This is a genomic window from Actinosynnema sp. NPDC023587, assembly GCF_040640215.1.
GTDB lineage: Bacteria > Actinomycetota > Actinomycetes > Mycobacteriales > Pseudonocardiaceae > Actinosynnema.
Window position 1 is genome coordinate 57,010 of sequence record NZ_JBFABG010000010.1, and the last position, 228,641, is coordinate 285,650.

Annotated in this window: 192 protein-coding genes, 1 pseudogene, 1 CRISPR repeat array and 2 riboswitches (1 of these 196 running past the window's edge); of the genes and pseudogenes, 71 read left to right on the forward strand and 122 right to left on the reverse strand. The window is 73.7% G+C overall.

Annotation, left to right across the window (positions count from 1 at the left end):
• A protein-coding gene (locus AB0G01_RS24535) for a bacteriophage spanin2 family protein (RefSeq protein WP_360949288.1) crosses the window boundary here: on the forward strand, positions 1 to 133 show its final stretch. It extends 257 nt beyond the left edge of the window; 133 of the gene's 390 nt are visible here — the last part of the coding sequence; the start codon falls outside the window, past its left edge; the stop codon is at positions 131 to 133.
• Between the two features lie 170 nt (positions 134 to 303).
• Here AB0G01_RS24535 and AB0G01_RS24540 read toward each other — a convergent pair whose 3' ends face one another.
• The gene (locus tag AB0G01_RS24540) at positions 304 to 1,533 is read right to left on the reverse strand and encodes a glycosyltransferase (protein ID WP_360949290.1); all 1,230 of its coding nucleotides are present in this window, start codon (positions 1,531 to 1,533) and stop codon (positions 304 to 306) included.
• 666 nt (positions 1,534 to 2,199) lie between these two features.
• Between AB0G01_RS24540 and AB0G01_RS24545 the strand changes: the two genes are divergently transcribed.
• The 3 genes from AB0G01_RS24545 to AB0G01_RS24555 are packed head-to-tail and all read left to right on the forward strand — an operon-like array spanning position 2,200 to position 3,409.
• The gene (locus AB0G01_RS24545) at positions 2,200 to 2,592 is read left to right on the forward strand and encodes a phage holin family protein (RefSeq protein WP_360949292.1); all 393 of its coding nucleotides are present in this window, start codon (positions 2,200 to 2,202) and stop codon (positions 2,590 to 2,592) included.
• On the forward strand, positions 2,589 to 3,122 hold the full coding sequence (locus AB0G01_RS24550) for a DUF3618 domain-containing protein (RefSeq protein WP_360949294.1): 534 nt from the start codon (positions 2,589 to 2,591) through the stop codon (positions 3,120 to 3,122). The genes AB0G01_RS24545 and AB0G01_RS24550 overlap by 4 nt, the downstream gene beginning before the upstream one ends.
• Positions 3,119 to 3,409, forward strand: coding sequence for a DUF4235 domain-containing protein (locus tag AB0G01_RS24555; protein WP_360949296.1), 291 nt, complete (start codon positions 3,119 to 3,121; stop codon positions 3,407 to 3,409). The genes AB0G01_RS24550 and AB0G01_RS24555 overlap by 4 nt, the downstream gene beginning before the upstream one ends.
• A gap of 80 nt (positions 3,410 to 3,489) precedes the next feature.
• On the opposite strand, the gene AB0G01_RS24560 is transcribed toward AB0G01_RS24555, so the two are convergent.
• Both AB0G01_RS24560 and AB0G01_RS24565 read right to left on the reverse strand, forming a co-directional pair.
• Complete coding sequence (locus AB0G01_RS24560) at positions 3,490 to 3,645, reverse strand: hypothetical protein (protein WP_360949298.1); 156 nt, start codon at positions 3,643 to 3,645, stop codon at positions 3,490 to 3,492.
• Positions 3,646 to 3,774: 129 nt separating this feature from the next.
• The gene (locus tag AB0G01_RS24565) at positions 3,775 to 4,635 is read right to left on the reverse strand and encodes an NYN domain-containing protein (protein ID WP_360949300.1); all 861 of its coding nucleotides are present in this window, start codon (positions 4,633 to 4,635) and stop codon (positions 3,775 to 3,777) included.
• 173 nt (positions 4,636 to 4,808) lie between these two features.
• Here AB0G01_RS24565 and AB0G01_RS24570 point away from each other — a divergent pair, with 173 nt between their 5' ends.
• The 5 genes from AB0G01_RS24570 to AB0G01_RS24590 all read left to right on the forward strand — a co-directional run bounded on the left by AB0G01_RS24570 (position 4,809) and on the right by AB0G01_RS24590 (position 9,606).
• A complete protein-coding gene (locus tag AB0G01_RS24570; RefSeq protein ID WP_360949302.1) occupies positions 4,809 to 4,958 on the forward strand; it encodes a hypothetical protein in 150 nt (49 codons plus the stop codon).
• A gap of 443 nt (positions 4,959 to 5,401) precedes the next feature.
• Entirely contained in the window at positions 5,402 to 5,755 is a 354-nt protein-coding gene (locus tag AB0G01_RS24575) for a hypothetical protein (RefSeq protein WP_360949304.1), read from the forward strand.
• Between the two features lie 376 nt (positions 5,756 to 6,131).
• On the forward strand, positions 6,132 to 7,289 hold the full coding sequence (locus AB0G01_RS24580; RefSeq protein ID WP_360949306.1) for a cysteine synthase family protein: 1,158 nt from the start codon (positions 6,132 to 6,134) through the stop codon (positions 7,287 to 7,289).
• Complete coding sequence (locus tag AB0G01_RS24585; RefSeq protein ID WP_360949308.1) at positions 7,286 to 8,533, forward strand: MFS transporter; 1,248 nt, start codon at positions 7,286 to 7,288, stop codon at positions 8,531 to 8,533. The genes AB0G01_RS24580 and AB0G01_RS24585 overlap by 4 nt, the downstream gene beginning before the upstream one ends.
• Positions 8,534 to 9,282: 749 nt before the next feature.
• Positions 9,283 to 9,606, forward strand: a complete 324-nt coding sequence (locus tag AB0G01_RS24590; RefSeq protein WP_360949310.1) for a hypothetical protein — start codon at positions 9,283 to 9,285, stop codon at positions 9,604 to 9,606.
• A gap of 119 nt (positions 9,607 to 9,725) precedes the next feature.
• Here the strand turns inward: AB0G01_RS24590 and AB0G01_RS24595 are convergent, their stop codons facing one another.
• The 4 genes from AB0G01_RS24595 to AB0G01_RS24610 all read right to left on the reverse strand — a co-directional run bounded on the left by AB0G01_RS24595 (position 9,726) and on the right by AB0G01_RS24610 (position 11,584).
• Entirely contained in the window at positions 9,726 to 9,992 is a 267-nt protein-coding gene (locus AB0G01_RS24595) for an IPT/TIG domain-containing protein (RefSeq protein ID WP_360949312.1), read from the reverse strand.
• A gap of 119 nt (positions 9,993 to 10,111) precedes the next feature.
• Positions 10,112 to 10,429, reverse strand: a complete 318-nt coding sequence (locus tag AB0G01_RS24600) for an IPT/TIG domain-containing protein (protein WP_360949314.1) — start codon at positions 10,427 to 10,429, stop codon at positions 10,112 to 10,114.
• A 156-nt stretch (positions 10,430 to 10,585) separates the two neighbouring features.
• Positions 10,586 to 10,975: a hypothetical protein gene (locus AB0G01_RS24605; RefSeq protein ID WP_360949316.1), complete on the reverse strand. Its 390-nt coding sequence runs from the start codon at positions 10,973 to 10,975 to the stop codon at positions 10,586 to 10,588.
• 330 nt (positions 10,976 to 11,305) lie between these two features.
• Positions 11,306 to 11,584 (reverse strand): IPT/TIG domain-containing protein, encoded by a 279-nt coding sequence (locus AB0G01_RS24610; RefSeq protein ID WP_360949318.1) that lies wholly within the window; start codon positions 11,582 to 11,584, stop codon positions 11,306 to 11,308.
• 634 nt (positions 11,585 to 12,218) lie between these two features.
• Between AB0G01_RS24610 and AB0G01_RS24615 the strand changes: the two are divergent.
• Together AB0G01_RS24615 and AB0G01_RS24620 are read left to right on the forward strand one after the other, a co-directional pair.
• A pseudogene (locus tag AB0G01_RS24615) lies at positions 12,219 to 12,344 on the forward strand (IS5/IS1182 family transposase); the annotation flags it as partial.
• Positions 12,345 to 12,446: 102 nt separating this feature from the next.
• Positions 12,447 to 14,369 (forward strand): Xaa-Pro dipeptidyl-peptidase, encoded by a 1,923-nt coding sequence (locus AB0G01_RS24620; protein ID WP_360949320.1) that lies wholly within the window; start codon positions 12,447 to 12,449, stop codon positions 14,367 to 14,369.
• 254 nt (positions 14,370 to 14,623) lie between these two features.
• Here the strand turns inward: AB0G01_RS24620 and AB0G01_RS24625 are convergent, their stop codons facing one another.
• The 4 genes from AB0G01_RS24625 to bla all read right to left on the reverse strand — a co-directional run bounded on the left by AB0G01_RS24625 (position 14,624) and on the right by bla (position 19,010).
• Positions 14,624 to 14,806 (reverse strand): hypothetical protein, encoded by a 183-nt coding sequence (locus tag AB0G01_RS24625; protein ID WP_360949322.1) that lies wholly within the window; start codon positions 14,804 to 14,806, stop codon positions 14,624 to 14,626.
• Between the two features lie 134 nt (positions 14,807 to 14,940).
• A complete protein-coding gene (locus AB0G01_RS24630) occupies positions 14,941 to 17,676 on the reverse strand; it encodes a BTAD domain-containing putative transcriptional regulator (RefSeq protein ID WP_360949324.1) in 2,736 nt (911 codons plus the stop codon).
• 153 nt (positions 17,677 to 17,829) lie between these two features.
• A complete protein-coding gene (locus AB0G01_RS24635; RefSeq protein ID WP_360949326.1) occupies positions 17,830 to 18,012 on the reverse strand; it encodes a hypothetical protein in 183 nt (60 codons plus the stop codon).
• 71 nt (positions 18,013 to 18,083) lie between these two features.
• Positions 18,084 to 19,010: a class A beta-lactamase gene (gene bla / locus AB0G01_RS24640; RefSeq protein ID WP_360949728.1), complete on the reverse strand. Its 927-nt coding sequence runs from the start codon at positions 19,008 to 19,010 to the stop codon at positions 18,084 to 18,086.
• A gap of 197 nt (positions 19,011 to 19,207) precedes the next feature.
• Between bla and AB0G01_RS24645 the strand changes: the two genes are divergently transcribed.
• Positions 19,208 to 21,421, forward strand: coding sequence for a glycoside hydrolase family 3 C-terminal domain-containing protein (locus tag AB0G01_RS24645; RefSeq protein ID WP_360949328.1), 2,214 nt, complete (start codon positions 19,208 to 19,210; stop codon positions 21,419 to 21,421).
• 327 nt (positions 21,422 to 21,748) lie between these two features.
• Positions 21,749 to 27,202 (forward strand): carboxyl transferase domain-containing protein, encoded by a 5,454-nt coding sequence (locus tag AB0G01_RS24650; protein WP_360949330.1) that lies wholly within the window; start codon positions 21,749 to 21,751, stop codon positions 27,200 to 27,202.
• Positions 27,203 to 27,743: 541 nt separating this feature from the next.
• Here AB0G01_RS24650 and AB0G01_RS24655 read toward each other — a convergent pair.
• Positions 27,744 to 30,476, reverse strand: coding sequence for an ABC transporter substrate-binding protein (locus AB0G01_RS24655; protein ID WP_360949332.1), 2,733 nt, complete (start codon positions 30,474 to 30,476; stop codon positions 27,744 to 27,746).
• Positions 30,477 to 30,834: 358 nt separating this feature from the next.
• Between AB0G01_RS24655 and AB0G01_RS24660 the strand changes: the two genes are divergently transcribed.
• From AB0G01_RS24660 to AB0G01_RS24670, 3 genes are all read left to right on the forward strand, one after another.
• Positions 30,835 to 31,926: a serine hydrolase domain-containing protein gene (locus tag AB0G01_RS24660; protein ID WP_360949334.1), complete on the forward strand. Its 1,092-nt coding sequence runs from the start codon at positions 30,835 to 30,837 to the stop codon at positions 31,924 to 31,926.
• Between the two features lie 191 nt (positions 31,927 to 32,117).
• A complete protein-coding gene (locus tag AB0G01_RS24665) occupies positions 32,118 to 33,296 on the forward strand; it encodes a serine hydrolase domain-containing protein (protein WP_360949336.1) in 1,179 nt (392 codons plus the stop codon).
• Positions 33,297 to 33,391: 95 nt separating this feature from the next.
• Entirely contained in the window at positions 33,392 to 34,576 is a 1,185-nt protein-coding gene (locus AB0G01_RS24670) for a serine hydrolase domain-containing protein (protein WP_360949338.1), read from the forward strand.
• 60 nt (positions 34,577 to 34,636) lie between these two features.
• Here AB0G01_RS24670 and AB0G01_RS24675 read toward each other — a convergent pair whose 3' ends face one another.
• Together AB0G01_RS24675 and soxR are read right to left on the reverse strand one after the other, a co-directional pair.
• Entirely contained in the window at positions 34,637 to 35,284 is a 648-nt protein-coding gene (locus tag AB0G01_RS24675; RefSeq protein ID WP_360949340.1) for a class I SAM-dependent methyltransferase, read from the reverse strand.
• 83 nt (positions 35,285 to 35,367) lie between these two features.
• Entirely contained in the window at positions 35,368 to 36,333 is a 966-nt protein-coding gene (gene soxR / locus AB0G01_RS24680; protein WP_360949342.1) for a redox-sensitive transcriptional activator SoxR, read from the reverse strand.
• A 51-nt stretch (positions 36,334 to 36,384) separates the two neighbouring features.
• On the opposite strand from soxR, the gene AB0G01_RS24685 reads away from it, so the two are divergent.
• Both AB0G01_RS24685 and AB0G01_RS24690 read left to right on the forward strand, forming a co-directional pair.
• Positions 36,385 to 37,809 carry an MFS transporter gene (locus AB0G01_RS24685; protein WP_360949344.1) on the forward strand — a complete coding sequence of 475 codons (1,425 nt, stop codon included), beginning with the start codon at positions 36,385 to 36,387 and terminating at the stop codon, positions 37,807 to 37,809.
• A 302-nt stretch (positions 37,810 to 38,111) separates the two neighbouring features.
• A complete protein-coding gene (locus AB0G01_RS24690; RefSeq protein WP_360949346.1) occupies positions 38,112 to 39,257 on the forward strand; it encodes a hypothetical protein in 1,146 nt (381 codons plus the stop codon).
• Positions 39,258 to 39,310: 53 nt separating this feature from the next.
• Here the strand turns inward: AB0G01_RS24690 and AB0G01_RS24695 are convergent, their stop codons facing one another.
• Positions 39,311 to 39,721: a hypothetical protein gene (locus AB0G01_RS24695; protein WP_360949348.1), complete on the reverse strand. Its 411-nt coding sequence runs from the start codon at positions 39,719 to 39,721 to the stop codon at positions 39,311 to 39,313.
• Positions 39,722 to 39,979: 258 nt separating this feature from the next.
• A complete protein-coding gene (locus tag AB0G01_RS24700) occupies positions 39,980 to 40,633 on the reverse strand; it encodes a TetR/AcrR family transcriptional regulator (RefSeq protein WP_360949350.1) in 654 nt (217 codons plus the stop codon).
• A 371-nt stretch (positions 40,634 to 41,004) separates the two neighbouring features.
• Between AB0G01_RS24700 and AB0G01_RS24705 the strand changes: the two genes are divergently transcribed.
• Positions 41,005 to 42,627: an ABC-F family ATP-binding cassette domain-containing protein gene (locus AB0G01_RS24705; protein ID WP_360949352.1), complete on the forward strand. Its 1,623-nt coding sequence runs from the start codon at positions 41,005 to 41,007 to the stop codon at positions 42,625 to 42,627.
• A gap of 105 nt (positions 42,628 to 42,732) precedes the next feature.
• On the opposite strand, the gene AB0G01_RS24710 is transcribed toward AB0G01_RS24705, so the two are convergent.
• Positions 42,733 to 43,929 (reverse strand): glycoside hydrolase family 3 N-terminal domain-containing protein, encoded by a 1,197-nt coding sequence (locus AB0G01_RS24710; protein ID WP_360949354.1) that lies wholly within the window; start codon positions 43,927 to 43,929, stop codon positions 42,733 to 42,735.
• 84 nt (positions 43,930 to 44,013) lie between these two features.
• On the opposite strand from AB0G01_RS24710, the gene AB0G01_RS24715 reads away from it, so the two are divergent.
• On the forward strand, positions 44,014 to 46,623 hold the full coding sequence (locus tag AB0G01_RS24715) for an AAA family ATPase (RefSeq protein WP_360949356.1): 2,610 nt from the start codon (positions 44,014 to 44,016) through the stop codon (positions 46,621 to 46,623).
• 41 nt (positions 46,624 to 46,664) lie between these two features.
• A complete protein-coding gene (locus AB0G01_RS24720; protein WP_360949358.1) occupies positions 46,665 to 47,339 on the forward strand; it encodes a DUF1986 domain-containing protein in 675 nt (224 codons plus the stop codon).
• A gap of 51 nt (positions 47,340 to 47,390) precedes the next feature.
• Here the strand turns inward: AB0G01_RS24720 and AB0G01_RS24725 are convergent, their stop codons facing one another.
• Positions 47,391 to 50,093, reverse strand: coding sequence for a hypothetical protein (locus AB0G01_RS24725; protein ID WP_360949360.1), 2,703 nt, complete (start codon positions 50,091 to 50,093; stop codon positions 47,391 to 47,393).
• A 377-nt stretch (positions 50,094 to 50,470) separates the two neighbouring features.
• On the opposite strand from AB0G01_RS24725, the gene AB0G01_RS24730 reads away from it, so the two are divergent.
• The 3 genes from AB0G01_RS24730 (at position 50,471) to AB0G01_RS24740 (ending at position 53,962) form a co-directional block, all read left to right on the forward strand.
• Positions 50,471 to 51,742 (forward strand): serine hydrolase, encoded by a 1,272-nt coding sequence (locus AB0G01_RS24730; protein ID WP_360949362.1) that lies wholly within the window; start codon positions 50,471 to 50,473, stop codon positions 51,740 to 51,742.
• Between the two features lie 151 nt (positions 51,743 to 51,893).
• Entirely contained in the window at positions 51,894 to 53,219 is a 1,326-nt protein-coding gene (locus tag AB0G01_RS24735) for an NB-ARC domain-containing protein (protein ID WP_360949364.1), read from the forward strand.
• A gap of 113 nt (positions 53,220 to 53,332) precedes the next feature.
• Entirely contained in the window at positions 53,333 to 53,962 is a 630-nt protein-coding gene (locus AB0G01_RS24740; protein ID WP_360949366.1) for a GNAT family protein, read from the forward strand.
• Positions 53,963 to 53,980: 18 nt separating this feature from the next.
• Here AB0G01_RS24740 and AB0G01_RS24745 read toward each other — a convergent pair whose 3' ends face one another.
• Genes AB0G01_RS24745 through AB0G01_RS24755 form a run of 3 tightly spaced genes read right to left on the reverse strand, consistent with a single transcriptional unit; the run spans position 53,981 to position 59,165 of the window.
• Entirely contained in the window at positions 53,981 to 55,408 is a 1,428-nt protein-coding gene (locus AB0G01_RS24745; RefSeq protein WP_360949368.1) for a vWA domain-containing protein, read from the reverse strand.
• Positions 55,409 to 55,422: 14 nt separating this feature from the next.
• Positions 55,423 to 57,672: a tetratricopeptide repeat protein gene (locus tag AB0G01_RS24750; protein ID WP_360949370.1), complete on the reverse strand. Its 2,250-nt coding sequence runs from the start codon at positions 57,670 to 57,672 to the stop codon at positions 55,423 to 55,425.
• A complete protein-coding gene (locus AB0G01_RS24755; protein ID WP_360949372.1) occupies positions 57,669 to 59,165 on the reverse strand; it encodes a serine protease in 1,497 nt (498 codons plus the stop codon). The genes AB0G01_RS24750 and AB0G01_RS24755 overlap by 4 nt, the downstream gene beginning before the upstream one ends.
• Positions 59,166 to 59,455: 290 nt before the next feature.
• On the opposite strand from AB0G01_RS24755, the gene AB0G01_RS24760 reads away from it, so the two are divergent.
• Genes AB0G01_RS24760 through AB0G01_RS24770 form a run of 3 tightly spaced genes read left to right on the forward strand, consistent with a single transcriptional unit; the run spans position 59,456 to position 62,263 of the window.
• Positions 59,456 to 60,511: an ATP-binding protein gene (locus tag AB0G01_RS24760; RefSeq protein ID WP_360949374.1), complete on the forward strand. Its 1,056-nt coding sequence runs from the start codon at positions 59,456 to 59,458 to the stop codon at positions 60,509 to 60,511.
• Positions 60,504 to 61,625 carry a hypothetical protein gene (locus AB0G01_RS24765; RefSeq protein WP_360949376.1) on the forward strand — a complete coding sequence of 374 codons (1,122 nt, stop codon included), beginning with the start codon at positions 60,504 to 60,506 and terminating at the stop codon, positions 61,623 to 61,625. Before AB0G01_RS24760 ends, AB0G01_RS24765 begins: the two co-directional genes overlap by 8 nt.
• Positions 61,607 to 62,263, forward strand: coding sequence for a response regulator transcription factor (locus AB0G01_RS24770; protein WP_360949378.1), 657 nt, complete (start codon positions 61,607 to 61,609; stop codon positions 62,261 to 62,263). Before AB0G01_RS24765 ends, AB0G01_RS24770 begins: the two co-directional genes overlap by 19 nt.
• A gap of 72 nt (positions 62,264 to 62,335) precedes the next feature.
• On the opposite strand, the gene AB0G01_RS24775 is transcribed toward AB0G01_RS24770, so the two are convergent.
• Positions 62,336 to 62,914: a helix-turn-helix domain-containing protein gene (locus tag AB0G01_RS24775; RefSeq protein WP_360949380.1), complete on the reverse strand. Its 579-nt coding sequence runs from the start codon at positions 62,912 to 62,914 to the stop codon at positions 62,336 to 62,338.
• Positions 62,915 to 63,019: 105 nt separating this feature from the next.
• On the opposite strand from AB0G01_RS24775, the gene AB0G01_RS24780 reads away from it, so the two are divergent.
• Together AB0G01_RS24780 and AB0G01_RS24785 are read left to right on the forward strand one after the other, a co-directional pair.
• The gene (locus AB0G01_RS24780; protein ID WP_360949382.1) at positions 63,020 to 63,889 is read left to right on the forward strand and encodes a VCBS repeat-containing protein; all 870 of its coding nucleotides are present in this window, start codon (positions 63,020 to 63,022) and stop codon (positions 63,887 to 63,889) included.
• 186 nt (positions 63,890 to 64,075) lie between these two features.
• Entirely contained in the window at positions 64,076 to 64,873 is a 798-nt protein-coding gene (locus AB0G01_RS24785; protein WP_360949384.1) for a DUF1684 domain-containing protein, read from the forward strand.
• Positions 64,874 to 64,935: 62 nt separating this feature from the next.
• Here the strand turns inward: AB0G01_RS24785 and AB0G01_RS24790 are convergent, their stop codons facing one another.
• Entirely contained in the window at positions 64,936 to 67,473 is a 2,538-nt protein-coding gene (locus AB0G01_RS24790; protein WP_360949386.1) for an FtsX-like permease family protein, read from the reverse strand.
• A complete protein-coding gene (locus AB0G01_RS24795) occupies positions 67,473 to 68,237 on the reverse strand; it encodes an ABC transporter ATP-binding protein (protein ID WP_360949388.1) in 765 nt (254 codons plus the stop codon). Before AB0G01_RS24795 ends, AB0G01_RS24790 begins: the two co-directional genes overlap by 1 nt.
• Before the next feature lie 140 nt (positions 68,238 to 68,377).
• Here AB0G01_RS24795 and AB0G01_RS24800 point away from each other — a divergent pair, with 140 nt between their 5' ends.
• Genes AB0G01_RS24800 through AB0G01_RS24810 form a run of 3 tightly spaced genes read left to right on the forward strand, consistent with a single transcriptional unit; the run spans position 68,378 to position 71,017 of the window.
• A complete protein-coding gene (locus tag AB0G01_RS24800; RefSeq protein WP_360949390.1) occupies positions 68,378 to 69,052 on the forward strand; it encodes a response regulator transcription factor in 675 nt (224 codons plus the stop codon).
• On the forward strand, positions 69,045 to 70,523 hold the full coding sequence (locus tag AB0G01_RS24805; protein ID WP_360949392.1) for an ATP-binding protein: 1,479 nt from the start codon (positions 69,045 to 69,047) through the stop codon (positions 70,521 to 70,523). The genes AB0G01_RS24800 and AB0G01_RS24805 overlap by 8 nt, the downstream gene beginning before the upstream one ends.
• Positions 70,520 to 71,017, forward strand: a complete 498-nt coding sequence (locus AB0G01_RS24810) for a hypothetical protein (protein WP_360949394.1) — start codon at positions 70,520 to 70,522, stop codon at positions 71,015 to 71,017. Before AB0G01_RS24805 ends, AB0G01_RS24810 begins: the two co-directional genes overlap by 4 nt.
• Positions 71,018 to 71,117: 100 nt before the next feature.
• A CRISPR array of direct repeats spans positions 71,118 to 72,489; the repeat unit is 28 nt; unit sequence CTCTTCCCCGCACACGCGGGGGTGGTCC.
• 19 nt (positions 72,490 to 72,508) lie between these two features.
• Here AB0G01_RS24810 and AB0G01_RS24815 read toward each other — a convergent pair.
• The 7 genes from AB0G01_RS24815 to AB0G01_RS24845 form a co-directional block, all read right to left on the reverse strand.
• Entirely contained in the window at positions 72,509 to 73,165 is a 657-nt protein-coding gene (locus AB0G01_RS24815; RefSeq protein WP_360949396.1) for a DUF2306 domain-containing protein, read from the reverse strand.
• Between the two features lie 31 nt (positions 73,166 to 73,196).
• On the reverse strand, positions 73,197 to 73,925 hold the full coding sequence (locus AB0G01_RS24820) for a response regulator transcription factor (protein WP_360949731.1): 729 nt from the start codon (positions 73,923 to 73,925) through the stop codon (positions 73,197 to 73,199).
• A gap of 32 nt (positions 73,926 to 73,957) precedes the next feature.
• Positions 73,958 to 75,076 (reverse strand): histidine kinase, encoded by a 1,119-nt coding sequence (locus AB0G01_RS24825; protein WP_360949398.1) that lies wholly within the window; start codon positions 75,074 to 75,076, stop codon positions 73,958 to 73,960.
• 61 nt (positions 75,077 to 75,137) lie between these two features.
• Complete coding sequence (locus AB0G01_RS24830; protein WP_360949400.1) at positions 75,138 to 76,508, reverse strand: FAD-binding monooxygenase; 1,371 nt, start codon at positions 76,506 to 76,508, stop codon at positions 75,138 to 75,140.
• A 9-nt stretch (positions 76,509 to 76,517) separates the two neighbouring features.
• Positions 76,518 to 77,759, reverse strand: a complete 1,242-nt coding sequence (locus AB0G01_RS24835; RefSeq protein ID WP_360949402.1) for a cytochrome P450 — start codon at positions 77,757 to 77,759, stop codon at positions 76,518 to 76,520.
• A gap of 44 nt (positions 77,760 to 77,803) precedes the next feature.
• The gene (locus tag AB0G01_RS24840; RefSeq protein ID WP_360949404.1) at positions 77,804 to 78,946 is read right to left on the reverse strand and encodes an epoxide hydrolase family protein; all 1,143 of its coding nucleotides are present in this window, start codon (positions 78,944 to 78,946) and stop codon (positions 77,804 to 77,806) included.
• Positions 78,947 to 79,176: 230 nt separating this feature from the next.
• A complete protein-coding gene (locus AB0G01_RS24845; protein ID WP_360949406.1) occupies positions 79,177 to 80,142 on the reverse strand; it encodes a sigma-70 family RNA polymerase sigma factor in 966 nt (321 codons plus the stop codon).
• Between the two features lie 187 nt (positions 80,143 to 80,329).
• On the opposite strand from AB0G01_RS24845, the gene AB0G01_RS24850 reads away from it, so the two are divergent.
• The gene (locus tag AB0G01_RS24850) at positions 80,330 to 81,874 is read left to right on the forward strand and encodes an MFS transporter (RefSeq protein WP_360949408.1); all 1,545 of its coding nucleotides are present in this window, start codon (positions 80,330 to 80,332) and stop codon (positions 81,872 to 81,874) included.
• Positions 81,875 to 82,059: 185 nt separating this feature from the next.
• Positions 82,060 to 82,356: an antibiotic biosynthesis monooxygenase family protein gene (locus AB0G01_RS24855; protein WP_360949410.1), complete on the forward strand. Its 297-nt coding sequence runs from the start codon at positions 82,060 to 82,062 to the stop codon at positions 82,354 to 82,356.
• 50 nt (positions 82,357 to 82,406) lie between these two features.
• On the opposite strand, the gene AB0G01_RS24860 is transcribed toward AB0G01_RS24855, so the two are convergent.
• Both AB0G01_RS24860 and AB0G01_RS24865 read right to left on the reverse strand, forming a co-directional pair.
• Positions 82,407 to 83,768 (reverse strand): condensation domain-containing protein, encoded by a 1,362-nt coding sequence (locus AB0G01_RS24860; RefSeq protein ID WP_360949412.1) that lies wholly within the window; start codon positions 83,766 to 83,768, stop codon positions 82,407 to 82,409.
• Between the two features lie 39 nt (positions 83,769 to 83,807).
• Positions 83,808 to 85,538 carry a non-ribosomal peptide synthetase gene (locus AB0G01_RS24865; protein ID WP_360949414.1) on the reverse strand — a complete coding sequence of 577 codons (1,731 nt, stop codon included), beginning with the start codon at positions 85,536 to 85,538 and terminating at the stop codon, positions 83,808 to 83,810.
• A 173-nt stretch (positions 85,539 to 85,711) separates the two neighbouring features.
• Here AB0G01_RS24865 and AB0G01_RS24870 point away from each other — a divergent pair, with 173 nt between their 5' ends.
• Positions 85,712 to 86,458 carry a DUF899 domain-containing protein gene (locus AB0G01_RS24870; protein ID WP_360949416.1) on the forward strand — a complete coding sequence of 249 codons (747 nt, stop codon included), beginning with the start codon at positions 85,712 to 85,714 and terminating at the stop codon, positions 86,456 to 86,458.
• Positions 86,459 to 86,748: 290 nt separating this feature from the next.
• On the opposite strand, the gene AB0G01_RS24875 is transcribed toward AB0G01_RS24870, so the two are convergent.
• The 5 genes from AB0G01_RS24875 to AB0G01_RS24895 form a co-directional block, all read right to left on the reverse strand.
• Complete coding sequence (locus AB0G01_RS24875) at positions 86,749 to 87,534, reverse strand: alpha/beta hydrolase (protein ID WP_360949418.1); 786 nt, start codon at positions 87,532 to 87,534, stop codon at positions 86,749 to 86,751.
• A gap of 25 nt (positions 87,535 to 87,559) precedes the next feature.
• The gene (locus AB0G01_RS24880) at positions 87,560 to 89,116 is read right to left on the reverse strand and encodes a 4-hydroxyphenylacetate 3-hydroxylase N-terminal domain-containing protein (protein WP_360949420.1); all 1,557 of its coding nucleotides are present in this window, start codon (positions 89,114 to 89,116) and stop codon (positions 87,560 to 87,562) included.
• A gap of 128 nt (positions 89,117 to 89,244) precedes the next feature.
• Positions 89,245 to 89,898 carry a DUF899 family protein gene (locus tag AB0G01_RS24885; protein ID WP_360949422.1) on the reverse strand — a complete coding sequence of 218 codons (654 nt, stop codon included), beginning with the start codon at positions 89,896 to 89,898 and terminating at the stop codon, positions 89,245 to 89,247.
• Positions 89,899 to 89,949: 51 nt separating this feature from the next.
• Positions 89,950 to 90,612 (reverse strand): class I SAM-dependent methyltransferase, encoded by a 663-nt coding sequence (locus AB0G01_RS24890; protein WP_360949424.1) that lies wholly within the window; start codon positions 90,610 to 90,612, stop codon positions 89,950 to 89,952.
• Positions 90,609 to 95,531, reverse strand: a complete 4,923-nt coding sequence (locus AB0G01_RS24895; protein ID WP_360949426.1) for a beta-ketoacyl synthase N-terminal-like domain-containing protein — start codon at positions 95,529 to 95,531, stop codon at positions 90,609 to 90,611. Before AB0G01_RS24895 ends, AB0G01_RS24890 begins: the two co-directional genes overlap by 4 nt.
• A gap of 311 nt (positions 95,532 to 95,842) precedes the next feature.
• On the opposite strand from AB0G01_RS24895, the gene AB0G01_RS24900 reads away from it, so the two are divergent.
• On the forward strand, positions 95,843 to 97,021 hold the full coding sequence (locus AB0G01_RS24900; protein ID WP_360949428.1) for a cytochrome P450: 1,179 nt from the start codon (positions 95,843 to 95,845) through the stop codon (positions 97,019 to 97,021).
• A 122-nt stretch (positions 97,022 to 97,143) separates the two neighbouring features.
• Here the strand turns inward: AB0G01_RS24900 and AB0G01_RS24905 are convergent, their stop codons facing one another.
• The 9 genes from AB0G01_RS24905 to AB0G01_RS24945 all read right to left on the reverse strand — a co-directional run bounded on the left by AB0G01_RS24905 (position 97,144) and on the right by AB0G01_RS24945 (position 106,247).
• The gene (locus AB0G01_RS24905; protein ID WP_360949430.1) at positions 97,144 to 98,328 is read right to left on the reverse strand and encodes an acyl-CoA dehydrogenase family protein; all 1,185 of its coding nucleotides are present in this window, start codon (positions 98,326 to 98,328) and stop codon (positions 97,144 to 97,146) included.
• A 134-nt stretch (positions 98,329 to 98,462) separates the two neighbouring features.
• Positions 98,463 to 99,662 (reverse strand): cytochrome P450, encoded by a 1,200-nt coding sequence (locus tag AB0G01_RS24910; RefSeq protein WP_360949432.1) that lies wholly within the window; start codon positions 99,660 to 99,662, stop codon positions 98,463 to 98,465.
• Positions 99,663 to 99,785: 123 nt separating this feature from the next.
• Entirely contained in the window at positions 99,786 to 100,808 is a 1,023-nt protein-coding gene (locus tag AB0G01_RS24915) for a dihydrolipoamide acetyltransferase family protein (RefSeq protein ID WP_360949434.1), read from the reverse strand.
• A 3-nt stretch (positions 100,809 to 100,811) separates the two neighbouring features.
• Positions 100,812 to 101,783, reverse strand: coding sequence for an alpha-ketoacid dehydrogenase subunit beta (locus AB0G01_RS24920; protein ID WP_360949436.1), 972 nt, complete (start codon positions 101,781 to 101,783; stop codon positions 100,812 to 100,814).
• Complete coding sequence (locus AB0G01_RS24925) at positions 101,780 to 102,904, reverse strand: thiamine pyrophosphate-dependent dehydrogenase E1 component subunit alpha (RefSeq protein ID WP_360949438.1); 1,125 nt, start codon at positions 102,902 to 102,904, stop codon at positions 101,780 to 101,782. The genes AB0G01_RS24920 and AB0G01_RS24925 overlap by 4 nt, the downstream gene beginning before the upstream one ends.
• Before the next feature lie 124 nt (positions 102,905 to 103,028).
• Entirely contained in the window at positions 103,029 to 103,277 is a 249-nt protein-coding gene (locus tag AB0G01_RS24930) for a hypothetical protein (protein WP_360949440.1), read from the reverse strand.
• Between the two features lie 161 nt (positions 103,278 to 103,438).
• Positions 103,439 to 103,942 carry an SgcJ/EcaC family oxidoreductase gene (locus AB0G01_RS24935; protein ID WP_360949442.1) on the reverse strand — a complete coding sequence of 168 codons (504 nt, stop codon included), beginning with the start codon at positions 103,940 to 103,942 and terminating at the stop codon, positions 103,439 to 103,441.
• A gap of 117 nt (positions 103,943 to 104,059) precedes the next feature.
• Positions 104,060 to 105,703 (reverse strand): GMC family oxidoreductase, encoded by a 1,644-nt coding sequence (locus AB0G01_RS24940; protein WP_360949444.1) that lies wholly within the window; start codon positions 105,701 to 105,703, stop codon positions 104,060 to 104,062.
• Positions 105,704 to 105,716: 13 nt separating this feature from the next.
• A complete protein-coding gene (locus tag AB0G01_RS24945) occupies positions 105,717 to 106,247 on the reverse strand; it encodes a DUF5987 family protein (RefSeq protein ID WP_360949734.1) in 531 nt (176 codons plus the stop codon).
• A 571-nt stretch (positions 106,248 to 106,818) separates the two neighbouring features.
• On the opposite strand from AB0G01_RS24945, the gene AB0G01_RS24950 reads away from it, so the two are divergent.
• On the forward strand, positions 106,819 to 107,661 hold the full coding sequence (locus AB0G01_RS24950) for an AraC family transcriptional regulator (RefSeq protein WP_360949446.1): 843 nt from the start codon (positions 106,819 to 106,821) through the stop codon (positions 107,659 to 107,661).
• A gap of 77 nt (positions 107,662 to 107,738) precedes the next feature.
• Here AB0G01_RS24950 and AB0G01_RS24955 read toward each other — a convergent pair whose 3' ends face one another.
• The 6 genes from AB0G01_RS24955 to AB0G01_RS24980 all read right to left on the reverse strand — a co-directional run bounded on the left by AB0G01_RS24955 (position 107,739) and on the right by AB0G01_RS24980 (position 115,103).
• Positions 107,739 to 109,103, reverse strand: a complete 1,365-nt coding sequence (locus tag AB0G01_RS24955; RefSeq protein WP_360949448.1) for a cytochrome P450 — start codon at positions 109,101 to 109,103, stop codon at positions 107,739 to 107,741.
• Positions 109,100 to 110,107, reverse strand: a complete 1,008-nt coding sequence (locus AB0G01_RS24960) for an enediyne biosynthesis protein (RefSeq protein WP_360949450.1) — start codon at positions 110,105 to 110,107, stop codon at positions 109,100 to 109,102. Before AB0G01_RS24960 ends, AB0G01_RS24955 begins: the two co-directional genes overlap by 4 nt.
• 1 nt (position 110,108) lies before the next feature.
• Positions 110,109 to 112,055: a CRTAC1 family protein gene (locus AB0G01_RS24965; protein ID WP_360949452.1), complete on the reverse strand. Its 1,947-nt coding sequence runs from the start codon at positions 112,053 to 112,055 to the stop codon at positions 110,109 to 110,111.
• Positions 112,052 to 113,032, reverse strand: coding sequence for a DUF1702 family protein (locus AB0G01_RS24970; protein ID WP_360949454.1), 981 nt, complete (start codon positions 113,030 to 113,032; stop codon positions 112,052 to 112,054). Before AB0G01_RS24970 ends, AB0G01_RS24965 begins: the two co-directional genes overlap by 4 nt.
• Before the next feature lie 117 nt (positions 113,033 to 113,149).
• The gene (locus tag AB0G01_RS24975; RefSeq protein WP_360949456.1) at positions 113,150 to 114,139 is read right to left on the reverse strand and encodes a DUF1702 family protein; all 990 of its coding nucleotides are present in this window, start codon (positions 114,137 to 114,139) and stop codon (positions 113,150 to 113,152) included.
• A gap of 40 nt (positions 114,140 to 114,179) precedes the next feature.
• Positions 114,180 to 115,103, reverse strand: coding sequence for a hypothetical protein (locus tag AB0G01_RS24980; protein ID WP_360949458.1), 924 nt, complete (start codon positions 115,101 to 115,103; stop codon positions 114,180 to 114,182).
• 333 nt (positions 115,104 to 115,436) lie between these two features.
• On the opposite strand from AB0G01_RS24980, the gene AB0G01_RS24985 reads away from it, so the two are divergent.
• The 4 genes from AB0G01_RS24985 to AB0G01_RS25000 are packed head-to-tail and all read left to right on the forward strand — an operon-like array spanning position 115,437 to position 123,140.
• Positions 115,437 to 121,157 carry a type I polyketide synthase gene (locus tag AB0G01_RS24985; protein ID WP_360949460.1) on the forward strand — a complete coding sequence of 1,907 codons (5,721 nt, stop codon included), beginning with the start codon at positions 115,437 to 115,439 and terminating at the stop codon, positions 121,155 to 121,157.
• Position 121,158: 1 nt separating this feature from the next.
• The gene (locus AB0G01_RS24990) at positions 121,159 to 121,617 is read left to right on the forward strand and encodes an acyl-CoA thioesterase (protein ID WP_360949462.1); all 459 of its coding nucleotides are present in this window, start codon (positions 121,159 to 121,161) and stop codon (positions 121,615 to 121,617) included.
• Positions 121,614 to 122,117 (forward strand): flavin reductase family protein, encoded by a 504-nt coding sequence (locus AB0G01_RS24995; RefSeq protein ID WP_360949464.1) that lies wholly within the window; start codon positions 121,614 to 121,616, stop codon positions 122,115 to 122,117. The genes AB0G01_RS24990 and AB0G01_RS24995 overlap by 4 nt, the downstream gene beginning before the upstream one ends.
• A 21-nt stretch (positions 122,118 to 122,138) precedes the next feature.
• Positions 122,139 to 123,140, forward strand: a complete 1,002-nt coding sequence (locus AB0G01_RS25000) for an SDR family NAD(P)-dependent oxidoreductase (RefSeq protein ID WP_360949466.1) — start codon at positions 122,139 to 122,141, stop codon at positions 123,138 to 123,140.
• On the opposite strand, the gene AB0G01_RS25005 is transcribed toward AB0G01_RS25000, so the two are convergent.
• The 4 genes from AB0G01_RS25005 to AB0G01_RS25020 all read right to left on the reverse strand — a co-directional run bounded on the left by AB0G01_RS25005 (position 123,112) and on the right by AB0G01_RS25020 (position 126,656).
• A complete protein-coding gene (locus AB0G01_RS25005; RefSeq protein WP_360949468.1) occupies positions 123,112 to 123,822 on the reverse strand; it encodes a TetR/AcrR family transcriptional regulator in 711 nt (236 codons plus the stop codon). The two genes, AB0G01_RS25000 and AB0G01_RS25005, sit on opposite strands and share 29 nt — an antisense overlap.
• A 37-nt stretch (positions 123,823 to 123,859) precedes the next feature.
• Entirely contained in the window at positions 123,860 to 124,654 is a 795-nt protein-coding gene (locus tag AB0G01_RS25010; RefSeq protein ID WP_360949470.1) for a TIGR03084 family metal-binding protein, read from the reverse strand.
• Between the two features lie 162 nt (positions 124,655 to 124,816).
• Positions 124,817 to 126,121, reverse strand: coding sequence for an amidase family protein (locus AB0G01_RS25015; protein ID WP_360949472.1), 1,305 nt, complete (start codon positions 126,119 to 126,121; stop codon positions 124,817 to 124,819).
• 172 nt (positions 126,122 to 126,293) lie between these two features.
• The gene (locus AB0G01_RS25020; protein ID WP_360949474.1) at positions 126,294 to 126,656 is read right to left on the reverse strand and encodes a YciI family protein; all 363 of its coding nucleotides are present in this window, start codon (positions 126,654 to 126,656) and stop codon (positions 126,294 to 126,296) included.
• A 176-nt stretch (positions 126,657 to 126,832) separates the two neighbouring features.
• On the opposite strand from AB0G01_RS25020, the gene AB0G01_RS25025 reads away from it, so the two are divergent.
• The gene (locus AB0G01_RS25025) at positions 126,833 to 127,408 is read left to right on the forward strand and encodes a carboxymuconolactone decarboxylase family protein (RefSeq protein WP_360949476.1); all 576 of its coding nucleotides are present in this window, start codon (positions 126,833 to 126,835) and stop codon (positions 127,406 to 127,408) included.
• Between the two features lie 55 nt (positions 127,409 to 127,463).
• Here the strand turns inward: AB0G01_RS25025 and rho are convergent, their stop codons facing one another.
• The 4 genes from rho to AB0G01_RS25045 form a co-directional block, all read right to left on the reverse strand.
• Complete coding sequence (rho, locus tag AB0G01_RS25030; RefSeq protein WP_360949478.1) at positions 127,464 to 128,600, reverse strand: transcription termination factor Rho; 1,137 nt, start codon at positions 128,598 to 128,600, stop codon at positions 127,464 to 127,466.
• Positions 128,601 to 128,898: 298 nt separating this feature from the next.
• The gene (locus AB0G01_RS25035; RefSeq protein WP_360949480.1) at positions 128,899 to 133,806 is read right to left on the reverse strand and encodes an RHS repeat-associated core domain-containing protein; all 4,908 of its coding nucleotides are present in this window, start codon (positions 133,804 to 133,806) and stop codon (positions 128,899 to 128,901) included.
• Positions 133,800 to 134,300, reverse strand: coding sequence for a YbaB/EbfC family nucleoid-associated protein (locus AB0G01_RS25040; protein WP_360949482.1), 501 nt, complete (start codon positions 134,298 to 134,300; stop codon positions 133,800 to 133,802). Before AB0G01_RS25040 ends, AB0G01_RS25035 begins: the two co-directional genes overlap by 7 nt.
• Positions 134,297 to 134,629, reverse strand: coding sequence for a type VII secretion target (locus AB0G01_RS25045; RefSeq protein ID WP_360949484.1), 333 nt, complete (start codon positions 134,627 to 134,629; stop codon positions 134,297 to 134,299). The genes AB0G01_RS25040 and AB0G01_RS25045 overlap by 4 nt, the downstream gene beginning before the upstream one ends.
• Before the next feature lie 388 nt (positions 134,630 to 135,017).
• Between AB0G01_RS25045 and AB0G01_RS25050 the strand changes: the two genes are divergently transcribed.
• On the forward strand, positions 135,018 to 136,154 hold the full coding sequence (locus tag AB0G01_RS25050; RefSeq protein ID WP_360949486.1) for a hypothetical protein: 1,137 nt from the start codon (positions 135,018 to 135,020) through the stop codon (positions 136,152 to 136,154).
• Positions 136,155 to 136,204: 50 nt separating this feature from the next.
• Here the strand turns inward: AB0G01_RS25050 and AB0G01_RS25055 are convergent, their stop codons facing one another.
• From AB0G01_RS25055 to AB0G01_RS25100, 10 genes are all read right to left on the reverse strand, one after another.
• Entirely contained in the window at positions 136,205 to 137,932 is a 1,728-nt protein-coding gene (locus tag AB0G01_RS25055) for an alpha/beta-hydrolase family protein (protein WP_360949488.1), read from the reverse strand.
• 182 nt (positions 137,933 to 138,114) lie between these two features.
• Positions 138,115 to 138,984 carry an ECF transporter S component gene (locus AB0G01_RS25060; RefSeq protein WP_360949737.1) on the reverse strand — a complete coding sequence of 290 codons (870 nt, stop codon included), beginning with the start codon at positions 138,982 to 138,984 and terminating at the stop codon, positions 138,115 to 138,117.
• A 47-nt stretch (positions 138,985 to 139,031) separates the two neighbouring features.
• On the reverse strand, positions 139,032 to 140,633 hold the full coding sequence (locus AB0G01_RS25065; RefSeq protein ID WP_360949490.1) for an ATP-binding cassette domain-containing protein: 1,602 nt from the start codon (positions 140,631 to 140,633) through the stop codon (positions 139,032 to 139,034).
• Positions 140,630 to 141,748, reverse strand: a complete 1,119-nt coding sequence (locus AB0G01_RS25070; protein ID WP_360949739.1) for an energy-coupling factor transporter transmembrane component T — start codon at positions 141,746 to 141,748, stop codon at positions 140,630 to 140,632. The genes AB0G01_RS25065 and AB0G01_RS25070 overlap by 4 nt, the downstream gene beginning before the upstream one ends.
• 15 nt (positions 141,749 to 141,763) lie before the next feature.
• Positions 141,764 to 142,696 carry an ABC transporter substrate-binding protein gene (locus AB0G01_RS25075; RefSeq protein WP_360949492.1) on the reverse strand — a complete coding sequence of 311 codons (933 nt, stop codon included), beginning with the start codon at positions 142,694 to 142,696 and terminating at the stop codon, positions 141,764 to 141,766.
• Entirely contained in the window at positions 142,693 to 143,556 is an 864-nt protein-coding gene (locus AB0G01_RS25080; protein ID WP_360949494.1) for an ABC transporter substrate-binding protein, read from the reverse strand. The genes AB0G01_RS25075 and AB0G01_RS25080 overlap by 4 nt, the downstream gene beginning before the upstream one ends.
• Complete coding sequence (locus AB0G01_RS25085) at positions 143,553 to 146,213, reverse strand: hypothetical protein (protein WP_360949496.1); 2,661 nt, start codon at positions 146,211 to 146,213, stop codon at positions 143,553 to 143,555. The genes AB0G01_RS25080 and AB0G01_RS25085 overlap by 4 nt, the downstream gene beginning before the upstream one ends.
• A gap of 106 nt (positions 146,214 to 146,319) precedes the next feature.
• A riboswitch (cobalamin riboswitch) is annotated at positions 146,320 to 146,391 on the reverse strand.
• A gap of 237 nt (positions 146,392 to 146,628) precedes the next feature.
• Positions 146,629 to 147,276 carry a pentapeptide repeat-containing protein gene (locus tag AB0G01_RS25090; protein ID WP_360949498.1) on the reverse strand — a complete coding sequence of 216 codons (648 nt, stop codon included), beginning with the start codon at positions 147,274 to 147,276 and terminating at the stop codon, positions 146,629 to 146,631.
• 25 nt (positions 147,277 to 147,301) lie between these two features.
• Positions 147,302 to 147,571, reverse strand: coding sequence for a DUF4253 domain-containing protein (locus AB0G01_RS25095; RefSeq protein ID WP_360949500.1), 270 nt, complete (start codon positions 147,569 to 147,571; stop codon positions 147,302 to 147,304).
• Between the two features lie 614 nt (positions 147,572 to 148,185).
• Entirely contained in the window at positions 148,186 to 149,052 is an 867-nt protein-coding gene (locus tag AB0G01_RS25100) for an isocitrate lyase/PEP mutase family protein (RefSeq protein ID WP_360949502.1), read from the reverse strand.
• A 272-nt stretch (positions 149,053 to 149,324) separates the two neighbouring features.
• Between AB0G01_RS25100 and AB0G01_RS25105 the strand changes: the two genes are divergently transcribed.
• Positions 149,325 to 150,341 carry an NAD(P)/FAD-dependent oxidoreductase gene (locus tag AB0G01_RS25105; RefSeq protein ID WP_360949504.1) on the forward strand — a complete coding sequence of 339 codons (1,017 nt, stop codon included), beginning with the start codon at positions 149,325 to 149,327 and terminating at the stop codon, positions 150,339 to 150,341.
• Here AB0G01_RS25105 and AB0G01_RS25110 read toward each other — a convergent pair.
• On the reverse strand, positions 150,277 to 151,239 hold the full coding sequence (locus tag AB0G01_RS25110; protein WP_360949506.1) for a LysR family transcriptional regulator: 963 nt from the start codon (positions 151,237 to 151,239) through the stop codon (positions 150,277 to 150,279). The genes AB0G01_RS25105 and AB0G01_RS25110 overlap by 65 nt on opposite strands.
• A gap of 61 nt (positions 151,240 to 151,300) precedes the next feature.
• Positions 151,301 to 152,989 (reverse strand): hypothetical protein, encoded by a 1,689-nt coding sequence (locus AB0G01_RS25115; RefSeq protein WP_360949508.1) that lies wholly within the window; start codon positions 152,987 to 152,989, stop codon positions 151,301 to 151,303.
• Between the two features lie 178 nt (positions 152,990 to 153,167).
• Between AB0G01_RS25115 and AB0G01_RS25120 the strand changes: the two genes are divergently transcribed.
• Positions 153,168 to 154,034 carry an SDR family oxidoreductase gene (locus AB0G01_RS25120; RefSeq protein WP_360949510.1) on the forward strand — a complete coding sequence of 289 codons (867 nt, stop codon included), beginning with the start codon at positions 153,168 to 153,170 and terminating at the stop codon, positions 154,032 to 154,034.
• Positions 154,035 to 154,227: 193 nt separating this feature from the next.
• Here the strand turns inward: AB0G01_RS25120 and AB0G01_RS25125 are convergent, their stop codons facing one another.
• The 4 genes from AB0G01_RS25125 to AB0G01_RS25140 form a co-directional block, all read right to left on the reverse strand.
• Complete coding sequence (locus AB0G01_RS25125) at positions 154,228 to 155,505, reverse strand: sensor domain-containing protein (RefSeq protein WP_360949512.1); 1,278 nt, start codon at positions 155,503 to 155,505, stop codon at positions 154,228 to 154,230.
• Positions 155,506 to 155,721: 216 nt separating this feature from the next.
• A complete protein-coding gene (locus AB0G01_RS25130) occupies positions 155,722 to 156,336 on the reverse strand; it encodes a hypothetical protein (RefSeq protein WP_360949514.1) in 615 nt (204 codons plus the stop codon).
• 69 nt (positions 156,337 to 156,405) lie between these two features.
• Positions 156,406 to 157,071 carry a LuxR C-terminal-related transcriptional regulator gene (locus tag AB0G01_RS25135; protein ID WP_360949516.1) on the reverse strand — a complete coding sequence of 222 codons (666 nt, stop codon included), beginning with the start codon at positions 157,069 to 157,071 and terminating at the stop codon, positions 156,406 to 156,408.
• A 298-nt stretch (positions 157,072 to 157,369) separates the two neighbouring features.
• Entirely contained in the window at positions 157,370 to 158,605 is a 1,236-nt protein-coding gene (locus AB0G01_RS25140; RefSeq protein ID WP_360949518.1) for a nucleotide disphospho-sugar-binding domain-containing protein, read from the reverse strand.
• 326 nt (positions 158,606 to 158,931) lie between these two features.
• Here AB0G01_RS25140 and AB0G01_RS25145 point away from each other — a divergent pair, with 326 nt between their 5' ends.
• From AB0G01_RS25145 to AB0G01_RS25160, 4 genes are all read left to right on the forward strand, one after another.
• Positions 158,932 to 159,480: a helix-turn-helix domain-containing protein gene (locus AB0G01_RS25145; protein WP_360949520.1), complete on the forward strand. Its 549-nt coding sequence runs from the start codon at positions 158,932 to 158,934 to the stop codon at positions 159,478 to 159,480.
• Complete coding sequence (locus AB0G01_RS25150) at positions 159,477 to 159,893, forward strand: nitroreductase family deazaflavin-dependent oxidoreductase (RefSeq protein ID WP_360949526.1); 417 nt, start codon at positions 159,477 to 159,479, stop codon at positions 159,891 to 159,893. Before AB0G01_RS25145 ends, AB0G01_RS25150 begins: the two co-directional genes overlap by 4 nt.
• A 177-nt stretch (positions 159,894 to 160,070) precedes the next feature.
• A complete protein-coding gene (locus AB0G01_RS25155; protein WP_360949529.1) occupies positions 160,071 to 160,502 on the forward strand; it encodes a hypothetical protein in 432 nt (143 codons plus the stop codon).
• Between the two features lie 167 nt (positions 160,503 to 160,669).
• A riboswitch (cobalamin riboswitch) is annotated at positions 160,670 to 160,741 on the forward strand.
• 76 nt (positions 160,742 to 160,817) lie between these two features.
• Positions 160,818 to 161,816: a prenyltransferase/squalene oxidase repeat-containing protein gene (locus tag AB0G01_RS25160; protein ID WP_360949531.1), complete on the forward strand. Its 999-nt coding sequence runs from the start codon at positions 160,818 to 160,820 to the stop codon at positions 161,814 to 161,816.
• Positions 161,817 to 161,874: 58 nt separating this feature from the next.
• Here the strand turns inward: AB0G01_RS25160 and AB0G01_RS25165 are convergent, their stop codons facing one another.
• The 12 genes from AB0G01_RS25165 to AB0G01_RS25220 all read right to left on the reverse strand — a co-directional run bounded on the left by AB0G01_RS25165 (position 161,875) and on the right by AB0G01_RS25220 (position 175,358).
• The gene (locus AB0G01_RS25165; RefSeq protein WP_360949533.1) at positions 161,875 to 162,759 is read right to left on the reverse strand and encodes an SDR family oxidoreductase; all 885 of its coding nucleotides are present in this window, start codon (positions 162,757 to 162,759) and stop codon (positions 161,875 to 161,877) included.
• A complete protein-coding gene (locus AB0G01_RS25170) occupies positions 162,756 to 164,258 on the reverse strand; it encodes a class I adenylate-forming enzyme family protein (RefSeq protein WP_360949535.1) in 1,503 nt (500 codons plus the stop codon). Before AB0G01_RS25170 ends, AB0G01_RS25165 begins: the two co-directional genes overlap by 4 nt.
• Positions 164,251 to 165,387, reverse strand: a complete 1,137-nt coding sequence (locus tag AB0G01_RS25175; protein WP_360949537.1) for a cytochrome P450 — start codon at positions 165,385 to 165,387, stop codon at positions 164,251 to 164,253. The genes AB0G01_RS25170 and AB0G01_RS25175 overlap by 8 nt, the downstream gene beginning before the upstream one ends.
• Entirely contained in the window at positions 165,384 to 166,136 is a 753-nt protein-coding gene (locus tag AB0G01_RS25180) for a glycosyltransferase (protein WP_360949539.1), read from the reverse strand. Before AB0G01_RS25180 ends, AB0G01_RS25175 begins: the two co-directional genes overlap by 4 nt.
• Complete coding sequence (locus tag AB0G01_RS25185) at positions 166,133 to 167,119, reverse strand: ketoacyl-ACP synthase III (protein WP_360949541.1); 987 nt, start codon at positions 167,117 to 167,119, stop codon at positions 166,133 to 166,135. Before AB0G01_RS25185 ends, AB0G01_RS25180 begins: the two co-directional genes overlap by 4 nt.
• Before the next feature lie 153 nt (positions 167,120 to 167,272).
• Positions 167,273 to 168,472, reverse strand: a complete 1,200-nt coding sequence (locus tag AB0G01_RS25190; RefSeq protein ID WP_360949543.1) for a cytochrome P450 — start codon at positions 168,470 to 168,472, stop codon at positions 167,273 to 167,275.
• Positions 168,473 to 168,554: 82 nt separating this feature from the next.
• On the reverse strand, positions 168,555 to 168,755 hold the full coding sequence (locus AB0G01_RS25195) for a ferredoxin (RefSeq protein ID WP_360949546.1): 201 nt from the start codon (positions 168,753 to 168,755) through the stop codon (positions 168,555 to 168,557).
• 22 nt (positions 168,756 to 168,777) lie between these two features.
• Positions 168,778 to 169,350 carry a TetR family transcriptional regulator gene (locus tag AB0G01_RS25200; protein WP_360949549.1) on the reverse strand — a complete coding sequence of 191 codons (573 nt, stop codon included), beginning with the start codon at positions 169,348 to 169,350 and terminating at the stop codon, positions 168,778 to 168,780.
• A 240-nt stretch (positions 169,351 to 169,590) separates the two neighbouring features.
• Positions 169,591 to 170,250 (reverse strand): TetR family transcriptional regulator, encoded by a 660-nt coding sequence (locus tag AB0G01_RS25205; protein ID WP_360949552.1) that lies wholly within the window; start codon positions 170,248 to 170,250, stop codon positions 169,591 to 169,593.
• Between the two features lie 2 nt (positions 170,251 to 170,252).
• Positions 170,253 to 170,558, reverse strand: a complete 306-nt coding sequence (locus tag AB0G01_RS25210) for a hypothetical protein (protein ID WP_360949555.1) — start codon at positions 170,556 to 170,558, stop codon at positions 170,253 to 170,255.
• Between the two features lie 353 nt (positions 170,559 to 170,911).
• The gene (locus AB0G01_RS25215; RefSeq protein ID WP_360949558.1) at positions 170,912 to 174,199 is read right to left on the reverse strand and encodes a DUF4082 domain-containing protein; all 3,288 of its coding nucleotides are present in this window, start codon (positions 174,197 to 174,199) and stop codon (positions 170,912 to 170,914) included.
• A 493-nt stretch (positions 174,200 to 174,692) separates the two neighbouring features.
• Positions 174,693 to 175,358, reverse strand: coding sequence for a metalloregulator ArsR/SmtB family transcription factor (locus tag AB0G01_RS25220; protein WP_360949561.1), 666 nt, complete (start codon positions 175,356 to 175,358; stop codon positions 174,693 to 174,695).
• Positions 175,359 to 176,126: 768 nt separating this feature from the next.
• Here AB0G01_RS25220 and AB0G01_RS25225 point away from each other — a divergent pair.
• Complete coding sequence (locus AB0G01_RS25225; RefSeq protein ID WP_360949564.1) at positions 176,127 to 177,041, forward strand: ParB/RepB/Spo0J family partition protein; 915 nt, start codon at positions 176,127 to 176,129, stop codon at positions 177,039 to 177,041.
• 125 nt (positions 177,042 to 177,166) lie between these two features.
• Here the strand turns inward: AB0G01_RS25225 and AB0G01_RS25230 are convergent, their stop codons facing one another.
• Positions 177,167 to 177,748 carry a flavoprotein gene (locus AB0G01_RS25230; protein WP_360949567.1) on the reverse strand — a complete coding sequence of 194 codons (582 nt, stop codon included), beginning with the start codon at positions 177,746 to 177,748 and terminating at the stop codon, positions 177,167 to 177,169.
• Between the two features lie 237 nt (positions 177,749 to 177,985).
• On the opposite strand from AB0G01_RS25230, the gene AB0G01_RS25235 reads away from it, so the two are divergent.
• Genes AB0G01_RS25235 through AB0G01_RS25255 form a run of 5 tightly spaced genes read left to right on the forward strand, consistent with a single transcriptional unit; the run spans position 177,986 to position 185,135 of the window.
• Entirely contained in the window at positions 177,986 to 181,198 is a 3,213-nt protein-coding gene (locus tag AB0G01_RS25235) for an amino acid adenylation domain-containing protein (RefSeq protein ID WP_360949570.1), read from the forward strand.
• Positions 181,195 to 182,745 (forward strand): GMC family oxidoreductase, encoded by a 1,551-nt coding sequence (locus AB0G01_RS25240; RefSeq protein ID WP_360949573.1) that lies wholly within the window; start codon positions 181,195 to 181,197, stop codon positions 182,743 to 182,745. Before AB0G01_RS25235 ends, AB0G01_RS25240 begins: the two co-directional genes overlap by 4 nt.
• Position 182,746: 1 nt before the next feature.
• On the forward strand, positions 182,747 to 183,493 hold the full coding sequence (locus AB0G01_RS25245) for an alpha/beta fold hydrolase (RefSeq protein WP_360949576.1): 747 nt from the start codon (positions 182,747 to 182,749) through the stop codon (positions 183,491 to 183,493).
• A gap of 1 nt (position 183,494) precedes the next feature.
• Positions 183,495 to 184,637: an acyl-CoA dehydrogenase family protein gene (locus AB0G01_RS25250; RefSeq protein ID WP_360949579.1), complete on the forward strand. Its 1,143-nt coding sequence runs from the start codon at positions 183,495 to 183,497 to the stop codon at positions 184,635 to 184,637.
• 21 nt (positions 184,638 to 184,658) lie between these two features.
• Positions 184,659 to 185,135, forward strand: a complete 477-nt coding sequence (locus AB0G01_RS25255) for a group II truncated hemoglobin (protein WP_360949582.1) — start codon at positions 184,659 to 184,661, stop codon at positions 185,133 to 185,135.
• Positions 185,136 to 185,531: 396 nt separating this feature from the next.
• Here the strand turns inward: AB0G01_RS25255 and AB0G01_RS25260 are convergent, their stop codons facing one another.
• The 3 genes from AB0G01_RS25260 to AB0G01_RS25270 all read right to left on the reverse strand — a co-directional run bounded on the left by AB0G01_RS25260 (position 185,532) and on the right by AB0G01_RS25270 (position 187,787).
• On the reverse strand, positions 185,532 to 186,119 hold the full coding sequence (locus AB0G01_RS25260; RefSeq protein ID WP_360949585.1) for an XRE family transcriptional regulator: 588 nt from the start codon (positions 186,117 to 186,119) through the stop codon (positions 185,532 to 185,534).
• A 151-nt stretch (positions 186,120 to 186,270) separates the two neighbouring features.
• On the reverse strand, positions 186,271 to 187,185 hold the full coding sequence (locus AB0G01_RS25265) for a nitrilase-related carbon-nitrogen hydrolase (RefSeq protein ID WP_360949588.1): 915 nt from the start codon (positions 187,183 to 187,185) through the stop codon (positions 186,271 to 186,273).
• 20 nt (positions 187,186 to 187,205) lie between these two features.
• The gene (locus AB0G01_RS25270) at positions 187,206 to 187,787 is read right to left on the reverse strand and encodes an isochorismatase family protein (protein WP_360949591.1); all 582 of its coding nucleotides are present in this window, start codon (positions 187,785 to 187,787) and stop codon (positions 187,206 to 187,208) included.
• Positions 187,788 to 187,977: 190 nt separating this feature from the next.
• Between AB0G01_RS25270 and AB0G01_RS25275 the strand changes: the two genes are divergently transcribed.
• Positions 187,978 to 188,418 carry a hypothetical protein gene (locus AB0G01_RS25275; RefSeq protein WP_360949594.1) on the forward strand — a complete coding sequence of 147 codons (441 nt, stop codon included), beginning with the start codon at positions 187,978 to 187,980 and terminating at the stop codon, positions 188,416 to 188,418.
• Here the strand turns inward: AB0G01_RS25275 and AB0G01_RS25280 are convergent.
• A complete protein-coding gene (locus AB0G01_RS25280; protein ID WP_360949597.1) occupies positions 188,354 to 189,382 on the reverse strand; it encodes an aliphatic amidase in 1,029 nt (342 codons plus the stop codon). The two genes, AB0G01_RS25275 and AB0G01_RS25280, sit on opposite strands and share 65 nt — an antisense overlap.
• Before the next feature lie 190 nt (positions 189,383 to 189,572).
• Positions 189,573 to 190,655: a substrate-binding domain-containing protein gene (locus tag AB0G01_RS25285; RefSeq protein ID WP_360949599.1), complete on the reverse strand. Its 1,083-nt coding sequence runs from the start codon at positions 190,653 to 190,655 to the stop codon at positions 189,573 to 189,575.
• 81 nt (positions 190,656 to 190,736) lie between these two features.
• Here AB0G01_RS25285 and AB0G01_RS25290 point away from each other — a divergent pair, with 81 nt between their 5' ends.
• The 5 genes from AB0G01_RS25290 to AB0G01_RS25310 all read left to right on the forward strand — a co-directional run bounded on the left by AB0G01_RS25290 (position 190,737) and on the right by AB0G01_RS25310 (position 194,104).
• The gene (locus tag AB0G01_RS25290) at positions 190,737 to 191,132 is read left to right on the forward strand and encodes a MarR family transcriptional regulator (RefSeq protein ID WP_360949602.1); all 396 of its coding nucleotides are present in this window, start codon (positions 190,737 to 190,739) and stop codon (positions 191,130 to 191,132) included.
• 102 nt (positions 191,133 to 191,234) lie between these two features.
• Positions 191,235 to 191,570, forward strand: a complete 336-nt coding sequence (locus AB0G01_RS25295; protein WP_360949605.1) for a lycopene cyclase domain-containing protein — start codon at positions 191,235 to 191,237, stop codon at positions 191,568 to 191,570.
• Positions 191,563 to 191,871 carry a lycopene cyclase domain-containing protein gene (locus AB0G01_RS25300; protein WP_360949608.1) on the forward strand — a complete coding sequence of 103 codons (309 nt, stop codon included), beginning with the start codon at positions 191,563 to 191,565 and terminating at the stop codon, positions 191,869 to 191,871. Before AB0G01_RS25295 ends, AB0G01_RS25300 begins: the two co-directional genes overlap by 8 nt.
• A complete protein-coding gene (locus tag AB0G01_RS25305) occupies positions 191,868 to 192,587 on the forward strand; it encodes a class I SAM-dependent methyltransferase (RefSeq protein WP_360949611.1) in 720 nt (239 codons plus the stop codon). The genes AB0G01_RS25300 and AB0G01_RS25305 overlap by 4 nt, the downstream gene beginning before the upstream one ends.
• Positions 192,584 to 194,104, forward strand: coding sequence for an FAD-dependent oxidoreductase (locus AB0G01_RS25310; RefSeq protein WP_360949614.1), 1,521 nt, complete (start codon positions 192,584 to 192,586; stop codon positions 194,102 to 194,104). Before AB0G01_RS25305 ends, AB0G01_RS25310 begins: the two co-directional genes overlap by 4 nt.
• A 154-nt stretch (positions 194,105 to 194,258) precedes the next feature.
• Here the strand turns inward: AB0G01_RS25310 and AB0G01_RS25315 are convergent, their stop codons facing one another.
• Entirely contained in the window at positions 194,259 to 195,233 is a 975-nt protein-coding gene (locus tag AB0G01_RS25315; RefSeq protein ID WP_360949617.1) for a DUF5914 domain-containing protein, read from the reverse strand.
• Positions 195,234 to 195,264: 31 nt separating this feature from the next.
• A complete protein-coding gene (locus AB0G01_RS25320; protein WP_360949620.1) occupies positions 195,265 to 196,191 on the reverse strand; it encodes a phytoene/squalene synthase family protein in 927 nt (308 codons plus the stop codon).
• A gap of 143 nt (positions 196,192 to 196,334) precedes the next feature.
• Here AB0G01_RS25320 and AB0G01_RS25325 point away from each other — a divergent pair, with 143 nt between their 5' ends.
• Both AB0G01_RS25325 and crtI read left to right on the forward strand, forming a co-directional pair.
• Entirely contained in the window at positions 196,335 to 197,423 is a 1,089-nt protein-coding gene (locus tag AB0G01_RS25325; RefSeq protein ID WP_360949623.1) for a polyprenyl synthetase family protein, read from the forward strand.
• Between the two features lie 61 nt (positions 197,424 to 197,484).
• Complete coding sequence (gene crtI / locus AB0G01_RS25330; RefSeq protein WP_360949626.1) at positions 197,485 to 198,969, forward strand: phytoene desaturase family protein; 1,485 nt, start codon at positions 197,485 to 197,487, stop codon at positions 198,967 to 198,969.
• Positions 198,970 to 199,011: 42 nt separating this feature from the next.
• On the opposite strand, the gene AB0G01_RS25335 is transcribed toward crtI, so the two are convergent.
• Together AB0G01_RS25335 and AB0G01_RS25340 are read right to left on the reverse strand one after the other, a co-directional pair.
• Positions 199,012 to 199,368 carry an STAS domain-containing protein gene (locus AB0G01_RS25335; RefSeq protein WP_360949629.1) on the reverse strand — a complete coding sequence of 119 codons (357 nt, stop codon included), beginning with the start codon at positions 199,366 to 199,368 and terminating at the stop codon, positions 199,012 to 199,014.
• Positions 199,365 to 199,808, reverse strand: a complete 444-nt coding sequence (locus tag AB0G01_RS25340; RefSeq protein WP_360949632.1) for an ATP-binding protein — start codon at positions 199,806 to 199,808, stop codon at positions 199,365 to 199,367. The genes AB0G01_RS25335 and AB0G01_RS25340 overlap by 4 nt, the downstream gene beginning before the upstream one ends.
• A gap of 234 nt (positions 199,809 to 200,042) precedes the next feature.
• On the opposite strand from AB0G01_RS25340, the gene AB0G01_RS25345 reads away from it, so the two are divergent.
• On the forward strand, positions 200,043 to 200,570 hold the full coding sequence (locus tag AB0G01_RS25345) for a hypothetical protein (RefSeq protein WP_360949635.1): 528 nt from the start codon (positions 200,043 to 200,045) through the stop codon (positions 200,568 to 200,570).
• Positions 200,571 to 200,597: 27 nt separating this feature from the next.
• Here AB0G01_RS25345 and AB0G01_RS25350 read toward each other — a convergent pair whose 3' ends face one another.
• The 8 genes from AB0G01_RS25350 to AB0G01_RS25385 all read right to left on the reverse strand — a co-directional run bounded on the left by AB0G01_RS25350 (position 200,598) and on the right by AB0G01_RS25385 (position 208,457).
• Positions 200,598 to 201,800: an AI-2E family transporter gene (locus AB0G01_RS25350; protein ID WP_360949638.1), complete on the reverse strand. Its 1,203-nt coding sequence runs from the start codon at positions 201,798 to 201,800 to the stop codon at positions 200,598 to 200,600.
• 193 nt (positions 201,801 to 201,993) lie between these two features.
• Positions 201,994 to 202,947 (reverse strand): sensor histidine kinase, encoded by a 954-nt coding sequence (locus tag AB0G01_RS25355; RefSeq protein WP_360949641.1) that lies wholly within the window; start codon positions 202,945 to 202,947, stop codon positions 201,994 to 201,996.
• Positions 202,944 to 203,786 (reverse strand): MEDS domain-containing protein, encoded by an 843-nt coding sequence (locus AB0G01_RS25360; protein WP_360949644.1) that lies wholly within the window; start codon positions 203,784 to 203,786, stop codon positions 202,944 to 202,946. The genes AB0G01_RS25355 and AB0G01_RS25360 overlap by 4 nt, the downstream gene beginning before the upstream one ends.
• A gap of 71 nt (positions 203,787 to 203,857) precedes the next feature.
• Positions 203,858 to 204,070, reverse strand: coding sequence for a CDGSH iron-sulfur domain-containing protein (locus tag AB0G01_RS25365; protein ID WP_360949647.1), 213 nt, complete (start codon positions 204,068 to 204,070; stop codon positions 203,858 to 203,860).
• On the reverse strand, positions 204,067 to 205,068 hold the full coding sequence (locus AB0G01_RS25370; protein WP_360949650.1) for an iron-containing redox enzyme family protein: 1,002 nt from the start codon (positions 205,066 to 205,068) through the stop codon (positions 204,067 to 204,069). The genes AB0G01_RS25365 and AB0G01_RS25370 overlap by 4 nt, the downstream gene beginning before the upstream one ends.
• Positions 205,069 to 205,247: 179 nt before the next feature.
• The gene (locus AB0G01_RS25375) at positions 205,248 to 206,219 is read right to left on the reverse strand and encodes an SGNH/GDSL hydrolase family protein (protein ID WP_360949653.1); all 972 of its coding nucleotides are present in this window, start codon (positions 206,217 to 206,219) and stop codon (positions 205,248 to 205,250) included.
• Positions 206,220 to 206,388: 169 nt separating this feature from the next.
• A complete protein-coding gene (locus AB0G01_RS25380; protein WP_360949742.1) occupies positions 206,389 to 207,033 on the reverse strand; it encodes a DNA alkylation repair protein in 645 nt (214 codons plus the stop codon).
• A 278-nt stretch (positions 207,034 to 207,311) separates the two neighbouring features.
• Complete coding sequence (locus AB0G01_RS25385) at positions 207,312 to 208,457, reverse strand: hypothetical protein (protein WP_360949656.1); 1,146 nt, start codon at positions 208,455 to 208,457, stop codon at positions 207,312 to 207,314.
• A 452-nt stretch (positions 208,458 to 208,909) separates the two neighbouring features.
• Between AB0G01_RS25385 and AB0G01_RS25390 the strand changes: the two genes are divergently transcribed.
• Positions 208,910 to 211,801: a BTAD domain-containing putative transcriptional regulator gene (locus tag AB0G01_RS25390; RefSeq protein ID WP_360949659.1), complete on the forward strand. Its 2,892-nt coding sequence runs from the start codon at positions 208,910 to 208,912 to the stop codon at positions 211,799 to 211,801.
• Positions 211,802 to 212,053: 252 nt separating this feature from the next.
• Here the strand turns inward: AB0G01_RS25390 and AB0G01_RS25395 are convergent, their stop codons facing one another.
• The 5 genes from AB0G01_RS25395 to AB0G01_RS25415 form a co-directional block, all read right to left on the reverse strand.
• The gene (locus tag AB0G01_RS25395; RefSeq protein WP_360949661.1) at positions 212,054 to 212,371 is read right to left on the reverse strand and encodes a hypothetical protein; all 318 of its coding nucleotides are present in this window, start codon (positions 212,369 to 212,371) and stop codon (positions 212,054 to 212,056) included.
• Positions 212,372 to 212,391: 20 nt separating this feature from the next.
• Positions 212,392 to 213,318, reverse strand: a complete 927-nt coding sequence (locus AB0G01_RS25400) for a YihY/virulence factor BrkB family protein (RefSeq protein ID WP_360949664.1) — start codon at positions 213,316 to 213,318, stop codon at positions 212,392 to 212,394.
• Positions 213,319 to 213,450: 132 nt separating this feature from the next.
• Positions 213,451 to 213,882, reverse strand: coding sequence for a VOC family protein (locus AB0G01_RS25405; protein WP_360949667.1), 432 nt, complete (start codon positions 213,880 to 213,882; stop codon positions 213,451 to 213,453).
• 66 nt (positions 213,883 to 213,948) lie between these two features.
• Positions 213,949 to 215,256, reverse strand: coding sequence for an APC family permease (locus tag AB0G01_RS25410; protein ID WP_360949670.1), 1,308 nt, complete (start codon positions 215,254 to 215,256; stop codon positions 213,949 to 213,951).
• 88 nt (positions 215,257 to 215,344) lie between these two features.
• The gene (locus AB0G01_RS25415; RefSeq protein WP_360949673.1) at positions 215,345 to 216,082 is read right to left on the reverse strand and encodes a GAF and ANTAR domain-containing protein; all 738 of its coding nucleotides are present in this window, start codon (positions 216,080 to 216,082) and stop codon (positions 215,345 to 215,347) included.
• 136 nt (positions 216,083 to 216,218) lie between these two features.
• Here AB0G01_RS25415 and AB0G01_RS25420 point away from each other — a divergent pair, with 136 nt between their 5' ends.
• Positions 216,219 to 216,470 carry a DUF6480 family protein gene (locus AB0G01_RS25420; RefSeq protein ID WP_360949676.1) on the forward strand — a complete coding sequence of 84 codons (252 nt, stop codon included), beginning with the start codon at positions 216,219 to 216,221 and terminating at the stop codon, positions 216,468 to 216,470.
• Positions 216,471 to 216,530: 60 nt separating this feature from the next.
• Here the strand turns inward: AB0G01_RS25420 and AB0G01_RS25425 are convergent, their stop codons facing one another.
• A complete protein-coding gene (locus AB0G01_RS25425) occupies positions 216,531 to 216,746 on the reverse strand; it encodes a hypothetical protein (protein WP_360949679.1) in 216 nt (71 codons plus the stop codon).
• A 472-nt stretch (positions 216,747 to 217,218) separates the two neighbouring features.
• Between AB0G01_RS25425 and AB0G01_RS25430 the strand changes: the two genes are divergently transcribed.
• The 4 genes from AB0G01_RS25430 to AB0G01_RS25445 all read left to right on the forward strand — a co-directional run bounded on the left by AB0G01_RS25430 (position 217,219) and on the right by AB0G01_RS25445 (position 220,314).
• Positions 217,219 to 217,515 carry a hypothetical protein gene (locus AB0G01_RS25430; protein WP_360949682.1) on the forward strand — a complete coding sequence of 99 codons (297 nt, stop codon included), beginning with the start codon at positions 217,219 to 217,221 and terminating at the stop codon, positions 217,513 to 217,515.
• 152 nt (positions 217,516 to 217,667) lie between these two features.
• A complete protein-coding gene (locus AB0G01_RS25435; RefSeq protein ID WP_360949684.1) occupies positions 217,668 to 218,120 on the forward strand; it encodes a DUF6292 family protein in 453 nt (150 codons plus the stop codon).
• Positions 218,121 to 218,264: 144 nt separating this feature from the next.
• A complete protein-coding gene (locus AB0G01_RS25440; protein WP_360949687.1) occupies positions 218,265 to 219,488 on the forward strand; it encodes a PP2C family protein-serine/threonine phosphatase in 1,224 nt (407 codons plus the stop codon).
• Between the two features lie 67 nt (positions 219,489 to 219,555).
• Positions 219,556 to 220,314 (forward strand): aminoglycoside 3'-phosphotransferase, encoded by a 759-nt coding sequence (locus tag AB0G01_RS25445; protein WP_360949690.1) that lies wholly within the window; start codon positions 219,556 to 219,558, stop codon positions 220,312 to 220,314.
• A 37-nt stretch (positions 220,315 to 220,351) separates the two neighbouring features.
• Here AB0G01_RS25445 and AB0G01_RS25450 read toward each other — a convergent pair whose 3' ends face one another.
• Entirely contained in the window at positions 220,352 to 222,250 is a 1,899-nt protein-coding gene (locus AB0G01_RS25450) for a S9 family peptidase (RefSeq protein ID WP_360949693.1), read from the reverse strand.
• 87 nt (positions 222,251 to 222,337) lie between these two features.
• Between AB0G01_RS25450 and AB0G01_RS25455 the strand changes: the two genes are divergently transcribed.
• Positions 222,338 to 222,820 (forward strand): hypothetical protein, encoded by a 483-nt coding sequence (locus AB0G01_RS25455; protein ID WP_360949696.1) that lies wholly within the window; start codon positions 222,338 to 222,340, stop codon positions 222,818 to 222,820.
• A gap of 9 nt (positions 222,821 to 222,829) precedes the next feature.
• On the opposite strand, the gene AB0G01_RS25460 is transcribed toward AB0G01_RS25455, so the two are convergent.
• The 8 genes from AB0G01_RS25460 to AB0G01_RS25495 form a co-directional block, all read right to left on the reverse strand.
• Positions 222,830 to 223,162, reverse strand: a complete 333-nt coding sequence (locus AB0G01_RS25460; RefSeq protein ID WP_360949699.1) for an ANTAR domain-containing protein — start codon at positions 223,160 to 223,162, stop codon at positions 222,830 to 222,832.
• A 133-nt stretch (positions 223,163 to 223,295) separates the two neighbouring features.
• A complete protein-coding gene (locus AB0G01_RS25465) occupies positions 223,296 to 223,502 on the reverse strand; it encodes a hypothetical protein (RefSeq protein WP_360949702.1) in 207 nt (68 codons plus the stop codon).
• 329 nt (positions 223,503 to 223,831) lie between these two features.
• Entirely contained in the window at positions 223,832 to 224,122 is a 291-nt protein-coding gene (locus tag AB0G01_RS25470; RefSeq protein ID WP_360949705.1) for a hypothetical protein, read from the reverse strand.
• Positions 224,123 to 224,331: 209 nt separating this feature from the next.
• The gene (locus AB0G01_RS25475) at positions 224,332 to 224,799 is read right to left on the reverse strand and encodes a lasso peptide biosynthesis B2 protein (RefSeq protein WP_360949708.1); all 468 of its coding nucleotides are present in this window, start codon (positions 224,797 to 224,799) and stop codon (positions 224,332 to 224,334) included.
• A complete protein-coding gene (locus AB0G01_RS25480) occupies positions 224,796 to 225,029 on the reverse strand; it encodes a lasso peptide biosynthesis PqqD family chaperone (RefSeq protein WP_360949711.1) in 234 nt (77 codons plus the stop codon). The genes AB0G01_RS25475 and AB0G01_RS25480 overlap by 4 nt, the downstream gene beginning before the upstream one ends.
• Before the next feature lie 4 nt (positions 225,030 to 225,033).
• A complete protein-coding gene (locus AB0G01_RS25485; RefSeq protein WP_360949714.1) occupies positions 225,034 to 226,881 on the reverse strand; it encodes an asparagine synthase-related protein in 1,848 nt (615 codons plus the stop codon).
• 107 nt (positions 226,882 to 226,988) lie between these two features.
• Complete coding sequence (locus tag AB0G01_RS25490) at positions 226,989 to 227,120, reverse strand: lasso RiPP family leader peptide-containing protein (protein ID WP_360949717.1); 132 nt, start codon at positions 227,118 to 227,120, stop codon at positions 226,989 to 226,991.
• 465 nt (positions 227,121 to 227,585) lie between these two features.
• Positions 227,586 to 227,849, reverse strand: coding sequence for a hypothetical protein (locus tag AB0G01_RS25495; RefSeq protein ID WP_360949719.1), 264 nt, complete (start codon positions 227,847 to 227,849; stop codon positions 227,586 to 227,588).
• Positions 227,850 to 228,641: the final 792 nt, after the last annotated feature.

Consider the following 228,641-nt stretch of genomic DNA (forward strand, 5'->3'; position numbering starts at 1 on the left):
CAACCAGGCCATCTCCGCGCTCGCCGCCACCCTGCGCGACGTCACGGTGGACGACGTGATCGGCCGCCCGGCCGCGTGGCTGGCGGCGAAGGCGGACCAGGTGGCGGCGCTGACCTCGGCCTGTGCCCCGTGATCTCGGCGACACCTGTTCGCCCGCAAGGCTTTCCGCGACAACCGCCCGCGCCACCGAGGACCAGCCCAGCCCCGACTCGACCTCGCCGCCAACCCGGTGGTGGGCCGAACTGCGGCCCGGCGCTCGTCCCGCCCACTTGACGGGCGCAGTGCGTGACGCGGGCGGATGGTCTAGCGGGCCTTCCGGTGCTGGTTGACCGAGTCGAGCAGGAGCATCGCGGCCACCGTCGCGCCGTCGGGGCGGATCGAGCCCGCCACGGCGGTCGCGTGGGCGCGGGTGGTCGGTTCGAGGGCGGTGGCCAGGGCCGCCGACAGGGACTCGACGGTCGGGGTCGGGCCGTCGTGGGCCGCGCCGATGCCCAGTTCCGCCACGCGGCCGGCCCAGTACGGCTGGTCCGCCGCCTGCGGCACCACCACCTGCGCCGCGCCCGCCCGGGTGGCCGTCGTCGTGGTGCCCGCTCCGCCGTGGTGCACGACGGCGGCCACCCGGCTGAACAGCGCCTGCTGGTTGGTCTCGCCGACGACGAAGCAGTCGTCGCGGTCGTCGGTCAGGGCCAGGCCGGCCCAGCCCCGGGCCACGATGACGCGGCGGCCGTGGGCGCGGACCGCCTCCACGGCCACCCGGGCGACGTCCGTCGACGCGTGCATGGGCATGCTGCCGAAGCCCACGTAGACCGGCGGCGGGCCGGCGTCCAGGAACGCCACCAGGTCGGGTGGGAGCGGTTGGCCGTCGGGCAGGACCCACGCGCCGGTCTGGACGACGTCGAGGTCCGCCGGCTGCCGCCACGGGTCCAGGACCGGGTCCGTCGCCAGCCACGGCCGGTCACCGACGACGTAATCGCGCACGTGGTCCACCGGCGGCAGACCGTTCGCGACCCGGTTGGTGTCGAGCGCCTCGCCGAACAGCGCGTCGGTGCTCTGGGCGTCCAGGTCCCACAGGACCCGGTTGTCGGTCTCCCCGGCCGGGAACGGCCGGCCCGGGTACGCCAGCGGCGGGTGGTGCGGGGACGGCAGCGTCAGTTGCTGGAAGGTCACCGACACGGCCGGGATGCCCAGTTTCTCGGCCACCGACAACGCGCCCGCCGCAGCCGGCAGCATCCCGGTCGCCACCACCGCGTCGCACCCCTCGGCCGCCGGGGTGATCGCCTCGAACTGGTCGGCGATCAACTCGGCCGCGCGCTGCGGCAAGGACGACGGCGGCGGTGCCGCGCGCGTCAGTTCCCGCGCCGACGGGCCGACCGGCACCAGCGGCACGGCGAAGTCCGCCAGCCGCCGGGCGAAGTCCTCGTCCGGCGGCGCGCACACCAGCACCTCCGCACCGCGTTCCCGCAACCGCACCGCGAGCGCCACCAGCGGTTCCACGTCCCCGCGCGATCCGTACGTCGACAACAGCACACGCACTTCTTGGCCCCATTTCCCCGGTTCTCGGTGTAGGCCGGGAATTGTGCGGCACCACCCGGGTCTTGCCACAAGCCCCCCGGTGCGCTATAAGTTGAGTGTGGAAAGGAGTGGGTGCTCCTCCTTTTCCTGGATAGTCCTCATCGGACAGAGGAAATTCCCACTTCAGAGGCGCGGTTGGCGGCGCGCCGGGTGCGGAACTCCTGGAGCGGCGGGGTTCCGGTCAGGCTGATGGTGATGGTCGGACGTCCCGAAGACCGTCCGCTACTTCGTGTCCGGGAACGAAGTGGCGGCCTGCGGGGCCGCGCCGCGTCTGATCACGGCGGATCGTCTGGTGAAGGCGCTGTCGGGGATGAGCCGCACCACGGAACGAGGAGCACAGAGTGTCCGAAGTGGACCGAACAGCATTGCCCGCGCCGTCGCCGGGTCCGTCGCGCCGACCTCGGAGCTGATCGCGCGCTCGCAGCAGGACGCGGACGACGTCCGGCGCTTGCTCCGCGACGACCGCATTGCCACCTCGCCGGCCCTGACGCCCGCCTCGGGGCGATCCTCGACCTCGGCTGCACGGGCTCGTCCGGTCCTGAATACTTTTCCCGGATTACGAGGGGTGAACTGCGTCATTCGGGGTATCCCCTTTGTGTGATCCGTGCGGACGGAGAGGAGCAGGCCGTGTCCGAGACGTCGACCAGCGAGCTGGTGCGGGACGTGACTCGGCAGACGAGTCGCCTGGTGCGCGAAGAGATCCGACTCGCCGTGGCCGAGATCAGCGAGAAGGGCAAGCACGTCGGCATCGGCATCGGCGTCGGGCTGGTCGGTGCCGCAGGCGTGCTCGCCTGGTTCGGTGTCGGCACGGTCGTCGCCGGGCTCGTGCTGCTCCTCGCGTTGGTGCTCCCGGCGTGGGCGGCGGCCTTCGTGGTCGCCGCAGTGGTCTTCGCCATCGCCGGCGTACTGGTCGTGCTGGGTCGCAAGCAGGTCGCGGAGGGCACGCCGCCGCTGCCGGAGGAGGCCATCGAAGGCGTGAAACGGGACATCACGACCGTGAGCGAGAGGACGCACCGATGAGTGAGAAGGACATCCCGAAGGACCCCGCCAAGCTGCGCAGGGACATCGAGGAGACCCGTCGGGAGCTCGGTGACACGGTCGAGGCGCTGGCGCACAAGGCCGACGTGCCCGCCCGGGTCAAGGAGAGCGTGAACGACGGCGTGGGCAAGGCGAAGGTGAAGGCCGGCGAAGCCGCGACGCGGGTCGACCAGGCCGTCACGCGGGCCGCAGCCGAGGCCCAGGTGGCGGCGGACGTGGTGGTGGACAAGGCTTCCACCGCTGCCGGGCAGGTCGCGGAGAAGGCTTCGGTGGCCGCCGGCCAGGTCGCCGACAAGGCGACGGCCGCCGCCGGGCAGGTCGCGGACAAGGCTTCGGTGGCCGCCGGTCACGTGGCCGAGCGCGCCGCGCACGTCGTGGAGTCGTTGCCGCAGCCGGTGCAGGACAAGGTCGTGCTGGTGTCCGAGCAGGCCCGCCGCCGGCCGGTCGCCGTGCTCGGCGGGCTCGCCGCCGCCGTGCTGCTGGTGACCTGGCTGGTCAGGAGGGGACGATGACGCTGGTACGGACGTTGTACAAGCCCCTCGGGCCGTTGCTGGGCGTGGCTGGCGGTCTGCTCGCCGGCCGGCTGTCCGGGCACCTGTGGAAGCTGGTCAGCGGTGAGCAGGAACCGCCCGCCGCCAACCGGCAGGATCGGGGCTGGGGCGAGGTGCTGCTCGCGGCGACGCTCCAGGGCGCGGTGTTCGGCCTGGTCAAGGCCGCTGTCGACCGGGGTGGTGCCACCCTGTTCGACAAGGTGACCGGGGAGTGGCCGGGGGACAAGGGAGACGGCCACAAGACCTGACGGTTCCGCCCGTCGCGGCACCGTCTGCTCCGCAAGACGACGAACACGCCCGCCGCCGGTCGGCGATGACATCCGCTATGTCATCGCCGACCGGCGGCGGCGCGCTGCCGGTGGACTTCGGTTGGCGCATCACCCGAGGTCGTCAAGCCGCCGCAGTGCCCGTTCGGCCTCCACAGCAGCCGGTACAGCGCGAGGTCGGCGTGGTCCAGCTCGGCCGCCAGGAGTTCGCCGCCCAACCTGCACCGCACAGCGCCGGTTCGACGGCAAGGTGCGCGACCTCGGCGTCCGGGCGGTGAAGGCCCCCGCGCCGCACGAACCTACCGCCGCGCGAACCTACCGGGGCGCGAACCTACCGCCGCGCGAACCTACCGGGGCCGGCCGACCGGTTCGGGGAAGACCGAGTACGCCCTCGGGTACTTGCGGCCGGGGTTGGGTGTGGGCGAGCCGGTGAAGGACACGGGTGTGCCGGTGGCCAGCGCCGTGCGACCGGCGGGCAGGTCGTCGCTGGAGACGAACCACGAACCGCCGCGCGTGTCGGTGATGAACCCGTGCGGCTGCCCGGCCCGCCAGCCCGTCACCGTCCCGCGCCGTCGCCCGCGCGGCGAGCCCACCGCCGACGCCACCACCCCGGCGGACCGCACGAACGGCTGCCGCAGCGGGTAGCCGTCGCGGTCGGCGGGGGCGAACAGCGCGTCGAACCCCGGCGTCCGGGATGCCGCCGCCCGCAGCGGCGCGGCGGTGCGCGGCGTCCAGGCGGGCGGGAGCGGTGAGGACCGGATGTCCACGACCGGCACGACGACCCGCACGCCGCGAGCGGTCAACCGGGTGGCCAGCGGGGTGAAGTCGGCGTCGCCGGTGACCAGCACCACCCAGTCCAGCCGCGCGGCGGTGGTGCGCTCCCACACCTCCAGCGCGAAGTGGACGTCGACGCCCTTCTCCTTGCCGCCGTGGAGGGGCAGGTCGTGCCGGACGATCCCGGCGGCGGCCAGGGCGGCGTCGAAGGACGTCGCGGGCGTGTCGATGCGCCCACGCACGTAGTGCGCCTCGTCCACCGTGCAGACATCCAGCGGCAACCCGGTCTCGGTGTGCACGTACCACCGCACCGCGTCGTGGAAGCCGTCGAGCGCGATCCGGGCGGCTCGCGGGTGCTCGGTGGCGTAGAAATCACTGAGGTACGCGAACCACGTCCCGTCGTAGAACACCCCGATGCGCGCGCCTTCCCCCACCGCCCCAGTTTACCCGCCCGACACCGGAAGGCCGAACGCGAGCCGCCCGGTGCCCACGGACTGTCCGTTGTGGAACGTCGCCGCCGGACGGCCGTGATCCCGGCCGACCGGGGGCGGTGTCGTCGCCGGAGCTGTGCCATCGTGGAGGGGACGACGGGGTGGAGGAGGCGGACGTGGCGCGGAAACGCGGTGGTGGGATGGCGCTGTACGTGGCGCTGGCGGTGGCGTTGATCCTGTTCGTGCCGCCACTGCGGGACTGGGCCGCCGACCTGCTCGCGCCGCTGCTGGAGCAGCTCAGGAGCCTCAACCCGTTCCGCGGTTAGTACGGGCCGAGCGGCGGCCGGCGGCTCTGCGCGACCCGGACCGACCGCTCCGGAGTGTCGCGCGCCACGGGGAAACCACTGTATCGAATACCCGTGGACGGGCGGGGATCACTGATTGTCGCCACCGGTGCCGGTTTGTCGCCGCGATTCGCTCCATCGGAGTACTGCCGCCTCTTCATCGGCCACGAGAACGATTCCACGAGTGCGGCCGGTGGTCGGCGGCGGTGTGCGCGCGGAAGTGGAAGCGGGTGGACGAGTGATCTTCGGGTTGTCACCCGACTTCGTGTTGACAGTTGCCGTTCGCCTTGCCGTTCGCGGGCCGAATTCATTACCTACGAACAGGTGTATCGCGTGCACCGCGACTTCAGTATGTTCACGTGATTGTGGAAGGTGGAATCGGCACCCGGCGGAGTGCCCGGTGGTCGCGGTGGTCCGCGCCCTGGGTGCTGCTGGTGGCTTTCCTCTACCTGTACCTGGCCGTCTGCGCGACCGACGAGGTCTCCGGCGTCCACGACCCCGCACCGGTCGTGTCCGTGGCGGCACCGTCGCCCGGCGACCACCACCACGGCACCACCGACGGTTTCGGTGTGCTGATCCGGCATTCCGATTGTTTCCTCCTCGTCGGCGGGGATCTCCTCGCGGGTGTGCTGGTCCTGCTCGCGCTGTGGCTGTGCGCGGTTCCCGCCGTGCGCCACGCGTGCGGCCTGGTCCCGCCCGGTGCCGATCGGACGCGACCACCGCCGGGCACCGCGAGCGGTCGGGAAGTCCTGCTGTCGCTGTGCGTCGCCCGGACCTGATCGGGCATTTCCCCGGTCCGGAACCGGCCGCCCCCGTGGCGGTTCCGCACGCGTCCGCGCGTTCCGCCGACACCACCCGCTGACCGCCGCGCGGATTGCCGGCGGTGTTTCCGGGGCATCTCGCCGTGCGCGGACCACTGCGTCAGACCACTGCGTCACACGACTGGGTCAGAGCGCTGCGATAGACCGCTGAGTCAGATCACTGCGTAAGACCGCAGTGCGTTAAGTCACTGCGATCGCGACACCTCACCCCAAGCTGCCCTCTTTCGTGAGAGGGCTTTGTGCCGCCGCACGCTCCGGTGCGCCTCATTTCGCGCTGGTCGCCGTCAGCAATCGTCCCCGCGCTCAGGTCCTGAGCACAATTCTTGGAGTTCGCATGGCACACGTCCCGCATCCCTGCCCCGGCCCGAATGGCGGCTTACCGACGGTGTTGGACACCGTCGGTGCCACTCCGATGATCGGACTGCGGCACCTCACCGGATCATCCGACGCGTCCGTGGTCGTCAAGCTGGAGCGGTGCAACCCCGGCGGCAGCATCAAGGACCGGCCCGCCTGGTACATCGTGCGCCGCGCGGAGGAAGAGGGCCTGTTGCGGCCCGGCGGAACCGTCATCGAGTCCTCCTCGGGCAACTTCGGCATCTCGCTGGCGATGATCGGCGCGGCCCGGGGCTACCGGGTGATCGTCATCGTCGACCCCAAGGTCACGGCCACCAACCTCGCCATGCTCCAGGCGTTCGGCGCGGAGGTGATCGTCGTCCACGAGCAGGACGACACCGGTTCGTACCACAAGACCCGCATCGCGCTGGCCAACCAGTTGCACCGGGAGATCGCCGGTTCCTTCCGGCCCGACCAGTGCTTCAACCCGCTCAACGCGCTGGCCCACTACCACGAGACCGCCGTGGAGCTGGTCGACCAGACCGGCCCGGGACTGGCCGCCGTGGTGGCCACCGTGAGCACCGGCGGCCAGCTCGGCGGTATCTCGCGCTACCTGCGCGAGCACGCGCCCGACGTGCACGTGGTCGGCGTGGACGCGATCGGGTCGGCGGTGTTCGGCGGCGACTCGCACTCCTACCTCATCCCGGGCGTCGGGCTGGGGTGGACGCCGTCGAACCTGGACGACCTGTCCCGGCTCGACTCGGTGTACAAGGTCTCCGACGAGGACGCCTTCGTCGCGTGCCGGGTGCTGGCCCGCTCCGAGGGAATCCTGGTCGGCGGCTCCACCGGTGCGGCGCTGTGCGTCGCCCTGCGGCTGGCCCGGCAGCACGGCTCGGGCCGCGCGGTCGCGATCCTCGCCGCCGACAGCGGCGAGCGCTACCTCCACACGATCTACAACGACGACTGGATGAAGGAGCAGGGGCTGACCCTCGACGCCTCGCCCGACGAGCTGCACCGCCGCGCGGACCGCCTGGTGCCGCACAGCACCGAGCCCGTCCAGACCGCCAACTACCGGCCGGAGCTGGCCCGGGAGCTGGGTTCGCCGCACGCGCCGGCCGACGGTCACCGGTCCACGGCCGTGGGGCGGCCGGGGTCATGACCACCGGTGTCGAGCGGGCGGCGCGCGGGGCGTGGTCGGTCCCGGCGTTCCGCCGCCTGTGGCTGGCCAACACCGCCGACGCCTGGGCGGTCTCGCTGCTGCCGGCGGCGGTGACGCTGGCGTTGGTGCACGGTGGTTCCGGCGCGGTGGTGCTGGGTCCGGTGCTGGCCGCCAAGACCGTCGGCTTCGTGCTCGCGACCGTGCCGGGCGGGGTGCTGGCGGACCGGTGGTCCCGGCGCAAGGCGGTGCTCCTGGCGTGCCTGGTGCGGGTCGTCGCGGCGCTGCTGCTGCCGGTGGCGCTGGCGGGGCCGAGCTGGGCGGTCGTGCTGTGCGTGTTCCTGGTCGGCGCGGGCGAGGGTGCTTTTCGGCCGTCGTACCAGGCCATGGTCGGGGACCTGGTGCCCGAACGGCAGCGGCAGTCGGCCAACGCGCTGTCCACCATCACGTTCCGGCTGGCGCTGGTGCTGGCACCGGGCGTCGCGACCGTGGCGGTGATCTGGGTCGGGGCGTGGGCGGTGCTCGTGCTCACCGCGCTGTTGTGGTGCGCGGCGGCGCTCGCCGCGCGCGGCCTGCCGGAGCGCGTGGTCCCGGGCGTTCGGACGCAGGAGTCGTTCGTGGAGCAGTTCATGGCCGGCGTGCGGGAGGCCCGCCGTCACCGGTGGTTCGTCGCGGGTCTGGTGATGCTGGTGTTCGTGCTCGCGGTGGGGGAAGCGTCCCAGATGGTGCTGCTGCCCGTGATCAGCCGCGACCGGTTCGGGACCGACCTGGTGTTCGCGGCGGCGCTCACCGGCTACTCGGTCGGCGCGCTGGCCGGTGGCGCGGTGATGACCCGGTGGACGCCCGGCCGGCCCGGCCTGGTCGCCGTGCTGGGACTGGGTCTGTACGCCGGGATTCCGCTGGCGCTGGCGCTGTCGTCGGACGCGTGGCCGGTGGTGGCGGCGTACGCGTTGGCCGGGGTGGGCATGGAGCTGTTCAACGTGCCGTGGTTCAGCGCGGTCCAGCGCGAGGTCCCGCCCGAGCTCCAGGCCCGGGTGTCCTCTTTGGACTTCATGGTGTCGTACTCGATGAGCCCGCTGGGGTTGGCGCTGCTGCCACTGGTGGTGGAGTCGACCGGTGAGCGCCCCGCACTGGTCGGCACCGCGATCGTGGTGCTGGTGGCGTGCGTCGGCACGCTGGCGGTACCGGGCATGACCCGCTTCCGGACGCGGCAGACCACCTCGCCCGAGGGCAGTCGAGCGGGGTAGCGCTTCCGCCGATGTGTCCGGCCGTCGTGGCGGCCGGGCACATCGGCGTGCGCTACGTCCGACGGAAGCCCTTGAGCCGTGCTCGACGCCTCGTCGGGCGGTGACGGGGGGGCGGTGCCGTGGGCGTCGCCTCGGTTGTGTGATTGCCAGAGGGATGCCGGTGGCGTCGGTGACCACATGCCACTCGGTCAACCGCCGCCAACACACCGAAACGCCTCGGCGCGCCGGGATCAGCGGCTCAAGCCGAACCCACAGCTCGTCGGTCAAGACCTCCTCACGCACGCAGGGGTCTTGGAACATGTTGCGGCAACGGAGAAGTCGACACGCCGCTCCTATTGAACTGGTCACTGGGGTGCCGTCGATCTGGTGTGTTGATGAGCGCTGTTCACTGGAACGACGTCCGGAACGCGTCGGCGTATTGTCGTGTCGGACGGTGGGTGGGCGGGTCACCAGCCGGGACGGCAGAACTCCAGGGCAGTCGGGGCAGCAGGCCGACGACCGCCGCGTAGCGGGCCGGGTTGCGAAGGCCGACGCGCGAGCCGGCGGGGGTGTTGCTGGTCAGGCCCCGTCCGGGGACGGCCTACCAGTGCCCGCGCGGGCTCCGCGATGCGTTGCACGGCGACGCCAAAGGCTGATTGTCGCTCCTCGACCGGGGGAACAACACCCTGGGATGTCGGAAGCCGGCCACCGGGGGGTAGGTGCTTGGAGGGCGCATCGACGCGCCCCCTTATTTCCCTGAGGAGCATGTGATGATCGCAGGACGTGTGACAGGCGCGGTGGCGGCAGTGGGAACCGCTCTGGCGGTGGCTCTGGCAGGTCCGGGGGTCGCGGCGGCGGCGGAAGGCACCTTCTACGTCAACGAGGTGCCGAGGTTCGTCGACCCGGACGACTACAAGTGCTACGCGTTGAGCTGGTCCGACGACGACCTGCTGGACAACCAGACCAACCGGTTCGCCTACGTCTACCGGAACCGGGGATGCCACCGCAACGACCTCGTCGTCGTCCTGCTGCCCTCCGGCTCGGGCAGCGTCGACAACTCCGCGCAGGGCAGCGTGCAGTTCCGCAAACAGTGATCGCCTGAACACGCCGCTCGGCCCGGCGACCGGAAGCGGTCGCCGGGCCGAGCGCGCGGCGTTGTCCCGGGCACAGCGGAAAACGGGGAACAGGCCGGGAGGATGCCGTCGGCGTCTCCCTACTTGTAGGTGTACTCCACCGGGTTGCTCACGTTGCCCTGGTCGTCGGTCGCCGTGACTTTCACGACCCCCGCCGGATGCGCCGGGGTGGTGCAGTCGACCTGGTTGATCGTCGCCGACACGCCGGTGGCCGCCGAGCCGCCGAACGTGACCGTCACGACGTGGGAGAGCAGGCTGCCCTGGAGCGTCGCCTTCTCCCCACCGCCGGTACCACCGGACTTCGGGGTGATCGAATCCAGGTGCGGGCCGCTTCGGGGATCAGTCATCAGATTTCTCGATTCTCGCGAGATGGATTGTTCGGAACTGCGTGCCGGTCTCTCCGGCGCGAGGAGGGAAGGCGGCACTTGAATTGCGGACAACGGTGTTCACGCCGTGGGGCGCTGGTTCATTCCGGAGGGGGGAGGAACTCGAACGGCAGCGGGTTGCTGACGTTCTGCTGATCGTCCACGGCCACCACTTGGACCACCCCCGCCGAATGCGCCGGCGTTACGCAGGTGACCTCCACCGGCGACCGCGCACGCACGTCAGTGCCGGGGGACACGCCGAAGCGCACCTCTACCACGTGCTGGAGCAGCGTCCCGGTCAATTTCACCGGCGTCGACCCGATCGCGGGTCCACTCGGCGGGTCCAGCCTGTCCAGGTGCGGCGAATCCCTCACTCGTGGCGTGCCCTCGTCCGCCGCTTCGCTGTGTTCCGTGGGCATGGCCTGTCTCCCTTCCCGGACATCCGAACAAGGGCCCCGCTGGGCCGTCGTCCCATTCTGGGGCCGCTCACTCCACGAGGCCGCGTGAGCGGTCGGGGACCACCCGTTTGTACTGCGATTCACTCCGGCAGGTCATCTACCGCGCGGGATCGGTACTCAGTTGAGCTGCCTGCCGTACTCCACTTTGTACGACCTTCCCTGGTACGTGATCGTGCTGCCTTCGTAGAACCGGTTCCACAGTTGAACGGCACCGGGGAACGTGATGTGCATGTACCATCGCTGCTCGCTCGCGACGTACCGGTAATCGTCGTTCCGCACATTTGCCGTGGTGTACAAGCTCGGCGACACGGCGTACCGGTACACGAGCGTGGCTCGCTGAGGGAAGGTCGTCGGCGTCAAACCCTGATTCGGCGCGAAGCGAATGAGGGCTTCCGTATTCCGTGTCACACGTTCGGGCGGCACGGGGTTCGCGGTCGCGGTCGATGGTGCCACCAGCGCGATGAGCAGTGTCATGATGAACAGCGGGAGGACATCGCGACGAAGCATGATGAGGTTCCTTTCACCGTTGATCTGTCGCTGTCGGATGGGTACCGCGTCCGCATGGGTCCCCCAAGGACGGCGTTTCTCATGTCTCCGTCGCCTGTCCCACGTAGAGGTCGTAGTCACCCGGTGGTAGATCTGGGGTTATGGACGGGGCTCATGCGTCTGGCGACGTCATTGCTCGCGGAACGTCCTGCGGACATCAGACTCTCCTCTCCGGAACGAACCGGACGCTGGTTACGCGCTCTTCCCGGCAAAGTCGATCCGAGTGGGTACGCGCAGTCGTCACCCGGTCCGTGGCGGGCACCGATGGGACAGGGCTCGGCCCACCCGTGCTCACCCCATCGGTATGCGGACTTTGTTGCTCGGTGTTCCGTCCTGGAGTTCGACCCACACGTCGTAGTGCCCGGCAGGCAGAGCCGGTATCACCGTGGTAATTTTCGTGTCGTTGTGGGTCATCGGGGAAACCGAGGTCTTCTCGCCTCCTTGAGCCGGTTCGAAGTGGACATACTCGGTTGTAGCCAGGCATGTCCCGTTGATCACCATATTTTGGCCGGAACCGCCGCCCGAATTGGGTGTGATGCTGTCGATGTGGGGTGTGCATTTCCCGTCCACGTGTCACCTGCCTCGTGTGATTACGGATGGTCTCCGTGCTGTGGCACGGGTCTGTCGCCTCGTGTGGGACGTTTGCGCCCTGGACACAGGGGTCGAGAGCAGCTCCTCCGGGACGTCGTCCAGCCGGATACATCGGGGCATCGGGAGACTCCTGCTGTCGTGGGCTCCTGGTGGACCGCGTCGCGGTGCCACCGAACCTGCTGCCGCTGACACATCGTCGAATCCGTTCCGAGGGTGCTGTTGTCAATCCACCAGTTCAGGTCCTCAGCCGCGACCGACCGCCGCGACAACCACCCGCGCAGGTGACCGAACATTCGATGCGCGACCGGCCCGGTCACTCGTGGTAGCGAGACTCGCGGTGCTGGTTTCCACGCTTCCCGCGCCCCACACAGGACCAATGCACCCCTCGGCACCTGCGGCGGTGCTTCCGCTTTCGATGACGGTGCGTCCGACTCTGGTAGCGGGTTTAGCAACCCCTTTGCGGGTCGAGCCCACCACTGGCTCCCGACCTGTGCCGTACGGGTTGACGTGTTCCATCAGCGCCAGGGACACGTACGGTTCCCTCCATCCCACGCCAGGAACCCGCCGACCTCGTTGCTGGTCCTCTGCGGTCCGAACACGGCCAAGTGGTTGTTCCCCCGCCTGGCTCAAGGGCTTCCGCCGGCTTCGCGTCCGCACCGAACGCCGAGCCGACGTCCACCCGGCCGTCCTTCGCCTCGCGTGCTCGACCATCCGCCTGCGGAAGCTCATTCCGAACTGATCGCTTAGCCCGGATGTCCCCGTACGTTCCGCCCTACTGCGGAGCGCGCCCTTCCCCCCAAGCTCGATCGGCGGGGGCGTCACGTCGGGAAGGCGGAGCGGAATGCGCTCGAATCTGGTGAAACTGTTAACGACAGCCCTGGTCATGGCCGCCACGGCCGTGTCGGGAACCGCTGTGGCGGCGGGGCGGGTGGCGAGCGAGCCGGTGTACGACTTCGCCTCCGCCATCCGGGAGACGGTGTGGGTCGACACCGGGCGGGACGGTGACGGGGACGGGCGGGCCGACCGCGTCGCCGCCGATCTCGTGCGGCCCCGGGAGGCCGCCGAGCGGGGTGTCGAGGTGCCGGTGATCATGGACGCCAGCCCCTACTACTCCTGCTGCGGGCGGGGCGGGGAGAAGGAGGTCAAGACCTACGACAGCGCCGGGCGGCCGGTCGGTTTCCCGCTGCACTACGACAACTTCTTCGTGCCGCGCGGGTACGCCGTGGTCCTGGTCGACCTCGCCGGGACCAACCGGTCGCGCGGGTGCGTGGACATCGGCGGGGCGTCGGACATCGGGTCGGCCAAGTCGGTGGTGGACTGGCTCAACGGGCGCGCCACCGGGTACTCGACCGCCACCGGCGGCACGACCGTCAAGGCCGGTTGGAGCACCGGGGACGTTGGCATGATCGGCAAGTCCTACGACGGCACCATCGCCAACGGCGTGGCCGCGACCGGGGTGGCGGGGCTCAAGACGATCGTGCCGATCGCGGCCATCTCAAGCTGGTACGACTACTACCGGACCGACGGCGCGGTGGGTGGTTCCGGGTCGCCGGTCGGGCTCGCGCAGACCGTCTCGGCGCGCAACCAGGGGCAGAACTGCACGGCGGCGAACCAGCGGCTGCGGCAGGACTTCCCGGCCAACGGCGACTACGCGCCGGCCTGGCTGGACCGCGACTACGTCGCCGCCGCCAAGAACGTGAAGGCGAGCGTGTTCGCCGTGCACGGGATCAACGACCTCAACGTCAAGTCGATCAACTTCGGCCAGTGGTGGACCGCGCTGGCCTCGACCGGCGTCGACCGGAAGCTGTGGCTGTCGCAGACCGGGCACGTCGACCCGTTCGACTTCCGGCGCGCCGAGTGGGTCGCGGCGCTGCACCAGTGGTTCGACCACTACCTGCTGGGCCTCGACAACGGCGTCGGGGACTCGCCTCGGGTGAGCGTCGAGCGGCAGCCCGACGTCTGGGTCGACCAGACGGCCTGGCCCGCCACGGGCACGCGGGACGTCGTGCTGCGGCCCCTCGCCGGGTCCACGGCCGGGGTCGGGACGTTGACCTCGGGGCCGGCGGTGGCGGGCACCGCGTCGTTCACCGACACCCGGCAGAGCGAGACGACCTGGGCCGCGCAGCCCACCCGGACGTCGACCTCCCGGGTGCTGTACTCGACCGGCGTGCTCGCCCGCGACCTGCACCTGTCGGGCACCGGCACGATCACCGTGACCGTCACGCCGAGCACGGCCACCGCGCGGGTCTCCGCGCTGCTCGTGGACTACGGCCGGTCGACCATCCGCAACTACGGCGGGGCCGGCGAGGGCGTCAAGTTCGGGTCCGCCGAGGACTGCTGGGGAGCGAGCACCCGGGGCGACGACGCCTGCTACCGGATCGCCGCCACCGACACCGCGGACGTCGGGCTGCACATCGTCAGCCGGGGCTGGGCGGACCTGGCCAACCACCGCTCGCTGAGCCAGGAGGAGCCGCTGGTCCCGGGCCGGCCGTACACGATGACGTTCCGGTTGGCGAGCACCGACAAGGTCGTGCCGAAGGGCCACCAGCTCGCGGTGGTCGTCGGCGGGACCGCCGCCGGGTTCGTCGCCGCGCCGGCGCAGCCGGGAACGGTGGCGGTGGACCTGTCGAAGACGTTCGTGACGCTCCCGGTCGTCGGCGCGCCGCCGGTCGTCAGCGCGCCGACGATGGCCGGCGCGGCGGCGCTGCCCGCGCACCCGGCGCAGGTCGTGCCGGGCCGGATCGCGAGCCTCGACCAGGGGTGACCGGTGCCCGGTGGTCCGGACGCCCTCGGGGTCCGGACCACCGGGCGCGGCTCCTCGGCGGTCAGCCGCGCAGCGGCCGGGTCGGGTCCTGGTAGGTCGCGGTGTCGGAGGTGGCCGGGGACTTCGCGCGCATCCGGCCCGGCAACCGCGTGTTCTCCTCGGCGGACTGGTCGGCCTACCTCGCGACGGGGCAGTGCCCGCCGGACAGCCGGCTGCGGGGGTAGCCGCCCGGCCAGGGCGTGCCCGACGCCGCGCTACTCGCCGGGCTTCGGGTCGGACGTGGTCGTGATCGGGGGATCGCCGACCCACGCCCCGCCGCTCGTGGACGTGCCGGCGCGCCCGGCCGACCCCAGTTCGTCGACCGCCACCACTGCGACCGCACCGCCAAGTGCCGCCGCCACCGCCAACGCCATCGCGAAACGCCGTGGAACCCGCATACCGGTCCTCCTGTAGGCCACCGCCCGGAAAGACACCGCGAAGTGTCCTCTTCCGCCGGCACCCGGTCCACCGACCGACCAGGCGAACCGCTCCCGCTCGACTCGGGGCCGACCGGCTGAGCACCACCGGGCGGTCAGGTCTGGTCGAGGCCGGCGATGAGCAGGCGGACCCGCCGGACCTCGTCGGCGCGGTGCTGGGCCTGGTAGAGCCGGGCGGCGTCCTCCCACGCGCGCCGGGCCTCGGCCGGCCGGCCCAGGGCGCGGAACGGGTGGCCCAGGCGGTCGAGCGTGCCGGATTCGCTGAACACGTCGCCGTCCTCGCGGAACAGGTCCAGGGCGCGCCGGTAGTGCTCCACCGCGGCGGCGTGGTCGCCGGTGTGGTGGGCGATGTAGCCCAGGCTGTCCAGGGCGGCGGCGTCGACCTCGCGACCGGCGCGGTCCAGCGCCGCCGCGCAGTGGGCGCGGGCCCGGTCGTAGTCGCCCAGCCGGGCCAGGTACCACCCCACCGCGTTGAGCGCCAGCGCTTCCAGCGCCGGCAGGCCCAGTCCCCGGTACAGGTCCAGCGCCCGCCCGGCGTGGTCCAGCGCGCGCCGGTCGAGGCCCCGCCGCTCGGCGATCTGGGCCAGCGAGCGGTGGGTGTGGGCCTGGGCGAGCGCGTCGCCGGCGTCCTCGGCCAGCGCCAGCGCCTCCGACAGGTGCGCCACCGCCTCGTCGTGCAGGCCCACGTAGGTGACCGCCGCGCCGAGCAGGCGGTGGGCCAGGACGCGGACCGCCGGGTCGCCGGACCGGTCCGCCGCCGCCAACCCCTCCCGCCACACCGCGACGGCGTCGTGCAGGTGCCCCTGGCGGTAGAGGAACGTGTCCAGCGCCCAGGCGAGCTGCCAGACCCGGGCCGACGACGCGCTGCGGGCGACGGCCAGCAGGTTGCGGTGCTCGGCGGTGAACCAGTCGAGCGCCGCGCCGGTGTCGGCCGGGTCGCCGGGGCGGGAGCCCGGCTCGGGGTCGCCGAACGGGATCGGCGGGCGGTGCGGGTTCAGCAGCCGGTCGGCGGCGTGGGCGGTGTGCAGGTAGTGGTCCGTCACGCGGGCCAGGGCCGGGCCCAGGTCGGCGTCCGGGACGTCCTGGTCGGCCGCGTGCCGCTTGATCAGGTCGTGCAGGTGCCAGCGCGCCGGGCTGCGCTGCTGCACCAGGTGCAGGTTCTCCAGGGCGCGCAGGACCGACCGGGTGACCGCGTCGGGCAGGCCGGCCAGACCGGCCGCCGCGCGCAGGCCGATGTCCGGGCCGGGCGCGCGGCCCAGCAGCGCGAACACGCGCGCCTGCTCGGCGGTGAGCGCCTGGTGCGACCAGGACAGCACCGCGCGCAGGCCGGCGGCCGGGTTGTCGTCGTCCAGCACGTCCAGGCGCGCGTCGCGCAGCTCGGCGGCCAGCACCGCCAGCGGGAACCCCGGGTCGGCGCACGCCCGACCGGTCACCACGGCCAGCGCGAGCGGGTACCCGTGGCAGTGGGCCAGCAGCTCGGCCGCCGCGTCCGGCTCGGCGGCCACCCGCTCGACGCCCACCCGCCGCTCCAGCACCTGGCGCGCCTCGGCGTCGGTGAGCACGTCCACCCGCACCGGGTGCGCGCCGTGCCCGGTGGCCAGACCGGTGAGGCGGTGCCGGCTGGTCACCAGCACGGTGCACGTCGGGCTGCCCGGCAGCAGCGGCACCACCTGCTCGGCGTTGCGCGCGTTGTCCGCCACGACCAGCACCCGCCGGTCCGCCACCAGGCTCCGGTACAGGCCGGCCTGGGCATGCGGGTCCGGTGGCACGGACCGGGGGTCGACGCCGAGCGCGTCGAGGAACCCGCGCACCGCGACGGCCGGGTCCAGCGGGGTCGCGGCGGGGCTGAACCCCTGGAGGTCGACGAACAACTGCCCGTCCGGGAACCGGTCGGCGTGCCGGTGGGCCCAGTGCAGCGCCAGCCAGGTCTTGCCGATGCCGCCCGCCCCGGCCACGGCGGCGAGCACCATCGACCCGCCCGGCGCGACGCCGTCCAGGTGGGCGGTGAGCGCGGCGAGCTCGGCCTCCCGGCCGGTGAACCCGGGCGGTGTCGGGGGGAGCTGGCGCGGCACCGGCACGACGCCGCCGCTGTGGGGTGCGACGGTCAGCGTGCGGTCGTCGTCGATGATCCGCTGGTGCAGCCGCCGCAGCGCGACACCGGGGTCGGTGCCGATGTCGGTGGCGAGGCGGGTGCGCAGCCGGCGGTAGTGCTCCAGGGCTTCGCTCGGCCGGCCCGCGCGGCACAGCGCCAGCAGGTACTGCCCCGCGATCCGCTCGTCCAGCGGGTGCTCGGCGGCCCGCGCCGACAGCTCGGCGACCAGGTTCCCGCCCTGCCCCGCCCGCAGCCGGGCGTCGACCAGGTCGCACTCGGCGGTCAGCCGCTCGCCACCCGACCGGTCCCGCTCGGCGGCCACCCACTCGCCGCCCAGGCCCGCCAGCGCGTCCCCGCGCCACAGCCGCAGCGCCTCGGACAGCAGCACCTCGGCGTGCTCGTCGTCCGCCGTGCGCGCCCGCGCGCACAGGTAGCGGAACCGGTGCAGGTCCACGGCGTCCGGCTCGACGTCGAGCAGGTAGCCGCCGGCCCGCCGGGTGGGACCGGCCGGCCCCAGCAACGGGCGCAGGCGCGAGAGGTAGCTGTGCAGCGTGGCCCGTGCGCGCAACGGCGGATCGGGACCCCAGACCCGGGCGAGCACCCGTTCGACCGGCACCACGAAACCGGCGTCCACCGCCAACGCGGCCAGCACGCACCGCTGCCGCGCCGGTCCCAGGTCGACCGGTCGCCCGTCCACCCGCGCGGTCACCTCGCCGAGCAAGGTGAACACTGTCGTCATCGCCGTCCCCCCTGCGAACACGGCTGCCCCTCCAGGCTTACCGGGTCGGTCGGGGCGACGCGGAACGTTGACCGGGGTTCACTCGATCGGCGGCCTCATCCCCGGTCGGTGCGCACGCGGCGGCCGGGTCGGGGTCGGGCTCGGGTCCGCCGGTCACGAACCGGTGGCGCTCGGGAGCAGCGCGGGACAGCCCGAGGTGGCGTAGGAGGATTTGTACTCGAAGTGCCGGTACTCGGTGTCGTACCGGCGGCACCAGTCTGGGCTCGCCGCGTTGCGCTCGACCCAGCTCGCCGAGTCCTGCGGCTGGACGTCCACGGCCCGTCCCCCGACGTGCATCGACTTCTCCGGCCGGCGAACCCCGGACCTCCCGCCACCCCGGCCGCGACCGGCAACGCCCGGACGCCGTGTCACGCCAGCACCTCCACGACGTGCGCCGCGGCCTCCGCGAGGAGCGCTTCGTCGTACTCCGCGTCCGCCGTCGCCCTGCTGGACATGACCGCTAGGACGAGCGGGGCGGCATCCGGTGGCCACACGACGCCGATGTCGTTGGCCGTCGCGTAGTCGCCGGACCCCGTCTTGTCGGCCACCACCCACCCCCTCGGCACGCCGGCGCGAATCCGCCGCTCCCCGGTGGTGTTGCGCTCCAACAGGTCCCGCAGGACCGCGCGCTCGTCGGCCGGGAGCACGTCACCCAGCACGATCCGCCGGTAGTCGGTGCCGATCGCCCGGGGGGAGGTGGTGTCACGAGGATCACCCGGGGTGGCCTCCACCAGGTCGGGCTCCATCCGGTCCACGCGGGTCACCTCGTCGCCCAGGCCGCGCAGGAACGCGGTCAGCCCGCCCGGCCCGTCCACCTCGCGGAGCAGCAGGTTGCCCGCGGTGCCGTCGCTGTACCGGACGGCCGCGTCGCACAGGTCGCGGAGGGTCATCCCGGTGGCGACGTGCTCGCGGGTGATCCGCGAACTGGTCAACAGGTCCGCCTCGGTGTAGCGGACGACGGTGTCCAGGCGCGCCGGGGGAGTGCGCCGGAGTACAGCGGCAGTCGCCAGGCCCTTGAACGTCGAGCAGAACGCGAACCGCTCGTCGGCGCGGTGGGCGACGGACGCACCCGAGCCGGTGTCGACCGCGTACACGCCCAAGCGCGCGTCGTACTTCCGCTCCAACTCCTCCCAGCGACCGTCCGGCGGCGCGGGCGGGGGAGTGGTGGTCGGGGGAGTGGTCGTCGTCACCGGTGGTGCGGACGTGCCGGATGGCGGCGGCTCCGAGGTCGCGCACGCGGCCAGCGGGAGGAGCAGGGCCGAGCCGAGCAGCGTGCGGCGGGCGATCGGTGCGATGGTGTTCCCCCTGGTCGACGAGGTGGTAGGACGGTCGCCCCGTGGTCGTGCCGCAGGTCCGGTCCCGGCCGGTCTCGCGGCCCGACGTGCACGGCTGCGGATGTCCTGAAACCGCATCTCGTGCGGGTCCCGCAGAGCGGGGTTAGGTTACGGAACGTCGCCGCCCGGTGGGCACTCCGCAGGCGAAGGGGCTCCGAATGACGTCGCACCCCGACCAGGCCGCGCTCACCAGCGGTGCCGACTTCTGGCACACCACCGAGGCCGCCGGGACGCCGGCGATCACGCTGACGGACGGACCGCACGGCGTGCGCGTGGCCGCCACGCCCGGCGACCCGCTGACCGGTCGGCCCGCGACGTGCTTCCCGCCCGCCGTGACCACGGCCTCGACGTGGGACCCCGGGCTGGTGCGGCGGATGGGCGAGGCGCTGGGCGACGAGGCGCGGTCGATGGACGTCGCGGTGCTGCTCGGGCCGGGGGTCAACCTCAAGCGCAGTCCGCTGTGCGGGCGCAACTTCGAGTACTTCTCCGAAGACCCGCTGCTGACCGGCGTGCTGGCCGCCGAGTGGGTGCGCGGCGTCCAGAGCCGGGGGGTGGGCGCGTCGGTGAAGCACTTCGCGGCCAACAGCCAGGAGACCGACCGGATGACCGTCAGCGCCGACCTCGACGAGCGCACCTTGCGGGAGCTGTACCTGAGCGCGTTCCAGCGGGTGGTGCGGCAGGCGCGGCCGTGGACGGTGATGTGCTCCTACAACCAGGTCAACGGCGTGCACGCGAGCCAGAACCGCTTCCTGCTCACCGACGTGCTGCGCGGTGAGTGGGGGTTCGACGGCCTGGTCGTGTCGGACTGGGGCGCGGTGGTCGACCGGGTCGCGTCCGTCGCGGCGGGGCTGGACCTGGCCATGCCCGGACCGGACGAGGCCGGCGACCGGGCGCTGGTCGACGCGGTCGAGGCGGGCGACCTGGCCCCGGAGGCGCTCGCCGCGGCGGCGGACCGGGTGCGTGACCTGGTGCGCCGTGCCGCCGGGCGCGAAGCGGGGGAGTTCGACGCCGACGCGCACCACGCGCTGGCCCGGGAGATCGCCGCGCGCGGCATCGTGCTGCTGAAGAACGACGCCGTCGGGGTGCCGCCGGCTGCGGGTGGCGCGTCGGGCGGGTCGGGCGGCGTGTTGCCGTTGCCGGTGAGCGGTACGTCGGTGGCCGTGCTGGGCGAGTACGCGCGGACCCCGCGCTACCAGGGCGGCGGCAGTTCGACCATCACCCCGACGCGGCTGGACGACCCGCTGACCTGCATCGCCACCGCGACGTCGGCGTCGGTCCGGTTCGCGCCCGGCTACGACGCGGCCGAGCCCGACTCGGTGTTGATCGCCGAGGCCGTGGCGGCGGCCCGGGACAGCGAGGTCGCGCTGGTGTTCGTCGGCACCCCCGAGGAGACCGAGGGCCGGGACCGCACGACGCTCGACCTGCCCGCCGCCCACCTGGAGCTGGTCCGGCAGGTCGCGGCGGCCAACCCGCGCACGGTCGTCGTGCTGTGCAACGGCGGCGTGGTGCGCACCACGCCCTGGGACGCGGCGGTGCCCGGCGTGCTGGAGTGCTGGTTGCCCGGCCAGGCGGGCGGCAGCGCCGTGGCCGACGTGCTGTTCGGGCTGGTCAACCCGTCCGGCCGGCTCGCTGAAACGATTCCGCTGCACCTGGCCGACCACCCGTCCGCGCTGGACTTCCCGGGAGCGGACGGGCACCTGCGCTACGGCGAGGGCATCCACGTCGGCTACCGGGGGTTCGACGCGCGCGAGCTGGCGGTGGCCTACCCGTTCGGTTTCGGCCTGTCCTACACGACCTTCGAGTACGGCACCGCCACGGCGACCGCCGACGACACCGGAATCCGGGTCCGGGTCGCGGTGACCAACACCGGCGACCGGGACGGGCGCGAGGTCGTCCAGGCGTACGTGAGCCGGCCGGGCTCGCGCGTCCGGCGCGCGCCGCGCGAGCTGAAGGCGTTCGCCTCCGTGCCGGTCGAGGCCGGTCGGGCCGCCGAGGTGGTGCTGGACATCGCCCGCGACGACCTCGCGCACTGGGACGTGCGGCTGGGCCGCTGGGTGGTCGAGGGCGGCGAGCACCACGTGGCGGTCGGCGCGTCGTCCCGCGACCTGCGCACGACGGCGGTGGTCGAGGTGGCGGGTGACGACGTGCGCGTGCCGCTCACCGCCCGGTCGAGCCTGGCGGAGTGGTTCGCCGACCCGCGCGGCGCGCAGGTGCTCCGCGCGGCGCTGGCCGGGCCGGGCGCGGCACCGGTCGACCCGGCCCTGCTGACCCTCGCCGCCGCGATGCCGCTGGACCGGGTGGCGAAGCTCCTGCCCGGCGGTCCGCTCGACCCGGAGGCGGTCGCCGCGCTGGTGGCCGCCGCGAACCGCTGATCGCGCGGCCCGGCGACGGACCCGGACCGTCCACATCGGACGATCGGGTGGCGGTGCGCGCGGCGGGGTGGGCGCGGGGGTGTCGCGCGACCAGGTGACCTCCGGGCGGTCGTCGTGCCGACCGGGGTCGGGCTATCGCGCAGGTCACACCGGGGGCCCGGGGCGGCACCGTGATCGGGTCCTGGGCTTTTGGACGTTCTCCACAAATACAGAGCCGTGTCATGCTTTCTGTGCGCCATTCCCCTACCGGCCAGTAGAGGCGAGGCTGTACTGGCGCGCGGGGGTTGTTCGTAAGGGGCGCGCACAGTCGACAGGAGGGTTCTTTCGGTGTTCAGTCGTGTCGTCATCGTCAACCGTGGTGAGGCCGCGATGCGGCTCATCCACGCGGTCAGGGATTTGGCCGCGGAGACCGCCACAACGATCGAAACGGTAGCGCTGCACACCGACGTCGACCGCACGGCGACATTCGTGCGCGAAGCCGACATCGCCTACGACCTCGGTCCCGCCTCCGCACGTCCCTACCTGGACCTGAAGCTGCTGGAACGCGCCCTGGTCGAGACCGGCGCGGACGCCGCGTGGGTCGGCTGGGGCTTCGTCGCCGAGGACCCGGCATTCGCGGAGCTGTGCGAGAAGGTCGGCGTGACCTTCATCGGCCCCTCCCCGGACGCCATGCGCAAGCTCGGCGACAAGATCGGCGCGAAGCTGATCGCCGAAGAGGTCGGCGTCCCGGTCGCCCCGTGGAGCCGGGGCGCGGTCGAGTCCCTGGAGGCCGCCGTCGCGTCGGCCGCGGAGATCGGCTACCCGCTGATGCTCAAGGCCACGGCCGGCGGTGGTGGCCGCGGAATCCGCGTGATCACCGACGCGGCGGAATTGGCGGATGCCTACGAGCGCACGAGCCAGGAGGCCGCGCGGGCGTTCGGCAGCGGCGTGGTGTTCCTGGAGCGCCTGGTCACCGGTGCCCGGCACGTGGAGGTCCAGGTCATCGCCGACGGCCAGGGCACGGCGTGGGCGCTCGGCGTTCGCGACTGCTCGGTGCAGCGGCGCAACCAGAAGGTCATCGAGGAATCCGCCTCGCCGGTGCTCAGCCCGGAGCAGACGGCCGAGCTCAAGACGTCCGCCGAGCGGCTGGCCATCGCGGTCGACTACCGGGGCGCGGCGACCGTCGAGTTCCTGTACCACCCCGGCGACCGGCTGTTCGCGTTCCTGGAGGTCAACACCCGGCTCCAGGTCGAACACCCGATCACCGAGTCCACCACCGGATTCGACCTGGTCAAGGCCCAGTTGTGGGTCGCGTCCGGCGGTCGGCTGGAGGGGGAGCCGCCGGTCGAGCGCGGGCACGCCATCGAGGCCCGCCTCAACGCCGAGGACCCCGACCGCGACTTCGCGCCGTCCCCGGGCCGCATCGCCCGGCTGGACCTGCCCGCCGGACCGGGCATCCGGGTCGACACCGGGGTCAGCGAGGGCGACACCATCCCCGCCGACTTCGACTCGATGATCGCCAAGGTCATCGCGTACGGCCGCGACCGGGACGAGGCGCTCGGCCGGCTGCGCCGGGCCATGGCGCAGACCACCGTGGTCATCGAGGGCGGCGCGACCAACAAGAGCTTCGTGCTCGACCTGCTCGACCAGCCCGAGGTGATCGACGCCAGCGCCGACACCGGCTGGATCGACCGGGTCCGCGCCGAGGGCCGGCTGGTCTCGCACCGGCACTCCGCCGTCGCGCTGGTGGCCGCCGCCATCGAGGCGTACGAGGAGGAGGAGCGCGTCGAGCGGCAGCGGCTGCTGTCCACCGCGTTCGGCGGACGCCCCCAGGTGCGCCACGAGAGCGGCCGGCCGCTGGACCTCAAGCTGCGCGGCGTCGACTACCGGGTGCGCGTCGCCCGGGTCGGCGCGCACCGGTTCCGGGTCGGCGTCGAAGCCGGTGACGACCTCCGCGTCGTCGACGTCGAGCTGGACCGCTTCGACCGGCACACCGGCCGGATCGTGGTCGACGGCACCCGCTACCGCCTGCTCACCGACACGTTCGGGTCGGTGCACCTGATCGAGGTCGACGGCGTCACCCACCGGGTCAGCCGCGACGAGGGCGGCGTGGTCCGCTCGCCCGCGCCCGCGCTGGTCGTCGCCACGCCGTTGGCCGTCGGCGCGGAGGTCGAGGCCGGCGCGCCGGTCCTCGTGCTGGAGAGCATGAAGATGGAGACCGTGCTCCGCGCGCCGTTCAAGGCCCGCCTGAAGGAGTGCGTCGTCTCGGTCGGCAGCCAGGTGGAGACCGGCGCGCCGCTGCTGCGGCTGGAACCGGTCGTCGACGCCGAGGCCGAGGAGACCGCGACCGGGGCGTCGGCCGCACTCGACCTGCCCGCCGCGCCCGCGCGGCTCCCGGCGCTGGAGCGCGCCACGCGCTGCCGCGAGGACCTGCGCAGCCTGCTGCTCGGCTTCGACGTCGACCCGCACGACGACGGCCGGGTGCTGGAGGACTACCTCGCCGCGCGCCGCGCCGTCGACGACGACGGCCACCGGCCGCCCGCCGAGGAGCTCGAACTCGTCGCCGTGTTCGCCGACCTCGCCGAGCTCAGCCGCAACCGGCCGGCCGGGGAGGAGGGCGGCGGGCACGTGCACAGCGCCCGCGAGTACTTCCACACCTACCTCCAGAGCCTCGACGTCGAGCGCGCCGGCCTGCCCGAGTCGTTCCAGGCCAAGCTCGCCAAGGCGCTGGGCCACTACGGCGTCACCGACCTGGAGCGCACGCCGGAGCTCGAAGCCGCGGTGTTCCGGATCTTCCTGGCCCAGCAGCGCGCCGCCACCGACGCGACGGTGGTCACCTCGCTGCTGCGCGCGTGGCTGCGGGAACTGCCGCCGGACGAGGCGCTGCGGGAGACCGCCGGCCTCGCGCTGGAACGCCTGGTCGCCGCGACCCAGGTCCGCTTCCCGGTGGTCGCCGACCTGGCCCGCGGCGTGGTGTTCGCCTGGTTCGCCCGGCCGCTGCTGCGCCGCAACCGCGCCCGCGTCTACGCCGACGTCCGCAAGCACCTGCGCCACCTCGACGCGAACCCGGACGCGCCGGACCGCGCCGAGCGGATCGCCGGGATGGTGCGCAGCACCGAACCGCTGGTGCGGCTGCTCGGCCAGCGCCTGGTCCGCGCCGACCTCGACAACGAGATCATGCTGGAGGTGCTGACCCGCCGGTACTACGGCAACAAGGGCCTCACCCGGGTCCGCACCAACGAGGTCGCGGGCTGCACGTTCGTCGTCGCCGAGCGCGCCGACTCGTGCGTGGCCTCCACCGCGGTCGGCTTCGACGCGCTGGGCAGCGCGCTGCGCGGGCTTGCCGAGCTGGCAGACGGGGAGGACTCCCTCGACGCCGACATCTACCTGGCCTGGGAGAACCAGCCCCAGGACTCCGAGGCCATGGCGGCGGCGCTGGCGGAGGTCATGGGCGGGTACGCGCTGCCCGAGCAGGTCCGCCGGGTCACCGCCACCGTCGCGGGCAGCGGCGGCGCGGTGATGCACCACCACTTCACCTTCCGCCCGTCCACCGCCGGGATGGCCGAGGAGCGGCTGATCCGCGGCCTGCACCCGTACATCGCGCAGCGGATGCAGTTGGAGCGGCTGCGGAAGTTCGACCTCACCCGGGTCCCGTCCTCGGACGAGGAGGTCTACCTGTTCCGGTGCGTGGCGCGGGAGAACCCCTCCGACGACCGGCTCGTCGCGTTCGCCCAGGTCCGGGACCTGACCGAGCTGCGCGAGCAGGACGGCCGGCTGGTCGCGCTGCCCACCGCCGAGGACACCGTGGCCCTGTGCCTGGACTCGATCCGCCGGGCGCGGGCGCAGCAGCCGTCGAACAAGCGCCTCGGCACCAACCGGATCGTGGTCTACGTCTGGCCGGCGAGCGACATCACCCGCACCGAGCTCCAGTTGATCGCCGGTCGCGTCCTGCCGACGACGGCGGGCGCGGGCCTGGAGGAGATCCTCTTCATCGCGCGGCAGCGCAGCCCCAAGACCGGCGAGCTGGTCAAGATCGCGGTGCGGGTCTCGTTCGACGCGGCCGGCGGCAGCTCGCTGTCCGTGGGCGAGCCGTCCTCCGAGCCGCTGGAACCGCTGGACGCCTACCGCCAGAAAGTGCTGCGGGCCAGCAGCCGCAACACGGTGTACCCGTACGAGCTGACCGGCCTGCTCGGCGACTTCGCCGAGCACGACCTGGACGAGAACCACGCGCTGGTGCCGGTCGACCGGCCGAAGGGCCGCAACTCGGCGGCGATCGTCGCGGGCGTGGTCACCACGCCGACCCGGCGGCACCCGCAGGGCGTCACCCGGGTCGTGCTGCTGGGCGACCCGACCAAGTCGCTCGGCGCGCTGTCCGAGCCGGAGTGCCGCCGGGTGATCGCCGCGCTGGACCTCGCGGAGCAGATGCGGGTGCCGCTGGAGTGGTACGCGCTGTCCGCCGGAGCCCGAATCTCCATGGAGTCCGGCACCGAGAACATGGACTGGGTGGCCGCCGCGCTCAAGCGGATCGTCGAGTTCACCCAGGACGGCGGCGAGATCAACATCGTGGTCGCGGGCATCAACGTCGGCGCGCAGCCGTACTGGAACGCCGAGGCGACGATGCTCATGCACACCAGGGGCATCTTGGTGATGACGCCCGATTCGGCCATGGTGCTGACCGGGAAGCAGGCGCTTGACTTCTCCGGTGGCGTGTCGGCCGAGGACAACTTCGGCATCGGCGGCTACGACCGGGTGATGGGGCCGAACGGCCAGGCGCAGTACTGGGCACCGGACCTGACGGCCGCGCGCGGCGTGCTGATGTCGTACTACGACCACACCTACGTCGCGCCGGGCGAGGACGGGCCGCGCCGCGCCCGGACGACCGACCCGGTCGACCGGGACGTCTCCGACTTCCCGCACTCCCTGCCGGACAGCGACTTCACCACCGTCGGCCAGATCTTCTCCGCCGAGGCGAACCCGGACCGCAAGAAGCCGTTCGACATCCGGACCGTGATGCGGGCGCTGTCCGACCAGGACCACCCGGTGCTGGAGCGCTGGGCGGGCATGGCCGACGCGGACACCGCCGCCGTGCAGGACGTGCACCTCGGCGGCATCCCGGTGTGCCTGCTGGGCATCGAGTCGCGGTCGGTGCCCCGGCGCGGCTTCCCGCCCACCGACGGGCCGGACACCTACACGGCGGGCACGCTGTTCCCGCGCTCGTCGAAGAAGGCCGCGCGGGCGATCAACGCGGCCAGCGGCAACCGGCCGCTGGTGGTGCTGGCGAACCTGTCCGGGTTCGACGGCTCGCCGGAGTCGATGCGCAAACTCCAGTTGGAGTACGGCGCGGAGATCGGCCGGGCGATCGTGAACTTCCGGGGACCGATCGTGTTCTGCGTGATCTCGCGCTACCACGGCGGTGCGTTCGTGGTGTTCTCGAAGGCGTTGAACCCGAACATGACGGTGCTGGCGCTGGAGGGGTCCTACGCCTCCGTGCTGGGAGGCGCGCCCGCTGCGGCGGCGGTGTTCTCCGGGGACGTCAACGCCCGCACGGCGGCCGACCAACGCGTGCTGGACCTGGAAGCCCGCGTCGTGGCGGCCTCCGGTGCTGATCGCGCCGCGTTGACCGCCGAGCTGGACGAGCTGCGGTCCTCGGTCCGCGCGGAGAAGCTCGGTGAAGTGGCCGCTGAGTTCGACCGGGTGCACAACATCCGGCGTGCGGTGGAGGTCGGGTCCGTGGACGCGGTCATCCGGGCCGCCGAGCTCCGGCCCCGGATCATCGAGGCTGTCGAGGCGCGTTTGGGCTGAGTGGCCGGTCGGCCGGTCGGCTGGTTGGTTGGCTGGTCGGCTGGGGTGGGGGTTCCGTTCATCGCGTGTTGCGGTGGGCGGGGCCCTCACCGGCTTTGAGCTGGGAGGAGTGAGAACGCGCCACGGTACGTGCCGGCCGTAGCCGGTCACGCCCGTGGAACGTTGGGGGTCGGCACGGCGGTCGCCTCTCGGCGGTGTGCGCGACGCGGCTCCAGCCGAACGGTATTCCGCGAAGGCATTTCAGGTGAGGCCCGGGGACACGGACCGCACCGACCGATCCGTACAACGAAGACCACCCCCGGCTTGTTCCCGAGCGTTGTGTGTGGCCTGGGTCACAGTGAAGTGCCGAAGAGCGCGGCCTCGTCCCCCGGGCGGCCCGATGGTTTAACACCGGGCCGCCGGTATCAAGGGCGCTTCGCGTCGCTGCGCGATGGCCTTCGGCCACCCTTGACACCGACGACCCGGTGTTAACTGCGGCCTGGGCGGGGGCGGGAGGGGAAAAGCCCGCGAAGCGGGGTGCGGGGGTGCGGGCGTAAGGGGGCTATTGGGTGGTCAGGGGGCAGTTGTTCGGGTGTCGGCGCTGTTGTTCGGTGTAGAGCATTCCGATCATCAGGTCGCAGGCCGGAACTCCCGGTGCGCCTTCGACGTCGTGGATGTCCTCTATTTTGAGGATGGCCAGGTTGCGGTTGTTGGCGATCCTGCTCTGCTTGAAGTCGATCAGGCCCGTGGTGCCCTGGAACGGCATCTCGCGGAGCCGTTGGGCCACTGCGGCGCGGTGGGGTGTGGGTCCGCCTTCCGGGCGCAGTTCTCGGACTGCGGCGTCGAAGAGGCTCGCCGTGTCGTAGAGGCCGCCGACCCGTTCGCCCGGCCAGGGGGCTACCGGCTTCTCGTTCTCGGACAGCTTTTCGGCCAGTTGGCCGCGCAGCCCTTCGTAGCCCGCGCAGAACTTGTCGAGGATCGCCGCCGCGTCGACCAACGCCCGGTCCTCGCCCTCGACGCAGGGGCGGCCGGCCAGCACGACGAGGCTGCCCATCCCGACGTAGGACAGGGACACGCCGTTGAAGTCGTCGCTCGCCCGGCCGGGCGTGTGGGCGACGAACCTCGACACGGCGTCGTTCGCCACGATGCGCGGGAGTTTGGCCAGGTCCGCGCAGTTGTTCCGGATGGCGCGCAGGAAGTCGCCGAACTCGTCCTCACGGCCGGTGTAGAAGGCGATGTCGTCGCTCCGGTCGCTCCCGGCCCGGAGGCACTCCTCCGACAGCGCCTTGGCCGACTCCCGCCAGTTGGACACCTCGATCCGGTCCTCCGGCAGGATCGACCGCAGCTCTGCCACCAGGGAGTCGACGTAGGCGTCGGGGCGGCCGTCGCCCCCGTGGTAGATGGTGAGCTTCTTGATCGACAACCGGTTGGCGTAGTCGCGCACCAGTTCGGCCTGCTTGGTGTTGTCCGGCACCAACTGGAAGTACACCGGCGACTTCGCGTCCAGCCCGACCTTCGTCAAGGTGGTGCCGACGGCGGTGATGCCGTGGTCGCCCAGTTCGGCTATCGCCTCCTCGGTCTGCCGCACGCTGCGCTCGAAGCCGACCACGCCCAGGATGCGGGGATCGGCCTCGACCAGCGGGACCAGCAGGTCCCGCGCGACGGTGTCGGCGGCCTGCATCTTGCTGCCACCGTTGGCCACGACGATGCGCAGCAGCGGTCCGTTCATGACCTCGGAGGTGTTCAACTGGCGCTGGCGGATGTACAGGCCCTCCAGTTCCTCGGCCACCGCGTGCTCGGCGGCCGGGATGCTCTTGTTGAAGGTCAACCCGGCGAAGTAGACCAGGCTGAAGTAGGGCCGGTTGGGTGACTGCTCGTGCAGCAGCGCCGCCTGGGCGTTCTGCGCGAAGACGTGCTCCTGCGCCAGACGCAGCCGTTCGTTGCCGCCGAAGACCTGGCCGGGGTTGTCGCTGTACCCGACGCACTGGTCCTGGCCGTCGACGTCGACCACCCTGGTGGCGATGCCGTTCGACGCCGCGCCGAAGAACGCGCAGTCGGCCAGCCAGTGCGTCCGCACCGACAGCGCCGGCAGCGCCAGGGCCGCCAGCAGGACGACCGCCGCCATCAGCTCGGCGACGCCGCGCCGCGCCGGCCACGGCTCGCGGCGCGGGTTCTCCCGCTCGTCCAGCTCCCACGCGTGCCGGTCGCGGGTCGGCAGGGTCGAGCCGGCCGGTGCGGAGGCGGGCAGGCTGACGAACAGGTAGCGGGCGTCCTCGGCGAGCAGTTGCCGACGGCGTGGCAGCCGGCCCTTCCACGTGCTGAACGCCTCTTCGGCCACGTTCGGCGTCATCGGCGTGGTGGGGTGGGCCAGTTCGGCGGGCAGTTCGCCGCCGGCGGTGACGAACAGCAGCGGGTCGAGTTCGCCGGTCTCGTTGCGGACCTCGTTCACCAACCGCAGCAGTTCCCACCCGGCCGGGTCGACGTCGTCGAGCAGCACCGGCACGTAGGTGGTCCGCCGCAGTGCCCGCCTGCGCGGGACGAACCCGGCCCACGTGCGGCGGTAGGCGGTGCGCAGGTCCTCCAGGAAGGCGTGCACCAGCAGTTTGCGGAACTGGTCCGGGTTCTCCGAGTCCCGGCGGTCCTTGGTGAGCCGCTCGGCGAAGGAGAAGAAGTCGGACGAGTGGCGGGGGACCATGTACGGCTGGCGCATGAACCACCGCCGTTCCCGCCCGAGCCCCGGAACGCGGTCCCGGCCCCAGTAGAGGCCGACCAGCCGACCGGCGAACTTGGTCAGCGCCATCAGCAACTGGGCGCGGTCGCCCGCCTTGTCGGCCAGGTCGTCCACCGCGCCGAACATGCGGTGCCGACCCCACGAGCGCAGGACGCCTTCGACGGGCCGTTCGAACTTGACCTGCTTCGGCGCGACTTCGGCACCGGTCAGGTGGTGCGCCAGTTCGTAGTGGTCGAAGTGCTTGAAGGAGTTCCGGCCGAACTGCCCGCCGCGCAACTTCTGGTGGAGCGCGTGCAACAGCGGCAGCACGGCGTCCGGGTGCTTCAGCGCGTCCGCCGGGGTGACCAGCACGTGCGGCACCTTGGGCACCTTGGCGTCCAGCGACCGGTCCAGGGTGGGCAGGAAGCCGTTGGCACCCGGCTCGCGGATCAGGCACACCAGGGGGAGCGGCAGGTCGCCGCGCCGGTCCAGGTCCCCGTCCCGCTCGTACAGCCGAGGGCGGTGGATGAGCATTCGGACCAGCGTGAGCAGGGCGTCGACACCGAGGAACACCGGATTGGGCAAGGTCCCCCCTCAACAACGACTACGTGGGCGGCTCGTGCAACGTCGTGCGGGCAGCCGACCTGGTGCTGTTGTCGCGGGAAGAGCGGAACCGTTGCACACCGCAGTTCTGCGTGAACGCGTTGTCGGCGACCGAGTGCGAATCTACCGCCGACCGGGGAATCGCCGACCGTGTTTCGAGGGGTGTTGCGACATCCGGGTGGCGGGTCGGCACGCGGGGTCACGGCGGGGGAGCCGGTCGGGCGACGGACGCCGAAAGTCGTTCCGGACAGCGTCGGTCGGGTGATGACCGGGACGGCCCCTCCCCGCCAGACTCGACCGCCACCGACTGTCTTCGGGGAGGACGGCGAGGATGCGGGTCATGCGGGTCATGAGGGGAATCGTCCTGGTCGCGGTAATCGCACTGGGCGTGGGGGGAACGGGCGCGACGGCGGTCGCCGCGCCCGGCGGCGGTGTCGACCGGGCCGAGGTGCAGCGGATACTCGACGGCTTGACCGGTACGACGGCGCAGGGCGCGCAGGTCCGGATCGTCGACAACGGGCGGGAGTGGCAGGCCCGCAGCGGGACGGCGCGCGCCGGCAGCCCGGCACCGGTGCCGCGCGACGGCGTGTTCCGGATGGGCAGCGTGACCAAGACGTTCGTGGCGACGGTGGTGTTGCAGTTGGTCGGCGAAGGCCGGGTGGCGCTGGACGCGCCGGTGTCCCGCCACCTGCCGGGTGTGCTGCCCGACGGCGACCGGATCACCGTGCGCGACCTGCTGCAACACACCAGCGGGCTCTACAACTACACGTTCGACGTCTACACCTCGGACGAGGACTTAATCCAGAAGCGGTTCAAGCACTGGGAGCCGGCGGAGCTGGTCGCGCTGTCCACCCGGCACCCGCTGGTGTTCGAGCCCGGGACGCGGTGGGAGTACTCGAACACCAACTTCGTCGTCGCGGGCATGGTGATCCGGAGCGTCACCGGCCGGTCGTGGCGGGACGAGGTGACGCGGCGCGTGCTGCGCCCGGCGGGCCTGGCGGACACCGACGCGCCGGGGGACCGGGCCGCGCTGCCCGAACCGCACGCGCACGCCTACGAGGACCTCTTCGGCACCGCGTACGAGATCACCCGGATCAACCCCTCCGTCGCGGACGCGGCCGGTGCGATGACCACCACGACCGGTGATCTCGACCGGTTCGCGCGCAAGCTGTTCAGCGGGCACCTGCTCAAGCCCGCCCAGCGCGCGGAACTGACCCGGACCACGGAGGTGAGCGGCTTCTACGGCCTCGGCGCGGTCGTGCTCACGCTCGGCTGCGGCAAGAAGATCCTGGGGCACAACGGCTCCATCTTCGGTTGGTACACCGACATGTGGGTCAGCGAGGACGCAGCCAAGCGGCTCACCCTGTCCGTGAACATGGCACGCGGTGGCACGCCGGTGACGACACCCTTGTTCGACGCGGTGTTCTGCTGACCGCCGGTCCCAGGGGGAGTGCTCGGTGGGCTGTGGGATGCATGGGGTCGGGAACGCCCGTGTGCGGCCGGCATTACCGGTGGGGTGAAAACCCTTAAGGGATACGGTTTCCTTCCTGCCCCCGTGGGGGTAGTCGGAACTGCCGCGTCGGGGCGACGACGGACTGCCCCGATCTCCGTAGGTTCGTCGTCATGAAACGGACTTCTGTGCTTGTCGCGGCGCTGTGCGTTGCCCTGGGTGCCTCGGTCGGAATGGCCGGTGCCGTGCCGGAGGCGTCATCGGCGCTGTCCCGCCAGTTGCAGCGGGACGCGGACGTGGTGGTGCGGTACGGCGCGCCCGGTGTGCTGGTCGAGGCGGACACCGGGCGCGGCGAGGTGAAGGTGCGCAGCGGGTACGGGGACAAGCGGGCCAGGACGCCGGTTCCGTGGGACGCGAAATTCCGGATCGGCAGCACCACCAAGATGTACGTCGCGACCGCCGTGCTGAAGCTGGTGGGCGAAGGGCGGCTGTCGTTGGAGGACACCGTCGAACGGTGGCTGCCGGGCGTGGTGTCAGGCAACGGCAACGACGGTCGCAAGATCACCGTCAGACAGTTGTTGCAGCACACCAGCGGGCTTTACGATTACACCAGGGACCTGCCGCAGTCGCTGGAAGGGTTCCTGCGCACCAGGTTCGACACCGTCACCGACACCGAGGCGACGCGGATGGCCCTGTCGCACGCGCCCGACTTCGCGCCCGGCACGGCGTGGAGCTACTCCAACACCGGGTACCTGCTGGTCGGGATGATCATCGAGGAGGTGGCCGGCCGGTCGTGGCGGGACGAGGTGACCGCGCGGATCATCCGCCCGCTGGGACTGCACGACACCTCCGCGCCGCACACGTCGCCGTTCATCCCCCGCCCGCACGCCGTGGGCTACCAGCGCTTCCCCGTGCCGGGCGGCCCTGGGCCGAGTCCGGAGGTGGACGCCACCTGGATGAACCCGTCGCCGGCGGGCGCGGCGGGCGCGATGATCGGCACCACCGGGGACGGCACCAGGTTCCTCAAGGCGTTGTTCGGCGGCGAGGTGTTGCGGCCGGCGGAACTGGCGGAGATGAAGAAGACCGTGCCGGCACCGAGCTTCGAGTCCGTGTGGCCCGGTGCCCGGTACGGCCTCGGCCTCATCTGGCGGCCCAACCCGTGCGGCGGGGTGTGGTCGCACGGCGGTGACATCTCCGGTTTCATGACCCGCAACGGGGTGTCCGAGGACGGCGAGCGCGGTGTCGTGGTCTCGATCAACACCGACTCCCCGGTCCCGGCCGACGGCACGCCCGCGCCCGCGCACGACCTCGCGACCGACCTGGTCGACCACGCCCTGTGCGGGGTGGAATGAGGGTCGCGGCGCGGGTCCGGTACCCCCGTGGGGGTACGCGGGATTGCCGTGCGGGGATGACGACCGGGAGCGTCCTGGTCCGTAGGTTCGGTGGCATGAAACGAACTCCGTTACTGGTAGCCGCCCTGTGCGCGGCCGTCGGGCTCTCCACCGGCGCGGCGGGCGCGGCACCGGCCGGCACGTCCTCCCCGGTCGACCTGGTGCGGCGGGACGCCGACGCGATCGTGGCGGACGGCGCACCGGGCGTGGTGGCGCGGGTCGACACCGCGCGCGGCGGTGTCGAGGTGCGCAGCGGGCTCGGCGACCTGGCCGCCCGGACCCCCGTCCCGCGCGACGCGCACTTCCGGTTCGGCAGCTTCACCAAGACGTTCGTGGCCACCACGGTCCTGCACCTGGTGGGCGAGGGCCGACTGTCCCTTGAGGACACCGTGGACCGGTGGCTGCCGGGTGTGGTGACGGGCAACGGCCACGACGGTCGCGGGATCACCGTGCGGCAGTTGCTCCAGCACACCAGCGGCCTGCCCGACTTCGTCGTGAAGCTGCCGAGGCTGTTCAAGGAGGACGACTTCCTGCGCACCCGGTTCGACACGATGACCGCTGCGGAGGGGGTGCGGCTCGGGCTGTCCCGGCCGCCGGACTTCGAACCCGGCCGGGGCTGGTCGTACTCCAACACCAACTACCTGCTGGCCGGCATGGTGATCGAGGCGGTCACCGGCCGCACCTGGCAGCAGGAGGTGACCGCGCGGGTCCTGCGCCCGCTGGGGCTGCGCGACACGTCCGCGCCGCACACGTCGCCCTTCCTCCCGCACCCGCACGCCAAGGGGTACGACATGTTCGCCGAGAAGGGCATCGACATGGACCCGGAGGACCCGCGCTGGGGTGGGCGGGTGGACGTGACCCTGCTGAACCCGTCGATCGCGGGCGCGGCGGGCGCGATGACCGGCACCGCGGCGGACGGCACCAGGTTCCTCAGGGCGCTGCTCGGCGGGGAGGTGCTGGAGCCGGCGCAACTGGCCGAGCTCAAGCGCACGGTGCCCACCCCGGAGGCCGGTGAGGGCACCCGGTACGGCCTGGGCGTCGAGTGGCGGCCCACCCCGTGCGGCGGGGCCTGGAGCCACGGCGGCACGGCGCACGGCTACCTCACGCTGAACGGCACCACCGAGAACGGCGAGCGCGCCGTGGTGGTGTCGGTGAACAGCCGCACGCCGTGGCACCCCGACGGCCCGCCGAAGGCGGTGCCGAACACGATCATCGACCACGCCCTCTGCGGCGGGCGCTGACGATCGGCTGACCGGGGCGGCGGACACCCGTCGCCCCCGTGGCCGGTCCCGGGTGGCGCGCTACCGGGCCGGGCGACGCGCGAACACGATCGCGCCGGGTGACTTCGTGTCCGGGTCGAGCGCCAACTGGGCTTCGATCGCGAACCCGGCGTCGCGCAGCAGGTCGGCGACCCGGTCGGGCCGGCGGCGGTGGACGTGGAGCTTCATCGGGTGGCCGCCGTAGCCCTCGGTCTTGAGGGTCGTCCCGTCGCCGACGTGGAAGCCCACCAGCAGCGGCCCACCGGGGCGCACCACCCGCCGGAAGTGCGCGAGCACGGTCGGCAGGAGGTCGTCCGGGATGTGGATCAACGACCAGAAGGCGAGCAGGCCGGCCACCGAGTCGTCGGCGAGGTCGAGCTCGGTCATCGTGCCGACCTCGAAGCGGAGGTGCGGGTGCTCGCGCCGGGCGAGGTCGATCATCGCGGGCGACAGGTCGATCCCGAAGGCGTCCACGCCCAGCCCGGCCAGGTGGGCGGTCACGTTCCCGGGACCGCAGCCCACGTCGGCGACCGGACCGCCGCCCGTGGCCCGGACCAGGTCGGCGAACAACGCCAGGGACCCCAGCAGGTAGGCGTGGTCGGCGAGGGCGTGCCGCACGAACTCGGCGTAGCTGTCCGCCACGGTGTCGTACGAGGTCCGGGTGTCCGCGAGCCAGGTCTCCGAGTGCATGGCCGGTGATCGTAGGGCGGTGACCGGCAGGGCTCGTCCCCGCCGTCCGGGGCAAGAGGACCACCGTTCCCGGGCGACGGCGGTCAGGTGGCCGTCCGCCCGACCTGCCGCAGCCGGGCGCGCCCGGCCTCGTCGTCCGGGGTGATGCGGTCCACGAGGCACGCCCGGTGGACGATCACGGTGTGGCTGCCCGGCCCGTCGTGGCTGCGGACGTCCAGCACGAGACCGTCCCCGCCGGCGCTCAGCGTCGTCGGCTCCGCGCAGAAGTCGCACGGCCGCCGGAAGGACTCGGTGTCGGCGCGGCGGGGGCTGAGCCGGACCCACGCGGGCGGGGTCAGCCGCGCGACCCGGTCCACCACGGCGTCCACCACCGCGCCGACCTCCGCGCCGACCTCCGGGGGACCGTCCGCGCCGGACCACCCGGCGAGGTGGATCGACGCGTTGAGCTCCTCGTGGCCGACGATCCGGACGAGTGCGCCCCACGACCGGGGTTCGAGCACCCTGGCGCGGACCGGCCGACCGGGCAGCAGGGCCAGGCTCCCGGTCTCGAACCGCTCGTCGGGAGCCCACGGCGGCTCGTCGGGTGCCACCCCCTCGGGGTCGGGGTGCAGCAGCAGCCACGGGCCGGCACCCCGCGCGCCGAGGCTGTCCTCGGGGTTGAGGACGCGGCAGCGCCGCAGGGACAGGCACCCGCAGCCGATGCACCCGGTCAGGTCGCGTTCGAGCTGCTCGACCTCCCGCCGCCGGCTGTCGAGGTGGTCGCGCCAGCGCCGCGCGATGCGCGTCCAGTCGGTCTTGCCCGGCATCCGGTCCTCGGGCAGGCCCGCGAACACCCGGACCACCTCGGCGAGCGGGATGCCGAGCCGCTTCGCGAACAGCACGAGGGACAGCCGGCGCAGCATGTGCCGGGGGTAGCGGCGCTGGTTGCCCGAGGTGCGGGTCGACGAGATCAGGCCCTGGTCCTCGTAGAAGCGGACCGCCGAGGTCGCGACGCCCGCGCGCCGGGCGAGTTCGCCGACGGTCAGCAGGTCGGTGGGGGCCTGGGTCACGGGTGCGCTCGCTTGACTTCAACAGAACTTGAAGTTCTAGCGTAGCGCGCCGTGACCCGACTCTCCCCGAACGGCCCCGCCACCACGCCGGACCCGGACCCCTCGGCCGGCGAGGGCACCGGGAGCTGGTCCGACCTGCTCTCCGGCCGTCACGCGGCGACGGTGCTCGTCCTCGCCGGTGGTGTCGCGCTCTACGCGATGAACCTCTACTTCACGGCCGCGCTCATGCCGTCGATCGTCGCCGACATCGGCGGCGAGCAGTACTACGCGTGGGTCTCCACCGGCTTCCTGATGGCCGCCGTCATCGCGTCCATGCTGGTCAGCCGGGTGCTCGGGAGCTGGGGCGGGTCGGCCGCCTACCTCGTCGGGTTCCTGGTCTTCGCGGTCGGCGCGGTGGTCAACGCGCTGAGCCCCACGATGGAGGTGCTCATCGCGGGCCGGGTCGTGCAGGGCCTCGGCGGCGGTCTCCTCGCGGGTCTGGGCTACGCGGTCATCCGGACCGCCCTGCCCGCCCGGCTGTGGGGGCGCGCGGCCGGGCTGGTCTCCGCGATGTGGGGCTTCGGCACGCTGGTCGGCCCCGCCCTGGGCGGCCTGTTCGCCGAGTGGGACGCCTGGCCGTGGGCCTACGGGCTGCTGGTCGTCGTCGCGCTCGTGCTGGCCGCGCTCACCCGCCGCGCGCTGCCGCGCGGGGCCGGGCCCGCCGACCGCACGCCCGTCCCGGTGCGGTCGCTGGTCCTGCTGACCCTCGCCGCGAGCGCGTTCAGCGTGAGCTCCACCGTCCCGCCGGGCGGGCCGACCGCCCTCGCGCTGGGTGCGGGCGTCGTGCTGCTCGTGGTGTTCCTGCTGGTCGAGGCGAAGGGGCCGGCGAGCGTGCTGCCCCGGCTGACCTACCGGCGCGGCTCGTCGCTGAAGTGGGTGTACCTCACCGTCGCGGCGCTGTGCGCGGGTGTGATGGCGGAGAACTTCATCCCGTTGTTCGGGCAGGAGCTCGGCGGCCTGTCGCCGTTCGCGGCGGGTCTGCTGGGCGCGGCGGTGTCGGTCGGGTGGGTCGTCGCCCAGCTCGTCAGCGTGAACCTCGCCGGGCGCACCGCCCGCCGGGCGATCCGGGTCGCCCCGCTGCTGCTGACCGGCGGCCTGGTCGGGTACGGGTTGCTCCTCACCGACCACGCTTCGGGACTGGTCGTGGTCGGCTGGGCGGTCCTGCTGGTCATCGCCGGAACGGGCATCGGCCTCGCGTTCCCGCACCTCAGCGTCGCCGCGATGAGCAGCACGGACGACCCGGCGGAAGGCGCGAAGGCCGCCGCCGCGCTCAACACCACCCAGTTGATCGCCTTCGCGGTCACCTCGGCCATCGCGGGCACCCTGCTCAACGTCGGCGGGTCGACCCTGGTCGAGGCCGCGCGCCTGATGACCTTCGGGCTCGCCGTGCTGACCGCCCTGGGCGTGGCGACCTCGGCGTTCGCCGGTCGGGAGTAACCGCGCCCACCCGCCGCGCCGCCCGGTTGGGTGGCGCGGCGAAAACGTGAGAGTGTGGAGGCACACGGCCCGACTCCGGGTTGTTCGCCCACGGTTTCGCAGAATCCGGCCCGCGTCATCCCCGGGCCCGGCAGTGGACGCCACTCCGTCGTTCCCGGTGCTCCTGGCACTGCACGGTCCACGCTGCGCTCCGCTCACCCGTCGCACCGACGGGTCCCGGCGGACTCACCTCACGGGGGAACCCCATCAGCCTTCCCACGCTCCTGTCGCCGTCGGTCAGCCCGCCGAAAACGCTCGCCGACGTGTACGGCCCCGGTGTCGCCGTCGCCGCACGGCCCGCGCTGGAGGCCGGGGTCCCGGACAGCAGGCACCGCACCACCCGCGACTCGCTGTCCGCGCGCCCGATCTCCGTCGCGGCGGACACGACGCTGATCTGTAGCACGGGCGGCACGGACCCGGTCCTGCTGGAGCAGTTGCGCGAAGGCGGCCTGCCGGTCGGCACGGACCTGCGCGAGTTCGGCAGCGAGGCCGAATTCGCGCTGCGCGTGGCCGAGGTGATGAGCGACGGCCAGGTGATCGCGCTGGAGTACCCGCAGCCGACCTCGATGTGCCCGGACGAGCGCGCGGTCAAGACCGCCCAGCTCGTCGGCTACCTGAACAACAAGGCGAGCATCACCACGCTGGTCGACCCGCGCTTCCAGGCCCGGCGCAGCGTCGTGCCGCGCGGCGACCTGGTCGAGGCGACCCCGTGGGAGAAGTCCTGGGTGCTCAAGGCGGCCACCAACGACTCGCACGGCGGAAGCCTCGACGTGTACCTGCACGAGGCGGGCGAGCCGATCGCGCTGCCGGCGTTCACCGACGTGCTCGGCGAGTTCGTGGTCGAGGAGTACCTGCACATCCTGCGGAACTGGGGCATCCAGCTCTACGTCGGCGCGGACGCGGTGGCCCGCCTGCTCGCGGTCACCGAACAGCGGGTGGACGACACCGGGGTCTACGTCGGCGGCCGGTTCGGCCTGGTCACCCCGCCGCCGCCGGAGCTGCTGGCCGAGTGCGTGGCCACCACCCAGCGCGCGGCCGACGTCGGGTACCGGGGCCTGTGCAGTCTGGACTGCGCGCAGACCCGGGACGGCCAACTGGTCATGCTGGACCTGAACTTCCGGATCACCAGCGGGTCGATCCCGTTGCTGGCGCTGGAATCCATCCGCCCCGACGCGCTCGACGGGCACGCCGAGTCGCTGAAGCTGACCGTCGCCGCGCCGATGGCCGACCTGCTGGCCGAGCTGCGCCCGGCGCTGGCGGCGGGCGGGCTGCTGATCACCTCCGGGCACGACACCACCCGCACCGACAGCCCGGTCCGGCAGAGCACCCTGCAACTGCTGGTGTTCGGCGACGAGCCGGACGACGTGACCGCGCGCCGGACCGCGCTGGAGGCGAAGGCCGGTCACTGACCGGGCCGACGTGCGCCGCCGGGCGGGCCGGGCCCACCCCGCGGCGTCGCGGATCAGCCGGTGCGCACCACGTCCTGCCGGTACGAGCCGCACAGGTAGAACGGCAGCGGCGGCTTCTTGCCCCACCTCAGGTTGCACGTCCGCCACTGGAGCGGGTACTCGGTCGCGCCCAGGGGTGCGATGGACACCGAGATCGTGTCGCGGCACTCGCCCTTGATGCTCCCGCTCCGCGTGCCCCAGCGGTACTCGACGTACCAGGCGGCCGTGCAGTTCGACACGGTGATCACGTAGGAGTTCGGGCCGTGCTCGGGAGCCGTGTCGCCGGGGTGGTACTGGATCTCGACCGACGGCTGTGCCGTGTCGGACGGGGCCGGTACGGGTGGGGCGGCGACGGCGGCGGCCGGGGCGGCGAGCAGGGCCGCGAGGCCGGCGGACACCGCGACGGTCGATCGGCTGGATAACACCAGGAATCTCCTCCGGGAGGGTCGGATTGCCGACTCCCGAGTGCCCGATCCGCGCGCCGACCACACCCGTGCGGGCCCGGGGCATCCCAACGGCCCACCGGGTGCCGACGTCCGAGGCAGCCGGGCCGCGCGCCCGGCCGAACCGGGGTGGCCGCGCGCGGCGGCGCTGTGATCGCCGGCGGCGGGCCGCAGCGCAGGAGCAGACGCACCGACCTGCACGGTCCGGGGGACGTTGGTTCGAGTGCACCCCGGGCGCGTTCACCCGGTGATCCCCGCACCGGAGCCGGAGCCGGACGGTCGGTGGTCGGTGCGCGACGGGCGGGGGTGCGGCGTCGCCGCCAGGCCGGTGAGCACGGCCCGGACGAGCCGCGCCGCCTCGCGGTCGACGGCGTTGGGGCCGTTCAGCCGGATGTGCCCGTCGCGGAGCAGGGTGGCCAGTCCGTGCACCGCCGCCCAGACCGCGACCTCGGCTCCGGGCCGGGCCGCCGCCGACAGGCCGCCGGCCGTGACGAGCCGGTCCAGTTCGGCCGACAGCACGTCGCGGGGGTGCGGGGTTCCCGGTTCGTCGTGGTGCGGGCCGAACGCGAGGCTCGCGACGGCGGGGTCCGCCACGGCCCAGCGCACGTAGCCGCGACCGACGGCGACCAGGCGTTGCCGCGGGTCCGCATGCCGGGCGCGCGCGGCGGCCTGCCGCAGGTGTTCGGCGAGACGGGCGAGCACCCGGCCGGAGAGGGTGCGGACCAGGGCGTCGCGCGAGGCGAAGTGGTGGTACGCGGCACTCGGGCCGACCCCGACCCTGGACGAGACCTCGCGCAGCGACCAACCGTCGGCACCGCGTTCGCGCACGAGGGATTCCGCCGCGTCGAGCAGCGCGCCGGCCAAGTCGCCGTGGTGGTAGGGCCGTTCGCTCATGGTCCGGATCTTAACGGTGTTCAGATGTCGGGCTGTTCCGCCGGCGTTCCCGGCCCGCGTGCGTGGCCGCGCGAGCCCGGGAACGACCGCCCCGCACGGTGAATCCACCGTCCACAGTGGTCCGGACGGTAATCGGGAGGTGCGTCCGGCGGGGTTGTGCTACTTTCGGTGCGAAGGTGTCCTGAGATCAGGAGATGTGACGTGGCAGGCGTGGCAGGTGACGACGACATCTCCGGGTGAGCCCCGGAGGTGCTGATCCACGGGCGGGTGCGCGGACGCGTACCGCCGCCGTGGTGATGTCGTCGTACCCCCCCACATCCACCAGCGGTGTCGCCGTCGTGCGCCCGTTCGTCACCCCCGAGGGCTGTTCCGTGTCCGACGCTTTCATCATCTGCTCGTCCCTGTCGTTCTCCTGGCCGGACGACACCCCCGTGTTCCAGGACCTCTCCTTCACCGTGCCCGGCGGGCGCACCGGGCTGGTCGCGCCGAACGGCGCGGGGAAGAGCACCCTGCTCAAGCTGATCGCCGGCGAGCTGCGGCCCGGCGCGGGCAGCGTCTCCGTGCAGGGGGTGCCGGCCCACCTCCCGCAGACCTTGCCGCTGACCGGCGACCTGACCGTGGCCGAGGTGCTGGGCGTCGCCCCGGTGCTGGCGGCGATCGCGGCCGTCGAGTCCGGCGACGCCGCCGAGGAGCACTTCACCACCATCGGCGCGGACTGGGACGTCGAGGAGCGGACCCGTGCCCAGCTCGACCGGCTCGGGCTCGGCGAGCTCGACCTCACCCGCCGGTTGGACACCCTCAGCGGCGGGCAGGTCGTGTCCCTCGGGCTGGCCGCGCAACTGCTCAAGCGGCCCGACGTGCTGCTGCTCGACGAGCCGACCAACAACCTCGACCTGACGGCCCGCCGCCGGCTCCACGACGTGCTGCAAGACTGGTCCGGCTGCCTGCTGCTGGTCAGCCACGACCGCGAGCTGCTGGACCGGATGGACCGCATCGCCGAGCTCGACCGAGGCGGAATCCGCTTCCACGGCGGGAACTTCACCGCCTACGAGGCGGCGGTGCAGGCCGAGCGCGAACTCGCCGACCACACCGTGCGCGCCGCCGAACGGGAGGTCAAGCGCGAGAAGCGGGAGAGGCAGCAGGCCCGCGAACGCGCGCAGCGGCGGGCCGGCAACGCCGCCCGCAACCTCGCCGACGCCGGGCTGCCGCGAATCGTCGCGGGCACCTTGAAGCGCAACGCCCAGGAGTCGGCGGGCAAGGCGAACGACGTGCACACCGCGCGCCTCACCGCCGCCAAGGCCCGGCTGGACGAGGCCGAGGGCAACGTGCGCGAGGACCGGAAGCTGTCCCTGGACCTGCCCGGCACGGCGGTGCCCGCCGGGCGCACCCTGTTCCTGGGGGAGGGCCTGCGGGTCCGGCGCGGTGACCGCGAGCTCTGCGCCGGGGTGGACCTGGCGATCCGGGGTCCGGAGCGGATCGCGTTGACCGGTCCGAACGGCTCGGGCAAGTCCACGCTGCTCCGGGTGGTCAACGGCGACCTGGAGCCCGACGAGGGCCGCGTCACCCGGCACCCGGGCCGGGTGGCGTACCTGTCGCAGCGGCTGGACCTGCTCGACCTCGACCGGAGCGTGGCGGACAACCTGGCCGCGTACGCGCCCGCGCTGCCACCGTCGCAGCGGATGAACCTGCTGGCCCGGTTCCTGTTCCGGGGCGCACGCGGCGCGCTGCCGGTGGGCGTGCTCTCCGGCGGGGAGCGGTTGCGCGCGACGCTGGCGTGCGTCCTGTTCGCCGAGCCCGCGCCGCAACTCCTGCTGCTCGACGAGCCGACCAACAACCTCGACCTGGTCAGCGTGGGCCAGCTCGCGAGCGCGCTGGACGCGTACCGGGGTGCGTTCGTGGTGGTCAGCCACGACGAGCGGTTCCTGACCGAGATCGGCGTCGGCCGCCGGTTGCGGCTGGTGGACGGGCGACTGCTCGACACCACCGCGTCCTGACCGACTCGACCACCCCGGGGTTCCGCCCTGTCCCGACCTGCCCTGTCCCGACCTGCCCGGTGTCGTCGTGGTCACCCACGACCGGGCGGGTGTGCGGTGTGGCGGTCAGCAGGCGTTCTTCAGGGACAGCACCCGCCGCGCCGCCTCGTCCACGCGCGTCGCCGGCAGGGTGCCGGTCGCCACCGCCGCCTCCAGGTGGTCGAGCACCTCGCCGGTCCGGCCGCCGGTGGACCACAGGGCGATGTCCGCGCCGGCGGCCAATGCCTGGCGCACCGCCTCGGGCAGGTCGACCCGGTCGGTGACGGCGCGCATCGCGCCCAGGTCGTCGGTCATCGCGGGCCCGGTGAAGCCGAACTCGCCGCGCAGCAGCGCGTACGCCTCGGGGCTCAGCGTCGCGGGCAGGCCGTTGGTGAGCCCCGGCACGTCGATGTGCCCGAGCATCACCACGACCCGGCCGTAGCGGTCGATGTCCCGGTAGGGCACGAGATCGGTCCGCCGCAACACCTCCAGCGGCGGCGAGGTCACCGCGCCGCGGTGCGAGTCGCCGCTGGTGTTGCCGTGGCCGGGGAAGTGCTTGAGCACGGGGGTCGTGCCCACCTCGTGCAGGCCCTCGGCGAAGGCCAGGGCGTACTGGGCGGCCACGGCGGGGTCGGCGCTGAACGAGCGGTCGCCGATCACCGTCGAGTCGGCCTGGCCGCTGGTGTCGACCACCGGCGCGAGGTCCATGCTCACGCCCCGGTTCTTCAGCGCGGTCGCGCGGTCGCGGGCCAGCACGCGCACCTGGTCGGGCGACATCGCCGCGGCCATCTCGCGCGCGCTCGGGATGGAGCCGTCGAGCACGTCCACCCGCTGCACCCGGCCGCCTTCGTCGTCCACGGCCACCTGCAACGGCACCGTCGCCGCGCCGCGCACCGCGTCCAGCCCGCCGGAGAGCAGACCGGTGTCGTCACCGCCGATGAAGATCCCGCCGACCTGCTCGCCCCGCACCAGCGCCAGCGCGTCGGCGGTGCCGCGCGGGTCCACGCCGACCATCAGCAACTGGGCCAGCCGGTGCCGCGCGGACAGCGACGCGACCTTGGCCACACAGGGGTCGGGCGGTGGCGGGGGCGGTGCCGCGCTGGTCGTCGTGGTCACCGGAGCGGTGGGGGACAGGGCCGGCGCGGCGACGGGGTGGCCGCCGACCTCCCGGCCCGGGTCGTGCAGCACGGCCGCGAGCAGCGCGCCCAGGGCCGTGCACACCAGCAGTGTCCTCGTCCCCGTCTTCGGGCCGCCGCGACGCCCGATCGGCAGCTCGTTCCGCACCCGGACAAACCTACGGCAAGTCCGTCGGGGCCACCGCTCGGCCGTGGTGGGGCGGGTGCCGCCGGCGGTACGGTCGGTGACGCCATGGATCTCCTCGGTCGTGACGACCTGCGGGTCGCCGTGCGGGCCGCGCTCGCACGCGGTCGCGTGCTGCTGCACGGACCGGCCGGGATCGGCAAGACCGCGCTGGCGACCGCCGTGTCGGCGGACGGCCCGGTGGTGCGCAGCAGCCCGGCGGAGGCCGACCGGCGGGTGCCGTTCCTGGTGCTGGCCGACCTGCTCGCCGACGTCCGGGTCGACCTGCCGGTGCCGCAGCGCGACGCGCTGGACCGCGCGCTGCGCCGCCGGGACGGGGAACCGGACCCGCTCGCGCTGCGGCAGGCCGTGCTGGCGGTGTTCCGGGCGCTGGACGCGCTGGTGGTGGTCGACAACGCGCAGTGGGTGGACGACGCGACGGCGGACGTGCTCGCGTACGCGCTGGCCAGGACCGGGCCCCGGGTGCTCGTCGCGGCGCGGGAGCCGGTGGCCTGGTGGTGCGGCGAGACGGTCGAGGTGCCGCCGCTGTCCGTCGCGGCGACGGCCGAGCTGATGGCCCGGCACGGCCGGGTCGACGTCCGGCTCACCGGCGGGAACCCGGGGTACGCCGTGGAGCTGGCCCGGTCGGCCGGCGGAATCCCGGCGCGGCTGCGGCAGGCCGTCCGGGACCTGCTCGACGCGCAGCCCGCCGACACCCGCGCGACCCTGCTGGTGGCCGCCCTGCTGGACCGGCCGAGCCTGCGCCTGATCGCCCACTGCGGGTGCGAGCGGGCCGCCGCGCAGCTCCGGGACTGCCCGCTGGTCCGGGTGGGGCCCGACGGCGGGGTGCGCTTCCGCGAACCGCTGGTCGCCGCCGCCCTCCCGCTGGTCATGCCCCCGGAGGAGGTCCGCGCGGCGCACGCCCGGCTGGCCGCGCTGGCGGCGGACCCGGTGCAGCGCGCGCGGCACCGGGCGCACGCGGTGACCGGCTTCGACGAACCCACCGCGGTGGCGCTGCTCAAGGCCGCGAACGCCGTTCGCCGGCGCGGGGCCCTGGGCCGGGCGGCCGAGCTGGGCGAGCTCGCCGCCGAGCGCACCCCGCCGACCACGCCGGGCCGGCTGGCCGCCCGCCGGTTGCGGGCGGCGGGCGACGCGCTGGGCGCGGGCCGGCACGAGTTGGCGACGGCGCTGGCCCGCGCGGTGCTGGACTCGCCCGGGGTGCCCCGGCCCCACCGGGTCCGCGCGCAACTGGTGCTGGTCGACGCGGTGGGCTACGCCCGCACGGCGGCCGGCGGCATCGTGGGGGAGGCGCTGACCGGTGCGAAGGGCGATGCCGCGCTGGAAGCGCCCGCCGAGCACCGGTTCGCAGTGCACTCGGTGCTGGGCGGCGACCTGCGCGGGGCGGTCCGGCACCTGGCCGACGCCGTGCTGCTGGCCAGGACCGCCAAGGACGTGCACACCGAGGTCATGTCGCTGTGCTCGCTCGCGCTGTGCCAACTGGCGCTCGGCGACGCCACCGCACCCGCGACGCTCGACCTGGCCCGGCTGGTCGTGCCCGACTGGATGGTGGCCACCCACGACGGCACGCTGTGGGTGGCGGCCCGCCTGGACCTGTTCGCCGACCGGTTGCCGGCCGCGTCGGAGCACCTCACGGTGCTGCTCGACCACGCCGGCGAGCGCGGGGTGCTGTCCGAGGTGATCGGCATGACGTGGGCCGCGATCGAGGTGTGGGTGGCGATGGGGCGGTGCGGCAGCGCGCTGCGCCGGGCAGGCGACTGCCTGCGCCTGGCCGAGGACATGGGCTACGACCTCGCGCTGGCCTGCTACGGCGCGGCGCTGGCCGAGGCGTGGGGCGGCGACCCCGTCGCGGCGGACGCCCTGGCCCGGCGGGGAGCCGCCCGCGCCGAGGCCGACGGCGACCTGTCCTCGCTGGTGCGCAACCTGCACGCCCAGGGGTTGGCGGCGCTGGGGGCGGGCGACCCGGAGGCGGCGGTCGGGCCGTTGCGCCGCGCGGTGGCGCTCGAACTGGACATGGGCTTCGCCGACCCGGCGGTGTTCGCGATCCGCCCGGACCTGGCCGAAGCCCTGATCGCGGTCGGCCGGCTGGAGGAGGCCGCCGGCGTCGTCGGCCGGGCGCGGGCCGGCGCGGTGCGGCTCGGCCGGCGCGGCGTGGTCGCGTCGCTGGACCGGTCCGACGGCCTGCTCCGGTTGGCGCTCAAGGACTACGACGCGGCCGAGCGGTCGCTGGGCGCGGCGGTCGAGGCGCACCGGGAGCTGCGGCAACCGCTGCAACTGGGTCGGAGCCTGCTGGCGTTCGGCATCGCGGAACGCCGTCGCAAGCGCCGGGGGTCCGCGCGCAGGCTGCTGGAGCAGGCCCGCGAGGTGTTCACCGAGAGCGGCGCGCCGAGGTGGGCCGGCCGGGCGGCGGTGCTGCTCGGCGACACCCCGGACGGCACCGCGCTGGCCGGGTTCGAGGCCCGGATCGCCCGGCAGGTCGTCGAGGGTGCCAGCAACCCGGAGGTGGCCGGTCGGCTGGACATCAGCGTCAAGACGGTCGAAGGCGCGTTGACCCGGATATACCGCAAGCTCGACGTGCGCAACCGCACCCAGCTGGCCGCCCGGTTGCGCGGGGAGCGGGAATTCCCCGTTTCCGACCGGGGAACGGGGCGTTCATCCTGACTCTCGCTTGTCCCCCCTGCCTAGTGGACGAGGAGATTCGCATGCGTCCCTTCATCCTTGCCTGCGCCCTGTTGTGCGCGGTGACCGCCGTTCCGGCGAACGCCGCGCCGGGCGGCGAGGTCTCACCCCTGATCATCGGCGGCACGCTGGTGTCGTCGGCCCCCTGGTCGGCGGCGGTCTACCGCAACGGCTCGTTCACGTGCTCCGGCACGATCATCTCGGCCCAGTGGGTGCTCACCGCGAAGCACTGCGTCGGCACGGGCCTGACGGTCCGGGTCGGCAACGTCCAGCGGGCCCAGGGCACGCCGAGCTCGGTGACCCGCTACGTCAGCCACACGCGGGCCGACCAGTCGCTGCTCCAGCTCGCCACGCCCATCCAGACCAGCCAGTACGCCACGCTGGCGGACGCCAACCCGCCCGCCGGCAGCACCAACCAGATCTACGGGTGGGGCTACACCAGCCGCAACGGCCCGGTGTCGCCGCAGCTCAAGACCGCCAACGTGCGGCAGAACTCGGTCTGCACCGACTACTACGGCGGTCAGGCCCTGTGCAGCAGCCGGATCAACGGCAACGCGTGGTCCGGCGACTCGGGCGGCCCGCAGATGTACAACGGCCTCCAGGTCGGCGTCGCCTCGACGGCGGACGGCAGCTCGACGCAGCAGTACAGCAGCGTGCCCGCCGTGCGCGCCTGGATCCGCTCCACCTCGGGCGTCTGACCGACGTCCTCGACGGGGCCCGCGCCGGAGCCGGCGCGGGCCCCCGCGCGGTCAGCGCCCCGCCGGCGCGGTGTCGGTGACGGTGCCGGTGACCACCAGCTCACGGCCGTCCGGCTCGTGGGGTGTGAACCGCAGCCGGGTCCGCTCCCTGGGTTCGACGTCGGTGTCGGCGGTGGTCGGGACGGTGACCTCGGCGGTGACCTCGCCCGGCGGGAAGTAGAGCAGCACGCGCACCCCGGTCGTGGACAGCGGCCGGGACGGCAGCGGGTCGTCCCGGCCGGATTGCCGGCGGAACCACTCCGCGTCCACGTCGGTGCTGGACAGCTCCGGCCCGTCGGTCGGCGCGGTCGGCGCGCCCTGCCACAGGATGCCCGCGTCGGCGGGCGCGGACAGGGTCACCCGCCAGGTCAGCGCGCCGCCCTCGGTGACCGCGTCGGCGACCGGGACGGCGGTGAGCGCGGGCTCCGGGTCGTCCTCCTGCACGACCAGACCGCCCGCGTAGCGGCCGGCGACCGTGCCCCGCACGGCTTTCACCAGCAGCGCCCGCCGGACGGGCGGACCCCACCGGGTGTTGCCGGTGACCGGCATCGGGACCTCGACGAGGTGCTGACCGGCCTCGACGGTCACCAATCGCTGGGCGAACGCCTGCCCGCCCTCGTCGGCGACGAACAGCCGCACCGCGCCGGGGCCGTCGCCGGTGACGGTGACCGGCACCCGGAAGGTGCGGGTGCCGGCGTCGCCCTCCCGCACCGCCACCGACCCGACGTCCACCCGGGGCGGCGCGGTCGGGCCGGGGTCGGGCAGCCCGGGGTTCCAGCCGTGCGCGTCCACCAGCCACGCCTGACCGGTGTCGCTGCGCGGCACGAGTTCCAGCGCGGCGATCCGGTGCGGGTCGACGCCGGTCGCCGGCAGCGGCACGCGGACCTCCTGCGCCCACCGGGCGGACACCCGGCCCGACGCGGGCAGCCCGTCCAGCGACACCCGTCCCAGGTCCGCGCGGCGGCCGGCGGTGTCGGTGACGGCCACGTCGAAGCGGGTGCCGGTGGTGTTCGGCGGGACGACCAGCCGCACCGCGAGCTCCCGCGCGCCGGCGAGCGAGACCTCCCGGCCCGGTCGCACCACGGCGGCCTGGCCGGCGGCGGTCCACGCCAGCGCCACGGCGAACCGGCCGGCCTCCGGCTCGATCCCGGCGAACCGGGCGAAGTGCGGCGAGCCCGGCCGCGCGGCCGGGTCCAGGCACGCGGCGGTCACGTCCTTCGTGACCTGCTCGCAGACCCGCGCGGCACCGGTGGCGGTGGTGGCCTCGTCGGGCACGACGAACGGGGACCGCGCGCCGCCGACGGCGTGGCCGAGCACGCGCGCCGGGTCGGCGGACGGGGCGCGCGCGCCGGAACCGTCGAGCAGCGGCAGCACGCGCTGGTCGCCCGCGACGAACAGCCGCGCCGCCGCCGCGATGTAGGTCGCGCCCGCCGTCTGCTGCTGGGCCGCGGTCAGCCGGGTGGGGGTGCCCGGCGAGCACACCGCGTCGTCGGGCTGGGTGCCGACGTCGTCGTGGGCGGGGGCTTCCGCCTGTCCGGGCGTCCACTCGGTGTTGAAGAAGTTGTGGTTCGCGCCGATGACGTACAGCGCGCTGTGCAGCGCGGTACCCCGGCCGAGACCGCGCGTCGCGTCCAGGTAGAGCTGGCCTTGCAGGTCGTTGACGTCGCCGTCGCAGCCGGGCAGCAGGGTCGCCGAGGGCACGTCCGGCGCGGGGTTGTGCCCGAAGATCGTCGGGCCGATCAGCAGGTTCCCCCTGATCGTCCAGCGCGCCGGCCCGTCGTGACCGCTGCCCGGCGGCGGCGGGGTGGTGCTGTCGGTGGCCGCGCGGTTGACGCCCTCGCCACCGCGCGAGTGCCCGACCAGGAGCACGTTCGCCAGGTCGGGCACGGGTGCCGCGCGGACGACCGGCGGTGCCGAACCGCGTCCCGCGCCCGCCCAGTCCGCCCACTTCGCCAGGTGCGTCCGGACCAGCGCCGACCGCGCGCCCGCGCCCGCCTCGGGGTCGGCGGTGTCCTGCGCGTTGATGCCGTTGGCCGACACGGACACGGTCACGTAGCCCTGCGAGGCGAGCAGCCGTTGCGCCTGGAGGTACCCCCGGTGGCCGGGCACCGGGAGGGCACCCGCCGGGCACGGCCAGGTCAGCAGGATTCCGTCCGGCACGGCGGGGTCGTAGCAGGTGAAGTGCCTGCCGTGCAGGAACAGCGCGAGCGGGCGCGCGCCGGGCGACCCCTCCGGTGCCACGACCACCGCCCGCACCTCGATCGGCGTCGGGTACCCCGGGACGGTGATCGGGTCCAGGTCGTACTCGCCGGTGTGCGTCGGGAACGGGCCGGGCAGACCCGGGTCGACCGCGCCGGCGGGCCGGAGCGCGGGCACCACCGGCGACGCGGTGGTCGGCGGTGCCGGTTCGACGACGTCCAGCCGGCGGTCGGCGGCCTGGACCCGGAGTCCTCCGGTGCTCCGGACCCGTGCTCCGTCCAGGGTGAAGGAGCGCAGGTCGGCGGACGGTCGCGGGCGGCCGAGCAACCGGTCGCCGTCCCAGAACTCGACGGCCGCGCCACCGGGCGGGACGGGCTCGGGCGCGGTCCACACCAGCCGCCCGCCGGCGGACGTCCACCCCGGTTGCGGGGAGGTCGCCGGGGGCCCGGTGGCCCAGGTCGGTGTGGCCAGGCTCGTCGTGAGCAGCGCGGCAACCGTCAGCACGATCAGGCGCATGGTGCGATCCCCTCGAATCGGCCTGTGCAGGGGCATGTCTAGTGCCGCCGCGCACAACGCCACAAGAGGCGGAAGAAGGGTCTTGGTGCTGTTAAGATGCGCCGGCCGAATCGCTTGCGCCGCAACCCCATTCCAAAGTCCACAAAGGACTTTCCGGGGGCTGCGGGCGAGGTCGGCCCCTGGTTCAGCGCCGGCGTCGTCGCCGTGGCGGGCGTGGGCGCGGGCGATCTCCGTCCGCTCGCCGGTGGTGGACCGCGCCGAGCGGGCCTCGTGCACGCGGTCGACGACCACCGGCACGGTCTTGGCCGTCCTGGGGGTCGTCGCGGTGGTCACCGTCCGCGTTCGGACGGGAACGCGCTGCCGTTAACCTGTGGCGCGTGCGCCTCCCCGCCTTCCGACGGTCCGCTGCCCTGGTGCTCGCCACCTGCACCTTGTCGGCCGCCGTCGTCCTCGGTGCCCCGGCGGCCCGGACCCAGCCCGCGCCGTGCGACAACAGGCTGTCACCACCCCCGGCGGTCGACACCTCCGAACAGGTGCCGCCGGGCGGCACACCGCCCTCGGCGCTGCCCGTGCCCACCGAGCCGGTCGGCGGCGGCCGGCTCGGCGGGTGCGGCCTGGTGCTGCCCGCCGACGCGCCGAAGCTCCCGGACGGCCTCAACGCCGCCGGGTGGGTGCTGGCCGACCTGGACTCGGGCGCGGTGCTGGCGGGGCAGGACCCGCACGGCCGCCAGCGCCCCGCGTCGGTGATCAAGCTGCTGCTGGCGGTGGTCGTGGTGGCGGAACTCGCGCCGGACGCGAAGGTCGTGGCGACCGCCGAGGACCTCGCGCAGGAGTGCACGTGCGTCGGGCTGCGCGAAGGCGCGGAGTACACCGTCGACCAGTTGCTCCAGGTGCTGATGATGGTCTCCGGCAACGACGTCGCCCACGCCCTGGCGCGCAAGCTCGGCGGCGTGCCCGCCGCGCTCGCCCGGATGAACGCGCTGGCCGCCGGGATGGGCGCGCTGGACACCCGCGCGGCCTCGCCGTCCGGGCTGGACGCGCCCGGCATGAGCACGTCGGCCTACGACATGGCGCTGATCTTCCGGGCCGCGTCGCGGCAGCCCCGCATCGCGCGGGCGATGACCACGCCGACCGTCGACTTCCCGGCGGCCGACGGGAACGGCACCGTCGTGCTGGGCAGCGACAACCGCCTCCTGGGCACCTACGAGGGCGTGCTGGGCGGCAAGACCGGCTTCACCGACGACGCCCGCCACACGTTCGTCGGGGCGGCGCACCGGGGCTCGCGCCGGCTGGTCGTGGTGCTGCTGCGCGGCGAGCCGCAGCCGGTCCGGCTCGCCGACCAGGCCGCGCTGCTGCTGGACTACGGTTTCGCGCTGCCCGCGACGCCCCCGGTCGGCCGCCTGGTCGACGGCGCGCCGAGGGCCGCGAGCCCCACGCCCACCTCGTCGGCCCCCGGTCGGAACGCGGCGGCGGACGTGGCCGGACCGCAGGACCTCCACGACCCGGATGCGTTCGGCACCATCGGCCTGCCGATCACGATCGTGGCCGGCAGCGGCCTGGTGCTGGGCCTGGTGGTGTACCTGCGTAAGCGGCGGGCACGGGCGGTCCGGACCGCCGCCGCCGCCGACCCGGGCACCCCGGCGGGGTGAGTCCGGGTCACCCGACCGGGTCCGGCTCGGCGCGTGACCACGACGGGTGAACCGCGCCCGCTGCCGGTACCAGACCTGTCCAAGATCTCCTCCAGGGCCTGCCGGCACCGTTCGACCGACCGCCGCGCTCGGCGGGACGGGGGAGGGGACCGTGGAGGGGATCGATCCGGTCGACGCCCGGGGCGGCGCGGAGTACGTGGCGCTGCTGCGGCGGCGCAGGGAGGTCGCCGGGCTGTCCTACCGGCAGCTCGCCCGCCGGGCCGGGGAGCTCGGCGACGCCCTGCCGCCGAGCACCACGGCCACGATGCTGTGCCGCACGACGCTGCCGACCGGCAAGCTGGTCGCCACCTTCGTGCGGGCCTGCGGCGGGGACGAGGACGAGATCACCGGGTGGCTGGCGGCGCGGACCCGGCTGCTGACCGCCGGCCCGGCCGACCCGGTGCCGGAGCCCCCGGCCGCGCCCGGCCCACCCCGGCAACTGCCCGCCCGGCCGGCCGTCCTGGTGGGGCGCGGGCGGGAGCTGGCCGCGCTCGACGCGGCGGCCGGGGCGGACTCGGCGCTGCTGGTCGTCACCGGGCCGCCCGGCGTCGGCAAGACCACCCTGGCGGTGGCGTGGGCGCACCGGGTCCGGACCCGGTTCCCCGGCGGCCAGCTCTACCTCGACCTCGACGGTGATCCGCACGCCGCGTCCGCGCCGGCCCACCTGCTGGTCGGGCTCGGCGTGCCCGCGACGGCGGTCCCGGGCGACGTGCGGCAGGCCGCCGCGCTGTTCCGGTCCGCGGTGGCCGACCGGCGGGTGCTGGTGGTGCTGGACAACGCCGTGTCGGCCGACCAGGTGCGGCTGCTGCGCCCGGCCGGGCCCGGCTCGTGCACGGTCGTCACCAGCCGTGACCGCCTCACCTCGGCGGCGGTGCACGACGGCGGCCAGGTGGTCGAGGTGCCGCCGCTGGACCGGGGCGACGCGATCCGGCTCGTGGCGCGGGCGGCGGGGGACCGGGTGGTGGCCGCCGAGCTCACGGCGGTGGCCGCGCTGGTCGAGCTGTGCGACGGGCTGCCGCTGGCGTTGCGGGTGGCGGTCACCGCGCTGGACCGGCGCGTGGAGTCCCCGGTGGCCGACCTCGTCGCCGAGATGCGCGGCAGCGGCCCGCTCGCCACGCTCGAAACGCGCAGCGACGTGAGCGTGGCGGCGTGCTTCCAGCGGTCCTACGACGGCCTGGACACCGTGGCGCGGCGGCTGTTCGGCCTGTTCGGCACGTCCGCACCGACCACGATCACCGCCCCGGTGGCCGCCGCCGCGCTGGACCTGGACCCGACCCGGGCCCGGACCTCGTTGCGGGACTTGGCCCTCGGCCACCTGGTCGTGCCGGTCGGCGCGGACGGCTACACGATGCCGGGACTGCTGCGCGAGTACTCCCGCAGCCGCGAACCCGTTGCGGCACCGGCGGAACCCGGCCCGGCGGACGACGCCGCCGCGTAGTCCGCCGGGCCGGTGCCGGCGCGCCGGCAAAGGAGTCGCGCGGCACAGGACGGTTGCGCGAGGATGCTCTCCCGGCGTCGGCGCACGCCGACCCGGACGCAGGGGAGGGCACCATGGGCACACCGCGAGAGCCGAGCGGCATCCGGCTGGTCGGCGACAGGCTGGTGCTCCGCGAGTTCACCGACGCGGACGAGCGGGCGGTGCACTCCTACGCCGGCGACCCGGTGGTCACCCGGTTCACCGGCTGGGGTCCCAACAGCGCCGACGACACCCGCGCGTTCCTGGCGGAGGCCACCGCGCAGGCCGCCGACCCCCACCGCGCGGAGTTCTCCCTGGCCGCGACGGTGGCCGGCACGGGCGAGCTCATCGGCACGGCGGCGATCGGCATCACCAGCGCCCACCACCGGCGCGGGGAGTTCGGCTACGCCTTCCACCGCGACTCCTGGTCGCGGGGCTACGCCACCGAGGCGAGCGCGCTGCTGCTGGAGTTCGGCTTCGAGCGGTTGCGGCTGCGGCGCGTCAGCGCGACCTGCCACCCGGACAACCACGCCTCGGCCCGCGTGCTGGAGAAGGCCGGGCTGCGGTTCGAGGGCAGGATGCGCGGCCACCTGCTCATCCGGGGGACCTGGCACGACTCCCTGCTGTACGCGGCTGTCGAAGGCGACCGCGCGGCTGTCGAAGGCGACCACGCGGCCGTCGGAGGCGACCACGCGGCCGTCGGAGGCGACCACGCGACCGGTTGACGGGGGAGCGGGCCCGGGTCACGCCACGACCGGGTTCCCGCACCCGCCGCAGAACGTCGAGCCCGCCGGCCACTCCCGCCCGCACGAACCGCACCGGACGTCCGGGCCGCCGGGCACGTCCTCGGCCGGCGACAGGGCGTCGAGCACCGACGACCCGTCCGGGCTCGCGCTGGACAGGGTCGACCCGACCGCGACCAGCAGGAGGTCCACGGCGGCCAGCCCGTCCTTCAGCCGCACGTTCCCGCCCTCGGCCGGGCCGACCACCTCGACCAGCCGCAGCAGCCGGGACAGCACCTCCGCGTTCTCCAGCCGGGTGGCCAGCGCCACGGCCCGGCCCCACGCCGCCGCGCCCGCCGCGTCGCCGCGCCGGTACGCCGCGTCGCCGTCCAGCACCGCCCGGCTCAGCTCGGCCTGCCCGGTGTAGTGCCCGATCCTCGGGTCGACCCGGCTGGAGAGCTCGACCTCGTCGGTGTAGTGCACGACCACCGCCTTCGGCTCGCCCGCCCTGGCGTGCCCGGCGTGCTCGGGCGACGTCGTCTCCAGGTCGACCCGGGCCACCCGGATGTCGGTGCCGCGCGGGCGGCCGGTCGCCTCGACGGTGAGCCGCAAGTGGTACTCCCGGCTCTCCACGCCCCAGGAACCGGTGGTGAACGCGGTGGTGCGCTCGTCCAGCGCGACCCCCGGCAGGTCGGCTTCGGCGGGGTGGGTCTGGCGCAGGAAGTCCAGCCGCGCCCCGGCGGCGGTGCGGACCAGGATGCGCAGGTCGGGCACGAACTTCGCCATCGCGGCGCGGGTCATGGCGGTGAAGTCCTCGGCCAGGTCGTCGGGTCGGCGGATCGCGTCGGCGGTGCCGTGGAGCGCCTCGGCGATCCGCAGCAGCTCGGTGGGCCGCCAGTCGGTGCCGATCCCCCTGGCGTCGCAGGTGAACTCCGAGCGGAACTCGGCCAGCACGCGGTCCAGCTCCCCCTCGTGCTCGCCGTTCTCCCCGTCGGTCAGCAGGATCACGTGCCGCACGGCGGTCGGGTGGTCGCGCAGCAGCCGTCCCGCAGCGGTCAGCCAGCGGCCGATGGCCGTGCCGCCGGACGCGGACAGGTTCTTGACCGCCGCCTTCGCCGCCTTCCGGGTCGCCGGGCCGGCCTCGGCCAGGCCGTGCGCCGGGTAGACCTGGCGGGCCTTCTCGGTGCCCGCGATCACGGCGAACAGCGCGCCGTCGCGCAGTGCGTCGATCGCGGCTTTGGTGCCCTGCCGGGCCGCGCCGATCTTGGTCACCGGGTAGGACATCGAGCCGGAGCAGTCGATCGCGATCACCTGCGCCACCCCCGGCAGCCCGCCGGCCGGCGCGGGCGTGCGGGACTTCACCACGAGCGCCGCGTGCACCGCGTCGTCTTCTGCGGACAGGTAGGGGTTCTGGCTGACGATCAGGTCGAACTCGGGTCGGTCCGGCATGGCGTCCCCTCGGGTCAGCGGAACGTGAACGGGCGGTGGTGGTTGGCCAGGTCGACGAGGCCGGAGCGGTCGGCCCGGTCCCCGGCCTGCCGGGCGAGCGCCCGGTAGCACTTCTCCAGCAGCGCGCGCAGCGCGTCTTCCGGCCCGTCGGGCGCGGGCCGCGAGCCGAACTCGGCCTCGTGCACGACCGCCTCCAACCGGGTGCGCGACTCGCCGGTCGCCGCGCCGCCGTCCAGGTACAGCGCCGCCAACCGGGTGGTGGCGGCGGCCAGGTCCGCCGCGTCCGGGCGCGCGCCGCCCGGCAGCGTCCCGCTGAGCACCCGCACGGCGGCGATCCGCGCCGCGTCGTGGTGCCGGGAGATCGCGGGCGTCTCGTCCAGCAGCGCCACCGCGCCCTCGCGGTCGCCGCGCGCGAGGTGCGCGCGGGCCAGCCCGAACACCGCGCCGGCCACCGCGCGGTCCCGCCGCCACGCCGCGAGGTAGTGCGATTCGGCCGCGTCGAGGTCGCCCGCGCGCTCGGCGCAGTAGGCCAGCGCCAGCCTCGGCACGACCTCGCCGGGCAGCGCCGCGTACACCTCGTCGAAGAGCTCGTGGGCCGGGGTGAGGTCCGGGTCCTCCCCGGCCGCCCCGGCGAGCAGCACCAGGCCCTCGTGCCAGGGCAGCCGCCAGTCCGGCGCGCCGCCCACCAGCGCGCGCGCCGTCGCCAGGCCGGCGCGGGCCGCGTCGAGGTCGTCGGCGGCGAGCCCGGTGCGGCACCGGGCGAGCGCGGACTCGACCGTGGGCAGGTCGGCCGCCACCAGCGCGGCCAGCAGCCGGGGCGCGTCCCCGTCCGCCGCGTCGAGCAGCGCGGCGGACGGGTCGTCGGCGGGCACCCGGGGGTCGGGCAACCCGACCGCGACGGCGCGCGGGGACGGCGTGCCGAAGTCCAGCGGCAGGTCGTGCAGCGGGGTCCCGGCCGGCCGCCGGGTCCAGCGGGTCAGCGGCGGCACCGCGCCCAGGCCGGCGTCCAGCAGCACCGCGTTGGACCCGAACACCTCGGACGGCTCCGGGCGCGGCCTGCCGTCGCGCAGCGCGGCGATCTCCCGCTGCACGCCGCGCAACTGGTCGGCCATCTCCGCCGCGCCGCCGAACCGGCGGGCCGGGTCGGGGTCCTTGGCCCGCGCGCACAGCCGCCGGAACGACTCGATGCCCGGCGCGATCCGCCGCTGGTCGAGCAGGTGCCGGTCGGGGGGCACGTGCTGGCCGGTGTGGTCGGCGGTCGACCGGTAGAGCTGGTGCAGGGTCTCGCCGACGGTGTGGATCTCCGAGCGCACGGTCAGCCCGTGCTCCTCGATCTCGGCCCGGGACACCTGGAACCGGGGGGTGCCGACGATCTGGCTGGTCCGGTCGTCGGCCTTGCGCACCCCGCCGAGGTCGATCAGCTTGATCCGGTTGGCGCGGCTGCCCTGCCCGTCCGGCCGCATGATCACGTTGTCCGGCTTGAGGTCGCAGTAGAGCAGGTCGCGTTCGTGCAGGTGGTCCAGCGCGGCCAGGACCTGGAGCACGCAGGTGATCACGTGCTCGGTCAGCAGCGGTTCGCTGAGCACGCCGCGCCCGTGCTGGGCGTGCGCGGCCACGGCGCTCAGCGGCAGCCCGCTCACGTACTCCATCACGATGTACTCGCGCGATTCGCGGGTGTGCGCGTCCGGGTGCTCGACGAAGTTGTAGACCCCGACGATGTTCGGGTGGTCGATCTGGGTCAGCGCCCACAGCTCGGTCCGGCTCAGCGCGACGTCCGCGGTGTCGATCAGTCCTTTGAGGACGCACAGCCGGCCGTTGAGCCGCCGGTCCTCGGCCAGGTACACCCACCCCAGGCCGCCCCGGTCGATGCACCCGAGCACCTCGTAGCGCTGCTCCACGACCGCGCCGGGGTCGAGGCTCGGCAGGAACGAGAACGGCTTGCCGCAGGCCAGGCAGTAGCCCGACCCGCCGGCCGGCAGCCGGTCGCGGTCCGGGCACCCCTCGCCGGCGCACCGGCGCTTGCGCTCCGGCACCCGGAAGTCGGTGAGTATCCGGCTCGACGGGTCCGGGAACTCGAACACCGGCAGGACGTCCGGGTCGCTCTGCCGGGAGCGCCGGGTGCGGTCCGGGCCCGGCACCGGCGCGGCCGTCGCCGGCGACACCGCCCCGGTCGGCGCGCCCGCGTCGGGCGGCAGGTCGCAGGTGTCGCAGTAGCCGGTCTCGTCGATCGAGCCGGCGCACCCGGTTCTGGCGCAGCGCGTCACGTGGTCCCCTTCTCCTCGACCGCCCGGCGCACCGCGTCCTGGTAGGCCCGGACGGCGGCGTGCGTCGTCGACCGGTCCCCGTCGAGCGCCGCCGCGTCGGCCCGCCGGTACGCCTCGCCGAGCGCCAGGTCCTCGGCCAGCCCGTGCTCGTTCGCCACCGTCCGCAGCACGTCGAGCAGCCCGCGGTCGTCGGCGATCGCCCGCGCCCGGCCGACCCGCCGCTCGGCCCGCGCCAGCCGGCGCTCGAAGTCGCCCAGCCGCCGGGCCACCGCCGCCGGGTCCAGCCCGGCCGCCCGGCGCAGCGCGGTCAGCCGCAACAGCCACTCCGCGTTGTCGGGCAGTGCCGCGATCCGGTCCGCGTACGCCTCCACCACCGTCGCCACGGACTCCGCGACCAGTCCGCGCGCGGCTTCGAGCCCCTCGGGACCGTCCCGGCGGAAACCCAGGACCAGTCGCCCGCCCGCCCGCAGCACCGGCCGGATCACCTCGTCCACCAGCGCCCGGGGCTGCTCGGCCTCGTCCACGCCGTCCAGCACGATCGTCATCGGCGGCGCGCCCGCCCGCAGCCGTTCCGACGCGCTTTCCGCCGCGTGCACGGCCAGCCCCGCGCGGCTCACGATCCGCGCCGACACCTCGTCCACCGTGCGCCCGCCGACGTCCAGCGCCAGGTCGACACCGGGCGCGTCACCGGCTTCGGTCCGCCCGCTGGACACCGCGACCGCCTGGCGCACCGCGTCGAGCTCGTCGCCGAGCACGACCAGCACCGCCGCGCCCCGGTGCCGCCGGCGCAGCCAGTCCGCGAGCTCCGCGACCGCGCCGGCCGGCTCGCCCCGGACCCCGGTGAACAGCGGGTCGATCCCGGTGTCGCCGACGATCCACCGGGCCACCGGCGGCAGGTGGGCGGCCACCACGTCGACCGGGATCATCCAGGACAGGCCGGCCGAGGTGCCGCCGTAGCGGGCGACCACGATGCCCAGCACGTCACCGGTGGCCGAGTCCGCGACCCCCGCGCCGCTGAACCCCACCCGCACCGGCTGCTCGGTCGGCGAGCGCGGGTTCATCTGGAGCCACTCGGCCCCGGAGTGCCCGAACAGCGTCTGCCTGGTCCACACGCCCACGTCCAGTCCCTGCGGGTGGCCGAGCACGTGCACGTGCCGGTCGAACGTCAACGCCACCCGGCGCAGCGTGGCCGCGCGCCCGGGGGGCTGGGCCACCTCCAACCGCAGCAGCGCGACGTCACCGCGCCCGTCCTCGCCCGGCGGCACGGACAACCCCGTGATCACCCGGGCGGGTGAGCTCGGCGTCCCCTCGACACCCACCAGGTCGGCCATCAGGTCTTCGTGGCCGGTCACGACGTGCGCGCAGGTGAGCACGTGGGTGCGGTCGACCAGGACGCCCGCGCCCAGCACCGGGCCCGACCCGCCCCGGCGGATGCGGACCCGCCACGGCTCCCGGCCGTCGCGCGGCGGGGGTGGGGGCTGCCGGGTGGTCACCCGTGGCAGGTTAAGCAGAACCGGTGCCCGGTCGGCCGCGCTTCCCGCCCACGACAACCGATCGGACCAGTGGAAACTTCCGGATTCCCGCTGCGTTGGCCTCTTCTGCGCGGTCCGGGCGTCGTTGCTCTGTCCGGGTGGTGTGCCCGGTCGGCCGGACGCGCGGTGGGCGGGTGCGGAAGACTCGGCCGCGCCGCGAGCCCGTTCGCCGGTCGAGGGGTGGGATGCGACCTCCAGTTGCCGCAACCGAGGCCGGGTTGCGCCGGACAGGCCGTCGGTACGCCGTCCTGATGCGCACGGCCGTGGTGGTGTGCGCCGGCGGTGCCGCGCTGGTCCAGTGCGCACCCGGTCAACGGCCGTGGGTCGCGTCGGTGGTCGTGGGGCTGTGGGTGTGGAGCGCGTGGTACGTGCGGTGGGGCGGTGCCCGGCTGCTCGTGGCGGACACGGCGGTCGTCGTGGCGCTGTGCGTGGCGCAGCGGTGGATCGTGCCGGTGGAGGCGTTGAGCGACAGCACGAACTGGGTGCTCGCGATCGTCTCGTGCACGGCCGTCGCGCACCAGTGGCTCACCTCGACGCGCCGGGGAGCGCTGCTGACCGCGGTCCTGGTGGTGGCGCTGCTGGCCGGTGACGTCCTCGCCGCGCCGCAGGGGTGGGGCACGGCGGTGTCGACCGGGCTGTGGACCGTCGTCGAGGCGGCCCTGTCGCGGCTGCTGTTCCTGCTGGTGCGCAACGGTTCGCGGCGCGCCGACCGGGCGGTCGCGGCGGGCGCGCGGGCCCGGACGGACGCGGCGGTCGCGGCGGCGCGCCGCGACGACGAGCGCGAACACCTGGCGCTGCTGCACGACACCGCCGCGTCGACGCTGCTCGCGGTCGGGTCGCGGATGGTCGAGCGCGTCGAGCCGTGGCTGGCCGACCAGGCCGCGCGGGACCTGGCCGCGCTCGCCGCGCCACCCGGTTTCCCGGAGGGCCGGGAGGACCTGGCCCGGCTGTTGGGCGAGGTGGCCCGGCACGCGCCGGTAGCGGTGTCGCTGCGGTCGCCGGACACCGTGCCGGTGGGCGCGGTGCGGGGCGCGGCGGTGAGCGCGGCGGTGCGGGAGGCGTTGACCAACGTGGCCCGGCACGCCGGGGTCGGGACCGCCGAGGTGCTGGTGCGCCGGGCGGGCGGGCTGGTGGTCGTGGAGGTGGTCGATCGGGGCCGGGGCTTCGCGCCGGGGTCGGTGCCGGCGCACCGGCGCGGGCTGTCGTGCTCGGTGCGGCAGCGCCTGGCCCGGATCGGCGGGCGGGCGGTCGTGACCAGCCGTCCCGGCGCGGGGACCAGCATCCGCCTGGAGTGGCCGGATGGGTGAGCCGGACAGCGCACTCGTGCTGGACCGGCTGCTGCACGGGTTGCGCCTGGCGATCCTGGCCATCACGGTCACCACGCTGTGCGGGTTCGCCCTGCCGCTGCTCGCGGCCGACCCCGGGTTCTACCGGGACCCGGCCCGGCAGGTGGTCGCCTTCGCGCTGCTGTGCGCGGTGGCGCTGGTGGCCGGCGGGCAGGTGCTGCGCAGGCGGTTCGCGGGCCGGTCGCGGTGGGTGCTGGTGGCGGTGGTGTTCGCCGCGTCGGCGTCGGCCACCACTGGGATCTCGGCCGACCGGCTGATGTCGGAGGCCGAGTGGTCCTACGGGGTGATCGGCTGGTTCCTGCTGTTGCTGCTGGTCGACCGCGGTGCGGTGGCACCGGCGGTGTGCCTCGGGCTGCACACCGCGATCGCCTTCGGCCAGCTCGCGCTCGTCGGGCGGGCGCACGAGTCGGCCGACCTCGTGGTCGTCACCGCCGTCGTGCTCGGGTGCGAACTGCCGGTGCTGGCGGCGGGGGTGGCCCTGCGCGGGCTCGCGACCACCTCGGCGGCGGCGTCCCGGCGGGCCGAGCGGGTGCGGACCGCCGACGCCATCGCCGAGCACCTGCACGCCGACCGGCAGGCCAGGTACGCCGATCTCGCGGGCACGACCGTGTCGCTGCTGACCGACCTGACCACCGGCGCGGCGGACCTGGCCGACGACCGGGTGCGCGCCGCGTACGCGGTGGCGGCGGCGCGGCACCGGCGGCTGTTCGCCGAGCACGACGACGTCGTGGACCCGCTGCTGCACGAGTTGCGGGCGTGCGTGGACCTGGCCGAGCGCAAGGGGGTCGCGGTGTACCTGGGCACTTGCGGTGACCGGCCGACACCGCCGCCGGAGGTGCGCCGGGCGTTGACCGAGCCCGCGTTGCGGATCATGGCGAGGGCCGCGCGGGCGCGCGTCACCGTGCTCGGGTCGCCCGGCGGGGTCGCGGTGAGCGTGCTGGCCGACGCGCCGGCCGCCGAGGAGGGCGAGGTCACCGGCGCGGCGGCGGAAGACCGGGCGGCGGGGGTGACCGTGACGCGCCGGGTGGACGGGTCCGACGTCTGGGTGGAGGCCACGTGGCGAGTGCGGGACTGACCACGGTGGTGGTCGTGGACGACCACCCGGCGATCGTGGCCGGGCTCGTCGCCTGGTGCGCCGACGCCGACCCGCCGGTCCGCGTGGTGGACTCCGGCGCGACGCCGGCTGCGGCGTGGACCGACCCCGGGCTGTCCGCCGACGTGGTCGTGTTCGACCTGCACCTGGCCGGCCAGGTGCCGGCGTGGACGGACCTGCGGCGGCTGGTCGAGGCCGGGCGGCGGGTCATCGTCTACACGATGCGGGAGGACCGCGACACCATCCTGGTGTGCCTGGAGCTCGGCGCGTTCGCCTACCTGGCCAAGACCGAGGGCCCCGACCACCTGGTGCCCGCGATCCAGGCGGCCGGCCGCGACCGCCCGTGCACGCCGCCGGCCATGGCCCGCGCGATCAGCACCGACACCCGGCCCGGACGGCCCCGGTTGACACCGCGCGAGACCGACGTGCTGGTCAACTGGTTCGCCTGCGAGTCCAAGGAGATGGTCGCCCGCAAGCTCGGCCTCTCGGTGCGGACGGTGAACAGCTACATCGACCGCGTCCGCATCCGGTACGCCGAGGCCGGTCGGCCCGCGCCGACGAAGGCCGCGCTGGTGGCCCGCGCGATCCAGGACGGCCTGGTGCGGCTGGACGAGCTGTAGCGGGGGAGCCGGACCGGCTGTCGGGCGCTCCGGTGCGGGCGGCGGGGCGCGCGGTCGGTGGGGGGCGCGCGGTCAGCCGACGGGGTCGCGCGAGCGGCCCAGGGCGGCGCTCACGGACCGCGCGGCGTGCCGGACGGCGTCGGCGAAGTGCCCCCGTCCTCGGAGGTCGGGCGCGACCGCGCCGATCGTGCCGACCTGCTGGCCGGTCGGGGTGAGCACCGGGGTGGAGATGACGTCGAGGTCCTGCGGCACCGGGCACCCCGGTCTCAGCAGCAGCACGTCCTCGGGTCTGGCGAGGCCGGTCGCGGCGATCAGGTCCTCCCGCTGGCAGCGCACGGTGAGCACGGCGCTGACCCGGGTGGCGGTGGCCAGCGCGTGCAGCGGGCGGCGGGCGGCGGTCAGCAGGTGCGGGTAGGGCTCCCACGCCTGGCCGAGCCGGAACACGTGCGAGCCCAGCCGGTACAGGCCGTCCGCGCGCTCCACCACGCCCAGCGCCTCCAGTTGTTGCAGCAACCGGTGCGTGGTGGCTTTGGGTATTCCGCAATAATGTGCGATCCAGGTCAGCCCTACGCCATCCGAACGGCTCACCAGTGCGTCCAACAGGGTGAATGCCCGGCCGAGCACGCCACGTTCCAACTCCGTCTGGTTCATGTCTTATTGCACCCCCTCGGGTCGTCATTCAACCGGAAGTTCCTTTCCGGTCCACTGAGCGGAACAGGTGATTTCGGAGCTGTCCACCGGTCGCAGACTGTCGACATGCGAATTTTCCGGAAACAACTCGTCGCCACCGCGACCGCGGTCGCGGCCCTTGTGGTGGGGCTGCCCGCGGGGCACGCCGCCGCCGCTCAGGACGACGAGGTCGAGACTCGTTCGACCGCTTCCGACTCGTCACCCCAAAGAGTGGTGGGTGACTTCAACGGTGACGGAACGGATGATGTCGCCGTCTGGCGGCCGAGCAACGGCACCTGGTATGTGCAGGGGCAGTTCACCGTGCAATGGGGCGTCGCCGGCGACATACCGGTGGCCGCCGACTACAACGGCGACAACATCACCGACATCGCCGTGTGGCGGCCGAGCAACGGCACCTGGTACGTGCGCGGGATCGCCACGGTGCAGTGGGGCGTGGGCGGCGACGTCCCCGTCGTCGGCGACTACAACGGCGACAACCACGCCGATTACGCGGTGTGGCGGCCGAGCAACGGCACCTGGTACGTGCGCGGCATCGCCACCGTGCAGTGGGGTAGCGGCGAAGACATCCCGATCGTGGGCGACTACAACGGCGACAACCGTGACGACTACACGGTGTGGCGACCCAGTAACGGCACCTGGTACGCGCGCAACATCGCCACCGTGCAGTGGGGCGTCGGCGGCGACATCCCGGTGACGGGTGATTTCAACGGCGACAACACCTCGGACCTCACCGTGTGGCGGCCCAGCAACGGCACCTGGTACGTGCGCAACATCGCCACCGTGCAGTGGGGCGTCGGCGGGGACATCCCGGTTTCCGGTGATTTCAACGGCGACAACCGGACCGACTACACGGTGTGGCGACCGAGCACCGGCGTCTGGTGGGCCCGCAACCTGTTCACCGTCGCGTGGGGTGTGGGAGGGGACATCCCGGTGTGATTCGGCGGGTGCCGGCAGTTCTTCGCCGGTGCCCGGTCGAGCGAAACCCGGTGCGGGATCGCGGCCTCCGCGATCCCGCACCGGACCGCGTCGGGAATCCCGTCAGGTGGGACGCGGAAAAAGCCGTGCGGCACCCTTGAAGCACCGACGACGGTGTTATCGGAAATGGGGTGCGCGGTGGGCGACGTGGTCCAGGAACACGCTCAGGGGTTCGCGGAGCGGTGGCAGGAGTGGAAGGACGAGCGCGAGCGGCGGCTGGCCGACCCGCACGGCTGGTTGGCGCTGGTGTCGCTGGACTGGTTGGCGGACGCGCCCCGCGCCTACCCCGGTCTGCCCGGCCTGTGGTGGCAGGACGCGGACGCGGCGCACTTCGACCCGCAGGGCGCGGAGGCCGTCCACGAGGGCGCGCCGGTCACCGGACCGCTGCGGTTCGAGCTGGTCAAGAGCGGTCTCGGCGCGCGGGTCGTGGTGGGCGACGTGGAGGTCGAGGTGGCCCGCCGGGGCGGCTACCTGATCCGGGTGCACGACCCGGCGGCCCCCGCGCTGGGCGCGTTCCGGGGCGTGCCGAGCTACCGGCCGCGACCGGAGTGGGTGCTCACCGGCACCTTCGAGCCGTTCGACGAACCCCGCCCGACCACGGTCGGCGCGGTGGTCGAAGGGCTCAGCCACGTCTACACCGCGCCCGGCGTGGTGCGGTTCCGGCGCGGAGCCGACGAGCACGTGCTGACCGTGTTCAACGGCAACGCGGGCGGGCTGAGCATCCTGTTCACCGACGGCACCAGCGGTGTCACGACCTACGCGGCGAACCGGTCGCTGGCGGTGCCCGAGCCCGCGGCGGACGGCACGGTCGAACTGGACTTCAACCGCGCGGTGAACCTGCCGTGCGCGTTCACCGACTACGCGACGTGCCCGCTGCCCCCGGAGGGCAACCGGCTGCCGTTCGACGTCGAAGCGGGGGAGCTGATCCCCTACGAGCGGCCCTGAGCCGGCACGCGGTCCCGCAGCGGCTGCGCCACCGCTGCGGGACCGCGTGCCGACGCCCCGCGTCAGGCGTCCCGCATCCCGGCGACGATCGACGTGCGCGCCGCCCGCCGGGCCGGGACGAGCGCCGCGAGCACCGACGCGAGCACCGCCACCAGCGCCGCCGCGCCGAGCTCCCCGAACGGCACGACGAAGTCCAGCGGCTGGTGGGGCGTGGACACCGCCCGCGTCAGCAGCCACGCCGAGACGAGGCCGAGCGCCAGGCCGAGGACCGCGCCCATCGACGCCACCAGCAGCGACTCGATCACCAGCACGCCCCGCAACTGCCCCCTGGTCAGCCCCAGCGCGCGCAACAGCGCGGACTCCCCGGTGCGCTCCAGCACCGACAGCGACAGCGTGGTGGCGATGCCGAACACCGCGATGAGCACGGCCAGCCCGACCAGCGCCCAGATGAACACCACCATCCGGCGGGTGCTCTCGCCCGCCCGCTCCCGGGCCTCGGCGGAGCTCTCCACCCGGGCCACCGGTGACGAGGCCACGGCCCGGTCCACCGCCTCCCGGCCGTCGGCGGCGGCCACCCCGGGCTTGAGCTCGACCAGGATCTCGGTGTACCCGGTGGCCGCCGGCTGGAGCTGCCGCCAGGTGTCCAGCCCGACCAGCCCCAGGTCCAGCCCCTCGCTCGGGCCGTACACCGCGACGACCTCCAGGTCCCGCCCGATGCGCGGCTCGTCGTAGGAGGTGGTCGGCACCGTGTCGCCGACCGCGTACCCGCTCTGCTCGGCCAGCTCCTCGCTCAGCGCGAGCTCGCCCGGACCCAGCCGGTCGAGCGACCCGCTGATCACGGCGGGCCGGACGACGGTGCCGATCGCGTCCTCGCGCACGGCGGTGAGCTGGGCGGGCGCACCACCCACGTCCGCGTTGAACGCGGTGCGCGGCGCGGCGACGGCGACCTGCGGGAGACCGGCGAGCCGGTCGACCAGGGGATCGGTCAGCGGCCGGTCGTAGACGGCGCTGGACACCGTGTAGTCGGCCGGGAACTGCACGTCGAGCCGGCGTTCCGCGCCTGCCCGCACTCCGGCGGCAACACCGGTGACCATGGTGACGACGGCCAGCCCGATGGTCAGCGCGGCGGTGGTGGCGGCGGTCCGCCGGGGGTTGCGGTGGGCGTTGGCCGTGGCGAGCCTGGCCGGCACGCCGAACAGCGCGCGGGGCAGCGCGCCCAGCGCCCCGGTGACCGGCCCGACCAGGACCGGCCCGAGCACCAGCGCCACGCCCAGCAGCAGGACCGACGCGGCGGTGGCGAGCACCGCGCCCGCGCCGTCGCCGATGTCCAGGCCGACCACCGCCGCGACCACGCCGGCCGCCGCCAGGACCGTTGCGAGCACGATCCGCCCCCGCCCGATCCGCCCGGTCACCGGCCCGTCGGGCGAGGTCCGCAACGCCGCGACCGGCGCGACCCGGGTCGCCCGGCGCGCCGGCAGCACGGCGGCGAGCATCGTGACCAGGACGCCCACCGCGAAGGCGATGATCACGGTCCGCTTCGACAACGGCGTGTAGACCGTGAAGTCCGCGCCGCGCGAGCTGAACGAGCTGATGCCGATCTGGAGCAGCGCCGAGACGCCCAGCCCGCCGAGCAGGCCCAGCGCCGAGGCGATCACCCCCGTCACCGCCGCCTCCGCCAGCACGCCGCCGAACACCTGCCCGCGCCCCGCGCCCACGCACCGCAGCAACGCCAGTTCCCGGGTCCGCTGGGACACCAGCACGGTGAAGGTGTTGCCGATGACCAGCGCGGCCACCAACAGCGCGATCACCGAGAACGTGGTCAGGAACCTGGTGAAACTCCCCGACTCGGGCGCGGTCTGCCGGACCAGCGCGGCGACCGACTCGTCGCCGGTGGCCACCGCGACGTCGGTGCGGATGAGCGCGGCGTCGACCGCCGCGGTGAGCTGCCGCTGGTCCACGCCCGGCGCGGCGCGGGCCACGATCTCGGTGAACCCCCGGTCGGGGGCGACCGCGCGCAGCGCGCCGGGCAGCACGACGACCTCGGTGCCGCCCGCCAGCTCACCGGAGGTCACGGCCGGCCGGAACGTGCCGACCAGGGTGAACGCCCGCTCTTGGTCGTCCGCGCCGAGCAGCGCGACCCGCTGCCCCAGCGCGTACCCCGCCTCGGCGGCGGTCACGGTGTCCAGCGCCACCTCGTGGTCGTCGTCCGGGTAGCGCCCCTCGGCCCGGTCGAACGGCCGCAACCGCTCGTCGGCCGGCAGCGCGACGACCCGCGCCGCGAGGGCCCGGCCCCCCGGGTCGACCAGCGGCACGGCCGCCGACTCGCGACCCTCGGCCGCCGCCACGCCGGGCACCCCCCGGACCACCTCCAGCGCGGCCCGGTCGAGCGGGCGGTCCGGGCGGTACGCCCCGACCGCGATGGTCACCGAGACGTCCACGTCGCGGGCCGTCCTGGCGTAGGCGTCGCGCAGACCGGCCTGCGACGCGTCGGTCAGCACCAGCGACCCGGTGACGAACGCGACGCCCAGCGCGATCGCCACCGAGGAGAGCACCAGGCGCGCGGTGCGGGCGCGCAGCCCGGCCAGGATCGTGCGCAGCATCAGATCCCCCCGAGGTGCTTGAGCGCGGAGAGCACGGAGTCGGCGGTCGGGTTGTCGATCTCGCCGGCCGACCGGCCGTCGGCCATCAGCACGACGCGGTCGGCGTAGGAGGCGGCCACCGGGTCGTGGGTCACCATGATCACGGTCTGGCCGAGTTCGCGCACCGACATCCGCAGGAAGTCCAGCACCTCCGCGCCGGAGCGCGAGTCCAGGTTGCCGGTCGGCTCGTCGGCGAAGACCACGTCCGGCTTGGCCACCAGCGCCCGCGCGCAGGCCACCCGCTGCTGCTGCCCGCCGGACAGCTCGGTCGGCTTGTGCCGCAACCGGTCGCGCAGGCCCAGCACGTCGACGATGGTGTCGAACCACGCCCGGTCGGGCTTGCGGCCCGCGAGCTCCAGCCCGAGCAGGACGTTGGCCTCGGCGCTCAGCGTGGGCAGCAGGTTGAACGCCTGGAACACGAACCCGACCCGGTCCCGGCGCAGCCTGGTCAGGTCCCGGTCGGACAACCCGGTGATCGCGGTCCGTCCGATGTGGACCGAACCGGCGTCGACCGGGTCCAGCCCGGCCAGGCAGTGCATCATCGTCGACTTGCCCGACCCGGACGGGCCCATGATCGCGGTGAACCGGCCGGCCGCGAACTCGACGCTGACCCCGTCCAGCGCCCGGACGGCGGTGTCGCCGGTCCCGTGGACCTTCACCAGGTCCCGGGCGGCGACGGCGGTGCGGACACCCTCCGGCCGGGGTGTCGACGCCAGTTCCACCATGTTCTGCTCCCTGTCGCGTGCGGGCCGCCGGTGTGCGGCACCGGCCCGCGCCCAGGCTGGCAGGCACCCGCTGAGCGCCGGCTGAAGCGACCTGAAGATCGCTTCAGGCCGGGCCGCACCGGTCTGGGAGGATGGCGGCCGTGCGGGTACTGGTGGTCGAGGACGAGCGGCGGCTGGCCGAGGCGCTCCAGTGGGGACTGGAGGCGGACGGCTACGCCGTGGACATCGCGCACGACGGCGGCGAGGGCCTGACCCTCGCCCAGCAGCACCCGTACCAGGCGATCGTCCTGGACATCATGCTCCCGGTGCTCAACGGCTACCGGGTGTGCGCCGAGCTGCGGCAGCGCGGCGTGACCACGCCGATCCTCATGCTCACCGCCAAGAACGGCGAGTACGACGAGGTCGAGGCGCTGGACACCGGTGCCGACGACTTCCTGCGCAAGCCGTTCTCCTACCCGGTGCTCACCGCGCGGCTGCGCGCGCTGATGCGCCGTGGACCGTCCGGGCGCGAACCGGTGATCAGGGTCGGTGACCTGGCCGTCGACCCGGGGCGGCGGACCTGCCGGCGGGCCGGGCAGGAGATCCCGTTGACCGCCAAGGAGTTCGCCGTGCTGGAGTGCCTGGCCCGGCGGGCCGGTCAGGTCGTGTCCAAGGTGGACGTCCTGGAGCAGGTCTGGGACATGGCCTACGACGGGGACCCCAACATCGTGGAGGTCTACGTGAGCGCGTTGCGCCGCAAGGTCGACGCGCCGTTCGGCCGCCGCACGATCGGCACCGTGCGCGGCGCGGGCTACCGCCTGGTCGCCGATGCCTAGGTGGTGGCCGGTCTCGCTGCGCGCGAGCGCGGCGCTGGCCGCCGGACTGGCGTGCGCGGGCGTGTTCGGGCTGGGCGGCCTGGTGATGCGGACCATCGTCTACAACGGTCAGCTCCAGGCCGCCGAGAGCACCGCCCGCGTGGAGCTCGACCGGGTGGTCGACGACTTCCGGGCGGGTGCCCGGACCGCGCCCACCGGCGGTGGCGTGAGCGGCGACGCGATGTTCGAGATCGTGACCGACTCCGGCGAGGTCGTGGTGCGCAGCGCCACCCTGGCTCGACTCGACCCCGCCCGGCCCGCCCTGCCCCCGGCACCGGCGGACGCCCCGGCGGACTGGGCGGCGCGCACCACCGACGCGCTGCGACCGGGCGAGCACCCGGACTGGCGGGAGTACCGCTCCTACACCGTGCTGGGCGCGGTGGTCGACGACGTGCCCGCCGCCCTCGTCGAGCCGCTGGGCCGGGCCGAGGTGACCCCGCGCGCGGGCCTGGCGGGCCGGGACGGGCCCCGCCGCTACCGGCTCACCGCCTACCTGTTCGTGCTGCCGTGGGACGCCCAGTCCGCAGCGCGCGGCGTGAGCCAGGTGCTGCTGCACGCCGTCCCGCCGGCCGTGCTGTTCGTGGCCGTGGTCGCGTGGCTGGCCACCGGCCGCGCGCTGCGCCCGGTGGAGGCGATCCGGCGCGGGATGGCCGAGATCAGCGAGCACGACCTCGACCGCCGGGTGCCCGTGCCGCCGTCGCGGGACGAGGTGTCCGGGCTGGCGCGCACCACCAACGCGACGCTCGACCGGCTGGAGCGGTCGTTGCGGCGGCAGCAGCAGTTCGTCGCCGATGCCAGCCACGAGCTGCGCAGCCCGCTGGCCAACCTGCGCGCCGGCCTAGAGGTGGCGCTGGTGCACGCCGACCGCGCCGACTGGCCGCGCACGGCCGGCCGCGCGCTCGCCGACGTCCAGCGCCTCCAGGACCTCACGGCGGACCTGCTGCTGCTGGCCGAGACCGAGGCGGCCGGCCCGGTGCCGCCGGTCGCGGTGGACCTCGCCGAACTCGCCCGCGAGCAGGCCGCCGAACGCGGGCTCGGCTGCGTCGCCGACGGACCCGCGCCGGTGCGCGGCTGGCCGGCGCACCTGGACCGGCTGCTGCGCAACCTGCTGGACAACGCGCAGCGGCACGCGCGGTCCGAGGTGACCGTGCGGGTCGCCGTGGACGGGCCGGACGTGGTGGTGGAGGTGTGCGACGACGGTCCCGGCATCCCGCCGGAGGACCGTGAGCGGGTGTTCGAGCGGTTCACCAGGCTGGACGACGCGCGGGCCCGGGACACCGGGGGTTCCGGCCTGGGACTGGCCATCGCGCGCGGAATCGTGCAGCGGCACGGCGGTACGCTGCGGGTGGCCGACAGCGACGCCGGAGCCCGGTTGGTGGCGACGCTGCCGGTGCTAACGGATCACCCCGCCGAAACGAGTCCACCTGCGTGAGAATCGTCCTCTTCGCCGTACTGGTCCTGATCGCGGGCTGTGCGACCACCGTGACGGGCAGCGCCGGCTCGACCGACGTCGCGGGCGCGGGCACCACCGGACAACCGCAACCCACCACCACGGAATCGAAGCCCACCACCACGGAGTCGGAGCCCACCAGGGAGTCGAGCGCGGACCCGACCACCGACACCCCGCTACCGCTGCCCCCGATCGACGAGTCCGCCCCCACCCGGTTCTGCGACCAGCCGTTCACCGGAGCCCTGGGCAAGCCGATGCTGGCGGCGGTCGTCGAAACCCCGTCGGGCAAACTGGACTGCGACCGGGCGGGCGCGGTGCTGGTCGACTACTACGCGGAACGCCACGACCCGATCACCGACCTCCCACCACTCGTCGTAGCCGGCATGACCTGCAACCAGATGCCGGAACCGGCGCTGCCGCAGGTGGTGTGCACGGACGGGGCGGACGTCATCTACTCGATGTGGCCCCAGACCTGACCGGGTCGCGTGCCGGCCTACGACGCCGGCCGAGTTCCGGTACCGGGGTGAACCGAATGAAAACGAGGATGCAACGGCCAAAACCCCCAGGTCAACAAGTCTCTTCCCCGCACACGCGGGGGTGGTCCGGGCGGCAGGGTGTTGCCTCGCTACGCGGAGGTCTCTTCCCCGCACACGCGGGGGTGGTCCTGACCCCGAGATGGGCGTGGGCCTGGCCTCGGACTCTTCCCCGCACACGCGGGGGTGGTCCACGGCCAGGGCGACCACGGGCGCGTACCGGTGCCCTCTTCCCCGCACACGCGGGGGTGGTCCGCCGTGTCACCCAGGTCGCGGCGGACCCCCCGACCTCTTCCCCGCACACGCGGGGGTGGTCCTGCCGTGGTTGGGGCCGTATCCGGACGCGCCGGCTCTTCCCCGCACACGCGGGGGTGGTCCGTTGGTGCGGGTCGGGCCGGTGGCCGTGACGGGCTCTTCCCCGCACACGCGGGGGTGGTCCCACCTGCGGGTCGAACTCGGTCGGGCTGAGGTCCTCTTCCCCGCACACGCGGGGGTGGTCCCCGACGCCTCGCGCGTCAGCAGTTCGTCGCGCTCTCTTCCCCGCACACGCGGGGGTGGTCCCTGGTCGCTCTGGAGGGCGGTCCGCTCACCCGACTCTTCCCCGCACACGCGGGGGTGGTCCACGACCCCTGGTCTTCGTCACCCTCGACGACGGCTCTTCCCCGCACACGCGGGGGTGGTCCGTTGTTCGTACGGCTGCCTTCCGTGCTCTTTCACTCTTCCCCGCACACGCGGGGGTGGTCCCACGTGGCGGATCATCGGCGACCGCGTCCGGGGCTCTTCCCCGCACACGCGGGGGTGGTCCCGCCAACTCGTGCGCGCCCAGCCCGCCGCGCGCCTCTTCCCCGCACACGCGGGGGTGGTCCGGTGGACACGGACCTCAGTCCTCGTGGGTGTAGCTCTTCCCCGCACACGCGGGGGTGGTCCCGGTGCGGGAGGGATGGTCATCGGCGGACCTTTCTCTTCCCCGCACACGCGGGGGTGGTCCCTCACGATGACGCCGTGGCGGGCAAGCCAGAGGCTCTTCCCCGCACACGCGGGGGTGGTCCGGACGCATGGGACATGGTGTTGGCCCTGCCGTGCTCTTCCCCGCACACGCGGGGGTGGTCCGCACGAACGCCTCTACATCGAGGTCTTCGGCGACTCTTCCCCGCACACGCGGGGGTGGTCCCCGGACATCACTGCTCTCGTCCATGCCCACTCCCTCTTCCCCGCACACGCGGGGGTGGTCCGCCGAGTACGGCACGTCCGGCGACGACGGGCCCCTCTTTCCCGCACACGCGGGGGTGGTCCCTCGTCGTTCTTCTCCGTCAGCACGGCCGCGTCCTCTTCCCCGCACACGCGGGGATGGCCCCTTCGACGTGGACGCGCTACCTGACCGGATGGCCTCTTCCCCGCGCACGCGGGGGCTCAGCGCACGCGGGGCTCAGGCCGTCACGCCGGGAACAGTTCCTTTGTCTTCGTCCCCCGACCGGTGCTCGGGGTTCTGGTCAACCGCCACTCGACCACCGCCAGGTTGATCACCCAGCCCGCTCCCAGCAGCAGGGCGCGGGTGGTTTCGTCGGGTGTGCCGAACGGGACGAGCCACAGGGCCGTGACCACGGCTTGGGTGCCCGCGCCGATTCCGATCGCGTAGCCGCGCATCATCCACGCCCGGTGCACCGCGAACTCGCGTCGTCGCACCGCGCGGAGGCCGAGCACCAGGGCCGCCACCATCGCCGTGCCGAACACCAGCCGGAACGCGTAGAGCAGCGGGCCGTCGCCCGGTGGTTCCGGGTAGAGCACCGTCATCCACAGGCCGGTCACCGCCGCGACGAGTCCGCACGGGACCAGGACCCGACCCGCGAGCCGGTGCCACGGCCGGCGGCGCAGGCTCGGCACGAACTGGAACGCCCCCAGCAGGCAGAACACCGTGGCGGTCACGATGTGCAGGACCACCGGCACGGGCATCGCGAAGAACCGGGCGTTCTCGGGGCGGACCGGTCCGCCGCCGGACAGCTCGGCCAGCCGCACGCTGCCCGCCACCACCGGCACCAGGCAGAGCGCGATCAGGCCGGCCGGCACCGGCCACTGCCGGGTTCGTCTTGTCATACGCCGATCGTGCGGGTCAGCGCCCTGCGGGTCATCGGTCTCCGGGCCTGGACCGACCTGTCCGGAGGTCCGGCTCCGGTCTCGTACTTCCGGCCGGGCGCGCGCCCGCGCGCACCCGGCGGGTCTCGTAGGCCCACATCGCGACCTCCACCCGGTTGCGCGCGCCGAGCTTGGTCATCAGGTTGGTGATGTGGGACTTGACCGTGCTGAGCGTGACGTGGAGCTCGTCGGCGATCTCGTTGTTGGTCCGCCCGCGCGCCACGGCCGCCAGCACCTGCTCCTCGCGGTCGGTCAGCGGGTCGATCGGCTGGACCGGCGGGGAGCCGCCCCCGTGCTCGGCGAAGTCGGCCAGCAGCCGCGCGGTGACGCTGGGCGCGATGAGGGCGTCGCCGTTCGCGGCGGCGTGCACGGCCTGCGCGAGCAGCTCCGCCCCGGCGTTCTTGAGCAGGAAGCCGCGCGCCCCGGCCCGCAGCGCCGCGTAGATGTGCTCGTCGTGGTCGAACGTGGTGATCACGACGACCGCGAGCGGGTCCGCGACGGTCGGCCCGGCGAGCAGGCGGGTGGCCTCGATGCCGTCGAGCTCGGGCATCCGGATGTCGAACAGGCACACGTCCGGGCGCAGCCTCCGGGCCAGGTCCACGGCCCGCCGCCCGTCCTCGGCCGTGCCGACCACGGTGATGCCGGGCTGGGCGTCGAGGATCATGGCCAGGCCGGTGCGGACGATCTCCTGGTCGTCGGCGACCAGCACCCTGATGTTCACCACACCCTCGCGATCCTCCGCAGCACCGGTGTTCACCGCGTCCCCGCCGTCCTGGGCAGCACGGCCGTGACCGTCCACCCCCGCTCCGGGTCCGGCCCGGCCGCGCAGGTGCCGCCGAGCAGGTCGGCGCGCTCGATCATGCCGGTCAGCCCGTACCCCGGCGGGCCGGTCGCGTGCGGCACGCCGTCGTCGTTCACCCGCAGCCGCACCGAGGTCGCGTCGACCTCCACCCGCACCGCGATCCGGGTCGCGTGCCGGGCGTGCCGCCGGGCGTTGGTGACCGCTTCCTGGGCCAGCCGGTAGACCGCCGCGTCGACCGGGGACGGCAGGTCGTCGGCGTCGCCGACCACCTCGACCTCGACCACGGGCCAGGTCCGCGACGCGAGCCGGCCGAGTTCGGCCACCCGGGGACCGGGGGTCGGGTCGAGCGGTTCCCGGCGCAGGATGCGGACCATGCCGCGCATCTCGTCCAGCGCGCGGGCCGCCTCGGCGTCGATCACCCGCAGCGCGTCGACCGCCGCCCCGGGGTGGGTCGGGGCCAGGGCGATGCCGGCCTGGGCGCGGATCGCCATCGCCGACACGTGGTGCGCGACGGTGTCGTGCAGGTCGCGCGCCAGCCGTTCCCGCTCCAGCAGCTTGACCTGGTCCAGCTCGCGGACCCGCTCCCGCGACCGGTACCGGACGGCCGCGCTCAGGGCGAGGGCCAGGGCGAGCACGAGCACGCCGGCCAGCGCGTCGGCGGGCGGCAGGTGGCCCAGCCCGGCGGACAGGCCCACCTTGCCCAGCATGAGCGCGGTCCCGAGCACCGCCTCCCGCCCGGAGCCCCACCGCAGCAGCGAGAAGGGCAGCAGCAGGAGGTACACCATCGCGCCCTGCTCGGGGAACTCCCGTCCCAGCACGACGGTCAGCGCGGCGGACGCGCCGAACGCCACCGCGACGGCCGGCAGCGGCCGGGACCGCCGCCACAGCAGGACCGGCGTCAACCCGACCGCCACCACCGGGGACAGCACGGGGTCGGGCAGCGGCCGGGTCAGCGCCTCGACCACGGCGACCAGCGCGAACGCGCCCACCAGCGCCCAGTCCCACCACAGCCGTGGTGGTCCGGGCGCGGGTCGCGGCTCCCGCCACACCGAGCGGAGGAGGGTGTGCACCGGCTCATGGTACGAGCCCGGCCGGCCCGCCGGATCAGCCGGAAGTACAGCTCCGCCGAGGTCAGGCCACCCGGTGGTCGACCGGTTCGGGGGTCGGCGCGGCGCGCCCGGCCCGGCCCAGGACGCGCAGGAGCATGCGCGGGCGCATCAGCGCACCGGGCGGCTCGACCAGGCCGGCCACCCGCATGAACGTCCGGGTGACCTCGCCGTCGCGCACCGCCGCGGCCTGCATCCGGTGGGTGTAGGCGGTGCCGATCCTCGTGGCCAGCGTCCGCTTCCCGACCACGCCCGGGAACCCGAGGTCGCCGCCCGCCGAGATGTCCCACGGCACGTCGATCACCGCCGCGACGTCCCGCTGGAACGCCAGGGGGTCCGGGGTGCCGCCCCGCGCCAGGTGGTCGCGCAGCGTCAACGCCTCCAGCGCGGCGACGGTCATGCCCTGCCCGTACACCGGGTTGAAGCTGCACGCGGCGTCGCCGAGCACGACGAAGTGGCCGGGCATCCGGTCCAGCGCCTCGAACCGGCGGCGCACGCTCGCCGGGTAGCGGAACGCCACCGGGTCGTCCAGCGCCCGCGCGTCCTTGATCACGTCGTAGACGTCCGGCACCGGCAGGGACCGGGCGAACGCCAGGTAGCCCTCCGGGTCGGTCGGGGCGCTGTCGCCCAGGACGCCGGTGAGCGACAGCATGCTGTCGCCGTTCTCCACGCGGGAGAAGAACGCGCCGCGCGGGTGGCTGGGCGTGGACACCGGGTTGATCGACAGGTCACCGCCGAGCACCGACTCGTCGGGCAGGCGGTAGCGGCGGGTGGTGTAGGTGAGGTCGATGCGGATCCGGTCCTCGGGCGGCGGGGCGTAGCCGATCCCGGCCAGCCACCGCGGGGTCCGGGTGGCCCGGCCGGTCGCGTCCACCACGAGGTCGGCGTCGACCGCCCGGTCCGCCTGCGGACCGGGTGCGCGCGGTGCGATCCGCACGCCGACGACCGTGCCGCGGTCCGGCGTGGTGACCAGGCCGAGGATGTCGTGCCGCTCGGCCAGCCCGACGTTCGGGATCGCCAGCACCCTGTTGCGCACCAGGTTCTCCAGCACCGGCCGGGCCGCCGACACGCACGTCAGCCCGGTCGACCTCGGTGCCAGCCGGCGGCCGTTGAAGAACCAGCGCAACTCGCCCAGGTCCCCGGTGGGCACCCCGGCGGCCACGGCCTCGGCGGTGAAGCCGGGGAACAGCTCGTCGAGGACCTGCTGGCCGCGCGCGAGCAGCCCGTGCACGTGCCGGCCCTGCGGCACGCCCTGCCGGGCGGTGGTCACCCCGCTCAGCCGGTCGCGGTCCACCACCAGCACCTCGTCGTAGTGGTCGGCCAGCACGCGGGCGGCCAGCAGCCCGGCCATGCTGCCGCCGAGCACCACCGCCCGCCGGGGGGATGCGGAAATCACGGCGTCTCCTCAGTTCCCGGCCGGGCGCAGGCGGACGGGCAGGGCCTGGTGGCCGTTCATGATGAACGTGGGCAGCGGCTCCAGCTCGGACGGGTCGACCGCGAGGGCCATGTCCGGGAACCGGCCGAACAGCGTGGACAGCCCGATCGTGGCCACCGAGCGGGCCACGCCCGCGCCGAGGCAGTAGTGCGGGCCGAGCCCGAAGGACAGGTGCTCCTTGTCCTCGCGGGACAGGTCGAACACGCCCGCGCGGTCCCCGTGCAGGCCCGGGTCGCGCCCGTAGGCGCTGTAGTTGACCAGGATCGCGTCGCCCTTCGGGATGGTCACCCCGTCGAGCTCGACGTCTTCCACCGCGTAGCGCAGCGGCAGGTTCGCCAGCGGCGACTGCACGCGCAGCGTCTCGTCGATCACGTCGTCCCAGGTCGCCTCGCCGGAGGTGACCAGCGCCCGCTGCCCGGGGTGGGCCAGCAGGGCGGTGATCGCGTTGTCGAAGAAGTTGATGGTGGTCTCGGAACCCGCGCCCAGGATGGCGAAGATGGTGTCGGTCAGCTCCTCCTCGGACAGCCGCGAGCCGTCCTCGTCGCGGGCCGCCACCAGGTCGCTGGTGATGTCGTCACCGGGGGAGCGGCGCTTCTCGGCGATCAGGTCGGCCATCGCGCCGCGCCAGCCCAGCAGCACGTCCTGGGCCTGCTCGGGCGTGACGGTCGTGTCGACCATCAGGTCGATCACCGTCGCGGTCTTGGCGCGGGCGTCCTCGGACATGCCGATCAGGTCGGCGACCAGCCGCGCGGGCAACGGGTAGGCGAAGCGCTCCCGCAGGTCCACCACCTCGCCGGGGGGCGTGCGCTCCAGCGCGTCCACCAGGTCGTCGGCGAGCCGCACGATCCACGGCCGGATCGCCTCGGTGCGCCGCGCGGTGAACGCCTTGCCCACCAACCGCCGCAGCCGGACGTGCTCCCTGCCGTGGGAGGTCACCATGTTGTCCATGGCGATCCAACTGATCATCTCCCAGTCCGGCGGGATCTCGCCGTCGATGAACGCGGGCCAGTGGTCGCGCGCGCTCTTGGTCACCCGGGGATCGGTCAGCACCGCGCGGATCGCCCGGTGCTCGTTGACCGCCCACGCGGGCACGCCGCCGGGCAGCACGACCCGCACCGCCGGGCCCTGCGCGCGCAACTCGTCGGACGAGGCGTGCAGGTCGCGGCCGGTCGGGTCGAGCACCGGGCAGCCGGTCGAGGGGGGCGCGGGCACCGGACACCCCCCGGTCGCGCTTCGGACAGCCGTGTTCTGGTCGCTCATCGGACCTCCCGGAAGAACGAGCGGACGTCGCCGGTGAACAGGTCGGGTTGCTCCAGGGCCGCGAAGTGGCCGCCGCGGTCGAACTCGGTCCACCGGACGATGGACGGGTGGTCGCGCTCGGCGAACGCGCGCACCGGCACGAACAGGTCGTGCGGGAACACCGCCACCCCGATCGGCACGGTCACCGGCGGCGGTGGCGCGCCGGAGGCCGCCGCGCGCACGGCGCTCGCGCCCTCGTAGTAGAACTGGGCCGAGGAGCCCGCCGTGCCGGTCAGCCAGTAGATCGACACGATGGCCAGCAGGGCGTCCCGGTCCACGGCGTCGGGCCCGCCGGTCCACTCGTGGAACTTCTCGGCGATCCAGGCGAGCTGGCCCACCGGCGAGTCGGCCAGCGCGTAGGCCAGGGTCCGGGGCCGGGTCGCCATCACCTTCATGTAGGCGGAGCGGTCGAGGTCGAACTCCCGGAGCAGGCCCAGCCGGCGGCGGCCCTCGTCGTCCAGCGCGGCGAGCTCGGCCGGGTCGCCGGAGGGGAACGCCATCAGCATGTTCACGTGCACGCCCACGACGTGCTCCGGGTACATCGCGCCCAGCGCCAGGGAGATCGGCGAGCCGGCGTCACCGCCCTGCACCCCGTAGCGCCGGTACCCCAGGCGGGTCATCAGCTCGTGCCAGGCGCGCGCGATGCGCGGCACGTCCCAGCCGGTGTCGGTGAGCGGGCGGGAGAAGCCGTAACCGGGGATGGACGGGATCACCAGGTGGAAGGCGTCCGCCGGGTCCCCGCCGTGCGCCTCGGGGTCGGACAGCGGACCGGCCACGCCGGTGAACTCCCGCACCGACCCGGGCCAGCCGTGGGTGACCAGCAGCGGCAGCGCGTCCGGGCGCGGCGAGCGGACGTGCAGGAAGTGCACCGGCGCGCCGTCGAGCCCGGTGACGAACTGGGGCAGCGCGTTGAGCCGCTCCTCCTCCGCCCGCCAGTCGAACCCGGTGCGCCAGTACTCGGCCAGCGCGCGCAGCTCGTCGACCGGCACGCCGCGCTCCCACCCGGCCCCGCCGGGCACGTCCGGCCACCGGGTGCGCGCGAGCCGCGCCCGCAGGTCGTCCAGGTCCTCCCGCGGAATGTCGATCGTGAACGGCCTCATCGCACCCTCGCTCTCCGGCCGGCCGACGCGCCGGGCGGTTCCGGCGAATTCCCGACCTGGTGAGCATCGGTCAGGGGAAACGGTCGACGCATCTCCCGGAGTGCGATCGGGCAATCCAGGCCGGTGCAGCGCACATTCGAAGAAGAATTCCGGGAAAGGCCTGCGCGAAGGTGCGCGGGACCCGGCGGGGGAGTATTACCGACCAGGAGGAAGGGCTTTTCGGGGAACCGCTACGCGGGCCACGTCTCCGGGAGGCCGAAGGACGCGTACAGGCCCGGGTCGGCGAACGTCACGACCTGGGTGATGTGCGTCCGGGTCAGCGTCAGCACCTGGAGGCAGGTGATGCGGTGCCGACCGCCGGGGGTCGTGCGGCGGTAGGTCGCGAACGCCGGCTGCCCGTTGGCCCGCGTCGGCAGCAGCCGGACGTCGCCCGGCCCGGCCGGGCACCGGGTCGCCAGGTGCCCGGCGATCGTCGCCGGACCCCGGAACCAGACCGGCTGCGGCGGCATCTGCCAGGTGGTGTCCGTCGTGAACAGCTCCACGAGGGCGGTGACGTCGTCATTCTCGAACGCGGTGACGTAGCGGTCGAGCAGCGCGCGCTGCTCGGCGGCCGGCGGCTCGGCGGTGTGCTCCCGCCGGGGCGAGACCTCCGCCAACTGCGCGCGGGCCCGCCGCAACGAGCTGTTCACCGCCGTCGCCGTGGTCTCCAGGACGTCGGCCACCTCGGCGGCCCGCCACCCCATCACATCGCGCAGGATCAGCACGGCGCGCGGGCGCGGCGGCAGGTGCTGGAGGGCGGCGACGAACGCCAGCCGGATGCCCTCCCGCGCGGTCACGACGCCCGCCGGGTCGTCCGGCAGGGGTTGCAGCCACGGCACGTCGTGCCGGGCCCGGCCGGGATCGGTGCAGTCGGCGGCGGGACCGCCCAGGTCCACCGGCAGCGGCCGGCGGGACCGGGTGTGCAGGGCGGTCAGGCAGGTCCGGGTGGCGATCCGGTACAGCCACGTGCGCAGCGACGAGAGGTGCTCGAAGCGCTCGTAGGCGCGCCACGCCCGCAGGTAGGTCTCCTGCACCAGGTCCTCGGCGTCCTGCGCCGAGCCCAGCATCCGGTAGCAGTGGGTGAGCAGTTCCCGGCGGTAGGGGTCGGTGAGCCGGGAGAAGTCCTCGTCCGTCGCGCCGCTGTGCACCGTGGTCATTGCGGCCCTCCCGCGTCGCCTGCCCCGATCGTAGTCCGACCGGGTGTCATCGGGTGGACACGCACCGCCACCCGCACCTGCCACCAGGCAAAACCGGATCGGCGGAGAACTGCCGCCGATCCGGCGACGACTTTCCGGCGCGGGCGTGGTCTGTACGGCGATGCCCGCCCAACGCGAGAGGACCCTCATGCACGACACGAACCGGGCAGGACGCCGGGAGTGGGCCGGCTTGGCGGTGCTCGCGCTGCCCACGCTGCTGCTGTCGATGGACATCAGCGTCCTGTACCTGGCCCTGCCGCACCTGAGCGCCGACCTGGGCGCGAGCGCCAACCAGCAGCTCTGGATCCTGGACATCTACTCGTTCCTGCTCGCCGGGTTCCTGGTCACCATGGGCAACCTCGGCGACCGGGTCGGCCGGCGCAGGCTCCTGCTGATCGGCGCGGGCATCTTCGCCGCCGCGTCGGTCGTCGCGGCGCTGTCGACCAGCGCGGAGATGCTGATCGCGACCCGGGCCCTGATGGGCGTCACCGGTGCCACGCTGATGCCGTCCACGCTGGCCCTGATCAGCAACATGTTCCACGACCCCAAGCAGCGCGGCACGGCCATCGCGATGTGGGCGAGCTGCATGATGGCCGGTGGCGCGCTCGGCCCCGTGGTCGGCGGCCTGCTGCTCCAGGGCTTCGGCTGGGGCGCGGTGTTCCTGATGGCGGTGCCGGTGCTGGCCGTGCTGCTGATCGCCGGACCGTTCGTGCTGCCCGAGTTCCGCAACCCCGCCCCCGGCCGGCTCGACCTGGTCAGCGTCGGCCTGTCGCTGGCCGCGATCCTGCCGGTGATCTGGGGCGTCAAGGAGATCGCCCGGCTGGGACCGGAGGTCGTGCCGCTGGTGGCGGTCGTGGTGGGCCTGGTCTTCGGGTGGCTGTTCGGGGCGCGGCAACGGCGGTTGGAGCACCCGCTGCTGGACCTCGGCCTGTTCGCGAGTCGCCCGTTCAGCGCCGCGCTGACCATCCTGCTCATCGCCAGCGCGACGCTGGGCGGCATCTTCCTGCTGGTCAGCCAGTACGTGCAGTTGGTGGAGGCGCTGTCCCCGGCGGAAGCGGGCCTGTGGCTGATGCCGGTGGGCCTGTCCATCGCGGTCGGCACCATGGTCGGGCCGAAGCTCGGGCGCAGGCTCAGCCCCGGCGTGGCCATCGCGTCCGGCCTGCTGGTCTCGGTCGTCGGGTTCGTGCTGCTGATGCTGATCGGCGAGTCCTCCGGGCTGCCGATGCTGCTCGCGGGCATCGTGATCCTCTACATCGGGGCCGGTCCCGCGATCGCGCTGGGCACGAACGCCGTGGTCGGGTCGGTGCGGCCGGAGAAGGCCGGTGCCGCCGCGTCGGTGTCGGAGACCAGCAACCAGCTCGGCGTGGCGCTGGGCATCGCGGCGTTCGGCGCGATCGGCGCGGCGGTCTACCGCGGCGCGGTGACCGTGCCCGCCGAGGTGACCGGCGACGCCCGGGACGTGGCGGGGGAGAGCCTGGCCGGTGCCGCGGCCGTCGCGCGGGACCTGTCCGGCGGCGTCGCCGACGAGGTGCTGCGCGCCGCGCACCAGGCGTTCATGAGCGCGCTGCACGTCGGCGCGGCGGTCGGCGGCGCGACCTTCGTGGTGCTGGCCGTGATCGCGCTGGTCTTCCTGCGCGGCAAGCCCGCCGAACAGGAGTCCGAACGCGCACTGGCGGACACTCCCGCCGAATAGCCGTTTCGCTCCGAATAAGACCGGGAAACCGGTGGACGAGGCGCGGTTGAATACGCAGCCGCGCACAGTGCGCGGGGTGGTCGTCACGGGTACGGTCGAATGCGATCGACCCCTGATGCGAAAACTCCGGCGAACTCCCCGGCGAGGTGCTCCCACCGCGTCGTGGCACAAGAGAGGACACCACGGTGACCGTGATCGTCGCTGGACATCTGACCATGGCCCCGGAAGACCGGGGCGATTTCCTGGAGGGGCACCGCCACATCGTGGAGGAGTCCCGCAAGGCACCCGGATGCCTCGACCTGTCGATCTCACCGGACCCCCTCGACCCGGGCCGGGTGAACATCTTCGAGTTCTGGGAGTCCCCCGAAAAGCTCGACGCCTGGCGGTCCGTCGCCCCGCCGCCGAAGTCCTCGGTGGAGATCGACGACGCGTCCATGCAGAAGCACGACGTCGCCAAGTCCGGTCCGCCGTTCGACGCCTGACCGGTTTCGCGGCGGTGCCCCCGACCACGCGGTCGGGGGCACCGCCGCGTTCACGCCTCGCGCAGCGCCTCGTCCACCGCCGTGCCGGGGGCGGTGACGACCAGCCGCAGCAGCCGGCGGTACGACGCCACCCACCGGTCGAGCGTGGCCGGGTCCAGCTCCGCGCGGTCGTAGCGGAAGTTGCCGAACGCGCCGTCGTGCTGGTCGACCTCCAGCGTCGCCAGCGTCCCGTCCGGGATGTCCGACCCCACCTCGTGGGACAGCGTGCGGTGGCGGATCTCGCCGTACTCCAAATCGCCCATCCGCCCGACGTTCGCCTCCGGGTACTGGAAGACCTGGAACGCGCACACCGTCACGGCCGGGTCGGCGAAGGTCTCCATCAGCCCCGGGGCCTCGCCCAGGACGAACGCGAACGGCACCTCGTGGCTCTGCGCCTCCAGGCAGGTCTGCCTGGTCTCGTCGAAGACGTCCCGCAACGTCCGGCACCGGGACAGGTCCGTGCGCAGCGGCACGAAGTTGAAGAACGGACCCACTGTGCGTTCGTAGTCGGGGTGGTTGCGGCCGAAGGTGATGGTCGGGACCACCACGTCGGTCTGCCCGGTCAACTGGTGGGCCAGCAGGTTGTGCGCGGTCATCGTGACGATGAACGCCGACGCCCGGTTGGTCCGGGCGAAGGCGAGCGCCCGCGCCACCAGGTCCGGCTCGACGGGGAACCGGTGCGCGGAGGTGACCCGCTTCGCCCCCGGCACCCGAGGGCGGTCCGACGGCAGGCCCAGCATCCGCGCACCGGCCAGCTTGGCGCGCCAGTAGGCGGTGGCGTCCGCCAGCACCGCCGGCGTCAGGTGCTCGCGGTGCCACGCCGCGTGCTCGCGGTACTGCGGCACCGGCGGCAAGTCCGGCTCCGCGCCCGAGGCCCGTGCGGGGTAGCACGCCACGACGTCCCGCATCAGCAGTTCCATCGACCACCCGTCGATGGCGACGTGGTGGGCGATCAGCCCGACCACCCAGTCGTCCTGGTCGAAGCGCCCCACCACGACCCGCAGGTGCGGCAGGTGCCGCACGGGCAGCTCCTCACCCTCCAGGCGGTTGAGGAACTCCTCGGCCGCCCGGTCCCGCCTCGCGGGCACCACGTCACCGAGCTCGTCCACCCGCACCTCGGGCGCGGTCGGGTCGTGGACCTCCTGGCGCGGCAGGCCCTCCGCGACGATGACCGTCCGCAGCGTCTCGTGACGGCCGACGACGTCGAGGAGCGCGGCGCGCAGCACGTCGACGTCGAGGCGTCCGAGCACCCGCCAGCCGCGCACGGTGTGGTAGCGGGGCCCGAACGGCCCGGCGGTCTCGTCCGTGCCGAACAGGCAGAGGAACTCCTGGGTGAACGACAGCGGCGCGGCGGTCTCCGGCGAGGCACTCATGCCGGCACTCCTCCCTGTGGTGAACGGGTTGTGGACGTCTCACGCCACCGGCGCGGCCCGCTCCTGGTCGATCTGCTCCGCGAGCATCGCGGGCGTCGGGTTGTCGTAGAAGGTCGCGATGGTCACCGAGACACCGGTCTTCCGCTCGATGCGCGCGATCATCCGGATGGCCTGCATGGACTGCCCGGACAGGTCGAAGAAGTCGTCGTCCACGCCGACCGCCCGCAGGCCGAGGGTCTCCGCGAACACCGCGCACAGGTACTCCTCGGTCTCCGTCCCCGGCACGCCGGAACCGTTCCGGCCGACCGGTTCCGGCAGCGCATGACGGTCGATCTTCCCGTTGGGGCTCAACGGGAGTTCCGCCAGCAGCACGAAAGCCGCCGGCACCAGGTAATCCGGTGCCCGCCCGGCCACGTGCTCCCGCAGCTCCTCGGCCGACACCTCGGCCGACGGCACCACGTACGCGACCAACCGCTTGTCGTCGGCCACCGCGCGGACCACGACCGCCACGTGCCGCACCGCCGGGTGCGCCGCCACCAGCGCCTCCACCTCGCCCGGCTCGACCCGGAACCCGCGCACCTTGATCTGGTCGTCGGCCCGGCCGAGCAGGTCGAGCCGCCCATCCGGCCGGTACCGCGCCAAGTCGCCCGTCCGGTACAGCCGGTCACCGCCCACGACCACGAACCGCTCGGCGGTCAGGTCGGGCTGCCCCAGGTAACCGCGCGCCAGCCCGCCACCCACGAAGATCTCGCCGACCTCACCGTCCCCGACCGGCCGCAAGCGGTCGTCCAGCAGGTGCACCCTCTTGTCCCGCAACGGTTTCCCGATGGGCACGCCGCTCTCCGGCCGGTACGGCGCGGCGATCGGCGCGTGGGTGACGAAAAGGCTGGTCTCGGTAGCGCCGTACATGACCCGCACCACCAGGTCGGGGCACGCCTCCAGCACCCGCGCCACGGCCGTCGGCGACACCACGTCCCCGCCGGTCATGACCTCGCGCAGCGGAGCGACCAGCCGAGGCGACTCCTCGGCCAGCACCCGGAACAACCCGGCGGTGATGTGCGCGACCGTGACCCGCTCGCGGGCGATCACCTCGCCCAGCGCGGCCAGGTCGAGGTCCGCGCCGGGGTACAGCACGATCTCACCGCCGTTGAGCAGGGGAACCCAGAGCTCGAAGGTCGACATGCTGAACGCGTACGGCGACACCATGAGCGTGCGCCGGCACACCTCGGGGTCCCACAGCGGATCGGACGCGAGCCCCACCACACCTTCATGCGTGACGGTGACCCCCTTGGGCTCCCCGGTGGAACCGGACGTGAACATCACGTACGCCGCCCGCCCCGGTTCCCCCTCCGCGCCCAGCTCGCCCACCTCGTCGACACCGGCACCCGAATCCTCGACCGGCACCACCCGGCACCGATCCGGCACACCACCCCGCGAGGACACCTCATCCACGACCAGCAACGGCCGCTCGAAACGATCGACCACCTGCTGACGTCGTCGCGCGGGGTAGGCGTGGTGCAGCGGCACGTAGAACGACCCGGCCTTCAGCACCGCGAGCGTCGCCACCACCAACTCCGGCGAGCGCTCCAGCAGCACCACCACCGGGCGTTCCGGACCCGCACCCAGCGCGACCAGACGTCGGGCCAGCCGGTCGGACCGCTCGTCCAACTCCCGGTAGGACGTCTTGACGCCGTCGAGGGACACCGCCGGCGCATCCGGTGTCCGGGTGGCCTGGGCGGTGAACCTTGCCTGGATGGAACGAAAGTCCATGACGGGGTTTCCAATCTGGGTCACCGGGTGGGGAGCCGTCTGCCCCCACCATCGCGCGCGGACGTGGGCGCGGGCATCTCCCCGCGTGCGTCACCCGCGCACTCAAGGAGTTGCGGCACCGGACGATCTGGTGTCGGGTCGGTCCAGGAGTACACGACGATGGAGGTGACGTGATGGCGCTGCCACCGGTGGTGTCCCGCGAGCAATGGGTAGACGCACGAAAAGAGCTGCTGCGCAAGGAAAAGGAACTGACCAAGGCGCGTGACGCGCTCAACGCCGAACGACGCGGCCTGCCCATGGTGCGCATCGACAAGGAGTACGCATTCGAAGGCCCGCAGGGACAAGCGAGCTTGACCGACCTGTTCGACGGGTGTCGGCAGCTCATCGTGAGCCACTTCATGTTCAACCCGGAATGGGACGAAGGCTGCCCTAGCTGCTCGGCAGGGGCCGACGAATCGTCCCCCGGCAGGCTGCGCCACCTCCGTGCCCGGGACACGGCTTTCGTCTACGTGTCACGCGCACCGCTGGCGAAACTGGAAGCGTACAAAGCGCGCCGAGGCTGGGAATTCCCTTGGTACTCCTCGTACGGCAGCGACTTCAACCACGACTTCCACGTCACCATGGACGACTCGGTACTGCCGGCGGAGTACAACTACAAGACCATCCCCGAGCACCGGGCAGACGGCAGCGGGTACTACTTCACCGGCGACCAGCCATCAGAGCAACCCGGCCTGAGCTGCTTCATCCGCGACGGTGGCGAGGTCTTCCACACCTACTCGGCCTACGGACGCGGAACGGAGATGAACCTGGGAGCCTACGCCTTCCTGGACCTGACCGCCCTGGGACGCCAAGAGACCTGGGAACACCCCACCAACCGCGCCCCGCACCCCCACCCAGCCGCCCCCACCTTCCACCCTTAAACCCACCCCACCCAACTCGCCTCCACCTCGTCACATCGACCCAATCGCGTCCTGTCATCCCCGTATGGCCCGCGCGCCAGCGAACCGCGCTTGGGTGGGTAGTGCAAGCACGCCTTCGCTTGCGCTACCCACCCAAGGGTGGTTGTCTCCGACCGGGCCATGCGGGGATGACACGACGCCCACCGCATCACCGCACGGCAACCGCCCAAGTGTCATCCTTGGCGGCTCGCCCGTCCGGCGAGGACGTTCTTATTCTTTAATATTTTCGCCACTCTCCACCCACCACACCCTTACACCCGCGAACCAGTGAAGAAGTCCGCCAACAGGGGAGCGACCGCCTCCGGCACCAGCAGGTGCGTGTGCCCCTCCATCGAGTGCCGACGCCCGTTCGGCAACACGTCCGCCAACGCCCGCACACCGTTGCGCGCCCACGGCAGGCTGTCCCCGCCGTCGATGACCAAGGTCGGCGTCCGCACCGACGACAGCCGCTCCACCGGCAACGAGCAGTCGCCCATCAGCGCGTCGTCGTACCGCAGCGTGGGCGCGAGGACTTCCAGTCCCACCCACATCGGTGAACTGCGGACTTGCGCGACCGCCTCGTCCGGCAGGTCCGCACACCCCTTCATGAACAGCTCCAGCGCATCGCCCCGCCGGTCCTCCGCGATGAACGACGACAACTGCGAGGAGTACCGCGGCGGCAGGCTGCGGTCCTCGGGGAGCGAGTAGGGCGGTTCGTACAACGCCAACGCGGCGAACTCGCGTCCCCGCGCGGCGGCCTCCAGCACCAGCGCGCCGCCGGAGCAGTTGCCGAACACGTACGGCGGCTCGCCGGTCTCCGCGAGCACCGCGTCCAAGTCCTCGATCTCGCGGTCCACCGAGTACGGCTGGACGTCGCCGCTGGCACCGCGCCCGCGCCGGTCGTAGGCGAACACGGTGAACCGGCCGGAGAGCAACACCCCCAACGGCTTCGTGGTCGCCAGGTCGTTCAACGCGCCCTCGATCAGCACCAGCGGCGGGCCTTCGCCGAACTGGTCCACGCTGATCGGCGTCCCGTCCTTCGAGGTGACTGTGTGCATTGCGGAGCTCCCGTGTCGTGTGTGGTCAGCCGTTGGCCATGTCGTCGCGGATGTGGGAGAGGTCGGTGATGGAGGTCAGGTCGGGCACGGTCCAGCCGTCGAGGTCGTACTCCGACAGGCACCGGTCCACGAACTCCTGGTAACCGGCCAGCTTCCCGGACGACACCTGGGCGTTGAGCAGTTCGATCCGGACGTTCTCGTGGTTCCCGGAGTAGTTGCGCTCGTAGAGCTCGTGCCGCCCGGCGAACTCCGTGCCCACCGTGTCCCAGAGCAGCTTCATCACCTTGGAGCGATCCACGGCCTCGACCCCGTTCGAGCCGCGCAGGTACTTGTCCAGGTACGGCCGCAGGTCCTCGTTCTTGAAGTCGTCCGCGCTGGAGTTGACGTAGATCAACCCGCTGGCCACGTCCTGGAGCACGATCTCCCGCACCCGCGAGTACCCGAGCTGCATGAACCAGCGGTAGGCCATGCCGTAGTCCGGGTTGGGCAGCAACGCGCCGTTGCGCCACGGCAGGGGGTTGCGGGCGGACGCGTCGGACAGGCCCCAGAACAGGTTCCGCCAGGCCAGCACCTCGCCCAGCCGGGTCTCGATGCCGCGGAACTCGCGGGACCCGGTGATCTCCAGCGCCTTGGCCAGCAGCCCGGCGATGAACTCCAGCTTCACCGCGAGGCGGATGCAGCCGTGGAACGTGGTGCGCTCGTTGAACCCCGACTGCCCGGTGAACGCCTGGACCTTCCCGATGTTGCCGTAGATGAAGACGTTCTCCCACGGGATCAACACCTTGTCCAGCACCAGGATCGTGTCGTTCTCGTCCAGCCGCGAGGACAGCGGGTAGTCGAAGGGCCGACCGGTCACCGCGGCGTTCGCGCTGTAGGAGTTGCGGCAGATGAGCTTCACGCCGTGCGCGTTCATCGGGACCGTGGCCACCAGCGCGAACCGCTTGTCTTTGATCGGCAGTCCCCAGTGCGCCACGAAGTTGTAGTGGGTCAGCGCCGACCCGGTCGCGACCACCTTCGCGCCGCTGACCACCAGGCCGGCGTCGGTCTCCTTCTCCACGTGGATGAACACGTCCGAGACCTCGTCGGCGGGCCGGTTCCGGTCCACCGGCGGGTGCACGATCGCGTGGTTCCAGAACAGCACCTTCTCCTGCGACTCCCGGTACCACCGCCGGGCGTTGTCCTCGAACGGCGCGTAGAAGTCCGCGTTCGCGCCGAGCGTGCCGAGGAACGACGCCTTGTAGTCCGGGCTGCGGCCCATCCAGCCGTAACTCAGCCTCGCCCACTCGGCGATCGCGCGCTGGTCCGCCACCAGGTCGTCCACGCTGCGCGGCGTCGTGAAGAACGGGTGCGTGTACCCGTCGCTGCCGGTGTCGGTCGGCTTGGTCAGCACGCCCCGCATCGCCGGGTCGTGCAGGGCGTCGTAGAGCCGGGCGGTCATCCGTGCCGGGTTGCGGAACGCCGCGTGCTCGGTGACGTCCTTGACGCGGTCCCCGTACAGGTAGATCTCCCGGCCGTCGCGCAGGCCGGCCAGGTACTCGTCGCCGGTGAGCGGGCGGGTCTCCCGCGCAGGTTGCTCAGCCACAGCTCTCGATCCCTTCCCTCACGCCCGGACTCGGCCCGAACCTCGCGGCCCGGACTTCTCAGCCGGAACCTCGCAGCCCGGACTTCGCCCGACGTCACACTTGTCACGACCGGACCGGCACCGCCGGCTCAGGCGTCGTACTCGTCGTGGTAGCGGACCCAGTCGTGCTTGAACCCCAGCCCTTCCTCCTGACGCCCCAACGGGGTCAGGTCCAGGTAGTGGTAGGTGGAGTTCAACATCTCGCCGCCGGTGATCAACGTCGAGTAGGTCCGGTGGATCCGGTCCTCGTCGTCCCGGATGTACACGCTCACGCCGGGCTGGATCCGCTCGCCGTCGTCGAAGTCGACGAAGTGGTCCTCGTAGAACGTCGTGCCGTGGGACGACACCCACGGGACTTCCCAGCCCATCCGCTTCTTGAACGCCAGACCCTCTGCCAGCGGCACCGGGCAGTCCACCGCGAAGCTGGTGTCACGCGCCCGCAGGTGCGCCAGGTGCCCGATGTTGTCGATCCAGAACGCGCACGACGTGCAGAACTTCCCGGTCTCCACGGGAACCATGTAGTGGTACAGGATCAACTGCCGCCTGCCGTCGAACAGGTCGATCAGCCGCCGCTTCCCGTGCTCGGAGTCGAACGTGGCGTCGTCCTCCACCAGGACCCCGGGCAGGGCGCGGCGCTGCTCGCTCACCTCGTCCCGCAGCCGGATCAGCTCGGCTTCCCGTTCGTACAGCTCCCTGCGCGCGGCGGCCCACTCCTGCCGGGTCACCGACTTGATCACCGTCATGCCCTCTCCTCTCCACTGCTCCGAACTCTCCGCTGCTCCGAATTCACCGCTTCACCGTTTCACCGCGACGGTCATCCCATCGGCCAGTGGCAGCACGGCGTAGTCGACGCGATCGTCGTTCCGCACCCGCTCGTTGAAGGCGCGCACCGCTTCCGTCTCCGAATCCGTCGCGTCCGGATCGGCCACCGCGCCGTGCCACAGCACGTTGTCGACCACGATCACGCCGCCCGGTCGCAGCAGGGCCAGCGCACCGTCGAAGTAGTCGGCGTAACCCTCCTTGTTCGCGTCGATGAACGCGAAGTCGAACGACCCGGCCGCGCCGTCCTCGGCGAGCAGCGCGGCGAGCGTGTCGCGGGCGTCGCCGACACGCAGGTCGACCTGGTGCGCCACGCCCGCCCGCCGGCAGTGCGCCATCGCCAGCGACGTCCACTCCTCGCTGATGTCCAGCGCGACGACCTGCCCGTCCGGCGGCAGTGCGAGCACCGTCGCCAGGAGGCTGTAGCCGGTGAACACGCCGACCTCCAACGTCCGGCGCGCGCCCACGGCCTTGATCAGCGTGGCCAGGAAACGGGCTTCCTGCGGCGGCACCTGCATCATGCCCGCTCCGAGGTAGCCGGCTTCCTCGCGCACCGCGCGCAGCGGACCCGGCTCGGGCGGCGATATCCCGGTGACGTAGTCGTGCAACGCCTCCGTCATGGTCAGTTCCAGTCTCATCGATCCCACCCGCTGTCCTGGTCGAAGGTGGACCGGCTCCGCGCCGCCCCGGCCCGCAACAGCTCCACCAGGTGATCGGCGATGGCCGTGACCGTGGGTCGCTGCCACAGCAGGACCGCCGGCAGGTCGTACCCGAAACGCTTCTCCAGCCGCTTGCGGACCATCACGCCCATCACCGAGTCCAACCCTTGGTCCACCAACGGCCGGCGGTGGTCGAGGCCGCTCTCGGCGAGTCTCATCTCGGCGGCGATCTGCGCGCCGACCTCGTGGAGCACGTGCTCCCGGAGCTGCTCCGGCACGACCTCGGCATCTCGCGCATCGCCTGGTCCCGACTCGGCAACGGGGGAGCGGAGAGGCTCTGGGAGGTCGTCCGCGTCCTGGACCACGACGGTGAATCCGGGCCCGTCCCAGGCTGCCAACGCCTCTTCAGGCGTGACACCCAGCCACGTCAAGACTGTCGTGTCACCGCCACGAAACTCGGCGAGCCCTTCGTGCCCAGCGCCAGTGACCGCCGCTTCGACGTCCGCAGGCAGGAAGAACGCGTTACCCGGGACGCACAGAACCAGAAAGTCCAGACTACCCGGCGGATAAAGGGAATGCAGACAAGACGCATCCCGTTCCTCCCCATGCACAATTCCCAAGACCGGTGGCAGATCGTCGAACACCTGGGCGCTCTCCACGACCCGCACGGTGACGCCCTGCTCCTCACACCACCGGATCACGTCGACCCGCCGCCGCAGAGCAGCGTCCTCCACCTCATCCCACACCCGACGCGGTGGAAGGACATCGTTCCCCACCAATACAATTCTCCGCGCACCACGGGACACCAGTTCCCGCGTCGCAGCCAGTCCCACTTCCCCGAGCCCGCCGGTGACCAGGTAGGTGCTCTCTGCCCGGCAAGACACCGGCGTGCGGTGAATTGCCGACTCCAACCGAGGCACAGCCGCCGAGCCAGCCCGTAGGACGACCACCGCGTCGGGCAGGTCTTCGCCCAGCAACGACACTGCCAGCGGAACCCAAGACGTGCCCGGGTCGACATCCACGACCGTCACAGGTTGGTCCACGTGAAGCGCACGCGCCACACCCCACAACGAAGTCTGCGCCAGCCGCCCCTCGTCGGCGCACTCCCGCACCCCCGCCGTCACGCACCACACCCGCGCGACCGCCTCACCTCCCACGACCGCAGCAGCAGCCGCGTCCGTCAGCAGGGCAGGGTCGGCCAGTTCCACATCACCTATGACCACGACATCGGTAACCGCGTCGAGCGGGTCGAGCTCGATCAGTCGATCCACAGCGTGCCAGGGGATTCCAGCGGCGGTCAGCCCGTCGCCCATGGCGTTGCGCAACGCCTGCAACGGCCCAACCACCACCACCCGCAAACCGCCTTCGACACCCCGACCGCCCTGCATCTCCGGACCGTCACAGGCAACCGGCAGGTCCAACGGCTTCCAGACGAACCGATGCACCGACCGACCCGCCCGCCCGATCACCGGATACCGCAGCCCAGTCGCATAGGCGGCCACCACGCCACCCGCCGACACCACCACGTCCACGGTGTCGGGTCCGGCCGGAGTCACCTCCACGGTGAACGCCGAGGGCGGCCCACCGACGACCTCCAGCCGGTCGACGCGGACCGCCATCCGCAACTCCGGCTCACCCTCGAACGCGGCCGGCGCGAGAGTCATCACCGCGTCCACCACCGGTGCCCAGGTCGAACCCGGAGCCGTCACCACGTCAGCCCGCAGCCGACCTCGGCCGACGGCCAGGCGCTCGATCGTCCAGTCGAACCCGGTGGAGGGCACGCCGACAGCGGTGAGCCTGCGCCGCACGAAATCGGTGTCCACGGAGTCCAGCGCGGTGCTGCCAGGGATCGGGGGGACCGGCCGCGTGGACGAGGCCTCAGCCTCGGCGTGCACGGTCCACTCTCCCTCGGTACCGCCTTCACCCTGACCCGCTTCACCCTGACCCGCTTCGATCCGGGAGGCCAGCCGCAACCGTCCGCCCTCCCGCACTACTTGGACCTCACGGCGTTGCGCGGTCAACAAGGGCCGCCGCATCACCAGGTCGACGAGCACGCCACCGCCCCCGGCGTCCAGGAACGTCTGCGCCAGCACCGCCGCCGGCACGAGTTCCGTGCCACTCACGGTGTGACTGCCCGGGTAGGGGCGGTTGGTGTCGTCCAGCGAGGTCCGCCACGCCGTCACGGCACTGCCCGCCACGGCGGTCCGTGCGCCGAGCAACGTGTGCGCGGTGACGTCGTGGCCACGCGTGCCCGTCACGGGCTCTGGGGTGCGCCAGTGGTCGCGGTGCTGCCACGCCACCGTCGGCAGGGTGACCAGGTGACCCGACGGGTGGAGCCGCGCCCAGTCGACCCGCACGCCGTGGCAGTGCGCCTGGCCCAGCGATGACAGGAACTCCCGCTGTTCGGGGCGGTCCCGGCGCAACGTCCACCCGACCGCCGTGTCGTCGTCCAAGTCGGCCAGGCACTCGACGACGGAATGGGCGACGACCGGGTGCGCGGAGATTTCGAGGAACGCCCGGTACCCGTCCGCCGCCGCCGCCGACACCGCTGCGGCCAGGCGCACGGGTTCGCGCAGGTTCCGCACCCAGTAGTCGGCGTCCAGCGCGACCCGCGAGCGGGGGTCGGCCACCGCCGTACGGTACACCGGGATGGCCGGCTCGCGGGGCAGGACGTCCACCGCTTTGAGGTCCGCGAGCAGCGGTTCCATCTGCGGGCTGTGGAAGGCCACGTCCGACGCGATCTCGCGCACCAGGGCGTCACCGCACCGCGTGAGGAAGTCCGCCACGGCGGCGGGCTCGCCCGACACCACCGTGGTCGACGGCGAAGGGATGATCGCGACCACCACGTCACCACGTCCCGCCAACCGGCGCGTCACCTCGTCGGAATCCAGGCCCACCAGCGCCATTGCGCCCCGGCCCGCGACCCGTCGCAACAGCAGCGACCGGCGGCAGACCAACCGCGCGCCGTCGAGCGGGTCGAGTCCGCCGCACGCGACCGCCGCCGCGATCTCGCCCACGGAGTGCCCGATCACGGCGGCGGGCGTCACGCCGTAGGACCGCCAGACCGAGGTGAGGCCCAGTTGTACCGTGAAGATCAACGCCTGCGTGCGGGCCACGTCGCCGAGGTCGCCATCCCGCAACGCCTTCCGGGGCGAGAACCCCATCTCACGCCGGTACACCGGCTCGACCTCGTCCAGCGCCGCGCCGAACGCGGGCTCGGCCTCCAGCAGCTCCCGTCCCATCCCGGGCCACTGCGAACCGTGCCCGGAGAACACGAACACGGGTCCCGGCCCGTTCACCGGACGCCCGACGGTCACCCCGTCCACGGCCTGGCCGTTGGCCAGCACCCGCAGTCGGGCACGCAGGTCGTCCGGTCCGGTCGCGGGCACGACCGCGCGATGTGCCAGGTGCGACCGGCGCAACGCCAGGGTGTGACCCACCGACGTCAACGGCACACCGTCCGCCAACCTCCGTTCCAACCGCCCGGCACCCGCCGCCAGCGCCTCGGCCGAGGCCGCCGACACCGGGTAGACCCGCAGTCCACCCCGCTCGGCGAACCGCGATCCCCCCGATTCGCGCACCCCCGACCCAACCCACGTCCCAGCCCCCGGACCCACCCCCGGCGCATCCTCGGGTGCCTGCTCCAGCACGACGTGCGCGATCGCCCCGCCGTACCCGAACCCGGACACCGCCGCCCGACGCGGGTGGCCGGTCCACGGCTCGGCCTCCGTCGCCACGCGCAGTCCGTTGTCCTCCCACGGGATGTCGGGGTTGAGCCGGCGCAGCACCCCGGGCGGTACCACTCCGCGTTCCAGCGCGAGCACCGCTTTCACCACGCTCGCCACGCCGGCCGCGCCTTCGAGGTGGCCGATGTTGCCCTTGACCGAGCCGATCGGGCACGGCTCGTCCCGGCCGTAGACCGCGCTCAACGCCGCCACCTCGGCCGGGTCGCCCAGCCGCGTGCCGGTGCCGTGCGCCTCCACGAATCCCACGGTCGTCGGGTCGATGCCGGCGTTCGCGCAGGCCCGGCGCATGACGTGCTCCTGCGCCGGTCCGGACGGGGCCATGATGCCCTCGGTGCGGCCGTCCTGGCTCACCGCGCTGCCCCGCACCACGGCCAGCACCCGGTCGCCCGCGCGCCGCGCGTCGGACAGCCGCCGCAGCACCAGGACACCGCAGCCCTCACCGCGCCCGTAGCCGTCCGCGTCGGCGTCGAACGGCTTGCTGCGGCCGTCCGGGGACAGCGCGCCCGCCGCGTCGAGCGACAGCGTCTCGCCCGGTGACAAGATCAGGTTCACCCCGCCCGCCAGCGCGGTCGAGCAGTCGCCCGCCCGCAGGCCCTGGCAGGCCAGGTGCAACGACACCAGCGACGCGGAGCAGGCGGTGTCCACGGCCAGGCTCGGGCCGCGCAGGTCCAGCGCGTGGGCGATCCGGTCGGCCAGCGCGCACGTCGCCGCGCCGATCCCGGTCCACGCCTCGATGCCGGGCAGGTCCTCCAGCAGCCGGCGGCCGTAGTCGGCCGTGCAGAAGCCGATGTACACGCCGGTCTCGGTGCCCGCCAGCGAGTGCGGCGGCACGCCCGCGTGCTCCAACGCCTCCCACGCCGTCTCCAGCAGGATGCGCTGCTGCGGGTCCATCAGCTCGGCCTCGCGGCCGGACAGGCCGAAGAACGCCGCGTCGAAACCGGCCACGTCGTCCAGGAAGCTGCCACGGGAGGTGACGTGGCGCAACGCGGCCTCGTGCGCCGGGCTCAGGTCGCGGTACCAGTCCCAGCGCTCGGTGGGCGCGGGTCCGGACGTGTCGCGGCCCGCCACGACGAGGTCCCAGAACGCCTCCGGTGTCCCGACCCCGCCGGGGAAGCGGCACCCGACGCCGACCACCGCGATGGGCTCGGTCATGACCACCCCCCACCGGACGCCGACCCCACGACGTGCTCCACGACGTGCCACCATCCACTGTGGACAAAAAGGCATGCGGTGACGACTCCGGGCACGCGCCCGCTCTGGGAATCCACGGTCCTGGCGGCTCCTTCCGGGTGTCGTCGCACCACCGGAATGCTTCCAGCCCGCCGCCCGCCCGCGCATCTCCCAGCGTGCGCGGAATTCGACCGCAGGACCGCAAATACGGAGGTGCCACGGGTCGTGCGACGCGGAAGGGTGGGTGGAGGGATCGACGTCGCGCGGATTCGAGACGCACCGAAGGAGTCCCGATGGACCTGGAGTACAACCCCCTGGACTATGACGTGCAGGAGGACCCCTACCCCTACTACGCCCGGCTGCGGGCGGAAGCGCCGGTGTACTACAACGACAAACTGGACTTCTACGCGCTGTCCCGGCACGCCGACGTCGCGCCCGCGCTGCGCGACTCCGCGTCGTTCTCCAACGAGAACGGGCCGCTGATGGAACGCGAGTACTGGAAGCCGGATTCGGCCCGGCACCACTCCATCGTCGCGATGGACCCGCCGGACCACGCGCACTGGCGTCGGCTGATCTCCGGCAGCTTCTCACCGCGCGCCATCGGCCGGCTGGAGGTCCAGATCCGGGAACTCGCCCGGGAAGCCGTGGAGGCCGCCGTCGAGCGCGGCACGTTCGACGTGATGCGGGACGTGATCTACCCGATCCCGATGGACGCGCTGGGCATCATCGTCGGCGTGCCGCGCGCGGACCGGCCCGAGGTGCAGCGGTTGCTGGAGGGCACCGTGCACCGCGAGGACGGCGCGACCACCATCGGCCCGGCGCAGATGCAGGCGTTCCAGGAGCTCAGCGGGTACTACGCGGGCCTGGTGGAGGAACGCCGCAAGCAGCCCGCCGACGACCTGATCTCGGACCTGCTGGCCTCCGAGATCGACGGCGAACCGCTGGAGACGCAGGACGTCCTGGCGTTCCTGCACCTGCTCGGCGGGGCCAGCACGGTGACCACCATCGACCTGATCGGCAACGCGTGGTACTGGGCGTGGCGCAACCCCGAGCAGCGGCAAGCCGCGCTCGGCGGCGACGTCAACGGCTGGATCGAGGAGAGCCTGAGGTACGACTCACCGGTCCAGATGGTGATCCGCAAGTCCAAGGTCGACCTGTCCCTGCACGGCGTGGACATCCCGGCCGGGTCGCAGGTGCTCATGCTGATGGGGTCGGCGAACCGGGACTCGACGGTGTTCCCCGACGCGGACGAGTTCGACCTGACCCGGGACGCGAGCCAGCTCCTGAGCTTCAGCCGGGGCCCGCACCTGTGCCTGGGCAACCTGATGGCCCGCCGGGTGGCGCGGATCGTGCTGGAGGAGCTGGTCAACCGGGTCGCGGACTACGACCTCGACGTGGACGGCCTGGTGCGCGTGCACCGGAGCACGGTGCGCGGCTTCCGCCGCATGCCCACCGTGGTCACCCTCCGCTGAGCGCGCACGCCTCCACCGCGTCGAACGCCGGCGGTGCACCTCCACCGGGATCGAACGCCGGTGCGGCCCGAGCGGATTCCGCTCGGGCCGCACCGGCGCTTCACGTCGCACCCGACCTCGGGTCAGATGTAGAGGGTGTTGGGCGGCAGGCCGCACAGCACCCGGCCGTAGAGCTCGGCGTTGGTGTCCGGGTGCATCAGCGCGTGCAGGTTGACCGCCTCCACGTCGCGGTGGATGCGCTGCATCGGCACGTCGCTGTAGATCGAGGAGCCGCCGCTGGCCGTGTGGAAGATGTCCACGGCCTCCTTGGCGCGCTTGCACACCGCGCCCAGGTCCGCCCGTGCCAGGGCCCGCTCCCCGATCGACCACGGCGTCCCGGTGGCGGCCTTGGCGTCCACCAGGTCCGCCAACCGGTGCGCGTGGAACTGCGCCTCGTCGACCTTCATCGTCGCCTCCGCGACCTGGAGGTGCGTCAACGGCGCGTCGCGCTGGTTCTCGTAGTCGGTGTAGGTGATCTTGCGACCGGGCAGGCGCTCGAAGAACGCCTCCTGCGCGGCCTTCGCCAGCCCCACCACGGTACCGACCGACGACGCGGCGGCGACGGGCAGCAGGGGAGCGCGGTAGATCGCGCTGCCCGCGTTGGCCGTCGACGCGTTGTTCCCCTGCACCACCGCGCCCAGCGGCAGCACGCGTTCCCGCGGCACGAAGACGTTGTCCGCCACGGTGCTGACGCTGCCGGTGCCCTTGAGGCCCGCCGTGTGCCAGTCGTCCACGATCGTCAGGTCGGACATCGGCACCAGCGCGATGATCGGGGCCGGCTCGCCGTCGGGGTCGAGCAGGATCGCGATGACCTCCTGCCACCGGCTGTGCCACGCCCCGGTGATGAAGCCCCACCTGCCGTTGACGACGACGCCGCCGTCGGCGGGGACGGCCGTCGCGGTCGGGCTCAGCGTGCCGCAGACGCGCGAGTCCGGCTCCGCGAAGACCTCGTCCTGCACCTCGTCCGGGAACAGCCCGGCCATCCACGTCGGAATCCAGTAGACCGAAGCGGTCCACGCCGCCGAGCCGTCCGCGCGGCCCAGCTCGGTCGCCACCTCGACCAGGGTGCGCGTGTCGGCCTCGTACCCGCCGTAGCGGTGGGGGGTCCGCAGCCGGAAGACACCGGCGTCGGCCAGGGCGTCCACGGACTTCTCGTGCAGCCTCCGGTTCTCCTCCGACCAGGCGGCGTTCTCGCGGAGCAGCGGGACCACGTCCGCCGCGCGGCCGACGAGGTCCTCCCTCGTCGGTATCTCGCTGGTCAACACCATTTCCTCCCTGGAGAGCTCAGACGGGGGACTGCGGCCGTTCCGGCGCTCGCCGCCCGAAGGACCACCCGACCTTCCCACCCGCGTCGTGCCCGCCGCATCTCGCTGGTTGCGGAGATCGGCCCGGCCCACCGGGGTCAGCTCCAGCGCAGTTGGAGTTCGTCGATCGACCAGATCATGGTCGCCCGCTCCCACGGGGCTTTCGCCAACTCGTAGTCGGGGACCAGCCGGTGCCACTCCTGGAGCAGCAACGACATCTCCTGGCGGGCCAGGTGCGCGCCGAGGCAGGTGTGCCGGCCCGCGCCGAAGGACACGTGCCGCGCGCCCCGCCGGTCCAGGTCGACCTCCGTCGCCCGCGGGTAGGCCCGCTCGTCGCGCCCGGCCGACGCCAGCGAGAAGACCGCGACGTCCCCGGCGCGCACCGGGCACCCCCGGAACTCGGTGTCGCGGGTCGCCCTCCGGGTCGGCGTGGCGATGGGGTAGACCCGGAGGCTCTCCTCGACCATGCCCGGGACCAGGGACGGGTCGCGGACCAGCCGACGCCGGTCCTCCGGGTGCGTGGCCAGGTGGAACACCGTCCACGTGAGCTGGCTGGCGGTCGTCTCCAGCGCCGCGCCCAGCACCGTCATCAGGCAGTTCACCAGGTCTTCGTCGGACGGCGGCGCACCGTCGACCTCCCAGCGGGCCGCCGCCGCGACGATGTCGTTCCGCGACGGGTCGGGGTGCGCGCGGGTCCGCGCGAGCAGCTCGCCGAAGTAGGCGGTCATCTCGGCGGCGGCCCGCCGCTGCGCCCGCAGCGCCTCGTCGGGGTCGTCGCCCCGGAAGTGCAGGCCGTCGGTCCACTCCAGGAACCGCCCGACGTCCTCCCGGGCCACCCCCATGATCGGCAGGAAGGCGGCGGAGGTGAACACCTTGGCCACGTCGGTCAGGAAGTCGCACTGGCCGCGCGGTCGCACGCCGTCCACGACGGACTCGGCGAGCCGGCGCTGGTCCTCCCGCATCGCGCGCACCCGGCCGGGGGTGAACCACGCCGCCAGCAGTCGCCGCCACGTCGTGTGCGAGTCGCCGTCCAACTGGATCGGCACCATCACCCGGTCGGGTTCGGGTTCGAACGGGAACACGACCGAGCTGGACCAGAGGTCGGCCTGTTTGAGCCCTTCCGCCACGGCGTCGTGGTCGGTGAACACCCGGTAGCCCTGGGCGTCGTGGGTGTGCAGGGCGGGGCGCGCGTGCGCGCGGTGCTCGTCCATCTCCTGGAAAGCGGTCAGGGCGGGTGCCGGCGGGCGCAAGGTCGTGTAGTCGCGGATCGGGCAGGTGGTCTGTTCCGGAGCCTCCACGTGACGTCTCCTCTGTTCGCTCCCCTGGGATCGACGCTAAGCCGGCCACCACCGGGTCGGCATACGCGATCGTGTGGTTTGGAAACGGTCCTGCACCGTTTCGGAGTAGTCGGGGAGTAGCGATCAGCCCAGGTCGGTCGGCGATTCCAGGCGGGTCCCGATCGCGGTGAGGAAGCGGGAGGCGTCGGCACCGTCGATCACCCGGTGGTCGAAGGACAGGGCGAGGGTGACGACGTGGCGCAGCGCGAGCCGGCCCTGGTGGGCCCAGGGGCGTTCGGCGATCCGCCCGACGGCCAGGATGACCGTTTCGCCCGGGACCAGGATCGGCGTGCCCGCGTCGGTGCCGAACACCCCGGCGTTGCTGATGGTCAGGGTGCCGCCGACGAACTCGGCGGGGTCCGTCGTGCCCTCGCGGGCCCGCTCCACCAGACCGGTGAGCGCGCGGGCCAGGTCGGGTGCCGACAGGGTGTGCGCGTCCTTGACGTTGGGCACCACCAGGCCGCGATCCGTCGCGACCCCGATCCCCAGGTTCACCCGGCGTTTCAGCACGACGTCGCCGGTCCGGTCGTCCCAGGACGCGTTGACCCCGGGGTGGTCCGCCACGGCCCCGACCACGGCCCGCGCCACGAACAGCAGCGGTGACACCCGGACGTCCGCGTACTCGGGCCGCTGCCGGAACTCCCGGACCGCCTCCACGGTGGGCGTCACGTCGACCTGCGACCACGTCGTCACGTGCGGCGCGGTGAACGCGGACCGCACCATCGCCGCCGCCGTCCGGGCGCGCACTCCCGTGACGTGCACCCGTTCCTCGTCCGCCGCCTCCTCGACCCGCACGGCCTTGCGCCGCCGTCGCACGGGCGGCCGGGACTCCTTCGCGCCGTAGCCCACCAGGAGCGGGTCGCCGCCGACGTCGACGGTCAGCAGCGGCGCGCCGACGTCGACCGCCGCACCCGCCTCGTGCAGCACCTCGACCACGGTCCCCGCGAACGGCGACGGCAGCTCCACCAGCGCCTTCGCCGTCTCGACCTCGACCACCACCTGGTCCACGGCGACCACGTCGCCCGGGGCGACCCGCCACGCCACCACCACGGCCTCGGTCAGACCCTCGCCGACGTCCGGGAGCCGGAACTGCCTGCGCTCACCCACCTGTCACCACCGGAAGCTTCGGTCGACCGCGTCCAGGACCCGGTCGAGATCGGGTAGGTAGTGCTCCTCCAGGCGGGACGGGGGGTAGGGCACCGCGAACCCCCCGACCCGCAGCACGGGCGCGGCCAGCGCGCCGAAGCACCGCTCGGTGACGCGGGCCGCCAGCTCGGCCCCGTACCCGCCGAACACCGGGGCCTCGTGCACGACCACGCACCGGCCCGTGGACCGGACCGCCGCGACCACCGTCTCCTCGTCCAACGGGTTGAGCGACCGCAGGTCCACGACCTGGATCGACCGCTCCGCGTCCGCCTCGGCGGCCAGCAGGCACGTCGCCACGCTCGGGCCGTAGGTCAGCAGGGTCACGTCGGTGCCGTCGCGCACCACGGCCGCCCGGTCGATTCCCGGGTCCACCGGGCCGCCCAGCGACACCGGGCCCTTGTCCCAGTAGCGCCGCTTGGGCTCGAAGAACACCACCGGGTCCGGGCAGTCGACGGCGCGCCGGACCATGGCGTACGCGTCGGCCGGGTTGGCGCAGGTGACCACCCGCAGCCCGCCGGTGTGCGTGAAGTACGCCTCGGGCGACTCGCCGTGGTGCTCGGCCGCGCCGATGCCGCCGCCGTACGGGATGCGGATCACCACCGGCAGTTCCAACCGCCCGCGCGAGCGGGAGCGCATCTTGGCCAGTTGCGTGGTGATCTGGCTGAACGCCGGGAAGACGAACCCGTCGAACTGGATCTCGCACACGGGCCGGAACCCGCGCAGCGCCAACCCGATCGCGGTGCCGACGATCCCGGACTCGCCCAGCGGGGTGTCCACCACCCGCTCCGGGCCGAACTCGCGTTGCAGGCCGTCGGTCACCCGGAAGACGCCGCCGAGCGCGCCGACGTCCTCGCCCATCACCAGCACCGACGGGTCGTCGGCCAGCGCTTGGCGCAGTCCCTCGTTGATGGCCTTGCCCAGGGCGATCGCGCTCACCGCTCGTCCTCGAACGCGTCGAGGTAGGCCAGGTGGTCGGCGCGCTCGGCGGCGACGACCGGGTGCGCGGCGGCGTAGGTGTGGTCCCAGATGGTTTCCACGGCCGGGTCGGGCAGCGCGATCACCCGGCGGCGGAGGTCGGCCGCGATGTCGGCGGCCTCGGCGTCGACGGCGTCGAAGAACGCCCGGTCGGCGAGCCGGCTGCGGGACAGGTGCGCGCGCACGCGGGCGATCGGGTCCTTGCGCCGCCACTGCTCGACCTCGCCGGCCGACCGGTAGCGGGTCGGGTCGTCGGTCGTGGTGTGGCCGCCCATCCGGTAGGTGAACGCCTCCACGAGGGTCGGCCCGCCGCCCGCGCGCGCCCGGTCCATCGCCTTCCTGGTCACCGCGAGGCAGGCCAGCACGTCGTTGCCGTCGACCCGCACGCCCGGGAAGCCGAAACCGTCCGCGCGGCGGTGCAACGGGATCGTGGACTGGGTGCGCACGTGCTCGGAGATCGCGTACTGGTTGTTCTGGCAGAAGAACACGACCGGCGCGTGCTGCGCGCTCGCCCACACGAACGCCTCGTTCACGTCACCCTGGCTCATCGCGCCGTCGCCGAAGTACGCGATGACCGCGTCGGTCCCGCTGTCCCGGTCGACGCCCATGGCGTACCCGGTGGCGTGCAGCGCGTGCGCGCCGATGACGATGCTGTAGAGGTGGAAGTTGTGCCGTCGCGGGTCCCAGCCCATGTGGTAGACGCCCCGGAAGTGGCCCAGCACCTCGGTCATGTCGACTCCGCGACACCACGCGACACCGTGTTCGCGGTAGGTGGGGAACGCCATGTCGCCCGGCGCGAGCGCCCGGCCGGAGCCGACCTGGGCCGCCTCCTGCCCCGCGAGCGACGCCCACACCGCCAGTTCGCCCTGCCGGGCCAGGGCCAGCGCCTGCGTGTCGATCCGGCGCACCACCACCATGTCCCGGTACAGGTCGGCGATCGCGGAACCGGTGATGGACAGCGGGAAGTCCGGGTGCTCGACGCGCAGGCCGCCGGGTGTGAGCAACTGGACCGGGTCGGGCTCGTCGCGCGGGGCGGGCCGGGGCCGGGTGGCGGAGCGCTCGGTGGCGGGGACGGAGGTCATCGGAAAACTCCACTTCGGTCGCCGAGCCGCCGGGCGCTCGGGCGGGCTGTGCCGGCCCGGCACCGGGGAAGCGGCCGGGGCACCTCCGGCGTCGCGGGCGTTCCCGCGAGCCGGGGGAGGGTGGTCAGGCCGGCGCGAACAGGTCGCGCAGCGCTTCGGCGAGGTCCGCGCCGCCCGGTTCCCGGACGCGTTCCTCCGGTCCGGTCAGCAGGTGGTCCACGACCCGCCGGACGGTCGCCTCCAGCTCCGCGCGCACCGCGTCGTCCACGGCGGGCAGGCGGGAGCGCAACCGGCGCAGCTCGGCTTCCACCACGGCGGTGGCGTGCGCGCGCAGCGCCGCGACCTCCGGTGCCCTGTCGACGGTGGCGGTCACGGCGCACCGCCGCGCGCCACCGCCGGGCGGGGCACGGCGTCGGGTCCGCCGTCGAGCGCGGGTTCGTCCACGGTGCCGCGCCTCCTCTGCCGTGCGGGCTCCGGCCGACCCCCGGGAGGCCGTCCGCCCGTACGGCGGGCGACCTCCCGGTCCGATCGGGATCAGGTGTTGACGGGGCTGTTCTGGTAGGTGGCCAGACGCCACTCGCCGTCCTGCCTGACGGCCACCCAGGACGCGCGGATCGCGCGCTCGGGGGTGACCTCGGTGTCGCCCGGCGCGACGACGCCGCCCTGGGTCACCAGGATGCCGAGGTCCGCGCCGAACAGGCGCAGGTCGAGCGGGGTGCCGGTGACCGTGGTGCCCCGGTAGGGCCCCTCGTACGCGGTGGCCAGGAACTCGCGGATCTCCTCGCGGCCCCGGCGGTACAGGCCGGGCAGGATCATGACGCCGTCGTCGGTGAACAGGTCGGCGACGGCCGCCGCGTCGTGCGCCGCCCAACCGGCGATCATGCGCTGCGGCAGCGCCGCGATGGCGGCCTGGTCGGCGTCGGTCGGCCCGGCGTGCGCCGCGCCCCGCTCCGAGGTGGTCCGGTCCGGCGTGCCCTGCTCCGGCGTGGTCCGGTCTGGCGTGGTCCGGTTGGTGGTGGTCTGGTCGGACGTGGTCATCTCGCTCCTCCGTACGTCTTCAGGTGGGCGCTCCCGCGAGGCGCGCCGGTCGGGCAGCGCGCCCCCCGTGGACCCTTGCGCCCGCGACGGGGGTGTCGCACCTTCCCGCGTGCTCGATCAGTCCCGCACCAACCGCGCCACGCCGCGCCGCCCGGCGGTCTCGCCGTCCGGTGACGGCGCGCCGTAGGTCACGTCCACGCCGCGATCGCGCAGCGCCCGGACGATGCCGGGCATCGCGCGCTCGGCCAGCGCGGCGATGGTGAGCGCGGGGTTCACGGTCACCGCGCCCGGCACGGCCGACCCGTCGGTGACGAAGATGCCGGGGTGGCCGCGCAGCTCGTGCCGGTCGTCCAGGGCGGAGGTCGCCGGGTCGTCGCCGATGCGGCAGGACGCCAGCGGGTGCACGGTGTACGCGCCCACCACGTCGTTGGTCCACGGCATGACCTCCGCGAGCCCGTCGCGCTCCAGGATGTCCTTGACCGCCGCGTCGGACCGCCGCCAGCCCGACAGCGTGTTCTCGGTCGGCCGGTAGGAGATGGGTCCGCGCCCCAACATCTGCTGGGAGATGCGCACGGCGTTGCCGGTGGGCGGCGGGGTGCCGAAGACACCCTCGTTGTCGTCCTCGGTCATCGCGAAGATGGTCAGCCACGACTGCCACCGCTCGACGATCTTCTTCTTCTCCGTGCCGAACCACGACGGCCCGGCCGCGCCCGGGACCTGCGCCAGGATGGTGCCGAACCCCGGCGGGAAGTAGAGCTGCTCCAGGCAGAACCGGGAGAACTCGGGCAGGTCGGGGTCGAGGTTGTCCCAGCTCGCCACGCACGGGCCCTTGCCGATCTGGTTGGCGGCGTAGGCCAGGTCGTCCTCGCGGGTCAGGCCGAGCAGGTCGCGCGCCCGGTCCTCGTCGATGATCGCGGTGTTGAGGCGCTCGCCGTTGCCGGAGAAGTACCGGCCCACCGCGTGCGGCAGCGCCCCCAGGGTCTCCTCCGAGCGCTGGAGGATCACCGGGGTCGCACCCGCGCCCGCCGCCAGGATGACGACCTTGGCGTCGATCTCGCCGCTGCCCACGCTCATCCGGTAGTCCACGTCGTGGATGACGTTGTAGCTGACCCGGTAGCCGCCGTCGGCGGTGCGCGCCAACCGCTGCACCTCGTGCAGGGGCCTGATCCGCGCACCGTGCGCGACGGCCGCCGGCAGGTAGTTGAGCAGCAGGGACCGCTTGGCGTCGAACCGGCAGCCGGACATCATCCAGTTGCAGTTGGTGCACAGCTCGGTGTCGATCGCGACCGGGACGGGGTTGGCGGTGCGCCCCGCGTGGTCGCACGCCGCCGCGAACAGCCCTCCCGAGTAGGTCACCTCGTCCCAGCCCTGCCGGGTGACCGGCAACGCCTCGCACACCCGGTCGTACCAGGGGTCGAGGGTGTCCCGGGTGACCGCCGCGGGCCACATCCGGCGGCCGAGGCCGCCCTGCCGGTCGAACACGAACCTCGGCGCGCGCGGCATCGCGGCGAAGTAGACGACGCTGCCGCCGCCCACGCAGTTGCCGCCGAGCAGGCTCATGCCGTCGCCGACGACGAAGTCGAAGATCCTGGTGTAGGAGGAGCCGAGCAGGAAGTCGTGCTCGAAGTCCTCGCCCTCCAGCCACGGACCCCGCTCCAGCACGACGACCTTCGCCCCGCCGGCGGCGAGGTGGTAGGCGGCGATCGCGCCGCCGAAGCCGCTGCCGACGATCAGCACGTCGGTGCTCTCGGTGCTCGTCATCGAAACCCCCTCGTCAGGCCGGGTCGCCGGACGGCGTGGTGCCCGGGTGCGTCCGGGCCAGCGGCCTGCCGTAGGAGTAGGAGGGGAACCGCCACAGGCGGTCGGCGTCCGGTTCGGCGAACCGCATCGCGCGCAACCCGGGGTGGCCCGCCGCCATCGCCTCCACGGTGTGCAGGTGCGCGCCCGTGTCGAACGCCATGTTGCTGAACAGCGCGAGCGCGACCCAGCCGTCCTTCTCGGGGTGGCCGGGCGCGACGAGCTCCGCGACGAGACCGGTGCGGAGCGCGAACGGCAGGGCGACGAAGGGCGGCACGCCGTCGTCCAGCGCGCACCCCTCCCGGGCGGCGTAGTCCCGGGCGTGGCCGTTGAGCATGGCGGTCAGGTTGTCCAGCCCGTCCACGACACCGGCCGCGGGTGTCTCCAACAATGCGATCGCGCCCGCTTCCACGGCCCCGGCGGTGTCCGCCGCCCCCGCGACGGCCCGATCCTCCGGTGACCGCTTCACGCCCGGGACAATGGTGTCCGCGAACGCCTCCAGCGTCATGGTGCGGACGGTGCGATCCGGTGCGGTGTCCGATTGCACGACAGGTCCTCTCTCCGGGCGACAATGGTGTCGGGCGTCGCCGGGGGCCTCGACCGGCGGGGCCCCTTAATGTGCGGCGGTGGCCACCCGGGCGTTCGTCCCATGGTCTCCCCGGAGATGTGGTCGGCGCTTCTCCGAGTGTGCCGTGATGTGCCGGACCGGTTCCGGTGCGGGCCCCCGAAGGAGCTGCGGGGCCGGTGTGGACGCACCCGGAAGCACCACCGGGCTGCCGCCGAGAGGGTTAAGGGGGGTGCTCGGAAAATGTGCCCGCACGGCTGCCGCGAGATCAGCTAAAGGTTCCTCGGGGGCCGCCATATCGACCGTTCCGGTTCGTTCTAAACATCCTCGGAAGAGATCCCGGCGAAAACTGCCCGGCCGATCTTGGAACCGCAGGTGGGGGGCGGTGTGCACAGCTTGCGCAGGTCGTCGCGGCCCTGGTAGCTTGCGATTAAGTGCGATTCACAGGCCTGGGGGCAGCGCTGAGGACCGGTACGCGACGGCGGACCGGCCCGGGTGACCGGAATACCCGGCGGTGCCGCGGATCGATTTGTCGGTTTCGGTACGTCTCTGTGAAATCTCTGCGAATGGGGTTCGTCTTGTGGTGCAGGTTATTGAACGTGCGGTAGGCCAAGTCATCGACTTCATGCACGAGAACATCGGCGAACAATTCACGATAGACGATATGGCGCGGACCGCGAACTACAGCAAGTTCCATTTCTCCCGTGCTTTCCTGCGGGTGACCGGAGTTTCTCCGGGACGGTTCCTCGCGGCCATTCGCCTGCAAGAGGCGAAGCGGCTGCTGGTGGCGACCTCACTGACCGTGACGGATATCAGTCACCGGGTCGGCTACACCAGCGTCGGCACTTTCAGCTCGCGCTTCCGGAGCACGGTCGGGGTGTCGCCGACGACATTCCGGCAATCCGGCGGGTTCACCCGGCACATCCCGATGGCCCGGCGCGCCGTGGACGCGCGCACGGCCGTCGTGCAGGGTGAGATCACCGCGCCGGCCGGCCCGCCGGGGCTGCTGTTCATCGGCCTGTTCCCGGACGGGATTCCGCAGGGGTCGCCGATCCGGTGCACCGTGCTGCGCCGGCCCGGCTCCTACCTGCTCACCTGCGTGCCGCCCGGCACGTGGCACCTGCTGGCCCAGTCGGTGGCGCTGGGGCACGAGTCGATGCTGGGGGCCGGTCCCTTCGCGCACGACCTGGCGCTGTCCGTGGCCTCGCACGGCCCGATCACCGTGCGGCCCGGCCAACCGGTCCGCGACGCGGACCTCACCCTGCGCCCGATCTGCCACCTGGACCCACCGGTCCTGTTGGCGCTGCTGGACGTGCGCACGCACGCCCTCGGCGCGAGCGCCAACGCGGGTGGCTGACCGCACGGCGGGTGCGCGGCGCGCGGGGTCGTCCTCCGGAGACGGGAGGGCGGCCCCGCGCGTCACGGCGTCGCCGCTCAGCCGACGGGGTGCACGGTGACCGACAGGCCGCCGCGAATCCGCAGCGACAGCATCGGCTCGGGCACCACCGGTCGGCCGGGCACGGACCGCAGGTCCAGTTCGCGGGTGATCATCGCGAGCGTGAAGACCGCCTCCATCACCCCGAGGTGGTTGCCCACGCAGAACCGCGGCCCGGCCCCGAACGGCAGGTAGGCGTAGCGCGGCCGGTCGTGCGTGGCCGCCGGGCCGAACCGCTCGGGGTCGAACCGGTCCGGGCGGTCCCAGAACGCCGGGTGCCGGTGCAGGGTGTACGGGCAGATCAGCACGTCCGCGCCGGCGGGCACGAACCACCCGCCCACCTCGTCGTCGGCCTGCGCCGCCCGGGGCAGTATCCACACCGGCGGGTACAGCCGCACCACCTCGTCGACCACCATGGCGGTGTAGCGCAGCGCGTGCAGGTCCTCGAAGACCGGCGCGCGGTCGCCCAGCACGGCCCGCGCCTCCGCGCGGACCCGCTCCCGCACCTCGGGGTGCCGGTCGAGCAGGTGGAACGCCCAGCCGAGCGTGCTGGCCGTGGTCTCGTGCCCGGCCAGCATCAGCGTCACCAGCTCGTCGTGCAGCCGGCGGTCGCCGACCGCGCCGTCCCGCTCCTCGGCCACCGACGCCAGCACGCGGGAGAGCACGTCGTCGCCGTCCGCGCCGCCGTGCTCGACCCGCCGGGCCGCGAGCTCGTCCACGACCCGGCGCAGCTCCCGGCGCGCCTTGCGGAACCGGAGCTGGTGGGGGAGCGGCACCCACATGGGCACCGCGCTCATCGTCACCATCTCGAACATCGCCTGGTCCTGCACCGCCTCGAAGGAACGCCCGATGTGCTCGAACCGGGACAGGTCCTCGGACAGCAGGGTCCGCCCCAGCACGTCGAGGGTGAGGCCGGTCACCTCCTCGGTCAGGTTGACCGGCGGGCCGCCGATCCCGGCCCGCAGCCGGTCGACGAGGCGGCCCGCCGACTCGGCCACCGCGCCGGCCTGCCGGGCGATCCGCTTGTGCTGGAACGCCGGCTGGGTGGCCTTGCGCTGCTTGCGCCACAGCTCGCCCTCGCTGGTGAGCAGCCCGTCGCCGATCGCGCGGCGGGCGTGCACCAGGCCGATCCCCTTGTGGTAGTCGGCCGCGTTGTCCGCGAGCACGTGCTTGGCGTGCTCGGGGTGGTTGAAGAAGTACAGCGTCTTGGGCCCGATGGCCATCCGGACGGCGTCGCCGTACCGCTCGGCCGCCGAGGTCATCAAGGTCAGCCGGTCCCCGGCGAGTTGCCTGAGCAGGCCCAGGGTCGCCCTGCGCGGTGGTCCCGGCGGTGTGCGCCGGACGTGGGCCGTGGTGGACGTCATGTCCGCACGACCTCGCTCCCCTTCGGCACGCCGTTGCCCGATACGTCCACAGTGGACGGTCCGGCCGCCGGCACCTCGCCGGCCGGTGCCGCCTGCTGCTGCTCGCGTTCGAGCCGGGCGCGCTCCACGACGTGCAGCGCCCACAGGAAACCACCGCGGCACAGGCACACGATCGCCGTGGCGAAGAAGATCCCGTACGGGATGCTCATGCCCATCAGCACGCCGTACACCGCCGCCACCCCGCCGCCGAACGCGATCTGCGACGCCGGGCGGGACGGGCTGGTGCCCGGGTCGGTCACCATGTAGTTGGTGAACAGCACGAACGCGACACCGGTCATCATGCCCAGCCCGGCCGGGATCGAGACGTCGAGCAGCACGCCGCGGATCACCGCCTGGAGCGCGAACCCGACCAGCCAGGCCATGATCAGCCACAGCCGGCCGGTCAGCATCCCGTTGAGCATGGTGCCCGCGACCACGATGATCACCGGGATCAGCCAGTCGACGACCGTGCCGACGTTCTCGGTGAAGTGGTAGGGCGGTGCGATGGACGCCCACGGGAACACCAGCAGGATCACCACGATGCCGAAGTTCGACGGGTTCATGAAGTGCCGCAGCCGGCCCCGGACCGGGACGCGCAGCACCCACTTCGCGCCGACCGCGACGGTGACGCCGAAGATCATCGCCCACACGTTGTCGTTGACGTAGATGAGCATGTTCATGGCGAGGCTGGTGATGTGCGCGGGGAAGAGGAACTCCGCCAGGCCCCGGAACCCGTTGCCCGCGAACCTCGGCGCGCGGCCGTCCTGCCGCGCGGAGACCGTCTCCAGCCCGATCTCCACGGCGTAGCCGGTGGCCAGCGCGATGAACGGCCACAGCCACGGCTGCTCGAAGCCCAGGACCGTGTAGCCCAGGACGTTGAAGACGGTGATGGAGATCGCGAAGCGCCGGAGCGCGGTGACGACCTTCGGGTCGTGGCGCGGCGGGCTCGGTGTCGTCTCGGCCATGTCACTTCTCCTCGGCCTGGTCGCCGAGCTGGATGTCGTGCCAGCCCGCGGACAGCGTCTTGTCCTGCTCGTGGACGGTCCCGTCGCGGTCGCGCCAGGTGAGGCGCACCTCGACCGGACCGGTGGCGTCGCCGAGTCCGAAGTGGACCTCGTGGCTGCGCTTGCCGGAGTGGCCGCTGCCGCCGTCGACCCGGTTGACCTGCCTGCGCCCGTCCGGCGTCGTCACGGTCACCTGCGCGCCGATCGCGGGGGAGCCGGGGGTGTCGCCGCCGCCCTCGCGGGTCAGCCGCAGGCCCAGGAAGCCCCGGTCGGACGTGCCGGTGTTGTGGTAGAAGACCGGGTCCGCCCACTGGCGGGAGACCGCCATGTCCAGCCGGCCGTCGCCGTCCACGTCACCGGTCGCGATGCCGCGGGTGGGCACCGGGACGTCCAACCCCAGCGACGGGGCCAGGTCGGTGTAGCGCTCGTCCTGGTTCTTCACGAACAGGTGGAACCGCTGGCTGCCCCCGATGTCGTCGCCGGCCGTCAGGTACGGCCACCACAGCGGGTCGGACAGCAGCGAGTCGTTGGCGGTGGCCAGTTCCTGGAGCTGCGGCCAGCGGTTCACGTCGCCCTTGACGAAGCCGGTGGCCTGCGCGACCTCCAGCTCCCCGCTGTTGTCGAAGTCCGCGAGCTTCACGTCCCACCCCCACCCGGACCAGGCGAGCTGGAGCGGTGCGCTCCGGTCCTCCCACGGCGCGACGCCCCGGTCCAGGTCCGCCTTGATCGCCCCGGTGTCGCCGGAGGTGCTCATCCAGGCGAAGTGGCTCTCCTCGATGCCGAACGACGTGGTGATGTTGCTGACGTACATGTCGTAGACGCCGTCGCCGTTGAGGTCGCCGAAGTCCACGCCCATGCCCTTGAACGAGTCGTGGCCGACGTTCTTGGACTTGGGCTCCATCGGGCCGCGCGCGCCCTCGACCGGCGCGAACCGGAAGTGGCCCGGCGTGGACAGGTTGTGCAGCATCCGGTCCGGGCCGAAGTCGTGCGCCAGGTAGAGCTCCGGCAGCAGGTCGCCGTCCACGTCGGTGGCGCTGGACGCCAGCGCCCAGCCCTTCGAGGCGTCCCGCGGGATCGCCTCCTCGTCGGGCTCGAACCGCGCGGTCGGGGTCGTGCCCGACGTGCCGCCGGTCCAGCGGAAGACGTAGTCCTCGCCGCCGTTGAGCGCCATCGACATCGAGTGGTTCATCGCGACGCCGGAGTCCTTGGAGGGGTCGAGCACCGGGCCGTGCGGGAAGTAGTTGCCGATGTAGACGTCGTCGTGGCCGTCGCCGTCGAAGTCCGCGACGGTGGCCGAGTTCGTGTTCCACTCCGGACCGGAGTACCGGCCGCCGGCCGCGCCGGGCACCAGCTCGGTGGGCGTGTAGGTGTCGGCGGTCAGCCCCGTCGCGCCCTCCCGGGCCAGGTGCAGGATCGGCGTGCGGCCCCACAGGTAGACCAGGAGGTCGATCCGGCCGTCCTCGTTGAAGTCGCCGGGCACGCAGCCCATCGGGGCCATCACGTCGTTGACCGGCAGCGCGCCGGAGCTCAGGGCGAACGGCGGGTAGCGCGGCTGCCGGCCCGCCTCGGGCGCGGGCGTGACGACGACCTGGTCGATCCGCACGTCCACGAAGCAGATGTCGTTGGACAGCCCGTCGCCGTCGAGGTCGTTGAGCGCGATGGCCGAGCCGACCGAGGAGATCCACGCGTCGATGTGCCGGTAGTCCTGGTTGACCTTGCGCACGGACTGCTGGGTGTAGCCGCCGGGCAGCGCGATCGACTCGGCCGCGAAACCGAAGTGCGAGGCCAGGTCGCGCTTCTCGGCGGCCGACGACTCGGGCAGCCGGGCCACCGCGAAGGTGGCGGCGACCAGCACCAGCGCGATGATGCCGGGAAGCTGCCGGCGCAGCCAACCTGCGGTGCCGCTCACGTGCCGACCCCTTCCTGGTGGACGAACTGCCGGGCGGTGCTCTGCCGCCAGGTCTCGAACGCGGGCACCGCGCCGTCGACGACGGGCGGTCCGGGCCGCACGTCCCGGGTGATCCGGGCCGCCTGCTCCGGCGTGGTGCCGCAGAAGACCCGGGTGGCGAGGCCGGTGTGCGGGACCAGCAGGCCCGCCTTGACCCGGGCCTCGGCGGCGAACGCGCTCGCCTGGGCGACCAGGGGCGCGTGCCGGCCCGCGCGGTGCCGCAGCAGCACCAGTTCGTCCTCGGACCCGCCGCCCGCGTACGTGGCCGCCAGACCCGCACCCGCGTACAGGTCCTCGTGCCGGTGCTCGGCGAACCGGTCGATCAGGTCCGCGACGTGCTGGGCGTCGGTGCCCCCGACGAACCACATCGCGCGCCCGATGCCCTGGTCCACCGCGCGGTTGGCGTACGCGCGCGGACCGGCCGCCGGCCACGGGAACCGGGGGTCGACGTACTGGTGGTGCACGTACTGCCCGGTCTTGAAGTACGCCTGGTGGAAGCCGTACCCGTCGAGCACCAGCCAGCGCAGCAGCGGGTCGGTCCGCACCTCGGCGGGCCAGCGGAAGCGGGGCAGCCGGGCCATTCCCCAGCCGATCCCGACGTAGACCATGTACACGTGGTCGGCGGCGCGTCCCGCGAGGAACTCCTCGACGTGCCGGCGGTGGCCGAAGGGCAGCCCGTCCAGGACCGCGAAGCCCATGCCGGCACCCTCGTAGGCGAATCCCCGGAACTGGGCCGGGAGCGTGTCGAGCCGGTCCTCGGCGTCCCCCGGGCGGCGCGCCTCGACGGCGTACGCGTACCCGGTGAGGAACATCCGGCCGACGGTTTCCAGCAGTTCCCTGGACGCCTCGTCCTTCACCCGGAACCCGCGTTTCGCGAGCGAGGTCTCGGCTGCGTCAGGAGTCAGTACACGGCGCCGCAAGGCGCGCAGAACACTCACCTTGGTCCCCTCCAATGTCCGGAAACCGGTGACCGGACGGCTGATGGGAAAATCGTCGCAGCGAATCCGGTGGGCGGTCTACTCCGTGCGTGCGCTCCGGTTACGCGGGAATGCGCATCAGGTCGGCGTGCCCCGCCGGGCTCCGCTGAAATGCGCACGGATTCGGCTGCGCCAGGTCTCGTAGGGAGGTACCGGGCCGCTCTCGTCGAGTCCTCCGGCGGTCGCGTCGACCAGTTCCACCGCGGCCTGCGGGGTGCCCCCGGTAAACGCGTCCACGGCGATCGTGCTGTGTTCCGGCACGAATCCCGCATGAATCCGGGCCTTCGCCGCGAACACCGCGCCGAGCGCGAGTTCGGCGCGGTGCTCCCCGGCCGCGCCGGTCAGCGCGGCGAGTTCGGCGGGCGTGCCGCCCCCGGCGAACGTCGCGGCCAGGCCGACGCCGCTCCACAGGTCCGCCCGCCGCGCCGGGGCGAACCGCCGCACGGCCGCCGCGACCTCCGCGCAGCGCGCGCCGTGGATGAACCACAGCGCCCGCCCGATGCCCTGGTCCACCGCGCGCGGGAAGTAGTCGGCACGGCCCTGCCACGGGTAGGGCGCGGGCACGCGCTGCTCGTCCACCCACGTGCGGGTGTGGAAGTAGGCCAGGTCGAAGCCGTAGCCGTCGACGGCCAGCCAGCTCACGACCGGGTGGTACGGCGAGCCGGACAGGTCCGGCACCACCTTGCGCCACAGACCGCGCGGCAGGCGCGCCATCGCGAACCCGATGCCGATGTAGGCCACGAAGAGGTGGTCCGCACCGCTGCCGGTCAGCAGGTCGCGCACCCGCGTGCCGCGCCCCACCACGTCGCGGATGGTGAACGCCATGACCGCGCCCTCGTGGGCGAAGCCGCGCAGCGCGGGGTTTACGAACCCGAGCCGGCGCTCCACCTCCCACCCGTCGCGGGAGTCGATGCCCCACTCGAAGCCGCAGACGACCGACTGCGGGACGGCCTCCAGCCGCGCGGCGTGCTCCGACGACGCGCCGGGGAAGCCGCGCGCGCGGAAAGCCACCTCCTCCAGCGACGGGGCGAGCACCAACCGGCGCAGCGAGCCGAGCGTGGTCGACATGGGCAGAGCACCCCCGGGGGTCGGGTTCCGCGCGGCGGGGTCAGCCCACCCACGGTGCGATCGGGTACCACGGGAGGACGCCCCGGCCGGCGAGCAGCCGGACGTCCCAGTACAGGACGGTGAAGACGCCCGCGGTGATCAAGGTGGCGGCGGTGATCGCCGCCGTGCGGGAGGGCGTCGCGGTCGCCCACCGCCGCAGCCGGCCGCCGAACGCGCCGAGCAGCAGGAACAGCACGGCCATGACCGCGATGTTGCCCACCGACTGGAGGACGAACGCGGTCGCGCCGTACAGCGGGTTCCCGCTCTCGGCGGCGTCCCGGAACATCCGGCGGAACAGCGGGAACGGCCGGCCGATCAGGAAGCCGCCGATCAGCACGCCCAGGACCACCGTCCGGGCGGCGGGGCGGCGGCGGAACGGGTCGGGCACCAGGCCGAGCGCGGCCAGCCCGAGGTAGACCATGGCCAGGCCGATGACGCCGAACACGACCAGGGACTGGACCGCGCGCCCGCTGAGCACGCCGGCCTGCGCCGGGGCGGTGTCGAACTGCGGCATCCGGGTGCCGACCAGGCCGACCAGCGCGCCGTAGAGCGCGGCGACCGGGATCATCCCGGCGGCCAGCAGGCCCAGCGGCGACAGGGCGGCGCGCAGCCTGGCCCACCGGCCGCCCGCCGCGTCGAGCATGGGGGCGACCGCGCCGAACGCCGCGATGTTGCACGCGGTGAACGTGCCCGCGAGGCCGCTGACGAACGCGAACACGACGCCCGCCGTGACACCGGTGATGGGCGTGGCCTTCGCGTCGTGGCCGAGCAGCGCGTTGGCCACGTTGTCGCCGATGGTCGCGTCCACGAACGCGGCGGACCACGCGACGGAGAGCAGGAACCCGGCCAGCGCGGCGAACAGCACCACGGCCCACCGCCGGCGCGGCACCGCGCCCGTCCGGATCACGGCTGCGGTGCGCGTCATCGGTCCTCCTCGGCGGGATTCCGGTCGTGCGCCGGCCGGCTGGGTTCGAGTGCGTTCCCAGCATCCGCCCCGGTCGTGCGGAAAATCTTCTCCGAGGATGCGCAGTCGTTCCGCCGGGCGGCGCACGCCGGTGCCCCGGAGCCGTCGCCGGGACACCGGGAAATAAAAATCACGCTGTTATGGAAAGCGCAGGTCGGAGGGCATGATCGGAGTAGCAAACCCGCCGGCGGCTCCGGCACGATAGGTCTCGCACGCATTCTTCGATGTGCCGTGCCGATTGTCCGGGTGCGGCGTTCCCGTCGAGGTCCGAACGGAGTCGCGGAGACGGTGAAAATGAGCGGTGAACGGATCGCGATTGTCGGCATCGGGCTGCGCTATCCCGACGCCGGTTCTGCCGGAGAGCTGTGGGAGAGCGTGCTGGCGGGCCGGCGGGCCTTCCGGCGGCTGCCGGACGAGCGGATGAACCACGCCGACTACTACTCGCCCGACCCCACCGCGCCGGACCGCTTCTACGCGGCGAAGGCGGCGGTGCTGCGCGACTTCGAGTTCGACCGCGTGCGCTACCGGATCGCGGGCAGCACCTACCGGTCCACCGACCTGACGCACTGGCTCGCGCTGGACGTCGCGGCCGGTGCCCTGGCCGACGCGGGCTTCCCGGAGGGCGCGGGCCTGCCCCGGCGGACCACCGGTGTCGTGCTGGGCAACAGCCTCACCGGCGAGTTCTCCCGCGCCAACGTGCTGCGGCTGCGCTGGCCGTACGTGCGCCGCACGGTGGCCGCCGCGCTGGGTGCCAAGGGCTGGCCGGAGGAGGAGACCGCGGGATTCCTGCACGAGCTGGAGGCGCAGTACAAAGCGCCCTTCCCGGCCATCGACGAGGACTCCCTCGCGGGCGGCCTGTCCAACACCATCGCCGGCCGGATCTGCAACCACTTCGACCTCGGCGGCGGCGGGTACACCGTGGACGGTGCCTGCTCCTCGTCGCTGCTGTCCGTCGCCACCGCCGCGAAGTCGCTGGCGGACGGTGAGTGGGACGTCGCCGTCGCGGGTGGCGTGGACCTGTCCATCGACCCCTTCGAGGTCATCGGGTTCGCCAAGACCGGTGCGCTGTCGACCGGCGTGATGAAGGTCTACGACCGCGACTCCAACGGTTTCTGGCCCGGCGAGGGCGCGGGCGCGCTGGTGCTGATGCGCGCCGACGACGCCGCCGAGCGCGGCCTGGCCGCCTACGCCACCATCACCGGCTGGGGCGTGTCCTCCGACGGCAAGGGCGGCATCACCCGCCCCGAGGCGAGCGGCCACCGGCTGGCCATCGCGCGGGCCCACCGCCGCGCCGGCTACGGCGTGGAGTCGGTGTCCTACTTCGAGGGCCACGGCACCGGCACGGCCCTGGGCGACGCCACCGAGATCGACGCGCTGTCCTCGGCCCGCCGCGAGGCCGACCCGTCGGCTCGCCCGGCGGCGCTGAGCAGCATCAAGGGCAACTTCGGGCACACCAAGGCGGCGGCCGGCGTCGCCGGGCTGATCAAGGCGACGCTCGCCGTGCACCACCAGGTCATCCCGCCGGGCACCGGGCACTACGACCCGCACCCGAAGCTGACCGCCGAGGACGCGGTGGTGTACGTGCCGCGCGAGGCGGAGCTGTGGCCCGCCGACCGCCCGGTGCGCGCCGGCGTGTCCGCGATGGGCTTCGGCGGCATCAACACCCACATCACGCTGGAGCAGACCACCGGCACGGCCCGCCGCACGGAGCTGGAGGACGGCACCCGCGCGTTGGTGGCCGGCCGCCAGGACGCCGAACTGCTGCTGTTCGACGGCCCGGACGCGGCGGCGGTGCGCGAGCGGCTGGCCGAGGTCGCCGCGTTCGTGCCCAAGCTGGCCTACGCCGAACTCGCCGACCTGGCCGGCGCGCTGGCCGGCCGGCTGTCCGGTGGGCGGGCGCGGGCGGCCGTCGTCGCGCGCGACCCGGAGGAGGCCGCGCGCAAGATCGGCCGGCTGCTCGACGCCGACCCGAGCGACCTCGGCGACTCGGGCGGCGAGGTGGTCGACCCGGCGGACGGGATCTTCCTGGCGGCGCGCGCCGAGCCGCCGCGCATCGCGTTCCTGTTCCCCGGCCAGGGTTCCGGGCACGGCGCGGTCGGTGCGATCCGGCACCGGTTCGCCGCCGCCGAGGCGGTGTTCCGCGGGCTCGACCTGCCGACCGGCGGCGACCAGGCCGCCACCGAGGTCGCCCAGCCCCGGATCGTCGCGGGCGCGCTGGCCGGGCTGGAGGTGTTGCGGGAACTGGGGATCGAGGCCCGCACCGCCGTCGGGCACAGCCTGGGCGAGTTGACCGCCGTGCACTGGGCGGGCGCGCTGAACGCGGAACGGGTGCTGGACCTGGCCGCCGAACGCGGTCGCGTGATGGCCTCCGCGAGCCGGGGCGGTGGCGCGATGGCCGGCCTGGCGACGGGGCCACGCCACGCCGCGGAACTCGCCGCCGGGCACGACGTGGTGATCGCGGGCTACAACGGACCGGAGCAGACCGTCCTGTCCGGACCGGCCGAGGCCGTCGACCGGGTGTGCGCGGCGGCGAAGGCCGCCGGCGTGCACGCCTCCCGCGTCAACGTCTCCCACGCCTTCCACTCGCCGCTGGTCGAGCCCGCCGCCGTGGCGCTGGGCGAGCGGCTGGAGGCGTACGACTTCGCCCGACCCACCCGGCCGGTGCGCTCCACGGTCACCGGTGCCGTGCTGGACCCCGGCGCGGACCTGCGCCGCCTGCTGCGCGACCAGGTCCTGGAGCCGGTGCGGTTCCACCAGGCCGCCGCCTCGGCGGCGGCGGACGCCGACCTGCTGCTGGAGGTCGGGCCCGGCCGGGTGCTGACCGGCCTGGTGGCCGGGATCGCGCCGGGCACGCCGGCCGTCGCGCTGGACACCGACCACGCCTCGCTGGTCCCGCTGCTGACCGCGATCGGTGCGGCCTTCGCGCTCGGCGCGCCGGTCCGGGTGGCCGCGCTGTTCACCGGTCGCGCGCTGCGCGCACTGCCGCCGGACGGCGCGATGACGTTCCTGGCCAGCCCGTGCGAGACCGCGCCGGCGCTGGACGTCGCCCTGCGGGCCGCCGAACCGGTCGCCGCCGACGCGGTGACCACCTCCGCCGGCGAGTCGACGCTGGACCTGCTGCGCCGGCTCGCCGCCGAGCGCGCCGAGCTGCCGCTGGACGCGATCGGCCCGGACACCCACCCGCTGGACGACCTGCACCTGAGCTCGATCACGGTCGGGCAGCTCGTCAACGGTGTCACCAGCGGCCTGGGACGGCCCGCGCTGAGCGCCACGCCCAACTTCGCCACCGTGCGGCTGGGTGAGCTGGCCGAGCTGATCGACGAGCTGGCGTCCACCGCGCACGACGGGGAACCGGCCGGCGAGGTGGCCGGTGTCGCGCCGTGGGTGCGGCCGTTCGCGGTGGCGCACGTGGAACGCGCGCGGCCCGACGGGCACCCGGCCGAACCGGGGGAGTGGACCGTGTTCGCGCGGCCGGACCACCCGCTGGCCGGACCGCTGCGGGCCGTGCTGCCCGGTGACGGCGTGCTGCTGCTGCCCGAGGAGGGCGACCCGAGCCTGTTCCTGGCCGCCGCGCGGGCCGTGCTGGCGGCCCCGCCGGGGACCCGGTTCGCCGTCGTGCACGGGCGGTTGGGCGCGGCCGGGCTGGCCCGCACGCTGCACCTGGAAGCCCCGCACGTGCCGGTGACGGTGGTCGGCGGCGACGCGCGCGCCGAGGACGTCGCCGCCGAAGTCGCCGCCACCACCGGCTTCACCGAGGTCCGCTACGCCGACGGGGTCCGCACGGTCCCGGTCCTGCGCGCGGTCGCCGGCACACCGGGCGGTGCGGCGCTGGACGCCTCGGACGTCCTGCTGGTGACCGGCGGCGGCAAGGGCATCACGGCGGAGTGCGCGCTGGCCGTGGCGAAGGACTCGGGCGCGGCGCTGGCGCTGCTGGGCCGCGCCGACCCGGCCGAGGACGCCGAGCTGGCCGCGAACCTGGAGCGGATGACCGCCGCCGGCGTCCGGTTCCGCTACGAACGCGCCGACGTCACCTCGCCGGAGCAGGTGGCCGACGCGGTGCGCCGGTTCCGCGCGGACCTCGGCGCGATCACCGCCGTGCTGCACGGCGCGGGCCGCAACGAGCCCCGCGCGCTGACCGCCCTGACCGACGACGACCTCACCGCGACGCTCGCGCCCAAGGTCACCGGCCTGCGGACGGTGCTGGGCGCGGTCGACCCCGACCGGCTCAAGCTCCTGGTCACCTTCGGCAGCATCATCGGCCGCGCGGGGCTGCGCGGCGAGGCGCACTACGCCACCGCGAACGACTGGATGAGCGAGCTCACCGTCGAGTTCGGCCGCGAGCACCCGCGAGCGCGCGTGCTGGCGCTGGAGTGGTCGGTGTGGTCGGGCGCGGGCATGGGCGAGCGGCTCGGCGTGGTGGAGGCGCTGGTGCGCGACGGCATCACGCCGATCTCCGCCGACGAGGGCGTGGCCGTGCTGCGCGAGGTGCTGGCCGACCCGGACCTGGGCCCGGTGCTGGTGGTCGGCGGCCGGGCGGCCGGCCTGCCCACGCTGGAGTTCGACCGCCCGGAGCTGCCGCTGACCCGGTTCGTCGACCGCGTCCTGGTGCACTACCCGGCGGTCGAGCTGGTGACCGAGGCCGAGCTGTCGGTGGGCGGCGACCCGTACCTGGCCGACCACCGGCTGGCCGACGACCTGCTGTTCCCGGCGGTGCTCGGCATGGAGGCCATGGCGCAGGTGGCGTGCGCGCTCACCGGTGCCGCCGCGCCGCCCGTGTTCGAAGACCTGGAGTTCCCGCGACCGCTCGTGGTCCGCCCGGACGGCGCGCTGACCGTGCGGCTGGCCGCGCAGGTCCGCGCGCCGGGCGTGGTCGACGTGGTGATCCGGGCGGCGGACACCGGCTTCGGCGCGGACCACTTCCGCGCCCGGCTGAGGTTCCCGCGCCCGGACCTCGCGGCGGAACCGGTCGAGGACCCCGGCCTCCCGCCGGTGCCGGTGGACCCGGTGGCCGAGCTGTACGGCGGGGTCCTGTTCCAGGGCAAGAGGTTCCAGCGGCTGCTGGGCTACCGGCGGGCCGCCGCGCGGCACGCGGTGGCGGAGGTCGCGGCCACGCCCGTGGCGTCCTGGTTCGCGCCGTTCCTGCCGCAGGAGCGGGTGCTCGCCGACCCCGGCACGCGGGACGTGGTGATGCACGCCATCCAGTGCTGCGTGCCCGACGCGACCCTGCTGCCGCAGCGCGTCGCCCGGCTGTTCCCGGCCGACCCGGCCGACCGCTCGACCGAGTTCGTCGTGCTGGACGCCCGCGAGCGGTCGCAGGACGGCGACAGCTACACCTACGACGTGGACGTCCGCGACCCGGCCGGGCTCCTGGTCGAGCGGTGGGAGGGCCTGGTGCTGCGGGCGGTCCACCGGCGGCACGGCGCGGGACCGTGGACGCCGACCATGCTCGGCCCGTACCTGGAACGCTCGCTGGAGCGCGTGCTGGGCGTCGGCGGCGCGGTCGTCGTGGAACCGGACCCGGCCGACACCGCACCGGACCGCCGGGCGCGGACCGCGCTGGCGCTGAGCCGGGCGCTCAACCGGCGGGTCGACGTGCGGTACCGGCCGGACGGCAGGCCCGAGGTCGACGGTGCGGCGGTGTCCGCGTCGCACGGCGCGGGACTCACCCTGGCCGTGGCGGGCACCGGCCGGGTGGGCTGCGACGTCGAACCCGCCGCCGCCCGCACCGGGTCGGACTGGGCCGGGCTGCTCGGCGCGGACCTGCTGCCCGTGCGCGACCTGCTGCGCGCCGAGGCGGACGAGTCGCCGGACGTGTCCGGGACGCGGGTCTGGGGCGCGCTGGAGTGCCTGCGCAAGACCGGGTCGACCACCCGGGCGCTCACCGTCGACCGGGTGCACCCCGACGGCTGGGCCGTGCTGTCGGCCGGTGGCGCGAAGATCGCCACCTGGGCCACCACCGTGACCGGGCGCACCGAACCGGTGGTGTTCGCGGTGCTCGTCGGGAAGGAGGACTGACATGCCGGAGTACTACGAGCTGCGCCACACCGTCGGTTTCGAGGAGACCAACCTCGTCGGCAACGTCTACTACGTGAACTACCTGCGCTGGCAGGGCCGGTGCCGGGAGTTGTTCCTGCGGGACAAGGCACCCGGCGTGCTGGAGCAGGTGCGCGCCGACCTGAAGCTGTTCACGCTCAAGGTCGACTGCGAGTTCTTCGCCGAGATCACCGCGTTCGACGAGCTCTCGGTGCGGATGCGGCTGGACGAGCTGACCCGGACGCAGATCCAGTTCAGCTTCGACTACGTCAAGCTCGACGACGGGCCGGAGGTGCTGGTGGCCCGGGGCAAGCAGCGCGTGGCGTGCATGCGCGGCCCCAACGCGGACACGGTTCCCGCGCGGGTGCCCGAGGAGCTGAGGCTGGCCCTGCTGCCCTACTCCGGGACACCGGAGCTCGCGCGGTCCGGGCTGGGGGGATGATCGTGCACGACGCGGCCCCCACGATGGAGGAGACCACGTTGCGGGACGCCATGTCCCGGTTCGCGACCGGCGTCGCCGTGGTCACGGTCGGCGGCGAGCACCCGCACGGCATGACCGCGAACGCGTTCACGTCGGTCTCCCTGGACCCGCCGATGGTGCTGTGCTGCGTGGCCCACCGGGCCACCATGCACGCGGCGATCGGCACCGCCGGGCGGTTCGCGGTCTCGGTGATGGGCGGCGACCAGGAGCGGACCGCGCGGTACTTCGCCGACAAGCGCCGCCCGCGCGGCCGGGCGCAGTTCGACGTGGTCGACTGGCAGTCCGGTCCGCACACCGGCGCGCCGCTGCTGTCCGGGGCGCTGGCGTGGCTGGAGTGCGAGCTGGTCCGGCGGCACGAGGGCGGCGACCACACGATCTTCCTCGGCCGGGTGCTCGGCTGCCGGCGGGGACCGGACTCGCGGGCCCTGCTGTTCTACGACAGCGGTTTCCACCGGATCTGAGGTCGGGCAGGAGGAGCGCTCATGCTGGTGGTCGTCACCGGGGGCAGCGGTTTCGCCGGGTCGCACACGGTCGCGGAGCTGGTCCGCGCCGGGCACCGGGTCCGCGTCCTGGCCCGCTCGGAGTCCTCGGTGGACACCGCGTTGCGGCCGTGGGGGACGCCGGCGGTGGACGTCGCCGTCGGGGACGTGACCGACGAGCGGTCGGTGACGTCGGCGGTGCGCGGCGCGGACGCCGTGGTGCACTGCGCGGCGGTGTACTCCTTCGACCGCCGGCGGCGGGCGGAGATGCTGCGCACCAACGTTCGCGGCACCGAGGTCGTGCTCGGCACCGCGTGCCGGCTGGGCGTCGGGCGGGTGGTGCACGTGTCGAGCGTCGCGGCGCTGTTCGGCCCCGGCGTCCGGGTGATCCGGGAGAGCTCGCCGGTCGGCACCGGCCGGGAGCCCTACGCCGCGACGAAAGCCGGGTCCGAGGCGGTCGCCCGGCGGCACCAGGAGCGCGGCGACCCGGTGGTGATCAGCTACCCGCCGGTCCTGCTCGGCCCGCACGATCCCAAGCTGGGCGACCAGACCTCCCGGCTGCGGGACCTGCTGCGCGGCCTGATGCCGCTGTGGCCCGCCGGGGGCCTCCAGCTCGGCGACGTCCGCGACACGGCGGCGCTGCACGCCGCGCTGCTCGCGCCGGACGTGACCGGCCGCCACTTCGGGCCGGGCCGCTACCTCACCACGGCCGAGTACGTGCGGGCGGTGCGGGAGGCGACCGGCCGCGCGCTGCCCGCGCTCTTCCCGCCCGCCGGGGCGATGTCGCCGGTGGGCCGGCTGGCCGACCTCGTGCAGCCCCGGTGGCCCTGGCACATCCCGGCCGAGCACGGCGCGATCGTCACGGCCGGCGCGGCCACCCGCGTCGACCCGGCGGCGAGCACGCTGGGCCTGGTGCCCCGGCCGTTCGCGGACACCGTCGCCGACACCGTGCGCTGGCTGGCCGGGACGGGGGTGGTCACGCCCCGGCAGGCGGGGGTGCGGTGACCCCGGCGGCCCCGGCGGCCTCGGCGGCCTCGGCGGCCTCGGTGGGCAGCCGCCCGACCGAGGCCGCGACCGAGCGCGCGGCGGACTCGGGCCGGTCCCCGGCGCTGATCATCATGCCGACGAGCTGGGACTCGAACACCCGGTCGGCGGTGAACGGCTCGTCGAGGTACTCGCCCAGCTCCAGCGTGACCAGGCCGTGGGTGGCGATCCACATGTGGTGCGCCACCAGCTCCGGGTCGCCCGCCGCGAACCGGCCCGCCGCGACGCACCGCCCGGCGCAGCGGGCGACGTTGGCCAGCGTGTAGCGGCCGTGCAGGCGGTCTTCGTCGCTCAACGTGAACCCGGCCGGCGAGAAGCCGCCGAACATCACCGGGTACAGGTGGCTGTTGGCCAGCGCGTTGCGCCGGTAGGCCCGCCCCAGCAGGGCCATGTCCGCCACCGGGTCGGCGGTCTCCTCGACACCGGTCAGGTGGTGCTGCAAGCGCGCGAACCCCTCGTGCACCACCTCCCGGACGAGGCCGCTCATCCCGCCGAAGTGGGTGTAGACGGCCATGGTCGACGTGCCCGCCTCGGCGGCCAGCCGCCTGGTGGACAGCGCGGACGGGCCTTCCTCGGCGAGGAGGCGCGCCGCGGTGTCCACCAGGGCGGACCGGGCGTGCGGGGCCGCGCGGCGGGGGCTCACCGGAGTTCGCGGGCGGAACCGTCGGCGGGCAACGGGGTCAGCGCCGGATCGCGGACGCGGCCCGGGTGGGTGCGCGGCCGGGTCCCGCCGGACCCCGGTAGGCCTGCGCGAGCTCCAGCCACCGGCGGGCCACCCCGCCCTCGGCCCGGACGTCGAGGTCCGCCGGGTGCCGGCGGCGGGTGACCAGCAGGCAGAAGTCCACCGCGGACCCGGTCACGCGCTGCGCGGCGTCCGCCGGGCCGTGGTCCCAGCGCTGCCCGGAGGGCGCGGTGATCTCGAACCGGAACTCGTCGGCCGGTGGCCGCTCGCCGCGCGCCAGGTAGCCGAAGTCCTTGGTGCGCACCGCGAAACCGACCAGGACCCCGAGCCGGTCGTCCCACTCGCGGGTCACGCCCAGCGCGTCGGCGACGTCCTGGCCGTGCCCGAACAGCTCCATCATCCCGGCGGCGGACAGCACCGCCGGCGGCAGCGGGTTCACCAGCCACGGCACCACGGCGTCGGCGGGCACGGCGGCCAGCGCGTCGATCGCGGCGGCCTTGGTGCCCTGCCACCGGCGCACCAGCTCGTCGGGCGGGAGCGCGAGGTGCGGTGCCAGGGCGGCGGACACGTTGCCGTCGAAGTCGTCCGACAGCGTCGCCAGGACACCGCGGAACCGGTCGCCGTCGGCGGCGGCCATGCCCGCCATGCCGAAGATCGACGTCAGGTGCGCCACCTGGTGCTTGACCGTCCAGCCCGGCGCGGGGGTGGGCCGCGACCACCGCTCGTGGTCGAGGTCGGCGACCATCCGGTCGAAGTCGTCACCGGTGGCCCGGAGCGCCGTGATCACGTCCATGCGCACGTCCTCTGGTCGGGATTGCCCGGATGCCCGCGGACTCGGCGGGACCGCACCGGCCACGCGGGGCCCGCAGGCGGTTGTCCACTCCGACGATGCCCCAGCGGTGCGGCGATGTCTTCTCACGGCGTGCTCAAGGCCGAGCACGATCGGCGTGCCCGGTCAGACCAGGTGCGCCTGCACCGCTTCGGCGATCCGCAGCAGGCGCGTGTCGCCGAACACGGGCGCTTCCAGGCAGATCCCGATCGGCAGCCCGGTGCCGGACCGGCCCGCCGGCAGCGACAGCATCGGCACACCGGCGACCGTGCCCGGCGCGACGTTGCGGGTGACGGTCGAGAACACCGGCACCTCCCGCCCGTCGTGGGTGATCACCTCGTCCTCGCCGAGCAGCGGCGGCAGCACCGGCGCGGTCGGCCCCAGGACGACGTCGACCCGGCCGAAGAGGTCGGCGTACCCGCGTCGCAACCGCCACCGGGCGACCCGGGCTTCCTCGTAGGCGTCGGCGGTGACGGGGGAGGAGCACATCGACTCGACCAGCGCGCGCACGTCGGGCGAGGCGATCCGGTCGGCCCACCGCCCGGCGGGGGACCCGACCCGCCGGGCCAGCAGCCGGGGCGCTTCGTAGAACACCAGGTCGTTGCCGGGGCCCGTGGCCACCACGGCGTCGTCGCCCAGGTCGACCTCGACCAGGTGCGCGCCGGCCGACTCCACCGCCGACAGCACCCGGTCGACGACCCGGGCCACGTCCGGGTCGAGGTGCCGGAAGCGGCCGCGCGGCAACCCGATGCGCAGACCGGCGAGCGCGACCGGGGCGGCATCCGGTTCCCCGGTGACGACGCGGTCCACGGTCCGCACGTCGCGCACCGTGCGGGCGTGGAGGCCGATGGTGTCGCGGGTGGTGGACAGGTTCACCACGCCGTCGCCCGGGTACCGGCCGGTGGACGGGCGGAACCCGACCACGCCGCAGAACGACGCGGGCACGGTGACCGACCCACCGGTGTCGGTGCCCAGCGCGAACGGCACCACGCCGAGCGCGACGCCCGCCGCGCTGCCCCCGCTCGACCCGCCGGCGCTGCGGGCCGGGTCGGCGGGGTTGCGCACCGGGCCGAAAGCCCTGTTGTTGCTGGTGATCCCGAACGCGAGTTCGTGCAGGTTGGTCTTGCCGACCACGACCGCGCCGGCGTCGCGCAACGCGCTGACGACGCTCGCGTCGGCCTCGGCCGGGGTGTCGCCGAGCAGCGGGCTGCCGGCCGTGGTCGGCACGCCCCGGACGTCGATGTTGTCCTTGACCGAGAACGGGACCCCGGCTAGCACGCCGCGTCCCGGCGTCCCGTCGCGGACGGGCCCGATCCAGTCGCCGTGCGCCGAGGCCCCGGCCCGCGCCACCGCGTCCGCGCGGGGGCGGTCGCGTTCGGCCGGGGCGAGCTCCGACCAGTCGGCCAGGGTCAGGGCAACCTCGTCGGCCATGTCCGTCCTTCCTGCCGCGCGTAGTGGTCGAACGTAGGTACGGCGGTGCGGGAGGTCATTGTCCGTGCGCGACGGTTGTTGTGCCCCGGGCGCACGGTTCGGCCGGTGCCCGGTCCGGGGCGACCGGTCCGGGCGACCCCCGGACCGGCCGGTCGACCCGGACCGGGCGGGCTCAGGACGGCAGGTCCTCGAACTCCACGACCTGGCGCACCTCCACCTCGACCGCCTCGAACACGTCCGCGTACTGCCGGGCGCGCGCCACGGCCTCGGCCCGGTCCGCCGCGTTGATCAGCAAGAACCCGCCGATGACCTCCTTGGCCTCGGTGAACGGCCCGTCGGTGGCGTGGATCGCCGCCCCCCGGTCCTTGCGGACCCGCGCGCCCCGGGCCGACGGGTGCACGCCCTCGGCCGTGATCAGGACGCCCCGGCCCACCCAGTCCTCGATGAACGCGCCCATCCGCGCGACGAACTCCGGACCGGGGTCCACCGCCTCGGCGGTGTTCTCGTCGAGCCGGTGCACCAGCAGGAATCGCATGTCTTGCTCCCCGTGTCGTCCTCGTCCGGGGCCGGATTCGCCGGCCCCCACCTCCGCGTCGAACGGCCGCACGCCGATTCGACACCGGACCCCGGACACTTGTCCACTTGCCTGAAGTGGTCAACCAGGTTTACCTTTTCGACAACCAAGTTGACCGGTTCGAGTCGAGGAGTGCCGTGCCCACGTACCCGGAGACCGTTTTTCCCGACCACACCCCGGAGACCGCGCCCCCGGCGTCCCGCCGCGCGCTGACGGCCACCGCCGACCGGCTCGGCCACCTGCCCGCCGCGGTCGCCCGGATGGCCGGCTCACCGCACCTGCTCGACGGGTTCTTGACGGTCAGCGGCCTGTTCGAGGCCACGACGCTGGACCGCGTCGCCCGCGAGGTCGTCATCCTGACCATCGCCACCCGCAACGGGTGCGGGGTGTGCGTCGCGATGCACACCGCCGTGCTGGCCGGGGCGGGCGCGGACGGCGCGCTGGTCGAAGCGCTCCGCGCGCAGCGGCCCCTGGCCGACGAACGCCTGGAGGCCGTGCGCGGGTTCGTCCTGGAGGTCCTCGCGGCCGGCGGCGCGGTCGGTGACGACGCGCTCCGGGCGTTCCTGGCCCACGGGTACACCCCGCGCAACGCGCTGGAGGTCGTGCTGGGCATCGGCGCGTACACGATGTCCACGCTGGCCAACCGGCTCACCCGCGCGCCGCTGGCCGAACCGCTCGCGCCGTTCGCCTGGCACCCCGACGGGCGGGCGTGAGCCCGGTCGGCGGCCGGTGCGGTCCCGGGTCGTGCTCTCCCGGTGGGGGACCGGCTCACGCCGCCGAGGGAGGGGCCAACTGGCTCAGGAACTCGTAGTTGGTGCGGGTCTTGCGCAACCCGTCCAGCAGCACGTCGACGTCACGGCCGTCGAGCGCCCGCCGCAGCGTCTGCGTGACGGCCAGTTCCCGGGGCGAGAGCAGGAGGTCGTCCCGCCGGGTGCCGGACTGCTCCAGGTCGACCGCCGGGAACACCCGCCTGGCGGCGGTCCGGCGGTCCAGCTTCAGTTCGGCGTTGCCGGTGGCCTTGTACTCCTCGAAGATCAGCGTGTCGCCAGTGGAGCCGGTCTCGACCAGCGCGGTGGCGAAGATGGTCAGCGACCCGCCGTCCTCGATGTTGCGCGCCGCGCCGAGGAAGCGCTTGGGCGGCAGCAGCGCGCCGGAGTCGATGCCGCCGGACAGCGTCCGGCCCGACGCGGGCGCGGCCAGGTTGTAGGCCCGGCCCAGGCGGGTCAGCGAGTCGAGCAGCACGACGACGTCGCGGCCCTCCTCGACCAGCCGCTTCGCCCGCTCCACGGCCAGTTCGGCCAGCGCGATGTGCTCGGCGGGGGAGCAGTCGAACGTGGAGGCGACCACCTCGCCCGGCACCGTGCGGCGCAGGTCGGTGACCTCCTCGGGGCGCTCGCCGACGAGCACGACGATCAGGTGGCACTCGGGGTTGTTGCGGCTGATGCCCCGCGCGATCGAGCAGAGCACGGACGTCTTGCCGGCCTTGGGCGGCGCGACGATCAGCGCCCGCTGCCCCTTGCCGACCGGCATGACCAGGTCCACGACCCGCGTGGTCAGCTCGTCGGGCCGGGTCTCCAGCCGCAGCCGCTCGGTCGGGTGCACGGGGACCAGGTCGGCGAACTCGGGGCGGTGCCGGGCGGTAGCCGCCTCCCGGCCGTTGACCTGCTCGACCTGGACCAGTTGCGCTCGCTGGTGGCGACCGCTCCCGGGCCCGGCGAAGCCGGACACGAGGTCACCGCGCCGCAGGCCGTGGCGGGTGGCGGTGGACTGGGGGACGAAGACGTCGTGCGGGCCGGGCAGGTAGCCCGACGCGCGGATGAAGGCGGTCGCCCCGACGACGTCGAGCACCCCGGTCACCGGGGTTCGCGTCGTGGTGGCGTGTTCTCGCATGAGGGTCGCGGTCATGGTGGGGTGTCCTTTCCGGACCGGAGCGCCCCGCGATCACGCGGGACGTGCGGGGAGGGGCGGGACACCGATGACCGGCTCCGGACCCTGGAGGAAGAATGTCCCAGTGGGAGGCATCGCCAACATCCACTTTCAGGACACCCCCCACCATAGCGCGCCCCGGCGAGCGGTGCAACGTGATCCCGGTCCCGCGTCGCCGACCACATCCGCGGCCTGCCCGCCGACATCCGCACCCGACCGCCCCACCGGCCGCAGCTCGACAACCACAGGGGGACAGTCCCCACCGGACACACCCGGTCTACAGGCGTTGGCCCGGCGGGACGTTGGTGCGGTTCCCGCCGATCACGTCGTAGGTCCCGTTGGACGGCCCGATGTGCGTCTCGCCGATCGTGGTGAGGTTGGCGTCCTCGGTCAGCACCTCGGTGTTCCGGTTCGGGTAGTACTCCGAGTACGAGCTGGCCCCCTGGGGGTCGTGGTACCACTGCGTGCCCGAGTAGTCGCCGTGCACCACGGACTCGGTCACCTGGCCGTTGGGCCGGGTGGTGACCATGCTGGTGGAACCGTCCACCGGGTTGTGGGTCATCGTCCACTGGTTGCCCTGCGCGTCGACGCCCTGCACCGGGTTGTGCCCCAGGCTGGTCTGCGGCGTGCCGCCCGGCGTGAAGGTGTGGATGCCGTCCGGCGAGCCGACGTAGACGTTGGAGCCGTGCGCGTCCGCGAAACCCTGGAACTGCGGCCGGCATGACGAGCACATCGGCCGCGTCACGACGATCGGGTTGCCCGGCTGGCCGTTCCACGCCTGCAACTCGGCGTGCGAGGCGTTGTACTGCCCGTTCACCCCGCCGTCGAAGTTGTGCGGCGAGAACGGCGTGGCCGAGTTGTTCATGATCGTCTGCGGCGGCACGGAGTCGAACCGGCCCGGGGGCGAGGTCCAGCCGCTCTGGTACTGGTTGTAGCCGGTGAACGCGTTGGTCTTGTCGCCGGGGTAGTGGCCCTGGTTGTTGAGCGTCTGGCACGGCGTGGGCATCAGCCCGAGCGGGTCGGTGGACGACATCGGGTTTCCGGCGTACGCGCGCGTGTTGGCCGACGGGGCCAGCCCCAGCGGGTCGTGCGTGGCGTACCGGCCCACCAGCGGGTCGTAGTACCGGTGCACGTTGTAGTACAGGCCGGTCTCGTCGTCGTGGTACTGGCCGGGGAACCGCAGCGGCGTCCCGCCCGGGTTCGGCGCACCGCCCCACAGCGTGGTGTCCTGGTGCCAGTCCAGCGCGCCGTCCGGGTCGACCAGCTCGGTCGGCGTGCCGACCAGGTCCGTGACGATCGCCTGGAACCGCTGGTCGACCCACTGCCCGCCGGCCGCCGTGCGCCGGGTCTGGCCCACCGCGCGGTGCCCGCCGGGCTCCCAGTCCCACACCAGGGCCGCCACGCCGTCGCGGACCTGCTCGGCCACCACCGCGCCGTCCCAGGTGAAGTCGACCCGCTCCAGCACCGACCCGTCCGGGGCCACCCGGTGCTTCCACACCCGGCGGCCCAGCGCGTCGTAGCCGTAGCGCCACCGGCCGCCGGGCGTGTCAGTCCACACCAGCCGGTCCTCGGCGTCCCAGCCGAACCGCCAGGTGTCGACCCGGCCGCCGGGGCGGGCCACCTCGCGCCGCACCACCCGGCCCTCGGCGTCGTAGCCGTAGCCGACGTTGCCCGCCCGCAGGACGAGCGTGCCCCGGTACTCGCGCGGGCCGTGGCCGTCCGGACCCCGGTGGGACCGGGCGTGCACCACGTTGCCCGCCGGGTCGTAGCCGTAGGTCTCGGTGCCGTGCGCGCCGCGCACGGCGGTGACCCGCCCGACCGCGTCGAGGTCGACCGCGCACCCGCCGGTGAGCTGGTCGTCCACCGCGACCAGGCGGCCGTCCGGGCGGTAGTGGTACGAACGCCGTTGCAGCACGGCGGGTGCCGTGCCCGCCAGGACGGTCTGCGAGCTGAGCCGGTCCGCCTCGTCCCACCGCTGCGCGAGCAGCACCTCGCCGACCCGCCGCTCCACCTCGCGGCCGGCGGCGTCGTAGCCGAAGCGGATCGTGCGGCCGGCGGTGTGCAGGGCCGTCGGCCGCCCCGCCGCGTCGTGCTCCCACCCGCTCAGCGCGCCGGACGGCGTGCACCTGCCGACCCGGCGGCCCAGGGCGTCGTAGCGGGACGACAGGACGCGACCGCCCACCGTCTCGGCCAGCACCCGCCCGGCCGCGTCGTAGCCGATCACCAGGTCCGCGTCGGCGGTGGTGGCGCGCAGGAGCCGGCCCACGCCGTCGTAGGCCAGCCGGGCGGAACCGTCGGCGTGGTTGCGGGCCACCACGCGGCCACGGGCGTCGCGCGCGTAGTGGACGGTCTGCCCGGCGGCGTTGGTGCGCGCGACGACCTGACCGGCCGCGTCGTGGGCGTAGCGCACCACCCGGCCGTCGAAGTCCTGCTCCGACACCAGGTTCCCGGCCGGGTCGTAGGCGTAGCGCCAGACCCGGCCCTGCTCGTTGGTGACCGAGGTGGGCCGCAACTCGGTGTCGTAGGCGAACTCCAGCCGCGACCCGTCCGGCCGCACCTCGGCGACCGGCAGGTCGAACACGCCGATCTCGACGCGCGTGGCCGAACCCAGGGCGTCCAGCGACTCGCGCAGGTTGCCCTCGCCGTCGTGCCGCAGCACCACGTGCGTGCCGTCCGGGTCCACCCGGCCGGCGGGCCGGCCCTCCGGCGTCCAGGTGAAGCGGGTCTCCGCGCCGAGCCGGTCCACGACCTGCGCCTTGCGGCCCAGCTCGTCGTAGGCGTAGCGGGTGGTCGCGCCGGACGGGTCGGCCGCCGACACCACCAGGCCCAACAGGTTGACCTCGTAGGTGGTGACCCCGCCGGCCGCGTCGGTGACCGTGCGCAGGTTGCCCAACTCGTCGTAGTCGTAGGAGGTCCGGCCGCCCACCGGGTCGATCAGGGCGGTCAACGCGCCCGCCGCGCTGTACTCGCGCCGCCACACCGCGCCGTCCGGGTCGACCACCGACAGCAGGCGGCCGAACGCGTTGTACTCGCCCCACGACCTGGTGCCGTCCGGGTAGGTCACCGCGGCGAGGTTGCCGCGCTCGTCGTAGGCGTAGGAAGTCGTGCGGCCCAACGGGTCCGTGCGGGAGAGCACCTGGTGGTGCTCGTTCCACCGGGTCAGCGCCGCGTTGCCCAGCGGGTCCGTCCGGCGCACCACGCGGTAGCGCTCGTCCAGGTGGTAGACGGTGGTGTGGCCCAGGGAGTTCGTGGCGCGCGTGATGCCCGGCTCGTACTCCATCGTGTAGTTCAGGTAGCCGCCCGCGCCCTCGGCGCGCACGCAGCGGTTCGCCGAGTCGTAGGCGTAGCGGTACCACATGCCGTTGCGGTCCTCGCAGCGGACGATGCGCTCCTGGTCGTCGTACTCGAACTTCAGCGGCGTGCCGGAGGAGTTGACCACCTCGGTGAGCCGGCCCGCCGTGTCGTGGCGGAACTCGGCCAGCAGCACGTCGGATTCGTCGCGCACCAACCAGAACGCGGTGAGCAGCCCGTCCCGGCTGTCCACCCGGACGCGGTACCCGCCCGAGTGGACGACCTCGGTGAGGGTGCCGTGCGCGTCGCGGCCGAACTCGACGCGCCGGCCGTTCGCGTCGGAGATGGCGCTGAGCAGCCGTTCCCGGCCGCCGGTCGCGGCGAAGTGCAAGATCCGGTCCTGCTCGGTCAGCAGCACCGCGTAGCCGCCGGCGGCGGTCCGGGTCAACGGCCGGCGCGGGCCGTCGTCCGGCAGGACCTCCCCGCCCTCGGCCGGGTGCGGGTAGAGCAGCAGCGTGCCGTCCTCGGCGGCGAAGGCCACGCCGTCGTCGTCCACCTGCAACCGCTGGTCCACCGTGGACGCCCAGGAGCGGCCGAACGACCGGCCCAGCCGGTAGTTCGACAGGTGGGTGCGCGAGAGCACCAGCGGCAGCGTCGAGTCCAGGTGGACGTCGGTCTGCGGCAGGATCACCCACCCGGTGGTGACGTCGATCGGGTCGCCGCAGGTCGGCCGGTTGTCCACCGGGTTGTCGTGCGCGCCCCGGGGCGTCGCGTCGTCGCGGATGCCTCGGTCGTTCTTCGGCGGGCCGTTCTTCGGCGGGCCGTTCGGGTGCGCCGGCGGCGGGCCGGTCGTCCGGGGCGGGGGAGGCGCGTCGGTGCGCGGCGGCGGCGGATCGGACCTGGGCGGCGGGTCCTGCGCCTTCGGCGGTGGCGGCGCGTCGGTCCTGGGCGGGCCGTCCGCGCCGGACGTCGAGGTGGTGCCGCCCGGGTCGCCCTTCGGCGGTGGGGCGGGGTCGGCGTGCGGTGGCGGCGGCGCACCGCCGGCACCGGACGTGGACGTGGTGCCGCCGCTCGGCCCGTCGGAGTGGTGTGCGGGCGGCGGACCGCTCCTGGTCGGCGGCGGTGGCGTCGTGCCGGACGGGGACTTGATGCCGCGCAAGGACTTCGCGGCGTCGTCGAACAGGTCGCCGACGCGCTTGAGCAGCGGGGTCAGCGCCTTGAGCGCGCGGACCAGCCGGGTGGTGTAGCGGGCGATCAGCGACGCGACCTTGGCCACCTCCGCGACCACCTGCGGCACCACCCAGGCCAGGCCGATGCCCAGGGTGGCCACCACCTGGAGCGCCCAACTGATCAGGTGGCCCACCAGTTCGGCGATGATGTCGCGCACCAGGCCGCGCACCGCGCCGACGACCTCGCCCGCCGTCTTCACCGCGCTGGACGCGCCTTCCGCGCCCTCCTTCGCCGCGGTGAGCAGGTTCGCCGTGTCGGTCGCGCGCTCGCGGTAGGCGTCGGCCGCCGGGCCTTGCCAGCCCGAGGTGTCGGCGGCGACCATGGCGGTCAGGTCGCCGGCGATCGCGCCCAGCTCGGCGGCGACGTTCCGCCACGTCCCGGAGTGCGCCTCGACCTCGTCCGGGTTGCCCGCGAGCTGGTCGAGCCCCTCCTTGAGCGGGCCGACGTGCTCGATCAGCCAGCCGACGCCGGCCGCGAACACCGCGCCCACGGGGTCCACCACCGCGCCCAGCGCGGTCAGCCCGACGTCCGCCGCGCCCATCGCGATGGAGGCCCAGTCGCCCTGCTCGATGGCCTGGTGGAGGCCGATCGCGGACTCCACCATGGTCGCGCCCGTGTAGGACTTCGTCGAGTCCTCGACCGGGGCCACCAGCGGGTTCACCACGGCCGGTGCTCCTCGTCGTCGGCCGGCGCGGTGTCGCGGCCGGCGGCCGGGGTGTTTTCTGCGGCGACTCCGGTGTCCCCGGTGTCCCCGGTGTCCTCGGTGTCCGGGAACCGCGTGCGCAGGTTGTCCACGACCAGCGCGCGGGTCCGCGAGTCCTCGTCGCCGAGCCCGTCGGACATCACCTCGGCGACGCGGTCGGCGATGCCGGCCTGCGCCTGCCGCACGGTGGCCATCACCAGGCCGGACAGGCGGTCCAGCGGCACGCTGCGCGCCCGGTCGCCGAACTCCAGGTCGACCAGCCCGCCGTCGGCGCGGACCGTCACCCGGACGGCCCCGTCCGGGCTGGACGCGGTCAGCCGCAACGCCTCGGTGCGCTCGCCGACCTCGCGGTAGCGGGCCGCCTTCTCGGCGAACCCCCGCGCCCACGTCGACATCCGGGCCTCGGCCTCGTCGGGGTCGCGCGCCGGCTCCCCGAACCCGGTCGGCACGCTCACGAGGCACCGCCCAGCGACCGCGTGCGCAGCGCCGTCATCGTCTCGCCGTGGGCCGACTCCTGCTCGTCGTAGGCCGACGCGGTGTCGCGGATGCTCGACGCGATGTCGGACACGCCCTCGGCGGCGGCGTTGAGCGCCTCGGCCGCCTTCTCCTCCATCGGGTTGACGATCAGGGGCAGGAACGCGCAGAGCAGGCCGTAGGAGTCACCCGACATCCCCGCCATCCGCGCCGCGTCCGCCGCGGTGCCCAACCGGTCCGACAAGCCGTCGAGATGGCTGCCGTGCGCCCGCAGCGCTTCCGGCACGGCGCTGTACCCGCCCGCTGGCATCTTCCAGTCCCCTTCCTGCCCGGTGCTCCGCCGTGCGGTTCCCGGACCCGGGGGCGGCACAGCGCCCCTGATTGTGGCGAAGGGGTGCGCGGAATTCGCGGGAGCGCGGCCACGACACCCGGGTTTCGCCCGAATGACGTATCCGAACCGGCCCACCGGTGGCTTTCGCCGGGGTCCGGCAGGGCTCCACCGCGCGATCTCCGGAGACCCGACACGCCGGCCCCCGTCGCGGACAGGGTGAATCCACTGCTCCGAAAGGGTAGAGGGCGTCCCGCTGCTGACGCACGGCGACCGGTCCGGCGGCGGATCGGCCACGACCGGGCGTTGACCCGGCGGTGCCCCACCCGCGCGGCTACCCTCCACTGTGGACCCTTCCGGAGGAGGCCACGTGACCGGCCCGCACACCGACATCCCGACGCGCGCCCAGGTCGAACGCCTGCTCACGACCAGGACGCCGGCCGGGATCTCGCTCTACCTGCCGACCCGGCCCGACTCGTCCGGCGACGCCGAGCGGATCGAGCTGAAGAACCTGGCCGGGGAGGCCACCGACCAGTTGCGGGTGACCGGGGTCGAGCGGGAGGCGCTGGCGGCGGTCGAGGAGCAGCTCGCCGACCTGGTCGACGACGACGAGTTCTGGCGCTACCAGGCACGCGGCCTGGCCGTGTTCGTCACGCCCGAGTCGCTGACCACGTTCCGGCTGCCCGACCACCTCACGGCGGCGGCCGAGGTGTCCGACCGGTTCCACGTCAAGCCGCTGCTGCGCTCGATCACCTTCGCCCGGACCGCGTTCCTGCTGGTGCTCACCCGGGGCGCGGTGCGGCTGCTGGAGGTCGCGCCCGACCCGCACCCCGCCGAGATCACCGTGCCGGGGATGCCCGCGAACGTGGCGAGCGCGGTCGGCAGGTCGTCCACGACGGACCGCGCGCCGGGTGGCCGGGTGCGGGGCGGCGAGGGCCGGAAGGTCCGGATGCGGCAGTTCGCCCGGCAGGTCGACCGGGCGCTGCGACCGGTGCTCGCCGGGCACGACGTGCCGCTGATCCTCGCCTCGGCCGAGCCGCTGGACAGCATCTTCCGCTCGGTGTGCAGCTACCCGGGGCTCGCGCCGACGGGCATCCCGGCCGGCGTCGGCGAACCCGGCACGGCGGCGGCCGACGGCGAGCTGGTGTCCGCCGCCCGCGCCGTCCTGGACGGGCTGCACGCCCGCCGGCTCGCCGAGCTGCGGGAGCTGTTCGACCGGCGGACCTCGCAGAGCCGCACGGCCACCGACGTGTCGGACGTGGCCCGGCTGGCGACCATGGGCGCGGTCGACACGCTGTTCGTCGACATCGACGCCACCGTCCCCGGTTTCGTGGACGAGGAGACCGGAGAGGTCGAGTTCCGCGACGCCCCGAACGCCGTCGACTACGGCGTGCTGGACGAGATCGCCCGCCGGGTCTGGCTCACCGACGGCCGCGTGCTCGCGGTGCGCCGGGAGGACGTCCCGGGCGGCGGCGAGGTCGCGGCGATCCTGCGGTTCACACCCTGAACCGACCGCGTCCGCCGACCGCTTCCGCCGGCCGCACGCGCCGGCCGGCGTCAGCGGGCCTCGACCAGCTCCCGGTACCGCGCGGTGTCCGCCGCGGACCAGTCGGCCGGGGTGAGGATCTGCGCCCACGCACCCGCCACCTCGACCGGTCCGTAGTGGTGGCCGTAGCCGGGCGGGACGTCGGTCGCGAAGACCATGTCGATGGTGAGCTGCCAGAACGTGACGGCGGGCAGCCAGGTCATCTCCGGGCTCACGTCCGGACCCAGCGGCTCCTCCAACCAGTCCGGGGGACCGGTCAGCAGGTCCGGGGACCACCAGACGATCGGGTCGGTGGCGTGTTGCAGGTACACCACCCGGTGCGCGCCCCACGGCGTGCCGAGGTCGAGGTCCTCGGGCCGGGCGGCGAACCGCGCGGCGGCCCCCCGGTCGACCACGGGCAGCCGCTCCGGCGAACCGGGGTCCCGGCCGGCGGTCAGCCGCTGCCACACCTCCGTCGAGTTCGGGGTGCCGACCCACAGCGCGCCGGAGGTGCGGGCGGTCATGTCCTGCAACCCGCTGAACGCGGCCTGCCCGCCGAACGAGCCCAGGCTCTCGCCGAACGCCACCAGCCGGGGCCGGGCGTCCACCGGCCGCCGCTGCCAGGCCGCGTAGACCTGGTCGAACAGGTCCTCGCCCGCCGCGCGCGGGCTGTCCCGGTCCGCCACGAACGCCGCCCAGCTCGGCAGGTAGGAGTACTGGAGCGCGGCGATCGCGGTGTCGCCGCCCTCGACGTACTCCAGCGCCTCGGCGATGGCCGGGTCGACCCAGCCGGTCCCGGTGGTGGTGGCGACGGCGAGCACCGCGCGGTCGAACGCCCCGGTGCGCTCCAGCTCGGCGACGACGAGCGCCGCGACGTCGCCCAGCGACCCCGCCGACGACAACCCGCCGTAGACCCGGACGGGCGTGCGCGCGGGACGCCCGGAGAACGCCGCGAGCCGGTCCGCGCGCGGGCCGCCCGCGACGAACGCGCGACCCTCCTTGCCGAGCGTCTCCCACCGGACCAGCGACGCGGGCGACCCCGAGCGCTCGGCGTCGGACGGCCGCCGCACGTCCGGGAAGTCGCCCCGGTCGGCCTGGGCGGCGAGCGCGTTGACCACGGCCAGGAACCCGTTGACCAGCCCGTCGTTGACGACCAGCACGGTCAGCACGGCCACCACGACGACCCCGGCCAGGCGGGCGATGCGCGGCGGCACGTACCGCGCGCCCCACGTGCCCACCCGCCGCGAGGCGATCAGCAGCAGCCGCCCGACCTCCCGCAGCCCCGTCGCGACCACCAGCGCGATGGCGAGCACGAGTCCGTAGTAGTACTGCTCGTCGACCCGCACGTGGACCAGTTCGCGGACCTGCTCCTGCCAGTGCGCGCCCAGGCCCAGCGCGACCGGGACGTAGACGCACGCCCCGACCCCGAGCGCGACGTCGCCCCGCCGCCGCGCCAGGGGCGACCAGTCCGGGTGGTAGCCGATCCGGCGGACCAGCCGGGCGACGCCGACCCCGATCAGGTAGCCGGTGGCCGAGCAGAGGCCGGTGGCGACGCCTTGCAGGTACCACGCGCGCGGCAGCAGCGAGGGCGTCATCGACCAGGCGAAGAACACCAGGGCGAAGACCAGCCCGACGGTGCTCAGCGACCGGCGGTAGCGGACCAGGGCGTGGCGGACCGGGTGCGCGCGCGGTGCCCCCGGGGCCTTGACGGCTGCCGTGACGACCTCCCCGCGTAGTGCCGCGCGCCGGTGTGGCCACACCGGCGCGCGGGCCCGGCCCGGCGACGACGTGATCGTATGCCACGGTCTTGTCGGCCGCCCGGCCCAATCGGCTGACCCGTAAGGCGCAGCACGCACCACGCCGATGGCGGGACACCCCGGCCAGGTGGTCGGTCGGTCGCGGTGTGCCGACCCGGAGCCCAGCGTCGACGCCGCGCCGACCGTCAGTCCACGACGGACGTGGGGGCCTCGCGCCCTGCTCTGCGTTGGGAGAACGTCGGAAGAGCGCCGTAGGACGCCTTGCGCGACGCGCGGCGCAACGTCGCCAGCACCGCCGGTCCGACGACCAGGATCGCGACCGTGTTCGTGATCGCCCGCCCGGTGTCCCAACCCGCCGTGGACGTCAGCAGCGTGAATACCGCGAACCGGTGCAGGTTCTCCAGCACCGGAGCGCCTGCCACGTAAGAGAGGTGGCCCTCGTGGTAGGGCACCTCGGCCCCGGTGATGAACGGCCAGAACCACAGGTTCATCAGGAACCCGAACAGATAGGCCACCACGATCCCGTAGCCGACCAGCATCGCGATCTCGGCCTTGCCGGTCACCTTGCGCGGCAGCAGGCCCGCGCCCATCCCGATCCACGCCGAGCACATCATCTGGAACGGCAGCCACGGCCCGACGCCGGCGGTCAGCAGGGCCGACGCGAACAGCGACGTGCAGCCCAGCACGAACCCGAAGCCCGCGCCGAACACCCGTCCGGCCAGCACCAGCACGAAGAACACCGTCTCGATGCCGGCGACGCCCGCGCCCAACGGCCGCAGCGCCGCGTTCACCGCCGACAGCACGCCCAGCATCGCCAGCGCCTTGGAGTCCATGCCGCCCTCGGACAGCTCGGCCAGCACGACGGCGATCAGCACCGGCAGGATGCCGATGAAGATGAAGGGCGCGTCCGGGCCGTGCTGCATGCTCTGCGGCTCGACCCGCACCAGCAACGGCCAGACGAACATCATCAGCCCCGCGACCGAGGCCAGCACCAGCACCACCGCCGACCGCCGGCCGATCCGCACCGCCTGGTCGGCGCGACCCCAGCGGCGCACCGCCGGCCCCGGCACCGGACCGCCCGACACCGGGTGACCGGGCCCGGTCACCGGGCCACCGCCGAGGCCTCGACGTCGTCCACGGTGAGCCACTGCCCGCCGAGGACCTTGGCCACCTGCGTGGCGAACGCGGGGGAGCCGCCCAGCACCTCGGCGGTCGGACCGTCGGACACGATCTCGCCCTCCGCCAGCACCACGACCCGGTCCGCGACCGTCGCCACGAACTCCACGTCGTGGGTGGCCACCACGACCGCCCGGCCCTCGCCGGTCAACGTCGCGATCATCCGCGCGAGCGCGGCCTTCCCCGGGTAGTCCAGCCCCCGGGTGGGCTCGTCGAGCAGCACCACCGGCGGCGCGGCGGACAACTGCACCGCCAGCACCAGCGCCAACCGCTGCCCCTCGGACAGGTCGCGCGGGTGCCGCCGCGCGACGACGTCGGGCGCGAGCCGGTCCAGCAGGGCGCGGCAGGTGCCGGGTTCCGCGCCGGACTCGGCGTCGGCGGCGGCGCACTCGTCGGCCACCGTCTCCAGGTACAGCAGGTCGCTCGCGGTCTGCGGCACCAGCCCGACCAGCTCGCGCGCCTCGGCGCTGGACAGCGCGCGCGGGTCCCGGCCCGCGACCCTCACGTCGCCGCCCTGCCGGGGACCCGAGCCCTGCACCGCCCACAGCAGCGACGACTTGCCCGAACCGTTGCGCCCCATCACGGCCAGCACCTTGCCGCCGTGCAGGTCCAGGTCGACCCCGCGCACCGCGACCACCGGCCCGTAGCGCACCACGATCCCGGAACCGCGCAGCGCCGGTTCACCGGCGGACACCGGCGAGGTGCGCTCCGGCGGGTCGCCCAGGCCGGCGCGGAACGGCCCGGCCACCCGCCGGGCGTCGCGCACCGACATCGGCAGCGGCTCCCAGCCCGCCAGCCTGCCCAGCCGCACGATCGGCGGCGCGATCGGGGTGTCCCGCAGGACGTCGGCGGGCACGCCGTCCACCACCGACCCGCCGCCGGTCACGTAGATCATCCGGTCGGCGAACGGGATCACCCGCTCCATCCGGTGTTCGGCCATCACCACTGTGGTACCGAGGTCCTGCACCAGCCGGGCGAGCGTGGCCAGCACGTCCTCGGCGGCGGTGGGGTCCAGTGCGGAGGTCGGCTCGTCCAGCACCAGCACGCGGGGGTGCGTGGTGAGCACCGAGCCGATCGCCACCCGCTGCTGCTGGCCGCCGGACAGCGCCCGCAGCGCCCGCCGGCGCAGGTCCGCGATGCCCAGCAGGTCCAGCGTCTCCTCCACCCGGCGGCGCATCACCTGGGGCGGGAGCCCGAGCTGTTCCATGCCGTAGGCGAGCTCGTCCTCCACGGTGTCGGTGACGAACCCGGCGAGCGGGTCCTGGCCGACCACGCCGACCAGGTGCGCGAACTCGCGCGGCGGGCGGGAGTGCGTGGTGGTGCCGTCGATCGAGACCACGCCGTCCAGGTGCCCGCCGGTGAAGTGCGGGACCAGCCCGTTCAGGGTGCCGAGCAGGGTCGACTTGCCCGCGCCCGTGCGACCCGCGAGGAGCACCAGCTCGCCCTCGCCGATGGACAGCGTGACGTCGGCCAGCACCGGCTCGGCCTGGCCGTGGTACCAGAAGCTGACGTGGTCGAGCTCGATCATGCGGGCACTTTCTCGGTGAGCGGCTCGTCGGCGAACGGCGGTTCGGGCACGGGGGACAGGAGCGCGGGCAGCGCACCCAGCAGCACACCGCACAGCGGTGTCCAGGACAGCAACGGCCAGGACAGGGTGATCAGCGACGGGTTGAGGTTCGTCGGGTCGACGCTGGAGGTCGTGAACAGCACCACCGCCACCCCGATGCCGCTCGCCGCGACCACGAACTCCGCCGGCTGCCACCGGTCGGGCCGGTACCGGGTGCGGCGCACCCGCTTGCCCGCGAACCGGAAACCGACCATCGCGATCGCGATCCCGGAGAACAGCACGGGCGCGGCGAGGAAGCGCGGCGTCGAGCCGTCCAACGTGGCGTAGACGCCCACGCACACCCCGATCAGCCCGACGATCATCAGCGCGCCGGTCGCCACCCGCTCCTGCGCGCGGACCAGCGCGGCCCGGCCGTAGCCGCGCGAGTCCATCGACGCGGCCAGCCGCAACGACCGGTCCAGGGCGTCCTCCAGCACCGGGATAACGATGGCGTGGAAAGCTTTGAACCGCTTGCGGTGGTCACCGCCGCGCAACCTGCGGGCCCGCCGGACCCGCAGCGTGCTCTCGGCCAGTTGCGGGAACACCGACAGCGCCACGATCACCGCCGTGCCGACCTCGTACAGCGCCGGCGGCATCGCCTTGAGCAGCCGCTTGGGGTTCGCGAGCGCGTTGGCCGCGCCCAGGCACACCACCATGGTCGCCAGCCGCAGCCCGTCGTACAACCCGCCCAGCACGGACTCCGCGGACACGTCGCCGAACAGCCGGATTCCCGCCGCCCACTCGGGCAACGGGATCTCCGGCAGCCGCAGGATGATCGTGGAGCCCTCCGCGCCGCCGAACACGAACCGGAAGAACACCCGCACCGACACGATCACCGCGCCCAGGTACAGGTACATCCGGAACGCCATCGCCCACGGCGCGTCCGTCCGCCGCGCCACCACCACGTGGCACGCGACGGCCACGATCGTCAGCAGCAGCCACGGGTTCGTGGTGCGGCTCGCCGCGACCGCCAGGCCCAACGCCCACAGCCACCACGCGGCGGGGTGCAGATCGCGGGGCAGGAAGAAGGTGGACAGCGCACTACCGCGCACCTACGACTCCCGCACGCGTTTGCGCCGACGTGCCGTGAACCACGTCGCCGCACCGAGCAGCACGACCGCCGCACCGGCCACCCACGGCGCGGAGTCGCTCGCGCCGGCCTGCTCCTTCACCACGTCGTTGACGTCCGGGGCGCTCTGCCCGCCGTCGAACGCGACGTTGTCCCCCGGGTCGGCCGCCGTCGGCTGCACCACGCCCGCCGACGCGCGCGGCCTGGGCGGCGGCAGCGCGGCGGTCCCCCGGGTGGCCTCACCGGTCGGCTGTCCGGGCTCCTGCGCGGTTTCCGGCGGCTGCGCGGGCTCCGGCCGGATCTCGGCCTGCCGCTCCTCCGGGTCGTCGGACCGGGGCTTGCCCTCGTCGCGCGCCACGCACGACTGGCCCTCGGTGCCCGGTCGGACGGCCGCGACCCGGGGGACCGGGTTGGTCTCGGCGGTCGCGTTGAGCGAGAACGACCAGCCCTCGAACCCGCCGGGGACGAACTTGCGGTTCTTGACGCCCCACTGGCTGTAGGCCCACGCGCAGTTGTTGCCCGCGTGCCAGTACGACCAGTACCCGGCGGCCGGCGGGGTGTCGACGCACGCCTCGCGGTAGCCCTCGTCGCCCTGGAGGGGCAGCTCCTCGACGGCCGAGGGGCGGTTCTCGACCCGGCAGATGAACGCCTCGCCCCAGCGCTGCACGCCGGCGATCTGGAAACCCGCGCCCTTGAGCGCGTCCAACCCGGTGCCCTGGGTCGTTTGGGAGTTGCAGCGCACCAGCGTGGTGCCGCCCAACGCCTGGAAGTCGACGACCACGGTGACCCCGGCGGCGGACGGGCAGATGCCGGGCCGCCCCCGGGAGTGGTCGACCGCGCCGGCCGGCGCGGGTGCGGTCACCAGGAAGGAGGCGACCGCCGCCGCGCCGGCCAGACGAGTCCGGATCGCGGTCACTGGACCGTCAGCGTGGCCGTGCTGTACACCGTTCCGCCGGTGCCACTGGCCCGCACGGTGTAGGTGTAGGTGCCCGTGGCGGTCGGTGTGATGGTCTGCGTGCCGCCGGGCACCGCCAGCGCGCCGGACCACGAGCCGCCGCCGGTCGCGGGGGAGACCGCGAACGCCGTGACCCCGGTGGCGTTGGTGGAGGTCCAGGTCAGCGTGGTGCTCTGGCCGAGGGTGATCTTGCGGTCCAGGTCGTCCACGGACAGCCCGACGGTCGGGTTGCCCGGGTTGACCGCCGGGTTGGTCGGCGTCACGCCCGGTGCCGGGTTCGTGGTGGCGGTCTTGTTCAGCGCGAAGGACCAGCCCTCGAAGCCGCCGGGGATCACGTTGCGGTTCAGCGCGCCGTAGTTGCTGTAGGTCCACGTCGTGCCCGCGCCGTCGGCGTGCCAGTACGACCAGTACGCCTGGGCCGGCGGCGTGTTGACGCACGGCTCCTTGTACGTCGGGTTCGACGTGGTCGGCAGGGTCTCGGTGGAGGCCGGGCGGTTCTCCAGCCGGCAGAGGAAGCCCAGGCCCCAGCGCGCCGTGCCGGCGATCGCGATCCCGGCGTCCTGCAACGCCTTCACGCCGGTGCGCGCCGTGCCGGGGTTCGCGTTGGGCGAGCACCGGGTGATGGTCGGCGCGGGCGTGCCGCCGTTGCCGTCCAACTCCTGGAAGTCGATCACGACCGTGACGCCGGTCAGCGCGTCGTCCCCGGTGCAGATGCCGTTGTAGCCCTTGGTCGGGTCGAGCGCGCTCGCGGGCGCGGCGGTGGCCACGCCCAGCGCGGCCATCGCGGCCACCGCGGACAGCAGGCTCGGCAGTCGTCTCATTCCGGTTCCCCCTCGGCGGATGCGTTCCTCTTGCGGACCAGGTGCAGCCCGAAGCCGAGCGCGGCGGCCAGCACGAGCCCGCCGAGCGCGGAGTAGGGCCAGACGGGTGGGGCGGCGATCCTGATCGCCGCGCCGGGCCGGACCGCGTCGCCCGCGATCCGGTCGGCCGGGAGCGCCGCGAGGGGCAGTCGTACGGCGGCGGTCACCGGTGACCCGGCGGCGGCCGTCCACGACCGGCCCGCCACGGCGGGGGCGGCGGCCACGCTGGTGCCGAGATCGGCCGACCCGCCCGCGTCCGGCAGCCCGCCGCCGGGGAGCAGCCGCTCACCGAGCGCCCGCGCGGTGGCCGAGACGTCCTCACCGACCGCCAGCCGGCCGCTCGCCACCACCGCGCTCAGCGCCAGGTCCGCCCCGGCGTCGCCGCCGGCGACCAGCCCGTCCGGGCCGGTCCTGGTGGCCAGCGCGGCGGCGGCGGCGGTGAGCGCCTCGGCGCGGTCCGGTGACCAGCTCGCGGGCACCACGTCGGACGGCTCGCCGGCCGCGACCGGCTGCCCGCCCGAGGGCTTCCCGTCTGCGGGTTGCTCGCCTGCGGGCTTCTCGTCTGTGGGCTTCTCGTCTGTGGGCTGCCCGTCCCGGGGGTCGAGGCCCGCCGGCGTCTCGTCCTCGGGGTCCCCGCCCGCCGGCTCGCCGGCCACGGGCTGCCGGTCGAGGGACTTCGCGTCCTCCGGCCGGTCGTCGGCGGGCGCGCTGTTGAGCGCGGACAGGGCGGCGGCGGTCGCGGCCGGGTCGCCGGTCGCGCAGCTCCCGGCGGCCAGGTTCGCAGGGAAGAGGCCGTCCCGGCACTGCCGGTCGACCAGCAGGTGCACCGCGTCCGGGCCGCCCGCGCCGGCCAGGAGCGCCCACGCGTGCCGCTCCACCCCCCGGTCGGTGTCGGCGAACGACCCGGTGTCCACGAACTCGCCGGTGCCGGTGGACAGCGCGGCCAGGTCGGTGCGCAGGCGCTCGGCGGTCGGCGCGAGGTCGGCCGGCCCGTCGCCGTCGGCCAGCCGGAACCGGGCCAGCACGTGGAGCTTGGCCAGCGGTTCGGCGTAGGCGGCGGGCCCGGTCTCGTAGGGCACGCCGTGCGCGTAGGCGTCGACGGATTCGGGGCGCAGCAGGAAGTCCGTGGCGCGGGCGACGGCCTGCGGCTGCTCGTCGAGCGCGCGCAGCGCGAGCACCAGCTCGGCGGTGGCGTCGTAGTCGACGAACGTCCGGCCGTCCTCGGTGACCTCGACGTGGTCACCGCCGACCAGCGTGCCCGCGAGGTACCCGCCGAGCTTGCCGGCGGGTGTGTCCGGACCGGGCTCGGCCAGGTTCACGGGCGGGACCACGACGGTGCCCCGGACGCGCGGCGCGGCCGGCGGAGGAGGCGGCGTGGTCCGCGCGGGGGTCTCCTCCCGCACCGGCGCGGGGGGCGTGGTCGCGGGCGGCGCGGTGGTCGGCGGCTCGGCGGGCGGGACCCGGCCGCCCGCCAGGTCGAAGAACCCGACCTGGGCCAGGCCCAGCGACGCCTGCGCGCCGGCCCGGATCCAGGTGTCGACCGCGCCGAGGCCGTCGGCCTGCGCGGCGGTGTAGTGGTCCGGGCTGTAGCCGATCGCGCCGATGTCCTCGCTGAGCAGGGTGGCCGCGTCGCGCTCGGGGGTGGCCTGGGCCGACCTGAGGTACGCGACGCCGGCGTCCACGTGCGCCTCCGCGCCGCCCGCCTCGGCCAGCGCCTGCACGATGAGGCCGGTGCTGTTGGTGTTGGGCGCTTCGGTGCCGACGCCGCCGCCCCAGCCGCCGCCGGGGTCCTGGTTCGCCTTGAGCCACCGGACCGCGCTGTCGATCGGCCCGTCCAGCCCGGCCGCGCCGGCCTTGCGGGCCGCGACCATCGCGGACAGCCCGAGCCCGGTGCTGTCGCCGTCCTTCGGGGCCTTGTCGAACGGCTTGCCCTCGTCGCAGGTGGAGACCTTGTGGCCGCCCTGGTTGACGTGGTCGCCGGTCTCGTCGGTGGGGATGTACTCGTAGAAGATCCGGAAGTAGCCCTCGGCGCACTGCTGGGTGACCAGCCGGTCGATCGCGAGCTGGTCGTTCTCGCCCACCGCCGCCAGCGCGATGACAGCCAGCGCCTGGCCGAAGGTGTTGGCGTTGTTGCTGATGAAGTCCGCGAACTCGGGCTTCTTGGCGTAGTCGCTGACCCGGCCCCGGTCCGGCCCGGACCGCATGATGGCGGCCTTGGTCTCGGCGACCAGGTCGACGCCGTCGAAGTGGCGCGGGTCGCGCCCGGACACCTCGGCGGCCAGCAGCGTCTTGGCCGCCGCGCCGCCGACGACGATGGCGTCGTAGCCCTCGCCGGGCGCGTACCCGTCCCAGGTGTAGTAGTCGCTGGCGTGCCCGGCGTCGTCCAGGTAGGTGACGATCGGCGTGGCCAGCGCGCCGTTGCCGGAGGCGTGCAGCGCCAACAACGTGTCGATCATCAGGCCGTGGTCGGGCAGGGGTGAGCCGAGCGGGTTCTCCAGGGTGCCGTCCGGGGAGAGCTGGCGCGCCAGCCAGTAGGCGGCGGCGGAGGCCCCGGGACGGTCGGCGGCGGCGACGGCGGAGCCCGTGGCGGCCACCCCGAGGACCACGGCGATCGTCAAGGCGGTCGCGGTCGACCGGGGTCGACCGCGGAACACAGATCGACACCCCATGAGGGAAGACACCCCTGCTTCTCGCGACAGTGGTCGAGCCGGTACCCGCCCGTTCGGTGATCCGACTCGCCGTCCCCGGAGGGCGGCCCACGGTTGCGCGACAGTGCCGGAGTTCGACCGGCTTCCCCGTCACGGGCAGGGTTGTGGAGTTGTGGGGCCTGGCCGATCGACCATAGCACCCGTCGGGCGGTGGATTAACCGGGAAGTGCGCGTGCGGGGACTGCGGCCGAACGCCGGCGACTGTTCCGCCGTCCGGCGCAGAGCGCCCGCGTCGCCGGGCCTTCCCGGAGTTCTGCCCCAGGCGTGTATCCATCCAAAATGGACAGTCCACAGTGGATCTGTCCGGGGGGTGCGGGCCGACCCGCTACGGCCGGGGCGGCGTCGCGGGGTGCGGTTCCGACACGGTGACGTGGTCCAGGACCGTGTCGGTGAACACGGTCAGGTCGACCTCGCCCGCGAACGTGCTGCCGGCGAGCGAGGCGAAGCCGGTCGTGAGGTCGGCGAACCGGCAGTCGACGAACGCGCAGTGGTCGAAGTGCGAGCCGTGCAGGTCCGCGCCGGTGAAGTCGCAGCGGGTGAAGGTCCGGCCGGACGCGACGACGCCGCGCAGCCGCGCCCCGGCGAACGAGCAGTCGGTGAACGACGCGGGCAGCCGGCAGCGGTCCAACCCGGCCCTGCGGAACGAGCACCGGGTGAACGAGCGCCCGACGTAGGTACCGCGCAGCACGGCCTGGTCGAACACGCACGAGGTGAAGTCGGAGTCGAGTTGGCCGCCCCCGCCCAGCGCCACGGCGGTGAAGTCCACCCCCGCCACCCGCGCGTGGCGGATCGGTTCGGTCAACCGCAGTCCCCGGTAGTCGACCAGGCCCTCCGGGGTGCGGCCGAACGGGGACGCGGGCGGCTCGAACGGTGCCTTGGGGGACGACTTGCGGCGCGCCAGGTCCGCGCGCAGCCCGGCCGCGATCGCGGCCGTCCGCTCGTCGTCCCACCGGGCGCGCACCGCGCGCGTCACCCCCGTCCCCCGTCCGCCGTCGGTCCTAGTCCCACCAGAAGGCCCACACGTCGCTGTCGACGAGTTGTTCCGCGTACGCCCTCAGCGTGGGGGCACCGTCGCGCTGCCACACGTTGTCCGGGCAGAACGCGAAGTGCTCGGCGGCGACCCGGAGCGCTTCCTCCAGGGTGGTCGGCGGGTTCGCGACGCTCAGGTACAGCGTGGCGAACCCGACCGCCACCACCCGGACGCCGAAGCGGTCCTCCCAGTCGCGCACGACGGCCGAGATCAGGGCGGTGTCGTCGACGTGGTTCACCGGGCGCGGTCCAGCCGACGACGGCCAGCGCGTCCGCACCGCGCCCGGCGGCCACCAGCCCCAGGCGCAGCTCGTCCTTGACCGAGACCAGGACGTCGACCACCTCGTCGGCGGCGCGGTCCGGGTCGGTCTTGGCGGGCAGCCGGGGCGACCGGCCCGGCCACTCGCGGCCGAACGGCTCGGTCGTGGCGGGTCGCGGCTCGGCGTCCGGCTCGGTGGACCCGGCGTGCGCGGCCCACCACCCGGCCGGCACCTCGGCCGGATCGTGGTCGGCGGGCGAGGACATGTCCTCGGGCCACAGCTCGCCGTCCCAGGGCCGGCAGCCCTCGCCGCCGGGCAGCGGCTCCAGCAGCAGCGGCCAGAGCCCGGACCCGGCGTGCTCGGCGCGCAGCTCCTGCCACAGGCCGAAGGCGGGCGGCGCGTCGCTGAGCCAGAGCGCCCACGTCCCGCCGTCGCCCTCGTCGGACGCCACCAGGCGACCCGGTGGCAGCGGGGTCGACCGGGGACGGGCCGTGCCCGGGTCGGTGAACAGCGCGGCCGGGTCGGACGAGGTTTCCGAGGACACCTCACGGATGGTAAGCGGCGGCCGGCGCACCCCGCCGGCGGCTCCCCGGTCAGGTGCGGGCGGAGGTGAGCGCGGAGCGCGGTCCGGGCACCGGGTCCCGGACCAGGTTGCGCGCCACCAGGTCCTGCGACTCGGCCACGCCGATCGAGTCCGCCGGCAGCCGGCCGTCGTCGGCGCGCAGGCGGGTCAGCGCGTCGTCCACCGCCCGGTGGGCGGCGAACAGGCACGGCGTGCTGTAGATCGCCACGCCCACGCCCAGCTCCGCGAGCTCGGACAGCGACAGCGCGGGCGACCTGCCGCCCGCGATCTGGTTGAACACCAGCGGTGTCGATCCCACGGCGGCGGCCACCCGGCGGAGCGCGGCGGTCGACGGGATGCCGTCCACGAGCACCGCGTCGGCGTCGGTCGCGGCGAGCGCGGCGGCGCGGCGGACCATCTCCGCTTCGTCGGTGGCGTCGGTGCGGGCCACCACGACCAGGTCGGTGCGCGCTTCCAGGACGGCGTCCAGCTTGGCCAGGTAGTCGGCCAGGGGGAGGATCCGCTTGCCCGCCACGTGTCCGCAGCGCCGGGGCCGCTGCTGGTCCTCCAGCACCACGCCGGACGCGCCGACCTGCTCCAGCGCGCGCACCACGTGCCGCGCCACCTCGACGTCCACGTACCCGTCGTCGATGTCGACCAGCAGGTGGTGGTCCGGGAACGCCAGGCGCAACCGCTGCACGAACGACACCACGTCCGGCCAGGCGATGAAACCGATGTCCGGCAGGCCGTAGTGGGACGCGGCCAGGCCGAGCCCGGACACGAACAGCGCGTCGTAGTGCCGGGCCGCGATCGAGGCGGACAGCATGTCGAACACGCCGATCACCGGTGTGGTACCGGGGCGTGCGACGGCCTCGCGCAGGTGTGTCCCGTGTGACATGAGGTGAATCTGCCATCGGGGCCGCGCCGGTGCTAGATATCGGAAGGCTGATCAACAGACCCGGTCGAGTGGGTCCTGGACCCGGTGCGTGGCGCTCGACCCCGGTCTGGTGGAACGGATCGACGGGGCCGTGACCCGCTACGGGCGCGGCGTGCCCGTCACCGACGCCGAACTCGCGGAGCGGCCCGAGTGCCGACCTTGTTGCCGGATTGGCAACAGGATTTGCGGTTTCTGCCACGGGGCTCGCATGGTGGGTCGCGGAGGTGGTCGTGATGACCGAGCAGTGGGGTGACAGCTACGACGTGGTGGTGGTCGGTGGCGGGGCGGCCGGCCTGAACGGGGCCCTGATGGTGGCCCGCTCGCGGCGTTCGGTGGTGGTGGTCGACGCCGGCGAGCCGCGCAACGCCCCGGCCGACGGCGTGCACGGGCTGCTGGGCCGGGAGGGGACGCCGCCGGCCGAGCTGCTGTCGCGCGGCCGGGAGGAGGTCCGGTCCTACGGCGGGCACGTCGTGCCCGGCCGGGTCGACGCGGTGGCGTTCGCGGACGACGGCTTCGTGGTCACCCTGGCGGACGGGCGTGCGATCCGCGCGCGGCGGCTGCTGGTGGCCACCGGCCTGGTCGACGAACTGCCGGACCTGCCGGGCCTGCGCGAGCGGTGGGGGCGCGACGTGCTGCACTGCCCGTACTGCCACGGCTACGAGGTCCGCGACCGGGCGATCGGCGTGCTGGCCGGCGGACCGGCGTCGGTGCACCAGGCGCTGCTGTTCCGGCAGCTCAGCGACGACGTCACGTTCTTCGCCGACGGCACGCGGCCGAGCGCCGACGAGGCCGAGCGGTTGGCCGCGCGCGGCATCCGCATCGTGCCCGACGCCGTCGCGGCCGTCGAGGTCAAGGACGACGAGCTGGTCGGCGTGCGGCTGGCCGACGGCACGGTGGTCGCGCGCGAGGCCCTCGCGGTCGCGTCCCGGATGGTCGCCCGGGTCGGGTTCCTGGCCGGGATCGGGCTGCACCCGGTCGAGCACCCGTCCGGGGCGGGCGAGCACCTGCCCGCCGACCCGAACGGCCGGACCGCGGTGCTCGGCGTGTGGGTCGCGGGCAACTCCACCGACCTCCTCGCGCAGGTCGGCGCGTCCGCCGCCGCCGGTGCCGCCGCCGGGGCCCAGATCAACGCCGACCTCGTCGCCGAGGAGACCCGCCGGGCGGTCGAGGCCCACCGCGACCCCTTCAGCGCGCGGAGCGAGGCGCGCCTGTGCGAAGAGGTGATGGGAGACCGCCGGCACGGCCTGTGAGCCGGGGCGTCCAGGTGTCCGGCAGGGCGGGCCGGGCACCCAGGTACCCGCGCAGCGCGGCCAGCGCCGGGTGCGGGTTGTCGGCCCGCCACAGCACCGAGTGCGGGTAGACCGGCGTCGGGTGGTGCAGGTCCACCCTGCGCAGGTCGTGCTCGGCGGGCCAGAGCAGCCGGGTCTGGTCGCCCACGAACGTCGCCAGGTCCGCCGAGCGCGCGATCACGTCCAGCAGCGGCTCGGTGCCGTAGTGCGGGCCGACCGGGTCGAGCGCGAACCCGAACGCGGCGGCGAACTCGTCGTAGAACGCGCCCCACTCGGTGCCGGCGGTGATCCCCGGCATCCAGATCCGGTGCCCGGCCAGCGCGGTCGGCGGCACCGCCCCGGCACCGGCGAACTCGTGGTGCGGGCCGGTGAGGAGCTGGATCGGTTCGTCCAGCACCCGGACCGCCTCGACGCCGGCGGGCAGCGCGGTCACCGCGCGGAACGACGCGTCGATCGTGCCGGCGCGGAGGGCGGCGATCGCCGCGTCGGCGTCGTAGAGGGTCACCACGCGCAACCCGACCTCGGGGTGCGCGTGGTGGAAGTCGCGCAGCAGGTCGGCCGGCGCGAGGTCGCGGCCGATCACGTCGACGCGCAGCGCCCGGCGTCCCGGCCGCACCGAGGCCACCGCCCGCCGCGCCGCGTCGAGCAGGTCGCGGGCGTGCGGGAGGAACGCCTCGCCGTCCACCGTCAGCCCCGCGCCCCGGGCGCTCCGGGCGAACAGCCGCACGCCGAGGTCCCTCTCCAGCGCGGCGATCCGCTTGGACACCGCCTGCTGGGTGATCGACAGGTCCTCGGCGGCCCGCTGGAACCGACCCGCGTCCACGACGGCGACGAACGTGCGCACGGCATCGAGGTCCACGCCGTCGGACCCTAGCCGCACAACCACCGGTTGTGGGCCGGGGTCCGCCGGGTTGTGCGGGTCAGGTCCGCCGGCCCGCCCTGCTCACCAGCACGACCCCCGCCACCAGGGCGAGCAGCCCGGTCAGCGCGAGCCAACCGACGCCGGCCCCGGTCACGGCCAGGTCGCCCGGGTCGTCACCGGGCGGTGCGGGCGCACCGCCCGGCGGCGGCCCGGCGTCCGGCGGCACGGGGTCCGGGTCGGGCTGGTCGGGTCCGACCTCGACGAGGACGGTGGTGGGGTTGTCGGTGTTGTCACCGGCCGCGACCACGAAGGTCGCGGGTGCCTTCCACGGGCCCACGACGCCGAAGTCGTACAGGTCGGCGGGCAGGTCGGAGAACTGGAAGAGGCCCTGCGCACCGGTCACCGCGCGGGCCACCACCTGGCCGGTGAGCTGGCTGCGCAGGTAGACCTTGACGCCCACCAGCGGCACGGTCGGCGGCGGGCACCGGCCGCACTGGTCGTCCCGGGGCAGCACGCGCAGCAGGCGTCCGAGGGCACGGGCGGCGTGCGCACCGGGCACCCGGGCCACCGCGCCGGCCTTGATCTCGCCGTTGACCCACGGCGGTGAGCCGACGACGCAGTTCACCGCCATGTGCCCGGCCCGCACCGCGGCGTCCGTGACCCGGTAGGTGACGAAGTAGGTCTTCGTCGTCCGGCCGGGCAGGGACGTGCCCTCCTCCCGGCCGAGCTCGCCCAGGTCGACCGGCACGCCGAGCGGGGAGTGGCAGAGCGCCTTGAGCCCCGGGATGGCCGGGTCGTCGCCGTTGGTCAAGGTCAGCGCCATGACCGCGGTCTCGTCCACGGCGTAGGCGGGTCGGGTGAACGCGGCGGTCGCGGTGAGCTGCCCGCCCACCCGGCGCGCGCCCCGGATCAGCGCCTCCGGGTCGTCCACCTCGTCGAGTTCGAAGTGGATGGTCGGCAACCACCAGTCGGAGCCGGAGAACAGCACGACGTACCAGCCGAGCGGCACGTCCGCGAACTCGAAGCGGCCGTTGAGGTCGGTGGCCACCGTGTACTCGTCCCCCGGGTGGCCGCCGATCAACCGCACCGTCAGGTTCGACAGCTCCTCGCCCGGCTCCTTCGCGCCGCTGCCGTCGTTGTCGCCGTAGACGACGCCCGCGTAGGTACCGCGCACGATGTGGACGGGCACCGTGGCGACGACGGTGTTGTCCGCAGGGGTGGTTTCGGGCTCGATGGAGCTCGTCGTGACGACGAGCCGGACCTCGCCGCGACCCGGGTCGACCACGTCGCCGTCGGCGGTGCCCTCGACGGATCGGCCGGGTTCGAGGGTGACGCCCGGCCCGCCGAGGCCGCTCCACTCGTGGTCGTGGAGGTTGCCGGTCGACATGACGGTCACGCCCGTGGCGGTGGCCGTCCCGACGTTGGTCACCGTCGCCCGCGCCCGGACCTCCTCGTGCGCCGCGTACGCGGGCTTCTCGTACACCACGGCGATCCGGAGGTCGACCTCCGCGTCCGGGACGGCGGGGGCCGGGGTCGTCGGCAGCGGGGTCGGTGCCGCGTCGGTCGGTTCTGTCTCGGTCGGTTCCGCGCCGGTCGGGTCCGGGGTGGGTGGAGCGGGGGAGGAGGTGGCGGTGGGGACGGGTCTGGCGGTGTCCGGCGGATCGGCGGTGGCCGGTCCCGCCGACACGCCCAGCACCAGTGCGGCGGTCAGCACCAGCGCTCCGGTCGACAGCGGTGATCGGGACATGCGGTCGGCTCCTCTCGGAGGTGGATTCGGGAGCACTCCAGCGTTCTCCCCCGGGGAAGGGCCACACCAGGCCCGCCGGGCGGGGACCGGACCTGCCGGAACCGGTCGGTGCGGCTAGCCTGCTCGGTGTGCCCGCCCGGTCGGGCGCACCGCCGCGCACGACCCGTAGGGAGCCCGCATGACCGAGCAGCCCGCCCGTCCCGACGCCACCATCGCGGTCACCGGCGCGACCGGCCGCCTCGGTGGCCGCGTCGCCCGCCGACTGGCCGACGCCGGTGTGCCGCAACGGCTGGTGCTGCGCGACCCGTCCCGCGCGCCGGAGCTGGCGGGCGCGACGGCGGTCGCCGGCGACTACGGCGACCGCGCGGCGGTGCGGGCGGCGCTGGAGGGCGTCGAGCGGGTGCTGATGGTGTCGGCCCCGGAGACGGAGGACCGGGTCGACCTGCACCGGGCGTTCGTCGACGCGGCGGTCGAGGCCGGCGTGCGGCACCTGGTCTACATCTCGTTCTTCGGCGCGTCGCCCAACGCCACGTTCACCTTGGCGCGCGACCACTACGCCACGGAGTCCTACATCCGCGCGAGCGGTCTGGGCTACACGTTCCTGCGCGACAACATGTACGCCGACCTGATGCCGTCGATGGCGGGCCAGGACGGCGTGATCCGGGGGCCCGCCGAGGACGGCCGGGTCTCCGTGGTCGCGCTGGACGACATCGCCGAAGCCGCCGTCGCCGTGCTGCTGGCCGCGCCGGAGCACGCGGGCGCGGTGTACAGCCTCACCGGGCCGGAGGCGCTGACCCTGGACGAGGTGACCGCGATCCTGACCGAGGTGACCGGGCGGCCGGCCGTCTACGAGCGGGAGACCGTCGACCAGGCGTACCAGTCGCGCGCGTCCTACAACGCGCCGGACTGGATGCTCGACGCGTGGGTGTCCACCTACACCGCCATCGCCAAGGGCGAACTGGCCGACGTGACCGGGGACGTCGAACGCCTCACCGGCCACCCCGCGACGCCGCTGGCCGACGTGGTCCGGGCGGCGCGGGACTGAGCTCGGCCCGCCGCACCCGCCAGGCGGGCGAGCACGGCCGGGCCATCAGCCCGGCGATCACCTCGGAGACGACGGCCGTGCCGCCGCCGGCGCGTCGAGGAACGCCCCGGCGGTCTCGACGGTGGCGACGACCTCGATCCCCTCGGCCCGCAGCAGCGTCAGCCCTCCCTCGGCAGGGCGTCGTCCTCGACGATCAGGACGCGCACGGCAGCACCACTTCCAGCTCGGTGGGACCGCCGGGCGGGCTGGTCAGCGTCATCGCGCCGGAGAACGCCGCCACCCGGCGGCGCATCCCGGTCAGGCCGCGGCCCCGCCCCTCGGACGCGCCGCCCCGGCCGTCGTCGGTGACGGTGATCAGCAGGTTCCCCCGCTCGCCCGCGACCCGGACGCGCACCGACGCGGCCCCGCTGTGCTTCGACACGTTGGTCAGCGCCTCGGACACCACGTAGTACGCCGCCGCCTCCACGGCGGTCGGGGCGCGCGGCACGTCCACGACGTCGAGTGCGCACGGCACCCCGGAGTGCGACGCGAGCGACGTCAGCGCCCCGGTCAGGCCGCGATCGGCCAGGATCGGCGGGTAGATGCCACGCACCACCTCGCGCAGCCCGGCCAGCGCGTCGGTCGCCGCGTCCTGCGCCCGCAGCACGAGCGGCAGCGCGCTGTCCGGGTCACGCCGCAGCGCGTGTTCGACCATGCCGAGGTGCATCGACACCGCGACGATGCGGTTCTGCGTGTCGTCGTGCAGCGCGCCTTCGATGCGCCGCAGCTCCATGCCGTGCGCGTCGAGCGCGGCGGCCCGGCTCACCGACAGCTTCGCGACCTGCTCGGCCAGCCGGGCCCGGCCGCCCCGCGCCGGCGACAGCAGCCGCCGGCCCACCCCGGCGTGGCAGCGGGCCAGCGGCGGCGCGACCAGCACGGCCACCAGGACGAACCCCACGCCCTGGGCCACCGCGCCGAACGCGGCGGGCCACGACGTGATCGGGTACACCACGCTGACCGGGTACTCGGCCGGGAGCAGGAACCACCAGAGCGGCACGGTGAACGCGACCAGCGCGCCCAGGGACAGCGTCACGCCGAGCACGCCGAGCGGGATGCCGACCACCGCGTGGAACAGCAGCCACGCGAGGTCGCGCCGGGTGGCCGGGTCGGTCAGGGCGGTGGTGATCCGCGTCGCGGCGGGACCGTCCAGCGGGCGGTAGGCGGCGGGCACCCCGACCCCGAGGTGGCGCGCCACCCGGCGGCGCTCGAAGCCCACCAGCACGCGCATCGCGCGGGCGATCCAGGGGATCGCGAACACGCCCACCACGGTCGCGCTCAGCACGACGGTCAGCGCGGGCAGCACCGCCAGGGTGATCAGGGCGACCAGCGAGGTGCCGAACCCGACGAGCAGGTAGCCGCACGAGCGGACCGCGTCCCGCAGGCGGTGCCGAACGCGACCCGCCAGACCGTCCCGCGCGTTCTCCCCAGCCACAGCCGTGCTCGCCTGTCTCCTCGAAACCCCAGGTGCCCCAGGGTAACGACGGGCTCCGGGGGTGTCCAACGGGGGGTTCGAGGTGTGGCCGGGCCGACTCCCGGCACCCGCCTGAGTGGACATTCCCCAGTGGATCGAGCGGACCGGGACCGGCCGACGCCGAACCCCGCCGGACCCGGGCGGGGTTCGGCGGGGTTCGGCGGGGTTCGCGACCGGTCAGGCGAAGCACTCCCGGATCACGCTCTGCGCGGTGCCGATCAGGGCACCGGGCAGCTTCGCGACGACCGCCGCGAGGAAGGCGGCGGGACCGCCGACGAGCGCGGGCAGCGAGCCGACGAGCACCGGCAGGATCGCCGCGCCGCCGTTCTTGGTCACGCACCACACGGTGGCGAGGCTGACCCCCGCCACGAGTGCCGCTTCCGGGTCGGTGGCGCTGACCAGCGTCACCGCAGTCGGGTTCACGTCGAAGACGAAGTCCACTGTGGACGGCAGCGGGTTGGTCATGTTCAGCCGCAGGGTGAAGCGGCCCTCGCCGCGCGCGCCGGCCGCGCCGGGTGCCTGGACGAACCTGACGTTCTCGGCGTTGACGCTGGTCACCGCGCCGTTCACCTCGCTCACGCCGAACACCGACACGGAGTCGCCGCCACCGGCACCCTGCGCGGCGGCCCCGTGCAGCGTGGCCAGGTACAGGCTGCCGTTGTCGGTGAACTTGATCGAGGACGTGACCTCGTTGCCGATGGCCGAGGCTTGGCGCTTGAACTCGGTGGCGACGGTGTCGGTGACGGAGTAGATCACGGGGGTGGTGCCGGCGGTGGTGGGTGAGGTGCACATGTCGGGCTCCTGTCCTTCGGCGGAGGTCGCCGTCGACACCGAGTGTTGCCCCCGGATTCCCCAGTCACATCACCAAAATTGACCAGATCGCCGGATCTGCTCCGGCAGTTCCGGTGCGACCTGGGCGGGCACCCGCCGGGCCAGGGCGACCGCCGAGAGCTGGGAGGTGACCCCCAGCTTGCGCAGCAGCGCCCGGATGTGGCTGCGCACGGTGGCCACCGACACCCGGTCGGCACCGGCGATGTCGGTGGCGGTCAGCCCCTCGCCCAGCGCGGTCAGCACCTCGCGCTCGCGCGGGGTGAGCCGGTCGACCAGCGCGATCTCCCGCCGCCGCTGTTCCAGGGCGGCGAGCAGCGCGTGCCGCCCGGTGGGCGTCCGGCGGGTCAGCCCGGCGAGCACGGCGGCCAGCAGCGTGGTGAACGGCAGGCCCGTGTCCACCACGGCGGTCGCGCCCGCCGTGACGGCGGTGATCAGGTTCCCGGCCCGCCGCAGGTGCCCGACCACGACCACCGGCAGGTCCAGCGGTGCGAGCGCGGCGATGTGCGCGGCGAACGTCTCGTCGGCGGCGGGCACGAACACCGCGCCGGTCGGCGTGCCGTCGACCCGCGCCCGGCGGCAGTGGTAGCCCGACGCCGACAGCGCGGCGAAGAGCGCGACGGCCAAGTCGCCCGAACCGCCGACCACGAGCTCTCGCGCGGCGACGGTAGAAGGTGCGTCCACAGTGGCAACCCCCATGATGGTGCACCGCCGCCTCCGATGATGTGGTTCGACGTTAAGCCTGGCGGGCCGCGTGGTTCTACCGCCGAAAGCGCGTCCGGTGGCCACGAAAGGGGGATGTGATCCGGTGCTGTGCGCCACGAAGTGTCCACGGCGGACCGAAATTCGTTGTCCTGTAGGCGATGTGCGCCGTGCCGGGATGGTGTCGTCGGAACCGGTGGACGCTCGCCTTACCGCATTTTGTGTACTCCAACGAAAAGTGCCGCGCGGATGTCGATCACAGTGGACGTCCACTGTGGGTGCGCCGGCGCGCGGCTCACCCGGCGGCGGGCGGCCGTGCCGGGCCGGCGGGGTCGAGGAGCATCTTCGCGGCCACCACCGCCCCGTCGGCGCGGATCGTGCCGGCCACGGTCGCGGCTCGCGCGCGGGTCCCGGGGTCCAGGGCCGCGCCGAGCGCGGCGGACAGGGACGCGGCGGTCGGCGTCGTGCCCTCGTGGGCCGTGCCGATGCCCAGTTCGGCCACCCGGGCGGCCCAGTACGGCTGGTCCGCGATCCGGGGGACCACCACCTGGGGCGCGCCGGCGCGCGCGGCCGTCGTGGTGGTGCCCGCGCCGCCGTGGTGCACGACGGCGGCGACCCGGCCGAACAGCGCCTGCTGGTTGACCTCGCCGACGACGAAGCAGTCGTCGGCGTCGTCGATCGGGGCCAGCCCGGCCCAGCCGCGCGCGAGGACGACCCGGCGACCGTGCACCCGGGCCGCCTCGGTGGCCACCCGGGCGATGCCCTCCGGGGCGTGCGCGGCCATGCTGCCGAAGCCCACGTACACCGGCGGCGGACCCGCCGCCAGGAACGCCTCCAGCCCCGCCGGGAGCGGCCGGTCGTCGGGCAGGACCCACGCCCCGGTCTGCACGACGTCGAGGTCCGCCATGCCTTCCACCGGGCACAGCACCGGGTCCGCCGCCAGCCACGGCCGGTCGGTGAAGACGTGGTCGCGGACGTTGTCGACCGGCGGCAGGCCGACGGCCGCCCGGTGGTGGTCGAGCGCCGCGCCGTACAAGCCGTTCACCCGCTGGGCGTCCTGCTCCCACTGCGCCCGGTTGTCGGTCTCGTCGCGCGGGGGCAGCACACCCGGCCGCGCCCCCGGAGAGGCGTGCCGCGACGGCAGCCCGTAGGTGTGGAAGCACGCGAAGACGTAGCGGATGCCCAGCTTCTCGGCCACGTCCCGCGCGCCGGCCGGCATCAGGCCGGTCGCCAGCAGCACGTCGCACCCCTCGGCCGCCGCGCCGAGCACCTCGAACCGCGCGGCCACGAGCTCGGGGGCCAGCCGCAACGCGTCCTGCGCGGTCGGTGGCTTCGGACCGGACACCACCGAGCGCACCGTGGGGCCCAGCGGCACCAGCGGCAAGCCGACCCTGGCCAGCAGCGCCACGAAGTCCTCGTCCGGCGGCGCGCAGACCCGCACCTCCGCGCCCAGCCCCCGCAACGCCACCGCGAGCCCCACCAACGGTTCGACGTCCCCGCGCGATCCCCACGTCGTCAACAGCACACGCACTTCCGGTTCCCCATTTCCCCATGTCCCGGCGTCAAGGCGGCAAGTCTGCGGCACCGCCCCGGCCTTGCCGCAAGCCCCCCGGTCGGCTATAAATTGAAGGGGGCGAGGAGTGCGACCTCCTCCTGCCCGCCCCCTTCGACCTCCACTGTGGACGGTCCGCCCCCTCTACCGGCAGCCGCACCCGCCCTCGGTCGGGTGCGGTGATCGCGGGGCCTTTTTTCGCGGAGCGGGGACGAGCACCACCCGGTCGGGTGACCGGGTGAGGAGATGTGCGGATTCCTCGGTATTATCGGGACAAGTGTCCCGGTTACTCGGTGGAGGGTGTGGTGGCGGAACGACTGCTGCGCGCCGACGCGCGGCGCAACCGGGCTCGGGTGCTGGAGGTCGCGGCGCACGTGTTCGCGACCGAGGGCCTGTCGGTGTCGGTGCACGAGATCGCGCGGCGCGCGGGCGTCGGCACCGGGACCGTGAGCCGGCACTTCCCCACGAAGGACGACCTGGTGACCGCCGTGCTGCTGACCCTCACGGCGGACCTGGTGGCCGAGGCCGACGCCCTGGCCGCGACCGAGGACCCGGGTGGCGCGTTCTTCGCGTTCCTCGGCTCCCTGGTGCGGGCGGGCGCGGCGCACCGCGGGCTGGCGCGGGAGCTGACGGGCGCGGGCGCGGCGGCGGGGGCCGTCGAGGTGCGGGCCCGTGCGCTGCTGGTGCGCGCCCAGGAGGTCGGCGCGGTCCGGCCGGACGTCTGCTACGCCGACGTCGCGGCCCTGGTGACCGGCTGCACGACCCGGGAGGGCGGGCCGCTGGAGACGGTGGTCGGCGTCCTGTGCGACGGCCTGCGCCACACGACACGACCACGAGAGGACAACTCCGCATGACCGAGGAACGCCGCAACTTCAACGAGCAGATCGTCGCCGAGTTCCGCGCCAACCGGGGGGTCGTGGGCGGCCCCTTCGCGGGCCGCGACCTCCTGCTGCTCACCACCGTGGGCGCGAAGAGCGGGCAGGCGCGGATCACGCCGCTGGTCTACACCCGCGACGGTGACCGCCTGGTGATCGCGGCCTCGTACGGCGGCGCGCCGAAGAACCCCGGCTGGTACCACAACCTGCTCGCCGCCCCGAAGGTGACCGTGGAGGTGGGCGAGGACAAGTTCGAGGCCACCGCGACGGTGGTCGAGGACCGCGCGGAGCGCGACCGGCTCTACGCGGGCATGGTGGCGCACGCGCCGGGCTTCGCGGACTACGAGAAGAAGACCGACCGCCTGATCCCGATCGTGGTCCTCGACCGCTGATCCAGGCCACACGCCGCCGGCTCCGGAGTGCGCGGTCCGGAGCCGGGCGGCGATGGTCACCATAATATCTTCAGTGTTGTCTAAAAAAATTCCGACGACAACGGGGTCGCAGACTCACCCACCCGCACTCGCGCCAACCCGGCCCACGGCACCCCACGACCCGTTTAAGGTGCCGGAATGGCGGAGGACGGATTCGTCGAAGTACACGGGGCCAACCGGGGCAACAACGTGGTCCTGCACCTCTTCGCCGTGGCGTTGATGGTCACCGGACCGATCGTCTACGCGGCCAACGACGATGGCACGGTCGGCATCGTGCTCACCGTGGTGTTGCTGCCGCTGGGCATCGCCGTGTGGCGCGGTATCGCGCGCGCCAAGCGGCGGCTGCTGCGCCTGGACGAGGTGGGTTTGCCCGCGATCGCCGTGGTCCTGTCCATGGAGCCGATCAGCGAGGACGCCACGGTCCGCGTCCGGCTCCTGATCAAGGGCCCGGACGTGCCCGAGTTCCTGATCGAGCACGACGCCCGGTACGACCCCGGCCTGAGGCCGGGGAACAAGCTCGTCGCGGCGGTCGACCCCGACGACCACCGCGACTTCGAACTGGACTACTAGGGAATGCTGTGACGTCCCAGGTGGCGGGGGGCGTGCGGGCGGTCGTGCGGCAGCGGCCCCGGCCGTGCGGGAGGCCGAAGCCGCGCCAGGTGTCACCGGTTGGCCGGTTGCGCGGGTGCTGTCGGCCGGCAGGATCAGCACGCCCACATCTTCATTCGCGCGGGGCGGGGGAAGTCCGGTGTGAATCCGGCGCTGACCCGCAGCGGTGTGCCGTCTGCCGACGGTGAGCCCGATCGCCCGGACCGCGCGTTGCACCAACTCCTGTCGTGGCTCGCGGGAAAGGTCTGGTCGTCCATGAGACGTCGTCTTTGTGCTGTGGTCGCACTGCTGTGCGGCTTGTCGTTGATCGCCCCTGCTTCCGCCTACGCCGATCCGGTCACGCACAACCGCACGGATGCCGCTGCCGGGTGGTTGGCCCGTCAGTTGGTCGACGGGGAGCGGTTCGAGGCGGAGTTCGGTGGGGTGACCTATCCCGATCAGGGTTTGACGATCGACGCGGTGTTCGCGTTCGCGGCGGCTCGCACCGCCGATGACTACGCCGACCGGGCAGTCGCGTGGTTGGCGCGGCCGGAGATCACCGCGGGGTACGTCGGTTCCGGTGGTGAGGCTTATGCGGGGGCGCACGCGAAGTTGTTGTTGGCGGCGCTGGTCGCGGGTGAGGATCCCGCGTCGTTCGGCGGGGTGGACTTGACTGCGGGGTTGTCGGCGTTGTTGACGTCGTCGGGTCGGTTCTCCGACCAGTCGGCGTTCGGTGACTACAGCAACGCGTTCTCGCAGTCGTTGGCGTTGTTGGCGTTGGACCGCACGTCGGCGGGTGCGCCGGTGTCGGCGGTGGACTTCCTGGTGGGTGCGCAGTGCCCGGATGGTGGTTTTCCGTTGGACTTCGGTGTGACGCCGTGTGAGAGCAACGTGGATTCCACGGCGATGGTGACCCAGGCGTTGCAGGCGACGGGTCGGCATGTGAAGGCCCAGCAGGGTTTGTCGTGGTTGGTGGGCGTGCAGAACGTCAACGGTGGTTTCTCGTACGGGACTTTCGCGCCGAACGCGAACAGCACGGGGTTGGCGGCTGAGGCGTTGTTCACCGGTGGTCGGCTCGCGGCCGGGTTCAAGGCGCGGGGGTTCCTCAAGTCGTTGCAGGTCGGGTGTGCCGGTGCGGTCGGGGATCGGGGTGCGGTGGCGTACCAGGCGTCCGGGTTCGACCCGGGTACGGCTGTGCGGGCCACGGCTCAGGCGGTGCTCGGTTTGGCCGGGGTCGGGTTGGCGCACCTGCACAGCGGTGGGTCGGCGGGTGCGCCGGTGCTCGCCTGCGCCTGAGGGTTGTGCGGCGGTGCGGTTGTCCGTGCCGCCGCTCGCCTCGGGGCGGCCGGTCGGGTCACCAGTCGGCTGCGCCCGCGAAGGACGTGGCGGTGGGGGAGTAGCCCAGTGCGGTGCGCGCGGCGGTGATGTCGAGGGTGCGTTCGTAGCCGAGGTGGCTGATGGCGTAGCGGGTCAGTCGGGGTGGCCGGGCCGCTCCGAGGGCCCGCCACGCGCGTTCGGCGAGGCCGGCGGCGTGCCAGGCGGCGCGCAGCGGGAGGTGGCGGATGCGCACGTCGAGTCCGCGTTCGCGCAGCAGGTCGTGCAGGGCGTCTTGCAGGACGACGGGGTGCGCGTCGGCGATGTTGTAGATGCCGGGTGTGCCGGTGCAGGCCGACAGGGCGGCGGCGACGAGGTTGTCGACGGAGGTCAGCGAGTGCCGTGCTTGTCCGTCGCCGACGATGACGAGGGTGCGGCCCCGGATCGCGCCGAGCACGCGGGGCAGCAGTGTGGGGTCGCCTGGTCCGTAGACGGCGTGGGGGCGCAGCACGACGGTGTCCGGGCGGTCGGCGAGGGCGCGTTCGGCGTCTGCTTTGGCCGCGCCGTAGGCGGTGAGGTAGCGGGTGACGGGCGCGGCGGTCTCGGGTGCGTGGACCGTGGGTGCGAACGGGTCGTACACGCTGGCGGAGGAGATGTGCACCAGGCGGGCGTGGGGGAAGGTGCGGGCGACGTGGCGGGTGCCGTCGACGCAGACGCGGCGGGTGTGGTGGTCGTCGCCCCAGTCGGTGACGGCGGCGGCGGCGTGCACGACGGCGTCGACCTCGGGCGGGTCGGCCAGTGGGCCGGCGGCGATGTCCCAGTCGCGGGACCCGTAGCCGTGCACTTCCCAGCCGAGTGCGCGGGCGGCCCGGTGGACGGCTCCGCCGATGAACCCGGTGGCTCCGGTGACGGCGAGGCGGGTCACGGGGTGAACCGCGCGCGCAGTGCGGCCCGGTCGACTTTGCGCAGTCGTCCGGTGACCGGCAGTTCGTCGACGACGACGATGCGGTCGGGCAGTGCGGAGGCGTCGATGAGGCCGGGCAGTGCGGTGCGGGTGCGGTCGGCCAGGCCGGGTCCGGCGTCCGGGAGTGCGGTGAGCACGAGGACGATCCGCTCGTCGCCGATCTCGTCGGGTACGCCGACCATGATCGCGGCGGCCACGCCGGGCAGGCCGGCGATGGCGGGTTCGTGGAGGCCGGGGTAGATGTTGGTCCTGCCGCGCAGGATCATGTCCTTCTTGCGGCCGGTGAGCACGAGGCGGTCGCCGTCGAGCCGGGCGAGGTCGCCGGTGGCGTGCTCGGTCAGCGGTGCTTCGCCGAGGTAGCCCCGGCACAGGTTCGGGCCGGAGACCCGCAGTTCGCCGTCGTGGGCGATCCGGGCGGTGACGCCGGGCAGTGGTCGGCCGAGCAGGTCGCCGCCGTGGACGATCTTCTCGTCGGCGGTGGCGATGGCGACCGGGAGGATCTCGGTCATGCCGTACACCGCGAGGAGTTCCACTTCGGGCAGTGCCCGTTGGGCGCGGGTGAGCAGCGGGGGCAGGACCGGGGCGGACCCCAGGAGCACCTGCCGCAGCGAGTGGGGCAGGGTGACGCCGCTGTCGAGGATGGCCGCCAGGTCGGCCGGTACCAGGAAGGTGTGGGTCGCGCCGGCGAGTCCGGCGGCGAGCGCGGCGGGGTCGGCGGACGGGGCGAATCCGTGGGGCGGCATGGTCCAGTGCGCGCCCGCGACGAGTGCGGGCAGTCCGAGCATCATCTGGTCGGTGTGCACGCGGGTGTCGGGGCCGAGTGCGCACCGGGTGGCCAGGGCGCGCAGGGCCGCGCCCAGTGAGCCCCGGGTGTGCACCACGGCTTTGGGGGCGGCGGTGGTGCCGGAGGTGAAGACGACCACGGCGTCCTGGTCGGGGTCGGGGTCGGGGGTCGTCGCGCCGGGGACGGGGCGGGCCAGGCGGCGGGTGGAGATCGCGCGCAGCGGTGTGCCGGGCAGCCACGGGCCGGATCTGATGTGCCGCAGGGGCAGCGCGGCGTAGTCCGGCAGCAGGACGCCGCGTCGGCGGGCGAGCGCGCGCAGGGGGCCTGGTGCGCTGGCCGCGTAGAGCAGCGATTCGGCTGCCGCCCAGCCCGGTCCGGCGAGGTCGAGGCGGCCGGCGAACAGTTCGGGTCCGACGCCGGGGTCGATGAACACCACGGTGCCGCCCGCCGCGACGGTGCCCAGTGCCAGCACGATGGCGTCCGGTCCGGGCCGCACCGAGAACAGCATCCGGGTGCCGGGTCGGAATCCTTTGTGGCGCAACCGGTGTGCGGTGCCGAGGATTTTTTCGGACAGGTCGCGGTAGGTCAGCGTCGGGCCGTGTGCGCCGGTGAGCGCGGGTGCGGGTCCGTGGTCGCGGGCCGCGCGCAGGACTTCGTGCAGCAGGTCGTCAGCCACGGCGCAGGACCAGCCTCTCGTAGCCGGGGATGAGGACCCGTCGTGCGGCTCGGCGGTCGACGACGGTAAGCGGGGTGGAGTCCAGCACGGCGTCGAGCACCGCGCGGATCTCGGCGTTGGCCAGGGGCATGCCGAGGCAGAAGTGCGGGCCCGCGCCGAACCAGAGTTGGCGCACGGCGGGCGGGTGGGGCTGCTCGGGGTCGAAGGGGCCGTGGTCCTTGGCGGCGGAGATGGTGGCGATGACGACGCGGTCGCCGGCGCGCACGCGGACGCCGCCCACGGTGGTGTCGGTGGCGACGCTGCGCAGCATGACCGGGGACGGGACGGTCACCCGCAGGGCTTCGGCCACCGCGTCGTCCACCCGGTCGCGGTCGGCGGCCAGCCGGTCGAGGTGGCCGGTGTCGTGCAGCAGCGCGACGAGCCGGGGCACGTAGGAGACCAGCGTTTCGGTGCCGGTCAGGACGAACGCGGCGACCGCGCCGAGTGCTTCCCGTTCGGTCAGCCCGAGTTCGCGCATCCGGCCCGGTACGGTCGCGGGGTCGCCGGCGGCGTAGGCGGCGGCGGCCGGGCTGGTGAGCCGTGCCAGCGCGGCTTTGCTGCGCCGGATCTGGTGGGGTGTCAGGGCGGGCCGGCCGAGCCGGACCGCCGAGGTGATGGCGGCACCGGCCGCGTGGGCGCGCAGCGCGTCGGCCGGGTCGAGGCCGACCAGTTCGCAGATCACCGCGCCCACCAGGTGTCGGACGGCGGGGACGAGGTCGACCGGGTGGCCGGTGGCGAGGTCGTCGCGCAGGCGTTTCATCGGCTCGTCGGCGACGCGGGCGCACAGCTCGGTCACGCTGCGGGGGGTGAACAGCCCGGAGAGCTTGCGGCGCAACGCGGTGTGGGCGTCGCCTTCCATGTTGAGCAGCACCGACGGGCCGACGACGGGGGTCCACAGGTCGGCGGGCGAGCCGGGGCCGGTCTTGGTGAACCGGCGCGGGTCGGTGAGGACTTCCTTGGCCAGGGCGGCATCGCTGACCACGACGCCGACCCGGGGGATGCGCACCACGGGGGCGATCCGGGCGAGGCCGCGCACCAGCGGGTAGGCCACCGGGTGTGCGGCCAGGTGCACCCTGCGTTCCCAGTTCATCGGATGTCCACCACCGGGGGCCGGTAGCGGTGGTCGGCGTACCAGGCCAGCGTGCGGCGCAGGCCCCATGCCTTGGCGCGTCGTGACGAGCCGTGCACGAGGACGTCGCGGCGTGACCCGTACCGGTCGGTGTGCAGGCGCACGGCGTTGACCAGGGCCCGGTCCTCGTGCAGGTCTTCGATCTTGGATCGGGGGAATCCGCCCGCGAGCGCGTACAGCTCGGCGGTGATGGCCATGTTGCAGCCGGCGGTCATCACGTAGGGGCCGTGGTAGCGCGGGTCGCGGTTGCCGGCGCGGAACCGGCCGAACAGCGACGCGATCGTCACGGCGGCGATGAGCAGCCGGCGGGTGCCGGCGGGGAGGCCCTCGTCCTCGCGCGGCAGCAACCGGCCGGCCACCAGCCGCAGGCCGGAGTCGAACGCGGCCTTGACCCGCGCGATCCAGTCGGGTGCGGGCAGGCAGTCGGCGTCGGTGCGCGCCAACCACACCGCGCCTCGGGCGATCGCGTGCCGCATGCCGGTGTCGGCCGCCGCCCCGGTGCCCTTCTCCGGTTCGCGCACCAGTTCCACCCGCAGGTGGGGGTGGGCGGCGGCGCAGGCGCGGACGACGTCGGCGGTGGCGTCGGTGGAGGCGTTGTCGACCACGACGAGCGTGAAGTCCGGGTCGGTCTGCGCGGCGAGCGCGGTCAGGGTCGCGGTGATGCCGCGCTCCTCGTTGTAGGCGGGTACCACCACCCAGAGCGGGGTCACAGCCGGATCACCACCAGTCCGAGGCTGACGCCGCCCGCCAGGCCGACCAGCGCGACGAGGTCGCCGGGGCCGCACCGGCCCAGCTCGCGGGCGGTGACCAGTTGCAGCGGCAGGCCGGCGGAGGCGACGTTGCCGTGCCGGGGGAGGGTGACGACCAGGCGGTCGGTCGGCACGCCCGCCTGCCGGGCGAAGACGTCGAGGTAGGGCAGCGAGACCTGGTGCACGCCGATCACCGCGAAGTCGTCCCAGGTCAGGTCGAGCCGGTGCAGGGTGCGGTCCAGGATTCCCCGGCCCAGTCCCAGGAACGCGTCCTTGAGGCGCGCGCCGTCCATGTCGAAGTAGGTGCGGTCGGGGTCGCGCGGGTGGCGCGACCCGCCGCCGGGCAGGGTGCCGACCTCCCAGTGCGCGGAGTCGGCGGTGAACCCGCACCCCAGCACGCCGGCCTCGCCCCGGGTGAGCAGCAGTGCCGCGCCCGCGTCGGACAGCGTGTAGCCGGGGAAGGCGCGCAGGAACTCGGTGAGCCCGCCGACCTCCCACCGCACCGCCCGCGACGGTGCTTCGCCGCTGGCGATCAGCACGGTCCGGTAGCGGCCGGTGCCGATCAGCGCGTCGGCGACCTCGATCCCGTTCAGCACGCTGTTGCAGGCGTTCTTGACGTCCATGACCGGGCAGCGCAGCTCCAGCTTCGCCGCCACGATGTGCGCGGTCGCGGGTTCCACCATGTCCTGGCTGGCCGAGGCGAACAGCAGCAGGTCGACGTCCCCGGCCGAGGTCCCGGTCTCGGCCAACAACTTCCGCGCCGCCGCGACCGCCAGGTCCGACGCTTGTTCGTGCTCGCCCATGACGTGCCGCGACTCGACGCCGGTCAACCGGCGGATGAGTCCGGCGGGCGGGGTGAAGGGTGCCAAGCGGCGCTCCACCTCGTCCGTGCTGACCTGGCGCTCGGGCAGATGAACCGCCACGCCGGCAAGTCGTGTCCCCACTCCGGCCACCTCCTGGGTGCAGGCTAGATGCGCCAGGAGTGGCACGTCCTCGGTAGAACTACTCGGATCACCGCCGAGACTCCACAAGGGACCCCCGTCGTGTCAATGGGGGTGAGCGGCCGGTCGCGCTCGGTCAACACCGGCCGGGTCGGGTCACCAGGTCACGGGCAGCTCGTAGACCCCGTACACGAGGGCGTCGTGCTTGAACGGGATGGACTCGAAGTCGCCGGCCAGGCGCAGACCGGGGATGCGGCGGAACAACGTGCGGTAGACCAGTTCCAGCTCCAGCCGGACCAGCGGCTGGCCCAGGCACTGGTGCACGCCGAACCCGAAGGCGATGTGGTGGCGCGCGTCACGGGTGATGTCCAACCGGTCCGGGTCGGGGAACGCCGCCGGGTCGCGGTTGGCGATGTCGGTGGGCATCACCAGACCCTCGCCCGCCCGCACCACCTGGCCGCCGACCTCCAGGTCCGCCGCCGCGAACCGCCGCCGGCCGCCGTGGGTGATGTTGAGGTAGCGCAACATCTCCTCGACCGCGCGGGTCACCACGACCGGGTCCTGCGCATCGCGCAGCAGCGCGAGCTGGGCGGGGTTGCGCAGCAGCAGCAGGGTGCTCAGCGCGATCATGTTCGCGGTCGTCTCGTGGCCGGCGAGGAGCAGCAGCACGGCGACGTCGGTGGCCTGCCGGTGGGTCAGCTCGCCCGCCCTGATCCGCACGGCCAGCCGCGAGAGCAGGTCGTCGCCGGGATCGTCCACCTTGGCCGCGACCAGTCCGCCGAGGTAGTCGGCCAGCCCGAGCATCGCCTCGGTGCGCTGCTCGCCGGTGGTGGTCCGGTTGACCACCAGCCGGCTGCGCGTCTGGAAGAAGTCGTGGTCGGCGTAGGGCACGTCGAGCAGCGCGCAGATCACCAGCGACGGCACGGGCAGCGCGAACGCCTCGACCAGGTCGACCGGCCGGGGTCCGGCGAGCAGGGCGTCGACCGCCTCCTCGACGATCCGCCGCACGGCCGGCCGCATCGCGGCGACGTTCTTGACCGTGAACACCGAGCCGACCATCCGCCGCAGGCGGGCGTGCTCGGGGTCGTCGATGCCGATGAAGCTCAACGACCCGACGATCCCGGGTCCCTGGCGCGGGTAGTGGGGGTTGCTCATGTCGGCGCTGACCCGCCGGTCGGTGAGCACCGCGCGCTGGTCGGCGTAGCGGGTGACCAGCCACGGCGTGCTGCCGTCCCACAGCTCCACCTTCGCCAGCGGGCCCTCCCGCTGGAGGCCGCGCAGCGTGGGCGGCGGGTCGAACGGGCAGCCCCGCGCGCGGGGCATCGGGAACGGGGGCACCTCGGACGTGCTCGTCATGCTCTTCCCTCCGGGTGGCTCGGACAGCGGCGGCCGGTCGCGGGGCGGGAGCGGCTCGTCGCCGGGGCCGGCGAGGCGGTGCTCACCCCTCCTCGTGCAGGGCGATCGCCGCCGCCGGGCACACGTCGGCGGCCCCCCGGACCGCCGTGCGCAGGTGCTCGCCGGGCCGGGCGTCGAGCAGGACGACCACGCCGTCCTCGTCGCGCTGGTCGAACACGTCGGGCGCGAGCAGCACGCACGAACCCGCCCCGCAGCACCTGTCGTCGTCCACGGTGATCTTCACGGATGTCCTTCCCTCGTCGCGGTCACCGGCCGGCGGCCGGTGCCAGCCACACGCCGCTGATCGCGTCCACCAACCCGCCGGCCAGGTCTTCCCAGCTCCTCCCGCGCACCCGGCCGCCCTCGGCGAGCGCCCGCTCGCGCCGCGCGCACGCGTCGGAGAGCAGGATGCGGGTCATCGCGCCGCGCTCCAGGCGCACCGGCGGCGGCAGGGCGGGCACGCACCGGGCGATCCCGTCGAGCACCCTCGGCACCGACCCGGCGGTCGAGGTGCGGTCCACGACCACCCGCCGCAGGTCCGGGTCGGCCAGCGCGCGCGCCAGGAACCGGGCGTACCAGGCCGGTCGGCCCAGGTGGGCGAGGTGCTCGGTGCACGGCCGGACCAGGCACGCCACCCAGTCGCGCACCTCGCGGCTCTCCGCGACCTCGGTCAGCATCCGCAGGCGGGTGCGCTCCATCGACGCCTCGTGCCGGCCCACGACGGCGCGCACCACGTCCGCCGGGGTGGGCACGGCGGTCGGTCCGCGTTCGGCCAGCAGCCGCTCGGCCGCCACGAGCGCTTCGCCGGTGCCCGGCACCGGGTCGACTCCGGTCCTCATCGGCGCGCCGGTCCACCGGTGGGCGGGGGTGCGGAATCCGGCGTCCGGTCGCCGGGGTCGGGGTCCACCTCGCCGCGTGCCACGGGGTCCTCCTGGGGTCGGTGCCGTGAACCCAGCTAACCGACCACCCGAAATTGAGTCAAGCGACTGACTTAGTAAAGGTTGCCGGAGGGTGACGGCCGTGGCACACCACCGGGCACACCACCGGGCGCACTGACGGGTGACCGGGCGCGCCGCCCGTCAGGCCCGCCCGACGACCGGCGCGGTGAGCAACCCCGTGATGGCGTCGACCAGCCCCGTGGCAGTCTCCTCCCAGGAGGCGCGCGACGTGACGCCACCGTCGGCCAGCGCGCGCTCCCGCTCCGCGCAGACGTGCACCATCAGGGCGCTGACCATGTCGCAACGCTCCAGGCGCACCTCGTCGGGCAGGTCCGACAGGCAGCCGTGCAGCCCGTCGAGCGCCCGGCGCACCCCCGCCGTGGACAGCGCCTCCTCGGTCAGGATGTCCCGGAACGCCGGGTCGGTCGCCACCTGCGCGCCGAAGCGGGCGAACCACGTCGGGTCGCCCAGCGACGCCAGGTGCGAGGTGACCGGCAGGACCAGGCAGCCCACCCAGGTCCGCAGGTCCGTCGAGTCCCCCGCGGCCTCGACCAGCCCGGCGCGCACGTCCTCCACGCGCAGCGCGTGCCGGCGCACGATGGCGCGCACCAGGTCGGCCTTGGTGCCGAAGTGGTAACCGACCGCCGCGTTGTTGCCCTGCCCGGCGGCGGTGCTGATCTGGCGGTTGGACACCGCGTACAGGCCCTGCTCCGCGAACAGCCGCTCGGCCGTGTCCAGGATCTGCCGGCGGGTGGCGTCGACCTGCTCGGCCCGCGCGGTCCTGTCGACGTCGGTCGTCACGGTCACCACCGTACCGGCACGGTGCTCAGCCCCTCGGCCACCGGGCCGCGCACCCGCGCCGGCCCGTCCGGCGCGACGGCCGGGGTCGACCAGGAATGCCCGCGCGACAACAATTTCACCCAGACCCGCGACCCGGTGCCCGTCAGGTCCACTTCGGACGCACGGCCGAACTCCGCACCGCCCCGGCCGGCCGGGACCGTGCCGCACCTCGCGGTCGTGCCCGCCCGGCGCGGCCCGGCCCGCACCCGGGGCGCGACCGGCGCGGTCGGGTCGGGCATCGGGTGGCTCAGCAGCTCGTCGGACCCCACCGGTGGTCTCCTCCGCCTCGACGTGACCTGCGGCCAGTCAAACGACGCACCCGGAGTAAGTCAAGCGACTGATTTAAACTGTTGCCCCCCAAGGTCGTCGGCCTGCCCCGCCCGCCACGGCCCGGCACCCGCAGCCCCTCGCCCCCCGTGCCGCCGAAGTCCACAGTGGACACCTCGGCGCATTCGCCTCCCGCACCCGCGAACTCCACGCGGACCGGTCTACAGCAGATCGCCGATTCCGACCTCCGGCGCGGTGGCGGGGGTGTCGATGCGGGGGTGTCGATGCCGGTGGTCACCACCCGTGCACCGACACCCCCGCTCCCCGTCTCCGGACGCCTCTCCCGTGGACCTGCCTAGTTGGCGAAGAGCACGTCGACCCAAAAGTTCGGGCCGTAGTTGCCGTTCGTCGCGATCGTCGGGAAGCCCGCGCCGTTGCCGTACACCGACCCGACACCGCCGAGCTGCGGGGTGTTCACGGGGAACAGCCAACGGCTGGAGTAGGAGGGGTCGTGGGAGTAGTGGCCGTGGGGCGCGTAGTACGACACGATGTAGGTCGTGCCCGGTGTGACCGACACCGGCGTGGCGAAGGTCAGCGTCTGCCACCCGCTCGCCGTCTCACCGGAGAACGTGCCGGTCGCGAGCCGGGTCCCGGTCGTGGTCCACAGCGAGCCGGTGTGGGTGCCGGTGTTGCCCGCTCCCTTGTGGAACCGCACCCCGGTCACCTGCCCGTCGACCGCCGGGGTGAACCGCAGACCCAGTTCGTAGGGGTTGCCGTCCGCGGTCTCCGCGATCTGCGGTGTCTCCGAGGCGCTGAACACCGAGCACGGGCACGCCGCATCGCCGGTGGTGAACGACCAGGCGAGTTCCGCCGCGGTGTTCGCGCTCGGATCCCACGCCTCCACCGTCACCCGGTAGGCGTTGTCGCGGGACAAGGGCGCGACCGGGGTCCAGACCAGGGTCCTGCCGTCGTCGGCCGACGCCAGGTTCCCGCGCAGCGGGACACCCCACCGGGTCTCGACGCGGAACCTGGTGCCGGTCAGGCTGACGGCCTCGTCGAACGTCGCGGTGACCGGGCCGTCGAGGCCGACTCCCGTCGCCTCGTGCGCGGGGGTGTGGCCGGTGTTCACCGGGGCCGTCTGGTCGGCGTACGGCGTGAAGTCCACGTCGACCCAGAAGTTCCCGCTGTAGAAGTCGGTCGGGAACCCACCCGGGGTCGTCGAGTACCGGCCGTTCGCGTACGCGCCGGACGCCGTGTACAGCGGACCCGACACGACCGGGCTGCGCCGGTCGAAGTAGCCCGGGTCGTAGGAGTACACGCCGTCGGGCGAGGTGTAGGACGCCACGTAGACCGTGTTCGCCTTGATCACCAACGGCGGGTCGAGCGTCAGGCTCTGCCAGCCGGTCGCCGACTCGCCGGTGAACGTCCCCGTCGCCAGTCTGGTGCCGTGGTCGTTCCAGACCGACCCGGTGTGGGTGCCGGTGTTGCCCTCCCCCTTGTAGAACTTGATCGCGCTCACCACGCCGTTGTACGGGGAACCGAACCGCACCCCGAGCTCGCGGGCGTTGCGGGCGCTGCCCGACCGCACCTCCGGCACGATCGCCGTGCTGAACAGCGAGGCCGTCGCCAACTCCACCGCCTGCGTGGTGAACGCCCACGTCGCCGGGGTCGCGATCACGTTGCCGTTGACGTCGGTCACGCTCACCGAGACGGTGTAGTGCGTGCCGGGGGTGAACGCGCCGTTCGCCGTCCACGTCACCGACCTCAGGTCACCGGACCACACCGCCGTGCCCGCCAGCGCCGCGCCGCCGTCGTCGGTGATCCGGATGCGCGCCGACGTCGTGTCGATCGCCTCGCTGAAGCCCGCGCCCACCGAGCCGTCCAGCGCCACGTCGGCGGCGTCCGGCGCGGGCGTGCGGGTGTCCAGCGTCGGGCGGACGTGGTCGCCGTTGGTGCCGTTGCGGTACACCACGTCCACCCAGTAGTTCGACGCCTTGAACCCGGTGGTCGGGAACCCGCCGCCGTACTTGTAGACGCCGTTGGGCACCGCGAGGCTGTCGATCGCCGCCTGGATCTGGCCGTGGCCGACCGGCGTGGTCGAGCTGAAGAACCCCTGGTCGGCCGCGTAGTGCCCGTTCGGCGCGTGGTAGGACACGACGTAGTCGGTGTCGGCCGCCACCACCACGGGGGTGGCGAAGGTCAACGTCTGCCAGCCCACCGTGCTCTCGCCGGTGAACGTGCCGGTCGCGAGCCGGTCCCCGCTCGACGACCACAGCGTGCCGGTGTGCGTGCCGGTGTTGCCGACGCCCTTGTAGAACCGCACGCCCAGCACCTCGCCGCGACCGGTGAAGCGCACCCTCGTGCCGAGTTCCACGGCACCGGAGTCCTCGGCACTGGCCAGGGTGGGCGCGGCGAAGTCGTCCCAGATCGTGCACGGGCAGTCCGCCGGGCGCTGCGCACCCGTGGCGAAGGTCCAGGTGTAGGCCGTGGTCCGGTTGCCCGCCACGTCCTCCACCCGCACCGAGGCCGTGTAGGTGGTGCCGGGCGTGAGCGCGGCGTCCGGGGTGAGCGCGGCCGTGGTGCCGCCGCCGGTCACCGAGGTCTGCGCGGCGACCGCGCCGCCGGGACCGGTGAGCGTGAACTCCACCGCGGTCGGGTCCAGGACCTCGTCGTACCCGGCGGTCACCGACGGGGTCAGGCCCACGCTGCCCGCACCCGCCGGGGGAGTGGTGGAGAGCTGGTCGGGCGCGTGGGTGTCGGGACCCGCCTCCGGTGCCCACACCACGTCCACCCAGTAGTTGGCGTCGTTCGAGCTGAGGTCCGGGTAGCCCGCGCCGCCCCGGAACACGCCGTTGAAGCCGTCCGTGCCGGACCGCAGCCCGGTCAGCGGCTCCAGGTGGCGCGCCGAGGAGCCGAAGTACCCGGAGTCGAGCGCGAAGTGCCCGGTCGGGGACAGGTAGGACGCCACGTAGGTGGTGTCCGCCGCGACCGCCACCGGCGAGGAGAAGATCAGCGTCTGCCAGCCGGTCGCGGTCTCGCCGGCGAACGTGCCGGTCGCCAGCCGCTGCCCGGAGGTGGTCCACAGCGAGCCGGTGTGCGTGCCGGTGTTGCCCGCGCCCTTGTAGAACCGGACGCCGCGCACGTGACCCGCCACGCCCGAGCGCCACTTCACGCCCAGTTCGAGCGCCGAGGAGTCGGCGACGTCGGGGTTGGCCGGGACGTCGCCGTCGTTCCACAGGCCGCACGGGCACACCCGCGGCGCGACCGCCGGGCCGGCGGTGGTGATGCCGGTCTGGGTGTGCGTGGCGTCCACCGTGCGCGCGGACAGTTGCGCCGTGCCTGAGGCCTGCGGGGTGTAGCTGTGGCTCCACGTGGTCTGGCCGACCGTCCACGTGGCGTTCTGCCAGTGGACGCCGTTGTCCGAGGACACCTCGACCCCGGCGATCCCGGCGTCGTCGGACACCGTGCCGCCGAACGCGTACGGCGCGCCGACCGTGGCCCCCGCCGGGGTGTCGGTGATCGCGATGGACGGGGCGGCGTGCGCCACGGGCGGGACGGTCACGACGGGCACGACCGCGGCGAACACCGCGACCGCGAGCAGCCGGGCCCAGCCGGGTCTGGATCGGGTACCGGGCAATGACATGTGTTTCTCCCCTCGGGGCCTGACGGCCCAGGTTCCACGTCGGGGATCGGCCCGCCCGGAGTTCCCGTTACGGAATAGCCGGGTGCTCCTCCGGTATTCGGTCGAACGGTGCAACCGGCTCTGGAACCGCGTCCCCCGAACGCCCACCGGCCGCGTGGAGGCCTGCGCGCGATGCGGTGGCGCGATGGGCCGAACGATCCGGACAAAGAAGAGTTTTTGCAGGTCAAGACCCTTGCGGGCGAAAATGATTCCATTTCGCTCCGACTATGCGCGGATCGTGACGGAATTCTTTGCCCGCGTTTACTCCGAACGGGCCCGCGATGTTCTGGCAATCCCCCGCGAAAAGACCTCCACCGCGCGTCGACGGGTGCCCGGACCGGCCGACCGCACATTGTGCGGCGGACTCGTCCGAATGGCTTTCGCCGATCGGACGGGCCCGCCGCCACGCGGTCCCGGCCGTTGCGGGGACCCGCAGTGATCGCGACCCGGCGCGCTAGGACCGCTCGCCGGCCAGCGGGTGCCCGGCGAGCTGCCACTCCAGGACGCCGTCGGCCAGCCGCACCGCCCGGTACCCGCGCGAGTTCAACAGTCGGACCGCGTCGTGGGAGAACGCGCAGAACACGCCCCGGCAGTAGGCGACGACCTCCAGGTCGGCCGGCAGCTCGCCGAGCCGGGAGGCCAGCTCGTCCATCGGGATGGAGACCGCACCGGGGATGTGGCCGGCGTCGTACTCGGACTTGGGCCGCACGTCCACCACCACGGCCTGGCCGGTGCTCACCCGGCGCATCAGCTCGTCGCGGTCCACCTCCTCGGTGTCGTCCGGTCCGACGTGCCCGCGCCAGGCGCGGGCGACCTCGGCGGACCTGGTCGCGGCGACGGTGAGCAACTGCCCGTAGAGCGCGGCGACGTCGGTGCCGGCGATGCTGTGCCGGACCGTGGTGCCGTCGCGCGAGGTGGTGAGCAGGCCCGCCTGCTTGAGCGTCTGGAGGTGCGCCGAGGTCGTGGTCACGTTGAGCCGGGCGGCGCGGGCCAGCTCCACGACCCCTCGTGGCCGCTGCACCAGCAGCTCGATCAGTTCGAGGCGCTTGCCGTTGCCCAGGGCCTTCGCGACGTGCGCCAGCAGCTCGAACAAGGCGGGCCTGGAGCCGTCATCGGTCATCCGGCATCACACTCCACTGTTCTCAGGATCTGTGGAATACGGTAATTTCAGGGCGGCGGGACTTCAAGGTGGCTTCAACTGGGAGGGGCGACCGTGGGTCGGCGGGACGTGGAGGCGCGGCGCGCACGCGCGGCGGCCCCCGCCGCGTGGTCGCCGCCGAAGTGGTCGGGACGCCGGCACCGGGCGCGGGCCGGCGCGCGGCGCGGCCCGCCCGGCTGACGGGAAGGGGTGGCGACACCGCCTCGCGCGGCCGGCCGGTGCGCCGGGAATGCGCGGCGCGGGCTTCGCGGGTGTCCCGCGCGGGGTTCGTCGACCGCCGGCCCGGTGGGCTGCGCGCCGACCGCCGGACAATCCGCGGAAAGCGCCCGGTCGCCGTATCGAACTGCTCCACGCGCCCTAGTTCCCACGTATTCGTCGGTGCGCATTAATTATCTCCGCTGCTTTGCCGGGTGGGCCCGACAAGACTGGGCGACACCGCAGTGACGTAGTACCTCGGACACCGATCGACCTTGCTTTCCGTGGTGCTTTGGCTACTCTTGGGTGGCCGCCCCGTGCGTTACGGCGAGGGCCCGCCGCCGGGTCGTGGAACTGGCGCGCCGATCCTTCGCCGAACGTTTTCGGGGTGCGCTGCTGACTGCGCCGGCTAGGGGGACCGAATTGCTCCGCTGTGTCGAGTACTCATTACCCGGGAGCGCCGGACAACTTTCGGCGGAGTCCGGGGAGACTATTGAACTGTGGCTCGAAGGTCAATCCTCGGCGATCGTTCCGGTGGCCGCGCTGCGCCCGTCGGATTCTCCCCGGCTGGCCGGTGAGGATTGCGAGCACGCCCGCGTCCTGGCCGAGACCGACGCGGTGCTGCCCCCGGTCCTGGTGCACCGGCCCACGATGCGGGTCATCGACGGGATGCACCGGCTCCAAGCGGCGGTCCTGCGCGGCGAGGAGAGCATCAGGGTGCGGTTCTTCGACGGCGACGCGGCCGACGCGTTCGTGCTCGGGGTGCGGGCCAACGTCGACCACGGGATGCCGCTGACGCTGCCCGACCGGCGCGCCGCCGCCCTGCGCATCATCACCTCGCACCCGCAGTGGTCCGACCGGGCGATCGCCTCCGCCACCGGTCTGGCCGCCAAGACCGTGTGCGCGATCCGCACCTGCGCAAGTGGTGACGATCCGCAGTCGCTCAGCAGGGTCGGCCGGGACGGTCGGACCCGGCCGCTCAACAGCGCCGACGGCCGGCTGCGGGCCAGCGCCCTGCTGCGCGAGAAACCGGCGACCTCGCTGCGCCAGATCGCGGTGCAGGCGGGCGTCTCGCTGGGCACGGTGCGTGACGTGCGGGACCGGTTGGCCCGGGGCGACGACCCGGTGCCGCCCCGGCAGCGCCGGGCCCTGCGGGCGGCGGAGGCGAAGCCGTCGCCCGCACCGGGCCGGTGCGCCGACCGCGTGGAGGAGCAGCGCACGCTGCTGGTGCAGCTCAAGCGCGACCCGTCGTTGCGGTTCACCGAGACCGGCCGGTCGCTGATCCGGCTGCTCAGCGCGCAACTGCTCGACGAGCTCGGCCGCAAGCAGGTGCTGGACTCGGTGCCCGCGCACTGCCGGGGCATCGTCGCCGAGCTCGCGCAGTCCTACGCCGAGATGTGGAACGAGCTGGCGATGTGGCTGGACCGGGGCGTGCCCGCCGAATCCTGACGCGCCGAATCCTGACGCGCCGAATCCTGACGCGCCGAATCCTGACGCGCCGGGTCCGGGCGGTACCGGGCGGGGGAGGTCACGGGCGGTGAGGGCTCGCCGGGCCGGCGAGCCCTCCCGACCGGTCATGCCGCCGGCCCGGCCAGCAGCTCGGCGACGATCTTCGCGACGTGCTCGGGCGGCGGCATCGTCGGGTGGTGCGAGGTGGTGCGCATCCCGACGTCGAAGCTGTCGTGCCACACCGGTTCGGGCACGTGGCCGCCGTCCGCGCGGATCTGCTCGACGTTGCGCCGCACGGCCGGCTTGCGCCACATCGACCCGCCCATCGACGGGAAGTACACGACCGGGAAGGTGGCGGCCAGGATCACCGTGGTCAACCGGTTGGGTGCCGCGCCGGTCGCGGCGGCGGCCAGCACGTTCGCGGTGGCCGGCAGGACGACCAGGACGTCGTGGTCGGCGACCAGCCGGGACGGTTTGTCGGTGGGCCAGTCCTCGGGCCGTTCACCGCTGATGACCCGTTCCGCGTGGATCGCCGCCGTCGCGGGTGACAGGAAAGCCGTCGCGGTGTGCGTCATCAACAGGGTGATCGTGCCGCCGAGCCGGTCGCGCAGCGCGGTCAGGTGGGCGGGCAGGTTCGTCACCGCGACGGAACCGGTGACGCCGACCAGCACGCGCGGTCCGGAGGGCTTTTCGGTGTTTTCGATCATAAGTGCATGGTGCCCCCGGCCGGGGCGGGTATCAACGAACGCCCGACCACCGGTCGCGCATTTGCGCGGGATGGTGTCCGGTTGACAAGGATCTCGCGGGACTGCTGTCATCCAGGGGTCGGCAACAGCCTGCCGGGATGAATTTCCGCGCCGCGTCATCCGCTGCGGCTGTGCCCTGCTGTGCTTCGCCGCACTCCAGGAAAGGAAGGGCAAGTGGGCGACCCGTATTCGTCTTTAATGACGTTCCTGAATGGCCGGGCGGAACCCGGGAGCACGCCGGTCCGGAACCGCGAACCGTTTCCGCTGACCGATATCCAGCACGCCCAGGTGATCGGCCGGCACCGCGGGATCGAATTGGGCGGCGCCGCCGGTCACGTCTACCTCGAAATCGAGGGCCCGACCCTCGACGTCGCCCGGCTGGCCGCCGCCCTCCGCCAGGTGGTGGCCCGCCACGACATGTTGCGCGCGGTGACCACGCCGGATGGCGCACAGCGGGTCCTCGACGAGGTGCCCGCCTACTCCATCGAGGTCGTCGACCTGCGCGACCGGTCCGCGGACGACCGGCGCACCGCGCTGGAGGCGATCCGGTCCGCGCTGTCCGACGAGGTGCGGCCGACCGACCGGTGGCCGCTGTTCGACGTCCGGGCCTCGCTGCCCGCGCCGGACCGCACCCGCCTGCACCTGAGCTTCGACCTGCTCTTCGTCGACCTGCGCGGGCTGTTCGCGGTGCTGGCCGAGTGGCGGCGCGCCTACGACGAGCCGGACCTGGTCCCCGAGCCGGTCGGCACGTCGTTCCGGGACTACGTGCTGCGCCAAGCCGAACTCGCCGACGGCGAGCAGGGGCGGCGGGCCCGGGAGTACTGGACCTCCCGCCTGGCCGAGCTGCCCCTCGGCCCCGACCTGCCGCTGGCGACCTCGCCCGAACTGCTCGGCCGCCCCGTGTTCCGCCGGCTGGAGACGCGGCTGACCGGCGACCGGTGGACCCGGCTCCGGGAGGCCGCCGACCGCCACGACGTCCCGGTGGACACCGTCCTGCTGGCCGCCTACTGCGAGGTGGTGCGCAAGTGGTCGCGCCGGTCGGACTTCACCGTGGCCCGGACCGTCCTGGACCCGCTGCCCCTGCACCCCCGGATCGGCGAGGTCGTGGGCGACTTCCTGTCGCTGGGCCTGCCCACCTCCCGGGCCGGGGACGGGGAGACGTTCGCCGGCCGCGTGCGCGCCCTGGCCGACCTGCTGCGAGCGGACGCGGAGCACGCCGCGTTCAGCGGCATCCGCGTGCTCCGCGAACTCACCCGCGCCAGGGGCGACGGCCGCGCGGTCGGGATGCCCGTGGTGTTCACCAGCACCCTGGGGGCTGACCCGGGCGGTGCCGCGCTGGAGCTGTTCGGCGAGGTCGTGCACTTCGCCTCGCAGACCCCGCAGGTCTGGTTGGAGAACCAGGTCCGCGAACGGGCGGACGGCCTGGTGGTGGGCTGGAACGCCGTCGAGGGCCTGTTCCCGGCCGGTGTCCTCGAAGACATGTTCGACGCCTACGCGGGCCTGCTGGACCGGCTCGGCGCGGAGGAGTCGACGTGGCAGGACACCGGCGGCCTGGTGCCGCTGCCGGTGCACCAGCGCATCGAGCGCGACCGCGCCAACGACACCGCCGCCGACCTGCCCGCGGTGCTGCTGCACGACCTCGTCGGCGACGCCGCGCGGCGGCGGCCCGACGCGGTGGCCATCATCGCCGACGGCGCGGAGGTCACCTTCGGCCGGCTCGTCGAGGACGCCCACCGGCTCGCGCACCGGCTGCGCGAGCGCGGCCACGGCGTGCCGAACACGCTCGTCGCGGTCTCCATGCGGCCGGGTGCCGCGCTGTTCTCCGCGTTGCTGGGCGTGCTGCACGCCGGTGCCGCCTACGTCTCCATCGACCCCGAGCTGCCCGAGCAGCGCCGGCACCGGCTGCTCGCGCGGTGCGCGGCCAAGGCCGTGATCACCGACGCGGCCACCCGTGACGCGTTGGCCTGGCCCGACGACGTGGAGGTGATCACGCCCGAGGACGAGGCCACGCGCGCCTGCCCGACTGATCGCCCGGCGGGCGCGCAGCGACCCGACGACCTGGCGTACGTGATCTTCACCTCCGGCTCCACCGGGGAGCCCAAGGGGGTGATGATCTCCCACCGCTCGGCCGGCAACACCGTGCAGGACGTCAACCGGCGCTTCGAGGTCGGCCCGTCCGACCGGGTGCTGGCGCTCGCGCCCACCGGGTTCGACCTGTCGGTCTACGACGTCTTCGGCGTGCTGGGCGCGGGCGGTGCGGTGGTCGTGCCCGAGGCCGGGCGCGGCGGCGACGTCGCGCACTGGACCGAGCTGGTCGACCGGCACGGGGTCACCCTGTGGAACAGCGTGCCCGCCCCGATGCGGCTGTGGGTCGACTCGCTGGCCGAGCGGCCCGGCGCGGCGGGCGCGAGCGTCCGGCTGGCGCTGCTCAGCGGCGACTGGATCCCGGTCACGCTGCCCGGCCGGCTGGCCGAGCGGCTGCCCGGCCTGGCGGTGATCAGCCTCGGCGGGGCCACCGAGGGCTCGATCTGGTCCATCCACCACCCGATCGGCGAGGTCTCGCCGGACTGGGCGAGCATCCCGTACGGCAAGCCGCTGGCCAACCAGACCATGCACGTCCTGGACGAGCGCCTGGAACCGTGCCCGGTCTGGAGCACCGGCGAGATCCACATCGGCGGGGTCGGCGTCGCGGCGGGCTACTGGGCCGACCCGGAGCGCACCGCCGAGCGGTTCTTCACCCACCCGGTCACCGGCGAGCGGCTCTACCGGACCGGCGACCTCGGCCGGTACCTGCCCGGCGGTGACATCGAGATCCTGGGGCGCACCGACTTCCAGGTCAAGATCAACGGCTACCGGGTCGAGCTCGGCGAGATCGAGGCCGCGCTGGGCAAGCAGCCCGGCGTCGCGCACGCCCTGGTCGCCGCGCCCGTGCACCCGCGCAGCGGCCAGCGGCAGCTCGCCGCCTACGTGGTGGCCGACGGCACGGCGGACCCGGCGCTGCTGCGCAAGGCGCTCGCCGAGGTGCTGCCCGGCTACATGGTGCCCACCCACTACCTCGCGGTCGACTCCTTCCCGATGACCCCCAACGGGAAGATCGACCACGGCGCGCTGCCCACCCCGTGGCACGAGGGCGCGGAGGCCGACCAGCGCGCCGAACCGCGCGACGACGTCGAGCAGCGCCTCCTGCGGATCTGGTGCGACCAGCTCGGGCACGAGGACTTCGGCGTGGAGGACGGCTTCTTCGACGTCGGCGGCGACTCGCTGCACGCGGTCGGCATCATCGGCAAGCTCCGCGCGGAGTTCGCCATCGACTCGGCCGGCGAGCAGAAGGTCGTCGAGGGCCTGTTCACCAACTCCAGCATCGCCGAGTTCGGCGACCTGATCCGCTCGCTGGCCGGGGTGCGGGCATGACCGACGAGCGGTGGGACGTGGTCGTGGTGGGCGCGGGGTCGGCGGGCGTCGTGGTGGCCGCCCGCGCCGCCGCCCGCGGCCACCGCGTCCTGCTCCTCGAAGCCGGCGCGGACCAGCCGGTGTCGCGGGACGAGCCGAACCCGGTGCGCGACGGCACCCGGCTGATCCTCGACGGGTTCAACTGGGACCACCGGGCGAACCTGCGCGGGCCGGGCGCGACCCGCTCCCGCGCCCTGTGGACCCGCTTCCCCTACCGGCTGGGCAAGGTCGTGGGCGGTTCGTCGTCGGTCAACGGCGCGGTCGCGATGCGCGCCCTGCCCGCCGACTTCGACGCGTGGGTCAAGCAGGGCAACCCGGACTGGTCGTGGGAGCACGTGCTGCCCTACTTCCGGAAGGTGGAGGACGACGCCGACTTCCGGGGCGGCGACCACGGCAACCACGGGCCGATCCCCATCCGCCGGCCCCGCCGGGACGCGCTGCACGAGCTCGACCGGGCGTTCTGGGACGAGTGCGAGCGGATGGGCGTGCCGACCCTCGACGACCTCAACGGCGGCGTGGAGCACGGCGTGGGCGCGGTGCCCGCCAACGCCGTCGACGGCGAGCGGATGGACGTCACCGCCACCTACCTGGCGGCGGTGCGCCACCTGTCCAACCTGGAGCTGCGACCGCACAGCCAGGTGCGCCGGGTGCTGCTCGACGGGCGGCGCGCGACCGGCGTCGAGGTCGAGCGGGACGGCGAGGTCACCACCGTGCTCGCCGGCGAGGTCGTGCTCAGCGCGGGCGCGATCGGCTCGCCGCTGGTGCTCCAGCGCTCCGGCATCGGACCGCGCGACGTGGTCGAGGCGCTGGGCGTGCGGTGCGTCGCCGACCTGCCGGGCGTGGGGGAGAACCTGGTCGACCACCCGTCGGTGGTGATGTGGGCCAAGCCCCGCGACGGCCTGTGCCGGCCCGGGGTGCCGTGGCGGCAGGTCGCGGCGCGGGTGCCCAGCGGCCTGGACGACGACGTCGACCTCCAGATCTGGTTGCTCAACAACGTGGAGCGCTCCACCATCCCCGGCTTCGCCGACCGGCTCGGCTGGGACATGGTGGTCGGCATCTCGGTGATGCTGCTGCGCCCGGAGTCGCGCGGCCGGGTCTACGCCGACCCGGCCGGCGGCGCGGTGATCGAACTCGGTTTCGGCTCGGTGGACGCCGACGTGGAGCGGCTGGCGCGGGGCGTGCGCAAGGCGTGGCGCGTCCTGCGGTCGCCGGTGTTCGCCGACCGCCTGGAGGAGGTCCAGGCGTGGACCGACGCGGTGGTGGCCGACGACGACCTGCTGCGCCGCGCGGTGCGCAACGTGGTGAGCCCCGGCTGGCACCCGATCGGCTCCAACCGGATGGGTGCCGCGGACGACCCGGCCGCCGTCGTGGACCAGCGGTGCCGGGTGCGCGGGTTCGCGGGCCTGCGGGTGGTGGACGCCTCGGTGTTCCCCACCATGCCGGGCGCGCCCACCAACCTGACCACGATCATGCTCGCCGAGCGGATCGCACCGGGCGTGGGTGAGTGAGGTGACCACACGGCTCTACTGCTTCCCGCACGCCGGGGCGACCGCCGCGGTGTACCGGCCGTGGAAGGAGCTGACCGGCCCGGACGTGCGGCTGGTCGGCCTGGACCGGCCCGGCCGGGGCACGGCGGCGCGGCACCCGAAGCTCGCCGGGCTGCCCGCCCTGGTGGACTGGACGGCCGGGCGGCTGCTCGACGACCTGCGCGAGGCCCGCGCCGAGCGGCCCGACGTGGGCTGGGCGACCTTCGGGCACAGCTTCGGCGCGCTGCTCGGGCTCGCCGTGGCGGGCCGGGTGGCGGCGCTGCTGGGGGAGGACCCGAGGTGCGCGGTGCTGTCCGCCGCGCTGCCGCCCGCCTTGCAGGAACCCGGCGACGTGACCACCGCGCTGTCCGACGCGGAACTGCTGGACAAGATCATGCGCGACGGCGGCACCCCGTCCGAGCTGACCACCTCCAGCGCGATGACGGGCTACTTCCTCGCGCTGATGCGCGAGGACTACCGCATCCGGGCGCAGTACCGGGAGCAGACCGGGCTGCGGGTGGACTTCCCGCTGGTGCTCGTCGCCGCCACCGACGACGTGCACGTCCGGCCCGCGCAGATGTGGCGGTGGGCCGGGCACACGAGTGCGCCCACCCGGCGGGTCGAGGTGCCCGGAGACCACTTCGCGGCCATCCGCGACCCGCGCGCGGTGCTCGCGGTGGTGCACGAGGCGACCAGCCCGTCGGCGGCGACCTCCGACGAGGGGAGATGACGTGGAGACCAACGCGTACGAGGCCGAGCACGAGGACTTCCGCGCCCTGTGCCGGGTCTTCCTGGAACGGGAGGCGGTGCCCTACCACGACCAGTGGGAGCGCGACGGCCTGATCAACGACGCGCTGTGGAAGAAGGCCGGCGCGGCCGGGCTGCTCGGCGTGGACGCGCCGGTCGAGCACGGCGGCGGCGGCCAGGCCGACTTCAGGTTCACCGCGGTGTTCGTCGAGGAGCTGACCCGGGCGGGCGTGACCGCACCGGGACTGGTGGCGCACAACGACATCATCTCCTCCTACCTGGCCACCCGGACCACGCCGGAGCAGCGCGCGCGCTGGCTGCCCGGCCTGTGCTCGGGCGAGCTCATCGCGGCCATCGCGCTGAGCGAACCCGAGGCGGGCTCGGACCTCGCGGGCATCCGCACCACGGCGGTGCGCGACGGCGAGGAGTACGTGCTCAACGGGCAGAAGACGTTCATCACCAACGGCGAGAAGGCCGGCCTGGTCGTGGTCGCCGCCAAGACCGCGACCCCGCGCGGCGCGCCCGGCATCAGCCTGTTCGTGGTGGAGAGCGGCACCCCCGGCTTCACCCGGGGCCGGCGGCTGGACAAGCTCGGCTGGCGGGCCAGCGACACCAGCGAGCTGTTCTTCGACGACTGCCGGGTGCCGGCGGCCCACCTGCTCGGCCGGGAGAACGCCGGGATGGGCTACCTGATGGGCGGGCTGCCGCGCGAGCGGACGTGCATCTCCGCGGTCGCCGTGGCCACCGCGGAGAAGATGCTCGCCGACACCCTGGAGCACGCCCGCACCCGCAAGGCCTTCGGTCAGCCCATCGGGTCGTTCCAGCACAACAAGTTCGTGCTCGCGTCGCTGGACACGGAGGTGACCCTGGCGCGGGTGTTCTTCAACCACTGCGTGGCGGAGCTCAACGCGGGCCGGTTGACCGTGACCGACGCGGCCAAGCTCAAGTGGTGGACCACCGAGCTCCAGGTCCGCGTCGCCGACCGCTGCCTGCAACTGCACGGCGGGTACGGCTACCTCAGGGACAGCCCCATCGCCCGGGAGTGGTCCAACAGCCGCGTGCAGACGATCTACGGCGGCACCACCGAAATCATGAAAGAGCTCATCGGTCGATCTCTCGGCCTGTGACGGCCGGAAAGGACATGTGCTGTGGGAGAAGCTGTGGAACCCCGGGTGCCGACCGTCTACGAGTGGGCCGGGGGCGCGGAGGCGTTCGAGCGGCTCACCGAGGTCTTCTACCGCAAGGTGATGGTGGACGACCTGATCGCGCCGCTGTTCCGGCGGATGAAGCCCGAGCACCCGCACGACGTCGCGGTGATGCTGGGCGAGGTGTTCGGCGGGCCGACGAAGTACACCGACGAGCACGGCGGGTTCAAGCGGCTGGTCGGCAAGCACCGCAACCGCGACATCCAGCCCGAGCAGCGCGACCGCTGGGTGCGGCTGATCCTGGAGGCGGCCGACGAGGTCGGGTTCCCGCAGGACCCCGAATTCCGGTCGGCGTTCGTGGGCTACCTGGAGTTCGGCTCGCGTCGGGCGATGGCGAACTCGAAGCCGGGCGCGGTGCCCAAGGAGCGGGACTCGTTGAAGCAGTGGGGTTGGGGTGAGGCCCCTCCCGGCGGCGAGTGACCGCCGCGCGCGTCGAGCCGGGACCGGAGCGGTCCCGGCTCGACGCGGTGCGCGCCCGGGTCGTCGCGGACGGCCCGCGCCCGGCCGGGGCGGCGACGAGGGGGAGGCGGTCCACATCGGACCGGCCCTGCGGGTTCGTGCCCTGCGGGTTCGTGCCCGGCCGGGCTGGTCGCGGACCCCGTGCGGGGAAGGGGATGTCGCGCCGGAGCTGGGGACTCCGGCGCGACATCCATTCGCGCGGCACGGGCCCGTCTGGGGGGGTGCGGGCCCGCTCGCGTGGTCACCGGAGCCGCCGGGCGCGGAGGCGTCGTCGGAGGGCGTGCCGGGTGGCCTGTCGGGAGACTCGCACCGGCGACCGGGAGTCCGCAATGCGTTTCCCGGAAACGGCAACGCGGACTACTGCCCGGCGTGGCTGCGCACCCGCAGGTGGATCCGCTCGCCCTGCGGTCCCAGGATGTTGAGCACCTCGACCGGGAGCTCCCCGGTGCTGCCGAACCAGTGCGGCAGCCGGGTGTCGAACTCGGCGGCCTCGCCCTCCTCCAGCACCACCTCCTGGTCGGCCACCACGAGCCGCAACCGGCCGGAGAGCACGTAGAGCCACTCGTACCCGTCGTGCGTGCACAGCTCCGGGGTGTTGCGCGAGGGCGGGATGATCGTCTTGAACGTGTGGCGCGCTCCGGTCCGGCGGGTCAGCGGGAGCACCACGCTGCCGTCCACCCGCCGGGGCGTCGGCCGGTTGCGCGGGTCGACCACCTCCGGCCCGCCGATCAGCTCGTCCAGCGGAATCCGGTAGGCCCGCACGACGGGCAGCAGCAGTTCCAGGCTCGGCCGGCGCTGCCCGACCTCCAGGCGGGACAACGTGCTCTTGGAGATGCCCGTCATCCCCGACAGCGCGGACAGGCTGAGCCCGCGCTGGGTCCGGAGCCGCTTGAGCCGGGGACCGATGTCGGCGAGGGCCCCGGAGATGTCCGCGAACTGGGTCATGCCCGACATGACACCACGCCCGCAATCCCGGAAACAGCAACGAAGTTTGCTCACCCGTCACCGCCGGTCCGGTCCCGGCGCGGCGAGTGCTCCGGCCGCTCCCAAGGGGACCGTCGCACCCGGGTCCCGGCGACGGTTCACGGCGAGCTGCTCAGGCCGGCCGGGGCGTCTCGTCCACCCCGAGGGTGAACACGTCCGGCCGCGCGTAGTGGCCCACCGGGTCGAAGTCGAACCCGGCCCGCGCCAGGTCGCCCAGGTCCAGGTCCGCGCTCAGCACGCCCTCGCCGTCGCGCAGCGGCCCGGCCAGGACGTCGCCCAGCGGCGAGACGATCATGCTGCCGCCCGCGATGAGCACGGTGGCCGGGTCGTCGTCCCGCGCCGGGCGCACGTCGGCCGGCTGGTCGGCCCGCGTGAGGTACTGGTTGGCGCTCAGCACGAAACAGCGGCCCTCGCGGGCCACGTGGCGCATGGTGACGCCCCAGCCCTCGCGGTCGTCCACGGTCGGCGCGCACCACAGGTCCACGCCCTTCGCGTACATCGCCGTGCGCAGCAACGGCATGTAGTTCTCCCAGCAGATCGCCGCGCCCAGCCGCCCCCGGCCGGTGTCGAACACCGGCAGCGTCGAGCCGTCGCCCCGGCCCCAGAGGAACCGCTCGGCGGCGGTCGGCACGAGCTTGCGGTGCAGGCCCAGGTAGCCGTCCGGGCCGAAGAACAGCGCCACGCAGTACAGCGTGCCGCGCCGCCGTTCGATCGCGCCGATCACCACGTGGCAGCCCAGTTCCCGGGTGAGCGCGGCCAGCCGGTGCGCCTCCGGCCCGGGGACGGTGATGGCGGACTCGTGGTAGCGGCGGAACAGGTCCCGGCCCTCCGGCGTGCGGTCGCCCACCGTGACGCCGAAGTCCAGCCCCTTGGGGTAGCCGCCGAGGAACGCCTCCGGCAGCACCACCACCTCGGCCCCGTTGCCGGCCGCCCGGCGGATGAACTCCAGTGCCCTGGCGAGGTTGTCGGCGGTGTCGAACAGGCGGGCCCCGGCCTGGACGACGGCGGCGCGCACGGTGCTGGTCATGCCCGCGACGTTACGCCGCGTCACCGGCTCGCGGCGGCGGGTCGGCCCCGGTCGGCGAAGTCGACCTCCCCGGTCGGCACCGCCGCCGCCGTGCGCCCCGGCGCGGTCTGGAACGACCAGTACAGGTTGGTGTGCGCGACGACCTGGGCCGGCGGCGGCGCGCCCCACTCCGACAGGTCCTCGGTGGTGTGCGCGTCGGAGACCAGGGTGGTGTCGTAGCCCCGGACGAAGGCACCGTGCACAGTGGACCGCACGCACGCGTCGGTCTGCGCGCCGACCACGACCAGCCGCCCGACCCGCAGGCCGGCCAGCACCTCCTCCAGCACGGTGGCCTCGAACGAGTCGCCGTGCTCCTTGGCCACCAGCGGTTCCACCGCGTCCGGCACCAGCTCCGGCACGATCCGCCACTGCTCGCTCCCCGGCGGCAGCTCCTCGGAGGAGTGCTGCACCCACACGACCGGAACGTCCTCCTCGCGCGCCTTCGCCACCAAGGTCCCGATGTTGGCCACCACCGACTCGCGGTCGTACGCGCCGGCGAGCACGCCGTTCTGCACGTCGACGACGAGAAGCGCGGTGTTGGGCCGTTGGTCCAGTGTGGTCATGATCTGCCCCTCCACGCGGTCGTGCGGTCACCCACGACAGTAGCCGCCGCCCACGGCCGGGTCCGCAACCCCCGCGAGCGGACCTGTCACGCCGAAGGGCCCCGTGCGGTGCATCGGTATCCGGGTGAATGCCGGCCTTGTGCGTCACGTGACCTACTGGCCGGAGCCGCCCGGCGGGACCGTGGTGATCATGGCGAACTCTGGTCGGCCCGTGCACCCGGGGTCGTGGGCGCGCGAGGTGTGGGTGCGGCGGCGGTGGGACCTGTGCGCGGTGGTGTGCTGGCAACTGCTGCTCGTGCAGTTCGGTGCGGTGTGCCTGGTGGTCCGCGCGGTGCCGGTGGTGCTGGGACCGGCGCGGAGCGGCCGGACGTGGTCGGAGCGGTTGGCACCGGCGGACGCGGTGGAGCTGGTGCTCGACGCGCTGGGGTTGCCGGGTGCGCTGCTGGTGAAGTGGGCAGTGGTGGTGGTCTGGCTGCACCGCCGGGCGGCGGCGCGCCGGGCCGGGGTGCGCGGCGCGGGGGACCCGGTCGTCCGGAGTGGACGGCCGGGTCCCCCAGGGGCAGGGGTCAGGCGGGTCCGGTGGGCAGGTCGCCGACCCGGCAGCCGGGCACCCCGGGGGTGTCGCGGGTGATCGCCTCCACCTCCTCCTGGGCCTTGGTGGCGTCGTTGACCCACGTCTTGTAGAAGTCGAACGGGCAGTCGGCCACGCCCTTGTCGCCCTCGCCCGCCGCGTGCACGCCGGTGTAGCCCCGGTGCAGGAGCTTGTACAGGTGGTTCTGCGACTGGTCGTGGTGGCGCGCGTCGCGGATCGCCGACACCGAGAGCTGCGCGTACTGGATGCCGTACTCCTCCTCGCCCGTCTCGCCGAGGGTCCGGCCGTCGAAGCCGATGATCGAGGAGTGGCCGAAGTAGGAGTACACGCCGTCGAACCCGGCGGCGTTGGCCACCGCCACGTAGCAGTTGTTGGCCCACGCCATGGCCTTGGCCATCAGCACCTGCTGGTCCTTGGCCGGGTACATGTAGCCCTGGCAGCGCACGACGAGTTCCGCGCCCTTCATCGTGCAGTCCCGCCAGATCTCCGGGTAGTTCCCGTCGTCGCAGATGATCAGCGAGATCTTGAGGCCCTTCGGCCCCTCGGTGACGTAGGTGGCGTCACCGGGGTACCAGCCCTCGATCGGGCACCACGGCAGGATCTTGCGGTACTTCTGCACGATCTCGCCGGCGCTGTTGATGAGCACCAGCGTGTTGTACGGCGGCTTGTGCGGGTGGTCCTCGTGGCGCTCGCCGGTGATGGAGAAGACGCCCCAGGTGTCCGCCCGGCGGCACGCCTCGGCGAAGATGTCGGTCTCCTCGCCGGGCACGGAGGCGGCGGTCGCGAACATCTCGCCCGGGTCGTACATGATGCCCTGGGTCGAGTACTCCGGGAACACCACCAGGTCCATGCCGGGCAGGCCGGTCTTCATGCCCACCACCATGTCCGCGATCGCGCGCGCGTTCGCCAGCACCTCGGCCCGGGTGTGCAGCCGGGGCATCTTGTAGTTCACCACCGCGACGCCGACGGTGTCGGGACTGGCGGAGATGTCACCGTGTCGCATCAGCTCTCCTTGGCCGGGAGGGGCGGGGGGCGGACGACGTGCGCCGAGGCGACGGGCACCGCGTCCGCGTTCCCCCGGCGGACCGGCACCGCGCGTGCGCCTCCCCATTGGCACCACTTGTAATATTTTCAAGTGAAGGTAATTGGCCGTCCAGGGCACGTCAAGGGGCCCGGGGGAGCGGCGGGGGCGGTCAGCGCCCGGGGTGCAGGCGGGTGATGACGTCGAAGTCGTAGCCGTTCGCGACGGCCAGGTGCACGTGCTGCTCGGCCTGCGGGCCGTGGAACTCCACCGTCCCGCGTGGACCGTGGTAGGCGACGCCGTCGATCGCGGCGTTCAGCTCGGTCAGGCCGGTCGTGCCCGCCCGCCGCACCAGGCTCGCCAGCGTGCGCAGCCCCTCGTAGCAGGACTCCGCCGCGTTGTTCAGCGCCGGCGCGGTCGGGCCGTGCAACCCGACGTACCGACCGAGCATGTCCATCGCGTCGGCGTTGACCATGGACCGGAAGTACGCCGCCGACACGAACAGGTTCCGCGTCGCGTCATTCCCGCTGGCCAGGAGCATGTTCTCCTCCATCAGCGGGCTGAACCGCACCAGGCGCTCGTGCAGGCCGCGCGCGGCGAACGCGCGGTTGAACCCGACCGCGTCCTGACCCACCAACAGCATCAGCACGCCGTCGCACGCCGACCGCTCGACCTGCCCGACCACCCGCGCCATGTCGTCGGTGCCCAACCGCACGAACGCCTCGCCCGCGATCCGCAGGTCCAATTCGTGCGCGTACCGGCGGACCGCCGCCGCAGAGGTGTGCGGCCAGACGTAGTCGTCGCCGACGAGGAACCAGTCGCGCGCGCCCACGTTGTCCCGCAACCACTTCAGTGCCGGCGCGAGTTGCAGCCGGGGCGTCTCGCCGCAGCAGAAGATGCCGGGACGGCGTTCGCCGCCCTCGTACAGGGAGGTGTAGACGTAGGGCAGCCGGCCCGCCACGACCGGTGCGATCGCGTGGCGCACCGAGGAGATGTGCCAGCCGCTGACCGCGTCCACCCGGCCGGCCGCCACCAGCTCGCCCAGCTCCGCCGCCACCCGCTCGGGCGCGTCGCCGCCGTCGACCACCTCGAACGTGACCTCGCGCCCCAGGAGGCCGCCCTCGGCGTTGAGCTCGCGCGCGGCCAGCTCGGCGATCGCCTCGCAGGACGGCCCGAACAGACCGGCCGGCCCCTGCAAGGGGATCACCAGGGCGACGCGCCAGTCGGCGCGGGCACGCGAGGCGACTCCTGCCATCCGGACAACTCTCGACCCTCGGCTGTTGTTTTCCCGTGGAAGTTTTACAATCGGTGGCACGTTCCGCAAGAGGGAGGGTCCGTGGGCGAGCCGCTGACCAGAGCGCTCACCAGGGCGGTCCGCACGGTGACCGGCCACGTCGAGCGGGTGTTGCGCCCCGAGGGCCTCACCCTCGACCAGTGGCTGGTGCTCGCGGCCCTGGCCGAGGAGTCCGACCTGACCATGACGGAGCTGACCGCCCGCACCCCGGCCAGCGGCCCCACCGTGACCAGGGTGGTGGACAAGCTGGTCAGCACGGCGGCGGTGTACCGCGAGGTGGACCCCGAGGACCGGCGTCGGGTGCGCGTCCACCTCAGCCCGCGCGGCCGGGCGCTGCACAAGCGGCTGGCCGTGCGGGTGGCCGAGGTCGAACGCGCCCTGCTCGGCCAGGCCGACGCGACCGTGCTCGACCTGCTGCACCGCCTGGCCGAGAGCTGACCCGCACCGGGCTGCCGTGCGGCGGACCGGACCACCGCCGCCGTTGTGCGGGATTCCACCGAGGCCCATACGGTCGGTGGCAGTCGCACGAGGAGGTCGGGAGTGGATCGGTGGCAGTACGCGACGCTGTTGGCGCTGTGCCTGGTGGTGACCGTGCCGCTCGAACCGCTCGGTGCCGGGGTGTACCGGCGGGGCGCGGGCACGCTCGCCCGGACGCTGTGGCCCGTGGTGGCGCTGTTCGGCGCGTGGGACCTGGTGGCGATCGCGCGCGGGCACTGGACGTTCGCGGACGAGTTCACCCTGGGGGTGGTCCTGCCGGGCGGGATGCCGGTCGAGGAGCTGTTCTTCTTCGTGGTCATCCCGCTGTGCGCGCTGTCGACCTACGAGGCGGTGGACGGCGTCGTCCGACGCCTCCCGGTCGGGAGCGTGCGTGCCTGAGTACCTCGTGACGGCGGTGGTGTCGGTGGTCCTGGTCGTCGCCGTCGAGTTGTTCGCCTGGCGCACCGGACTCTTCCGCAAGCCCGCCTACTGGCTCGCGCTCGCCGTCGTCCTGGCCTTCCAGATCCCGGTCGACGGCTGGTTGACCAAGTTGACCGCCCCGGTGGTCCGCTACGCCGACTGGACGATCAGCGGCCTGCGGATACCGTGGGACATCCCAGTGGAGGACTTCCTGTTCGCCTTCTCGATGGTCACCCTGACCCTGTTGCTGTGGGAGCGCCGCAAGGAGGCCGTGCGATGACCGGTGTCACGGCCGGCACGGTGCCGGGCGCGTTCGACGCCTCCGCACCCGGCTACGACCTGCTGGTGGGGCTGAACCCCGGCTACCACGCGGCCCTGCGCGCGGCGGCCCGTGCGCTGCGCCTGCCCGACCGGGGTCGGGGAGCGCGCGTGCTCGACCTGGGCTGCGGCACGGGTGCCTCCACCGCCGCGCTGCTGGAGGTCGCGCCCGAGGCCGAGGTGGTGGCCGTCGACGCGTCGGAGGGGATGCTCGCCGCCGCGCGCGGCAAGCGGTGGCCGGGACGCGTCGAGTTCGTCCACTCGCGGGCCGAGGACCTGGCCGCCACGGGCGTGACCGGACCGTTCGACGCGGTGTTCGCCGCCTACCTGGTGCGCAACCTGCCCGACCCGGACCCGGTGCTGCGGCACGTCCGCGACCTGCTGGCACCCGGCGCGCCGTTCGTGGTGCACGACTACTCGATCGCGAACTCCGCGCTGCGCCGCGCGATCTGGACGGCGGTGTGCTGGTCGGTGGTGATCCCGGCGGGCTGGGTGGTCACCCGGGACCGCACCCTCTACACCTACCTGTGGCGCAGCGCCCTGGCCTTCGACGACGCCGACGCGTTCCGCGACCGGTTGCGCCGCGCCGGGTTCACCGGCGTGCGCCGGGGCAGCGCGGGCGGGTGGCAGCGGGGGATCACGCACACCTTCCTCGGGCGCGCCCCGGAGCACCGGTGAGGGGGCGCGACCGCCGGGCGGTGCGGATCGACCCGCCGCCGGGCGGGCCGACCCTCGACGGGACCAGGACCGTGGCCGTCGTCGGCGGTGGTGTGGCGGGACTGGCCGCCGCGACGGTGCTGGCCGAACGCGGCGCGCGGGTGGTGCTCTACGAGCGGGAGGACCACCTGGGCGGACGTGTGGGCGGGTGGCCGACCCGGCTGGCCGACGGCAGCGACGTCACGATGACCCGCGGGTTCCACGCGTTCTTCCGCCAGTACTACAACCTGCGGGCCCTCGTCGCCCGGGTCGACCCGGGCGGTACGGCGCTGGTCGGCGTGCCGGACTACCCGCTGTGGCACGCCGGCGGACACCGCGAGGGGTTCGCCGGGCTGCCGCGCGCGGTGCCGTGGAACGCGTTGGCGTTCCTGAGCCGCAGTCCGACGTTCGCGTGGCGCGACCTGCCCGACGTGGACGCGCGCGCCGCCCTGCCGATGCTGGACGTGTCGGTGCCCGGCACCTACGACGCGCTGGACCACCTGGACGCCGCGACCTACCTGGAGCGCGTCCGGTTCCCGAAACCCGCGCACGCCCTGGCGTTCGAGGTGTTCTCCCGCAGCTTCTTCGCCCACCCCCGCCAGATGTCGGCGGCCGAGCTCGTCACCATGTTCCACATCTACTTCCTCGGGTCCTCCGAGGGGCTGCTGTTCGACGTCGCCGCCGACCCGTTCCCGCACGGCCTGTGGCAGCCGCTGGCCCGTCGCCTGGAACGCCTGCGCGCCACCGTGCGCACGGGCACACCGGTCGAGGCGGTGTCCACCGGCGGGTCCCGGGGGTTCGTGGTGCACGCCACCGACGACGTGGAGGTCGACGCGGTCGTGCTCGCGGCCGAGGTGCCGGGGCTGCGCGCGGTCGTGGCCGCGTCGCCCGACCTCGGCACGCCCGGGTGGCGGGACTCGATCGCCGCGCTGGAGACCGCGCCGCCGTTCCTGGTGTCGCGCTACTGGTTCGACCGGCCGGTCCGCGCCGACCGGCCGGGATTCCTCGGCACCAGCGGCTACGGCCCGCTGGACAACGTCTCGGTGCTCGACCACTTCGAGCACGAGGCGAGGGCGTGGGCGGCCCGCACCGGCGGCTCGGTGGTGGAGCTGCACGGCTACGCCCTGGCCGAGGTGGACGGCGCGGAGAAGCTCCTCCTGGACCAGCTCCACCAGGTGTACCCGGAAACGCGCGAGGCGCGGACCGTCGACGAGCGCCACGAGCTGCGCGCGGACTGCCCGCTGTTCCCGCCCGGCGGCTGGCGGTCCAGGCCCACCGTGGTCACCCCGCAGGACGGCCTGGTGCTGGCGGGCGACCTGGTCCGCGTCGACCTGCCGGTCGCGCTGATGGAACGCGCCGCCACCACGGGTTTCACCGCGGCCAACCACCTGCTCGGCCGCTGGGGCGTGCGCGGCACCCCGCTGTGGAGCGTGCCGACCAAGGGGCGCGGCCCGATCCTGCGGGGGGTGGCCCGCACCTGGGGCCGCAACCCGAGCTGACCACGTCCCGCAGAACGCGCCGAAGCCCCCACCAATCCGGTGGGGGCTTCGGCTTCCCGTAGGCAGTCCCACCGCGCCGGCGTGGAGGACGGGCCCCGCTCGCACCGCTCCGGGGAGGCGGTACACCCGCCGCCCCCTGTACGGGACAGAACGCCTAGGGGAGGGTGACCTCTTTGTGCCGCACCGCGTAGCGCCGCTCGGCGTAGGCGAGGTCGTCGCGCCACAACCGGGCCGCCGCCCACCTCATCAACGGGCGGATCACCGGTGCCGCCGGGCGGGCCAGGGCGAAACCGCGACGGGACGAGTGGGCCACCGTCGCCTCGATCACGGCGGTGCGCGGCGCGCCGTCGGGACCCAGGCCCAGGGGTGTCGCGTGGGTCTCCACGACGCTGCCCTCCCCTTCGCCCGACACGATGTGCATCACCACCGTGCGCGGCTCCGGACAGGTGAACGCCGCGACCACCGGCACGCCGAGCCGGCCCGCGAGCTTGAACGTCACCTCGACCAGGAACCGGTCCTCGTCGTCGGTCGGCGTGTCGACCACCCGCAGGTTCGCGAACGAGTACGGGTGGAACCACGCGCCGTGCCACGGGTCCAGCCGGTTCGCCACCACGTCCTCGGGCTCGCACCGGCCGATCACCGTGGTCACCGCGTCGATCGCCCCGGCCGCCGGGCGCACGGGCAGCACGGGCGCGGGCAACGGCTCCTCGTCGCCCACGTCGTCCAGCCGCACCCAGGCCAGGACGCCGTCGTCGTGCGCCGGGTACGGGCACCAGCTCCCGAACTTCTTGTCGCCCAAGGCCAAGCCGTGCCACCGGCACACCACCTCGCCCCGGTGCACGGCCCCGTCGGCGAGCGGCGCGCCCAGGTGCGGGCACACGCCCGGCCCCGCCCGCAGACCACCGTCCGCGCCGCGCCAGAGCACGACCTCGCGACCGGCGACGACCCGCCCGAACGGCACGTCGCCGGAGACCTCCCGGCTCGCGCACACCGTGTACCAGTTGCCCGACGGGCGGGAGGTCGCGCGGGTCAGCGCGGCCCCGATCACCGCCGGCGCGGCGGCGCGCCAGGTCGGTTCCTGCTCGGGCCACGGGCGGCTGCGGAACAGCCGCAGCGGCAGGTTCGGCACGGGTCTTCTCCCAGGAGGTCGGCGGCCCGGCTCAGCGGGCCAGGGCGGCGCGGGCGAGGGCGGGCAGCGCCACGGCCAGCCGGCGGCCCGGCGAGACCACCACCCGCCGCGACAGCACGTCGTAGTCGGCACGCTCGACCAGGTCGAGGATGCGCTGGTAGAGCCGGAACGCCGTGGCGACGCACGGCCGCGACCGCCGGTCGAGCACGGCCACGCCGGGCTCGGCCTCGCGGTAGGCCCGCCGGGCCCGCTCCACCTGCGCCGCCAGCGCGGCGCGGACGCGCCGGTCGACCCGGCCCGTGGACCGCGACCAGACGAGCAGCTCGCGGTCCACGCCACACGCGGCGAGTTCGTCGACCGGCAGGTAGACCCGGCCCCGGTCCAGGTCCTCGCCGACGTCGCGCAGGAAGTTGGTGAGCTGGAACGCGACGCCCAGCGCGGCGGCGGCGGGCTCGGCCTCGGCCCGCGGCACGGTCGTGCCCAGCACCGGCAGGACCTGCAACCCGATCACCGCCGCCGACCCGTACACGTACCGGGCGACGTCGTCCCAGGTCGGGTACTCCGCGACGGTCAGGTCCATCCGCATCGAGACCATGAAGTCGTCGAAGTACTCGCGGGGCAGCCCGTAGCGGCTCGCGGTGTCCAGCAGCGCCGAGATCACCGGGTCGTCGCTCGCGCCGGTCCGGAAGCCCTCGTCCAAGCGCCGCTCGACGGCGGTCAGCTCCACCGCGCGTTCGGCACCGGTGCGGCCGTCGTGCACCTCGTCGACGATGTCGTCCACCCAGCGGGCGAAGCCGTACAGCGCGTGCACGGCGGGCCGCCGGTCGGCCGGCAGCAGGCGGGTGGCGAGGTAGAAGGTCCGGCCGTGCCGGGCGTTGAGCGACCGGCACCGCCGGTACGCCTCGCGCAGCGCCGGATCGGTGATCTTCGCCGCGTCGAGTTCTCGATCCGCAGACATCAGGGTTCGACTCCTCGTCCTCGGGCACCCGGAGCCCACGCTAGATCGACACCACCCCGTTCGCACAACGGGCGTGCTCATCATGCGGAAGCCGTACAACACTGCTTGGTTAAACAGCGGATCGCACTTCGTGAGGAGGCCGCATGTCGCTCATCGCCGTCGGGCCGATCGTGGACGACGACCTGCCCCTCCGCTTGGCGGAGGCGCTGGAGGAATACCTGGTGCAGCGCCGGGACGCGGACCTCGCGCCGGAACTGGTCGCCGCGCTCACCGAGCTGGTGCTCGGGGGAGGCAAGCGGCTCCGCCCCACCTTCGCGTGGTGGGGCTGGCGGGCGGCGGGCGGCGCGGCCCGTGGCGCGGAAGCCGACGCGGTGCTGCGCGCCCTGGTGTCGCTGGAGCTGCTCCAGTGCTGCGCGCTCGTGCACGACGACGTCATGGACCGGTCGACCGCGCGGCGCGGTCGACCCACGGCGCACCAGGCCTTCGCGGCGCGGCACCGCCGCGAGCGCTGGGCCGGTGACGCCGACCACTACGGGGACTGCGCCGCCGTCCTGGTCGGCGACCTGGCCCTGGCCTGGGCGGACGACGCCCTGGTCACCGCGGGTCTGCCCGGACCCGCCCTGGTCCGGGCGTGGCGTCCGTGGCAGGCGATGCGGACGGAGATGATGGCGGGCCAGCACCTCGACCTGCTCGGCGGCGCGCGGCGGACCGAGTCGGTCGAGGCGGGCCTGCGGGTCGCCCGGCTCAAGACCGCCGCCTACACCGTCGAACGCCCGCTGCACCTGGGCGCGGCCGTCGCCGACGCGCCGCCCAACCTGATCGCGGCGCTGCGGGAGTACGGCCGGGACATCGGCGTGGCCTTCCAGCTCCGCGACGACCTGCTGGGCGTGTTCGGCGACGTGCGGCTGACCGGCAAACCCGTCGGCGAGGACCTGCGCGAGGGCAAGCGGACCCCGCTCATGGCCACCGCGCTCGGCCTGGCCCGCGCCGCCGGCCGGGAGGACGCCGTCCGCGTGCTGCGCCACTGCCTGGAGGGCGGTGGTCCACCCGGGCACGACCTGGCCGACGTGCGGGCGCTGCTGCACGAGCTGGGCGCGGTCGCCGTGATCGAGAAGCGCATCGCCGCGCTCACCGCGTCCGGCCTGTGCGCGCTCGACCGCGCGGTGGTCCTGCCGATCGCGCGGGACCGCCTCACCGACCTGGCCGAGCAGGCGACGGCGAGGAAGTGGTGACCGCGCACCGGGTGCACCCGGCTCCCACCCGCCGCGCCGGGACCGACGTGGCGGGGTGCGCATGAGCGGCGGACCGGTCGTGGTGGTCGGGGCGGGGCTCGCCGGGCTCTCCGCCGCGCTGCACCTGCGCGGTGACGGGCACGAGGTCGTCGTGGTGGAGCAGGCGGCCCACCCCGGCGGGCTGATGGGCAGGCTGGACCTCGACGGGCACGCCGTCGACACCGGACCGACGGTGCTGACCATGCCGGAGCTGGTGGACGAGGCGCTGGGGGCCGTGGGCGACCGGATGGCCGACCGGGTGGACCTGGTGCGGCTGGACCCCGCGTACCGCGCGGTGTTCGCGGACGGGAGCGCGATCGACGTGAGCACCGACGCCGCCGCGATGGAGCAGGCCGTGCGGGAGTTCTCCGGCGGTGCCGACGCCGAGGGGTACCGGCGGCTGCGGGTCTGGCTGACCCGGCTGTACGAGGTGCAGCGGGACCGGTTCATCGGGGCGAACTTCGATTCGCCGCTCGACCTCGTCGGCCGTGATCTCGCGGTGCTGGCCGGGCTGGGCGGGTTCGGCAGCCTCGCCGGCGCGGTGGGCAGGTTCCTGGACGACCCGCGCCTGCGGCGGGTGTTCACGTTCCAGGCGCTCTACGCGGGCGTCGCGCCGCAGGACGCCTTGGCCGCGTACGCCGTCATCGCCTACATGGACACCGTGGCGGGGGTGTGGTTCCCGCGCGGCGGGATGCGGCAGGTGCCCGCCGCGATGGCGGACGCGGCGCACGCCGCCGGGGTCGAATTCCGCTACGGCACCGAGGTGCTGGGGCTGGAGCGGACCGGCGACCGGGTGCGGGCGGTGCTGGTGGCGGGCGAGCGGATCGCGTGCGGTGCGGTCGTGCTGGCCACCGGGCCCGCGCAGACCACCCGGCTGCTGCGCGGCCGGCCCCGGCGGACCCTCCGGTGGTCGCCGTCGGCGGTGGTGGCGCACCTGAGCGCGACCCGGGTCGTGGACGACCTGGCGCACCACACGATCTCCTTCGGCGACGCCTGGGAGAGCACCTTCGACGAGATCATCTCGCGCGGCGCGCTGATGTCGGACCCCTCGCTGCTGCTCACCACACCCAGTCGCACCGATCCCTCGCTGGCCCCGCCCGGCCGGGACCTGCACTACCTGCTGGCACCGTGCCCGAACCTCGACCGCAATCCGCTGCGCTGGGACCTGCGCGGTTCCCGCTACGCCGACGAACTCGTGGACACCCTGGTGCGGCGCGGGCTGATCGCCTCCGGCGACGACGTCACGAGGCTCGCCCTGACCACCCCCGACGACTGGGCGGCCGGTGGCCAGGCGGCGGGCACGCCGTTCTCCGCCGCCCACACCTTCGGCCAGACCGGTCCGTTCCGGCCGCGCAACCTGCCGTTCCGACGCGGCAACGTCGTGCTGGCCGGCAGCGGCACGACGCCGGGGGTGGGCATCCCGCCGGTGCTCATCTCGGGCCGGCTGGCGGCCCTGCGCCTGCGGGAATCCGCACCCACCACGCGCAAGCGCGCGCTGTCGGGATGACCGGCACGGCTCCGGCCGGCGGGGCGCACCCGCCGGCCGGTGTCAGCGCGCCTGCGCGGCGCGTTCCTCGGCCGCGAGGGCCTCCTCCACGCTGTGGTGCAACGTCAGCGCCTCGTCGAGCCCGGTGATCTCCAGCGGCCGGATGACCGTGCGGTTCCCGTCGACCACGATGCGCAGGCGGCCCCGCCGGGCGATCGCCTGCCACGACGTGGTGACCAGGGCGGTGAGCCCGGCCGGGTTCAGGAAGGTCACCCCGGTCAGGTCGAGCACGCACGTCGGGCAGTCGTCGACCGCTGCGGCCACGGCGGTGCGGACGTCGTCGGACGAGCCGTCGTCCACCTCGCCGGAGACCTCGACGACCGGGATGCCGTCGACCTCGTGCCGGGTGATGCCGGTCACCGGCCGGCCCCGTGCACGACGGTCAGCAGCGGGCTGGTGGGCCGGTCCAGCTCCAGTTCGGCCCACACCGTCTTGTGCGTCCTGCGGTGCAGGACACCCCATTCGGCGGTCAACCGCTCCACCAGCACCATGCCCCGACCGCCGGTGTCGTCGGCCGAGCGGATGCGCGGGCGGTGCTGGTCGGTGTCGTCCACCTCGACCCGGAACCGGCGCGGCAGCACGGACAGCCGGCAGCGCAGCGGCGGGGTGCCGTGGCGGCGGGCGTTGCCGACCAGTTCGTCCACCACCAGCACCGCGTCCTCGGTGACGACGCCGCCGTGGTCGTGCAGCAGATCTGCGACCAGCCGCCGGATCTCCCGGTTGGACGTGGTGGCCAAGTCGCGGGTCACGTCGGCGGAACCCCCGTCGTCCCCACCGGCCGAACCTTGTCCTGTCGTCATCAGGCCCTCTCCTGTGGTGGGTGCTTGATCGGCCAGTGGCGAGGTACCCGGTGCCCGCGCCGCGCAACCACCGCTGAGCTGTGCCGACAGCGAAAACGGCGGTTGTCACCCGATGGATCACCGCCCGCCGGCCCGGTGGGGCACCTCGCCCGGCCTGCCGTTTGGGGTGGTCCGTCCGGGGTAAGCACGGGTGTGCGGCGGTGCGAACCCGTCCCATCGGACAGGAGGAGAACCATGGCGAGTGCCGACCTCCCGGAGCCCGGCGCGAAGTCGGAGCTGCGGTGCCGGGCCTCCGGCGTCGAGTTCACCCTGAGGTCGAAGCCGGTGGTGGTCGACTTCACCGGCACCTGCCGGCTCACCGCCGAACCCGACCCCGACTCCCCGGACTCGGTGCGGCTGCGGGTCTCCGGCCTGCGGTTGGTGGCCGACCTGCCCGACCCCGGCGGTCGGGAGGACGGCGGCACGGTCACGCTGGAGCAGGACGCCGACGACGCAGACGGGGTGCTGCGCCCCCGGCCCGACTCGCCGGCGCGCTTCGCGAACGACCTCGTCGTCACCCTCGGCGCGGTCGTCGAACAACCCGACGGGGTGGTCCACGCGGCGGCCAGGAACGCGGTGGGGTTCAGCACCGCGCGGGCGTCCGCCCCGTCCGGGCACGGGCGCTACGAGCTGTCGGACCCGGTCGACCTGATCATGCCGGACGCCCCCGAGGTGACCGTCGCGCAGATCCACAGCCTCGTCCTGCACCTCGATCCGGCCTGACGGCCCGCTCCGGGTCGCGGCCGGTGGTCACGCCTTGTCCAGGCGGGGGAAGGCGACCTCGCGCAGGATCAGCAGGAGCGCCGCCGCGATCGGGATGGCGACCAGCGCGCCGACCACGCCGAGCAGCGCGCCGCCCAGCAGCACGGCGACCACGGTGACCAGGGCGGGCACCTTGACCGCCCGGCCGATGATCCTGGGCACCAGCACGTAGTCCTCCAGCACCTGGTAGGCCAGGAAGAACCCGATGGTCATCAGGCCGACGGTCGGCGACACGGTGAACGCGACCAGGCTCACGATGATCGCACCCAGCGCCGCGCCGACCACCGGCACGAGGTCGAGCAGGGCCACCGTGACGGCCAGCAGCAGGGCGTAGGGCACCCCGAAGGCCAGCAGCCACAGGAACGTCAGCGCGCCGGCGATCAGGGAGATGGTCAGGTTGCCCAGGACGTAGCCGCCGACCTTGGCGAAGATCTCGTCGCCGATCAGGATGACCCGGGGCCGGCGCGAGTGGGGCACCAGCCGGTACAGGCCCTGGCGGATGCGCGGCAGGTCGGCCAGGAAGTACACCATCAGCACCACCACGACGAGGAAGTCGCCCACCGCGCCCAGCACCGCCTGCCCGGCACCGAGCACGCCGCTCATCCAGTCCTGGGACCCGCCGGAGACCAACTGCTCCACGCGCTCGCGCACCCCGAAGCGCTCGTCGAGCCTGCCGAGCGCGGAGTGCTCGTCCTGCAAGTCCCTCAGGTAGCCGGGCACCTCGTCGGCGAACTCCCCGGCCTGGTCGACGATCACCGGGATCGCCGCCGCCAGGAAACCGCCCACCAGGCCCAGCACCCCGACGAACACCACCGTGACCGCCGCCCAGCGCGGCAGACCGCGACCGACGAGCCACGACACCCCGGGTTCCAGCCCGATCGCGATGAACCACGCCAGACCGAGCAGCACCAGCATGTCCTGGGCGGTGATCAGGAGCTGGGCCAGCAGGTAGGTGGTGGCGACCCCGGCCGCGCCGAGCATGCCGACGAAGAACGGCGAGCGGTGGTTGAGCGGTTTGCCCGGCCGCCCCAGGGGTTGCTGCGGCGTGCTGATCTCCGCGGCGATCGCCTCGGCCTCGGCGACCGGCCCCTCCTCGTCCTCCCGGTGCGGCTGGGCCACCAGGTCGTGGTGGCCGCTCTCGCTCGGCGACGCCGAGTCGCTCTCATCGCGGGAGGAGTCCGACAATCCCATGTTGCGCCCTTCGCCACCACCACCCCGCACACCACGGGCGATGAGGAGCTACCCGTTCCCGTTCACGGCCAACCCGCCACGTGTGGTGGTGGGGTAGTGGTGCGGAGCTCGGGGGCCGTGTCACCCTCGGCGCTCCCGCGAGGCCACCGGGTCCGGTGACACCACTCCCGGACCACGCGTACGGCCGGGGGAGTCAGGACCGCGTCGTCGTCAGCCGCAGGAGTGCGTAGGTGGTGGTGCCGCTCGCGGTGGTGTGCGTGCGGACCAGATCGGCGAGCTGGTTGACCAGCAGCAGCCCCCGGCCCGAGTACTGCCCCGGCACCGGCGGACGGCGTCCGGCCAGCCGGTCGGCGAGGTGCCCGCCGTCCTCGACGGCGCAGACCACGTGGTCGAAGTCGCGCCACAGCCGGAGCCGGCAGCCGCCGGAGGTGTGCCGGAGGCTGTTGGTGACCAGTTCGGTGGCGATGAGTTCGAGGTCGGCGGCGCGCTCGACGTCCAGGCCGAGACGTCGCGCCTGCCCGGTGGTGAACCTGCGCGCCTCCCGGAGCTGCGCCGTCGTGGCGACCAGGAGGTCGACCGCGTCCGGACCGGCGTCGAGCGGCCGGTTGTAGCGGTCCACGACGGCGTCCGGCGCGTACCGCTCGCTGGCGTAGCGCCGTCGCCGTTCCCACACCACGGGGTGGGTGGCCAGCGCGTCGGTCAGCACCCGGTCGTCCAGCGCGGAGGTGTCGTAGGGGCAGACGATGGTGACGTCGCGCCCGGCGAAGGCGTGGTTGATCAGCGCCTCGTGCTGGGCGCAGGCGGGGTACTCGGCGGTGCTGCGGCCGGCCCAGATCGGCTCGCCGACGATGCGCACGTGCCCGTCGCGGTTGGCGTCGGCGAACCGGCGCAGCACGGTGGGGATGATCCGCCCCGGGTTGCGCCCGGCGGTCTCCATGTCGATCATCGTCACGTCGTCCGAGCTCGCGCCCAACGCCTCGGTCAACAGCCGCAGACGCGCGCGGGGCACGGCCACCGCCACGGGGTGGCCTTCGCGCAGCCCGTCGGTGACGAACGGAACGAGCGCCGTCAGGTACTCGTCGTCGGACCCGTAGAACAGCGCGGGGTGCACGAACTCGTGCGGCGCTGTCACGCGTGTGTCGGTCATGCGGCTCTTTCCACGTGCACGTTGGGCAGGTCCAGCGCTCCGGCCAGTCGGGCGACCCCCGGCCAGGAGGTGCGCAGCACGAGCGTGGCATCGCGGTCGTCGGCGTGTTCGGCCAGGCGCAGGAGGCCGTTGTGGTCGAGGAAGGTCAGCTCGTCGGCGTCGAGCACGAGACGGCCCTCGTGGGGGCGCAGGTCCGCGTGGACCAGCGCCGAGGTGAACAGCTCGTCGGTGAGCGCGTCGACCTCGCCGCCCAGGGCGGTGCCCTCCGGTCCGGAGGCGTGCAGCCGGAAACCGGCGAGCTCGGCGTTCGTGTTCGGGTGCAGGCACGCGAGGTGGGCGATCCTGCGCCCGTCCAGCCGACCGCTGTCGTAGGCGCACAGCGCCGAGAAGGGACGCGTGGCCATGTAGCGGTCGATCAGGTGTTCATAGCGCGCGAAGGCGTCGAGCTGGTCATCGGTGAGCACCAGGGACGTGCAGTCGGCGGCCACCCGCAGGCCGGTGAACCCGGCCGCCAGCGCCTCCCCGGTGGCCTGCGCGTAGTGCCGCACCTGGGCCGCCGGGTCGACCACCGCGCCGTGCGGGTGGACGGCGTCCAGCGACGCGACCTCGGCCGAGCCGTCGTCCAGGGCCCGTGCCAGGTCGGGACTGCCGTGCAGGTCCTCGACCAGCGCGGGCACCTCTCCGGACGCCAGGTAGACGCTTCGCTGGCCGAGGGCGAGGCCGTCGAGGAGGAACTCGCGGGCGCGCAGCCGGAAGTCGGCCGGGTCGTCGTACTGCCAGCACACGTGGTCGTGGACCCCCAATCCCCGTGCGTCTGCCACCACACCGGACTTTCGCATGCGCGGTAGTTTACCGACCAGGAGAAGCCCTTTCCGTCGGCGAGGGGCGAGCCGTGCCCCGCCCCCGGCGATCACCTCTCCCGGTCTCCTCCGGACGCGCGGAACGCGGCGGCCTTGTGGGTGCCGTCGCAGAACGGCTTGAGGGCCGATTTGCCGCACCGGCACAGGGCGACGGTGCCGCGTCCCGGGTCGATGAGCTCGCCGTCGTGGGTGCGCAGCTCGAAGTCGCCCCGCACGAGCAGGGGACCGTCTTCGTAGGAGGTGATGGTGGCCCGTTCGGTCATGCGGTGCGCTCCAGTGCCGAGGTGTGCAGGGCGGACAGGCCGAGGCCCCACCGGTCGAGGAGCGCGCCGGCGAATTCGGCTTCCACGGCCAGGCAGGCCGCCGCGCCGAACAAGACGTCGCCCGCCGCGTCGGGGTGGGCCTTGGCGTAGGTGCCGCACAGGTCGTGGGCGGCGATCTGCTCGTGGACGGCGTCGGCTTCGACGTGCTCGTCGTAGAACCGGGTCGCCCGCTCGTCGCCGCCGAGCCGCCGCAACCCGTTGCCGTAGCGGCGGTTGGGCAGCGACGAGGTCATCTCGAACGCGGCCAGGTGCCCGACCAGCGCGCCGGTGAGGTTCCGGTTGAGGCCGAACAGCGAGATGGTGTTGGTGACCGCGAGGGTCACCGCCGGTGCCCGGTCGACGTAGTGGCCGTAGGTGTCGTCCAGGTCCAGCGCGCGCATGACGTCGCGGAACAGCTCGGAGTGCATCCGCTCGACCCGCCCGCCGCCGTACTCGTCGGCCTGGATCTCCACCAGCGCGGCCTTGGCGCGGCCTTCGAGGCGGGGGATGGCCCAGGAGTGCGGGTCGGCCTCCTTGAGGTGGTAGACCGAGCGCAGCGCCACGAACTCGCGGAACTGCTCCAGGGTCGCCTCGCGCTGGAGGTACCCGGCCAGGGACGGCCCGTCGTCGGCGGCGACGAGGTCGGCCAGTGCGTCGGGCACGGCCTCCGGCGCGACCGCCGGGGTGGGGGCGAGGGCGCGCAGCCCGGCGAGGAACCGGTCTTCCAGTCGTCTGCGCCACGAGATCAGGTCCGGTGACCACTCCCAGGTGTCGTCGACGTCGTCGAACCCCCGGTAGTGCAGCTCGTAGCACATCCAGAGGCTTAGCTGGAGGTCGTGGTCGTGCAGGACGTCGGCTGTCCGCGCGTCGTCGGGCCCCGGCTGGACGCCGTCCTGCGACCGGCGCAGGGTCTCGACCAGCGTGGCGCTGAGGGGCCCTCGGGGCTGGGGCAGTCGCATGGCGCTCCTCGGGAGTCTGATGGGCTTTCGCGAGTGCGGCATACCCCCGATCGGCGCACCCGAAGCGCCCGCGCTCCGCAATCCACCCCGCCGGCGGGCAAGCTGGATCACACGCGGTGACGACGCCCACGTTTGGCCCTGATCGCCCGCGGTCGATCAGGGCCCGGCCGGGCCGCCGCTCAGCTCACGCCCAGCGAGTCGAGGATCGCCGGGATGACCTGGTTCGCCGCGTTCCGGTGGCCCCGGGCGTTGGGGTGCACGAGAGCCGCCCCCTGCGGGGACCGGGCGAAGACGCCCTCGACCCACTTGGTCGAGTCGCAGGCGCTGTGGTCCCGGGAGGGGGAGTGCAGGTCGACGAAGACGTCCCCGTGGTCGCCGGCGGCTCGCTCGATCTCCGCGTTGAGCGGTTCGAGCACCTCGTCGCGGAGCCAGCCCAGGTCGCCCGGGGTGATCGACGCGAACTGCTCCCGGTCGCCGTACCGGCACTTGGCCGTGTCGGCGGGCACGATCGTGGGGTAGCCGACGACGACGACCTCGGCGCTCGGCGCGCGCTGCCGGAGGGTGTCGAGCAGGCCGTGGAAGTCCTCGCGCACCTCGGCCAGCCGGGCGGGGACGGAGTCGGCCAGCTCGTCCCGACAGGGCGTTCCCGCGCCCCCGCTGCCTTCGCCCAGTCGCAGGCAGGTGACCAGGACCTGGGCGAACCCGAGCGTGTCGCCGCCCGCGCCGACGGTGATCAGGTCCGTCGCGGAGCCCACCGCCGAGGACTGGGGCGGCACCGGGGCGAAGGGGTGGTCCGGGTCTTCGGAGAACGGCGGCAGGTGGCGGCCGATCGGGTTCTGCGGGGTGGCGGCGACGTCCTCGACGGTCGCCGCACCGCAGCTCACGTTGGTGAGGTCGACCAGCGAACCCAGCTCGCGGTCGACGACCTGGGGGTAGGCCAGGTCGGTCCGGTCGCAGCCGTCCCGGGGGACCTCGAAGGTCTCGCCCGCCGCCGGGACGACCCCGGCGGTGTAGGAGTCGCCCAGCGCCACCCAGTCGAAGCCGGCCAGGACGGCCGGGGCCGCGCCGGCGAAGAACGCGGGTGTGCAGACGCCCGCTGTGACGGCTGCGGCAGAGCCCAGGACGGCCAGTCGAGTGCGGACGTTCGCCACTAAATCCTCCCGGAGACGCGGTGTCGGCGGCGCGAACCGTACAAGGGAGGTAACTCTGCGCACGAGGAATACTACGCACCGCTACCGAGAATCAGTCTCCAAGGTCTGCCCGGTCGCCGATGGCGTGTTCCGAACGGGTGAGCCCGGCCTGACGGTCACGACCCCGGCGCTACTTCGCCTGCTGTCGGCGCACCACCTCGGTGATCCAGACCGGCGCGAACGGCGAGGTGCAGTTCGGGGGAGTCGGGTAGTCCTTGAGCACTTCGAGGCGTTCGCCGATGTCGATCGCCCGCGCGCGGTGCTCGGCGTGGTCGATCCCGATCTGGGCCAGGCAGTGGTTCATCGCCCACTGGAGCCGGTCCGGGGCGTCGCGCAGGCCCGCTTCGATCACGTCGAGCAACCCGGTGAGGTCGAGTCCCCCGGGCTTCTTGGCCACGCGGTCGGTGGTCAACGCCCACCCGGCGCTCGCGACGACCGCATCCGGGTCGGCGAACCAGGCCAGCCGCAGCTCTTCGGCGTGCGGGCTCTTCTTCACCACGTAGTTCACGAGCCAGTCGTGCAGCTTGGGGGTGGGCGCCTCGCGCAGCATGACGTCGAGCTCGGCGCGCTCGAACGCCTTGGGGCGGCAGATCAGGACGGCCGGCAGCCGCGCCGCCGAATCCGCCGTCCCCCACAGTTCGAGCGCGAGCTCCTGCTGGGTCTTCAGCCGCTTCGCGAGCGCGCGCAGCGCGCCGAGGTTCACCCCGTGGTCGTCGCCGTGCCTCTCGTTCACCTCGCGCGCCCTGGGGTCGTCGAGCGCGGCCAGCTCGGCCATCGTCGCGGCCACCGTCGTCCGCACCGCTGTCGTCCGCACCGCTGTCGTCCGCACCGCTGTCGTCCGCGTCACCGGGACCTCCTCGTCCACCACCGGCGAGATCCGGTCCACGAGGAGACCACGGTGGACCGGGTGGCGGTCAAGCGGATGGCCGATCCCGTGCGGCGTCCGGGTGCGACGCCGCCACCGGCGGGAGGAGCGCCGGTGGCGGCGGTGGCGGCGGCACCCGCTACCTCGCCGGCCCGGATCGGCCCGGCGCGGCAGCGGTCAAGCTCAGGTCACCCCCACCAGTTGACCGCCAAGCGGCCGGCGTGGGTCTTGACGAACGCGTACGGCCGTTGGGACGCCGAGGACGTGTTCTTCACGGTCGTCACCCCGATCCCGTCGGCGACCCCGCCGGCGGCGGCACCCTGGTTGGCCCACGCCCACGAGCTGCCGCTCCACCAGCGGACCCACAGGTTCCCGTCGCCGCCGCGCACGAAGGCGTACGGCCGGTGCCCGGCCGACGGCGAGTCCTGCACGGACACCGCCCCCACCCCGCCGGCCACGCCGCCGCCGGGCGCGCCCTCGTTGGACCACGCCCACGAGCTGCCGCTCCACCAGTTGAGCCACAGGTTCCCGTCACCGCCGCGCACGAACGCGTACGGGCGGTCCGCCGACGACGGCGAGTTCCGGACGCCGGTCGCACCCACGCCGCCGGCGATCCCGCCGCCGGGCGCGCCCTGGTTGGACCAGCTCCACGAGCTTCCGGTCCACCAGTTGATCCAGAGGTTCCCGTCGCCGCCGCGCACGAAGGCGTACGGGCGCTCGGAGGAGGCCGAGTTGTTCCTGACCTTGGTCACCCCCACGCCGAGGCTGATCCCACCGCTGGGCGTGCCCTGGTTGGACCACGCCCACGAGCTGCCGCTCCACCAGTTGAGCCACAGGTTCCCGTCGCCGCCGCGCACGAACGCGTACGGGCGCTCGGAAGAATTCGACGTGTCCTTCACCGTGAGGACGCCGATGCCGTCGGCGGCACCGCCGGCGGGCGCGCCCTGGTTGGACCAGCTCCACGAGCTGCCGGTCCACCAGTTGGCCCACAGGTTGCCGTCGCCGCCGCGCACGAACGCGTACGGACGCGCGGCGGACGAGGGCGTGTCCTTGACACCGACCGCACCCACACCGCCGGCCACCCCTCCGGGGGGAGCACCCTGGTTGGTCCAGGACCACGCGCTGCCGCTCCACCAGTTGACCCACAGGTTCCCGTCGGACGCGCGAACGAAGGCGTACGGGCGCTCGGGGGCGCTCGAACCGTTCGCGATGGACACCGTGCCGACCCGCTCGACCACCGAGGCACCGCCCGGCAGCCCCTGGTCCGACCACTGCCAGGAGGCCAGGGCCGTGGGTTGGGCGTGCGCGGTGCCGACCATTCCGGCGCTCAGCACCAGGACGGATACGGATAAACAGCGGGCAACTCGTCCGAGTCGACCGAGCATGCGCTTTCTCCTCGCTCTTGTGTCGTCGTGCCTCTGCCGTCAATCACCGAGGAATGCCAAACAGCGCGGAATATCGAGGTGCACCGGATCGACACCACTTCGCCCGATTGCCGCGCGACCGGCTTCGCGGCAGGTCAAGCGTGGTCCTGGCGGTCCGCACCGCGCACCGCGCCGGGTCCACCGGCGATACCCCTCGTCGGTCCGACCGCCGGTGCACACCGCGCCCCACCTCGCCGCGGCGAATGCGTTCCACCGCGATTGCCAGCGTGGCGGACCGGTTCCTGGTGGTAACACGACGTCGTGCGAATCCGCTGTTCAGTGGTGCCGGACCGGGGGAGGGCGGGAATAGACAGGACCTCGCCGCGGCGCGGGCCGGCGAACTCGGAAGGACGTGCTGTGCGATGAGGGTGGAGCTGCGGGTGCTGGGCGAGGTCGAACTCCTGGTGGACGGGACGCGGGTGGACCTCGGGCACGCCCGGCAGCGGTGCGTCCTGGCGGTCCTGGTGGCGCAGGCCAACCAGGTGGTCGCCACCGACCAGGTGGTGGACCGGATCTGGGGCGGGCACCCGCCCTCCCGGGCCCGGCAGCTCGTCAGCAACTACCTGTCCGTCCTGCGCCACCTGCTGGCCGCCGGCGGTGTCGCGGACGAGGTCGTGATCCGGCGGCGGGCCGGCGGCTACGTCCTGCTGGTCGACCCGGACCGGGTGGACCTGCACCGGTTCCGGAGCCTGGTCGCCGCCGCCCGCGCCGATCCCGACCGGACCTCCGCGCTGGAGTCGCTGGAACGGGCGGCGGGCGTGTGGCGGGGCGAGGCGCTGACCGGTCTGGACACCCCGTGGATCGCCGCCGTCCGGCAGGGGCTGGAACGGGAGCGGTTCGCCGCCGACACCGACCGCCTGGACCTGGCGCTGCGGGCCGGCCGGCACGCCGCGCTGCTGCCGGAGCTGACCGCCCGCGCCGCCGCGCACCCGTTGGACGAGCACCTGGCCGCCCAGCTCACGCTCGCCCTCTACCGCGCGGGACGCCAGGCCGACGCCCTGGACCACTACCGGCGGCTGCGCCGCCGGCTGGCCGACGAGCTCGGGGCCGACCCCGGGCCGGACCTGCGGCACCTGCACCAGCGAATCCTGGCGGCCGACCCCGCGCTGGCCGTCCCGGCGGCGGGGGCGCGGCGGCCACCGGTGACACCACGCCAACTGCCGGCCGCGCCCGCGCTGTTCACCGGCCGCACCGCCGAGCTGGCCGAGCTGGACCGCGCGCTGGCCACCCCGGACGAGGGGAGCCCCGGCCGGCCCGCGACGGCGGTGGTCCCGGTGATCGCCGGTGCGGGCGGGATCGGCAAGACCTGGCTGGCGCTGGCCTGGGCGCACCGCAACCTGCACCGGTTCCCCGACGGGCAGTTGTTCGTCGACCTGCACGGCTTCAGCCCGACCGGACGGCCGACCGAACCGGCCGACGCGGTGCGCGGCTTCCTCACCGCCCTGGGCGTCGACCCGGACGCGCTCCCGGCGGACGTGGACGCCCTGGCCGCGTCCTACCGCGGTCTGGTGGCCGGGCGGCGGGTGCTGGTCGTGCTGGACAACGCCGCCACCGTCGAGCAGGTCGTGCCCCTGCTGCCGGGCAGCGCCACCTGCGCGGTGCTGGTCACCGGCCGCGCCAGGCTGGCCTCCCTGGTCGACCGGCACGGCGCGCACCACCTGCCGCTGGCCCTGCTCACCCGCGCCGAGGCCCGCGCGCTGCTGGCCGCCCGCCTCGGGGACCGGCGCGTGGACCGCGAGTCGGAGGTGACCGACGAGCTGGTCGAGCTGTGCGGGGGCCACCCGCTGGCCCTGGCGATGATCGCCCGGCACGCCGCCACCCGGCCGTCGATCCCGCTGGCGGAATCCGCCGCCGAGCTGCGCCGGCTCGGCCTGGAGGCGCTGGACCACGACAGCGACCCGGCGGCCAGCCTGCCCGCCGTGCTGTCCTGGTCGCTGCGCCGCTTCACCGACGAGCAGCGGACGGTGTTCGCGCTGCTCGGTACGGCACCCGGACCGGACATCGACCTGCCCGCCGCGATGTCCCTCACCGGCCTGCCCGAGGCCAGGGCGCGCAAAGCCCTGCGCGCCCTGGACGACCACTTCCTGCTCGACCGGCACCCGCACGGGCGCTACTCGATGCACGACCTGGTCCGCGCCTACGCCACCACCACCGCCCACGACCACCTGTCGGAGCCCGTGCGGCGGGCCGCGCTGGAGCGGGTGGTCGACTTCTACCGGTACACCGCCGACACCGCCGACCTCGTGCTGCAACCCCTGCGCCCGCCGGCCCGGTTCGACCCGCCCGTCCCCGGCACCCACCCCCTGCCGGTGCCCGACCACGAGACCGCGCTGGCCTGGCTGGACACCCACCACGCCCACCTGCTGGCCGCCCAGCGCACCGCCGCCGCCCACGGCCGCCACGAGGCCGCGTGGCACCTGGCCTGGGCGCTGACCACGTTCCACCTGCGCCGTGGGCACCGCCACGACGAGTTGGCCGTGTGGCGGGCGGCGGTCGACGCCGCCGGGCACCTGGCCGACCCCGCCGCCCTCATCCACGCCCTCCGCCGCCTCGGCCACGCCCACGCGGAGATCGGCCGGCACGAGGAGGCCATCGCCCACCTGCACCACGCCCTCGCCGTGGCCGAGCACCACCACGACCCCGGCCAGCAGGCCCGGACCCACCACGCCCTGGCGTGGGCCTGGGAGGAGCGCGAGGACAACCGCCGGGCCCTGGCGCACGCCGGTCGGGCCCTGGCCCTGTGTCGCGGCCTGGACCAGCCGGTGTGGGAAGCCGACGCGCTCAACGCGGTGGGCTGGCACGAAGCCCACCTGGGCGAGTACGCCGCCGCCCGCGACCACTGCGAAACCGCCCTCGTCCTGCACCGGGAGCACGACGACCCGGACGGCGTCGCGGACGCCCTGGACAGCCTGGGCTTCATCGACCACCGCACCGGCCACCACGACCGGGCCGTCGACCGCTACCAGCAGGCCCTCGCCCTCTACCGCAGCGTCGGCAACACCGCCGAGGCCGTCGACACCCTCGACAACCTCGGCCACCCGCACGCCGCCCTGGGTCACCACGACCGGGCGCGGGCGGTCTGGCGGGAAGCGCTGGACCTGTACCGCCAACTGGGGCGTGACACCGACGCCGAGCGCGTCGGGAAACAGCTCGACGACCTCGACGCGACCCCGGAGTGGTCTCGACGGCCGGAACCGGTCGCGACGGGACTTCCCGCGACAGCCGTGCCGGATGATCGGTTGCCACGGTCGTGACCGAGTCCCCTGCCGTCCACGAGGAGTCCGCTGTGCCCACGTCCCGGGCAGGCGACGCGGGCGGTCCACGACGTGCGGGTGGGCGTCGGGGAACACGGCGTGGTCGACACCGAGATCTACGACCACCTCGACCCCGGCTCGCGCGCCGACATGCACGCGCGACTCGCCACCGTCGACCCGATGCCGCCCGACGACATCGCCGACGCCGTCACCTACGTCGTGACCAGGAACCGCCGCACGGGCGGGAATCCGCTACGCGGTGGGCGACCAGAGGCGTTCGCCGCACGCCACCACGAAGTCGGCGAGTGCGGCCGTGTCGTGCGCGCCGTGGTCGAACGTCACGTGGGAGTCCGCCGCCCACTCCCGGAGTTCCACGTACTCGGGCAGCGTGATGCCGGCCAACACCACGTCGGGCGGCTGCCGCCGGGGGTAGGCCAGGTTGACCGTGTCCCAGGCGACCTGGAGCCAGTGGCCCTCGGCGGAGGTCCACGAGACCACCGCGTCGTGCTCACCACCGGCCGCCCGGGTGACGGCCTCGTCGACCAGGGCGGCGACCAGTTCTTCGTCCACAGCCCGAAGTCTAACGCCGGTCAGTCCATGGCCCGGGTGTCCCGGGGCGGGGCGACGGGGTCCTCGCCGGACTCGCCCTTGCGCATGCGACGACCGCGTTCGAGTTCCGCGTCGAGTTCCGCGCCGAGCAGCAGGGCGAGGTTGGAGATCCACAGCCACACCAGGAACACGATCACGCCGGCCAGCGAGCCGTAGGTCTTGTTGTAGGAACCCGCGTGGCTGACGTAGAAGGCGAACCCGAAGGAGGCGATGATCCACACCAGCACCGCGATCAGGCCGCCGGGGGTGATCCACAACCAGCGGGGCTGGCGGACGTTGGGGGAGGCCCAGTACAGCAGGCCGATGGTGAGGCTGGCCAGCAGGAACAGGACCGGCCACTTCGCGATGTCCCACACCGCGACGACCGTGTCGCCCAGGCCCAGGACCTCGCCCAGCCAGTCCGCGACGCCGCCGGTGGTGGTGACGCCCAGGGCGGTGAGGGCCAGCAGCACGACGACGCCCACCGTGAGCGCGAGGCGCAGCGGGACGACCTTCCAGAGCGGGCGGCCCTCCTCGACGTCGTAGATGGCGTTGGCGGCGCGCATGAACGCGCCCAGGTAGCCGGACGCCGACCACAGCGCGGTGACCAGGCCGACGATCGCGAGCGGACCGGCGATCGCCTTGGAGGACTGGAGGTCTTCGATGGCACCGACGACCAGGTCCCGGGCCTCGCCCGGACCGAGCACGTCGAGGCTGTCGATCAGCGCCTTGGTCGCGTCCGGGCCGAGCAGGCCCAGCAGCGAGGTCAGCAGCAGGATGCCGGGGAACAGCGACAGCACCGCGTAGTAGGTCAGCGCGGCGGCCCAGTCGGTGAGGTTGTCGTCACCGAATTCCTTCGCGGTGCGTTTGAGCACTGCCCACCACGAGCGTTTCGGCAGGGATGTCGGCGCGTCGAGGTCGTCGGTCATGGGTGCAGCGTTCCGCGTCGGGCGTTCGGCTAAACGGATTCCGCGCACGGACGACGAACGACACGTCGGGGCCCGGGAACCGCCGCCGGGGCGGGGGAGTCCCGGCGAGTCGTCGCCCGGACCCCCCGACCCTCAGGCGGACACGAAGACGCAGAACGGGTGGCCGGCCGGGTCGGCGTAGACGCGCAGCGGCTCTTCCGGATCATCGCGGCGGTCGGCCAGCAGTCGCCCGCCGAGCGCCAGGACGCGGTCGTGCACCGCGTCGAGGGCCTCGCCCGAGTCCACGGTCAGATCCAGGTGCACCTGCTGCGGCACGGGATCGGGGTCCGGCCAGCTCGCCTCGGGAAGTCGGTCGACCTGCTGGAAAGCCAGTTGGACGCCGCCGGGATTCCTGAGCACCAGCCAGTCGGTGCCGCGCTCGTCGACGGCCCCGGCGGCCGGCGGTTCGTCTCCGCGCCGGTAGGACAGGTCGAGCAAGAGCCGGTAGAACTCCGCCGACGATCGGGCGTCGGTGCAGTCGAGCACCACCTGGCGCACCACCGGCACGGTCTTCCGCTCGGTCAAAGCCGATCACCTCCACGTCCCATTCTGCGGGTGATCGGCTTCGGTCGCGCGCCGGGCGGCTCGCCCTCATCCGGCGCGGTGGGCGTGCTCGCGGTGTCGCCGCCGGCGGAGGTGGTTCGCGGCGGCCAGGGCCGCGCCGAGGGCGATCATGACCAGGCCGCGCAGCCACACTTCGCCGTCCACGCGGGTGAACAGCACCAGGCACGACGCCAGCGCCAGCCACGGGACCACGACGGGCACCCGGAAGTGATCGGCCGCGCCCTCGTCCTTGCGCAGCACCAGAACGGCGGCGTTGACCGCCGTGAACACCACCAGCAGCAGCAGCACGAGGGTCTCCGCCAGCACCGCGACGTCACCGGTGAGGGCGAGCACCAGCGACGCGGCCGAGGTGACCAGGATCGCCACCCACGGCGTGCGGCGGCCCGGCAGGACCCGCGTCAGCGCGGCCGGCAGGAGCCCGTCGCCGGCCATCCCGTAGGCGAGGCGGGACGACATGATCCCGGTCAGCAGCGCCCCGTTCGCGACCGCGACCAGGGCGATCACGCCGAACAGCCACTGCGGGACGCCGCCGGCGGCGCTCACCACCTCCAGCAGCGGCCCGTCGGAGGCGGCCAGGCGGTCGGTCGGCACCACCGCGCTGGTCACCAGGCCGATGAGCAGGTACACCACGCCGGCGGTGGCCAGCGCACCGAACAACGCCCTGGGGTAGGACCGGCGCGGATCGCGGACCTCCTCGGCGAGGTTCACCGAGGTCTCGAACCCGACGAACGAGTAGTAGGCGAGCACGGTGCCGGCCAGGACCGCGTTCACCGCGCCCCCGCCGCCGTCCACCTGGGTCAAGCGCGACGGGTCGGCGTCCCCGCGCAGCACCACCCACGCCCCCAACCCGATGACGAGCAGCAACCCGCCCACCTCGATCACGGTGGCGATGACGTTGGCGCGCAACGACTCCTTCACACCGCTGAGGTTCAGCGCGGCCAGTGCCGCGAGGAACACCACCACGACCGGCACGGTCGGCAGGTGGACCAGCGCGTCGAGGTAGTCGCCGGCGAACGCGCGGGCCAGCGCGCCGACCGACACCACCCCGCCGGCCACCATGCAGAACCCCACCAACGACCCGGCGGCCGGGCCGAACGCGCGGGTCGCGTAGTGGGCCGAGCCACCGGCCCGGGGGTACTTCGTCACGAGCTCGACGTAGCCGGCGGCGGTCAGCGCGGCCAGGCACAGCGCCGTGATCAGGGGCAGCCACACCGCGCCGCCGACCTCGGCCGCCACCGAGCCGACCAGCACGTACACGCCCGCCCCGAGGATGTCACCGAGGACGAAGAAGTAGAGCAGCGACGTGCTCGCGGCTCGGTTCAAGGTGGTCGGCATGGGCATGTCGTTCCCCGGTTCGGGGACCTTCACACCTCGTCCCCAGTGGCCGTCCGAAGCGGACCGCGCCGCCGTCGACGCGGCCGGATCACGCGCCTGCGGCGTCGTCGCCCGACGGGGTGAGCTGACCGGTGTGCGCGAGCCGCTCGGCCAGGTCCCGCACGCGGGTGTTGGTGTGCTGGCTGGCGCGCACGATCAGGCCGAAAGCCTGGTCCGCGGTGAGCTTGTAGCGCTCCATGAGGATGCCCTTGGCCTGTCCGATCAGGTCGCGCGTCTGCACCGCCTCGGCCAGGTGGTCCCGCTCCTGGGCGTTGGCCAGGGCGACTGCGGCGTGGGTGGCGAACAGCGACCCGACGTGTGCGGACTCCTGGTCGAAGGCGTGCGGCACGCCGGCGTAGAGGTTGAGCGCGCCGAGGTTCTCGCCCTGGACGAACAACCGGAACGACAGCATGCTCGCCACGTCGGTCTTCCTCGCCCGCGCGGCGAACGCGGGCCAGCGCGGTTCCGCGTCGAGGTCCGGAACGGACACCACCCGCTCGTGGAACAGCGCGTCGAGGCACGGCCCCTGCGCCGTGTCGAGCTGGTGCCGGTCGACGGCGACGGGAACCTCGTCGGTGGACGCGATGGTGACCACCTTGGGTTTGGGTTGGACCACCATGATGCCGGCGTGCTCCGCGCCCACGATCGTGCCGACTGCGGCGTGGACGATGGAGTCCAGCGTGTCCTGGGCGTTCTCCTGCTCTTGCAGCCTGCGTGCCAGATCGCTCAACCGTACGGCCAGATCGTCGCCGGTCGCGCTCTGCTCTCGCCTGTCCTCGTTGCTCATGGCCACCTCTCGTGGTGTCACGGTCGGCTACCCGTTCGTGGCGTTTCGATTCCTCCACGCCGGTCGCCCCCGCTCATCCGGGGGCGGGACCGCCGAGGCGAGGTGTCCACCGGCCCAGTCCGGGTATTCGACCCGCATGACCACACCCGAGCCGCGCGACACACCCCCCGACCCGGACCCGGCGCGCACGCCGGGCCTCGAACCCGGCGGCGGCGTCGCTCCCGGCGACACCCCGCCGGACTCGGGGCAGACCTCGGGTCTGTCCCACCCGCAGCCGATGCCCTCGCGCAAGGGCCCGGTCGTGACGTTGACGGTGTTGGCGGTGGTGACGCTGCTGGTGGTGGCGTTCATCGTCGCCCGGGTGATGGGCTGGCTGGAGGCGTTCTGAGTGGACGGCCCCGGTGGGGTGGACCGGCGCGGTAACCCGGCCTCGCCGGGTCCTCCGCGCTCAGGTGTCGCGTGGCTGCACTTCGACGATGTTCGCGGTGTCCAGGATCGACAGCGCGCGACCGGGGCGCAGCACCGGCACCCAGGCGCGGCACGTCTCGGGGTCGATGACGGACTCGCCGATGATCACGCCGTGGACGAACGTGGTCGGGTCGTGCACGTCCGGGTTCAGGTACGTGACCACGGCCCCGGGGGTCGGACTGGGCTTTCCGGTCATGGCGGACTCCCGTCGAGTGCTGACATCGGCCGGCGGTTCGGGCAACGCACGCGGGAAGGGTGCTCCGACGTAATGGCCGGGTAACCGGTGCACGGCCGCCGAAACGACGCGCGCGGGGCACGCCACCCGACCGGATACTCCTGGGCCACGGCCGACCGCCACGACTTTCCCCTGATCGGGTAATGGTCTGTTTCCGCGTCGGGACGGACCGCCCGCCGCGCGGCTCACGCGCCACCACCCGGGGACCGACCGCACGGCTCCGGCGATGGGTTCGGGGTTCCGCCACCAGCGGGGGAGCGGGTGGCGGGGGAAGAACTCCGCACCGGCGGCGATGCTCCATCAGGTGGAATGCCGCCGGTCCACTGGCCTCGATTGGTTCAACCAATCGGTAGATGATTGAGGGCTTTCCACCTGCTGTGCTTGAGCCGGCCTCACCACGGGGCCGTGCACGGCGGCGGAAGGTGGATTCGTGATGATCGGCAAGGCATTCGGTGTTCTCGTCGCGGCGTTGTTCGCGGCGACCGCGTTGAGCACGCCGGCGCAGGCCGGGCCCTCTCGCTGGGAGTGCGGCTACGTGCCGACGGGCCACACCTACACGATGGTGCGCGCCGACCAGGGGTGCACGCCGCTGTTCCTGGTGACGCTGCCGGAGACGGGCCTGTGGGCCTGCCACGTCCCGGCCGGCTTCACCTACACCGCGACGCGGACGAACTACAACTGCGCGTTCAGCCCCACCGCCTCGACGCAGTACCTGCTCGCCCGGGTCTGACCCCCGCCGCCGTCCCGGCCTGGCCGGGACGGCACCGGTCCGGCCGCCGCGACGGCCTCGGCGGCGAGCAGGTCGCCCCTGCTCATCACTCGATTGGTTTACCACCTCATCCCACGGGTACCCGGTTGATGCGTCAAACAGTCGGCGCATCGGTGACCCGGCAGAAGGCGGCGATGCGGGTGGAGTGGGACTTCGACGATTTCCTGGTGCGGGCGGTCCGGGGCTACGTGCGCCGGGTGGCCGAAGAGCTGCGGCTCTCCGGTGACAGCTCGTACGTGCAGGTAGAACGGCCGATAAGCGCCTACGTGGCGCTCGACGGCCGCCTTCCCGGCTTCGGTGACCGCGACGTGGCACTGCTGTGGGACGAGGTGACCGGGTGGTCACTGGCGGTGGAGACGCGCGGCGGTGAGGATCTGGTGGCGCGCTTCGGTGCCGACGCGGTGCCCGAGCCCTCGGCGATCGCCCGGTGGGTGCGCCGGGTGTTCGACGGCGATCGCTCGGCCGAGGTGCGATTCAGTCCGAACGGTGATCCTTCAGCGGACCTGAAGGCCCGCCTGGCCCCCTACGCGGATCACGCGCTGATGCCACTGCCGTGGAGCGCCTGAAATAACGCCCTGTGCGTGTTGGTCCCCACTACAACGCCTTGACCTCGGACGATCTCCGTCCTGAGGCAGCCCGGACACCACCGTCAGCGCTCTCACGCCGACTCGGATGGCGGAATTCGCCACGCCGTCACCTACCCTGCGTGGGTGGATGGCGATGACCGGCGCTGGCCGGTGGTGTTCGCGCGGATCGAGAGCCGCTCGCACCTGGCGACCGCCGGCGACCTGCCGGGCCTCGTCGACGACGCGACCGCGCTGATCGGGATGACCGCCGAGCTGTACCTCGTCGACCTCGGGCAGCGGGAGCTGCACCCGGTGCGGGCGCGGGGCGGGACGTCCCTGTCGATCGAGGCGACGCTGGCGGGACGGGCGTTCGCCAAGCTGGAGATCACCGTCTCGGTGGTCGACGGCGAGCCGGCGCACCTGTGGCTGCCCGTGCTCGACGGCACCGAGCGGCTCGGCGTGCTGCGGCTCGGCCTGCCCGCCGACGCCGACCCCCACGACCGGGTGCTGCGCGAGCACTGCTGGGTGCTGGCGGGGCAGATCGCGCACCTGGTGCTGAGCAAGCAGCTCTACAGCGACCTGTTCCACCGGGTCCGGCGGACGAAGTCGCTCTCGGTGGCTTCGGAGCTGCTGTGGCAGTTGTTGCCACCGAAGGTGTTCGCCTGCGACCGGGTGGTGATCGCGGCGGCGATGGAGCCCTACGACCAGGTCGGCGGCGACGGCTTCGACTACGCCGTGGACGACGACCGCGCGTACGTGGCGATCTTCGACGCGATGGGCCACGACCTGCACGCCGGGCTCACCACGTCCATCGCGCTCGCGGCCACCCGCAACGCCCGCCGCAGCGACCTGGACCTGGTCGCCGCCGCCGAGCTGGCCGACGACACCATCACCGCCCACCGGTCGGCCGACGCCTACTCCTTCGCCACGGCGATCCTGGCACGACTCGACCTGGTCACCGGTGAGCTGCGCTACCTCAACGCCGGGCACCCGGAACCCGTGGTGCTGCGCCAGGGGAGGGTGGTGCGGATGCTCGGCGGGGCCGGTCGCACCCCGCTGGGACTGGGCCACCTCGTCACGCGTGAACCCGTGGTGCTGACCGAACAACTCCAGCCCGGTGACCGGGTGCTCTTCTACACCGACGGCGTCACCGAGGCCCGCAGCCCCGAAGGCGAGCAGTTCGGTCTGGAGAGGCTGATCGACCTGACGGAACGCCACGAGGCCGCCGGGCTGCCCGCGCCCGAGACGCTGCGCCGGGTCGTGCGGGCCGTGCTCGACCACCAGCGCGGTCAGCTCCAGGACGACGCCACCCTGCTGATGCTGGAGTGGACCACCACCGACCAGGTCACCCTGCTGCCCGTGCTGTGACCCGCCGGGCGGCGGCGGAACCCACTAGGCCCCGGTCACCGGGTGCCGCCCTGGCACCATGGGGTCCGTGCACGACTGGGAGTTGGTGACCACCGGCCGCGGTGCGGCGGAGGTGCGCCGCAGCCCCGACGGGCGGCGGTTCGTCAAGACCGCGTCGACCCCCTCGGCCCGTGCCGAGCTGGCCGACGAGCGGGACCGCCTGGTGTGGCTGGGCACAGTGCCGATCGGCGTGCCCCGGGTGCTCGACTGGGAAGATCGGGACGGCGTCAGCACCCTGATCACCTCGACGCTGCGCGGGGTGCCGGCCAGTGCGCTCCCGCCGGCCGACACCCCGGTCGCGGCTCGGCGGCTCGTGGAGTTCCTCGCCGTCCTGCACGGGTTCCCGGTGGCCGAGTGCCCGTTCGACCGGCGGCTCGGGCGCACCGTGCCGGCGGCGGCGGCGAACGTGCGAGCGGGGCTCGTGGACCAGGACGACTTCGACGAGGAGCGGCGCGGGCAGTCCTCGGCGCACCTCCTCGACCTGGTGGAGGCGCAGCGGCAGCGGGCCGAGGTCCTGGAGCGGGCCGACCTCGCGGTCTGCCACGGCGACTTCTGCCTGCCCAACGTGCTGGTCGACCCGGATTCCCTCGCGGTGACCGGGATTCTCGACGTCGGACGCCTCGGGATCGCCGACCGCCACCTCGACGTCGCCCTGCTCACGCGCTCGATGTCGGCGGTCGACCTCAACCCGGGCTACGGACCCGCGTCGGCCGCGTGGGTCGCGCGGCGGACCGGTGCCGACCCGTGGCGGATCGAGTACTACCGGCTGCTCGACGAGTTCTTCTGACCGGCTGCCCGCCCCGGAAGCCGTTCCCCCGCAGTCGCTAACGCCGGAGCTTGCGGTCGAACCAGTCGCGCGTCCGGCGCAGGACGTCGAGCTGGTGGTGGCGCTCGCGGATCGAGTGGCCTTCTCTCGGGTAGACCACGAACTCGTGCTCGACGTCGAAGTGGCGCAGTGCGCGGTGGAAGTAGACGGCCTGGCCCAGGGGGACGTTGGTGTCCTGCGCGCCGTGCAGGATGAGGACCGGGGTGCGGATGCGGTCGGTGAAGGAGATCGGGCTGACCGCGTCGTGGGGGTGCGGGCCGGTGCCGGACCAGCCGGTGCCGCCGCCGAGCGCGGCTTCGAACAGGCCGTTCTCCCCGGTCGCGGCGAGCATTCCCCAGTCGACGACGCCGGCACCGACCAGCGCGGCGCGGAACCGGTCGGTCCGGCCGACGGCCCAGGCCGCCGTGAACCCGCCGTGGCTCCAGCCGGCGATGCCCAGCCGGTCGGGGTCGGCGACGCCTTCGGCGATGAGCAGGTCGATTCCGGTCAGGATGTCGGTCCACTCCTCGCGCCCGACCCGGCCGGCGACGCCCGCCGCCAACCGGTGGCCGTGGCCCCGGCCGCCGCGCGGGTTGGGCAGGAACACCGCGTAGCCGGCGGTGGCCAACCACTGCGCGCTGGGGAACCAGAACAGTTGGCAACGATCGGCGTACCGGTCGTAGGGGCCTCCGTGCGCGATGGTGATCAGGGGGAATGGACCCTCGGCGGCGGTTCTCCCGGCCGGCAGGACGAGCAAGCCGTCCAGTTCCAGCCCGTCGGCGGCGCGGTAGGCCAGCGGTCGCTGGGTGCCGAACACCACGCCGTCCAGTTCCGGGCGAGTGTGGGTGATCCTCCGCAGCGGTCCGGTGGGGAGTCCGATGTGGACGTCCGGGGTCCGGTAGCGGGTTCCGGTGAGCACCGCGACCTCCCCGCCGGAACCGGCGGAGGTGAGGTGCTCCAGCAGACCCGGGTGGTGCGACAGGGTCACGACGCCGGCGGGATCGAGCCGGGCCAGGGTCGTGTTCAGGCCCTCGGCGAACAGGACGAGCGGGGCGGCACCGGTCTGGCGCAGCTCGGTGGGGCACATCGCGAGGCCGGCGGTGCGGTTGCGCAGGACGCGGCTGCCCAGCGCCAGGTCGAACACGGCGGTGCCGGCCTGCGACACCGGCGGGGTGAGAGCGAGGTAGCCGACGTGCCAACCGTCCTCGTCGGACCACCAGGCCGGAGAGCGCGCGTCGGCCTCGACCGCCCGGAGGTCCTCCGCAGCGCCGGTCGTCGGGTCGAACAGGTGCAGCCGGCCGGTGCGCGGACCCTCGTCGTGGTCGGCGCGGGCCTGGGTGAGCACGGCGAGCGGACCGCCGTCGGGACGCTGCCGCAGCTCCACCACGTGTCGGTCGGGGAACACGTCCGGGGTGGTGATGCGGCCGGTGGGCAGGTGGAGCAGGCGCAACCGGGCACGCGGTTCGCGCTCCCCGACGACCACGGCGTCGTCACGCTCGGCGGCGCGCCGCGCGTCTCGCCCGGTGGGTTCGTCCTCGGCGAGCAGCGCGACCAGGTCGGGGTCGGCCGGCGGCAGGTGGTCCAGGACGCCGGCGGGCCACTTGGTCAGTGCGGTCACCACGCCGTCGGCGACGGTCACCCGGTGCAGTTGCGGCGTACCGCGCTCGGTGCGATCGGACAGGAAGTACACCGCCCGCGAGTCCGCGGACCACCGTGGCCGGGACTCCGTGGCGGTGTCGGTGGTGACCCGGTGCGACGCGGTGCCGCCGGAGTCGGCGATCCACACCCCGGTGTCGAGGTGGTCGCCGGCCCGGCTGGTGGGAGCCAGGACAAAGCAGAGCCGACGTCCGTTCGGGGCGAGCTCGGGGGTTCGCGGCACGCGGCCGTCGACCACGAGTTCGGCGGTCAGCCCTGTCATGGGACCAGTCTGCCGGTGGTGTCCGGCGGGGCGTCGGCCGCTAGGGTGCTTCCCGCAGCGGGATGATCACCGACGGAGGGAGCTGTCGTGGGGAGGACCGGGTTAGTCACCGCCGGCGCGCTGGTCTGCGCACTGCTGGGCGGCTGCGGTTCGGGTGACCGGCAGGGGTTGGACCAGGACGGCGACCTCGGCCAGATCGGGACCGACGGCGGGGAAGCCGGTGCGCGCGAGGCCGCCCGCGCCTACCTCGACGCGTGGTCCTCGGGCAACAGCACGATCGCGTGCGGCCTGCTCACGGCCGCCAAGGCCCGCGAGTTCGGCACGAAGCTCGGTGACGGCACCTGCCCGGCCGCGTTCACCAACATCTGGAACCGGATGGGCGAGTCGGCGCGGAAGACCTACGCCGACGTGCAGATCACCGAGGTCAAGGTGAAGGACGTCGGCACCACCGCGCAGTCGGCCGTGGTGCGGCTGTCGCAGAAGCTCGAAGGCCCGCTCAACCACGACGACGACTTCACCTGGCGGTACGACAGCGGCCGGTGGCTGACCAAGGACGACCCCGAGGGCTGAGCCCGTTCCTCAGCGCCGGGGGCGCGGACGGGCGGGGGCGGCCCGGACCGCCGCCGCCACCGCCCGGAGAACGGCGGACGGGTCGTGGGGCGGCGCGGGCCGGGTCAGGGTGACCAGGGCGGCGGCGACGTCGTGCAGTTTGACGTTCGTGCGCTGGGAGACCTCGCGCAGGGCGGCGAACGCCTCGTCGGCCGTGCAGGCGCGCGCCAGCATCAGCACGCCCTTGGCCTGTTCGATGACCGGCTGCGTCGCCAGCGCCTGCCGCAACTGGGCCACCAGCTCCCGCAGGTCCTCCGCACCCTCCCCGGTTCCGTCCGCCGGGTGCTGACCGTCGTTGTGCACGACCGGATCCCATCACGCGAGACGGCCGGCGGATCGGGCCGAGAGGCCCTTGCCAAGGGCGGCCCCACAACGCGGTGTCGCCGGACCCGGCGGCACCGGTCTTCCGCGCCGCCCGCCCGGGAGGCGCTTCCGGTCAGTGCGTCCGGTCGGCGGGCAGGGTGACGATCAACCCCACCGCACGGCGGCGCTCCGCACGCCGAAGGTGCACTCGAAGCCGTCGCTGCCCGCGCCGTGCTGCCACCCCCGACGGCACCGGCGCGGCCTCCGCGACACCGACGAACACGTCCGTGCCCAGCGCCGGCACCGCCGACACCACCACGAGTTCGACCGACCTGCCCACGACGGACCTCCTCCTCGCCGACCACGACGGCCCCAGGACGCGGGATCGGATCGATCGTCCCGGCGCTGCCGCCGGTCGTGAGTCCTCCAAGCCTGCCCCCGACGCTAGCCAGAAGTCCCGGTGTGCCACGACCTCGCGCGACCCGGGCCACCCGAACGTGTCGGTGGCCGGTCGTGGGGGAGGGACGTGTGCCCGGTGCGGCTGTCACCTGGACGTGCGGACGGCGCGACCTCCACGGGGAAGGTCGCGCCGTCCGCGAAACTTCGTCGACCGGGTTCGGAGCGCCGCTTCCCCCACCGGCGGCCGGCGAACGCGGTGCTCGTATCGGGTCAGCGCCGACCCGGGTCGGGTGCCGACGTCGAGGTCGTGGTGGTGCTCGTGGGGGTCGTGGTGGTGTCGTCGTCGTCATCCTCACAGCCCAGCTTCTCGACCAGGTCCGCCAGCTCCGGGTGGTCGAGGAGGTCCAGCTCCTCCAACATGTCGCAGATCACCTCGGAGACCTGGTCCTGCTGCAACTCGGTCGGCTCGGGCGCGTTGGCCGAGGCCATGAGGGTCGAGCCCGCGAACGTGGCCAGTCCCATGGTGGTACCGATCAGCGCGGCGGCGATGCGTTGGTTCATGGCTCCTCCAAGGAGTGGGGTTGTACCGGTGGAGGAGTTCCCGTGTTCCTGGCGTTCAGCCGTCGAACGCGTCCACACCACTCGTCCGTGTGACCCACGCTCCACGACTGTCCTGATGAGACGCACGCCGGTCACGTCGACGACGTGACCGGCGTGCACAAAGGAGGTTGCGGCCAGGATCTACTTCGGACAGTGACGCTCTCCCGGGGTCACCCGCGATCGGCGGATCGCGCGCGATGCCGTGCTCGCCCTCGCTGGGCGGGAGGTTCGGGCGCGACGGTCAACATCGGGGTGAAGTGCCCGGCGGGGTGGATCTCGTCGATGACCTGGTCCTCGGCTTCGATCCACGCGTGGGCGGCGAAGGGGTCGGTGCGGACCCCCGTCCGCCACGTCGGCCAGGTGCCGCGCAACCGGCACAGCAGGGCGGCGGCGACGGATCGCGGCAGGCAGCCCTCGCCCGCGCAGCGCAGGCTGACCGCGACGACCGCTCTGCGGGCGACGGTGGCCTGCGCCGCGGTGGAGGGTCGGGCGCGGTGCCGGATCCTCTCCAGCACCAGGCACAGGTGCCGGGGTGGCAGGCGGGTCAGGGCGGTGGCCGCCGCGACCGCGAGCAGCGGGAGGGCTCGGCGGTGCAGGGGGAGCACCACCCGGTCGGGCACCACGTTCCGCACGCTCACGACGTCTCGACCAATCCGGCTCCCAGCAGGTTGTCGGTCAACGCGGCGATGTCCGCGCGGACGGCGGCGGCGTCGATGCCGTAGTGGGTGGCGATGTCCGAGGCGATGCCGTCGGCGGGTTCGCCCGCGAACAGCCTGTCGAGGATGTGCGCTCCGGTCAGGTTGACCTGCCAGTAGCGCCCGGTGCGCTTGTTGAGCAGCACCGAGCCGCCCTCGGTGCCGGTCGACACCGCGTCAGAGTGCAGGCGCAGGGGCATGTGTCCTCCGGTCGGTGGTGGGTCGGGCGTCGGTGACGGCGCGGAGCCACATCTCGCAGCCGAGGGTGGTTTCCAGGTGCGCCTCGGCGTTGTCGTCCAGGCGTGGCCGCAGCAGGTGGGCGCGCAGCGCGGGGAGGTCGATCAGGCCGCGCGCGGCCAGTGCCGAGTCGGCGAAGTACGCCAGCAGGTCGGGGACGTGCCGACGGATCTCCGGCTCGCCGTCGTCCTGGTAGTCGCCCTTGGTGGTGCGGTCGCGGATGAAGTCGGGCACGACGCCCCGCATCGCGTCGGCGAGCAGCGGCTTGTAGCGCCACGGGGTGATCCGGTCCGACACGCGCACCGCGAGCGCGGCCTCGACGACCCGGTCGTCCAGGTAGGGCAGGTCGAGGCGGAGCCCGGAGCTCGCGTACTCGCGCTGGACCTGCTGGGACAGCGGCCCGGCCAGGCGCAGGTCGGCCAGCGCCTGGTGCTGGCCGCGATCGGCGGACAGGGGCCGCACCTCGTCGGCGACGGTGTGGAGGTACCGCCGGGCGGTGGCGACGGCGTCGCCGGTGGCCCAGGGAGCGGCCCGGGTCGGGGTCTCCCAGCCCAGCGACGGTGCGAAGAGGGGCACCGGGGCCGAGGTCAGGTCGTCGGCCGCCTCGTGCCACCACGAGGCCCAGCTCCGCCGGTCGGCCATCGCCGCCAGCACGGTGGACCACCGCCAGCCCGCCAGGGCGCGGTGCACCCGGAGCCGGCGCAGAGCCGTGAGCGGAGCCCGACGCAGGAGGGTGTGGAGGTAGCCGGGCGGGCCGCTGAAGACCTCGTCACCGCCGTGCCCGGCGAGGTGCAGGCCCGACCCGTGGGCGACGAGCACCTGCCGCTCGTGGGCGCTGTGGTTGAGGCCCCGGTTCATCACCCACGGCGCTTCGACGTCCGGGGTCCGGTACGGGGGCGCGAACAGCGCCGGCCCCTCGTCGCCCGACAGCTCCACGTGCTGCGCGTCGCGCAGCAGCCCGGCCGCCGCCGCGGCGAACGCGGGGTCGTCGTTGCGGACGCTGCCCTCGGTCCACCGGAAGGTGAGCAGGTCGGGCGTGTGCTCGGCGGCGAGGAAGCAGAGGGACGTGGAGTCCATCCCGCCGGAGAGGTCCGCCGACAGCCTCCCCGTGGTGGGTCGTCGACTGGCCACCGCACCGGACAGGGCCGTGCGCACGTCGCGCGCGCCCTCGCGCAGCGGCAGCACCGGATCGGGGGCCCGCCACCACCGCACGAACCGGGCCGCACCGCGAACGGGCAGGTCCAGGTAGGAGTCCGGGGGCACCGCGCGCACCGCGCGCCACCAACTCTTCTCGATCAACGGGTAGTACGAGTTCGAGTGCGCGATCGTCGTGGCGAGGAGGTCGTCCTCCAGGTCCGCGTCGACCATCGCGGCCAGCACGTCGGCGCGGTCGCTCGCGATCGGCACCCGGTCCCGGCCCTCGGTGACGAAGACCCGGCGCAGGTTGGTCAGGCTGCCCTGCACCCGCACCCGACCCCCGACCGAGACGATCAGGTGTGCGCTGCCGGGCAACCGGCGCGCGATGAGGTCCGCGTCGGCCACGGTGCGCAGCCGTTCCGCGCGGGTGGTCAGCCAGTGGGCGGTGACCGGGCAGAAGCCGAAGACCGCGATCCGCACCGAGCCGGCCGAGGCGACCTGGAGCTGGTCCGCCGGCCAGGTGCCGACCAGCCACGGCCGCCCGGAGGGGTGGGGCACCACGCGAGGTGCGTCGTAGGGGACCCGGGACACCGCGGCGGCTGCGCCGGGGTGGTCGGGCAGCACGACCAGACTGCTGGACAACCCGTGCATCAAGGACTCCCGATCGTCGGCCCCGGCAGATTCGCGCCGGCGCGGTCGGAGACCCGTGGTCCCCGACCGCGCCGGCCGACCTGACTGCGGTCAATCCGGTGTGGTGATCAGCCGCGACGCCGACCACGCCCGCGGTGGTCCCGGAACCCGTGCGGCCACGCCCGCGTGTCCGTGGCGAACCGGCCGACTTCCGCGGCCTGGGGAGCCTCGTACCGCTCCGGCAGCGTCTTCTTGGTCATGGTCATCTCAACCTCTCGTTCAGATGCTCAGGCGGCGGACAGCCACCGCCTAACACCGTGGGCGGGCGGCGGGCGCTGCACAACCCCGCCGGAGCCCACTCATCCTGTCGCACAACCACATCGGTGATTCCGGTACCGAGGACCACACCCAGTAGCCGCTGCCGGGTCCGACCGCCACACCATCGACATTCCCGACACTCCACCGAGGACGCGACCCGGGCACGCGAATGTCCGAAATGGACGGTAATGGTTCGGGAACACGACCCGCTTCCGTCCACTCCGCTCTGTTCACCCCGGTGTCGTCCACCCGGCGCGGTTCGCGGTCGACATCAGCGTGACCGGGGATGCCTGCCCCGGTCACGCGGTCGGCACGCCAAACGGGCGGTTCCCCCGCAGGGAAACCGCCCGTCGAGCCCGCTCGGACAGGCGGTGGTCCGCCTCGCCGAGGGCCGTGTCAGACCGGGGTCAGTCGTCGTCCCCGTCGTCTGTCACGTGGTCGTGCTGGAGGTGCTCGGCCGCGGCCTGCTCGACGGCGACCTGGATGTCCACGGTGGAGATCTCGTTGAACGAGTCGTCGACCGAGGTGAGGTTGTTGGTCGTCGTGTCGTTCGTGACCGTGTTGTCGTCGCCGAAGACGACATCGGTGCTGGCCTGGGCGGCGGTGCCGGACAGGGCGAGAGCCGCCAGGGCCGCCGGGACGATCAGCAGGGCTCGTCGGATGATCGACATACTGTGCTCCTCGTGAGTTCGGGGCGCTCTACCAGCGCCTGACCTCAACGGTAGGCGGATATTGGATCACTATCAGGTAGTCCGCGCCCCACCTACAGGGGTCACCCGGAGTTGCCGTCGACCACGGCGACGGACGTCTTCCGGCGCGCGGGAGGACCGTCGCGCCCCGGCTGCACCGGACGTCGTCACCGCAGGCGCACCACCACCCGCGAACTGCTGTTCGACCACGTTTCCCGGTCGCGGTGCCGCCATTGGGGACGGACACCCCGCGCGCCCCGCGACACCGGCCGTAGCCAGGTATTTCAAGGCTAAACTCCGGTCACCGATGTCACCGCTCTTAGGTGACCGGACCCGAAAGCCCGCGCACTGCCGGTAGCCGCCGCCGGTTCGGCCGGCTGCTCGCCGGACGCGATCGCCACGACCCGCGCGCCCCACTTCCACGCCTGTCCCGACAGTCTTCCAGACCGTCTGTCCTGTGTAGACGGCGGGTCGCCCTGGCGGTGGTCGCCCAGGCAGAAGGGTGCAGTTGTGCGGACTGGCGAACAGGCCGGTGCAACGGTCCATTGTGGATTTCCGGTGACGGCCCACGTCCACCACGCCGTCACCACCCACGCCCACCACGCCGTCACCGCGAGCACGGCGGCCCGGGGTCGCCGCCGGTCTCCTTCGTCCGGTCGGCGCACGAGGGGAAGGGGGATGGGGCGCGCCACCCACGCGGGGTGGCCCCCACCCCCCACAAGCAGGCCCGATGTCACTGTGGCCCCGGGCGCACAGCGCGAGAGAGGAGGACTC

What these genes read in the sequence shown, in the direction of transcription:
- AB0G01_RS24850 (WP_360949408.1), top strand. Translation starts at nt 80,330, where the DNA reads ATGCACGACACGAACCGGGCAGGACGCCGGGAGTGGGCCGGCTTGGCG.
- AB0G01_RS24900 (WP_360949428.1), top strand. Translation starts at nt 95,843, where the DNA reads ATGGACCTGGAGTACAACCCCCTGGACTATGACGTGCAGGAGGACCCC.
- AB0G01_RS24775 (WP_360949380.1), bottom strand. Translation starts at nt 62,914, where the DNA reads ATGAACCAGACGGAGTTGGAACGTGGCGTGCTCGGCCGGGCATTCACC.
- AB0G01_RS24585 (WP_360949308.1), top strand. Translation starts at nt 7,286, where the DNA reads ATGACCACCGGTGTCGAGCGGGCGGCGCGCGGGGCGTGGTCGGTCCCG.
- AB0G01_RS25370 (WP_360949650.1), bottom strand. Translation starts at nt 205,068, where the DNA reads ATGCGACTGCCCCAGCCCCGAGGGCCCCTCAGCGCCACGCTGGTCGAG.
- AB0G01_RS24725 (WP_360949360.1), bottom strand. Translation starts at nt 50,093, where the DNA reads ATGCGCCTGATCGTGCTGACGGTTGCCGCGCTGCTCACGACGAGCCTG.
- AB0G01_RS25490 (WP_360949717.1), bottom strand. Translation starts at nt 227,120, where the DNA reads ATGACCAAGAAGACGCTGCCGGAGCGGTACGAGGCTCCCCAGGCCGCG.
- AB0G01_RS24555 (WP_360949296.1), top strand. Translation starts at nt 3,119, where the DNA reads ATGACGCTGGTACGGACGTTGTACAAGCCCCTCGGGCCGTTGCTGGGC.
- AB0G01_RS25305 (WP_360949611.1), top strand. Translation starts at nt 191,868, where the DNA reads ATGACCGGTGTCACGGCCGGCACGGTGCCGGGCGCGTTCGACGCCTCC.
- AB0G01_RS25130 (WP_360949514.1), bottom strand. Translation starts at nt 156,336, where the DNA reads ATGTGCACCTCACCCACCACCGCCGGCACCACCCCCGTGATCTACTCC.
- AB0G01_RS24955 (WP_360949448.1), bottom strand. Translation starts at nt 109,103, where the DNA reads ATGACGTCCACCACGGCCCACGTCCGGCGCACACCGCCGGGACCACCG.
- AB0G01_RS24780 (WP_360949382.1), top strand. Translation starts at nt 63,020, where the DNA reads ATGCGAATTTTCCGGAAACAACTCGTCGCCACCGCGACCGCGGTCGCG.
- AB0G01_RS24975 (WP_360949456.1), bottom strand. Translation starts at nt 114,139, where the DNA reads ATGTCGACCACGCTCGGCTCGCTGCGCCGGTTGGTGCTCGCCCCGTCG.
- AB0G01_RS24635 (WP_360949326.1), bottom strand. Translation starts at nt 18,012, where the DNA reads ATGCACGTCGGGGGACGGGCCGTGGACGTCCAGCCGCAGGACTCGGCG.
- AB0G01_RS25065 (WP_360949490.1), bottom strand. Translation starts at nt 140,633, where the DNA reads ATGATCGAGCTCGACCACGTCAGCTTCTGGTACCACGGCCAGGCCGAG.
- AB0G01_RS24620 (WP_360949320.1), top strand. Translation starts at nt 12,447, where the DNA reads ATGCGCTCGAATCTGGTGAAACTGTTAACGACAGCCCTGGTCATGGCC.
- AB0G01_RS25325 (WP_360949623.1), top strand. Translation starts at nt 196,335, where the DNA reads ATGTCGCTCATCGCCGTCGGGCCGATCGTGGACGACGACCTGCCCCTC.
- crtI (WP_360949626.1), top strand. Translation starts at nt 197,485, where the DNA reads ATGAGCGGCGGACCGGTCGTGGTGGTCGGGGCGGGGCTCGCCGGGCTC.
- AB0G01_RS24905 (WP_360949430.1), bottom strand. Translation starts at nt 98,328, where the DNA reads ATGGTGTTGACCAGCGAGATACCGACGAGGGAGGACCTCGTCGGCCGC.
- AB0G01_RS24860 (WP_360949412.1), bottom strand. Translation starts at nt 83,768, where the DNA reads ATGAGTGCCTCGCCGGAGACCGCCGCGCCGCTGTCGTTCACCCAGGAG.
- AB0G01_RS25200 (WP_360949549.1), bottom strand. Translation starts at nt 169,350, where the DNA reads ATGAGGACCGGAGTCGACCCGGTGCCGGGCACCGGCGAAGCGCTCGTG.
- AB0G01_RS25485 (WP_360949714.1), bottom strand. Translation starts at nt 226,881, where the DNA reads ATGCACGGGTTGTCCAGCAGTCTGGTCGTGCTGCCCGACCACCCCGGC.
- AB0G01_RS25155 (WP_360949529.1), top strand. Translation starts at nt 160,071, where the DNA reads ATGGCGGAGGACGGATTCGTCGAAGTACACGGGGCCAACCGGGGCAAC.
- AB0G01_RS25235 (WP_360949570.1), top strand. Translation starts at nt 177,986, where the DNA reads ATGACGTTCCTGAATGGCCGGGCGGAACCCGGGAGCACGCCGGTCCGG.
- AB0G01_RS25150 (WP_360949526.1), top strand. Translation starts at nt 159,477, where the DNA reads ATGACCGAGGAACGCCGCAACTTCAACGAGCAGATCGTCGCCGAGTTC.
- AB0G01_RS24865 (WP_360949414.1), bottom strand. Translation starts at nt 85,538, where the DNA reads ATGGACTTTCGTTCCATCCAGGCAAGGTTCACCGCCCAGGCCACCCGG.
- AB0G01_RS25285 (WP_360949599.1), bottom strand. Translation starts at nt 190,655, where the DNA reads ATGGCAGGAGTCGCCTCGCGTGCCCGCGCCGACTGGCGCGTCGCCCTG.
- AB0G01_RS24740 (WP_360949366.1), top strand. Translation starts at nt 53,333, where the DNA reads ATGGGCACACCGCGAGAGCCGAGCGGCATCCGGCTGGTCGGCGACAGG.
- AB0G01_RS24845 (WP_360949406.1), bottom strand. Translation starts at nt 80,142, where the DNA reads ATGACCACGGTGCACAGCGGCGCGACGGACGAGGACTTCTCCCGGCTC.
- AB0G01_RS25260 (WP_360949585.1), bottom strand. Translation starts at nt 186,119, where the DNA reads ATGACCCAGTTCGCGGACATCTCCGGGGCCCTCGCCGACATCGGTCCC.
- AB0G01_RS25495 (WP_360949719.1), bottom strand. Translation starts at nt 227,849, where the DNA reads ATGTCGATCATCCGACGAGCCCTGCTGATCGTCCCGGCGGCCCTGGCG.
- AB0G01_RS24580 (WP_360949306.1), top strand. Translation starts at nt 6,132, where the DNA reads ATGGCACACGTCCCGCATCCCTGCCCCGGCCCGAATGGCGGCTTACCG.
- AB0G01_RS25400 (WP_360949664.1), bottom strand. Translation starts at nt 213,318, where the DNA reads ATGACCGACGACCTCGACGCGCCGACATCCCTGCCGAAACGCTCGTGG.
- AB0G01_RS24840 (WP_360949404.1), bottom strand. Translation starts at nt 78,946, where the DNA reads ATGAGGCCGTTCACGATCGACATTCCGCGGGAGGACCTGGACGACCTG.
- AB0G01_RS24630 (WP_360949324.1), bottom strand. Translation starts at nt 17,676, where the DNA reads ATGACGACAGTGTTCACCTTGCTCGGCGAGGTGACCGCGCGGGTGGAC.
- AB0G01_RS25215 (WP_360949558.1), bottom strand. Translation starts at nt 174,199, where the DNA reads ATGTCATTGCCCGGTACCCGATCCAGACCCGGCTGGGCCCGGCTGCTC.
- AB0G01_RS25015 (WP_360949472.1), bottom strand. Translation starts at nt 126,121, where the DNA reads ATGGCCGACGAGGTTGCCCTGACCCTGGCCGACTGGTCGGAGCTCGCC.
- AB0G01_RS25355 (WP_360949641.1), bottom strand. Translation starts at nt 202,947, where the DNA reads ATGACCGACACACGCGTGACAGCGCCGCACGAGTTCGTGCACCCCGCG.
- AB0G01_RS25320 (WP_360949620.1), bottom strand. Translation starts at nt 196,191, where the DNA reads ATGTCTGCGGATCGAGAACTCGACGCGGCGAAGATCACCGATCCGGCG.
- AB0G01_RS24715 (WP_360949356.1), top strand. Translation starts at nt 44,014, where the DNA reads ATGGATCTCCTCGGTCGTGACGACCTGCGGGTCGCCGTGCGGGCCGCG.
- AB0G01_RS25000 (WP_360949466.1), top strand. Translation starts at nt 122,139, where the DNA reads ATGCTGGTGGTCGTCACCGGGGGCAGCGGTTTCGCCGGGTCGCACACG.
- AB0G01_RS24795 (WP_360949388.1), bottom strand. Translation starts at nt 68,237, where the DNA reads ATGGTGGAACTGGCGTCGACACCCCGGCCGGAGGGTGTCCGCACCGCC.
- AB0G01_RS25415 (WP_360949673.1), bottom strand. Translation starts at nt 216,082, where the DNA reads ATGAGCAACGAGGACAGGCGAGAGCAGAGCGCGACCGGCGACGATCTG.
- AB0G01_RS24870 (WP_360949416.1), top strand. Translation starts at nt 85,712, where the DNA reads ATGGCGCTGCCACCGGTGGTGTCCCGCGAGCAATGGGTAGACGCACGA.
- AB0G01_RS25190 (WP_360949543.1), bottom strand. Translation starts at nt 168,472, where the DNA reads ATGACGAGCACGTCCGAGGTGCCCCCGTTCCCGATGCCCCGCGCGCGG.
- AB0G01_RS25230 (WP_360949567.1), bottom strand. Translation starts at nt 177,748, where the DNA reads ATGATCGAAAACACCGAAAAGCCCTCCGGACCGCGCGTGCTGGTCGGC.
- AB0G01_RS24895 (WP_360949426.1), bottom strand. Translation starts at nt 95,531, where the DNA reads ATGACCGAGCCCATCGCGGTGGTCGGCGTCGGGTGCCGCTTCCCCGGC.
- AB0G01_RS25080 (WP_360949494.1), bottom strand. Translation starts at nt 143,556, where the DNA reads ATGAGACGACTGCCGAGCCTGCTGTCCGCGGTGGCCGCGATGGCCGCG.
- AB0G01_RS25420 (WP_360949676.1), top strand. Translation starts at nt 216,219, where the DNA reads ATGACCACACCCGAGCCGCGCGACACACCCCCCGACCCGGACCCGGCG.
- AB0G01_RS24890 (WP_360949424.1), bottom strand. Translation starts at nt 90,612, where the DNA reads ATGAGACTGGAACTGACCATGACGGAGGCGTTGCACGACTACGTCACC.
- AB0G01_RS24665 (WP_360949336.1), top strand. Translation starts at nt 32,118, where the DNA reads ATGAAACGGACTTCTGTGCTTGTCGCGGCGCTGTGCGTTGCCCTGGGT.
- AB0G01_RS25045 (WP_360949484.1), bottom strand. Translation starts at nt 134,629, where the DNA reads ATGCCAGCGGGCGGGTACAGCGCCGTGCCGGAAGCGCTGCGGGCGCAC.
- AB0G01_RS25105 (WP_360949504.1), top strand. Translation starts at nt 149,325, where the DNA reads ATGACCGAGCAGTGGGGTGACAGCTACGACGTGGTGGTGGTCGGTGGC.
- AB0G01_RS25390 (WP_360949659.1), top strand. Translation starts at nt 208,910, where the DNA reads ATGAGGGTGGAGCTGCGGGTGCTGGGCGAGGTCGAACTCCTGGTGGAC.
- AB0G01_RS25365 (WP_360949647.1), bottom strand. Translation starts at nt 204,070, where the DNA reads ATGACCGAACGGGCCACCATCACCTCCTACGAAGACGGTCCCCTGCTC.
- AB0G01_RS25430 (WP_360949682.1), top strand. Translation starts at nt 217,219, where the DNA reads ATGATCGGCAAGGCATTCGGTGTTCTCGTCGCGGCGTTGTTCGCGGCG.
- AB0G01_RS24595 (WP_360949312.1), bottom strand. Translation starts at nt 9,992, where the DNA reads ATGACTGATCCCCGAAGCGGCCCGCACCTGGATTCGATCACCCCGAAG.
- AB0G01_RS25470 (WP_360949705.1), bottom strand. Translation starts at nt 224,122, where the DNA reads ATGAACCAACGCATCGCCGCCGCGCTGATCGGTACCACCATGGGACTG.
- AB0G01_RS24985 (WP_360949460.1), top strand. Translation starts at nt 115,437, where the DNA reads ATGAGCGGTGAACGGATCGCGATTGTCGGCATCGGGCTGCGCTATCCC.
- AB0G01_RS25120 (WP_360949510.1), top strand. Translation starts at nt 153,168, where the DNA reads ATGACCGAGCAGCCCGCCCGTCCCGACGCCACCATCGCGGTCACCGGC.
- AB0G01_RS24990 (WP_360949462.1), top strand. Translation starts at nt 121,159, where the DNA reads ATGCCGGAGTACTACGAGCTGCGCCACACCGTCGGTTTCGAGGAGACC.
- AB0G01_RS24675 (WP_360949340.1), bottom strand. Translation starts at nt 35,284, where the DNA reads ATGCACTCGGAGACCTGGCTCGCGGACACCCGGACCTCGTACGACACC.
- AB0G01_RS24945 (WP_360949734.1), bottom strand. Translation starts at nt 106,247, where the DNA reads ATGACGCTGGAGGCGTTCGCGGACACCATTGTCCCGGGCGTGAAGCGG.
- AB0G01_RS25265 (WP_360949588.1), bottom strand. Translation starts at nt 187,185, where the DNA reads ATGACCAGCACCGTGCGCGCCGCCGTCGTCCAGGCCGGGGCCCGCCTG.
- AB0G01_RS25410 (WP_360949670.1), bottom strand. Translation starts at nt 215,256, where the DNA reads ATGCCGACCACCTTGAACCGAGCCGCGAGCACGTCGCTGCTCTACTTC.
- AB0G01_RS24960 (WP_360949450.1), bottom strand. Translation starts at nt 110,107, where the DNA reads ATGGCCGAGACGACACCGAGCCCGCCGCGCCACGACCCGAAGGTCGTC.
- AB0G01_RS25010 (WP_360949470.1), bottom strand. Translation starts at nt 124,654, where the DNA reads ATGGACGTGATCACGGCGCTCCGGGCCACCGGTGACGACTTCGACCGG.
- AB0G01_RS24925 (WP_360949438.1), bottom strand. Translation starts at nt 102,904, where the DNA reads ATGACCTCCGTCCCCGCCACCGAGCGCTCCGCCACCCGGCCCCGGCCC.
- AB0G01_RS24590 (WP_360949310.1), top strand. Translation starts at nt 9,283, where the DNA reads ATGATCGCAGGACGTGTGACAGGCGCGGTGGCGGCAGTGGGAACCGCT.
- AB0G01_RS24600 (WP_360949314.1), bottom strand. Translation starts at nt 10,429, where the DNA reads ATGCCCACGGAACACAGCGAAGCGGCGGACGAGGGCACGCCACGAGTG.
- AB0G01_RS25240 (WP_360949573.1), top strand. Translation starts at nt 181,195, where the DNA reads ATGACCGACGAGCGGTGGGACGTGGTCGTGGTGGGCGCGGGGTCGGCG.
- AB0G01_RS24645 (WP_360949328.1), top strand. Translation starts at nt 19,208, where the DNA reads ATGACGTCGCACCCCGACCAGGCCGCGCTCACCAGCGGTGCCGACTTC.
- AB0G01_RS25100 (WP_360949502.1), bottom strand. Translation starts at nt 149,052, where the DNA reads ATGTCACACGGGACACACCTGCGCGAGGCCGTCGCACGCCCCGGTACC.
- AB0G01_RS24670 (WP_360949338.1), top strand. Translation starts at nt 33,392, where the DNA reads ATGAAACGAACTCCGTTACTGGTAGCCGCCCTGTGCGCGGCCGTCGGG.
- AB0G01_RS24935 (WP_360949442.1), bottom strand. Translation starts at nt 103,942, where the DNA reads ATGACCACGTCCGACCAGACCACCACCAACCGGACCACGCCAGACCGG.
- AB0G01_RS24980 (WP_360949458.1), bottom strand. Translation starts at nt 115,103, where the DNA reads ATGACGCGCACCGCAGCCGTGATCCGGACGGGCGCGGTGCCGCGCCGG.
- AB0G01_RS25425 (WP_360949679.1), bottom strand. Translation starts at nt 216,746, where the DNA reads ATGACCGGAAAGCCCAGTCCGACCCCCGGGGCCGTGGTCACGTACCTG.
- AB0G01_RS24625 (WP_360949322.1), bottom strand. Translation starts at nt 14,806, where the DNA reads ATGCGGGTTCCACGGCGTTTCGCGATGGCGTTGGCGGTGGCGGCGGCA.
- AB0G01_RS25275 (WP_360949594.1), top strand. Translation starts at nt 187,978, where the DNA reads ATGGCGAACTCTGGTCGGCCCGTGCACCCGGGGTCGTGGGCGCGCGAG.
- AB0G01_RS24605 (WP_360949316.1), bottom strand. Translation starts at nt 10,975, where the DNA reads ATGCTTCGTCGCGATGTCCTCCCGCTGTTCATCATGACACTGCTCATC.
- AB0G01_RS24815 (WP_360949396.1), bottom strand. Translation starts at nt 73,165, where the DNA reads ATGACAAGACGAACCCGGCAGTGGCCGGTGCCGGCCGGCCTGATCGCG.
- AB0G01_RS25175 (WP_360949537.1), bottom strand. Translation starts at nt 165,387, where the DNA reads ATGAACTGGGAACGCAGGGTGCACCTGGCCGCACACCCGGTGGCCTAC.
- AB0G01_RS24790 (WP_360949386.1), bottom strand. Translation starts at nt 67,473, where the DNA reads ATGCTGCGCACGATCCTGGCCGGGCTGCGCGCCCGCACCGCGCGCCTG.
- AB0G01_RS24875 (WP_360949418.1), bottom strand. Translation starts at nt 87,534, where the DNA reads ATGCACACAGTCACCTCGAAGGACGGGACGCCGATCAGCGTGGACCAG.
- AB0G01_RS24995 (WP_360949464.1), top strand. Translation starts at nt 121,614, where the DNA reads ATGATCGTGCACGACGCGGCCCCCACGATGGAGGAGACCACGTTGCGG.
- AB0G01_RS24720 (WP_360949358.1), top strand. Translation starts at nt 46,665, where the DNA reads ATGCGTCCCTTCATCCTTGCCTGCGCCCTGTTGTGCGCGGTGACCGCC.
- AB0G01_RS24805 (WP_360949392.1), top strand. Translation starts at nt 69,045, where the DNA reads ATGCCTAGGTGGTGGCCGGTCTCGCTGCGCGCGAGCGCGGCGCTGGCC.
- AB0G01_RS25020 (WP_360949474.1), bottom strand. Translation starts at nt 126,656, where the DNA reads ATGCGATTCCTGCTGGTGCACCGGCTCGACGAGAACACCGCCGAGGCG.
- AB0G01_RS25340 (WP_360949632.1), bottom strand. Translation starts at nt 199,808, where the DNA reads ATGACGACAGGACAAGGTTCGGCCGGTGGGGACGACGGGGGTTCCGCC.
- AB0G01_RS24760 (WP_360949374.1), top strand. Translation starts at nt 59,456, where the DNA reads ATGCGCACGGCCGTGGTGGTGTGCGCCGGCGGTGCCGCGCTGGTCCAG.
- AB0G01_RS24940 (WP_360949444.1), bottom strand. Translation starts at nt 105,703, where the DNA reads ATGACGAGCACCGAGAGCACCGACGTGCTGATCGTCGGCAGCGGCTTC.
- AB0G01_RS25360 (WP_360949644.1), bottom strand. Translation starts at nt 203,786, where the DNA reads ATGCGAAAGTCCGGTGTGGTGGCAGACGCACGGGGATTGGGGGTCCAC.
- AB0G01_RS25220 (WP_360949561.1), bottom strand. Translation starts at nt 175,358, where the DNA reads ATGACCGATGACGGCTCCAGGCCCGCCTTGTTCGAGCTGCTGGCGCAC.
- AB0G01_RS25380 (WP_360949742.1), bottom strand. Translation starts at nt 207,033, where the DNA reads ATGGCCGAGCTGGCCGCGCTCGACGACCCCAGGGCGCGCGAGGTGAAC.
- rho (WP_360949478.1), bottom strand. Translation starts at nt 128,600, where the DNA reads ATGACCGCGACCCTCATGCGAGAACACGCCACCACGACGCGAACCCCG.
- AB0G01_RS24885 (WP_360949422.1), bottom strand. Translation starts at nt 89,898, where the DNA reads ATGACGGTGATCAAGTCGGTGACCCGGCAGGAGTGGGCCGCCGCGCGC.
- AB0G01_RS24700 (WP_360949350.1), bottom strand. Translation starts at nt 40,633, where the DNA reads ATGAGCGAACGGCCCTACCACCACGGCGACTTGGCCGGCGCGCTGCTC.
- AB0G01_RS24550 (WP_360949294.1), top strand. Translation starts at nt 2,589, where the DNA reads ATGAGTGAGAAGGACATCCCGAAGGACCCCGCCAAGCTGCGCAGGGAC.
- AB0G01_RS24745 (WP_360949368.1), bottom strand. Translation starts at nt 55,408, where the DNA reads ATGCCGGACCGACCCGAGTTCGACCTGATCGTCAGCCAGAACCCCTAC.
- AB0G01_RS25350 (WP_360949638.1), bottom strand. Translation starts at nt 201,800, where the DNA reads ATGGGATTGTCGGACTCCTCCCGCGATGAGAGCGACTCGGCGTCGCCG.
- AB0G01_RS25135 (WP_360949516.1), bottom strand. Translation starts at nt 157,071, where the DNA reads ATGGGGGTTGCCACTGTGGACGCACCTTCTACCGTCGCCGCGCGAGAG.
- AB0G01_RS25345 (WP_360949635.1), top strand. Translation starts at nt 200,043, where the DNA reads ATGGCGAGTGCCGACCTCCCGGAGCCCGGCGCGAAGTCGGAGCTGCGG.
- AB0G01_RS25280 (WP_360949597.1), bottom strand. Translation starts at nt 189,382, where the DNA reads ATGCGACACGGTGACATCTCCGCCAGTCCCGACACCGTCGGCGTCGCG.
- AB0G01_RS25450 (WP_360949693.1), bottom strand. Translation starts at nt 222,250, where the DNA reads ATGACAGGGCTGACCGCCGAACTCGTGGTCGACGGCCGCGTGCCGCGA.
- AB0G01_RS25270 (WP_360949591.1), bottom strand. Translation starts at nt 187,787, where the DNA reads ATGACCACACTGGACCAACGGCCCAACACCGCGCTTCTCGTCGTCGAC.
- AB0G01_RS24765 (WP_360949376.1), top strand. Translation starts at nt 60,504, where the DNA reads ATGGGTGAGCCGGACAGCGCACTCGTGCTGGACCGGCTGCTGCACGGG.
- AB0G01_RS25115 (WP_360949508.1), bottom strand. Translation starts at nt 152,989, where the DNA reads ATGTCCCGATCACCGCTGTCGACCGGAGCGCTGGTGCTGACCGCCGCA.
- AB0G01_RS24660 (WP_360949334.1), top strand. Translation starts at nt 30,835, where the DNA reads ATGCGGGTCATGAGGGGAATCGTCCTGGTCGCGGTAATCGCACTGGGC.